The sequence below is a fragment of the Nonlabens sp. genome, from assembly GCF_051251825.1.
Lineage (GTDB): Bacteria > Bacteroidota > Bacteroidia > Flavobacteriales > Flavobacteriaceae > Nonlabens.
Genome location: NZ_JBPOGG010000002.1, coordinates 1 through 230,686 on the forward strand (window position 1 = coordinate 1; position 230,686 = coordinate 230,686).

Sequence of the window (230,686 nt, forward strand, 5' to 3'; positions counted from 1 at the left end):
CCAAACTTATTTCAATAAAAAATAGAAAAAAAATAGAAAAAAATCGCAACAACCATATTAACAATTACTTACACCCTGAAAAAAATCTGGATTATTTGGAGAATAATAAAAACGACTATTAACAAAGATGTTTTTGAAGAATAAAAATTTAATCAACGTACTAGTTTAATTTATGTCAATACTAGATTAACCTACAATTTGACTTGGAAATAACTTAGTCTAATTAATAATGCTCATGTAAAAAGTGCTAAATTAAAAACCTCATTATTAATAAAACTGTTAATAGCCTAAGCGGCTTTCTCGTAATCGAAACAACACTAAGCAACTGGAAGATTAAATGTAAATGTGCTTCCCGTATCCTGTCTACTGATCACTGTAATCGTAGATTTATGTAAGTCCAATATTTTCTTTACAATCGCAAGACCTAAACCGGCACCGCTTTTTGCAAAACTCTCACTGGACTGTTTGAAACGTTCAAAAATACTTGATTGCATTTCTGGTGGAATTCCTATTCCAGAATCATTAACCATAATATAGCACTCTTGACCAGATTTTTCCAGCTCTAATTTTATAGATCCATTTTGAGGTGTAAACTTCAACGCATTATCAATTAGATTTTGTAAAGCTCGTTCTATCAAGCTTAAATCAGCATATACTAATATGTTCTCATTATTTTGGACTACCAAGCTTAATTCTATGTTCTTTTTCTTTGCGAGTATATCATATTTAGAAACTAAGTCCAAACACAAATCTGTTATGGAAAATTGCTCCATAAGTGGTTCTATTTGCTTAGCTTCTAGTTTAGAATATTCAAATAGTTGTTCAACGAGATTAGTTAGTTTATCACTATTAGAACTTATCACACCAAGATATTTATGAGTTTCTTCTTTAGTGAGTATATCAGATTTTTCTTGAAGCGTATCTGCATATCCCTTTAATACAGCTAGCGGTGTTCTTAAATCATGGGAGACATTTGCAATTAACTGCCTGCGCAATTCGTCAACAGATTTTATTTCTTCTAGGTTAGCGTTAATAGTATCTGCCATATCATTAAAGGTATGCGCAAAAACAGCGACATCAGTTTTCTCAGGTTCTTCAATTCTTGCTTTGAGATCACCATCTTTAAATCTACGAGCAACTTGAGTTATAGTTCTCAAATTCTTAGTAATAAACCATATCAAGACGAAACCTATTAATAAGGTAAAGAATGTGGTTAAAGCAATTGCTCCTAATCCAAAACTTTTTATATATTTATTAAATATATTACTACTTGCAAGTTGATAAGCTTCTCCAGAGAGTATGATATATATGTAACCGTTTCTTCCATTATTTTCAAACGGAGCAACTGAGAAAATTTTTCTCTCTGAGCGATCTCGTGGATCATCACCTAAACAAAACCCCTTATAGTCTGAGGCTATAAAATCTGTAATGGGTTTTGTATCTACAAACTCTGATGGGTCTTTAGGGTCGTGGTCCAACACTACTGAATGTAAAACTTCACCATCAATTCCCAGTAAGTAAACTTCAATGCTTCGATTTACCGCCATCATATCGTGCATCAAATCTCCAAAAACTTCTTTATTCACACTTCCATCCTCTAAAAACGGTGACGCATCAGCAAATTTCTCATCGATGAGATGTTGTGCAAGTGGTCCATTAATCTCTTGCTGTGTGGCTAGGTGATGCTGGTTTGAAAAATAACCAGTTACTAATATGTAACAAGCGGCCATTCCTAATATTAATAAGGAAAGTCCTAACCATAGTTTAAAAACCAACTTAGGCGTTAATGTAGATTGCTTACTCATATCTATATCTCTTCATTAAATCGATATCCAATTCCCCAAGTAGTCAATATATAAATAGGATTCCCCATATCTGGTTCTATTTTAGCTCGCAGTCTATTAATATGTGAATTAACGGTATGCTCATATCCAGAGAAATTGTAACCCCAAATCATATCCAGTAACTCAGAACGGCTATAACTACGTCCTGGATAATTTGCGAGTAAAACTAATAAGTCAAACTCTTTAGGAGATAATTCAACTTTCTTATCCTCTAACGTAACACGTCGCATTTCAACATTCACTTTTAGATTACCAAAATCCAATTCAGCTGTTTTAGAATCATTGCTTTGTTGTTTTGCGGCATCACCTCTTCTCATTACCGCTTTAGCACGAGCTTTTAATTCACGTATGGAAAAAGGTTTCGTGATATAATCATCGGCTCCTATTTCCAGACCTAGGACCTTATCAATCTCTTCAGTCCTTGCAGTAACCATTATAATAGGAGTGTTTTTAGTTTTACGTAGTTCCCGACACACTTCTACTCCATTTAATTTAGGAATAGATAAATCGAGTAGTATTAAATCATAGTCCTTATTCTGTGCCTTTTCAAGAGCACTTAAACCATCATTCACACTTTCAACCTCAGCATTGAGGTCTTTCATATGTATTTCTAGTAGATCTACAATCTCTAGATCGTCCTCTACTATAAGTATTTGATTTGCCATAAGATAAAAATGCGCAAAGTTTATCACAAAAACATCACACACATTGGGATAAAAGTTGATAACTACGTGACCTTGATGGGACAAGATAATCATTAGTTTGTATTGTAAAATAATCAAACACACAAACATGAAAAAGTACTTAGCACTAATTGCAGCTGCAACATTAACATTTACCAGCTGTAGTAACGATGATGACAACAGTGGCAACACGACCACTAGAAATTTGACAATTGACCTACAAGGTCTTGAAGACCTAGGAAACGGTTTTGCTTATGAAGGCTGGATAATGGTGAACGGTTCTCCGGTAACAACTGGTGTATTTACAGTTGATGATTCTGGTAATTTAAGCCAAACCACTTTTGCCGTTGACGCAGCAACACTAGATGCAGCAACTGCATTTATTCTAACTATTGAACCTAGCCCAGATACAGACCCAGCACCAGCAGATTCTAAATACATTGCTGGAGAATTTACAAATGACACTGCAAGTTTAACGACTGATTTTGGCCCAGCACCAGGAGATTTCACCAATGCTAGTGGTAGTTATTTCTTAAGAACTCCTACTGACGAGACTGGTATGAATAACGGAAATGACACTAACGGTGTATGGTTCGGTCTTCCTGGGATGCCACCTACTGCAGACTTTAATCTACCTACACTACCAGCAGGATGGGTTTATGAAGGTTGGGTTGTCGGTGATGCTGGTCCACTTTCGACAGGAACGTTTAGTGATTTCTCAACTCAAGATTCTGGAAACGGTTTCTCAGGAACTCAAAATAATGTGGGACCACCAGTACCAGGTGAAGATTTCTTTAATAATCTTCCAGCTGGTGAATCGTTACCATTTAGTGTCGTAGGTCGTAATGTAGTAATAACCGTAGAACCTGTACCTGACAACTCACCAGCACCATTTACATTAAAGCCATTAGCTTCGATTGCAGGAACAGACACTGCTCCTAACTCACAATCATTCAATAACAATGTAGCAAACTCTTTCCCTACTGGAAGTGTAAGCAGATAAGAAATAAAAGACAACTTTGGTTGGTTAGTTTGAAGTGCCTCTCGAATCTATTGATTCTGTGAGGCATTTCTTTTATATGTTATTTTCTCTCTTGAGACTTATGTAAGGATGTTTGAGATACGCTTTCGCGAAAGCGTAACCACGAGCATACTTGATTCTAAACGTCTCTATAGCAACATAACCTAATATCGCACAACCAGCGAGCATAATAGCCAGCGGTAATAAAGAAACCGTCACATAACTGGAAACAAACCAGCTCGCAAAAGAACCAAAAATCATACTCACAGCACCTACAAATGCACTCGCACTTCCTGCACGCACCGTAAAAGGTTGTAGCGCCAATGCCGTAACGTTGGGATTTTGAAAACCTATAAAAGTCATCATTAAGAACAATGAAGGATATACTACCCAAAACTCAGGAGTAAAAAAGAACACATGGGTTAATAGGAATAAAGTAGTCATCACCAGTAGCACACTCACCACATAGGTGATTTGAAAAGTGGTAAAACGCCTGAGAAAAAAGCGATTAAATTGACTACCAGCAATAAGCCCAGCGGCATTACTACCAAAGATGATAGCAAAATCACTTTGCTCCATCTCAAAATAATCCAGAAATATAAAAGGTGCAGCGGCAACATAACCCAGCAACGCGCCTATTACAAAACCGCGAGCAGTAGAAAACAGGAAAAAAGCTTTGTCCTTATATATAGTAATGTATTCTCTTAACACAGGAATGGGATGCAAACTGGTCGCACGATTAGGCTTTGAACTCTCAGGTAGTATAAATAAGACATTGAATAGCATGAGCGCTGCAAATCCTGCAAGTCCATAAAAGATCATGTCCCAGTGATAATGCTCTATAATAAATCCACCTATGGTAGGTGCGATAATAGGTGCCACACCCATAATAAGCATGAGTGTGCTCAACACCTCAGCTACTTTTTCATCTTCAAATAGATCTCTCACTATCGCTTTACTCGCCACCATTCCAGCACAAGCGCCTAAGGCCGAAAAGAATCGTAAGGTCGCAAGCGATGAAACATCCCATGCATAAGCACTTAAAAAACTAGTAAGTATATAAAGAATTAATCCTGCAATCAGTGGTTTACGTCTACCATAGCGATCCATAAGTGGACCATAAGCCAGCTGGCCTAGTCCTATTCCTATAAAGTAAGTAGTAAGTGTGAACCCTATAGCACTGGTATCTACTTGAAAATCTCCAGCAATTTGTTTAAAAGCAGGTAAGTAAGCATCTATAGAAAATGGTCCTATAGCTATAAGTGTTCCTAGCACTATAATAATGCTGGTCTTTCTCCCTTTACTTACGTTATTTCTATCCACTGTTTTCACGGCGCAAAATTACTTTTTTAAACAAGGTTACCACACACAATTAGGAAAGGTTTACAATTTTATAAGCTCAAGATATATTGTACTTTTAAGCCAAAGTTGATAAACATGAAAAAGACTATTGCTATCGCATTGCTAGCTATTGGAATCTATAGCTGTAAAAACACAGCCAAAACAAATGACAACGTCATTCTTTCTACCACTGAGCAAATCGCCCAAACCGCTGGAATGGAGAATTGGGATGCCATAAAAGAAGTGAAATTCACTTTTTCAGTAGGTAAAATGGGCCAAACTTTATACGCTCGTAATTGGACATGGAATCGCACAACTGGCGACGTGACACTTATTGCACCACCAGATACAGTGAGATATAATATCAACAAACCTAAGGACACGATTCAAACCAGTGCAGATCGTGCTTTTGTAAATGATATTTATTGGTTGATTCCCGAGCTTAAATTTATGAGCGATAAGGGAACTAGAATCATAGAAAAAACAGGCGCACTTGCTCCTATTTCTAAAGACAGTCTCGACATGTTCACCATAATTTATAGTAATGATGGTGGTTACACTCCAGGAGATGCTTATGATGTCTATTATGATCAAGAGCACAATTTGCGTGAATGGGTTTACAGGCAGCAAAACGATACGGTAATAGGGATGATGACCACATTTGAAAAATTTGAGACCATTAACGGTATTAAGGTAGCAACAGATCACCGCACGCCAGACCGCATGACTCGCATACATTTAACTAACATAGAATTCAATAAATAATGGAATTCAATACTTCTAGAGATTACGCTTTACAATTAGACCAGGAAGATGTTTTATCTCGCTTTCGCGAAAGCTTCCACATACCAAAGCATACAGACGGAACAGACTCTATCTATTTATGTGGAAATTCGTTGGGATTGCAACCACGCCAGACCAAAACATTCTTAAATCAAGAACTAGATGATTGGGCACGACTAGGTGTAGAAGGACACTTTCACGCAGCACATCCATGGATGCCGTATCACGAGTTTCTTGCAGAGACTACAGCACAAATCGTAGGAGCAAAACCGCATGAAGTCGTGATTATGAATACGCTCACAACTAACCTTCATTTGATGATGGTCAGTTTTTACCAACCTAAAGGCAAGCGCACTAAAATCATCATAGAGGCAGATGCTTTTCCTAGTGATCGTTATGCAGTTGCCTCTCAGGTGCAATTTCATGGCTATAATGATAAAGAAAACATTATCGAGTGGTCACCTAGAGCTGGCGAACACACACCTAGATTAGAAGACTTAGAAACCATTTTAAAAGAACAAGGTGATACCATTGCACTAATCATGGTCGGTGCGGTTAATTATTATACAGGTCAGTTTTTTGACTTGAAAAAAATCACAGAGCTAGGACATGCCGTTGGAGCCATGGTAGGATTTGACTGTGCTCACGGTGCTGGTAATGTAGATTTACAATTGCACAACTCTGGAGCCGACTTTGCCGTGTGGTGTACTTATAAGTATATGAATTCAGGACCTGGTAGTTTAGGTGGTTGTTTTGTGCATGAACGTCATGCCAGTAATTCAGACTTACCACGATTCACAGGTTGGTGGGGACACAATAAAGACACACGTTTTAAAATGCGTGATGACTTTGAACCTATGCACGGTGCCGAAGGCTGGCAACTGTCCAATCCACCTATATTAAGTATGGTAGCGATAAGATCAAGTTTAGACTTATTTGCTCAGGCAGGATTTGATAATCTAAGAAAGAAATCCCTCCAACTCACCAACTATTTAGAATATCTAGTAGGTGAATTAGATGGCGACCGCATCTCTATTATAACTCCAGAGAACCCAAAAGATCGCGGTTGTCAATTATCGCTAGCCGTAAATAATGCTGACAAATCATTATTTGAAGCCATTACCGCAAAAGGTGTTATTGCAGACTGGCGTGAACCAGACGTGATACGTATCGCACCAGTTCCTTTATATAATAACTATGAAGATTGCTGGAGATTTGTGGATGTGTTGAAGAGTGAGATGTGATTTTAGGAATAATGTAAAAAACGAAATATCAGTTCGAGCGCAGCCTGCCTGCCGGCAAAGGCAGGTCGAGAACAGGTTTAATTCTCATAATTAATAAAATGCTCAATCAAAAAAACTATTCACATTGTAAATTCAAGATAACTTGGAAGACAAAAATTTAAAAATATTAGAGGAAATCAATCAATCTTTAAAGGAAATTAATATCCGACAGAAAATTGACGAAGAATTTCTCGAAACAAATAAAATAATTGAAAAAGTAGATAGGCGCGTTGAACATTCTACAAATCAAATTCAAAATAGCTTTGATAGGATTCACGACAAAGTATTTAATTTCAACAATATTTTAATTGGAGCTTTTATGGTTCTTGGAACTTTTCCAAGTGAATTACCTATAATAAACCTTTGGACAGTTTGCTTCCCCATCGCTAATCTGATTTTCCTAATTTGTTTAGAAATACGACAAATGGGAATCCATCGATTTACGGCTCACGAAAAAGAATGGACCGTTATAGAAAGAGAAAATTATGGAAAGAAAGTAAATAGTCAAAACCTACTATCTTTATTGTCATTTGGATTATCCTTTGGATGTCTGATTTATCTAATAATTAAAATAATTTGAAAGCACTATTAACAATATTAGACCTATGCAAGGACTGGTGTCTTCATTTCTATAATCTCAAATTATTAATTCTATTTACTGCATACTCAGCACTTAATGAAAACAACTAACAAAAAAACAAACATCCTTATCACTGGCGCTGGGCTATGTGGTTCACTACTTGGACTGCGACTGGCACAACGAGGCTATCATGTAGATATACTTGAAAAACGACCAGACATGCGCAAAGCTATTGTGGATGGTGGACGCTCTATAAATTTGGCATTATCTGATCGTGGACTGGCAGGATTAAAACTGGTAGGTCTAGAAGAAAAAGTACGCGAGCTGTGTATTCCTATGAATGGTCGTTTGATTCATGATGTAGAAGGAAACACCTTTGCCTCTAACTATAGTGGTCGTGATGGAGAATATATCAATTCGATTTCGCGAGAAGAACTCAACAAGTTGTTACTCGACGAAGCAGATAAATACGAAGATGTTCAAATAGATTTTAACGATGCCGTTACTGCGGTAGATTTAAAAAACGCATCGGTAACCTACCACGATTCTGAAACCGATACCGAGAAAGAATGGAAAGCAGATATCGTTTTAGGAACTGATGGAGCTGGATCTGTAGTGCGCAAAGCGATGATGAAACAGCGTGACTTCTTATTCTCGCACAGTATGAACTGGTTGCCGCACGGTTATAAAGAACTCAGCATTCCGCCTACTGAAGATGGAAAATGGCGCATCGAGAAAAACTTCTTGCACATATGGCCACGTGGTGGTTTTATGCTCATTGCTTTACCTAATCTAGACGGTAGTTTCACACTGACTTTATTCATGCAATATAATGGCGATGGACCAGCGTTTAACAAGATTAAGACAGACCAAGAAATAACCGATTTCTTCACGACATATTTCAACGATGTGATGGAACACATTCCAGATCTTGTGGAGCAATACAAGACTAATCCTGCTCCACCGCTAGGAACGGTGCGTTGTTCTCCATGGACCGCATATGGCACTAGTTTGATTATGGGCGACGCTGCTCACGCCATCGTACCGTTTTATGGTCAAGGAATGAATGCCAGTTTTGAAGATGTGGTAGTGTTTGATGAGATGCTTGACCAGTACGAAATTTGGGCTGACGCATTCAATGCGTTCTCTAAACTTAGAAAACCAGATGCCGATGCTATTGCAGATCTTGCTTTGGACAATTTTGTCGAGATGCGAGATAGCGTGGCAAATCCTAACTTTCAATTGAAAAGGCAAATCGAGATGCGTTTAGAAGCAGCTTTCGCGAAAGCGGAATACCAATCAAAATATTCCCTTGTAACTTTCCCACAAGATGGAATAAGCTATAGAGAAGCCATGCTACGAGGACGTGCACAAGACAAAGCAATTTTATGGTTGCTAGAAAACGATAAGATTAAAGTAGAAGACGATTTAAACGATTTATTAAAAACCATCCAGCAAAAAACCGAAGAGGTGTTGTGGTTGCGAGGATAATTTAAAATACGAGAAGCAGCCAACCTCAAAGGTCTCCAAGACCTGTGAGGTTGGCTACTTAATAATAAAACAACAATGGCAGTATTAAAAGATAAAGCAAGACCTAGAGGGAAGTATCCACATATCAAGCGCGTGGGCGATTTCTTATTTGTTTCAGGAACCAGCAGCCGTAGAGCAGATAATACATTTGCAGGCGTAGAAGTGGACGAGATGGGAACTACCAACCTTGATATTAAAGCACAAACCGCAGCAGTTCTAGAAAACATAGATTCCATTCTACAAACAGAAGGCGCTTCTATTAAAGATGTTGTTGATGTAACTACGTTCTTAGTAAATATGAACGATTTTGGTGGTTATAATGAAACCTACGGTCAGTTCTTTGACTTTGACGGACCTACCAGAACAACCGTTGCCGTACATCAATTACCTCATCCTCATTTACTGATTGAAATTAAAGCGATGGCTTATAAACCATTGTAATCAGATTCAATTGAAAAAAACATCTCTTTACATATTAATAGTTTGCTCTGTCTTTTCTTGCAAAGATGTCAATGATTTAAACGGAAGTTGGATTGTAGTCGATACAAAATTTGAATATCAAGAGAAAGCCGATACTTATGAAGTAGGTGCACCACCTGGAAACAAAATTCTTTCTTTCGAAAATGGGAATTTCCAGCTTCTTTACTCTGGCTTCGGAGTTATTCCGGAACAATTTCAAGGAACAATGCAAGTTAAAAACAACCGTTTTCTCTTCGACGGTTCTGAAGACAGTTCAGAACTGAAGCAGAAAAACTCAAACATTATAGAAATTCATTCAACCAGTAATGTTGGACATAATTATATCGAAACGTATAGACGCATAGCTGACTCGTTAAAACATAATGCTATTGATTTTTCATTGGTTCATAAAAATTATATCAGACAGTATGAATCATATAAAGACACAGTTCATTTTTTAAATGACTCTATTTACACTAGTAGTTCTTGGGCAAATGGCAGCGATAACAATTTTAATTATCATAGATTTCAACATAATGGTTTTGATATACTTTTTACAGACAAGTATCCACCATTCATACTCAAAAATAAAGCTAAAGACACTATTTATATTTCTACATTTTCTAAAGAAAAAGAAGATTATGTAATGACTGAAATTCGAAATGATAAATAAAACATCTCAAAATGGACATTAAAAACTTCATCAATAACGACGAGTATATCCCACTAAGTGGATTATGGCTCGATAATTATGAACCAGCAAGCGGTATCGTTTATGGGCAAATCCCTAACTCAAACGAAGATGATATTGAAAAAGCATATCAAGCTGCAAACGCTGCTTTTAAAGGTTGGTCCAATACCAGTATTGATGAACGTTCTAGAATCATGTTGCGCATCGCAGACTTGATTGAAGAGAATCTTGAAGAACTCGCCGCAGCAGAATCTCGTGATAATGGAAAACCATTATGGCTTGCTACTGCAGTAGATATACCGCGTGCTTCTTCAAACTTTCGTTTTTATGGAAACGCAATTACTCAATATTCAAGCGATGCTCATGAAAGCGTAGGTAAAAACACGATGAATTTTACTATGCGTAAACCTATAGGCGTAGTAGGATGCATCTCGCCTTGGAATTTACCTTTGTATTTATTCAGCTGGAAAATTGCTCCGGCGATTGCAGCTGGAAATTGTGTCGTGGCAAAACCTAGCGAAGTCACTCCAGCAACTGCTTTTTTACTAGGCGAAATCGTTAAAAAAGCAGGATTACCAGCTGGTGTTCTTAATATAGTACACGGTTTAGGTGGCAGTTGTGGTCAAGCGATTGTAGCGCATCCAGGCATTAAAGCTATTAGTTTTACTGGTGGAACCACGACTGGCGAGCACATCGCTAGAACGGCTGCGCCTATGTTTAAAAAATTATCGCTAGAACTAGGTGGTAAAAATCCTAACATCATTTTTGCCGACTGTGATTATGATAAAATGCTCGCCACTACCCTACGGTCTTCCTTTGCAAATCAAGGGCAAATCTGTCTTTGTGGAAGTCGTATTTTAGTGGAACAATCACTTTATGAGAAATTCAAAAAAGACTTTGTTGCTCGTGTAAAACAACTCAAAGTTGGCCATCCAGATGCTGCCGACTCTAAACTAGGTGCTGTGGTTAGTGCTGCTCATAGAGATAAGATTTTGGATTATATCGCTTTCGCGAAAGCGAATCCCGAAGAATACAATATACTATCTGGCGGAAACTCGTTACTCATAGAAGGTCACGAAGGTGGTTATTATCTTGAGCCTACTGTCATAGAAGTCCAGTCCAATGATTGCAAATTGAACCAAGAAGAGATTTTTGGACCAGTCGTAACCATCATGCCTTTTAAAGATGAATTACATGCACTAGAACTTGCAAATGGTACTCGTTACGGATTGAGCGCTACTTTATGGACTAGCGATCTGAGTCGTACCATGAGAATGAGCAACGAGCTAGAAGCAGGAATAGTTTGGGTAAACACGTGGTTAAATCGTGATTTACGCACACCTTTTGGCGGTGTAAAAGACAGCGGTGTAGGCCGTGAAGGCGGATTTGAAGCTTTAAACTTTTTTACAGAAGCTAAAAATGTTTGCATTGAGTATTAATTAAAATATCTATTGTATTTTTAAACATGCAACTTTCAGAATTAAAAATTAAAATCATTAGACTTATTGAATCTCAAGAAGATAAAACACTTCTTGTAGAAATGCTAGAACGACTTAACGAAAGTGAATCTAATTCTCACGTAGTGAGTGATGTTACAGCAACCTATTCAATAGGAAATAATTCTGTTAGACCCGATGCTGCTTATTTCCAGCAACTAGATATAGAACGTCAAGAAATTATAGATGACCCGAGTAAAGGAATTGATCAAGAGACAGCGATGGGTCTAATTTTTGGCGATTAAAATGGCATTCAAGATTACCTTTTCTAAAAGGGCAGTAAAAGAGTTAAGCAAAGCCTATTTATATTATAAGGAAAAGAGTATCCCAACAGCGGTAAAATTTGAGATAGAAGTGAAAGTGAATCTTAAATATTTAAATCGAGATCCTCATATTTTCAAAAAGTCAACCGAACCTTATCGCGAAATTTACCTCGGCAACTTCCCCTTTTTATTAATTTATTCTATTATTGAAAATGAAGTTATTATTCAATCAGTATTCCATACTTCTCGTAATCCAGATTATAAACCATAGCATTGATTAACTACCACACCATTATCATAGGCGGCGGCGCTGCAGGGTTTTTTACAGCAATTAACTTATCTGAACGATTACCTGATGCAAGAATCGCTATTCTAGAACGCGGGAAAGAGGTGCTTCAAAAAGTACGCGTTTCTGGTGGTGGACGCTGTAATGTCACTCATGCCGAGTTTATCCCTAAAGAATTGTCTTTGAATTATCCGCGTGGTGAAAAAGAATTGTTAGGTCCGTTCCATAGTTTTATGACAGGTGATACCATAGCCTGGTTTGAAGAACGTGGCGTGTCGTTGAAAATTGAAGATGATGGACGCATGTTCCCTACTACAGATTCTTCGCAGACCATTATCAACTGTTTTCTAGAACTTACCCAGAAACACCATATAGATATTCTCACTAGTCATAACGTAACTTCTATACATATAGAAGAAGACTGGAACGTTTATACTAAAGAAGAACAATTCACTTGTAAAAACCTAGTCGTTACTGCAGGAAGTAGCCCTAAGGTTTGGGAAATGATGCGTGGTTTAGGTCACTCGATTGTTAGAGCTGTTCCTTCTCTATTTACCTTTAATATCATAGACAAGAAAATCACGGAACTTGCGGGAATTGCTCTTGAAGCTCGTGTTGAAATACCACAATTAAAACTAGAATCTCAAGGACCATTATTAATTACGCATTGGGGATTTTCTGGCCCAGCGATTTTAAAAATGAGCGCTTGGGGCGCACGAGAATTAAATGACTCGGATTATAAATTTGATGTGGTGATCAATTGGTTGAATTATATTTCTACTCAAGAATGTTTTGAAACCTTAGTGGCGCAGCGTTCTAGCAAAAGACAAGTTGGCAATGAATGGTTATTTGATGTTCCTAAAAGGCTTTGGAAGTTTCTTGTAGAAAGCATCAACCTTAGTGATAAAAATTGGGCAGACTGCTCTAATAAGGACTTACAAAACCTTGCTACTATTCTAACTGCAAGCTCATTTTCTATAAACGGAAAAAGCACTTTTAAAGAAGAGTTTGTGACTGCCGGTGGTGTAGATTTGAAGGAAATCAACTTTAAATCATTTAGCTCGCGTAAGCAAGAAAACCTATTTCTCGCTGGAGAAATCCTTAACATAGACGCTATCACTGGTGGCTTCAATTTCCAAAACGCATGGACCGGTGGATGGATGATTGCCCAATCTATTAATAGCTGATAGTTAGATATTTAATATCTTTACACAAATGTTAATTCTAACAAATTCACTTATGTGTTTGTTTGAAAAAGCATTTTGTAGTTCCCGTAAACTATGAAAAATTATTTTCACATCATATGTAATTTACTTTTAGGCAGTATTGCTCTAGGGCAGAGTTTACCTATGGAAATTCCTCAAGGGAACGTGAAAATGATTAGGGATTCTGTGACTACTATTGATAATAACTTACTTAATTCTTGGCAGCGATTTCATGATAATGATTACCATCATTACAACTCTTCGCAACGAGTAGATAGCTTATTTCATAGACAGTGGTTGCTCACCGCAACAAGTCCTTATAGACAATCTGTTACTACTTATGATCGTGATAAATCTGTACTCCATCGGGAATGGTATGATCATGTACTCGAGTATAAGTTTAAAGAGAACTTTGTTTATTATGAAAAGGACGTGCTTCAGTTTTATGAGGTAAAGAATGTTCCATTTGTTCATACTATAAAGACCAGTAATGATGAGATAAAACCATTTTTAAGGTTTAGTAATGATTATAACCGTAAAGCATATTTTGAATATAACGATTCAAATGATATGACCTTTGAAATGAGTCAAGACGACTTTTTTCAAATGGGTAAATTCTATCATGAGTATGACCTCAATGGTAGACCATCATTAATCAAGTATTTCCAGAATGGTCAGTGGTTATGGTCTGAAGATCATGAGTATGAAGGTGAGAATACATCACTAACTTTTCTTTTCCTCAATGTTAAACGATTTCCTTTTCTCATAGAAAAAGAAACACGAGTACCTGAAGATCACATAGTAGAGCTAGAATACAGTACCATTCCTAAAGGTAGTCTGTATAAAAGACCACGTTCTAAAAAAGTGATTCAAAAAGATAAGAACGGTTTCGTTTTAGGAAACGAGTACTGGTTCAACCTACCAGTTTCTATGTTTGAATATGAATTCAAGAAAAAACTATCTAATCAATCAACAGATAAAAAAAACCAACTCACAAAATCAACTAGTCTAGAGGAGCAAAAAACTTTTACTGATAGCGTCATAAAAGATGCTCAAGGTAGAATGATTGAATTCAACTCTTACAGTGATTTATATAATACTATACTTGAAAAATATCTTTTTACATATAATGAGCGTGGTGACATCATAGAAATAAAATCATTTCAATATGATTTATCAAATCGAGTACCGGTAGAGTCTGTGATAACAATTGCATACACTTATGACAGTACTGGAAACTGGACACAACAGATCAAATCCATAAACGGAAAACCTACCTTCAAATGGGATCGCAAAATCACCTATTATAACGATTCTGTAACTTCTAGATAACACCACACCGCAACCGATTGCGTAATCTTATTTATAAAATCGGCTTTAAAAAGGCAGCATTTCTTAACTTTAGCTTTCAAACTTTTTACATTGAATAAGAAAACCATACTCATGATTCTCGACGGCTGGGGAATCACACAAGACCCTAAAGTAAGTGCTATAGCACAAGCTCAAACTCCATTCATAGACAGTTTATATGAGAACTATCCGCATGCGACTTTGCGTACTGATGGTGAACATGTAGGATTACCAGACGGACAAATGGGAAACAGCGAGGTAGGCCACATGAATCTAGGAGCTGGAAGAATTGTTTATCAAGACCTAGCAAAAATCAATAAAGCTATTAAAGATGATACGCTTAAAGATGAGCAAGTTCTTGTTGATGCACTCGCTTTCGCGAAAGCGAATTCCAGAAAAGTACATTTCCTAGGATTATTATCTGATGGTGGTGTTCATGCACATATCGATCATTTAAAATCGTTGCTAGATGTAGCCGAAAGTCAAGAATTAGAAAATGTTTTTATCCACGCTTTCACAGACGGACGTGACGTAGATCCTAAGTCTGGAGCTGGACATATTGCAGATCTAGAACAGCACATTGCGGGAACAAATGCACAACTGGCTACGGTTACAGGACGTTATTTTGCCATGGATAGAGACCAGCGCTGGGAACGTGTTAAAAAGGCATATGATGTAATGGTTCACGGAATAGGACAACCATCACACGACGCTGTAAAATCTGTAGAAGATTTTTACAATCAAGGAGTTACAGATGAATTTATTGAACCTATAGTGGTTCTTAACGGTACAGAACCGGTAGCAACCATAGAAGATGGAGACGTAATTATATTTTTTAATTACCGTACTGATAGAGGTCGTGAATTAACTCAAATGTTATCTCAACAAGACTACCACGAGCAAAACACACACGCACTCGATCTATATTACGTGACCATAACTAAGTATGATGACAGCTATAAAAATGTAAAGGTCATTTTTGAAAAAGATAATCTAGTGAACACACTAGGTCAAGTACTTTCTGAAGCTGGTAAAACGCAAATACGTATCGCCGAAACAGAGAAATATCCACACGTGACGTTTTTCTTTAATGGCGGACAAGAAACACCATTCAAAGGAGAAGAACGCATTATGTGTAATTCACCTAAAGTAGCGACTTATGACTTGCAACCAGAGATGTCTATAGAATGCGTCTCTGGAAGTATCATTCCAGAAATCAACAATCAATCTGCTGATTTTATATGTCTCAACTTTGCAAATCCAGACATGGTAGGTCATACAGGTTCTATGGAAGCAGCCGTTAAAGCTTGTGAAGCCGTAGATCAAGCGGCTCATGATGTAATTACTGCAGCCATTGAACAAGACTACACCATTATCGTAATCGCAGACCATGGAAACTGTGAAGTCATGCTCAATCCAGATGGATCTGTAAACACAGCACACACGACTAATCCTGTGCCTATAATAATGGTAGATAAAGACTTAAAAGAAGTAAAAGATGGAATCTTAGGTGACATCGCTCCTACCATTTTAAAGTTAATAGGTGTTCAACAACCTAAAGAAATGACTCAAAATTCCTTAATTTAACCTCATGAAAAAGATCCTACTCCTATTAACCGTTATAGTAATGGCTTCTTGCGGAACGCAAAAAAAGACGACCACTACGACCACAACAACTACAACCACAGATGTTCCAGCAACTCCTACTCCACCTAAAACGCCAGTTTTAGTTGATGGTAATCTATCAGGAATCCAAACCAAAGAAGCTTTTATGCAAGCTCCATTTGACAGTTGGTTTACTTCAAGATATGAAGCTTACACACTAGACGACGACACAAAGAAAGATCTTAAGAAAGCGATGAAAGATGTTGAAATAAGAGCTTATATGGGTACGTGGTGTGGAGATTCTAAACGTGAAACTCCTAAATTTTACAGATTACTAGATGAGATAGGATTTAAAGAAAAGAATCTTACCATGATTACTGTGGATCGCTCTAAGAGTAAACCAGTAGATTTAGTGTCTGGATATGACATTAGACGTGTACCTACTTTTATATTTTACCGTGATGGTAAAGAAATAGGTCGTTATGTAGAACGTCCACGTGAGAGTCTAGAGCAAGATATTTTAAAAATCGTCACTGGACAGCCTTATAAGCATTCTTACGATAATTAAAAAAGCATATTTTATTTTAAAAATCGGGAAGCCTTTGCTTCCCGATTTTTTTTTGAGATCAACCTATGTTAAAAAATAAAAGAAGACATTTGTATTAATGACGGCATCTATTAACCATAACAACTTTCTTAAATACGCATTAATAATTTGCTGGTTAATCACGGCTGTTGTTGGCTATCATGGATTTTTTGAAGATCATGAGCTTTTAACTGTATCACTCTTCAACATTAAAATTCCAGAGAGTTTCATATTCTTAAGCGCCATTGTAATGTTTCTCTCGCCTATAATTGCCGTTCTTACTAAACCAGTTACAGGTAAATATCTATTTGCACTTGGTGTCATTACCTATGGTATTATATGTATAGGTGATGTGCATAGAATTACGCCTTACATGATTGCTTACTTTTCTTTATTTGCTTGTTTTACATTTCTTAAACAAGATAGGCACATATTCTACACCGCACTGTTATTTACTATTAGCGGAATTTATATTTTCAGTGGTTTACATAAATTCAATACTACTTTTATAACAGACGTTGCTCCTCGATTTTACTTCCATTCTTTGCCTATTTCTTATGATATAAGAATGGGTTTTTTCATGGCGGCTATTGAGGTTTTACTTGGTATTCTATTATTTTTTAAAAAAACCAGAAAACCTATTACGGTGATACTTATCGTTATGCACTTAGTAATCATGTGGAAGCTTAGCCCATGGAAACATGGCTGGAATTACATAGTAATTCCATGGAACTTGATAATGATGTCAAGCCTTTTTTACATATTTCAACAATCTAATAAATTAAGATTTAAAATAGGCTCGGGACGTTCTGTTTTTATAGGACTTGCAATGGTAATTTGGATTATTCCTGGATATTCACAATTTTTCTATGTCCCAGAAAACATATCAATGAAATTATACTCTGGGAAAACCATTCCTGGTTACATAAGTTTCACAGAAAAAGTGCCCCAATTTGAATCGATGGACGCACAACCTAAGAAGACCTATATGGTCATTTTTTTAATGCAGTTATCCTTAGAGGAAAGAGGAATAGGTTTTAATCCTGAGGTTGTATATTATGAAAAAGTGTTTTCCCGCTTCCGCGAAAAGTACTCGTCAACAAATCAGTTGCATCTAGAAAGTTATAAGAAATTTAAAAACGAACTGCCATAACTATGAGTGCTATCAATCTCAAACAAAAACTCAGTCTATTTCAAGAAACGTGGACGCCCAAAATTATAGGTGAACTCAACGGACAACAAGTGAAACTAGCAAAACTACAAGGCGAGTTTGTATGGCACCAACATGAAAATGAAGATGAACTATTCTATGTGGTAAAAGGTCAATTAATCATTGAATTACGAGATAAAACAATTACACTTAATGAAGGTGAAATGTATATCGTACCTCGTGGAGTAGAACACAAACCTATCGCCCGTGAAGAAGTACATGTAATGCTTTTTGAACCTGCAACAATAGCTCATACCGGTGATGTAGAACATGAATTGACCAAGGATAAGCTGGACTGGATATAGTTATTGGGTTATTGGAAAATACAATTTCCAGGATATTTCCCATTTTTCTTAATCTTCATTTTACTTTTATTTTTATAAAAGTCATTTTTATATTAAACTGTTCTCGAAATGCCTATGCCTACGAGCAGGCTGCACTCGAACTGAAATCGCTACTTGGTTTTCTTTTTGATTTTGATTTTGATTTTTTAAAGCCATCGCCTAGGGAATTCCTATTTTTGCACTTTATTACAATCTATGATAATTATTAAAACCGCCGAAGAATTAGAAATCATGCGTCGTGCGGCGCACATGGTAAGTAAAACACTTGCTATGGTCGCTGCCGAGATCAAACCTGGTGTCACTACATTAAAGCTAGACACTATGGCTGAGGAGTTTATCCGTGACCATGGAGCTATTCCAGGCTTCAAAGGTTTGTACGATTGCCCGAGTACTTTACTTATTTCTCCTAACGAAGAAGTGGTTCACGGTATCCCTAAAGATGTCGCCATAAAAGATGGTGATGTACTTTCTGTAGATTGTGGAGCTATAGTAGATGGTTTCTATGGAGATCATGCTTATACATTTGCCGTAGGTGAGATTCCTCAAGAGACTCAAGATTTATTGGATCGTACTAAAAACTCTCTTTACTTAGGTATTGAGCAATTCCGTAAAGGAAATCGTGTGGGCGATGTAGGTTACGCGATACAGAATTATTGTGAAGGATTTGGTTATGGTGTAGTACGTGAACTTGTAGGTCATGGACTAGGTCGTACCATGCATGAAGATCCTCAAATGCCTAATTATGGGAAACGAGGACGTGGAAAAAAGTTTGTAGAAGGAATGACGGTTGCTATAGAACCTATGATTAATCTTGGAACTAAAGATATCAAGCACTATCCTGATGGCTGGACTATAAAGACAAGAGACATGAAACCTAGTGCACACTTTGAGCACGACGTGGCAATAGTAGACGGCGAGCCTCGTTTATTAAGTACGTTTGATTACATCTATGAAGTTTTAGGAATCACCTCAAATGAAGAAGATCCTTATCGCTGGCCAGAAAATTAATTCAGAATTCTAAATTCTGAATTCTGAATTAAAACCACCTTGAAAAAACTCTTTAAATTCTTTCTCAACCTCATCCCTAGACCTTGGCTCATCAGCATGAGTTACTGGGTACGTCCTTTAATGGCATGGTGGTATCGTGGAGAGCGATATACAGATCCTATTGATGGGAAATCTTTTAAGAGCTTTTTACCTTATGGTTATGGAAACGTGAGAGAAAATGTGCTTTCTCCTTCTACACTTTCTCTGGAACGCCACAGGCTTTTATGGTTGTACCTAAATAGAGAAACAGACTTACTGACTCGTTCTCAAAAACTATTGCACTTTGCACCAGAGCAGTGTTTTTATAAACGTTTTCGCAATAGCGATATCATTCAATACACGACCACAGACCTACTTTCTCCACTTGCAGATGTTAAAGCAGATATTTGCAACCTGCCGTTTGAAAATGACAGTTATGATTTCATTCTATGCAATCATGTCCTAGAACACATTCCAGACGATGAAACCGCCATGAAAGAATTGTATAGAGTTTTAAAACCTGGTGGAAAGGCGATTTTGCAAATTCCGCTAGAGAACGATAGAACCGTTACGTTTGAGGATGATTCTATTACAGATAAGGTGGAACGCGCTCGCATTTTTGGACAGTATGACCACGTGCGTGTTTATGGAATGGATTATTTTAAACGACTAGAATCTATAGGTTTTCAAGTACAAGCTGTGGATTATACCGCACAATTATCTCCAGAAGATGTCGATCGTTACAGACTCGCAAAAGGCGAACTTATTCCTGTAGTTACAAAACCGGCGAATTAATATACTGGTTGAAACCTGGAGTTAATTCAAACCTCAACATTCCGTTCTCATCTATGTACATGATAAGTACTTCTATCTCAGGAATATTCTTGAGTAAAGTTCTCGATTTATTTAAAGGCATGGCCATGATTGCCGTCGCATAACCATCTGCAAGTGTGCAGCTATTTGCGATAACATTTACTCCTATCACTTGAGAAGGTTGTGCTTGACCTGAAATAGGGTTTACAGTATGTACATACTCCACTCCTGTTGTTTTATCTACTTTAAACTTTCGATAGTTTCCGCTTCCTGCCATCGCTTTATCTTGTAAGTTAATTGCCATGAGCGGTTTAGTATCTTGAGGACCACTTTTAGGGTCGTTAATACCAACTAAAAACTTCGCGTTATTTTCAAGATTCATTCCTTTAGTGATTACCTCGCCACCTACTTCAACAATGTAGTTTTTCACACCTTTTGAATCCAGCATTCTAGCGATATAATCAACGAGCGTACCTTTTGCAATGGCGTTATATTCTAAGTACATTCCTGGTTGCTGGCTCGTAACTTTATACTCGTTTGCTGTAGATGTATCGCGTATGTCCATTTTATAAAACCCTACATATTGCAATAGACTATCTATTTCTTGCTGTGAAGGGATCTTATCTTGTTCTCCTTGAGACCCAAAACCGTATGCATTTACCAAGTTACCGACTGTAGGGTCAAAATAACCATCGGTTTTACGGTAGATTTCTTGTGCTGCGTCAAATACTTCTTTAAACGCTTTCCCTACCACTACTGTGGTGTCGCCAGCGTTAATCTTATTAATTTTAGAATCTGGAACCCATGTGGACATGCTCTGATTAAACATATCGATGATGTCACTCACGTCTGGTTTAATTTCTATTTTCTCATCGTGATAAATCTTGATTCCGTAGGTAGTTCCTACAGCGTCACCTACAAAAACTTGTGGTATAGTTGGATCTTGTTTAGGCGCGCAAGAAACGGCAACCAGTAAAAGTAGAAGTATTAATTTTTTCATTTGATTTCTATTAAACCTGCAAAATTCACGGTATAATCTTCGTCGTGATGCACTGGGATTTCATAATTCTTAGAATTTGCAATTCCTACTCCAGCATAATATGCACGAGCTTTATACTTTACAGCATGATCTCTCATTTTATTCATGAATGCTTGATCATACTGCACAGGATTTGCAGGATATCGCACAGCACGAACTACTACAAAATGAAGGTATTTATCCTTGAGCGCTACAAATTGCGGATCTTTCTTAGGCTTAGAATTGATAGATAGAAACTCAAATCCTAGTTCTTCCATTTCTTTACCTACTATATTCATGGCTAGTTGATGCAGCTCCTGTTCTGTTAGTGGATTCATGTTGTAAAAATAGTATGTATAGTTTTTAATGCCTTTAAATGAAACTTAAAACTTACTCGAGAATCACTTTTTTGGAAATACTATTTGCACCATCATTCAACTTTAAGAGATATACACCTTTTGATAGCTTACTCAAATCGATTTGATGCTCATTTTTTGAAATTTCCACAGTCATCAAACGTTGTCCTAGCGTGTTGTAAATCTCAACAGTCTCAAGAATCATTTCACTAGGCATTTGAATAGTAATAATTCCGTCGTTAGATGGATTAGGATATAAGGATATCGCTTTCGCGAAAGCGGACTCATTAACACTCAACGTGCTATTTACAAACTCAATTTGAAAACGAGCGACATCGCTGCTCTGTGCATTGCTGTTATCTATAGAAAATGAATAGCTAGTAACCGCAGTGGTGTCTAGCAAAGTTGAATTTCCCGTGAAATAATCTTTTAAATAAGCATCCACGCCATTCAATGCCAGTGGTGATATTTGAAATTCATAAGTACCCGTTTGTAATTGAGAGGTGTGCAACTGAATCATTTCACCGTGAATAGGTATTTTTCTTGCAGCAATACTTAACTTATTTTGAGCATCTAGTAACGATAAATTTTCTTCTAAGTTTGTGATTTTGGGTGCATCATTTTGATCGATTGCGTTTGTGAATGTTGTGTCAAACTTTACAATCACACCATCTTTTACAGTCTGGTTTTGAGTTAATTCTATGCGCATCACATCTGGAACGGCAGTAACTTGAACATGAGATTGATCTACGTTTAAATAAGATTCTTTAAAGGTAAAGTCACCTGCATCACCATTTGCAATGATAAATGCTGCCTGGTATGGTTGTAAATAACCATTTATCTGGCTGGAAGAATTTAATGAAAGATCCAGGGAAGTATCATAAGTTACATAAGCACCACGAGATTGTAAATTAGGATCCCAAACGAAGAAAAAAGTAGGTCTAGTTCCTGTAGCGTCCACAGGTCTTCCATTCATATCTAGATTGCTCAATAATCCATCAAGATTAAACGGCGCAGCATACGGATTTCCTATCAAATTAAAATTACCAACTGTATTATTAATTACTGTAGGACTGAAATCACCAGAAATTAAAGTTCCAGTAGCTCTAAGTACTGTCTCACGTTGTGCATTTGCATTTGTAGTAAGGTCAACTTGGCGATCACCTCTTACAAATAATCGATACGGTTTACCATTTTCTATAACATCAGTTGTGGTATTAGTGCTGCTTTGAGCAACCCAAGCTTGATTTGCGTTATCCCAACTATACATGGAAGGATTGTTAGTAGCTGTAATGTCAAATCCGTTTGCGGCTCCATTTGCACCTGTAATGTCGGTTCCAAAACCTACGATGGCTTCATCACCATTTTCTTGCCAGTTTTCATAAATAGTACCGGTAGTTGTTACAGGACTACTCACAAATCTAAATGCTCTGTGAGCACTCATATATACTTCAGTCGTTACTGGTGATGTGAGCTGCAAATCTGTAGGTAAATAATAAGCCGTTTGAGTTGCTGTGCTTTTAAGAGTTAAGGAAGCATTTTTATTATCGATGATAGTTGCACCAGTTCCTGTATGTTTTAGATCTGCGTAGATATCTATTTTACCAGCAAGTTCCAGAGAATTATTATCTGCAACGATTAAGTTTCCTAACTGGCTATCACTGGAGTAAAAAGAGCTATTGTTATTGATAATCACAGTCGCATCTTGAGCCATAAGTGTTCCCAGATTATTTATATCACCGTTTACTGTTACTGTTCTACCACTTGCAATTTGTAAAGTAGAACCAGCAGCGATAGTGATATTTTTTAAATCCATATCACAGTCTATAACCGCATCACCAGAGATGATGTTGAGATTATCTGTTGCTGTTATGGTGTTTAAACAAGGATCAAGATTAGTCCATGTATTATCATATATAAAATTGGACTTTTCAATAAAAGTCATTTCAAATCGGTTGGCATCTAGACTTTCTGGAATGCTATTATCGATTGTAAATGGAATCACTCCATCTATACCATTTCCTATTTCAAAAATTTCTCCGGTATAAGTATCCTTGTAATAAGTAACTAAATTATTTAATTGAAATGCCTGTACCGTAAACACGTAACTTAAAGTTCTATATCTATTATTGAAAAACAAGAGTCGTTCATTATCCTGTGGAATATCCCTACGTTCAATACTTAAATAATCTGTCCCATTTTGCCTTGCAAAAGACTCATCGATATTAAACAGTTTAGGAGCATCAAAGACATCTACACCATTATTATTTCCAGCTTCAAACACTAGAATTAATCCGTCAGCTGCAGACTGTCCATTATTGAATCTCGTTTGATCATATAAATTAATGCGTACTAAGGTGCTTTGAGCAAATAGAACACTGCTGCAAAAGCATAAAAAACAGACCGTTAACAAATGTTTCATAATCAAAATTTGCGCAAAGATACGTGAATGATATCGAGAAAAAGGAACTACAAATTGAGGATGAAATATTAATGAAATCATATCCTTATATTTAACATCTATAATCTTTACTCGATGAACAAACAGCTCTTTCATTTACTAGCTCTAGTAGTACTCATTTTAAACTCCTGTAAAGAATCTCAACAAAATTTATCACCTGCAACTGCAGATCAATCGCTTACCACTTATGTAAATACCTTTATAGGAACTGGTGGACATGGACATACTTATCCTGGAGCTACCATGCCTTATGGAATGATGCAGTTAAGTCCTGACACGAGGCTGGATGGATGGGATGGCTGTAGCGGTTATCATTATAGTGATAATGTAATCTATGGATTCTCGCATACTCATCTAAGCGGTACTGGAGTAAGTGATTACGGCGACATTCTTTTAATGCCTACTAACAAAGCAATCGTTAATAATGGCGCTGATGGTGAAGAAGGCTACTCTTCAAAGTTCTCTCATGACAATGAAAAAGCAAGTCCAGGATATTATGAAGTTCATCTGGATGACACAGATATTGATGTGAGATTAACGGTTACTGAGCGAGCGGGAATTCATGAATATCGCTACAGCGAAAGCGAGAATCAATTCGTCATTTTGGATCTCAATCATCGTGATAAGTTATTAGAACACGACTTACAGTTTTTATCTCCAACAGAAATTCAAGGAAAACGATTTTCTAGTGCCTGGGCGACTAATCAGATGTTATTCTTTTATTTTAAAACATCTCATCCTATTAAAAACTGGACTGTTAAGTATGAATCAGTTCCAGAGGTAGTGGCTTTAGAATTTGACAACCCAAATAACGAACCAGTCACAATTAAAATAGGAATCAGTCCTGTAGATGAAGATGGAGCAAAACGCAATCTTGAAACCGAAATAGGCGATAAAGATTTTGAAACGATTAAAAAACAAGCTAACGATACTTGGGAAAAGCAGTTGAATAAAATCGTTATTGAAGATGAAAATCACGATAACAAAGTCAACTTCTACAGTGCTTTATATCACACTATGATTGCCCCAAATATCTATCAAGATGTAGATGGACGCTACAGAGGAATGGATCTAGAAATTCACGAAACTCAAGATTTTGATTACTACACTGTATTTTCTTTATGGGATACGTATCGCGCTGCTCATCCTCTATACACGATTATCGAGCAAGAGCGCACTAACGATTTCATCAATACCTTTACCGCAAAATATCAAGAAGGCGGCATCATGCCCATTTGGGATTTAAGTGGAAATTACACCGGCTGTATGATTGGCTATCATGCCGTTCCCGTGATTGCCGATGCTTATATGAAAGGAATACGTGGTTATGATGTGGACCTAGCTTTTGAAGCTATGAAACACAGTGCAACTAGAGATAAACTAGGATTAGACTCCTATAAAACACTAGGGTTTATTCCTGTAGAATTAGAAAGTGAATCGGTTTCTAAAACGCTAGAATATGCTTATGATGACTGGACCATAGCTCAAATGGCGCAGGAATTAAACCGCACTGAGGATTATAAAACTTACATCCAACGAGCTCAGTATTATAAGAATCTTTATAATCCTGCCACTGGTTTTCTTCAAGGTCGATCTCGCAACACATGGTTTGCTCCTTTTAAACCTGAAGAGGTCAACTTTAATTATACTGAGGCAAATGCATGGCAGTATAGCCTTTACACGCCTCAAGATATTACTGGACATATTCAATTAATGGGTGGTAATAAGGCTTATGAAAAACATCTAGATAATATGTTCAGTGCGACTATGGAAACCTCTGGTCGCCATCAGGCAGATATCACTGGACTTATAGGACAATATGCTCATGGTAATGAACCATCGCACCACATGGCTTACCTCTATAATTATGTAGGTAAACCGCATAAAACTCAAGAAAAAGTTCATGAAATTCTTACCACATTATATCACAATCAACCCGATGGTGTGTCAGGAAACGAGGACTGTGGTCAAATGAGCGCCTGGTACGTGCTGAGTTCGCTAGGGTTTTATCCAGTAACTCCAGGTTCCAATGAGTACATTATAGGAACACCACTTTCTGACAAGGCAACGATCAACCTAGAAAATGGGAAGCAATTTACTATTGTGAAGAACGGTGATGGTAAGTATATCGCTTCCGCGAAAGCGAATTCTCAACCACACAACAACTCCTACATCACTCATGATTTAATAATGAATGGTGGAACGCTAGAATTTGAAATGAGCGACAAGCCTAGTGATTGGGGAACAGCTCAAGGAAACTGGCCGGTTTCATCCATTAAAGATGAACTTATTGTGTCACCACCGTTTATAGAAAAAGGTAGAATCGCGTTTTCAGACTCTACTGTTGTACATTTCAACCAAGTTAATGATGGAGCAGTAATATATTATGCCAGAGATGAGTCTGCATGGCAAGAATATAAAGAACCTATTACCTTGTATAATGCTGGAACATTATCTGTAATCGCTCGTAAAGGCGACGAAAAAAGTCCAGTGGTTACAACCGCTTTTTATAAATATGATAAGAATATGAAAGTGACGCTCGGGCATTCTTATGCAAACGAGTACAGCGCTGGAGGTAATGATGCATTAATTGACGGTATGCAAGGCACTGAAGATTTTAGATCTGGAGCATGGCAAGGAACTCAAAACGAAGACCTCGAGGCGCTCATAGATTTAGGGGCTGTCAAAACAGTATCTACCGTAGAAGTCAACTTTTTAAAAGATCAACGTAGTTGGATTTTCTGGCCTACAACAGTCCAGTTTGAAATTCTAGATGAGAATAAAAAAGTGATTGGGACAAATCTGCTCAATCTACCAAAAACTGGAAAGCTTGAAGAATCAAAAATTTACAACGTACTCTGGAAAACTGAAACTAAAGAGGCTAGGTATGTAAAAATGAAAGCGACTACTTATGGTAAGTTGCCTGAATGGCATTTAGGCCATCCATTTGATGGCACAGCATGGATTTTTGTAGATGAAATAAGCATAAACTAAAAGCATTGAAAAGAAGAGAATTTATAATTAAGTCTGCTCAAGGTGGTGTTGCCCTAACTTTAGGTACAACATTATTATCATGCCTGGATACTGATAAAAAAACAATTACTATGAAAAACGTCTCACCTATATCAATTTGCACTTGGGGTTTTATAGATGCAAACGCTACAGCTGGAAAAGCACTAGATGGAGGAATGACTGCTCTTGATGCTGCTATAAAAGGTGTTGCTGTAGAAGAAGAAAATTTAAAAAACACCACAGTAGGAAAAGGTGGCGCTCCAGATCGTGAAGGAAATGTGACACTAGATGCCTGTGTAATGGATTCAAGTGGAGATTGTGGTGCGGTAGTTTGTGTAGAAAATATAACAAACGTAGCCGCGCTAGCCAGAGTAGTTATGGAAGAAACTCCTCACGTGATGCTTGCAGGAAAAGGCGCTGAAGAGTTAGCCTATAAAAAAGGTTTTAAAGCAGAAAAACTCCTCACAGATTCTTCAGAAAACGCATACAGAGAATGGCTTAAGACTAGCGAGTACAAACCTATCATAAACATCGAAAACCATGACACTATAGGAATGTTGTGTATGGATGGCAACGGAGACATTGCAGGAGCATGCACTACATCGGGTCTATCTTATAAAATGAAAGGTCGTGTAGGCGATTCTCCTATAATAGGATCTGGTCTGTTTATCGATAATGAAATAGGAGGCGCAGCAGCAACTGGAATGGGCGAAGAAATCATGAAAACCGTAGGTAGTTTTCTAATTGTCGAGTTAATGAGACAAGGAAAATCACCTCAAGAAGCCTGTGAAGAAGCGGTACAACGTATCGTTGCAAAAAATAATAATATAGAAAACTTTCAAGTAGCTTATATTGCGCTCAATAAAAAAGGAGAAACAGGAAGTTTTTGTATCCATCCCGGATTTGCCATGATGGAATATAAAAACGGAATCAACAATAGAATTGAATCAAAAGCAGTATTAAAATCATAACTAACCTTTATCTACCAATTTAATGGAATCAAAAAATAATTACAAATCAGCATTTGCATTTTTAACGACACTCTTCTTTATGTGGGGTTTTATAACCGTATTAGTAGATGCACTTGTACCTAGGCTTAAAGACGTATTTGAATTAAGCTATGGCCAATCTATTATGGTACAATTTGCGTTTTTTGGAGCGTTTTTCTGTTTTGCCATTCCTTCAAGTATCTTACTTGAAAAAATCGGATATCAACGTGGAATAGTTTTGGGTCTTTCGATTATGGGAATTGCCTGTTTACTTTTCTATCCGGCTGCAAGTATCAGAGAATTTTGGATTTTTATAACAGCCTTTTTTACATTGGCCGCAGGTATTACATTACTGCAAGTAGCTGCAAATCCTTATGTAACACTATTGGGTGATGAAAAAACAGCATCTAGTCGATTGAATCTTTCTCAGGCCTTTAATAGTTTTGGAACGTTAATAGCACCTATCGTTGGAGCCCTTTTTCTTTTGAGTGATTCTGTACTTGATGGTGCAAGTATCGAGAAATTAAATGAAGCTGCACGTGTAGATTACTATGCAAGTGAGGCACTGTCAGTTCAACAACCTTTTCTAATAATTGCAATTGTATTATTCGGTCTAGCGGCGGTCTTTGGATTTAAAAAATTACCATCATTAATAAAACAAGCTCCTAAAGATGGATATGCACAATTATTCAAGCATAAAAAATTCCTACTAGGTGTTTTAGGAATCTTTATGTACGTAGGTGCTGAAGTATCTATAGGAAGTTTTTTAGTGAACTATTTCCAAGAACTTCAAGTAATAGACACTATTAAAAACAGCGACTTTTTAAGTGGATTATCCTCATTCCTATTAATAGGCAAAGATATCACTGAAGTAGATGCTAAGGCAATTCTAGGTTCATTTGTTACACTTTATTGGGGTGGCGCAATGTTAGGTAGATTCTTAGGAGCATTTTTAATGAAATTTATAAGCAGTGGTCGATTACTTATGATTTTTGGATTACTAGCAATTACTATGATTATACTTTCTGTGAGTACAGCAGGAACAACAGCTATGTTTGCGATACTAGCAGTAGGTTTATTCAACTCTATCATGTTCCCAACTATCTTTAGTCTTGCACTAGACGGACTTGATAATCTTAAAGCTCAAGCATCTGGATTATTAGTTATGGCAATAGTAGGTGGCGCATTTATACCAAAGATCATCGGAACTATTGCGGATGCTTTTGGAACAGATGAAAGCGGCATGTCAACTGGTAAAGGGTTGAGTATTGCATTTCTTTGTTTAGTATTGTGTTACGGTTACATCGCATTTTTTGGGTCTACTAAAAGGAATGTATAATATTTCAGGAGGCTAAAAATTTAATATAATAAAAGCCCAGTGACGCGTCACTGGGCTTTTTTAATTGTCAAAATATCCCCTACAACATTTTGACACGATAATCTAATACTTACTTATTCTAGTATTTCCACTCTTCAAATCCATACTTGAATCATTCTCATGAGATAAAAGCTCAATAGCCTAGTTCATTTAAAACGTCAAGCTTCACAACATTCTCTCTTCACAATTATACTCAAATGTATTACTTATAGAACTGTATTGAAATACGTACGTATGTCTATTATTACGTAGAGCTACGTAGTGTTTTTAATAGTATGAATTAACCATAGTATTAATCTCTTAACTCATTATTCCACAATTAACTTGACTGTTTTAAATCTGTTTCCATTTGAAATATGGACGATGTACATTGCTGTTGCAAAATCTTTAGTGATTACTTCAACAACTCCTAATTCATCAGTTTTAAATTTCATAATTTCTTGACCGACTAGGTTGGTAATCTTGATTTGCTTTTCTCCTGTTATCCCAGCCATGTTAATGAAAAATTTATCATCTACCACTGGATTAGGATAAACCTCAACAGCTTGATTAAATTCAGCTTGTGCAGTGCTTAGAGTTATATCTTCAAATACAATTCTGAATCGATCTAGTGCGCTACTTTGCGCATTATTTACATCAACTATAAAATTATAAACCGTACTTGTACTATTGCTTAATTCTGTGAGTGTCCCAGTAAATGTGTCTTCTAATATAGCTTTCTTAGTACTGAAACCGATAGCCGGAATTTCAAATGTGTAGTTAGCATGTCTATACTGTGAGGTATGAATCTCGAGAGCATCTCCATTTAATGGAATATCTCTATTCTCAATACTCAAGCGGTCACCACTTATATGCTGTCGTCCTAAAGTCTCATCTATATTATTAAACTTAATAGCATCAAACTGGTCTACTAAATTATTTGAACCTACATTAAATCTTATTAGTAACGCATCTAGCTCATTTAATCCCTGATTATAATCAGTTGATTTATATAATTTTAACGCAAGTGTAGCATTAAAATTAGCGATTGAAGGTGTGAAAATAGGTGGTCCTGTAGCATTATCAGGTCTATTTAAAATGAATGAACCATTTGATACACCAGATGACGCAAAGAATACAGATTGACCTGGTTTTAAAACACCTGGAATATATCGGGAATTACTGACTTGCGGACCTATAATAGAATTAGTCTGTCTATCATATATGCGATACGCACCTCTAGTGTTTGCCATAGGTTCCCACATGTAATAGAAATTTGGCAACACTGCACTTATGTCGCTACTATTTAAGTTAAATAAATCTTCCATCGCTTGACCTAAAGGAACCTCCATTTGATAAGGATTTCCGACTATGATAAATTCATCAACATTTGCTGCAATTGCAGGTAAACTATAGGAAGTATTTAACAAGGATCCTTTCATTCTTAATGTTGTAGAAGAATGACTTGAGTTTTGTGTTAAATCTATATTTCTATCTCCACGTATAAATAAGCGGCTGTAATTACCTGGTATTAATACATCTGTTGGATTATTAGTACTTGAGATCGTTGTCCATGATTGATTCACGTTATCCCAGCCATAAATAGACCCGTTATTACTTGCTGTTGGGTCAAATCCGTTTGCTGCTCCACCAGATCCTGTAATGTGTGTTCCATAACCAGCTTCATAACCAGCATCTCCAGGATTTAATCCTCCTTCTTGCCAGTTATCAAAAATCGTACTTGTAGATGTAAGTGGACTACTCACAAATCTAAAGGCGCGTCTATCTGCATAATATTGTTCTACTGTTACTTCTCCTAACACAGTAATATTTGCTCCATCTACAACAGCTGTTTGTGTAGCTGTACTTACAAATGTGAAGTCGGCCGTACTTGCATCTATGATTGATGTGGAACTGGTATCATCATTTGACAATCTATCGATAATGCGATAGGTTCCTGTGAGAACTAAGTTTGCATTTGCAAGATGTAGTCTACCTATAATTGAACCACTACCACCGTTCCAAGTATTTGCTATGGTCTGTCCATAAGCTATAATAATAGCATTAGGTCCGTTTATATCACCGTCACAATCATTATCTATGATTACCTCTACGTCTGTGGCAAGAGATAAAGTAACTCCTGAATCTATCAACAAGTCGTGAGCTCTAAAATCTCCTGAAACCATTACATCTTGTCTAACAATTACAGTATCATCTAAACCTGCTGGATTATTTATATCACTAGGATCATTAGGTGTCCAGGCACTATTTTCATAGATAAAATCTGGATTTTCTACTATTACTGTTCTTACAAGTTGTGGAGCAGCATTACCACTCGCATCACTTACATCATAAGTAACTTCATAAGTTCCTGAGATGTTTGTATCTACTACATCTCCGCCTATTACTGGTGTTAATCCACTTGAACAATTATCTGTGATGGTTACTCCTGCGTCTGTATAAGTAAGTCCTCTATCTATAGTTACCGTTGTATTACCATTACGCGTCATCACTGGAGCTAGTCCATCCAGGACCGTAAGGATGAATAAATCCTGACCTACGTTTCCAGCTTCATCTGTAGCATATAGAGTAAATGCATTTGCCCCTAAAAGAGAACAATCTATAGTTGTGACATCAGTTGAAGTAGTAAAGTTGTGTGCATCTGCTATAGAAGCAGTAATTGCATTGATATCAAAAATACCATTACCTGAAATATCTAATGATATAAAATCATTCATTGCATTCACAACTGGAGCGGTTCTATCTAAAATGACCTCGCTACCGTTTGTAGTAGCTGTTTGAGGCACAAGGTTATAATTACCATTTAAATCCTGTAGGCTTATTACAAATGGTGCTACTCCATCTGGTAATGCCGTCATATCTATGCTCATCGTGTTAGGCACAAATGTAGTTGCGATCCATTCATTAGGGTTAGCTGTAGCACTAACCGCGGCATTTACCATGGCTAGAGTCACAATAGGAGTTTGCACCTCTTCACTAGTTGTGAATGTAAGAGTTAGTAGGTCACCTGCTTTCGCGAAAGCGGAATTCACATTATCACTCTGGATAGAAACAGCCGTAGTAGATGGTGGTATACTATCTTCTACAGTCACTATGCGATCAACTGATACTGTATTTCCTGAAGCGTCTGTTGCTGTGTAAGTAATGGTGTAAACTCCTATGACATTAGGATCTACGGTATCACCGCTAACAACTACTGTAATAGGGTCAGTACAATTGTCTAAGGCCGTTGCGCCTGGATCTGTATAGGTAGGGCTTTGAGGCACAGTTTCAGTAGCATTACCGTTAAGTGTAATTACTGGTGCTGTATCATCGACAACGGTAACCATCGCTATCGCAGAGTCTGTAATACCAGAAAGAGTAGTAAAAGTTACTGTAACTGGTACTGGAACTCCTAGATCAGCACAAGAGAATGTATCTTGAGAAAGAGTTCTCGATGCAAAGCCACACACAGTCGTAGAGCCGTTATCTACATCATCTGCAGTAATTGTAGCCGTACCTGTACTGTCTAGAGAAACATTAATATCTTGTAATAAAATGTTAATACTCGATGGTGGATTATTCTCATAATATTGAAAGGCTCCACTATTAGTTCTAAACATATCAAGATCTCCATCACCATCAAAATCGTTTACATCATAAGCTCCATAAGGAGGAAATGAAGAAGTAACATCTTGAAAACCATTAAACTCATCCCACTCTAAAATAAATTGAGTTAGATTACCGTTGTACCCATTTAAAACTAATTCATCTTTACCATCATTGTTAAAATCATAAGCCTCAGATTGAACTGGAGTTCCAGCTATTAAAGAATCGTAATTAAAAATATTAAAACCACCATTATTACTCATCGCAATATTATAAGTAACATTAGCCCCTTGATTTAATGCTGCAGAATTAATTTGATCTAAAATACCATCACCATTAAAATCTCCGACAAGAAAATCGCTATTAAAAATAGGGCCCAAAATAGGTCCAGATGAAAAATTACCTGAACCATCATTTAAAAGTGAAAATGCACTACCTATAGTTGTATCTTTAGTTATAACATCATCATCTCCATCATTATCTATATCTACTACTTGAATGATATCATCAGCATATGATACTAATAGACCTGTGGAAGATATGTTAATCCCTCCATTAACAGGATCATAGGTAAAGGTTCTTGCACTAGTACTAGCAGTAGTGCGAGTAAAAACTAATAAATCATCTACTCCATTATTATCTATGTCAAGTATATTAATAATTTGTTGAAGTCCAGAAGTTTCCCATGAAGCATTATAAGACCCATTAGAATTATCTCGTAATAGTAATAAAGTACCAAATTGGGCTAGTGAATTATCAATTCCACTTAGTAAAATATCCAAAAATCCGTCACCATTAAAATCTAATAATCTAGGGTTCCTAAAATCAGTAAGAATACTACTATAATTCGATATTGTTGTAGTTTCTAAAACATAAGAACCATCAGGTTGTTGTATGTAAACCTTAATATTACCAATTGTGGAATCTGTAAGGAACACATCCATTAAACCATCGTTATTAATATCTCCTGTATCGATACCAGTAACAGCGCTTGCATTGATTCCCGTCAGGTTGAGCTGTGAAAATGTTGAAGGACTACTATCATTAAGTTCAACCGTCACTATAGCTGATGTCGTATTAGTATTTCCGTTGTTATCTGTAACCGTAAGTGTTACAGTATTAGGCCCTAAATTTGTGCAATCAAAACTATTAGGACTAACTGAATAAGAGGCAATAGGCACATCCTGATTACAACCGGAATAAGAACCACCATCTACATCTTCTCCTGCTAAGGTGATGTTACCTCCAGAATCTAAGTTAACTGTTATATCCTGACTAACAGCAACTGCACCTAAATCATCTGTTATGACCTCTACTTGTTGTATGGACTGATTCCCAGAACCATCTGTAGAAATAAAATCTACCATTATTCCATCTGGGATAAGATTTAATTCTGCAGGAACAAAATTATTAGAATCTACAGGTAATGTATTCCCAGCTGTACTCGTTGCAATATTTCCTGTGCCTTCATCAAAAGTAAAAGTTTCACTAGCAGTTGAAAGATTATCAACAAGACCCTTTATAGGTCTAAACTGCATACCGCCATTGTTATAACCAAAAAGACCTTGGGTAAATCTATGAGTCGATCTACCTATGTATACATCATCTACCGTAAGATCTAGGTAAATCTCCATTACTACAGTACCCGATTGAGGGTTTGCATCTTGAATAAAAGATTCACTAGTACTCAATTGAATTTTATACCAAGTCCCAGACTGAAAAGGAAACGCAACTAAGGCGCTACCAAATTCTGATCCATAAGAAATTCCAGATTGAGTTATAACAGCGCTTCTACTGTTGTGAAGAGAACTACTCGTTTCTGGTCGAAAGAATAAAGGTCCAGAAAAATTAGTGTCAAATTTTGCATGAAATGAAGTGACTTCTAGGTTAAAAGATTGACTACCCATATTATAAGCAAATTCATCCTGCGGTATATTACAAGTAAATTGCGTTTGAGATAAGGTATTTGTTAGCGCGCCGCCACAATTATCTACGGTACCTAAATCTAAATCTTGGGCTGTGAGTTGCCCTATTCCTGTTTGAGGATCTAGCTGGACATTATAAGTGGCGGGAATATTAATCTGTGGACCTAAATCATCAATAACCGTTACAATTGCGTTTGTGGAATCAGTGTTTCCATTACCATCAGTTACTGTTAAAGTAACCATATTTGCACCAATATTTGTACAATCTAAAGATGCTGGTGTCACTGTCCTATTTACAATTATGGAACAACCAGCTGCACTACCATTATCTAAATCGATAGCATCTAAAACAACATTACCATTTTCATCAAGTGAAACGGTGATATCTTGAGCTATGGCTGTAGGTAAGGCTGGATCAACAACAGTAACCTGTGCTGTTCCTGTAGTGGTGACACCTGCATCATCCTGCATGAAAAGTGTTACTGTAACAGGTGTGGCAGTATCTGCACAAGTAAAGGTGTCCCTATCTAGTGTTAAACTTGTGATGGCATTACATCCTGCTGCACTACCGTTATCTATGTCTTGAGGAGTGATAACTGCATTACCAGTAGCATCTAAGTTTACGGTAATATCTTGTGTCAACACTACTGGAATTGCTTCTTGAACGGTAATTAATGCTGTTGCAGTTCTACTTTCACCAGAATTATTAGTGACTGTTAAGGTCACTTCATTTACTCCTTGCAAACTTTGAGCAGGTGCTCCAGCGCCCCTATTTGTATCATCCATATTAATGAGAGTTCCAGACACATTTGATTGAGAAGCATCTTCTACAACTGTTCCTGAGCCTTCATTAAAACGGTACAAAGCAACTAATCCCGATTGAGGTTGAATTTGCTGATTCATATCTGCAGCTATTTGCGCTTCTGTTCTTGCTTCATCCCATAATCTTACCTCATCTATCTCACCTTTAAAATCGCGTTGTTCTAGTATGGAACCTCTTCCTTCCACTCCTATATACAAAGCTTCATTACTATTATTATTAGACATGGAAATAGCTTGAGACACTACTAAAACACCGTTTACATAAACGTTACCATTTGTCCCATCATAGCTTACAGCAATATGAGTCCATGAACCAGTTGTGATTGCATTTGCAGGCGATGTTACACTAGCAGGAGCGTTATTAGTTGAAGAGACATATGTCATACCTACTGTATTATCAGAAGTTCTAATTACAATAGAATTACCTGTACCATTAAAATTACTAGGTTTTGACACTGGATATTGAATATTTGAATTTCCTGTATCATCCCAATTTACCCAAGCAGACATTGTATAGGGACCTAAAATTTTGTTGGCGTTGTTATTTGTGATTTCAACACGTTCATCAATACCGTTAAAAGCAAGTCCCTGATTATTATCAAATGCTGCATCTGCACAGTCAAAAGTAGTTTGATCTAGTGATAAACTTGCGATACCACAACTTGCAATCGATGCATTATCTATTTGTTGAGGCGTAATGCTAGCGACTCCAGATGAGTCTAGCATTACTGTGATATCCTGTGTTGCTGGAAATACAGTAACCAGTCCTGAATCATTAAAAAGAACAGATTGAACTTCTATGAATCCCGGATTAGTATATGCTCTGAAAAGCAAATCTTCTGAATCATCTCCATTAATATCAACTACTTGAAGATTACTAAATGAAGTTAATCCATCAAAATCCTCTAAGTTTAAACGATTGAAAACAAGATTCTCATTAGAATAAATATCTGCTATAGTTTCTGACCCATCATAACCAGTAAGAAATACATCTAGATCTGAGTCACCGTCTGTATCCAGAAACTTAAGATCATTGATATTTTGCATATCCATCAAAATACTTGAAGAAACAAAGTTATTTTGCCCATCATTCAGATATATTTTTGCTTCATTTGAATTGATGCTGTTATTGTAACCATATGTAAAAATATCCTCGTACCCATCTCCATTGATATCTTTCATAGTATCAAATGCTGAATAGTAATTTTCAAGGGTTTGATTTAACGTAAATACACCATTTCCATCATTAAAATACAAAGCAGATGTTGAACCGTATGGAGCTACATTTAAACTACCAGAAATAAACATATCATCAACTCCGTCGCCCGTGACATCTTTCAACACCAGCGCACCATTTGATAAAATAGGAATATTAGGATTTAAAATCTCAGTAAAAGCTCCAGTCCCATCATTACTATAACTCTTTGATATCCAACTGTTAATAGCAGTACTATAACCTATAGTCACAAGATCTAAGTAGCTATCTCCATTTAAGTTAGCAAACTTTACATTACCAGCATAAGAAGCAACGATAGCTGTATTTGCGGTAATAGTAAAAACTCCATTCCCATCGTTTAAATAGACATTTGTAAAAGGTGCATTGGTAGTATTTCCATATCCAGACATGACTAGATCTGAATAACCATCTCCATTAACATCTCCTAAATCTATCGAAATAGAACTCCCGACAGGAAATGAATTTCCAGTCACTACTATGTAGGATTGTGGTCCGTTATTTAAAATTGTTTTGGTCACATATTGTCCAGCACTCTGTGAGTACCCATTAACTATAAAATCGACCTTTCCATCTCCATTTAAATCTTCATTGATTTGTTTTTGAATTTGGATATCACCAAACGCAGTATTTAAACCTATTATGGAATGTTGATTATCTGAAAAAGCAATCTCTACTTGTCCTCCTGTTTGCACATTCACAACTGCTGTAGCAGTGTCTGTGTTTCCAGCTGCATCAGTAACAGTTAGAGTCACCGTTTGATCTCCTGCAGTTGTACAATCAAAAGTATTTGGAATTACCGTCATACTAGCTATTCCACAATTATCGATAGAATTGTCGTTTACAAGGTTAGGATCTAGAGTGGCATTACCGGTGTTATCTAATTGTAGGGTTACCGCTTTCGCGAAAGCGGAAGGAGCAACAGCATCTATTATTGTAACAACTTGTGTACAGGTGTCAATTACGCCTTGATCATCTATAGTCCAAATCACGGTTGTGTCTCCTAAAGGCAAAGTAGCAGGCGCGTCATTTGTAACTATGGATTGAAAACAATTATTTGAAACAGGAGCAACAAGCTGACTGCTATCAAATGTACAACCAGCAGCATCCACAGATATTGAAACAGTAGTAGAACAAGATACAAAACCTGCTACACAAGGTGCTTGTGCAACTTGCTCTTCATAAGCACCATAATCAATAGTGTTATTAAACACTCTAGGATCTCCTTTAATATCAGTAGCTAGTTGATAAGTCAACCCATTTGTTCCTACATCAAACAATCCTGAATTAAAAGCGAGACGCAAACCATCATCTGCGGTTCCCCATAGATTATCGGGACCGTCTGGATCTGAGGAATCTATAAAAGGATCTTGAGAACTTATAGAACTGCCATTAAAAGCTAGTATTACATCATTGGTGTTGTATAATAAAGAGTTGTTTACAGTTATATTATTACTTAAATCAGCACCAAATTCTTCCTCGATGTTAATTCTATAACCATTTGTTGTTGATCCAGCAACAGATTGAAAGAAAGTGCAGTTCGTAACTTCCATAAAAGCATTTGAGCTGGTAAATATTCCTATATCTCCTGTTGAATTATCTTTAAAAACTGAGTTTGTAACATATGCATTACCATTTGTAACAAACATAGCCGTACCCATATTATTTTCAAAAACACAATTTTCTACTGTTGCACTACTAAAATGACTTGAGCCTATAGCACCACCATAGTCTGCTATATTATTTCTAAAAACGGTATTCTTATATATAATTTCTCCTTCTGTAAAAACTCCAGCACCAAAATTGTTACTTATTAAGCTAAATAAATTTGAGCCATATAAAAATTGACTAGTTGAAAATGTATTTGCATGCCCATTTTCAATTGAGAATCCGTCAATAATGATAGGTGAACCAGCGTGTGCAATTGCTGTAAGCACGTGATAAGTATTATCAGCGTTATCATTTTGTGTTCCTATATCACCAGATAAAACCGTACGATTTACAGCTATAACACGTTGATTAATATCGGTTTCTGTTCCAGTAAAACTACCATATACTTCTATTTCTCCAGTAATTAGAAAGGTATTATTCCTTGAAGTTAGTGCATTTCCATTGGGTTGTAATCCACTAGTTGAACTAGGTTTATAAGTTCCTGAGGCTACCCAAATTTGAGAATTACCAGTACAAGAATTTGCGTCAACAATAGCGTCTTGCAAGCTGATATAGGCATCTGACCAGCTAGAACCATCATTAAGACCAGTAGCATTTTGATTAACATAAACCACATTACACTGTGCTTTGAGCAAAGCACTTGTAAAAATTAACAACGCAATAAGTAATACTCTTTTCATAATTTGATTATTAGGAGGAAACTTAAGCTGTTGAGCTGTTGAGAGCCAGCAAAAGTCCATTCACATTATTAACCAAAAGTATCCATAAGCATAACTAAATGAAATACGTATGTATGTCAAATTTTACGTAGGGCTACGTAGTGTTTATTTATCTGAATATTAGTTATTTAAAAGACAATTCCTACATCATATCGATGAATTCTCGATGCTCTTGCGCCCACAGAGTTAATGAGTCTGCTCCAGGAGTGAGATTAAGTTTTTGAATAATATTTGTGCGATGTTTTTGAACCGTTCTATGAGAAATACTTAAAATCACAGCAATTTCTTTACTCGTTTTTTCTTGAGCTATATAACGCACAATGGTACGCTCAGATGGTGAAAGGAATTTAATTTTTTCTAATTGTGGTGTGATTTCAATATCAATAACCTCATTAAATGACGGACTAAAACACTGGTTTCCTTTTGCAACTTCTTTAATACAATTATCTATAACATCGATACCTTCATCTTTTAATAGATAACCTTGAATATTGAATTTTTGAGCCTGTAAGACAAATGCTTTTTCTTTATAAGAAGTCAAAATTATAAACTTAGTGGTAGAGCCTAGATCTTTTGCTTTGGCAATAACTTCAAAACCGTCCAGCATGGGCATTTCTATGTCCAGTATAGCAATAGTAGGTACTTGCTCGATGATCATATCCAGTGCTTGAGCTCCATTAATAGCTGTAATTACTTGCTCATAGCCTATACTTTTAAGACTATCTGCTAGTCCTTTAAGCAAAATTGGGTGATCGTCTGCGATGAGCAATTGTAGAGTGGAATCCATTATTTTAGGGGAATTGTGGCAGTGATAAAGCTACCTTTATTAGGTTCACTTTCTATAGAGAGTAATCCATTTAATATTCTTATACGCTCTTTAAGCGTTTTTAATCCTAGGCTGTTATTGCCTTCTTTTTCTGTGACTTTAAATCCAGTTCCATTATCCCTTATTTCCATTACTACATTATCTTTTTTCTTGTCTATGGAAATATCTATAGTTGTAGCCGCTGCATGTTTAAGCACATTTGAAACACATTCTTGAATAAACCGGTAAATGTTTACAGACTCCTCGATATTAAAAAGGTCATCAATATCATCAACAATAACAGAGACAAATAAATCTGTTTCTTCATCAATTTGTAATAAAAGATGCTCTATTGCACCTTTAAGTCCCAATTGTTTTATAATTACCGGATATAGATTTCTTGAGATACTACGCACTTCTTCTAGTGTGGTATTTGTTAATTCGGCAATGGAATCTAGTTCTTGAGATTGGGCTTTTTGCTTGATTAATGTTAGTTGTTGACCTACACTATCGTGCAATTCTTTTGCAATACGAGACCTTTCTTTTTCTTGATTTTGAAGTAAATCTTGAGAAAACTTAACCTGCATCAAACTCTTAATTCTTTCCTGGTATAAAAAATAGAAGAACACGGTGATACTTAGTAAACCTATTAATGCATAAAACCACCATTTGTTATAGAAAAAATCTTCTGAAACTATATCTATTTCAAGTGGTTTGCCTATTAATGTACCGGAGAAATCTTTTGCTCGTACTTTTAAATTGTAGTTTCCTGCCGCAAGATTTAAAAACTGCAACTTTTTAATTTCACCTAGTGAAATCCAGTCTTCATTATTCAATTTGTATTCATAAGATTCATTACGCAAAACATCGAGTCCCGTTAGAGAAAAGTCGAGTTCTAGGAGCTTATTTTCTACTGGTAGGCTTATGTTTTTCGCTTTCGCGAAAGCGGACTTATCAAACAAATCCTTGAATTTATTTAAATCAGGATCAAAAGTTCTGATTTTAAGAAATTGTAAAGAATCACTACTTTCTTGCGCTATAAGTTGCTCTGGTATAAAATGATTCAACCCTACAAGACTACCCAATAAGATTCCATCTGATGTACGGGATGCACTGTAACGATTTCCTTCTTTATGTGAAAGCCCATCTTTAACCGAGTATCTTACACTAACTTCATTTTGTGGATTGTAATGTACTAATCCATTAAATGTGTTGAGCCATAAATCTTCTTCATATGGAGTAATGGTGGCTATTCCTGCCTTTAGATTATCCCTATAAATCACTTCAAAAGTTTCCTCTCGTGGATCAAATCGTGTTACAATACCATTACGAGATCCTAGCAAGAATCCATATTTCTCATAGTAATCTGCAACTAACAGATAGCTGTCTTGTAGTTCATTTTGATAGAATCGGTTTTCTTTAGTATTTATGTCATACACAAATACTCCAGTAGTAGTAGCACTTACAATCCAATTGCGGTCTTTATCTACTGCAATATCTAAAATATTTAATGAATCTGTTTTAACAATGGATTCATGTGTTCTAGATTTTTTATTAAAAGCCATCAAGTGATACTGTCTAGTTCCATAAACTAGCGTAGAGTCATTGAGCTGCTCGATACATTGAGAAGGATAATGTCTATAGGATTTTGCATCACCGTTATTTTTATTTATAGCAACTATATAGCCCATAGTTTGCGTCCATAAGGTGTCTTTTTCTACAAAGATGTTTCTGGATGATTCTAGCTTGATGGGAACCTCTTTCTCATAAAGTGGAAATGGTTTGATTTTTTTAAATTCATGATTGTATTTAAACCATCCTCCATTTTCAGTAGCTATAATGTAATCTTGATCTCCTATATGTTTGATTGCCCTTAATTGCTCTTGCATTAAGTATTTATCAAACTGACTGTTAGGAAATCTATAATAATGGATATTTCCTCCGGCAGCTAACCATAATTCATTTTTAATATCTCGAGACCATAATTGAATAGAAGCTACGTCTTTAAAGTTATGATTAAAAATGGGCACTATTAAGCCTTGATCATTTAGAGTGGTTAACTGTAGCGTATTTTCTTTATTAGATGCGATGAGTACCTTCCCATTAGAATCAACAAAAGTTTTTATATTCTTCTTACCATTAAAATAGGTTACATTGAATGGGATAAAATCAAGTTCTTTTTCATCAAACACGTAAAGAACATCATCATTATTCATAAAAGCGTATAAACTGTCATTAAAAACAAACGCTTCTTCTATCCATATTTTTTTTGCAACGAGATCTCTCTCTCTATTAAAACCACTATAAGAGAATTTTTTAATAAGTTGACCTTGCTTATCTGTGATGGTTATAGGGAAATTATTGTCACTAAAAATATAATAATCTCCTACTGATAAGAATATAGAATTTCTGTCCACTTCAATGGAAGTCACATCATTTTTAAAAGAGAATAATTCAATCCATTCTCCACGATCATCTCTTAGCCAAACCTGAACAGTGGTTCCTATGGCATTGAGTAAATAATACTTGCCATCTATGAATCTAATGTCTGATACATTATCAAAACCTTTAGGTTCTAAATCTGCAAATATGCAGGTTGATGTGTTGAATGTTGTTAGGATATGATTTGATTCGACATTTTTGGAATGAACCACAAAATTAGAATCAGAGTATTTAAGTAGTTTACTTATATACGTGTACTTTGATTTAAAGTCTGGATTTATATTATGGAAATTCTTGCCGTCAAATCTTTGAAGTGTAACTAAGCTAGGCTTTGAAATAATTTCTCTATTATCTAGTGTGTTACCGGCAACCCATAAGAACCCATTCTTGTCTTGGATGATGTCCTGAATATTATCAATGACGAGTCCATCACGAGATGTGAAGACTTCATGATACACCTTTCCTTGTGCTATTAAATTAGTGCTGGAAAAAATGCATGTAATCCAAACACTAATCAATGTAAGTTCCCTAAAACTAAATTTCATAATTACCCGTAAATCTAACTCAAAGATTTAACATTGTTAAATATGAAAAAGATTACAACTAAAATTCAATTAAAAATTTAAAATGTTTTACAAAAAAACCCGACTTAAAAAGTCGGGTTTAGTATACATAATAAGTGAATTTCTATCCACCGAAATCATCAAAACGTATGTTCTCGTCTGGAATACCGAAATCTTCTCCCATTTTTTGAACTGCTTGGTTCATTAATGGTGGACCACAAAAGTATAGTTCTATATCTTCAGGAGTCTCGTGGTGATTTAAGTAGTTATCAATTACACAATTGTGTATGAAACCTACAAAACCGTCTCCTTCACCATCTATACCATCTTTAACTTGCCAGTTATCTTCTTCCATAGGCTCAGAAAGTGCCATGTAGAATTTAAAATTTGGAAAATCTTTTTCTAATGCTTTAAAGTGATCTATGTAAAATAACTCACGCTTAGAACGTCCACCGTACCAGTAAGTTACTTTTCTACCTGTTTTAATCGTACGGAACAACTCATATAAATGAGAGCGCATAGGCGCCATTCCTGCTCCACCACCTACATACAGCATCTCTGCCTCAGATTCATTAATGAAGAATTCTCCATATGGTCCTGAAACGACTACTTTATCTCCTGGCTTCTGATTGAAAATATAAGAACTTGCAACACCTGGATTTACATCCATCCATCCGCTTTTTGCTCTATCCCATGGCGGCGTAGCAATACGTACGTTAAGCATGATATCACGACCTTCAGCCGGGAAAGAAGCCATTGAGTATGCTCTCTCTACCGTTTCATCATTTTTCATTACTAGTGGCCATAAGTTGAACTTATCCCATTCTGCTTGAAATTTATCTGGTGTATCGTGCTCTTCTGGGTGAGCTGTGATATCCATATCTTTAAAATTCACAGTACATTCTGGAATTTCAATTTGAATATATCCACCAGCTTCATAATGCATGTCTTCAGGAAGACGCACTACAAATTCTTTAATGAATGATGCCACGTTATAGTTACGCACAACTTCTGCTTCCCATTTCTTGATACCAAAAACTTCTTCTGGAATCTCAATTACCATGTCTTGCTTTACTTTAACCTGGCAACCTAGTCTCCATCCTTCGGCAATTTCTTTACGAGAGAAATGTGGTTCCTCAGTAGGAAGGATTCCTCCACCACCTTCAGTAACGATACATTTACATTGAACACAAGTTCCACCACCACCACATGCAGATGGTAAGAAGAGCTTATTTGAACTAAGCGTAGTTAATAAAGTACTTCCTGATCCAGTAGTAATATCTCTCTCACCGTTAACACTAATGGTAACTGGTCCAGATGGAGATAACTTCTGCTTCACAAATAATAATAGAGATACTAATATTAAAGTGATCAGTAAAAACGCTGCTACTGTAGCTATAATTGTTCCTGTAGTTCCTGCTGCTATTAATATCATAGGACTATTGATTTACTTGTGTTAGTTTATCTTCTAATGAAGTCGCTTGTAGGGTCAACTCATTACTTTCTTGAACTGCCTTAATAGATAATTCGTTGGTGTCAGACTCCTTTTCCTCATCACCACCAGTTAACATACCACCAAAACTCATAAAGCCGATCGCCATTAATCCAGTAATAATAAATGTAATTCCTAAACCTCTTAATGGTGCAGGAACTGAAGAGTAACGTATCTTCTCACGTATAGCTGCAATTGCAAGTATCGCAAGAAACCAACCTATTCCTGAACCTATACCATAGGTAGTCGCAAGTCCTAGTGTAGCGATTTCTCTAGATTGCATAAATAATGATCCACCTAGAATCGCACAATTCACGGCGATAAGTGGTAAAAATATACCTAGCGAATTATACAATGAAGGAGAAAATTTCTCTACAATGATTTCAACTAATTGTACCATGGTTGCAATAGTTGCAATGAACATGATAAATGATAAGAAGCTTAAGTCATAAGCTGCATACTCTGCGCCTAGCCATTTTAACGCTCCAGGTTGTAAAATATATTGATCCAGCATCCAGTTTAATGGCACTGTGATCGCAAGTACAAAAATTACTGCTGCTCCTAAACCTACGGCTGTTGCAACTTTCTTAGATACTGCGAGGTATGAACACATTCCTAAGAAAGTGGCAAATACCATATTATCTATAAAGATTGATTTGAAAAATAATTCTATATGTTCCATATGATGTTTTTTGGATTACGCTTTCGCGAAAGCGTAATAATCTAAATCTAGTCTTCTATTAAAGATGCGTTTCTACTACGTTGCACCCATATAATCAATCCTACTACGATCAATGCCATAGGAGATAACAGCATAAAACCGTTGTTCTCATAACCTATTGCATATAATCCAGTCTTTTCAATAGGATCTCCTAATACTGCAATACCTAATAAGGTTCCTGAACCTAAAAGCTCTCTAAAGAAACCTACTAGAATCAAGATGAATCCATATCCTGCAGCGTTTCCTATACCGTCCAAGAATGATCTCCATGGTCCATTTCCTAAAGCAAAAGCTTCAAAACGCCCCATAATGATACAATTAGTAATTATCAATCCTACAAAAACAGAAAGTGTTTTACTCAATTCATAAGCAAATGCCTTAAGAACTAAATCCACTATAATTACTAATGCAGCAACTACAACTAGTTGAACAATGATTCTAATTTTAGATGGAATGATATTTCTCATAAGAGAAATCACAACGTTACCTACTCCTAATACAAATAGTACAGAAATGGACATAACGATAGATGCCTTAAGCTCTGCAGTAATCGCAAGTGCTGAACATATTCCTAATACCTGAATGGTAATAGGGTTATTATCCAATAATGGATCTGTAATTAGCTTCGTATCTTTTTTTGATAAAAGTCCCATAGATCTATTTCTTTAAAGTTTTAAAATAAGGTACATAAAGACCTAAATCTTTTTTAATCATCGCAGTCACACCATCACCTGTGATGGTAGCACCAGCGATTGCATCTACCTCGTAATCAGTTTTATCATCATTCTTAGGGTCTGCATTACCTTTTGCAACTGTGATACCTTTAAATACTCCAGCGTCGTTAAGTAAATGTTCTCCTTTAAAATCATCCATAAAATAAGTTTGCTTAATGTTTGCACCTAGACCTGGAGTTTCACCTTTATGATCAAAATAAGCACCTTGAACAACCATATCCTCATCTACCGCAACATAACCCCATATAGCATCCCATAAACCTTTACCTCTTATAGGAGCAACGTATAGCGTTTTGCCATCTTCATTTTTACCTATAAATAATGGTAACAAACGAGTTCCTTCAGTTTTCTGAAGATTCTGTTGTTTTTTTACGTCAATTAAATAAGGCTCCTGGCTAGTCTCATCCATATATTCCTGGCGAGTTTGCTTTTTAACGATAGCTCCATCCTTAAAAGTTAGCACCATTTGCTCAGTAACGTTCTTCTTAAACTCCTCTGGAGCAAGCTTTGCATCAACAAACGTTGCAGAATTACCTTCATTATTATTGATCCCTAGAGCATACAAGATGTTTTGTTGCTTTTCGATTTTTTCATTTTGTGTAATCGCTGGCTTTAAGCTTGATGCTAAAAAGGCCAGAATTCCACCTACAACTACTACCATTCCTATCGCAAAAAGGATAGTATATGAATTTTTATCAGTTCTACTTTCCATAATTAGGCTGCTTTAACTTTTAAACGCTTCATTCTTTTCTTCACATTTCCTTGAACCACGTAATGGTCGATAGTAGGTGCAAAAACGTTCATTAATAATATCGCAAGGAATACTCCTTCTGGATATGCTGGATTAAATACACGTATCATAATCGCTATAAAACCAATTAAGAATCCATATATCCATTTTCCTTTATTAGTTTGTGATGCCGTTACTGGATCTGTAGCCATATAAACCGCTCCAAAAAGGATAGAACCTATCAATAAATGCTCGTAAAAAGGAATACTCATTAAACCATAAAACTTAGAAGTACTTTCAATAATTCCCGTTTCTATAATTCCGTATTGGAACACAAGTCCCATAGCTAGAGCACCTAGAACAGTACTTAACATAATTCTCCAACTTCCTATCTTAGTAAAGATCAAGAATAATGCTCCTATGACGATCAAGAACTTAGAAGTCTCTCCTACTGAGCCTGGAATTAATCCCCAGAACATATCCCAGTAATCCACATTAGTTAGATTTCCAGCAAATTCAGCATTCTGTGCATAAGCTCCTAGAATCGTTTCACCAGACATAGCATCAAGGTTAGAAGAACCAGCCGCAATCGCCTGATCACGCTCTACAGCTCCATGAACCCATACTTTATCTCCAGACATCCATGTAGGATAAGCAAAGAATAAGAAAGCTCTTATCGTTAATGCTGGATTCAAAATATTCATTCCTGTTCCACCAAAAACTTCTTTACCTATTACAACTCCAAATATTACTGCTACAGCTAGCATCCATAATGGAATATCTACAGGAACGATCAATGGTACAAGCATACCTGTTACAAGGTATCCTTCTTCAACTTCATGTCCTTTAATTACTGCAAAAAAGAATTCTACCGCAAGTCCTACTCCATAAGAAACAGCCACAAGTGGTAAAATAGTCCATGCTCCGATCAATAAATTGTCGATAGTCCAGAAAGAGGCTCCTAAGAACCCATCTGCTTTCTCAATCATTTCTTGAGCAAGGTAGTGCTGGTAACCAGCATTATACATACCAAAAATCAAACATGGTACAAGTGCCATGATAACTGTATTCATGGTACGTTTTAAATCGTCGGCAGCCTTAATGTGTGTCCCATTGTGAGTCACTTCATTAGGCAAGTACAAGAACGTATGGAGCGCATTAAATGCAGGCGCCATTTTCTTTCCTTTGTACTTTTCCTTTAAGTCGTGTAATTTGCTTTTTAAACTCATTATCCTATCTCTTTAAGCATTAGGTCTAATCCTTCTCTGATTATCTTTTGGTGTGGTTGTTTAGAAACACAAATAAATTCTGTCACTGCAAAATCCTCTGGCGCTACTTCATACATACCTAAAGCTTCCATTTCATCAAGATCTTTATACATACAAGCCTTTAAGATTTGCATAGGGTAAATATCAAGTGGGAAAACCTCTTCATAATTTCCAGTAACCACAAATGCTCTGTGCTCACCGTTTGTATTAGTATCTAAATCGTATTTTTTCTTAGGCGTTAACCAAGAAAAAGTAAGTGCTCTCGATGGCGAAATCTTATCAAATACTGGCTTATTCCACCCAAATAACTCATAATCATCACCTTCAGGAATCACCGTAACAATATCAGAATAGTAATCCAGAACACCATCTTCACTCACTTGCTTTCCAGAAAGTACGTTTCCAGAAATCACGCGGTGATTTGCTCCTTTTTCAATTCCGTTTTTATAAATAAAACTACTTAAAGAAGCACCTATTTTAGTCTTGAAATATCTAGGAATATCTACTGAAGATCCTGCAAGAGCAACTACGCGCTCAGCGTTAAAACGACCTGTAAGTAGTAACTCTCCTATGATCACAAGATCTTGTGCAGCTACTGTGTAAACAGTTTCACCTTTGTTTATAGGATCGATTTTATTAATCATTGTCCCTACATTACCACTTGGGTGCGGTCCAGATACCTTGTGAAGTTCAACACCATTCAGTCCATTAAAAACTGAGTTTGAATCCTTACTTACACTCACATGAACCTTACCATCAGTAAGCATTCCAAGTGCAGTAACCGCGGCTTGAAGTTCTTTTTCTTTACCAGCTAGTGTAAAATCAAGATCTGCAGCAAGCGGTGCGCTCGCATAACCAGAAATAAAAATAGCCTTAGGAGCATTCTCTGGATTTGCAATCACGTCATAAGGACGTTGCTTGATAAAAGCCCAACAACCAGATGCTAGCAAATGGTTTTTTACGTCTGCGGCCTTTTTACCAGATAAGCTGAATGAACCGTGATCTACAAAATCTTGGTTGGCATCTGCTTTGATTTTAAAGGCATCGATACGTCTTTTGGGACCACGTTGCACTTCTACAATCTCACCTGATACTGGAGAAACAAATTTCATTGCCTCGATTGACTTGTTATAAAACAAAGTTTCGCCGGCTTTAACTCGAGTACCTTCTCTAGCGATAAGCTTAGGAATAATACTGTGAAAATCTTCAGGTCTTACATAATAAAACTCAGATGCAGCAGCGTTATCAAGCTCTTTTTGAGCAGCTCCTACTAGTTTTATGTCTAGTCCTTTTTTAATTCTAATGTCTTTTGACATAGGATGATGGATTTAGTCCTTTTAAAAATCGTGCAAATTTACGCCATAATGCGCAGATTATCTGATGCTGGTTTTATTTAGAATAATTCTTAATAGATTTAATTAGTGAGTTTGGCATCGCTTTCGCGAAAGTAGTATCAACAAGCACAATAAATCTTATATTTAGCACGTATTTAACCACATATGAAGTCGTTTTTAATTTCAATCTTTACAGTACTAGCCATAACTTTTTATAGTGAGGCACAAACCTTGGATGAACTCGTTAATGATCCAGACTATATTAAGTCGGTAACATTCAACAAGGATCCAGAAAACATGCTACCCGTTTTTAAAATGGGTGAACCAGTCGCCATAGAATTTGACGATGTCATAGGTGATGAGGCAGACTATTATTATCAGTTCGAGCACTATGACTACGATTGGAAACCTAGTCGTTTATTTAAAAATGAATTTCTAGACGGTATTGATGACATGCGCATCTTTGATTATCGCAACTCATTTACTACTTTACAATCGTTTTCACATTACACTTTATCGATACCTAATCAATTTACTCGCGGTTTTAAGGTCAGTGGTAATTACATGATTCATATATATAATGACAACCGTGAATTGGTTTTTTCGCGTAAATTTCTAGTCATTGAAGAAAAGGCTCAAGTAGGCGTTGCCATAAGGAGAGCTAGAGACATCAAATTCATTAACACACAACAACGTGTACAATTCAATATAGATTCTCAAGAAATTCTGTTTTTGAATCCAGCTGAAAACCTAAAAACAGTCATCATACAAAATGCAGATTTATACTCTGCTATTTATGATGTGAAGCCACAATTTAATTTAGGAAATAAACAAGAGTATCGTTACGATAAAGAGACCTCTTTTTGGGCTGGGAATGAATATTTAAATTTTGAGAATAGAGACTTTAGATCGCCTAATCAAAACATAGATTACGTACGTAAAAGAGATTTATATGAAGCTCATCTTTTTGTAGATAAACCACGCTTTGGTGAAGAATACACCTTTTTCCCTGATATTAATGGAAATTTCCTAGTCACTACCTTAACAAATGAAGATAACGCCGTACAGGCAGAGTATGTAAATATTCATTTCTCTTTACTACCTACATTTAACTTACCACCAGACGCTAGTATATATGTTATGGGGAATTATAATGCATTTCAATTGCAACCAGAAAACAAACTCGTTTTCAATAAAAAACGTGGTATGTATGAAGCGACCATTCTTTTAAAGCAAGGATTTTACAATTACCGCTACACTGTGGTCTATAATAACGGTGAGCAAGATCCTGGATTCATATCTGGAAATTTATGGCAAACAGAGAATATCTATACCGTACTAGCATACTACAAAGAGCCAGGTGGTCGCTATGATAGACTCATTGGGATAGGTGCTGCAGGTAGTGCAAACATCTCAAACTAGACATAATTAGTTCATAGTAATAGACTAAGCACGTAAATACTCTAGAAACACTCAATAGTTATATATTTGAACCCAACTGACGAGTAACCGAGTAACTATGGGTAAATCATTAAGATCACAAACTAAATACAGAGGTAATACTTGCCTCAATTGTGAGGTGCCGCTAGATATACTCGACAAATACTGCCACCAATGTGGACAACTCAATACCGTCAAACGATTAGCTCTTAAGGATTTTTTTAATGAATTTTTCTCAAATGCTTTTTCCTATGACAGTCGTTTATGGAAAACCATTAAGAGTTTATTATTCAAGCCAGGTTATGTAAGCAAATCATATATAGAAGGTCAACGACAAAATTTTGCAAATCCTTTCCGTTTTTTCCTGAGTGTTTGTATCATATATTTTGTTTTAATTCAAATCGAGAATTTTGTAGAACCTTTTTTAAACACATCTACAGAGGACTTTACAAACCCAGACCTAGAAGACGAAGAAAACGCATCTTATGAAATGAAATTAGATGGTGACGGGCTAAGATTAGAGCGCATAAGTGAATCTGACTATGACCTTGAAGAGACAGAAAACGGTCTATCCTTTCAAAGAAAATCACCTCAAAACGCAGCTACGGACTCTATATCTCAAGAGGTTCTCATGGCAAAAAAACTGAGATCCCAGAAAGTAGACACTACTTACATGACACAAGCAGCACTAGACAGCCTTTCTGTAATTCCTAGAATATTTATTCAACTGGATCAATATAAAAGATTCTATAGTCAGAATAACACACATAAAGCTCAAGAAGCACTAGCAACATTAGGTCATGATGATTCTAAACTCAATAGAACCATCTATGAACGAGGAATACTTTACCATAATATAGAAGACAACCCAGGGAAACTTGTGGATATCATATTACCTAAACTGCCTATATTCTTTTTTCTATTCACACCATTCATCACTTTGTTCCTATGGCTACTTTACGTGCGTAGAAAGTTTACTTACATGGAGCATTTGATTTTTTCATTTAATGTGCTCACTTTTATATTTCTTTCTATGATTTTGATGTTATTCATTAAATGGATATCATTTGGATACATAGTTTTAACGGGAATATTTTTTGGTTTTATAGGTCCATTTTATTTGTACAAAGCCATGCGTAATTTCTATGGTCAGAAACGTTTCAAGACGATAATAAAGTTTTTATTAATTAGTTTTGTATATTCCATAGGTCTAATATTGGGCATGGCACTTTTATTAATAGTCGGTATCGCATTTTTTTAATTATGATCCAGCAAGTTACAAGAGGTATTAAAATCTCTGTTCAGACCAGTTTTGAAGGCACATTTTATAAAAATTATAAAATGCACTTTGCCTTTGGGTACATCATAACTATTGAAAACCAAAGTAAAAATTCTGTCCAACTCACTTCTCGACAATGGAAAATTAAGGACAGTTTAAGTAAAACTGAATATGTGGAAGGTGAAGGAGTCATTGGAAAAAAACCGGTTATTAAACCTGGAGAATCTCACACTTATCAGAGCGGCTGTTTACTTTCCTCTCCTTTTGGAAACATGAGTGGATCTTATTCTATGGTTGACTTTACCACAACTAAGAAATTTGACGTGATTATTCCGGCATTTAAACTGAGTGCTCCATTTGCACTTAATTAGATCTTTAATTACGCTTTCGCGAAAGCGTACATAAACCACCACTTCACTAGATTAAGAATTCTTTAGGGTAATCTACACCCATAAAGCAAGGTATTATTTGTAAATTCACGCGCAAATTATAAAACTAAACACACCATGGGAAAAGGATTTTTTAAAGTCCCAGTTGCTGTAAACGAGCCTATTAAAACTTATGCTCCAGGAACTGTAGAAAGAGATCAAGTGCTAGCTGCTTACAAAGAATTGTGGAATGCAAACACAGAAGTACCTTTATACATCAACGGTAAAGAAGTAAAAACTGGTGACACCGCACCTATAAGACCACCACACGATCACAAGAACGTAGTTGGAAAGTACCACAGAGGTGGAAAAAAAGAAGTTCAAGACGCTATCGCAACAGCCATAGAAGCTCGCAAAAAATGGTCTCAATTACCTTGGGAACATAGAGCAGGAATCTTTCTAAAGGCAGCAGAACTTGTTGCTGGACCATACAGAGCTCGTATTAACGCAGCTACTATGATCAATCAGTCTAAGACTATCTTTCAAGCTGAGATAGATGCGGCATGTGAACTCGTTGACTTTTTAAGATTCAATGTACAATACATGACAGAGATTTATGCAGAACAACCAGCATCAACATCTGACGCATGGAATAGATTAGAATACAGACCGCTAGAAGGATTTGTTTACTGTATCTCACCTTTTAACTTTACAGCAATTGCTGGTAATTTACCAGCTAGTGCAGCTTTAATGGGTAATGTATGTGTATGGAAACCTAGTGATCACCAAATGCTGAGTGCACAAGTTATCGTAGAAATCTTCAAAGAAGCTGGTGTTCCAGATGGAGTAATTAACATGGTAAATGCAGATCCAGTGATGATGACTAACGAGGTGATGACTCACCCAGATTTTGCTGGTGTTCACTTTACTGGTTCAACTTCTGTGTTCAAGAGCTTGTGGACTAAAGTAGGTGAGAATATAAACACTTATAAAACGTATCCAAAAATAGTAGGAGAAACTGGTGGTAAAGACTTTATAGTCGCGCACTCTAGTGCTATTCCTGCTCAAGTAGCTACTGCAATAGTGAGAGGAGCTTTTGAATTCCAAGGTCAGAAATGTAGTGCTGCTTCACGTGCATACATACCTAAAAGTATGTGGTCAGAAGTTGAGAAACTAATAAGAAGAGATGTAGATAGTTTCAAAATGGGTTCTCCTGAAGACATGAGTAATTTCATTACTGCTGTGATTCATGAAGGTTCTTTTGACAAATTAGCAAAGTACATCGATGGTGCAAAGAGTGATTCAAATGCTGAAGTCGTAATAGGTGGTAACTATGATAAATCTAAAGGATGGTTTATAGACCCAACCGTTATCGTAACTACAGATCCTAAATATGTAACTATGGAAACTGAATTATTCGGTCCTGTGATTACTATTTATGTGTATGAAGATGATAAGTATGCAGAGATGCTTCATCTAGTAGACACCACAAGTGAATATGCACTTACAGGAGCTATCCTAGGTCAAGATCGTTATGCGGTAGACCAAGCTACTAAAGCCCTAGAAAACTGTGCTGGAAACTTCTATATCAATGACAAGTGTACTGGAGCAGTGGTAGGACAGCAACCATTTGGTGGTGCTCGTGCTTCAGGTACTAACGATAAAGCAGGTTCTAAACTGAACTTACTACGATGGGTTTCTCCACGTATGATTAAAGAAACCTTTGTAACTCCTACAGATTATAGATATCCTTTCTTAGATGAATAGGTAATCATTCATTTACGTATAATGTAAAAGCCACATCAATTGATGTGGCTTTTTTACGTTTAAACTTAACCGTTATTTACATGTAACGATTCACAATTATACGCGTATGGATAATAAAGGGATTGTAAATATTAGATTCTTTAAATAGGAACTTACAATCTGCTTTAAATTGATTATTCAGTGCACCTAAGAACCTTGTTAACTAAACAGCACGCATATAGGATAGGTTAAATTTTAAGCAAAAAAAAGCGCTCATAAGAGCGCTTTTATAATTTATATTAGATAACTACTAGTCAAAATCTTTGTTAGATCCTACTGAAGCTTTCTGTACGTTTACTACTTCACCAGAAGCATTAACAACAAAAGCAACAATATCCCAATCAGAAGAATTAACTCCTGAAGAAGTTGCAGATAAATCTACACTATAAACACCACCACCTACTTGCTCAGCAGCTGGAATAGCATCTCCAAAGATATCTGTAAAAGCAGCTTTTAAGATGTCGTTGTGAACGAAGTTAGGAAGTGAACTACCACCACCAAAGTTTGAAGTATAGTTAGTTTGTGAAGCAACAACTCCATTTTGTAACAATACTGCAACTAACTTTAAGTTAGATTGCTCAATATCAAATCCAACTTTTACAGTTGCATTAACTGTAGAACCAGAAACAGAAGAATTGATTGCAAGACCTACTGGCTTAACTGCATTCAATAATTGTAATGGTTGTTGAATATTCATAGCATCACCACTTACAGATGACCAACGGTCAGCTCTGTTAAGAATTCCTGTAGGGAAACCGTTAACACCAAATTGAGATCTCATTTGTCCTTCTAATGGGAAAGCCATAGAGTCACCATTGTGAACTGCTACTGCTATTACATCATCACCATTTGAAGAATTATGTACATCGATGATCCCTTGAGAGATACGTGGACACCATCCACACCATGCTCCTGTGTAATCCTCGATAAGTGCTTTAGTTGTAAAAGATGGAGCGATTACCTCAACAGCTAAAGTGTTTGAAGTTTCTGTACCAACTGTTGCAACTGCATTTTTCACACCTACACCACTTAATAGAGCAGAACTACCTGCGATAGGAGTACCGTCCACAGTAATAACTGCTGTTGATGTTACCACAGCACCTGATGCATCACGTACTGTAAAATTCACTAAAGTATTTGTGTAAACTTGACTTTTATCAGATTCGATAGTAAGTCCAGTTGTTCCACCGCCACCGCTACCACCACCGGTACCGTCGTCTGTAGAGTTAGATGAACAAGAAGCAACTCCTATAGCTAGGAATAACATCATAATTTTTAAAAAGTTTGCTGTTTTCATTTGTTTAATTGTTTTTAACATTAATTTATGGAAAGTCAAATATAATGCTTTCATTATATTATCCTAATGATAATAGTTAATTCTGATGTTAAATTTGTAGTATTTCTTAGAAATTATAGTTTGGCATGATAATTACTATTATTCTTTATATCATTGTAAACCATAACTACACTTAATTATTATGAAAAAATTATTATTTATTGCCCTAGTATTTAGTTTCGCTTTTGCAAAAGCGCAAACATCATTACCTGAAATCTCTTTAAAAGACCTTAACGGTAAAGAAGTATCCCTAGCATCAATTAGTGAAGACAAAACAGTAGTCGTTTCTCTATGGGCGACATGGTGTGTTCCTTGTATGAGAGAACTAGACACTATAGCTGAGGTTTATGAGGACATGCAGGAAGAAATTAATTTTGAATTGATCGCTATTTCTGTTGATGATTCTCGTTCTACTCGTAGAGTAAAGCCAGCAGTAATGGGTAAAGGATGGGAATACACAGTTTTACTTGATCCTAATAATGATGTAAGAAGACATTTAGGAAACCCTAACGTACCACTTACTCTTATTATAAAGAATGGTGAAATCGTTTATCGTCACTCTAGTTTTACTCCAGGTGCTGAAGATGAATTATTTGATAAATTCAAAGAACTTTCAGGAGAATAAGCCCATTCAACAGCCATAACAATCAACTAACTTACAATGAAAAAACTCATACTAGCTCTAGTAGCTCTAACTACTACGCAACTCACTTTTGCTCAAGATGACAATGGAACCTTTTCTGGAGGATTTGAATCAAACACGCAATGGTATCAAAATGATGAAGGTTTAGGAACATTTGCTCCTCAAGATCAATTAAGATCTAACAACTACTTCTCATTACGTTATTCCTATGATAAATTCACTGCTGGTATCCAGTATGAATTATTTGCACCTAATCCTTTACTAGGATATTTTGAAGGATTTCAAGGTAACGGTGTCGGAACATATTATTTAAATTTTAAGCATAAAGGATTAGATATTACTGGTGGACATTTCTATGACCAGTTTGGTAGTGGATTAATTTACCGTTCTTGGGAAGATAGACAATTAGGTATCGACAACTCTATTAGAGGTGTACGTGTGAATTATGAATTCACAGATTATCTAGTTGCAACAGCTTTTACAGGAAACCAGCGTGTAGGTTTTGAAGTATCTGAAGGAACCGTAACTGGTCTAAATACAGAATTAGATTTATCAAACGCTCTAGATTTAGAAACTGGAGTTCAAATAGGAGCGAGTTATGTAAACCGTTACCAAGCTTCAACAAGTCCAGATTTAAATTTCCCTGCAACAGTAGGTGCATATAGTGCTCGAGCAGATTTGACTTTTAGTCAATTTTTTATAGGAGCAGAATATGTTTATAAGGAACAAGATGCATTTGTACTTGATGGATTTGTGCAAAACAATAACTATCAAGATGGTAGAGCTCTTTTAATTAATTCGGGTTATGCTACAAAAGGACTAGGAATTAATGCCACCTTTAGAGCAGTTGAAAATATGGGATTCTATTCTGATAGAGAAGCGACTGCCAATGCCTTTTTAACGAATACAATCAACTACGTTCCTGGATATACCAAACAACAAGATTATGCGGTAACAAATATTTATGTTTATGCTCCACAACCATTTGTTTCTCCTGGTGAAGGAAAAGCTGGAGAAATAGGAGCTCAAATTGATCTTTATTACACTGCTAAAAAAGGAACCACGTTAGGTGGTAAATACGGAACTAAGTTTGAACTTAATTATGCAAACTGGAGTGGTTTAGACGCTACATTTGATGTTCCTAATAACACTTATCAAGCATCACTTCTTTCTCGAGGAGAAAAATACTTTGAAGAAGGTAGTATCGCTATTAAGAAACGTTTTAGTAAAAGATTCTCAACAATATTTACAGCAGTGCACACTCAATACAACACCACTATTATAGAAGGAAGTGGAGATTTCCTGAAAGGGAATTCATTTGTTTTTGACGGACTTTATAAACTAGATAATGGACGTAGTGTGAGACTAGATTTACAACATCTTAGTGCTGACGCTGATCGTGGTAACTGGGCAGCTGCTACTGCAGAATATGCTTTCAGCCCATACCTTTCTATGTATGTAACTGATTTGTACAACTACGACGAGACTGATATTCATTATTATTCTATAGGTGGTAGCTATACAAAAGGAAGAACTCGTGTTGCAATGAACTATGGTCGCCAGCGTGGTGGATTAGTTTGTGTAGGTGGTGTATGTAGATTTGTACCAGAAAACACAGGACTTACCCTAAACATATCGACTAACTTCTAAACTCTTAGAAAAGTCAATTATAAAAAAAGACCTCAGCGATGAGGTCTTTTTTTATGGTTTAAAGTGGTAAGTGGACTACTTTCTTAGTCTCAAAGAATTCCTCTTCAAAATAGTCTGGAAGCTCGTAGATATCTGCATGAGGAAATGGTTTTAACTCCTCAGTTAAATCGCCTCCTTTAAGATATAAGATTCCGTTTTCTATCTCGTGATAACTATCTTTTCTTATCTTATTACGTGTCCAACTTACAAATTCTGGCATATTAGTCACGGCACGGCTTACTATAAAGTCAAACTTTCCTTTTACTTTCTCAGCTCTACCGTGTTGTGTAGTTACATTTTTTAACTGTAATGCTTCCACTACTGCATCTACAACCTTAATCTTTTTACCTATTGCGTCTATAAGGTGGAAATTAGTTTTAGGAAACATGATTGCCAGTGGAATTCCAGGAAATCCTCCACCAGTCCCTACGTCCATAACTCTGGTTCCACCTGGTGTGTTGGGTAAGCTTTCGCGAAAGCGTACCACACAAGCAATACCCATAGAATGAAGAACATGTCTTATATAAAGTTGATCGATATCTTTTCTCGAGATCACGTTGATCTGCGCATTCCATTCTGCGTATAAATCACCTAGCTGAGCAAATTGCTCCATTTGATGATCTGTGAGGTGTGGAAAGTATGTTTTTATAATTTGATGCACTGTCAATATTTTGTGCAAAAATAACGCATTAATAATCTTGCGAAATGAAAGCCATGAATTAATGAAATGATATTTTTGTAAAACTAATACTTGTCCTATGAATGATCAATTATCAAACCGTATCAATAATTTACCTGTAAGCGCGACACTAGCTATGGCCGCCAAAGCCCGCGAACTGCGTGAACAAGGAAAAGACATCATAGGGTTGAGTCTAGGAGAACCAGATTTCAACACTCCAGACTTTGTAAAAGATGCTGCTATTCAAGCGATTAATGATAACTACAATAGTTACACACCTGTGGATGGCTATGTAGAATTGAAGGACGCAGTAATTCTTAAATTTAAAAGAGATAACAATCTTGAATATACAAGAGACCAAATAGTAGTTTCTACTGGAGCAAAACAATCCATCGCAAATGTTGCAATGGTTCTACTTAATAAAGGTGATGAGTGCATTTTACCAGCACCTTACTGGGTTAGTTATGCTGCCATAGTTCAACTTGCCCAAGGAATTCCCGTAGAAGTACGTGCTGGTGTTGAGCAAAATTTTAAAATTACTCCTGAGCAATTGCGTGCTGCCATCACACCACGTACTAAAATGATTCTTTTTTCTTCTCCTAATAATCCTAGTGGAAGTGTTTACAGCCAGAAAGAACTGGAAGGACTTGCTGCAGTATTAAAGGATCATCCTCAAATCATAGTGGTGAGTGATGAGATTTACGAGCATATTAATTATGGAAGTGGTCACGCAAGCATGGCAAGTGTAGATGGAATGTATGACCGCACGGTTACGATCAATGGTGTAAGTAAGGCGTTTGCAATGACAGGCTGGCGTGTAGGATATATAGGTGGACCAGCATGGATTGCTCGTGCTTGTAATAAAATGCAAGGTCAAATCACTAGCGGTACTAACTGTATTGCTCAACGTGCAGTAATCACTGCCCTAGAAGCTCCAGTTTCTAAGATTCAATATATGGTAGATGCTTTTCACAAGCGTCGTGATTTAATTCTAGATTTATTATCAAAGATTCCAGGTTTTATAACTGATGTTCCTGAAGGTGCATTTTATGTGTTCCCAGATGTTTCTTCGTTTTTTGGTAAGACTATAAAAGGTCACAAGATTGAAAACGCAACAGATTTCTCTTTACTCTTGCTAGAAGAAGCACTTGTTGCAACGGTTACTGGTGATGCTTTTGGAGCACCTAATTGTATTAGAATTTCTTATGCTGCAAGTGAAGAACAAATCACTGAGGCGATTAAGAGGATTGAGAAGGTTTTGAGCTAGATGAAACTTTTAAAGGAAAAAATAAGAAGTCAGAGCATTCTTTTTAAGGTGCTTTTATTTACGATTTTGACATTACTTACTCTTTTAATAACTTTTTCATTGAATAGTTTATACTCTAGAGATTCATTAGAATTATCCAAAGGTATTAGGGTATTATGGATACCTCTCACAATATTGATTTCGATTTATTATAGCTTGATTTTTGGTAAAGGAAAAAAGACAATTGATAATTAAGAAATAACTTAATTAAAAGGTTACCTATTCCTCCAAAAGAATGGAGTCAATAAAATCAATACCGTAAATAACTCCAGTCTTCCTATCAACATTAAGAAAGCACACCACCATTTACCTAGTGCTGGTAATCCTGCAAAATTATCTACTGGTGATAAAGACCCAAAAGCTGGACCTACATTTCCTAGCGAGCTCAACGCTCCACCGATAGCCGTTTCAAAATCTAGACCTAGCGCTGCAAGAACTGTCGCACCTATGATAAAGGATAACATATAAAGAATAAAGAATCCTAGAATATTGAAAACAATACCACTTTGAAGTGCTTTACCGCTATAACGTACTGGCAAGATAGCATTGGGATGCAGCGTGCGCTTGAATTCCATAATACCATTACGTATTAATATAATATGTCGCATCACCTTCACTCCACCAGATGTTGATCCAGCACTACCACCTAAAAAGAACAGTCCAAAAAACATAATCGTTAAAAATGGAGTCCACAGCGTATAATCTGCACTTACAAATCCGGTAGTTGTGATGATAGCTAGTACTTGAAAAGTAGCATGTCGCATACCGCTTTCAAATTCTCCCCATACCATAGGGTGATCGATGGTAGATAGACTTACGTCTGCCTGGAAGTAGATTAATATACCTGCGATAAGACTGAATCCTAGTACAAAACTAGAGTACCATTTAAACTCAGTATCTTTTATAATTTTACTGAATCTACCTTTAAAGGCAAAATAACTCAAGACAAAGTTAGTTCCTGCAATGAACATAAAAATGATAATGATCCATTGAATCATAGGAGCATCATTCCAGTATGCAACACTTGCATTTTTAGTTGAGAAACCACCTGTGGACAAGGTGCTCAATGCATGATTTACAGCATCAAACCAGCCCATTCCTGCAATACGCAATAAAACAGCCTCTATTGCTGTGAAACCTACGTAAATCAACCATAATCTTTTTGCAGTATCTGTAATACGTGGATGGAGTTTATCTGCACTTGGACCTGGCGCCTCAGCAGCAAAGAGTTGCATTCCACCTATTCCTAATAATGGCAAGATAGCAACGGCAAGAACGATAATTCCCATTCCGCCTATCCAGTGTGTAAGACTACGCCAAAAGAGAATTCCCTTAGGCATCGCCTCAATGTCATTCATAATACTAGCTCCGGTAGTTGTAAAACCACTCATGGTTTCAAAAAAAGCATCAGTATAATTACTTATGGATCCTGTAAAAATATAAGGCATGGTTCCAGCAAACGCCATGATCAACCATCCTAATGTAACGATGAGATAACCTTCCTTTTTATTAAGAACCTTAACGTGATTACGAGTTAAGTACATGGTCATCGCGCCAGACAGCAATGCTACACCACTTGCAGCAAGTATCGCATATCCTTCTTGCTCCCCATAAATCGCACTTACTAGAGCACAAATCAACATAAAACCACCGTTGAATAACAACAATAGTCCCATGATGTGAATTATAATCTTATAATTAAGTTTAGTCATCTATAAAAAGAGCTTTTCTACTTTATTAATAGATCGTGGTAAAGAACACACCACTACTCTATCTCCAGCCTGCACACGGAAACTTCCCAGAACTATATTTCCTATTCCATCTCTAATAACTCCACCTATAATAGCACTGCGAGGAATATCTACGTCCTTTATTAATTTATTACAAATAGGACTTCCAGATTTCACGATAAATTCGAGAAGTTCTGCATTCATGTTATTGAGTTTAGTCATAGCGACTACATCTCCTTTTCTTATAAACCTGAAAATATTATTTGCTGCTAGTAACTTCTTATTTATTAAAGTATCTATTCCTATACTATGAGAAAGCTGGAAGTAATCCATATTCTCCACCAGCGAAATAGTTTTATTCACACTCTTGGAGCGCGCCATCAAGCAAGAAATAATGTTAGTTTCACTATTTCCTGTTACAGCTATAAAAGCATCCATTTCATGAATACTTTCTTCCTGTAATAATTCTACATTGCGACCATCACCATTAATAACGAGTGTTTCAGATAATTCATCAGCAAGGTCAAATGCTTTCTCGGCATCTTGCTCAATTAATTTCACATTCACACCGTTTGCAGACAGATGTTTAGCCGTCTGTTTACCTATGTTGCTACCACCTAGAATCATCACATTCTTCATGATGTGCTTTACTTTACCAGTAAGCTTATAAAGTTCTTCTACTCCATCACTTGTAGTAATAAAATATACTTGATCGCCTTCTTTAAACTGAGTATCACCACGAGGAATTAAAGTATATTGAGTACCAAAACGCTGTATCGCGATAGGCATAAAGTGAATCTCGGGAAAAATTTTACCTGCTTCTTGAACTGTTTTCCCGACAAATTGTGCGGTACGTTGCAAACTCACACCTACCATAGTAAGTGCTCCGTTTTCAAACTCGTAACTATCGTTAAAAGCACTCTGATTGAGCAATAATTCAATTTCTTTACTCGCTAGTGACTCAGGTGAGATCAATTCATCGATACCGAACTGGGCAAAGCCTATTTCATCTTGATAATCGAGAAATTCTGTATTTGTAATACGAGCAATGGTACGTTTTGCTCCTAGTTGTTTAGCAAGTACACAAACCGTAATATTAGTAGTCTCACTACTCGTTACAGAGATAACTAGATCTGCATCGTTAATATTTGCATCTTGTAAAATCTTAATAGATGTCGCATCACCTCTTAATGCTCTTATGTCCAGATGCGTATCTGCATAATGCAGGTTTTCTTTTACTGGGTCTATTAAAGTAATATCCTGCGACTCATAAGAGAGTAGTTTTGCAAGATGAAATCCTACTTCACCAGCTCCTGCGATAATGATCTTCATAAAATCTAATCTATGATTCAAAGATACTAGAAAGCTATATAATTCAATAACATAAGGTGCTTTTTAGCATTGTGTTGTTAATATTTTGCTTTCGCGAAAGCGTAATAACTCAAACCTCACTGCTCTACCTTATCTTTGCAGTAAATGACGAGAAAAGTGGCTCAAGAGGTAAAACCTTATAAAGAGGAAAACAGCAGTAAAAAGGAACAGGTAACCAAAATGTTTGACACGATAAGTGGCGAGTATGATGGTTTAAATCGTATGATATCGCTAGGACTGGATCAAAAATGGCGTGCAAACGTGGTTGAAATGATCGCTGCTACAAATCCAGATATCATTATGGATATCGCTACTGGAACTGGTGATCTCGTCATACAAATGGCTCAAAAAACTAACGCTTCAAAACTTATAGGGCTGGACATTTCTAGTGGTATGCTTGAAGTAGGAAAGGTTAAAGTTAAAAAAGAGCAACTCGATGATCGTATAGATATGGTGCTAGGAGATTCTGAGAACTTACCTTTTGAAGAGAACTCGATTGATGCAGTAACGGTTTCTTATGGTGTTCGCAATTTTGAAGATCTTGAAAAAGGCCTGTCTGAAATAAGAAGAGTTTTAAAACCTCAAGGAATTCTAGTGATTCTTGAAACCAGTGTTCCTACTAAGTTCCCGTTTAAGCAAGGTTATTATGTGTTTTCTAAACTAGTGGTTCCTACTATAGGGAAACTGTTTTCGAAAGATAAAACGGCCTATGGCTATTTACAGGAAAGCGCTTCTTCTTTTCCTTATGGAGAACGTTTCAACAATATTTTAAAGAAAGTTGGGTTTAATAATGTGGAACACACATTACAATTCCACGGCGCATCAACAATTTATAAAGCAGTTAAATAATTATATGAGGTCACTTCTTATCCTTATAAGTCTAGTTTTGGGTTTTCAAATCGCTAGCGCACAATCTGTCAAGGAAAAAATATCAAACGACGCCACTGGTGGGCAAGGTCAAATTGATGAAAAAAGATATACTTGGGGTTATTATCTAGGTCTTAATTCTTATGATTATAAGTTTGACTATAATGAAGTTACTGATGATATTTTTGTAGAGACTTCCATGGGTTTTAATGTAGGTCTTGTAGGTGATGTTAAGATTAATAATTACATCAACTTAAGGCTGGAGCCAGGAATAAGCTTTGTCACACGTACCTTAAATTTTGAAGATCCATCTTTTACTACTCCTGCAGATTTTGAAAGAGAAGTTACATCTACTTATATTAATGTACCGCTTTTAGTAAAATTTTCTACTAAGCGATTGAACAACTGGAAACCATTTGTAGTAGGTGGCGCATCGTGGTCGCGCAACTTATCGAGTAATGAGGATAATCCTAATGATAATAGCGCTGGACAGTTCCGCCAGGTGACTAATGTTTTTAATTATGAACTCGGTTTTGGGATTGACTTTTACCTGTATTATTTTAAATTCACTCCATCTATAAGAGGTGTGTTTGCGATAAATGATGAACTAGTAAGAGACGCAGATCCTAGTAGTCCTTATACAGGAAATGTTTCTAGCATGTTAACTAGAGGTATCTTCTTAAACTTTACCTTCCAGTAGAGCGTTTCCATTCTCCCAAAATTACTGCTGTAGCCATTGCGACATTTAAACTTTCAGTGGCTGGTGGAGCACCGTATTGCGGGATACTTATTTTAGTTCCATGAGCCATTATTTGTTCTGAGATTCCAGCACTTTCATTTCCCATGACTATAATACCGCTCGCTGGTAATTGCATTTCATAAATAGAAGTACCATCCATCGCCGTAGGGAATATATCGAGTTGAGAAGCTGTTAAGTACTCATCTAACTCCATGTAATCAACTTGAACTCTTCCTAGTGATGCCATAGAGGCTTGTACACACTTAGGATTAAAAACATCTACTGTTTCCTGAGAACATATAATCTGTGAAATGTCAAACCAGTCGCACAGTCTTATAATAGTTCCTAGATTCCCAGGATCTTTTACATCATCAAGTGCTACGATTAAACCTTCAGTGCTTACTTCTCTTTTTTGCGGCATTTCAAATACTGCAAGGTATCCTGGAGGCGTTTTCAAGGTAGAAATGTTTTCCATATCTTTTTTGGAAATCATGTCTGTAGGTAAATCTTGAAGTGCGTGATGACCTTCAGTCACAAGAATTTGTTGACATTTTAAAGTAGTTTGGGATAGTTCTTGAATAGACTTGTATCCTTCTACTAGAAATAGCTGGTGATCATCACGATTCTTTTTACGTGAAAGACTTTTGATGAGCTTTAATCTGCTTCTTGTAACCATTTATAATTGTATTTTTGAGAACTACTTATGAAGAAAAAGAGTCTACTTGCAAAAATAGGTTTATTTATAACGCTTATCCTTTTATTAGCTTCTTGTAATGCGATAAAACGTGTTCCTGAAGGGAAAAAACTATTGGTTGATAATACTATTTTAATAGATAGTGTGAAACCTAAGGATCCTAGAGTTAAAAATCTTCTCGTTCAACAGCCTAACAGTCGTTTATTTACTATTCCTCTAGGACTTCATTTTTATAACTTGGCTAGACCACATAGAGATTCTATTTATCTCAAATGGATGCAAGAAAATCCTGAAAAACTAGAACGACGCAATAACCTACTATCTGAAAAACAAACCATACAATTAGGACAAAGTTTAGTTGATTTCAACAACTGGATCAAACGTACTGGTGAAGCACCAGCAATTATAGAAACAGATGATATCGCAAAGTCTGAGGAACGTCTTAAAGCATGGTACTGGAATCAAGGCTGGTTCAATGCTGAGGTAACACATGAAATAGTAGATAGTGATAAAAAACAAAGAGCCGAAGTAATCTATAAGGTAAACAAACACAAACCTTATGTAGTGGACAGCATAACCTCTCGAATCACATCACCACTAGTAGATTCTTTATATAAGGCAAATTTAAAAGGTAGGCTTGTTAAATCTGGCAAGCAATACTTCACGCCAGATTTTAATGCTGAACGTGATCGCTTGATGACACTTTTCCGTAATAATGGAGTGTTTCATATGGAAAAGGAATTTATAAAATTTGAAGGTGATACCGTTAACACAAATCATAAGGCAAACGTAGCGCTACTTATAGGTGATCGTGAAATTAAAGTTGCAGACTCTATCATTAAAACTCCTTTCTTAATTCATAAAATTAGTAAAGTAAACATCTATCCAGATTATCAAGAAAGCCTTTCCACTAGCGTGGCAGATACTACAAGATATAAAGATGTAAACATTATAAGATATGGCGAGCGCAAGTTTAGAAACTTTGTGCTAGTAGATGCTGTTTTCTTTCATGAAGGTGATGTTTATAGAGACATAGACCGTGATCGTACTTTTAATAGAATTACAGAATTAAAAAGTTTTTACACACCTAGCATTCGTTTTGAACCAGATCCTGCAGATTCTACTGGAGTCAATCTTATTGCAAACATATTACTCACTTCAAAGAAAAAGTTTTTCCTTAAAAACAGTGCCGAAACTACACATAGTAACATTCAAGCATTGGGAATAGGTTTGAATTCATCGCTTGTAATCAGAAATTTATTTCAAGGAAGTGAATTGCTAGACATCAACTTTAGAGGAAGTATAGGCGCCAGTGCTGATGGTGCCAGTGGTGATTCAAGATTTTTTGATCTACAAGAATATGGAGCAGACGCGAGACTAGTATTCCCGAGAATGTTCTTCCCTATCAAAACTACTAAGCTCATTCCTAAATACATGTCACCTAGCACTAATCTATCTTTAGGATTTTTAAGTCAGACTAATATAGGACTCGATAAAACCAGTTTCAATAGTGTTTTAAGTTATCGATGGAAACCTAAACCTACTACCAGCAGCAGATTTGATTTAATAAATGCTCAATACGTGCGCAATTTAGATCCCGATGACTTTTTTAATGTATATAATAGTACCTATAAAAGTTTAGATAGAGTTGCAAGTAATTTGAATATTACGGATCCTATATATGTTAACGATAATAACAACTTAAGTATTCCAGAAGGAACTGCCCTTTTCACTGCCGATGTGTTGAACGGTACTATACCAGTTACTACTGAGCAAAGAGAAACCGTCCGTAATATTGAAGAACGTAGGGATCGACTGACTCAAAACAACTTAATAGTTGCCAGTAGTTACAGCTGGACTAGAAATACGCAAAAAGGAATCTATGATGATGACTACTCATTATTTAGCGCTCGTCTAGAGTCTGCTGGAAATGTACTTGCAGGAATCACCTCATTAATAGGAGATACTGAGAACGAATCAGGAAACCGAAATGCATTTGGCGTTGAATACACTCAGTACATTAAAACAGAAATCAATTATGTGAAACACTGGAAACTCTTCAGTAATAATGTTTTTGCTATAAGAGCTTTTGGTGGGATTGCGATACCATATGGTAATTCAGATAACATACCATTTACGAGATCCTTTTTTGGTGGTGGACCTAATGATAACAGAGCTTGGCAAGCCTATGAATTAGGACCAGGAAGTACTGGAGGAATTAATGATTTTAATGAAGCAAACATGAAACTCGCTTTTAACGGCGAGTATAGATTTACTCTAGCTGGCAGTTTTAAAGGAGCCTTTTTTGTAGATGCAGGAAATATATGGAACGTTCTAGATAACGAAGAAAATCCAGACGCTCAATTTAAAGGCATCGCAGACTTATCAACAATATCAGTAGGCTCTGGATTTGGGATTCGTTATGATTTTGGATTCTTTGTACTGCGTTTAGATACTGGTTTTAAGACATTTAATCCTGCGCTGGAAGATGGTCGCAGATGGTTTAAAGAAATAAAAATTCCCAAAGCCGTATTTAACGTAGGTATTAATTATCCATTCTAGGATCGAGTTTATCGAGCCTATATTTTCCTTACTTTTGTAACCCAATCTAATAAAAACAACATGAGTCATAATATAAAACCAGGTGTTGCTACCGGTAACCAAGTTCAAGAAATATTTAATCATGCAAAAGCTAACGGCTATGCATTACCAGCGGTAAACGTGGTAGGTTCAAACACAGTTAATGCTGTGATGGAAACTGCTGCAGAGCTCAATTCACCAGTAATCATTCAGTATTCTAACGGTGGATCTGTTTTTAATGCTGGAAAAGGATTAAATAATGATGGACAGCGCGCTGCCATTCTAGGTGGAATAGCTGGAGCTGAGCATGTTCACAGACTTGCCGAAGCTTATGGCGCAAGTGTTATACTTCATACAGACCACTGTGCTAAGAAATTATTACCTTGGATAGATGGTTTGCTAGATGCTAGTGAAGCACGCTTTCGCGAAAGCGGGAAATCACTATACTCTTCACACATGATAGACCTTAGTGAAGAACCACTTGAGGAGAATATTGAAATTTGTAAAAGATACTTAGAGCGCATGTCTAAAATGGATATGACTCTAGAAATCGAGCTAGGAATTACTGGTGGTGAGGAAGATGGTGTGGATAACAGCGATGTAGATGAATCTAAACTTTACACGCAACCAGAAGAAGTAGCTTATGCTTATGAAGAATTAAAAAAGGTAAGCGATCGTTTTACTATTGCAGCAGCCTTTGGAAACGTGCATGGTGTTTACAAGCCAGGAAACGTAAAACTGACTCCTAAAATCTTGAAAAACTCTCAAGAATTTATCACTAATAAATACGGAGTTGAGCACAACCACATCGATTTTGTATTCCATGGTGGATCTGGTTCTACTGTAGAAGAAATAAGAGAAGCAATAGGTTATGGTGTTATTAAAATGAACATCGATACAGACCTGCAATGGGCATTTGCAAACGGTATTAAAACCTACATGGATGATAATAATGACTTTTTATTATCTCAAATAGGAAACCCTACTGGTGCAGACTCTCCAAATAAGAAATATTACGATCCTCGCAAATGGTTGCGCGTAGGTGAAGAAACTTTCAAAGCTCGCTTGAAAGCGGCATTTGAAGACTTAAACAATATCAACACATTATAGAATAATCGTTTCTTTCCCCAACCCTAAAGGGTGGAAACTTTATATTTTTGAAATCTAAAGTTATCGAGAACAGAATAAAACTCTTAACTCATAACTCTTAACTCATAACTCATAACTAGAATATGGCTTGGTTTAAAAGAGATAAAAAAGGAATTACTACGCCTACTGAGGCAAAAAAAGATACTCCTAAAGGACTGTGGTACAAGTCACCTACTGGTAAAATTGTAGATGCTGAGCAGTTGAAAAATAATTTCTACGTGAGTCCAGAAGATGGATATCATGTACGTGTAGGAAGTAATGAGTATTTTGAAATCCTTTTTGACGATAATAAATTCAAGGAACTCGATGCAAATATGAGTTCTAAGGATCCATTAAAATTTGAGGATTCAAAAAAATATGTAGATCGTCTTGTTGAGGCAAAGAAAAAATCTGGATTAACTGATGCTGTGAGAACTGCGGTAGGTAAATCAAATGGTAATGACCTAGTTGTTGCCTGTATGGATTTTGCTTTTATAGGTGGTTCTATGGGTAGTGTGGTAGGAGAAAAAATCGCTCGTGCTGCAGACCATTCTTTAAAACACAACATTCCTTTAATGATCATCTCTAAGTCTGGTGGTGCTCGTATGATGGAAGCAGCGTTATCCTTAATGCAACTCGCAAAAACAAGTGCAAAACTAGCCCAACTAGCAGATGCTGGAATACCTTACGTATCACTATGTACAGATCCTACCACTGGTGGAACTACTGCATCATTTGCGATGTTAGGTGACATTAACATAGGAGAACCTGGTGCATTAATCGCATTTGCAGGACCACGTGTAGTAAGGGACACCACTGGAAAAGAACTTCCAGAAGGCTTTCAAACGGCAGAGTTCTTACTTGAAAAAGGATTCCTAGACTTTATCGTTCCACGTCATGAATTAAAGGAGAAAGTAAATCTTTACTTAAACCTTATTTTAAACAGAGAAGTACCTATAGTATAAATGCTAGAAAATAATTACGGGCAGCACCAGTCGCCACCTCGATCTGAAAACTGGATGGAACCTATACCAGAAATGGGTTTTATGGAAGCTGTTAAGGTGAGTTTTGAAAAATATGCAGACTTTGAAGGTAGAGCACGACGTACTGAGTTCTGGTATTTCAGGCTTTTTCAAATTATTGTTGTTTTAGGACTCGCATTTTTATGTGTACCGCTAGCGGTAATTGAAGAGAGATTGATAGTATTACCCATTATTCTTATAATCATTTTTGCTATTGGGACTATTTTACCATCGTTAGCATCTTCAGTCAGGAGATTGCATGATACTGGAAACTCTGGCTGGCTTATCTTACTAGATATCTTTTGTACTAACGGATTAGTAATGATTGTGATGGGTTGTATAGAAGGAAAAATAGGACCTAATCAATACGGTCCAGATCCTAAAAGACCCAATACTGATTTTCATAATAGGAATCGTTTTTATTAGAAAAAAGATTTTTAAGTTTTTTTCATCAAGAGTTTAAAGAAAAGCAAAACCGTACTTAAACCTTATTTTGAATCGTGAAGTTCTTAAAGTATAATATGATTTTATAAAACAAAACTGCTCTTAAAATTGACATTTTAAGAGCAGTCGTTTTCATAAATTTTATTGTTTTTAAAAGCTTTTTTCTATTTAGCCTTTGTTTGGATTACTATTTCATAGCCGCATCCTACAATTAAGAGAATACCTGAAACTATTCCCATCCACACACCCAAACCAATATCTTCATAATATTTAATCAAATAATAAATATTTCCAATAAGCAAGAATACTGCAATTAATAAAATAGTTTTTAAAAAATTTATATTTCTCATAATTTTAAATTTTAATTATATCCACGACCACTAAGACAAGGATCACAAGCAGCCCACCAACCGATAGCAGCTGTAACATAACCGGCAAAAAGTAAAATCGCACCAATAACTGTTACCGTTGCAGCGATCATAGCAGCAGTGGCAATAACCAAACCAGCAGTTGCAGTTGCACATAAGAACCATTCATAACTAGTACAACCATCCTCCGATTCTAGAATCTAACAAAACAATATACTGATAAAACGATCTTTATGCAAGGCTTTAAGAACTCGTTAGTAGGTGTTTAATACTTGTTTAACTTAATTTAGAATAGGTGTTTAGCTTTATTATGTCGATAGCTTCTTATAATTAAATAAGTCAGAAATGATTTTAAAAGGTTTGAAATAGAATCGCAATCAATTTATTAAAATAACTCAAGTTAAAACAGTTGAATTAATTAAAATTGTATCTTTGCAGCCGCATTGAGAACGAGTCTTAGTGTGAAGTCAGAAAACCTGACGTACATAATATTCATTATTAAATAATTTTGGCATGTATTTAGCACCAGAAAAAAAAGCAGAGATTTTCGCAAAGTACGGAAAAGACGCAAACGACACCGGTAACACAGACGCGCAAATCGCACTGTTCACATACCGTATCAACTATTTAACAGGACACCTTAAAAACAACCGTCACGACTTTAACACTGAGCGTAGCCTAGTGAAGCTCGTAGGTAAAAGACGTTCACTTCTTGATTATAAAATGAAGAAAGATATCGTTGCTTATCGTGAGTTGATTAAGGACTTAGGAATTAGAAAGTAATAAAATGGGGACTTCGTGTCCCCTATTTTATTTTATATAAATACAGGTATTCCTGTTTACGCTTTCGCGAAAGCGTAATAAAAATATCCATCGCAACACAGCGCAATCATTGCGCTGCAAATCAAAGCTGGTTTCTCATAAAGTAGCTTGAAAGGAAATAAATCGCACTTCGAGAGCCTCAGTGCTCAAGATGCGCGAGGTCTGAGGCTCTCGAAGACCGATTTCCAATTAAGCATAACGCCTTCTCTACCACACACAACTTGAGATTAACGTTTAACTATATTTATGAAACCACAAGTTTTTAAACAAGTGATTAAAATGGCCAATGGGCCAGATATCACTATCGAAACTGGAGCGCTTGCAAAACAAGCACATGGATCTGTTGTGATCACATGTGGAAAAGCAATGCTTCTAGGAACCGTAGTGTCCGGCTACAAATCAACCGGTCTAGATTTTCTTCCACTTACTGTAGATTACCGTGAGAAATTTGCCGCTGCCGGTAAATATCCAGGTGGATTCTTCAAGCGTGAAGCACGTCCTAATGATGGAGAAGTACTTACTATGCGTCTAGTAGACCGTGTATTGCGTCCATTATTCCCTAAAGATTACCATGCAGAGGTTCAGGTAATGATCCAATTAATGTCTCATGACCCAGAAGTTATGCCAGACGCTATGGCTGGTCTTGCTGCAAGTGCTGCTATTCAATTATCAGACATACCATTTGAATGTCCTATCTCTGAAGTACGTGTAGCACGTGTGAACGGTGAGTTTGTAGTAAACCCAAGTTATACTCAGTTAGCAGAAGCTGACCTTGAGATGATGATAGGTGCAAGTGCTGACTCTGTAATGATGGTTGAAGGTGAAATGAGCGAAGTTTCTGAAGAAGAAATGATCGCTGCGATTAAAACCGCTCACGAAGCTATTAAAGAACAATGTGCTGCTCAAGTTGCCCTTGCAGAGCAAGTAGGTAAAAAAGAAGTACGTGAATATGATGGTGAAGATGAAGATGCTGACATCGAAGCTACTGTTGCTGCATTTACTTATGATAAAGTATATGAAGTAGCTAAAAAAGGAAGTGGAAAGCATGAGCGTTCTGCTGCTTTTGGCGAAATTAAAGATGCCTTAATAGCGACCTTTGATGAAGAAACAGCTGCTGAAAAAGGAAAACTAATCAGCAAGTATTTCAACAAATCACATAAAAAAGCAGTACGTGATGTACTACTTAATGAAGGAATACGTCTAGATGGTCGTAAGACTACAGACATACGTGATATATGGTGTGAAGTAGATTACCTTCCATCTACTCACGGTAGTGCTGTATTTACTCGTGGAGAAACTCAAGCACTGGCAACAGTAACTTTAGGAACTTCTAGAGATGCAAACATAATAGACATGGCTTCTCAAGAAGGAGAAGAGCGTTTCTATTTACATTACAACTTCCCACCTTTCTGTACTGGAGAAGCTCGTCCACTACGTGGAACTTCTCGTCGTGAAATAGGACATGGAAATCTTGCACAACGTGCGCTTAAAAGAATGCTTCCAGAAGATCTTCCTTATACGGTAAGAATCGTATCTGAAGTACTTGAATCTAACGGTTCTTCTTCTATGGCAACAGTTTGTGCTGGTACGATGGCTATGATGGATGCAGGTTTACCTATGAAGAAACCAGTATCTGGTATCGCAATGGGATTAATTACTGATGGTAGTAACTACGCAGTTCTTTCTGATATTTTAGGTGATGAAGATCACTTAGGAGATATGGACTTTAAAGTAACTGGTACTGAAGATGGTATCACTGCATGTCAAATGGATATTAAAGTAAAAGGTCTTTCTTATGAAATCCTTACAAATGCTTTAATGCAGGCTAGAGATGGTCGTTTACACATATTAGGAAAACTTACTGACACTATCGCTGCACCAGCTGCAGACGTGAAGCCTCATGCTCCTAAGATGGAATCTCTTGAGATTGAAGGTAAATTCATTGGTGCTGTAATAGGACCTGGTGGAAAAGTAATTCAAGAAATGCAAAAAGAAACAGAGACTGTAATCAACATCAAAGAAGATGGTGATATGGGAATCATCGAAATTGCAGGTACAGATCGTGCTAAGATTGAAGCTGCTCTTGAGAAAATCAGAAACATCATTTTTGAACCTACTGTAGGTGAAGTTTATGAGGTAAAGGTTGTGAAGATGCTTGACTTTGGTGCAGTTGTGGAATTACGTCCAGGTAAAGAAACGCTACTTCACGTAAGTGAGTTTGATTACAAGCGTATAGAAGATCCATCTACCGTTCTTAAAGTAGGAGATGTACTTGATGTGAAATACATGGGTGTAGATCCACGTACTAAGAAGCAAAAAGTATCTCGTAAAGAATGTTTACCTAAACCTGAAGGTTGGGTAGAACGTCCACCACGCCAGCGTGATGACCGCCGTTCAAATGATCGTAGAGCGCCACGTCGTGATGATCGTAAGAGAGATGACCGTTCACGTCGTGATAATGATTCTTCTTCTGAAACTAAATCTGAAGAATAATCTTAAACTGTCACTCTGAATTTATTTCAGAGTCTGATAGTTTTATTCTCATTGATTTTTTATAAATCTAAAATGCCTCTTGAAATTTCAAGAGGCATTTTTGTAGTAATATTATTCTGGCAACTTATTTTTTATACAGCTCTCAAAAAATATATTTGCGATAATACTCAATATTAACATACTTAAAAAAATTATAAATCCAGTAAGAGAAAAATAATATTTCCAGTCCGCTGGAGTACCGTTTAAATGCGTTTTGGCATTGAAAATTGTTCCAGTAATAATTGATGCAATTAAGTATAATATAGCTCCGGTTTTAACGAAATCGATATGTCTTTTCATATAAATTATTTTTTTGATTTACTCGTTTATTAATTTTAAAAAAAGATATCACATAACTCTATTTAGAATAATGTTCAAGTTGCATTGCTAATAAAATAAACTAGGTTTTTAATTATTGAAAATATCTGATTTAGATTTAAATGAATCATACAAATAATATATCAGTAACAAACCCCAAATAATAGCCAATACCTGAAATGCGATTAATTCCCAGTTTTTAGAGTCTGTTAAATTCGATATTAAAAGGTAACATATTGGAATTGAAACTCCAATTAAGATTAACATTTTGACTACGCTTTTTCTACTTTCTGACTTATCTGTTACATTCTTACTATTATAAATCATCAAAGCAACAGTAACTAGCGTGAATAGTCCAAATACAACCGATAGATAAAGAGGAAGTTCCATCTGATTAAGAGCATCTTGCAACCTCAGTAACTAACAACGCATAAGATGAAGCTGTTGCTATGCCACCAACAACAGCACCTACTCCAGTAGGAGCAGTAACTACTGTAGCTGTTGCAAGAATTGCAGTGTCTAAAAATGAAGCTAAAATTCTAGTCCCGCAACTATGTTCTCCTCCTGCTATAGCTAAAATAGATCTAAACAACCATTTTTGTTGATTTTCTGAAGTATTTAATACTTCATCGTATAAAGCTTGCTCAAGTAATTCTCTTCCATTTTCTTCTTCAAGTAAGTGCTTATGAGTATAAATTGTTTCCAAGAACAGTACGGTCTGAGATTGCTCAATGCCAAAATATTCTTCAAAAACAAATCCAAACTCTTCAAAAGAAATCTCTTCAGAACTACTAAATAAAGTATTATTTGCTAGCGCCTCATTAAAAGCTTCGGCATTTTCTAGAACCATTTCGGTATCAACATACATGTTATTTCCTGATTTTGCTAATTCCTGAGCAAACTCTTTAAATTAAATATTTTGCTCTTCAATGATTAATTCTTCTTGCTCGCTACAAGAATTGAAAACCATACAAACTCCAAAAAATAAAAAAGGTAAAAATTTAATTTGTTTTTTCATTATGTTTAATTTAAAGTTATTGCCTACTCGTAACGCTTTTCGGCTTAGGTCGTTGCTTACAAAATCGGCTTGTAAGACGATGTAAATAAAATTTTAAATTTTAAATTGAAAATCACGTTTAGATTTAATTAACTAATTGTTGAATTCTTGATAAGAAATATAGTTTAACAATGAGAAGTAAATAAATTATGAACTTAATAATTACATTAAACCTAATACATATTAAAATTCCAGTAAAAAGATATTTTGCAACTTAGATAACTAAGAAAGGTAATTCTTACTTTTTAAGAAACACCATGTGATTATAATAGCATATATACTATCCTCCAAGTAATGATAACGATAGTTCTTCTGATAATAAATCAGAGTAATTAGATTTTAAGTTTCGCTCTTGCGAAAATTGATCATACAAAAATCCCTGTAACATCATTGTTACAGGGATTTTTTAATGGAATATTTAAAAAAGGTTATTCCTTAATCAATTTCTCAGTGGATATTACCTCACGGTTATTCCCTATAAATTGAACAAAATACATTCCAGGAGAAATTGTGGAGCTTAAAGTTATTTGATTCTTTGAGGCCACGTTTTCTGTTTTATAAACTACTTTACCCATTACATCAACGATTCTCAATGTTGTTATCTCACTTATTAAAGAGTCCGAAATATCTATAGTGAGTTGTTCCTTAAATGGGCTAGGATACATTTTTATTTGAGTGGAAAGAAGATTTGAGTCTGCACTCAACACTGCTCCAGCACAAATCACTTGTAAATCAGCAATAGAAACCCAAGGACCTGTATAAGTTGCTGCTCCAGTTACTGTAAATCTCACATATCTTATTACGGTATCATTAAATGTATCATTGATAGAAGTTGCTTGAGTCGTATTGCTTTGTCGATCAACAAGAGTTGTGAAACCGCTAGTGGCGCTAGTTGCAGAACCTTCAATTAAATATTGATAATCGCGATTTTGATAAGGGAATAAATTCACCGCATTAATATTTAATCCAGCTCCTAAATCGATGACCATAGATTGCGGGAAATTCATCGCGCTCCATCTATTGCTTGCATCTCCATCGATCACATTACTTGCTGGATTACCTGCTTGTTCATCTGTAAAACTAGCTACGGTTCCACTTAACGCTAGGTTAGTTCCTTGCACACAATCTGGCGCTGTTAATACTTCTATACTTGCCGTATCTGTAAATGAACCGTCTACAGTAGTAGCGGTAATGGTTGCAATTCCGCCACCAGTTGCTGTTACTAATCCATTAACATCTACAGTAGCAATTGTAGTGTCTGATGTAGTCCATGTCACCTGATTATTACTTGCATTATTAGGCTGAACAGTCGCTGTTAACTGTTGTGTTCCTGCCAGTGCTAAAATACTCATAGGTGGACTTACCATAACACCAGTAACTGCCACTGGAGCACAAACGGTACTATAGTCAAATGGCACACATGCACTTGAAGAACTCATTCCGGCTGCGTCTAAATAGCAAGCTCCAGTACCATTCCCGACAGCTGCGTCTACAATAGGTGCTGCATTTGTGATAGTTCCTGTAGCACCTACAATTTCATGAGCACCTACATCTTTGCTGGTAGATGGTCTTGTTAATCCTTCTATATCTATAAACACTTGAGGATAATTTCCAGTTGCAGCGTCTGCAGCAGGACCAGTGGTACTAGGTTTGAAAATCTCACCGCTCTGGCTAAAATTCCCATTTGCATTTGTGATTCCAGCATTTGTAATGCCGATAGGAGAACCACCAAAAACATTACCTATATAAGTCATTTGACCACCTATAGCAGCTACAGAACCAGAGACTATTGTTCCATTTGTACTATAAATAAGGTTATTTGCTATAGTTCCCTGCGGTACATTACTAGCTCTTAAATCATTGAAATAAATAGGATCGTCAGAATTATAGATCGTATTAAAAGCTATTAGTACGTTACTTACATTTTGATAGCCATTGCTCGTTCCACCAGATGCTGCGTCTCCAGCCATGATAGTAATTCCATTATTAAACGGACTGCTAGAATTATCAACACCTTGAATATAATTATTGATGATCACATGGTCTTTATCAGATATACGTATCCCGCCAGAACTTGCTTTTCCTTCACCTATAAAATAATTTCCTTCTATTAAAGCTCCAGATCCATGACGCATTACTAATGAACCACGACAACTTCTAAAAGTGTTATTGCGATACATATTGCCGCGACTTTTATTTGATATAATCTCTGCTTCTCCATCAACGTCATGGAAATAATTACGCTCTACTAAAACTCCAGCATTTACCGACTGGAAAGCACTTTCCCCTATTCTTATTCCTTCAGAATCACCTGAATTAGTACGTCCATCTTTATTAGTCACATTAAAGAAATAATTATCGCGCAAAATGTGTCCTGCGACTCCAGCAGTTTGGAAAGCAAGTTCCACTAGAATACATACACCAGTACTGTTTTTATTTAAAAAAGAACAATTCTCAACGGTATTATTCACCCCATAAAGTACGATCCATCTACTTTTACTATCTCCAGCTGTCACTAAATCATTAAAGGCACAATTCCTAATAATCGTGTTGTTAGCAAAGTCTGTATTAGAACCACTGCGTCTGAATTCTACGTGATTATTAGTGCCAGTTCCACCATTCCAGTAAAAACCGTCTATAATTAGGTAATCACCATAAACATTCATTTCAGAACTACCAGTGAAAATAACGCCACCAGGAGTTTGAGCTTTTAAAACAATGGGATTTCCTTGAGTTCCTGTAGCATTAAAAACTACATCTTGATTTGAATAAGTACCATCTGTCCATGTGACCACATCACATGGTTGTAGGGCTAGTGCATTGAATTGACTTGCTGAGCTCACCGTATAGTCTGTAGCCGCAGATTCTAAGGAACTTAGAACAGCAAAAAACAACAATGATAGAAGTAGATTTCTTGAAATTATATGCTTCATTTTAAACAGTTTGTAAAAATTGGTTGACCAATTTAGCAATTTAAAATCATATTCTGTATCTTATTTTATGGATTTTAATTTATTCGCTTTCGCGAAAGCGAATTCAAAAACCTAAATTTGTAAAACTTTTAAAAAACACAGAATGTCTAAACTTATCGCTCCATCAGTACTTGCCGCAGATTTTGCTAACCTACAACGTGATGTAGAAATGATCAATCGCTCTGATGCTGACTGGTTTCACATCGATATTATGGATGGTGTTTTTGTTCCTAATATTTCATTTGGGATGCCGGTATTGCGTGATATTGTAAAACATGCTACAAAAACAATAGACTGTCACTTAATGATAGTAGATCCAGATCGTTATGTAGAGACGTTTGCAAAGCTAGGTTGTGATATTCTTACCGTTCATTATGAAGCGTGCACGCATTTACACAGAACGTTACAGCTCATAAAATCTCATGGTATGAAAGCTGGCGTAGCTTTAAATCCACATACGAGTGTTCATTTATTAACCGACACGATTCAAGATATTGATATGGTGTGTTTGATGAGTGTGAATCCTGGTTTCGGTGGGCAAAGTTTTATCGAGAATACCTATGATAAAATAACTCAACTTAAAAAAATCATCGATTTTAAGGGTTGCGATACACTCATAGAAATTGATGGTGGAGTGACTGATAAAAACGCAAAGCAACTGGTAAACGCTGGTGCAGATGTGCTCGTAGCAGGAAGTTATGTCTTTAAATCGAGCGATCAAGAAGCTACTATTGCTGGATTGAAAAAGTTGGTGAATTCATAGATTGTAAGTTTATTAAAAAGACGGAATAGGATCCTATGTCTAGGATCCTATTCCGTCTTTTTTATTTCAATGATTTAATGTTGCTCTTAGATAATTAAAAAACGCTTTCGCGAAAGCGTAATCATCAACGCATTATTTCTTATTCAATAAGTCCATTAAATCCACGTCATTACCTAATAAAATTTCAGTAGGATTAATACGTCCTTCTAGTGGTCCGTTTTCAAGTTTCAAAACACCACGAGGACACACGGCACTACAAATTCCACAACCTACACAACTAGAACGCACGATGTTTTCTCCTTTTTGCGCATAGGCACGTACATCAATACCTTGTTCACAATACGTCGAACAATTACCGCAGGAAATGCACTGACCGCCGTTAGTTGTAATTCTGAAACGAGATTTAAATCGCTGCACAAACCCTAAATAAGCAGCAAGTGGACAGCCAAAGCGGCACCATACTCGGTTTCCAAAAATAGGATAGAAACCAGTTCCTATAACTCCTGCAAAAATAGCTCCTATTAAAAAGCTGTAAACATTCATAATACTTTGCACCTCGATACCTAAAACGGTACTCGCCTCAGTAAAAAATCCGTAAAGGGTAAAAGCAGTCATGACTAATGCAAAAAGTAATACTCCATGAATCAACCAGCGTTCTATTTTCCATGCAAATAGTGATTTATTAGAATGCTGACGATAAGGATCTCCTAAAGTCTCTGCAAGTCCACCGCAACCGCAAACCCAGCTACAATACCATCTTTTACCAAAGAAATAAACCATAACGGGAACAATCACAACGGTAAGTACAATTCCCCAAACCAATATAAATAGTCCTAAACCACCACTAGAAATGAGTTCTGTAAGATTCCAACTAAAGAAAAAATCGTAATCTAATGGGAATGCATTTTTAAAATCATATCCCTTACTATAAGAAAGTTGTAAACGCACCATGATTTCAGGAATCAAAAAGGCAAATACTATTTGAAAGAATAAAACCGAGGTTGTTCTTAAAATTTGATACTTATTATGGCGGTACTTTATATACATTCTTATAGCCATAACGGTCATGACGGTACAGTACATAAAACCGTAAACAAACCAGTGACCGGCAGGATTACCACTTAGGCTTTTACTGATAGGATCAACTAAATACGTCCAGTTTACCGCATACTCTGACTGAAAGTAAAGAACTAGATAGAAGCTAACTAAGAATATAAAAACTAACCATGCGATCCAGCCACGATTTGTAGAACTTTGATGATAAATACCATTGTTTTTAATTCCTTTTCTTCCCAAGGTAATTACTTGCGGAATTATAAACATCAATGCTCCTAAAATACCGAGACCAAAAGTAAGCAACCACATCAATCCTTTATTATCTGGAATGAATCCATAACCAGATTGCTTTCTTATACTCGTAGCAAGGTCATCATCACTAGCATAAACTTTTTTATCCCATTCTTTATTTTTAGTATGAACAGTATTTGCCTTTTCAATACTACCTGCAACTATGGAAGATAGTGGTGTGTAACCAGCAAAATCTTTACCTACTATTTGTGACTGAAGATCTTCTATAAAAATCTCACTTTTTATACCTTGTTGCTCAATGAGGTCATCAAATTCTTTTTGATCTAATTTGAAATTTCCCAAAAATGGCAAACTCACAAAAATCCCAAAACCTATTAAGAAAATGACTATTCCTATATGCTGAATTGCTTTCATAAAGCGTGTATTATTTTAAGTTGTAATTGATTAAGCAAAAATGCGTTTCCAGCTCTTTTTCACTGGTTTGATTTGTTTACCGCGTTCTTGATTATAATGAGATATAATGGCATTTTCATGGAGCTTATAGAATTCAGGATCAAAGTTGGCATCTTTTAGATATTCCATTACCTCATCTATTTTGCGACCTTCTGTAAGCCAGCGATCAAAAATCTCATGCCTCATTCTGATTCCAAAGGTGTTGATCCCTAAAAACTCATCTGTATCTTTATGATAAGCGATAGTCACGCAAATCATTTCTTTTTCATGTCGCCAGTGGAATTGCTTCTCAAAATCTGGTAGTTCTCTACCACTAACCCAACCGTAGGTTTGATATTCTACATCCATGAATTTGGCACTATTGAACCAGTGACCAGGTTTATACTCTGTAGTGTTGCCGCAAAGAGTTTGTGCAATCGTTTCTCCCATCATACGACCTGTGTACCATACTGCTTCAATAGGCCTGCGTCTTCCTATTGCCTCGCGTTGCTCTGCACAATCGCCTATTGCATAAATATCTTTCACACTAGTTTCTAGTAGTCTATTCACTTTAATACCGCGACCTAACTCAATATTAGAATCTTTGAGAAAACTAACATTAGGCGTTACACCAGCAGTAAGACCTACTACGTCACACTCTATGACTTCACCAGTTTCTTTTATCTTGATAGCTTTACACTTGCCAGTGCCGTCATCTATGATTTCTTCTAGATTAGTACTTAATCTTAAATCAATTCCATTTGCAAGGATCTCCTCATTTACAAGAGCGCTTTCTCCTGCAGGTAAAACACCGTTCCAAAAACTGTTTTCTCTCACTAAAAAAGTGACAGGAATGTGACGTGAGTGTAACATCTCGGCCATTTCAATTCCTATCAATCCACCACCAACGATTACTGCGCGTTTACAGGTTTTATTATCTGGAGCATTTTTTTCTAACTTTTCAAGATCTTGTTTGTGATACAACCCTTGTACTCCATCGAGATCTTGTCCTGGCCAGCCAAATTTGTTAGGGACACTGCCAGTAGCAATTATAAGTTTATCATAAGTCATAGATCCTCCACCAGACAACTCCAGTGTTTTACTAGAATCAGATATTTTTTCTACCCAAGCACTTTTGAGTTCAATTCTATTCTTTTCCCAAAACCAATTCTCATAGGGTTGTGTGTGTTCAAACTTCATGTGACCCATATAAACATACATTAATGCGGTACGAGAGAAAAAATAATCGGTCTCACCAGAAATGATTGTGATGCGCTTATCAGAATTTTTTCTAATATGTCTTGCCGCAGTCACACCAGCAATACCATTTCCTATAATGACTATATGTTCCATGTAGTTTAAATTAATTGATGTTTACAAATTAAGGTATTGCAGTAGGTTTTTACCCTATCGATTTAACCTTAATGATGTTATATTATTCCTTTAGGTTAAATAATGTTTTTAATTATTATTACGACTTAAGAATATGGTTTGATTATTGAATTAAGTTTAACTTTAAAATATTAAACCTGCTTCTAAGTTAAAACAATTATGCATAAAAGAGCTCACATAATTATCACAGTAGTACTAATATTGATTACGTCTTCAGTGGTAGCACAAATAGATGTGTTTAACCAGCGTACTCAAGCTGTATTAAACTTATATGTAAAAAACGGCTTAGTAGATTATCAAAGTTTGAAGCAAGACTCAAAAAGTATTACCATTCTTAAAGAAAGTATTGCTCATACTAAAAGTACTGATTTAACGCCTCAAGAACTTAAAGCTTTTTTGATAAATGCTTACAACATGACGGTAATTGTTTCAATTACAGAAAATTACCCTACCACTTCAGTCATGGATATTGATGGATTCTTTGATAAGAAAAAACATCAAGTTGCTGAAAGATTAGTGACTTTAAACGAACTTGAAAAAGACTGGCTTTTTAAAAAATTCCCAGATGCACGATTACATTTTGCATTGGTCTGTGGAGCTATTTCTTGTCCGCCATTAAAAGGAACTCCTTTTAATTCCCAAAATACCGAGACTAGGCTTGAAAAATTAACTAGAGCTACATTGAACGATTCTGAGTTTGTGAGTATTGATATGCATGAAAAAACAGCTACGGTCTCAAAACTGTTTGAATGGTATAAAACAGATTTTAATAAAAAAGGAAATGCTATTGTATTCATCAATAAATATTCAGATAAAAAAATCCCTGATGGCTTTGCCTTAAATTTTAAGGTTTATAACTGGAATCTTAATCAACAGTAGACATTATATTTACAATTCAACCGTTTATCTTCCTATATGAGATTTCTTTTCTACCTATTCATATTCATTTGTTTTAATTCTTGCGCTGCTCAAGAGGTGCAAAAAGAGGAGAAAATTAATGGTATTACCCTAGTTGCTACTCACAATCCTATAGACGCAACTGGTATAAAGCAACTTACTGAGTATAATGCAAATTATGCTGTAATCGTCCCTTATGCATGGATGAAGAGTCTTGAAGAACCACAGGTACATTATGATGAAGAACGCGGCGATTGGGGCGAGAAACCTAAAGGCGTTAATATCACCATAGACCTTATGAAAGAGCAAAATCTAGAAGTATTGCTCAAACCTCAATTATGGATAGGACGTGGAGATTATACAGGGAATATCGCTCTTAAAGATGAGGCTCATTGGAAAATTCTAGAAGATAGTTATACAGAGTACATCATGAGATTTGTACATATTGCAGCTAGTAAAAATGTGGGCATGTTTTGTATAGGTACTGAACTGGATTCTTTTGTAGAATTAAGACCTAAATACTGGGATAACCTCATCGTAGAAATTCGTAAAATTTATAAAGGAAAACTAACTTATGCCGGTAATTGGGACAGCTATAAACACGTTCACTTTTGGAAACAACTTGACTTTATAGGAGTAGATGCATATTTCCCGTTGAGTGAAGAAAAAACTCCTACTTCCTTAATAATTCAAGAATCATGGAAAAAATGGGTGCTTGAAATGAGTACGCTTTCGCGAAAGCTGGATAAAAAAATCCTTTTTACCGAATACGGTTATATAAGTGCAGACTATGCTGGTCTAGAACCATGGAAAAATGCTAGAGAAGACCGATTAGTGAATGAAAAAGCACAAGCGGTTCTATTTCAAGGGTTATATGATGCCGTGTGGGATAAAGAATGGTTTGCTGGCGGATTTATTTGGAAACATCATGCAGAAGAAAGCAGGTGGCGAGGCTTTGAGAAGCGATTCACAACGCAAGGAAAAGAGGCGCAAAAAGTGGTGGCAAAAAATTATTTGAAATTTAGTAATTAGTTGGTGAGTTGGTGAGTTAAAAGAAATGAAATGTCAGTTCGAGCGCAGTCGAGAATAGGTTTTTTTCTACAAGGCCTATTTACAGTTCTATCTAAAAAGCCGACTTGAGTCGGCGCAATAAAAGAAACGCCGCAGGCGACAGAATCTGTTCACAGTGGCAGACTTCAGTCTGCCAGCAAAGAATAAATAGTGATTGAAATAAGTTAAATAAACAATCGTTTTTAAAATACAGAAGATTCTGTATCAAGTGTAGAAGGACATTTAAAAAAATAATATGAGATTTATAGTTACCATAATTTTATTGATGGGCTTAGGGAATATAGGCCATGCACAATTGGGACAGCATAAAAAAGAATTCACTAGACAAGACAGTTTGCGTGGATCCATTACTCCAGAACGTGCATGGTGGGATCTCAATTACTACGATCTAGACATTAAAGTAACGCCATCCACAAAGTTCCTTGCTGGTTCAAACACCATTCATTATAAAGTACTGAAACCTCATAACGTGATGCAAGTGGATTTACAAGAACCACTTATAATGACTAAAGCCGTTCAAGATGGACGCGAGCTCAAAATCAAACATGAAGGAAACGCTCATTTTATAACACTTACTAAAGAGCAACTTCCTGGCACGATTAATCAAGTACAAGTTTTCTACGAGGGAAATCCTCGTGAAGCAAAAAATGCACCGTGGGATGGTGGCGTGTCATGGAAAAAAGATAAAAACGGAAACGACTTTGTTGCGACCTCTTGTCAAGGTTTAGGTGCTAGCGTGTGGTGGCCTAATAAAGATCACATGTATCAAGAGGTGGACAGCATGGCCATACGTATAAATGTCCCTAATCCATTAATGAATGTTTCTAACGGTCGCTTGATAAAAACCGAACCTAAAGAGGACAACACTACTACCTATCACTGGTTTGTAAAAAACCCAATTAATAATTATGGTGTGAACATAAACATAGGTGATTATGTGAACTTCAGCGAGGTTTATGGAGGAGAAAACGGAGCTCTAGACCTCAATTATTATGTATTGCGTGACAACCTAGAAAAAGCTCGCAAACATTTTAAAGATGTTCCTAGAATGATGGAAGCTTTTGAACACTGGTTTGGTCCATATCCTTTTTATGAAGATAGTTATAAACTGGTAGAAGTTCCGTATTTAGGCATGGAACACCAGAGCTCCGTGACTTATGGAAATAAATATAGAAACGGCTACTTAGGTCGTGATTTATCAGGTACCGGTTGGGGAATGAAGTTTGACTTTATCATTATACACGAATCTGGTCATGAGTGGTTTGCAAATAATATTACAAATAAGGATATCGCAGACATGTGGATTCATGAGAGTTTTACCGCTTATAGCGAAAACCTATTCCTAGATTATCATTATGGAACTCAAGCTAGTAATGAATATGTTATAGGAACCCGTCGCAGCATATCAAATAACAGACCTATTATAGGAATATATGATGTGAATCATGAAGGCTCTGGAGATATGTATTATAAAGGCGCAAACATGATTCACACCTTACGCCAGATTGTAAATGATGATGAAAAATGGCGTTCCATTCTTAGAAATATGAATAAGACATTTTATCACAAAACAGTTACTACACAAGACATTGAAAACTTTTTGTCTAGTTCGATAGGTGAAGATTTAAATGGCTTTTTTAATCAATACTTAAGAGGTACTAAAATTCCTCAACTAGTCTTGAGCCAGAAAAAGAATAAACTCTCCTACCGCTGGAAAAACACGGTGTCCGATTTTAATTTACCTATAAGAATCACAGTAGATGGCGAGTCTATTTTATTAAGACCTACTAGTGACACACAAGAAATAAAGTTGCCTTCTGAAAAATCTACTGTAGAGACTGATGTGAATTACTTTGTGACTTACAACCTCAAATAAGGTCGTTCAAGCACCTTTCTAGGTTTTCATATTCAAAAGTAAATCCAGCATCGAGCAATCGTTGTGGATACACATTACGACTTTTTAAAAGTAGCTCTGTTTCTGTACCTATGATTGCAGTGCCTAGTTCTAGTAACCATGTAGGCTGTGAAATTCCAAAAGGTACTTTCATAGACTTGCGCAGCTGTTGCATGAAATCTGTATTTGTTTCTGGTTGTGGAGCTGTGATATTGACCACACCACTAAGTTCTGAAGTGATTACATAATCAATTGATTTACAAAAATCATCGATATGAATCCAGCTTACAAACTGATTACCTCGACCATTTTTACCGCCCATTCCTATTCTGGTAATGGCTTTCATTTTAGGTAATGCACCACCATCATTTCCTAACACGATAGAAGTACGCAACGCTACTTTGCGCACTTTATTAATGGTTGTAGAGAAGAATTCTTTTTCCCATGCTTTACCTATTCCCATAGAGAAATCATCTCCTATGATTCCATTTTCTTCGGTATTAATTTGCGTTTCGGAATGCACATAAATGGTTGCTGTACTTGCGTTTAAAAACACTTTAGGTGGTGTTTCACATTGCGACATCGCTTCATTTAAAACCCGTGTGCTTTCTATGCGTGAACTTAAAATCGCTTTCTTATTGACATCGGTATATCTGCAATCCACGGACTTTCCTGCGAGGTTAATTAGTACGTCTGCATCTTCTAGATGTTCTTTCCATTCTCCTAAGTCCTTACCGTTCCAGTAGGTGGTTTGAGAGTGACGTTTTCGCACTTCGACTGCGCTCAGTGTAGACTTCTTCGTCGTTGCACTCCTTGAAAGCGTAACAACAACAATTCCTTTTGCCTCAAAATAATCCTTGAGTGCGATTCCTAAAAAGCCAGTTCCACCTGCTATAACTATTTTTTTCATGAGAACACAAGTATAATGATTCCTAAAACTACATTTCTAAATGTAAGCCAAGATATAGTAGGAAGCCAACCTAGCTTCATGTTCCCACATCTTCTTATATGTTCAAAAAGCATGATTCCTACTACGAGCATAAAATATCCTATGTAGAAGAAACTGTGCAGATCTATAAATTGCTGTAGCAATAAAACAGGCAATAACAATATTCCTCCTAATGTAGAAACCGCACTCATATTTCCTAAATAATCCCAACTGTATTTGCGGGACCACAAGGTGATCATAATTCCTTGCCATAACACCTGTCCAAAACAAATCATATACTCTACATACCAAGGTGTTTCAAAACCAAAATAGCTTGTGATATTACTGGTATAAGCATTGAGGACAAGTCCTGTAAAAACTGCAGTAAAAAGTATAAATAGCGTGCGATAGAAGTAATTAAAATCTGGTTCACAAATTCTATCTTCTACTGGACTAAGGCTATTACCTGCAATGACTTTCCTATTATAGGTTATAAATTTATAGAGTTGTTTAAGTGGTACATAAATCAACGGAAAATGCAATGACTTACTGATCCAGTTTTTTCCTTGAGAGAAAATTGCAATCATAGAATCTAGTCCATAAATAGTTGTACCAGTAATGGTATCGTGTAAAGCGACTTCATTTTGTGCGCGATCCATATCAATGTTACAAGTTAGATCTTCTCCTATAAGCTGATAAGGACTTATGGTGTCTTGATCTACCATATTCAACTTTTTAAATGTCTTGCCGTATATGTTGCACATAGGGCAATTTTTATCGATGAGTAATTTGTGGTTTGTTATCATGACTATTTATTTACTGATTACTTATATATTTTTGATATTCGATATGACAGGTATATGAGATAAACATAAAAAACAGAGCTAGTAGACCTGAAATTATCATTCCTATCAGAAATGTTGTTTCTACCATATCGTAATTCAAACTATGATTATCGTTTGCCAAAAAAAACATTGTAAAAAGAACTAAAATCGACAGGAATAGATGTAAAACAGTCATCCATTGTACTGATCTAGAAGTTCTTTCTTGCTGAGTCAACAACCACACACTGCATACCAATTGTAGAATTCCTAGCGGAATCATAAACAACATTCCCAACATAGGCACTAAAAAAAGAAGTGCGTTAATTAATAAAAAGACCAGGTTTACTCGATACATAGTTTTCATAGTAGTATAGTTTTTAAACTTTCAGAAAAAACTGAAAGTTTTATTAAAATAAAAAAGGCTAGGATATCGCCTTGATTAATTTTTTCATGTAATTATTGTTATTGATTTTAGTCATTAAGTTGGTTAAGTTCTCCATTTGGTGAACAAAGTCGGCTAGGTCTGAGATGAGCGTTTTGAAATGCTTCACTTCTTTTTCACCGCCATCCAGTTCAGTTGCCATAAGCTGATTCAGCAGTCTTCTTACAGGTTCCAGCTCGCGTCTTTTGCGTTCTTCCATAATGTTTTGTGCAATGGTATGCACATCATGTAGAGCGATAAAAAACTCTTTGCGCTCTCCAAGTACTGTTTCCTTACGTACCAGTCTCCAGTTGATGAGCTCACGTACATTTGTGTTCACATTTCCTCTAGAAAGTTGCACTTGCTCCATGATCTCGTCAGAGCTTAATCCAGTAGGAGAAGAAAGTAATAGCGCATGAATTTGCGCCATAGACTTTGAGATTCCCCAAGAACTACCTAGTGAGCCCCAAGCTTGTATAAATTGATATTTTCCTTCTTCTAATTTCATAAGACAAATATATACTAATATTTTAAACTTTCAATAATTATTGAAAGTTTAATTTTGAATAAGTTATAAACCCATTTGAGTTATTTTTAAATGACACTATTTTTATTCTTTCTTTTAATTTTAATCTTTACTATTCTAGATTGAAAAAAAGATATCATTTCTGATACACAATTATAAATGGTAGTTAATTTTTACTACCCGATGGATGGTTAAAATGTGTTTAGATTGTGATGGATACGCTTTCGCGAAAGCGTAAAAAACAGCTTAAATAGCACTGATACCAAGTGTTTCAAAAAAACTCTACTAAACAGGTAGGAATTTGTGCTTTTAAGTTGTTCTATTACAAAGAACCAATATCATGAGAACATTTTCCCTCTTAATCGCGACCGCAATATTTTCAATAGCCAGCAACTTTGCTGAGGCTCAAATTGTCATTAATGAAATCAACTATAAGGATTCTCCTAGTTTTGAAACTAAAGATTGGGTGGAGTTTTTCAACTCAAGCACGGCTGCTGTTGATGTGTCTAACTGGGTCTTTAAAGATAGTGATGACTCACATGCTTTTACTTTTCCCACAGGTACAACTATACCAGCTAGCGGCTATCTAGTCATCGCTCAAGAACTCGCAGTATTCCGTACTAAATATCCTAATGTCAATCCAGTGTTAGGTGACTTCACTTTTGGACTAAGCGGTGGCGGCGAGCTGATCCGTTTGTTTGATGCAAATGGGAATTTAGTAGATGATGTAGATTATGATGATGTAGCTCCATGGCCTGTCGCCGCAGATGGTAATGGTCCTACCCTAGAATTAAACAGTCCTACACTTGATAATAGTGTCGCTGGAAACTGGAGTGCCTGTGCTACAACGGCGTTTCCTAATGGAACTCCTGGTGCGGCAAATAACAATTGTACACTATCTGAAGAAAGCGTAGCACTGATTCAATTTACTATGTATCCCAATCCTATGGTGGATCAAGTAAATATCCAGCTATCCCATACAGAACGTTTACCGGTGGAAATGCGTCTTTATGATATTACTGGTAGAATGGTGAGATATGAAAAGGGATACAGCGACCAGCTTGTTCTTGAAAGAGAAAACTTAGTTACAGGCACGTACATTTTATCCTTAACCATTAAGGAAATCTCATATCACAATTCTATAAAATTAGTAGTTCAATAAATTAAGTTCCATTACTTAAAATCACATAACATGAAAAAGTCATTATATATAATCATAAGTTTTCTGTTTTATGGCAGCACCGTTTACAGTCAAATACCTACCGTCAAACTGTTTGATGACACGGTAATACATGAAATAAAAATCACCTCTACAGATCCTAATTTTTGGGCAAATCTTGATTCAGATTATAACAATGCTTCAAACGGTGGTGGACAGTCATTACATACTTCTATACCGTACAGGCAAGCTACGGTAGAAATAGATGGTGTGGTTATGCTCGATGTAGGTGTGAGACAAAAAGGTTTTTCTTCAAATTTTTTCGTCGATGCTATTCCTTCAAATAAAAAACCCTTAAAACTAAATTTCGGAAAGTTTGTTGCAGATCGAGAGTATGATGATGTACGTAAACTTAACTTAACTAATGGTTTTGGAGATCCATCTATTATAAAAGACAAATTAGTCTATGACATGTTTAGATTTCATGGAATCCCAGCTCCTCGTGTCGCTCATGCAAAAGTATATGTGCAAGGTGTGTTTTGGGGAATATATGCCATGATCGAGCAAGTAGACAAGCGTTTTTTAAAACGTAATTATGCGTCTAACGATGGAAATCTTTGGAAAAATAGAGGTAATACCAGCTTTTCTGGAGTTGGGCCACCATTTCCACTAGAAACCATATTTGAATTACAAACCAATGAAACAGCAAATGATTTTACTAAACTTAATGATTTTGTCCAATTTATAAATAATATAAACGGCTCAAGTTTTGAGGCTGGAATTGAAAGTCATTTTGATGTTGATGAATACTTAAGAATACTTGCAATTGATGTGGCTACAAATAATTGGGATTCTTATTTAGAACATGGTAGGAACTGGTATTTATACCACAACCCAAAAACCAACAAAATACACTGGATTCCATGGGATTATAATTTTTCATTTGATAGAGAGGTAAATGGATCAAACGATTTACATATTCTTAATGCCACTAATGCAAAAATATTAATTGATAAGATCTTAGGAGTACCTAGGTTTAAGACTAAGTATCTAGATTATATGTGTGAATTATTACAATTCAATATGATTAATTCTAGACTGGATCCATTAATGGATAGTCACCTTGCTCTCATACAAGGTAACTGGACATCTTCTAATCAAATTTATTCTGAGGCTGAGGCATTAGGGCATATTAATGCACCTACATGGACTGAAGGTCAAGGAATGAAAGCTTATATAGGCGGTCGTACTGCAAGTTTGAGAAGTGCTTTAAGCACAGAAAATCATAACTGCGCTACTCTACCAGGATCAATTGCCATAGGTGATGTAGTTATCAACGAATTCATGCCAGCCAACAGCGATACTAGTATATGGTCAGATCAAGATGGAGATCACGATGATTGGGTAGAATTGTATAATAATACAAATAGTCCTATAGATTTAACAAATTACTTTTTAAGTGATAGCAGATCGTTTATTCACAAATGGGAATTCCCAGAGAACACAGTGATACCGGCAAACTCATTTTTAATAGTATGGACAGATAAAGATGTGCAACAAAATGGTTTGCACACCAAGTTCAACCTAGATAAAAATGGTGACGAGTTATACTTATCATACTTAGATGGTACCATCGTCGATAGTGTGGACTGGGATAACCTGATTGCCGAAGATAAGAGTTGGTCTCGTTTTCCTAACGGAACTGGAACCTTCCAAGAAGTAGATATAACGTTTAACGCTACAAACTCAAACACTTTAGGCATCAATGATCTAAGTAGTGAAGTGTTATTTAAAGTATTTCCTAATCCTGCTTATGATGTAGTAAATCTTAGATTCTCAAATGCTGGAGATAAAAACATTACGGTTACGGACATGCTAGGTAGAACCACATTCCGACAATCAGAAAGTAACCAGAATACAAGTATTAATGTCTCAGATTGGAGATCAGGAATTTACTTAATTCATGTGGAACAAGATGGCAACACTGATGTAGAAAAAGTGATCGTCAAATAAATAGAAAACAGCCCATTTTCAAACAGCTAGGGTTTTAAATTCTAGCTGTTTTTTTATGTAGAAAATTTAAAATAACACCACTTATGTTTGATCTTAATAACATGACTAACAACCTAGAAGGTTCGAGTCTGAGCAATGTCATTATCATCGCGGTAACCGCTTTTGTTCTGTCATCTCTTATTGCACTGGTATATCAGAAAACCTCTAGAGAGATGGAGACACCTCGTTATTTTATACAGTCGTTAATTTTAATTTCTGTACCTGTAGCAACGGTTATTCAAGCTATAGGAGATAGTGTTGCTAGAGGCTTAGGAATGCTAGGCGCTCTTGCTATTATAAGATTTAGAACCACATTGAGAAATCCTAGAAATATGGTGTTCATGTTCACTTCTATCGCTATAGGTATTGCAGCTGGAGTATATGGAATAACCATTGCCATAGTAGGAACTGTAGCATTTTGCACCATAGTTTTTGCCATATATGCATCACCATTAAGTAAGAAAGTTGATACGGTTGCTATGCTACAATTTGACTTACTGCTAACAGATTCTAGTCCTCAAACGAAAGAATTAATAAATCAAGTTATCAATCTTTATTGTTCTCAAAAATCGCTAATAAAACACAACATCATTACTAAAAAGAATGCTGAAGTTCCTTTCACATTAACCACCTATGAATATAAGCTGAAAGTAAAAGTAAAAGATGATACTCAAGACTTTCTAAAAGAGCTCATGAGTAAAACACCAGTAAATAACATAAAGATAAATTTCAAAGATGAAAACGATAAAATATAGCACCATATACATTCTTGCTTTTTTAAGCGCGATGTTTCTCGTGATTGTTTTTTCATTTTCGGGTCATAATACAGTGACCTTCTATGGCTTTGCTGAAAATCAAGAAACTGAAATTAACATGGAACACGATGTTACCATTCAAAAAATCAACGTGACTGTAGGTGAAAAGGTGCAGAAAGGAACGGTACTCATGGAAGTTGTTTCCTCTAGCTTACCTATGGACATAAGTAAGGCAAACTATGAAATTGAAGAGTTAAAAACCAAATACTTGCAATGGAAAACAGATCTAGACTGGAAAATAAACACACAAACTATTGCCCTTGAAGAAAAAACAGCAAAAATAAATACCGAAATACAAGAACAGCTCACTACTATAAAAAACAATAATAAGCTGTATTCCATAATATCAAATGATCAAAAAGTAACCTCTCAAGATGCTATTGAAAGTCCAGTACTCATAAAAATTGAGAGTTTAAAAGAACAAAAAGAAATTACTACTAATCTTTTATCTACTGAGATAAAAAGACTTAAAAGTGAGCGCTATGCTGTAAATAACCCTATGCTATCTAGAATTAAAAGTCTAGAAGAACAACTCAAGCACTATGATACAAGACTCGTAGAACAAACAATCGTTGCTCCAACTGATGGATTAATAGGTAATATTCATTGTAAAGAAGATGAAAAACTTGAGGCTTTTAATAATATGCTCAGTTTCTATGAAGAAAGTCCTACCCAAATCGTGGGTTTTATTCATGAAGAGTTATTACTTAAAGTGAATATTAATGATGAAGTGATTGTTACCTCAGGTTCAAGACCCAATATTCAAAATACAGGTATTGTAAAAACCTTAGGCTCTAGAATTGTTGAAATCCCGCCTAGACTGCGCAAAATAAAAGACTTGAAAACTTATGGTAGAGAAGTCATCATTGAAATACCTGCAGACAATCCTTTCTTGCAAAAAGAAAAAGTAGTCCTCAATTTAAAAAACTAGTTCTATCAAATGCACAAATTATTAATCACATATAAAGCAGTTAAAAATATAGCAATTCTATTAGTATGCATGTCCAGTAGTACTATGTTTGCTCAAATTACGAGTACAGAATTTTTACAATCGGTAAGTCAGTCATCCTACGTACAGCTGGATGAGGCAAAAAGCGAATTTTTAAATACCGCAAATTACAGGTTGCCATTATTTAAAAACATTCAGTTAAGATCAGAATCTAGAGATTTCCTGTTGAACAGACAAGAGTATGCCGTACGAGCAAAGCCTAATTCTTTTAACGCGCTATTTAAGCAAAAAGCTTTACAGCAAAGTAAAATAGATAAACAGCAGGCAGAGAATCAACTACGTTTTAATAAAATATTGAAAGGTAGATACACTATAATTCTTCAACATGCTGCACAACTTGATTTAGTAACACTGTACCAAAAAAGAAAAGAGCAACTTGAAAAAAAGATGCAACTCCTTGAACTTAAAGTTTATGATACAGATTTTAATGTTGAAGACCTCATTCATACTGAGGCTCAAATAAAAGACGCCACTTTAAAAATTACTCAAGCAAAAGAAAAAATCCAGGAGCTCGCACTCCACAGTGCGTATGAGCTGCAATTAGACCAACCTGTTTATTTAAATGATTTTAAAGATCTTATCGATGCACAAGATGTTATAGCACTCAAATTTGAACAAGCCACAATTACGTCTCAAAAAGTAAATTATGTACAGAAAAAACTCTCTGTTTTAGAACAAGAGTTAAAGGTAGATCTTGCAGAAGATCGACAGCTCATAGATTTTGTACAGGCAAAATATGGAGGTAAAAAAAATACATTCTTTGATGAAAATTTCTCTATAGGTATTGGGATTAACTTGCCATTTTTCGGGAATCAAAGACAGAAAAAAAACGAATATCAGCTTAAGAAATTAGATGAACAGCAATCTCTTATAGCAGCAAAAGAGGAATTTCAATTCAATCAAATCCATCAATTTCAAAAATTTGAGAATTTAAAAAAGCAATACTTAAATCGCTCATCACAGCTTGAAAACAGCAGTATTACAAAACTACTGGAACTTTATAAAAACAGTCCAGACGTTCCTGCTATGCGCATTTTAAAACTGGAAATCATACAGCATAAAAATAAAATCGAGCTGGTGAAATTGGAGTATGAATTATTAGAGTCGTATCTATATGTTCTTGACGCGACTGAGGAACTCTATCAAGCGCCGCTGGTGAACCATTTATCCAGATTTAAAGTGCCGCTGCAACTTTAAACTTCATTTTATATTCTTTGTTATAGTTTTGCTTTCGCGAAAGCGTAATAAAACAACCTAATGTCCCAGCAAGCAGTAATAGATAAAACCATCACCTTTGTAAAACAACAACTCCATAATGCCGAAGGCGGACACGACTGGTTTCATATAGAACGTGTGTGGAAAAACGCAAAACTGATCGCAGCGAGTGAATCAAACGTAGATTTATTTATCATAGAACTAGGTGCCCTACTCCATGATATAGCCGATTCAAAATTCCATGACGGCGATGATACTATAGGACCTAAAGTGGCTCGTGAATTTCTAGAAAAACAACGACTTGATGAATCAATAATTGAGCACGTAGAGAACATTATCAAATACATTTCTTTTAAAGGTGGTCATCAAGATCAGAGTTTTAAAAGTAAAGAACTTGACATCATTCAAGATGCTGATCGATTAGATGCTCTAGGTGCCATAGGAATCGCACGCACTTTCAATTATGGTGGTTTTAAAAACCGAGCGATTTATAATCCTGAGATCAAACCCGATTTAAATATGACCGTAGAGCAATACAAAAAAAGTACAGCTCCTACCATCAATCATTTTTATGAGAAATTATTGCTTTTAAAAGATCGTATGAATACGCAAACTGGTAAAGAACTGGCTCAAAAGCGCCATGAATACATGGAAAATTTTTTAAATCAGTTCTATGCTGAGTGGAATGGAACGCTCTAAAATCTAATTCTTAGAGAACTTAAAAGTTTTACTTTGTTCTCCATCCTTTACTACTAGAAAGTAGAACCCATTACTTAGCGATTTCACGTTTATTCTATTCTCCACACTAGAAACGTTTCCTTGAGAAATAAGCTTTCCATTAAGATCTATAATTTGGAAATTATGATCTGCCTGTAAGTTATTTAATGATATAAAATCTTTCGCAGGATTAGGATATAGCGTTATGTTTAATAGGTTGCTCTCAGTAAGAGAAAGACTGTCATCTGTATATCGTGCGATGGCAAGATCATCATCTGTATAACCTACAAGTACTATTTTACCATCTTGTTGTACTAGTAAATCATAAGCTCCTGCATAAGCTCCAAAAGCAGTTGTCACATAACCTGCATTCCCAAAAGTGGTATCGTTAGAATAATCTGCATTATTACGAGTTAATAAAAATGAAGATACATCCTGTGCATCAACGCTAAATCCAGCAACCAGGACTTTTCCTTGTTGATCTCTTTCAAGACCAAAACCTACTTCTTTTGAATTTGCTCCTTGTGTCAACCAACTCTGCAGTGAAGTAGAAGTTCCTGATGATGGCGTAGTAGAAATATAAGTGCGATAGTCAGAAGATGTCCATGGTGTGTAACCACTGAAAACAAAGCTATCATCTGCGTTTAAGAGTATAGAGTAAGTTCTATCATTTCCTGTTGTAATTACAGAGAAATCATATCCATTTGTATCAAAGGTGGTATCTAAACTACCGTCTGTATTAATTCTACAATGATAGTGCTCATCACCAAAGGAGCCACCAGCAACCCATCCTACAGCGGTAATTCTTCCATTTGATTTTAAAGCTATGTCCTCAACGACAAGTTCAACTGCACTCGTGTTAATAGGACTAGGCATAGAGTCTATAAATCCTGTACCGTTAAATGTGGTGTCTAATACTCCTGTTGAAGTATATCGAGCAAAAATAGGTCTTGCTCTGTTTGTACTAGAATAAGATGCTCCACCTACAACTATATTTCCAGTCACTAAATGCACTTTTACGGCATTATATATATCCTCAAACCTCACATTTGTAATAGCCTTTCCTCCTACTCCAAAACTAGTGTCCAGAGAACCGTCAGTATTTAATCTTACAACTGCTCCATCTCTATCAGTTCCATCATCTGAATATCCAGCAAGTACAATTTTACCATCTAACTGCAAGTCTGACGAGTAACTTCTATCATCTGCACCTGGCTGTACGTCTATAGTAACCACTCCATTATTACCAAACGTGGAATCTAATGTTCCATCAATATTATATCTTAAACATAGAAAATCATAGCCAAAAACCGAACTAAACGTATAACCACTCACGATTAACTTTCCATCAGTTTGTTGTAAAACACTGAACGCTTTATCCTCACCAGAGTTCACCGACTGAATCACTTTTCCTCCATTACCAAAACTAGAATCTAGAGTTTGAGAAAACATGAGGTTTGCAAAACCTATTAAGATAAATAACTGAATACTCTTCTTCATTTGACCATTTTTAAGAGGTGCAAATCTAAATAAACTTTATGGTTGATGAATGAGGAAATTGTATTTCTTAATGAGCAAGAATATTTTCCTTAAAGAATCGTTCAAAAATTAATTACGGCTGTTAGTTTGTATGACTTTTTCTGGCTGGCACCAGTCTAAATAATATTCATAAATCTCATCAATAGTGGCGCCGTTGCGCTTCTTCCAGTAGATTGTGATATAAAACCATTGCAGTTTATAAACACCTATTTCTTCATAGCGTCGCGCACTGGTTTTGAGCCATTTAGGAATTACGTGATATGTCCCATTATCATATAATCTATGAATCAATTCATAATCTTCATAGATAGGAATACTGGTATTATAACCACCTAACTTATCATATAATCCTCTAGTAATATACTGTGATTGATCGCCACCACGACTTGCTCGCCATGAGAACCTAGTGAACCAACCTATGATAATCAACCACCAGTTCCAGCTCATAAATCGCATCCTGAAACATCCCGCTGGATTTCCATTTTCAACAGCTTTTATAATATGCTGATCATAATTTTTTGGCGGATAAGAATCGGCATGAAGGAAGTAAAGGATTTCTCCTTTTGCTATTTGAGAACCTGCGTGCATTTGTGTTCCACGTCCTTTTCCGGCGGTGAGGAACTGTAAAGATGTTTGTGGATACGCTTTCGCGAAAGCGTGAACAACAGCGCCAGTGTCATCTACACTACCACCATCTACAATAATAATCTCTAAAGAATTGCTATCACCAGCCTTATCAACTAAATGAGTTAATAGATTATGTATAGTGAGTTCCTCATTGAGGACTGGAATAATAATACTTATCATAAAATAAGTACGATATAACTAGGTGAATAGTTTTGCATTTACTGCTTATTTAATGACCAGTCATAGTCCTTATAAGAGATAGTCGCTTCACTATCTAAAGGAGTTGTTGCATATTTATTAATGTATGCAATTATGGAAACTCCAGTATCTGTAAAATCGCTTTTATACCAATCAAATATTTTACTCAATTGAGGTGCTGCCGTATTTGATAAATCATTTTTATCTGAGTTGATAAACTCACGAGCAGATTTATCCATGAGGCTATTTAAATTAGTCGCTGTAAAAGCAGTGTTTTGCAGTTTAGGACAAGAAAAACTAGCACAATTAATAGCAAAGTGTATGCGTGGATCACCCATTTTTTGTAGTACATTTTTCTCTACAGCAGCAAGTGAATATGCCTTATCATTAATCATTACATGTTCTACTAACCATACCTGACCCAGTGGTCCACTTATATCCTTGATACTTGCTGGCATATCGTTTTCTAGTATCAAATTTACCGTAGCAGCATTATACAGATTGATATAATATGCAAATTGTTCATTAATGCTTGTCGTTTTTACCGGTGCATTATCATTAAGATATTGCAAATATTCTTTAAGCATTGCTTGATCTTTTTTAAAGGCTGTATAGTTAACAAAGCCTTTATCATTTACGTGCTTTTTCAACAATCCATCCCAAATGGAATGGTCCATAACATCATTTGTAGCGTCTACTAGTTCTTGATCACTTGCTAAGGTATTATAAGTTAAATCTTTTCCTCCTACACATGATGTGAATAGGATTATTAAAAAGGTGATATACATGTATTTCATGAATTGTGATTTATATGAGTTAAAAGATGTACGTAAATGTGGTACTTAGAGTTTTAAAAAAACCTTATGTCTATCTCTAATAATAATCAAAAGTAGTTTCAATACATCACAATAAAATCACAACATCTAGAGCTTGTTAAACATCTATAAGTTAAAGGGAATTTTCTACAATTGCTTAATAAGACTCTGGAACAAACGCACCATTTTAGGCTCTGCCTCTCCAGCGATGGCAATAATCTCTGCGATGTCAACTGGTTTTAAATCATCTGGATCGCACTCATCTGTAAGGACAGAAACGGCACAAACTGGTAGGTTCAAGTGATTTGCGACTATGATTTCTGGAACGGTACTCATTCCTACTGCATCTGCTCCCATGAGTTTGAGCATTCTATATTCTGCTCTGGTTTCTAATTGGGGTCCTACTACACTAGCATAAACTCCTTTGTGAATCGTAGTTCCTTGATCCTTGGCTAGTTTTAAAAGTAACTCATTCATGTTTGCATCATATGGAGCGCTCATGTCTGTAAATCGTTCTCCAAACTCACTCACGTTTTTAAACGCCAGCGGACTACCACCCTGAAGATTGATGTGGTCGTCTATAACCATCATGTCTCCTTTTTTCATGTCTAGATTAACTGCTCCAGCGGCATTTGAAACTAATAGATTTTTAATTCCTAATCCATGCATCACACGTATAGGGTAAGTAATGTCTATAAAATCATAACCTTCATACAAGTGAAAACGACCTTGCATCACCACTACTTTTTTACCGCCTAGATCTCCATAAATCAATTTTCCAGTATGGAATTCTACCGTTGCTAGTGGAAAGGAAGGAATGTTGTTGTAATGTGCGACTTTTTGGTTCTCAATGCTATTGACCAGTTGACCTAAACCTGTTCCTAGAACGATTCCTACTTCTGGAGCGTCAAAACCTTGATTCACTAAATATTCTATAGAGTCTGCGAGTTGTTTTTTACTAAGCATGTATGTGTTTTAAAAAAGGTTGAAATGCTGGAACGTCTTTGATATCCTCATAAAAATCGACATCGTTGCGCGGCTCTAGCATGGTGTAATTTATAGTTTTTAAGTCTTTTAAAGTTTCTTCAAGTACGGTTTCTGTTCCCCAAACTTTGTTTGAGAAGACATTATCAGGTACTTTATTTTTAAATCCGAGTAGGTAATAACCACCATCTATCGCTGGACCTATTACCGCATCTTTTGTATCTAATAATTCAAAAGCTCGATTCAAATCTTCAGTAGTCAAATCATGCATGTCACTACCTATGATAATGACTTTATCATGTGATTGAAAAGCAGTTTCAAAGGCGTGTTGCATGCGTATTCCCAGGTCTTGTCCTTGCTGCTGGAATTTCTTATAACGATTATTATCCCAATCATCGTTTTCATGAACTTTCTCTGAGTACCAGACTTGCGGTTGCGCGTTAACGGTTTTGGTAATCTCTCTAGTATGATGAAGAAGGAATTTATAAATCTCAAATGCAGCTTCATCTCCTACCGTTGCGGCAAGACGTCTTTTCCCTTTTCCTAATTCGGGATTACGTGTAAAAATAATAAGTGCGTTTGATGAAGACATAAATTTATTTGAATATCAAAAATGCAATTCCTTTATCACAATTATGTTATGGAAATGGGAAAATTTAAGTGAACGGTAATGGAAATCCACTTCTTAAAGTTATGCAACGCAACATCCCTCTAAATCTCCCTTCAAAGGGAGACTTTTAAGACACGATTATTTCTTCACACGTTTTTCATTTTGCTTCACAAAGGCTGCCCAGCCGGTATAGCTTTTCCCTACCTCAACTCTACCGCTATTATAAAAATGGCACACGGCTGCGGCAAGACCGTCAGTCATGTCTAGGTTTTTAGGCAATTCTTTGAAACCGAGCAGGCTTTGAAGCATTTTTGCGACTTGCTCTTTACTTGCTGTTCCTTTTCCAGTGATAGATTGCTTGATTTTACGTGGCGCATATTCAGTTACAGGAATATCTCTAGAAAGTCCAGCTGCCATGGCAACTCCTTGTGCGCGACCTAGCTTGAGCATGGACTGCACATTTTTACCAAAAAACGGTGCCTCCAGCGCAATCTCATCTGGATGATGAGAATCTATGAGCTCAATGGTACGTTCAAAAATCTTGCGCAACTTCACGTAATGATCGCTGTATTTGCGCAAATCGAGCTCGTTCATTTGTACAAAAGTCATCGTTTTTCCCACGACTTTAATAATCCCAAAACCCATAAGAGCTGTTCCAGGATCTATACCGAGAATGATTTTTTCTGTTGCCAATTGTTGTATTTTTCGGGCTATGACTAGCACCTGGCACAAAGCTAAGCAATTCCTCGCTCCATCTCTCAAGATTTTGGTGCTCATTGCATGCGTTATTGTGCTGTATTTTCAATGGAAAGACAGGCCATTAAGAATGGATATGGCACTTGACTACCTGCAGGACATTCCGCTCTACTCTATTGTTTTGATGCTTTTGTTGAGTCTTGCCAGCTGGCTAGTGGAAAGTAAAAAATGGCAGTTGTTAGTACGAGATGTTGAAGAAATACGCTTTCGCGAAAGCGTAACGCAAAGTCTCACTGCTCAAGCCGCAAGTTTTATTACTCCATTACGTGCTGGCGAATTTGCATTCAAGGCATTATATTTTGAAAAGCCGCAACACAGAAAGATTTTGAGCAGAGTTTTTGTGGGGAATTTAAGCCAACTTATAATCACTATTATTTTAGGAATTCTAGGGCTTCTCGTATTCCTCAACAAAGATTTAAACGGCGTTTTTTTCATCAGCTTTATCGTGATTACTTTATGCTGTTTGATTTACATATTATTTCTATGGATACAAAAAAAGTGGGAAATTAAAGAAGTGAGCCTTAAAACCTGGAGCACGGTTATGATGTTCTCACTTTTAAGATATGTACTGTTTGCAAGTAACTGGTTGCTTATTTTATGGACTGTTAAAAGTGAGACAGCACTTATTTCTTGGATTGATAATATTGCTGTAAACTATTTTGCGGTATCCGTCATTCCTATGTTTCAAATTTTTGATATTCCTGTAAGGTGGACTACTGCCAGTTATATTTTTAATGGTAGCACTTATGATGATGGACATATTTTAATTGCAACCACTATAGTCTGGGGAACAAACACACTTTTCCCAACCTTACTAGGCTGCGTGTTATTGCCTTTTAAAAAGCTTAAAACTGTATGATGTTTTGGGTGATTGTTATATCGTTTGGATATTTATTTGTCGTTCTAGGACTAGTTCTAGAAGGTTTAACTTATAAAGCACGACCACATCGAGCAAGTCCACCGAGTGTCACTGCAGACTTCAGCTTTAGTGTCATCATTAACTATAGAAACGAAGCTCAAAACTTAAAAGCTTTACTTCATAGTATTTCACAACTAGAATATGATTTTACACGCGTCGAATTCATCTTTATCAATGATAGCTCTAGTGATGAGAGTTTAACAATTCTAGAAAATTTCTCTGCCCAAAATAGTCACATTTCCACAATGCTACTGAATAGAGTTCCCATTTCTAAAAGCGCCAAAAAAGATGGGATTTCTCAAGCATTAAAAGTAGCTCAACACCAGCATATCATTTGCACAGATGCAGATGTAATTCTACCTAAAAAATGGTTGCATGCTTATAATAAACAATACCAACTCCTACCCGATTCACATTTTATAGCGGCACCAGTTGAAATTAAGCTGGCTGATAATTTGCTAACACAGCTACAACATAGCGAAATGACTGCGCTACAAATGACTACCATAGGCGGTTTTTCCATACGACAACCATTTATGTGCAATGGCGCTAACATGTCATTTACTCAACAAGCCTTTCATGACGTGAATGGATATGAGGGAAATAATCACATATCTAGTGGTGACGACATTTTTCTCCTGGAAAAACTTGTTGCAGAAGATGTGCTGAAATGTTCTTATCTCAAATCTCAAGAAGCCATAGTTACTACATATCCTAAAATGAACTGGAATTCCATGATTGATCAACGTGTGCGCTGGGCTCAAAAAGGAACCGCGACCAAAAGTGGATTGAATAAACTAGTCAGTTTCCAAGTATTGTTAATGAGTTTATTATTTATCGTATCACCTATTTTAAAGATTTTTAATTGGATAAGCACTCCTCAATTAATTGCGATTTTGGCTGTAAAAATTTTAGTAGATGTGATTGTTTTATTTGTTGGGAATCGGTTTTTTAATAATAGGAAGTGGCCTCTTCATTTGATACCACAGTTAATTATATATCCTATGGTAGTTATTCTTATCGCATTAAAAAGTTTAAGAAAACCGAGATGGAAAGAGCGAGAAGTTAATGTATAGCTGGTTTAATGACGACTGGTAAAAGAAAAGAAGCACTAACTGGTATTCCATTTTTAGTCGCCGGATCTATTTTACAAATGTCATGTAATCTCGATTGAAGTAAAGAATCCACCATTTTTTCTCTGCTATTTACAGGAGGAACTTGCAGTCCTTGATAACTGATCGTTCCTTTTTTATTTACTAATAGAACTGCCATGACACTATCACGTTGTGTAATCTCAAACTGGAGTTGATGGTCTTTTAATTTTAAAGCAACTTGTTCTTGAAGTTTCTCATAGAAACAAGTGGTCGCATTTTCAAGCTCACCACAACCTTCAAACAGCGGATAGGTATCAGGTTGCGATAAATCTATTTCTTGCAGTCGCTGCTGGGCGATTTGATTGGCTTCGGTTTCATTTTGTTCTTGCGTGCGACAAGATGATGCCATCGCACACATCATGATTACCAGTAAGATAGTAAATCGCATCATGGCTGTAAAAATACCATTTTTCTAATCGTCGCCATTCATGAAAACCGCTTCCTTTAAATCTGAGAGACGTTCTGCGGCTAGAGTGCCATAATCGCTTTTCTCTCCATGAAGTTCTAAGTACTTTTCATAGTATGGAATGATGGTTTTTTTATCTTCAAAGTAGCGGTCTGCCGCCACTGCCAGCTGGTAATTAATTAACGCATCATCAGTACGCTCTTTTTGAGCCATTTTAAGCGCAAAAAAAGCATTTTTAATATCTTGATTACGAGCATGAACAGCTGCTAGTTGCACATATTCTCTATCTAGTAAAGGTCGCTTTAACGCAATAGCAGTTTCAATAGCATCAATAGCTTCATCAAAGCGCTCTAATTTCATATAAGCAATGCTAAGATTGAAATATATACCAGGCTTTTTATCATCATAATCCTCCATGTATATGAGATACTGATCAATTGCCTTTTCAAATTGTTTCTCTTGAAAATAGGAGAAAGCGAGTCCATTACGATTATACTCAGTATTATTACCTAAGGTAAACAAACGTTCAAAAACTGGGACAGCTTTACTATACCACTTAGCATTCATATAAGCTTGAGCCAGGTAACTATTCATCTTTACATCTGTAGAATCCATTTTGATGCCTTGTTTTGCAAACTGAACAGCTACAATAAAATCTCTGTTTTGAATCAAGTTTTTAATTAATTCTAATCGTGCGGCACGGTAATCCTCATCTATAGTTAATGCGCTGTTATAGGCTTTAATAGCATTATCAATTTGATTCAATCCAGACCATGCTTCACCTAGGTAGTAATGAAAGCTTGCATTTTCAACTTGTCGTTCTTTTAATGATTCAAATACCGGAATTGCATCTACAAATTGTTGACTGTTAATCAATAACTTTCCATATTCGTACATAGGTTTAAGGGTAGTACTGTCTTGTAAAAAACCTTTTCTATAATAGGAAATAGCTTTGGAATTATTTCCCAATTGTGAATATGCCTGAGCCAGCTTAAATTCTCGTACGGCATTTTGTGGTGCTTTTTGATATTCTTTTATAGCTTCTTTCCAGTTGCCAGTTTGAGCTAGTTCATCACCAGCATCTAATTGTGAAAAGGTACCCCAAGAAACCAACACTGCTATTAAAAAAACAACTTTTTTCTTCATTTCCTAAAATTAGGCAAGGTTATTGAAGAATCAAAAGAAATTACATGTATTATGAAAAAACTAGCTCTACTTTTAACACTAGCCGTAGTATTTATTTCTTGTGAAGGTCCACAAGGTCCACCAGGATTTAATGGTACCAATGGAACTAATATTGTTGCTCAATCTTTTGAAGTCACAGAGAGTTTCAGTGCTCCAGATTACTCTCAACTTGTTATTTACCCAAATAATATTGAGGTATTTGATACTGACATGACGCTTATTTACATTTTATGGGATGAAGTTCCTGGGAATAATGGCGGTACTGTAGATGTGTGGAGATTATTACCACAAACGGTTTATACAGACTTTGGTGAATTCCAATACAACTATGACGCTACCAACGGTGATGCGACTATTTTTCTAGATGCACCGAGTACTTTTGATTTTAACGACTTAGCTCCTGGAGATTTAGATAATCAAACTTTCAGAATAGTTATTCTACCGGTTGATTTGGCTTCAAATCCATTACTAGACATTACAGATTACAACTCCGTTATGAATCTTGCAGGATTGAACTCGCAAGACATCATTACGATTGAATAAAAATAACATCTCGCTCAGGGAATCAAATGATGACATTTGAGGTGGAGAAGGCGTTACTCTTTAGAGAGTTTCGCCTTTTCTTTTATAAATACATTTCAATCCATTGAGCAACTCCATGCTCTTTGTGATGTGCGGTTTGATAAGCAGCCACTGCTTTTACCTCATCTCTTGCGTTATCAACAGCCACTCCATGACCTACTCCTGCAATCATTTCCACATCGTTATAATTATCTCCAAAAGCAGCGACATGTTGCATCTGCACTTCCGGAAAACACTCTTTAATTAATAATTCTAGGGCTGTTTTTTTTGAGATGTCCATAGGCGATATTTCAGTATAGGTGTCTTTAGATCGATATAGATGTAGTTGGGATTGTAATTTTCCCGCTTTCGCGAAAGCGTGATCCATAGCATCTCGATCACCCATCAACATAATTTTATGAGCACCACCTTGTTGCTGCGTTTCCTTAAAATAAGCTAATGTAGTCTCCAAAGCCTGTACTTGTGGTGTAACTCGAGTATTATTTTCCTCGCGCTGTGCCCAATAATCCAGTTCTGGTACAAACCACTCTGCGCCTCTATAAATACTACAATGCAAATTGTTTTCAAGAGCAATCTGAGCGATGGCCTCGATGTCTTTGAAAGGAATTGTAGTGCTGTGTAATTGTTTTTGTTGATTCAAAACGAGCGCGCCATTATAACAAATAATAGGCATTTCCTTTTTTTGCAAAGCGTCTTGCAAATAGTACATAGCCTGTGGCATGCGAGCCGAAATCAATATTAACGGCAAGTAATTTACTTTTTGAAACGCTTTCAATGTCTGAGCCGAAAGAAATCGGTGTTCATCGAGTAAAGTGCCGTCTATGTCTGTGGCGAGGAGTTGAATCATGTATTTCGAGATAAAAAACAAATGTAAATCGTTCCAATTAAATCAAAGGCAAAAATATTTTGAATTATTTTTAAAAAGTACTTGCAGATATTAAAATGAAAAGTATATTTGCAACCGCTAACGCAGAAATGTGATAGCAACGTTCATTAAAGAACACGGTCTGGTAGTTCAGTTGGTTAGAATATCTGCCTGTCACGCAGAGGGTCGCGAGTTCGAGTCTCGTCCAGACCGCTTTTTTGGTTTAATAAAGAAACCAAATACAATTCAAGTTGTGTATCCTCTAAAATAATTGAGGATTTGAGAAGGTGTCACAAGACACTTTTTGAGAAGCTTTTCCAAACGGAGAGGCTTTTTTGTTTTATAGAAGTTTCAATCTTCTGAATATTCTTTAAAAATTTGCTTTTACATTTCCCGATTGTACTTATCTTGAGTAAAGATGTTTTTAACGAAATATTGTAATATAATTTACTTGATAAACTTATATTCCATCTATAATTTCAAAACCTACCATTATGAAAAATGTAATTCAGAAAATCTTTTTAGTATCAATTTTTGCATTATCTCTAACAGCTTGCAGAAATGAAGCAGAAACTGCTGAAGAGAAAGCACAAGAAATGATAGAGAATGCTGATGAAGTTAAAGTTAAAGAAGATAAAGTGAAAATTGAAAATGCGGACGGTAGCGAGACCAAAATAAAATATGATGAAAACGGCAATGTCGAGAAAGTAAAAACTGATGACTAGTTTAATAGTCAACGCATAATTTAAAAGCAGCTTTAACGGCTGCTTTTTTTATAAAATTAACCCTAGTTTTACATTAGGAAATGACCTTTTGAAAACTAACCGACTTTTCTTTATTGATGCTGTTCGTGCCTTTGCAATTCTTATGATGTTGCAAGGTCACTTTATTGATACACTTCTCGCTCCAGAATATAGAGATCCAGATAGTATCATATTTCAAATCTGGAGCTACTTTAGAGGTATTACAGCTCCTACCTTTTTTACTATTTCTGGAATCATCTTTACTTACCTATTGATGAAATCTAAGAAAAAAGGACAGGCACCAGAACGTATAAGGAAAGGATTAACAAGAGGTTTATTATTAATCGCTATAGGTTACGGACTTAGAGCACCCATTTTTGAATGGCTCACAGGAACTTTTAGAAATTATTTTCTAGTCATAGATGTGTTACAAATTATAGGTCTCTCTATTATTATCACAGTTGGCTTGTATTATCTGACATTTAAAAAGTCCTTACTGTTTTCTATTCTTATGCTCGTTTTAGGAATAGCGATTTTCACGTTGGAACCGTGGTATCGTGAACTGGACACAACAGATATCCCATTAATATTTGCAAATTACCTTACAAAATCAAACGGCTCCATTTTCACCATATTACCTTGGCTAGGTTATATGTCTATTGGTGCATTTATCGCTTCACTGTTCTACCGTTATGTAGGAAAAGAAAAGTTCAAACCTATTTTAGTCTCAGGACTTTTAATCATAGGAACATTACTCATTTATAACTCTTCACACTTCTTTATGTGGATGTATCGATGGAGTGATGTGGTTGTTTTTAAAGAAGTAGCTTATTACAATTATCTATACACCCGTTTAGGAAATGTACTAATCTTACTAGGTATATTTTATGCGCTAGAACAATTGATGACTAACCAAATGATTTTCAAAATAGGGCAAAAAACACTTTCTATTTATGTAGTTCACTTTGTTATCATTTATGGAAGTCTAACTGGTTTTGGGTTATCTCAGCTTATAGGTAAAACACTCAATCCTTATCCCGCGGCTATAGGAGCCATTCTGTTTATTATAATTGTTTGCTTGATAGCACTCTATGGTATCAAGACCAATGCTTTTATTTATAATAAGTTGAGAGGTTATTTTAAGAAAAAATGATAATAACAAAAAAGCCCTTCATTTCTGAAGAGCTTTTTTTGTGCGGATGACAGGAATCGAACCTGCACGCCGTGAAGCACTAGATCCTAAGTCTAGCATGTCTACCAGTTCCATCACATCCGCGTAACTAGTAATCCCTATTTGGGACGGCAAATATACATACTTTTGAGATATTACAAATTCTTTATCAAATAAAAAATACTCCTTTCTTATCTTTACCTTAAATACTTTTAAAATGAACACCAAAGCATATGTCGATCAACATAAAGATCGCTTCATAAATGAACTCATAGACCTACTCAAAATCCCTTCCATAAGCGCAGATCCTGCCTATAAAAATGATGTGATTAAAACCAGTGAGGTTATTAAAAAATCTCTAGAAGATGCCGGATGCGATCACGTAGAAATTTGTGAAACGCCAGGTTACCCTATTGTCTACGGAGAAAAAATCATTGACCCTAATCTACCTACCGTACTGGTTTACGGACATTATGACGTCCAGCCGCCAGATCCTGTAGAGCTTTGGGACAGCCCACCATTTGAGCCAGTTATTAAGAAAACTGATTTGCATCCCGACGGAGCGATTTTTGCTCGTGGCGCCTGTGATGATAAAGGACAGATGTACATGCACGTGAAAGCGATGGAATACATGACCGCAAATAATGATTTGCCTTGTAACGTGAAATTCATGATTGAAGGTGAAGAAGAAGTAGGAAGCGAGTCTCTAGGCTGGTTCCTAGAACGTAACCGTGAAAAACTAGCTAACGATGTAATTCTTATATCAGACACAGGAATGATTGCTAAAGATGTACCTAGCATCACTACAGGACTGCGCGGCTTGAGCTACGTAGAAGTAGAAGTTACTGGACCTAATCGCGATTTACATTCTGGTCTTTACGGTGGTGCCGTGGCAAACCCTATCAATATTTTATGTGATATGATTGCACAACTGCACGATGAGAATAATCATATTACTATTCCAGGTTTCTATGATAAGGTAGAAGAACTAAGCACTGCAGAACGTGCCGAAATGGCCAAAGCGCCTTTCTCCCAAGAAGCATATAATAAAGCTCTTGACATTGCTCAAGAACACGGCGAAAAAGGATATACAACAAATGAGCGCAACAGCATACGTCCTACACTGGACGTAAACGGAATTTGGGGTGGATATACAGGTGAAGGAGCTAAAACTGTGATCGCTAGTAAAGCATTTGCAAAAATATCTATGCGTCTCGTTCCTGATCAAAACTGGCATGAAATCACAGAATTGTTCCAGAAACATTTTGAAAGCATCGCTCCACCAAGTGTAAAAGTCAAGGTGAAACCTCATCATGGTGGAACGGCTTATGTCACTCCTATCGACAGTTTGGGTTACAAAGCGGCAAGTGCGGCTTATGAGGACACCTTTGGTAAAACACCTATTCCGCAGCGCAGTGGTGGCTCCATTCCTATTGTTGCTCTTTTTGAAAAGGAATTGAATTCTAAATCTATTTTAATGGGATTCGGTTTGGACAGCGACGCGATCCACTCGCCTAACGAGCATTTCGGAATCTGGAATTACTTGAAAGGAATTGAAACCATTCCTCATTTTTACAAGCACTATACAGCGATGAGTAAGTAATAATTAAGTTTGTCATGCTGAATTTATTTCAGCATCTATACCACAATCATCCCATTCTTTACCGAGTGGGATTTTTTTGTTTCCGCTTTCGCGAAAGCGTGATTACACCATCTTGTAACTTTTCAATAGCTTTATAGTCTAATAAATTACTAACCGACTCATATGCTATTCACTCAAGAACATGTACCTCAATGGTCACTAGGAAGAAGGATTACGTTTAGATTTATCTTCTTATTCCTCGTAGGTTTTATATTCTTGATGCCTACGCGGTTTCTATTCAGCCCATTACTTGTGTGGATGGGAGAAAACATCTTTGAATCTACGGGAAGATTATCACTGGAGTCCACGGGTAGTGGAGATGATACGATGTCGTGGCTTTCAGTGGTGTTGCAATTGTTTATGGCTGTTGTGGGCACTTTAATTTGGTCAGTAGTTGATCGCAAACGTGTTTCTTATAATAAGTTGTTCTATTGGTTTCGCATTATTTTACGCATATTCCTCGCCTTCTTTATGATGGTCTATGGATTTGCCAAAGTTTTTCTAGTACAATTTAATGAACCTTCCTTACTTGAGTTGATGCAACCATTGGGCGATATGTCTCCTATGGGACTGGCGTGGACTTATATGGGATTCAATCCATGGTTTCAGGTATTTACTGGTATTCTAGAAGTTCTTGCTGGAATATTATTAGTATCGAGACGCACACAATCTCTGGGAGCTTTAATGGTTATAGGTATTATGACGCATGTGGCCGTTATGAATTTGAGTTTTGATATTCCTGTAAAAATTTTTTCTATTCATCTTGCTATTATGGGATTAGTGCTTTTTTTAAGTGATGGAAAACGCATTTTATTTGCCTTTTTTAGTAGATCTAAAAATTTACTTCCAGAGGATTATAGACCCATAAAACCAGAATATGATAGAGCAATACGTATTATTAAAATAGTAAGCCTAATCATCATCGTTTTGGGTGTAAGCGTATTACGCGGCGCTATTTATTTAGAACAATCTAAAGACAATTTTAAAGACGAATTCTACGGAATATGGGAAGTGGAAACCTTCATTAAAAATGGTGATACCATTCCACCGTTAACAACCGCTTCACAACGATGGCGTTATATAGTCATGGAGACTAAAGATCGATCCAACGTTAAATACATGAATGATAGTATCGCAGCATACCATTTTAAAGTTGATAGTTTGAGAACTAACATTTCTATTTACAAACGAAATGATGATGAAGTAATTGACAACTTTAAGTTCATTAAAAAAGACAGTCTTCAATTACATTTTAAAGGAATTCTAGAATCTGATAGTCTCGAGATTCATTTAAAAGCCAAAGACCTTAAAGATTTTACACTCACTAACCGAGGATTTCATTGGGTAAATGAGAGTCCGTTCAATAAGTAGGCAGTACGCAAAATTAAAAACCGGATACCTCTTTCATTTTATTTTAGCTTTATTTTTCAATTTATTCACCTCTACACTTGTAGAATTCAATTATTGTTCTACATTTGTAGAGTCAATTCTAATATTGTAGAGCATGAAACTGTCTAAAACCGAAGAAGAACTCATGAGTCACTTATGGAAGCTGGAAAAAGCTTTTATGAAAGATTTACTAGATGAGTATCCAGAACCTAAACCTGCCACCACAACCATAGCAACTCTATTAAAACGCATGACCGATAAAGGTTTTGTAGGTTATGAGCTTTTTGGTAAGAGTAGACAGTATTTCCCACTTGTTGAAAAAACAGCTTATTTCTCAAAACATGTGAACGGTTTGATTAAGAATTTCTTCAATGACAGTTCCTCACAGTTTGCTTCCTTTTTTACTAAAGAAACAGATTTAAGCAAAAAAGAACTGGAAGAATTACGCGCTATCATCGATCAACAAATTAAAAAGAAATAGCCATGGAACATTTCTTAATCAACAGCTCTGCCTGTCTATTTGTGCTTTGGTTGTTCTACAAAATAGCGCTTGAAAACACTTCATGGCACCACTGGAAAAGATATTATTTACTTGTAGCCATAGTTATATCTATTGTCATTCCTTTTATAGTGGTGGAGACCATAGTTATTCCTGTAGAAAATAGTCCTATGGTTGCTTTTGCGAGTTCACCAATAGTAACAGACATAATGAACCAGCAAAAATTTCAATTGGATTGGACCAATATTTTTTGGGTAGTTTATGTAATGGGCTTGCTCGTTATGCTTTGGCGATTTATTAAAAATCTAACGGCATTCCGCTTACAGGATGAAGACGAAGTGAGTTCATACAGCAACTACCAGCTCGTATTGCGCAAAGTATTTACTGTTCCACATTCTTTCTTACAACGCATTTTTGTGGCTCGTAAAGAATTTGAAAATGATCAAATTCCTAGTGCTGTTCTGGAGCATGAGAAAGCTCATTTGGATCAGAAGCACTCTTTGGACATTCTATTTATTGAGCTGTTGTTAATCATCTTTTGGTTTAATCCCTTACTTTATATTATCCGTTATTCCATTAAACTCAATCACGAGTTCCTGGCAGATAAAGCAGTGATTGAGCAAGGAATGGACACCATAGCGTATCAAGAAACTCTACTCAATTACACGCAACAAAGCCATAGCACTGCACTGGCAAACACTTTTAATTTTCCTATCATCAAAAAAAGATTCCGCATTATGAAAACTCAAACCTCGCACACCAGTTTGCTTTTAAGAAGCCTTGCCCTTATTCCAGTTCTTGCACTACTTATAATAAGTTGTGGTAAGGAGGAAACAGAATTTCAAGAAATAGAAGAGATTATAGAAGTTGTTGAAGAACCTACTAATCAAAAACAAATCATCGTAGACGGTAGTACTGAAAAAGGATACATTACCATTAAAGATTCTACTTATGCTTATACGGTAAAAGGAGATCAAGTTCAGATTTTTAATCGTTTCGGGAAATTACAAGATTTTGAAAGTCAAGGATATGTAGTGTTTGCAGTAACAGAAGAAGAAACTGAAATTGTAGAAGAATTTGAATCAGCAACAAGTGCGATTGAATATATAAACGCTCATAAGGATGAACTCAACTACTACTTAAGAGAAGATCAAATTGCGGCAAGCACTGCAATCCACATCATAGAAAAATATGGACAAAACGGTGTTGAGATCAGCCCAGATGACAAAGGTATTATGTCCATTAAAATTATAGAAACTGAAGAAAACAAAGAAACCTTGCCACCGCCACCGCCGCCAGCACCTCTAATGGCTAAAGGTTATATGCAAGTAGATGGAAGAGTATATTCCTATACAACCAAAGAAGATGATCATAATTTTTATGATCACGATGGAAATATAATTGATATTAAAGGCAAAAAAGTTATTCAAGTAGAACAAAGTGATTTACCGCCACCGCCGCCACCGGCAACGATTAAGAATTAAAATCTAGTCCATCCCGTAACAATCTGAGAATTATTGCGTTATTAGAAAGAACCTAACTCAATCCATATGCAATCCTTCTTCATAACCTGCAGCGGTGCAGACACAGATATACTCGATAATTGTAGCGCTGGTGAGCGCACTAAATATGCTGGTATAGGCGCCACGGTTTTCTTTACAGCACTTATGGCTTTTTTTGCCGCTAGTTATGCGTTATACACGGTTTTTGATAGTTATTTGATTGCTACAGCATTTGGTTTTGTTTGGGGTTTATTAATCTTTAATCTGGACCGTTACATCGTTTCTACGCTCAAGAAAAGTGACCGTAAAATCAACGAAATCTGGCAAGCAACACCACGTATTATTCTTGCTATCATCATTGCTGTAGTGATTTCTAAACCACTCGAATTAAAGATTTTTGAGAAGGAAATTGATCAAGTTTTACTAGAGGAAAAGAACCAGTTAACACTTGAGAATCAGGAACAGGTAGCACAGCTGTATGCGGTTGAGGAGAACGCTTTCGCGAAAGCGATACAAGAACTAAAAACAGAAGTCCAAACCAAAGAAGCCGAAGTCAACCAACTCTACAACACTTACATTACCGAAGCCGAAGGAACCTCAGGAACCAACAAACTAGGAAAAGGTCCCGTATATAAAGAGAAACGCGACAAACACGACGCCGCACTAGCTGACCTCAATACTTTAAAAGCCACAAATGCCGAAAAAATCGCAGGCATAGAATCGCAAATCGCAGCTTTGCAACAAAATGAGGCCACACAACTAGCAGCATCACAACCTATTATAGACAACTTTGATGGACTCATGGCACGCATTGAGGCCTTGAACAAACTACCGTTTCTCACCTCTTTCTTTATTTTCTTACTATTTCTGGCCGTAGAAACTTCACCTATCATCGCCAAAGTTCTTGCACCACGAGGCGAGTACGACTTCAAACTTGCTGAGCGTGAAGACCTTGTAAAATCATGGGTGACGCAACAAAAAGCACAACAAGAAATTCTAGTTCAAACAGACAAAACACTCAATAACCGAGTCTATGCCGATATTGCCGAGGAAGAAGCACTCTATGCCTACAAGAAAAAAATGGCCCGAGAACTCATGCAACAACAAGCTGATGCATTTTATAAAAAACAGAAAGGGATTTTGGGGTAGAAAAATTTAAACTTAAATTTAAGCTTAAATTTAAATTTGCTTGGATAGCTTACTCATCCACAATACCCATTTTTCTTAATAGGAAGCTCGCGTTCATATTAGTAGCGATTCCGTTTTTAAATGTGTAGTCAAAGGTAAGCTCGTCGTTTGTGATGTCTGCATCAAAGAAGTAGTTAGAGATGCTGTCGTATTCATTGGCCACTTCAGTGAGGCTTAAATCGTGTGTGGCGATAATTCCTGTGGCATGTTTTCTAGAAAGTTTCTCGATGAGTTTTCTAGAACCATTTGCTTTATCTTGACTGTTTGTTCCTTTTAAGATTTCGTCGAGTACTATGAAATAGCGTTCGGTTTCTATTTTATCTACGATGTATTTTAAGCGCTTTAATTCACTGAAAAAGTAACTCTCATCATCTGTTAGTGAGTCGCTGGTACGCATGCTGGTGATGAGCTTAATAGGACTATACACCATAGATTGCGCCCAGACTGGCAAACCAGCATTTGCCATGACTATGTTCATAGAAACTGTTCTCAAGAACGTACTTTTTCCAGCCATGTTTGCTCCTGTAATAATAAAGAATTCTCCACTTGAGATGTTGATATCGTTTCCTACTGCTTTTACTGGATCGAGTAATGGGTGTTTTGCATCTACAACGTTCATTTTAAAATCGCCAGATTCAATCGTCGGATAGATATAATCGGCATGATTGTAGGCAAAATTCCCAAGCGAATTCATAGCATCTATTTGCGCTACTGCTTCAAGCCAGTTTTCAATATGTGCCGCATTATGTTGCAACCATTTCTCAATAGTATGAACTTGTTTTAAATCCCAAAGCCCAAAACCGTTTGCCAGTACTCCAAACAACATATTATTGCGCTGGTCCAATCTTCCTATGGCACGAGCTAATTCTTGAAAACGTTGTGACGCTGGATCATCACCTACCATGATTCTAGATTTGAATTCTTTAAGTAGTTCACTTTCAAAACTCTCATTTTCAATAGCGAGAATCAACTGGCTGTATTGCTGGAAAAATAGTTCCAAGGTTGAAATGTTTGCACTAAAAGAAGTAATGCGTTTTACATACTTTCCAGTAATCGCCAGTCCACCAAAAAACGATGCAGCAAATACATAACCATTCACAACATCATTGAAATATGCAACTCCTAGAAGTATAGAAGCTATAAACCAAACCCAAGGTAACCATGAGAATAATTGAGGAACAAAAGTTTCATAACCTTTAACCCAAGCGAGCATAGCTTTAGGATTCTTTTCATTATTAAGCAAGGTTGCCGTTGCTCCGTAGTTATGTCTGAAATCTACTTTTTGAGACAGTTCTTTTATAGCTTCTTGCTTTTCAGTAATGTTCTTAAAATCATTTGATAAGAACTGATTTGCAAGTGTAGAAACACCATCTTTAGTCACACTACGATTCACATATTGAAAGAAAGAACCAGCACCAAATAAATCAATATCTCTGCTATACTCATGATCATCCTCTAAAAATTCTGAGCCGTGTGGTCTATCGTGAAAATCTCTATGAATCATTTTCAATTCCAACTCATTGCGATCGAGTAAGGCTTGTTGAAAATCCCTTTTTCTGCGTAAATTCTCGTGTCTAGAAACTAGAAATAAAAACCCTGCAAAAGTACCCACTGCAATCATAGCGGCAACCTGCCATTGCGACCATAAAAAATAAATTCCTGCTGCTCCAGCTAGAAATAACACTAATCGTATCGTGCTAGATAATCGCAACTGATTTTTAATCGTATCTCTTTGTTGCTTGAATCGCTCTGCGCGCTCGGTATAAAATGAATGTAAGTCGGTTTTCAATTATAAGTTTTTAAGGTCCTCTTTTTGAGCTCTTGTTAATTTTGCCACCACTAAATCATAGCTGTGGTCTATCCATTTTTTAAGTTCCTGAGTATCCATATCGCGATCTGTGAATATGGTATTCCAGTGCTTTTTATTGCTATGGAAACCACCTATAACCGTTCCGTCATATTGTTCTCTTAGTTCCAGTGCTGTTTGTGGATCACATTTTAAATTCACACTAGGTTCTCCACGTTCCCAGCGTTCCAGTCCTGCAAGGCAAAACATCTTACCCATAACTTTAAAGACTAGTGTTACCTCATCAAAAGGAAACTCCTCAGTCACGGCTTTTTTAGAAAGACAATAATCTCTAAGCTCGTCGATGTGCATTAGGCCTCTATTTTCTTAGGAGCTGGCGCTTCATTAAGAATAAGTGAAGAATAATCTAGTTTCCAGCCTATGGTTGCTGCGAGTCCTTCCATCATTTGAATAGTTTGCAATGCCTCTTTACTTGCCTGTTGCATTAAACCACTTTCTGGAATTTTATCTATGATGTGCTGTTTTGCATTTCTAGAAATCTCAGTTAAATCATCACTTGTAAAATAGTTTGCCCAGCCTTCGGTTTTATCATAATAATTAAAGTCCGTTTCTATGCTCAATACTTGTGGTTGCGGGAAGTTAGTCAGCCTTATGGTTTTTGCCTTTGGGTCGCTATCCATGACAATTTTTGTGAGATCAAAACCTATATGTGCTTTGGCATTAATAAGAATAATAGCTTTCTTTTTTCCCAGCAGCAAACTCATTAATTTCTCTTTTACGTTCTCGTAATGATAAATTTCTGCAAAATCTCCTTCTACAGTGATAAATTTACACACGGAGCGTATTTTTTCCATGAGAACCACACTTTGTTCCTTAGTGTTTTCCTTTTTGCCCATTTTGCCCATCACTGCTCTGAAAATAAAAAAAGCAATCACAGCTCCAGCAGCAAGTCCTATAAATAATAATTCCATAATTCAAATTTACAATATTTGATACAGAATCGGTCTCGACGGCGCAGCATCATTTTCCAGTGGTGCGACTTGTAAATCCATCATGTACAATCCATCTGCAGTGGTATCGGGAACATAAATCAACTCAGTAATTGTTGCGTCCAGTCGCTGGGTTCCATTAAAATCCCAAAACGCTTTATGCGCCAGTAACGCACCATTATCTTTTTCTTTATCCACGCTAGGTAGATCAATGAGGACGTGTTTGATTCCGCTTTCGCGAAAGCGTATCATCGTTTCTTCTAGTATAAATGGTGGATTTGTGTTAGAATAATTCTTAGAGCTTTTTTGCTCTCCGTTAGGCAACGTGCGGATGATGACAGCCTCAACTCCAGTATTCAAGTCCTGAAAATGCTGTGGTGTTATCACTTGATCTTCTCCTTGCTTATCTGGTTTTACCGTAAATAATTGTGCTTTAAAAAAGGTTTTTTCTAGTGCTTTATTAACGCTATGGAATTCTTCAGTAATATGTCCGATGCACTCAGTATGCGTCCCATGACTATGCGGATTAAAATGCACGTTATTAAAATTTGTAGAGCCACCTAGTTTCACATTTCCCACGTATCCATCTACCTCAACGTGCTTAATTTGTGGCTGATCGATGTACCATGCGCCTACTCCAGCCTCATTTTGCACCGCTAGACTGATGTCCTCTGGTTGCGATAAATCTATGGTTACTGTTTCGTTTTCTAGTTGTATGGTAGTTTGCATAAAAGTGGGCTTTGTGGTGCAAGAAATGATGATAAATATGGTTAATATAAATAGCTTTTTCATATTAATCCTTTTGAAGAACGTCAAATTTTATCTTAAAGAAACTTAAGTAATCGTTGAGTTCTCCCATTCCCATTTTCTTGCGTCGTGCATCTACTCGTTCTGGTTCTTGTAGCTCATATAGCTCATAAGTACCATCATCATTCATCATTACTTGTGATCCATAAAGTTGTGGTTTCCCGTCATCCATGAGCATGCGGTCCTGCATGAGCGCAACATCTTGTGGTTCTAGCAATCCATTTTCGGCAGCTTCTAGAAGCATTGGAAAATACTGTTTGCGCTTCTCTGCGCTGGCGTGTTGAATAACTAACCATATAGCGCTATGGCCTAGTTCTCCAGCACTTTCTTTAGTGGGCATTCCACATTTTTCTAGAACTTGCTCGATGATAGTAAGATTGCTTTCGTCTATTTCGGCAATTTTGAGATTGTCTGCTCTGGCATCTTGATCTCTCACGTAAACCTTTCTTAATAACTTATCTAACCTTTTACAATCGATGTCTCGAGATCCGTTCTCAAGTAATGGTGTTGTTTTTTGTGCAATACGGACTTTTTCTGAGTCTTGCAATTGGACTTTAACGAGCACACTGTCTTTATTAATAAACCAGTCTGCAAAAGGTAAATCGTTTGCGAGGTCGATTTTTTCTTTTCCACTTAGTTGTTTTCCTTCAAGACTATAATAAGGAACGTCCTTAGGAATGGTGATATCACGATTTTCTAACATCTCTACCATTTGATCGTAGGATATAGCTGTGAGTTCTGGTTGTTTTTTACAACTGCTCATGAATAATGTCACGCAAATGATAAGAAGTAATTGATATATTTTCATAGTTTGATTCTTAATCTGAATTTAAATTCAACATAAATAATTCACTGGCAATTCCATCACTTAAAAACTTTCCTTTGCGAGTAACAAATAGTTGATCACCATCTAAATATAATAAATGGTCTTTTAAATACTCAGCGGCTTGATCTAAAACATAGGTTTTAAAATGAGCCCCATAATCGTTTTCAATTTTCTCCAAAGAAACTCCGTAAATAGTGCGCAAACCGGTCATGATGTATTCATTATACCGGTCCACGGTGGTTAACTCTTCTACTTCCATAGGTAATTCACCTGCTTGAATTGCTTTGAGATACTTTACGTTATTATTAATATTCCAGCCACGACGTTTCCCATCAAAACTGTGTGCGCTGGGTCCTATTCCTATATAACTTTTACCGGTCCAGTATGCTGTATTGTTTTGTGAAAAGTAGCCTTCTTTTCCAAAGTTTGAAAACTCGTAATTGCTATAACTGTGCAATTGCATCGCATCTAGTAGAATATGAAAATGTTCTTGAGCAAGCTCATCATCTACTTTAGGAATGAGTCCTTTTTCTATAAATGATTTAAGTGCGGTATTATCTTCCACAGTTAAAGCATAACTAGATATATGTGGTATTTTTAAATCTATAGCTTTATAAATATTCTCTCTCCAGCGATCTGTGGACATTCCAGGAATCCCATAAATTAAGTCTATAGAGATATTATCAAAATAGGTTTGCGCTTGTACGATACAAGAAAGTGCTTCTTGAGCATTATGAGCACGGTTCATCAACTTTAAATCTTCTTCAAAGAACGATTGTATTCCTATACTTAATCTGTTTATAGGTGTTTCATTCAATTGCTCCAACTTCTCTCTCGTTAAATCATCTGGATTTGCTTCTAGCGTGATTTCTGGATCTTCGGTGACTTGATAATGCTCGTAAACAGCATCGATAATTTTATTGATCTGGTCGAGCTCGAGCACACTAGGTGTTCCACCACCGAAGTAAATGGTTTGCACAGTGGTTGTTTCGTATTCGTTTTTGCGTAAGCGGATTTCTTCACACAGCGCTGCTACGATATCATCTTTATACTTCATGTTTGTACTGAAGTGAAAATCGCAGTAATGACAGGCTTGTTTGCAAAAAGGAATGTGGATATAAATACCGCTCATGAAACAAACTTAAAACTAAAAACAAAATCAAAATCAAAAGGAATGGAAAACTTCCAAATCATTTAATTGAAAAAAAGGCTTCCACGCATGGTAGCGGAGAAGCCTTTTGAATATTACTTATGTAACTATCGAATTCTTACAAGTCAAATCTCATCTGGAAATAGATGTAACGTGGTAATACAAAAGTTTGTGTTGTAGACGTTGCTATCTGACCGAAGCTGTTATTTACATTAACGTCTGCATTTAACAGGTTCGTTGCAATTAAAGAATACTGCCATCTTGAATCAGGCTTTTGATAGCGGATGGATGCGTCAAAAAATTCAAAGGTGTTTTCTTGTCCATTGTCACTAGAAAAATCATTAAAATCATAGTCTGCTCTTAATAACCATCTTTTACCTAGTTGCCAGTCGATTCCAGCATTATAACGATTTGTCGTTCCGTTAACTTCAAAAGCTCCGTTATCACTATTGTTAATACTGCGATTGTAACCTAGATCAAAGTTGATTCCTTTTTGGAAATTTGATCGAGCAGATATACCGTAACTGTAGTTAAGGTTGGTTGATTCTTGCTCCACCCCATTAATGATGTTATTATTACTGGTCCAGAATCCATTTCCATCTACACTAAACTGAATGTTTTTTATTTCTTTTCCATATCTAAAGAATGCATTTACAGACTCATTAGGTAATAAGGAGTTGATAGGTGCACTGATCTGGTTGATTCCATCAAGTTGTACTTGAGATTGAATAGCATCACGTCTTTTAGTATAAGATACATTACCAAACATAGTAGTACGGCTAAACATATTAAAATTGCTGTAGGATAATCTCAGGTTATCATTTGTCGCTCCTTCTAGTTGATTGTTACCACCATTTAAACTATTGTAGTTTCTAAAGATTAAACCTTCGGCATAACTATTAATATCAGCAAAAGTTACGTTTTGAGAGTAGTTCAATCTTAAATTTTGGGAGCTTTTAATTTCATAACGCACCTCAAGATCTGGCACTATTCTTTGTGTTTCAATTATATTTTCTACATCATTTTGAAGATCTAAAGTTCTAAAATTGTGCGCAGTCACACCTGGAGTAATAGTGAATTTACCAGTAATGAACTTATAATGAACAGCAGCAAATACGTCTGTAAAGTTATATTGAACATCGTCATTTCTAAAAGTAGGATCTTGTAATTCATTTCTCAATCCATCATTTGTAATTTGAAAAATATCAGAGTCAAAATTTTGTTGAGAAACGGTAGTTCCTACTGTGAAGTTGATATTACTTTTTTTATTCAATACATAAAAGTAATCTAGCTTAGCATCTATCTTATTAGTATTTATAAAACGTTCTTGATTGATGTCATAAGGATCTGCCACGTCCAGACCTAGCGCACCGTTAAAAGGCTCTGGATCTTGTTGTCCTCTTATATTTCGTATCGCATTGTAAAATGGATCTTCTGTTTGATTTAAAAATTGCGATTCAAACGCGAAAATGTGTTTTTCTCCAGCGGTATAATATGCATTTAAAGATTGATTATAAGATACTGGACTCTGCTTATTCTCTTGTGCTATATCTTCTACTAGTCCTGAACGGCTCGATGTAAAGTCTGTAAGCTCACCTTCATTTGTGATGTTAAAGCGACCGTCGTAATTTATAGATAAATCAGAATTAGGATTATACTCTGCACCTAATTTGAACAAACCTATTTCACTGCGCTCTTCAGATTGATTGTCAGTGTTTTCTACAAGTCCACTATCTATAAAAGTATTGCTTCTCAATTGTCGTGTACGTGTATCTGTACTAGAAAGAATGGCAAATGCGCTCATATCTAATTTATCGCTCACTTTCCATGATGCATTACCAGCTAAAAATTTACTGTCTATTGAAAGAGCATTGTTAGTTGATGATCCATTAAATGAGCTCGCCTGACTTACATTTATAGAAGCATTATTCTGTCGGGTATCTCTACGGCCAAAACCGGTAAACCTTCTAAAATCTCTTCCCGTAAATGCAGGAACACCTAGGTTATTAAAATCAGTTAAGATATTTACTGAGAAATCTTCACTGTAATAAAAGGCTTTGGGCTGTATGAGATAACGCTCTGCATTACCACCATAACCTGCACCTACTGTAGCCTCACCAAACCAGAATTTCTTCTTTCCTTCTTTCAGTTTTATATTAATCACATAGCGATCCTGATCGTTACCTAGTCCTTTTAACTGACTTTGATTGTTGTAATTTTTAAGTACTTGTACTTTACTTACAGCGTCTGCAGGAATGTTTTTTGTAGCCAGTCTGGAATCTCCTTCAAAGAAATCTTTTCCTTCTACTTGGACTTTCTCTACTACTTGACCTTCAACGGTTATATCACCATCATCATTCACCTCAACACCTGGCAACTTTTTAAGAACGTCACCTAGTTTATCTTCAGTACCATTTGTAAAACTATCTGCATCATAGACTATGGTATCACCTTTTATGGAAACAGGCATTTGATAAGTAAGGTTTACCGCATCCAGCTCGTCTGCACCAGCAAACATGATGAAGTTTTTCACTAGATCTGTTTGTACATTTTCTACCTTTTCCTCGATTTGTTTCAAGCCTAAAAATGAAACCTTCACCGTATAAGTACTATCTTTTTTAAGTCCTTCAAGTTTATATTTTCCATTCTGGTTAGTAATACCAAAAGCTCCTAAATTCTTATCTTGTTGATAAGCAATCACGTTTGCCATTTGAAGCGGTGTCCCTAAACTGTCCACTACAGTTCCAGTAATGGTAATATTTTGCGCTACTGCTGTGGTTAAACATAGCAATGCAACAGCTAGTAAGAGTATATTCTTTTTCATAGTCTTTAAATAATTCTTCTGTTGAAGAAATTCATTTTTTTGGTTGAAGAAATGCGAGATGGTTGGTCTCGCATTAATTGTAATTAGAAAAGAATTGAGAATTAATCTCGGCCACGACCACGGCCACGACCGCCGCCCCAGCGCTGTCTCATTTCTTCCATTTTTTGTTTTAAAGTAGCGTCATACTCTTTTTGAGTTACCACGTCACCTTTCTTTGCAGCTTTTATTTCTTCTCTTTCTTCAGGATTAATAGTAATCTTAGAACAAAGTAAAGTGGTATTTCCAGCATTTACTTCTAGAATTAATCCTGGCAAACCTCCATAAATTCCTGGGCCATGTTGCACTGGAATCTCAGGTGTGAACCACGCCACCACTTCAATTTCGTCTGGCTTATCAAACATCGCTGTAAGATCACCACTGGCTTGAGCGATACTATCTTTTTTCTTTTGCGCTGCTTTTTCTTCTTCATTACCACCACGTCTTCTTCTCCAGTTAGTCCAGTCAAATTCTCCACTTGGAATGGTAGCTGTAGCTCTCATAGCCGTGTAGTTACCTATTTTTCTAGATTCACCTGTGATTTTCCATTCTAGCTGAGGTAAAGAATCTTGGATTAAAAAAGTCTTACCCATCATATCGCGCTGCTCTGTATAAGTTCCATCAGTGATGTTCTTGTACTTATCTCCTGCCATCATCGTTCCCATCATGCCGCCCCAACCGCGACCTTGTCCAGGAGCTTCAAGTGCTACTTCTTCTTTATAAGTAGATTCTGTGCGATTGAATTTGAGAATATAGATTTTTTCATTCATCTTTTTCATGTTCTCTTCAATACGCTTGCGACGTTCAGGAGTCATATCACGATTCCCTTCGGCCCAACTCATGTCAGTTTTCACCTTAGACATGTAGGTAGCTTCACCATACATTTCTTGTGCATTAACCACATGAACACCTAGTAATAAGGTAATTACGAATAGTATTTTTTTCATAGTCTTGTTTCTTTTAATCTGCCTAAAATTAGGCAGATGCTTTCTTTTATAAGTTAAGACTATCAAAAAGTATTAAGGTTTAATTATCCGCCTATGGTTTGTATAAAAATTCCTCCATTACCTCTACCACGATTCTTCATCATTTCTTTCATTTTTTTCTCTTGAAGTTCATCAAAGTCTTCCTGATTGATTTCCTTTCCAGATTTAGGCTTTTTAAGTTCTAATTTTTCTTTAGGATTCATCTCTATTTCTTTTAATAAAATAGTAGTTTCACTTTGCTGCACTTCTATGATTAATCCCGGTAAACCATGATATTCACCAGGACCATTACTCACTGGAATATCTGGCGTGTACCATGCAGTAATAGTAGGGTCATAATTATCTATCATTGCAATCATACTAGAATTCTCTTCTTCTTCCGCTTTTTCATCTTCTTCTTCAATCTCCTCTACTACAGGAACATAAATCGCTTTAAAGCAATTGTATTGTCCTATTTTTTTGGTCTCATTGAGCAACTGCCATTCATAAGTAGGTAACTCATCCTTGATGACAAACTCCTTACCCATTATATTTCCTTGCTTAATAAAGGTTTTCTCGTTAAGATTTTTATAGATCGTACTTCCTACTCCACTGTCTGTAGAAAAGGACATTGAGAATCCATTACTAGGTCCACCTGGAGTAGCCAATTCTTGTACTTTATCATAAGAAGATTCTGTTCTCGTAAATTCAAGTGTATATTCTTGCTTACTTCCTTTTTTTAATTGCTCCATGACTTGCTTCATAATAGGGTCACTTTCTGCCTTTTTAGTCATTGTTGAATCATCGGGCATATCAAATTTTGTAAGAGCTACATAAGTTGCTTTGGCTTTAAAGTCTTGTTGAGCTTTTGCTGTGTACGCTTTCGCGAAAGCGAGAATCAAAAAACTGATCAGTGTAATGTGTATCTTTTTCATAATATTTATTTTGATAGTTCAAAGATGCATCTATTAACTCAAATACAGCGTTAACCAACGTTAACGAGTGTTAACCTGCTTTTTTACAAGGCTTTAATGTCGCACCTTTGATATTATGAATGAGAAATCCTATCGATACTTACTATATTTAATAAGCGCTGTAATAGCCGTGACACTTGCCATACAAGTGTACTGGAACTATAAAAACTATAAGGAAAGTGAACGCCAGTTAAAGACAGACTTACAGACGGCACTGGATCAAAGCGTGGAAGATTATTTTACTTTGAGAGCCAAAAGCAACACCATCAGTTTTATAAATGATGGTAATCAAGGATTTGGTATCACTGAAGTTTTTGAGCAATTTGACTTCAAGAATCTTGACGAAAATGATGAATTACGTTTTCCTGACAGTGTAGATATCAAAGGCATCACTATCCTTAAAGGGATTCATGCCGACACACTACCGCAGTTTCAAATAGATTCAAAAGATCGATTACCTGATATGATATTTAAAGACTTTAAAGGTGCCGACTCCAGCTCTATAAAGCTATCCAATGTTACTTTCTCAGACGAGGAGTCTATTACTGAAATTCAAGAGCTCACTAATAGGATTGTTTTCTCCATAAAATCTGATAAGTTGCATGTGGAAAAAGTAGATAGTCTTTTTAAAAATCAACTGACCGCAAAGGACATCTCTATTAATCATCAACTGGTTTACAAAACACCAGACTCTACTTTTCAAACTGTCGCAAACTCTTTCTCGGGTGAAGCACTTACCAGTCTATCAGAACTTATCAATGAAGAGAATCAACTAGAATTAATTTATAGTGGTTTAAATACAAATGTATTAAAGCGCAACCTTACTGGAATCTTGCTTTCTACTTTATTAATAGCCAGTATAATATTGTGTTTATTCTACTTATTAAACATTATTAAGAGACAAAAGGATCTCAACGCGATGAAAAATGATCTTATTTCAAACATCACGCACGAGTTTAAAACACCTATTGCTACCACAAGCGCAGCACTAGAAGGTGTACAAAGTTTTACTAATAGTGGAGATACTGAAAAGACTAACCGATATCTCAATATGGGACGTGAGCAACTAGAGAAGCTCAACAATATGGTAGAAAAACTACTAGAAACAGCCAGTCTAGATGGTAAAGAACTAGCGCTACAAAAAGGTGAAATAGAACTTGCAACAATGATTTCTAATCTGGTAACAAAGTTTCAACCACAAACTTCTAAAGAGATTCAATTTATCAATCATTCCAGTGAATCTATTTTTATGGGAGATGGGTTTCATCTAGAAAACTCCATTAACAACCTTATTGATAACGCCATTAAATATGGCGGTCATGAAATCAAACTAGAGCTTTTTAAAACTAAAGAACACTTTGAAATTTTAGTAACTGATTCAGGAACCGGTTTAACTGCTAAGGAATCTAAAAACATTTTCAACCAATTCTACAGAGTACCTAAAGGAAACGTGCACGACGTTAAAGGATTTGGGATAGGATTATATTACACAAAATCAATTATTGAAAAACATGGTGGTTCTATAACCGTGAATATTCAACCAAGCACTCAATTCAAAATAGTCTTGCCTTATGAATAAAGAAAAGACACATATATTATTAGCCGAGGACGAGCCTGCGCTGGGACTTATCATCAAGGAAAGCTTAGAAACCAGAGGTTTTAAAGTAACTCATTGCGTGAATGGTGTGCAGGCTTATCAGTCCTTTGAAAACGAAATTCCGCAAATAGCGGTTCTCGACGTGATGATGCCAGAGTTAGACGGTTTTTCACTGGCAAAAAAAATAAGATTAGTCAACGAAGAAATGCCTATCATTTTTCTCACCGCAAAATCACAGACTGAAGACGTTCTGGAAGGTTTCCATGTAGGTGGGAATGATTACCTCAAGAAGCCTTTCTCCATGGAAGAACTGATTGTACGTATTAATAACTTACTATCGCGACAACAAACCCAACAAACCGCTGCAAGTTTTCAAGTAGGTGACTATACTTTTAATTTCCCACAGCAAAAGTTGAGTTACGATTCACAAGAACCCGTGAAATTGACTCATCGCGAGGCGCATTTATTGTATCATTTATTACAAAAGAAAAACGCCGTTCTAGATCGCTCTTTTATCCTTAATAAGCTTTGGGGAAATGATGACTTTTTCTCTGGACGTAGCATGGACGTTTTTATCTCAAAGTTGCGTAAAAAACTTGCCAAAGACTCACAAATAGAAATTGTGAATGTACGTGGTTATGGGTATAAATTGATTGCGCCTTAAGGTGATCGCATAATGAACTAGCATTATTCATTTTTGCCATTGCTGCAACAACGAACCTCGATACTTAATCAACATCTGTATTTTCAACCTTTCCGACCAAAATTATGCTGCGCTGCATTTTGCTCACCTTTCCTCATCTGAGGAAAGGAGCTGCGATGATAATATCTTATTCAAAGTGCAGTAAGCTATTCCTAAAGATTGCGTCGCTCCAACTATGACAATGCGTAGTCGCTCGCAATGACGGTTTCAAACTTTCATTTCTAGGAGTACAACGACGAAGTAATTGTAAGTGAAGGAAATCTAAGTTTCTACTTGAATTACTAATCTAAGACTAAGGACTAAGGACTGAAAACTGAAAACTTAAAAAAAATTGGTCGTATTTTACAACCATGAAATGGATATTTCTATTCTTTATTTTAAGCGCTTGTTTCTCACAAGCTCAAATCACATCTACCGAAGGTATTCCACTGGAGTGTGATAATTTTTATGGGATTGATGATTTTGTAAACATCTATTATAGCACAGACAACGTATTGTATAAAAACTCTGTAAAAGATGAGTTTCAGTTTTATGATATTCAATTAGGCGACATCGCGAGTGTGGATATTATCAATCCGTTGAAGATTCTTGTATTTTATCGCGATACGCAAACCTTAGTTTTCCTAGATAATCGACTCAATGAGCAATTACGCATTAATTTTAATACGCTCAAACCTCAGCGTTTTATTGAACATGCTCGACTGGCTGGAGAACGCCGATTATGGTTATATAATCTTGACATGTCGCGAGTGGAGCTTTATGATTATGTAAACAATAAAGTCATTAATAGTACCACACCTCTATCCTCAAATGCAATTGCTATGCAAAGTGATTACAACTTTTGCCATGTGATTACAGAAAAAGGAATCGTCACTTTTAATTCTTATGCTAGTGAAACCAGTCGCATTAAAGAAGATGTTTCACTTCCAGTTGCGTTTGATTTTGAGCAATTGGGATTTAAAACAGATCATGGTTGGAAATGGTATCGATTTGATCGGGAATTCCGCTTGCGCGAAACCGAGTTAACAACACCTATTTCTCAAGAAAACACACCAGAATCTCTTTATCTAAAGGGTGGAAAACTTTATATTTACAGCCAGAAGCGTTTATACGTTTCTACAATCAACCTGAAGAAATTATAATATGCATATCGCTGTCGCTGGAAACATAGGAGCTGGGAAAACCACTCTTACTAAATTACTCGCAAAACATTACCGCTGGACTCCACAATTTGAAGACGTCCTTGAGAATCCTTACCTAGAGGATTTTTATACTGACATGGAGCGCTGGTCTTTTAATTTGCAGGTATATTTCTTGAACAGCCGTTTCCGCCAGGTACTTGAAATACGTGAAAGTGGTAAAAAGATTATTCAGGATCGTACGATTTATGAAGATGCGAGCATTTTTGCGCCTAACCTTCATGCGATGGGATTATTATCGCAACGTGATTTTGATAACTATTCTTCCCTTTTTGATTTGATGGAAAAACTTGTCGCAGCACCAGATTTACTGATCTACCTGCGCAGTTCTATTCCTAATCTTGTGAACCAAATCCACAAACGTGGACGTGATTATGAAAACACCATTTCTATTGATTATTTAAGTCGCTTGAATGAGCGCTATGAAGGATGGATTCATGGTTATGATAAAGGTAATCTTCTCATTATAGATGTAGATAACATCGACTTTGTAAATAATCCTGAGGACTTAGGAGATATTATCAATAAGATTGATGCTGAAATGACTGGGCTTTTTGCTTAATTTTTTGGTCTATTCCTTTACTTCAAAATATTACATATCAAAAATTCGTTTGATTGGAATGACAAGACCATTATTATTTCTACTGTTTTTTTGTTGCCTTTCCTTTGGACAGGAAATGACATTTATTCATCGCACTATCGGCACCAATTTAAAACTGGATTTATATAATGATCAATCTTTTGTATTTGTTAATGATGGAAGAGGTTGTGAGGGAAATGAATTTGGAACGTCTACCTATAAAGGAAACTATAGTATAGAGAACAACATACTAATTTTAAAACCAAAAACTATCTTTGTGGTAAAGGGTCAGACGGTTTATGAAAATCGAGTCAAAATCGAAAGAATTGAATCTACAACACTTAAAGATTTTGACCCTAAAGAAAGTTACTTAAGTTTAAAGTATGAAATATTAGATTTTGAGAATTTTAAAATTCTTTTACGTCTAGAATATCCTAGTTATTTATATGATTACGAATTAGAGAGCGATCAATCTGTTTTTTTTAATTATTTGAATACCACTAAGGAAGTTGATAAAAAATATAATAGCTCTTTTGACAATCTTTTTCTAACTGCAGAGAAAAAAAGCGTAGACATTTCATTAGAAAAAATGCGCCAAAGTGAAACGCTAAAAAATCGTAAAGAGATCTTTAAAGTTCCGTTCACTGCATCGATTACCTCTATTAAACAACGGGTTGAAAAAAATGATGATTATTCCTCAGATTTTGATGATCCCGAATTCTTTACATATTTAGATATTAAAATTGATTCAGGAACGGAAAATGGAGTCTATAGTGGAATGTACATCTACTTTAAAAGCAAGTCTACATGTATTCTTGAGGAATATCCAATGTTTATCCAGAACACAGAACAAAACACTTCGACTTTCACCTACAGCGTTTATGGTGACGAAGAATGCGATTTAGTTAATGATCTTATAGGCAAAGAAGTCTATTTCAAAGGTCATTGGAGTCAGTAAATGGATAAAACTTTTATAAAATAAACATGCCAAGACTCAATCTCGGCATGTTAGTATCGAGAAATTTGTTTTCAATCAGGTTTTATAAATTTGACATGCCATCTCTTTACTTTTAATAGCTACATGAATTTAAGACTGCCTACTAAATTACCCATCCCATTTCGCGTGCGTGAGCGACGGCTTCTTTAGATTCTTGAACAAGTAACATAGGGCAAATATTAAAGGAGTCAGCAATGGACTGTACTCTTGCCATTTTTTTCTCATGGTTGACAGATCTTAGGTAAATCGCCATGATGCGATCTGGGTACTTTTCTGCAACGTCTTTGTAATAATCCACATCATGCTCGCCGCTATCTCCTATGAGAATGAAATTCATGTCTGGATAATGCTTTAAGATATTAAGCAACTCGTGTGCTTTGTGTGGTCGTTTGAGTTTAGGTGTTCTATCCCAAGGTGTCGGGAAATCTCTGAGAAGAATAGGACCTTTAGGGAATCCATGGAAATCGAGAAATTTCTCGAGGTATTTATATAAATTCCACGGACTGTTACTGAGGTAAAACATAGGGTTTTGATCCTTTCCCGTAATTCCTCGATGTAATAACTGATATAAATTTGCAGCTCCTTTTAAAGGCAACCTGCGGTCATAATTTTTAAAAAAGGTATTAAAAGCAACACGTATTTTTAAGAAACTGGTCACACCAGTATGCATGATTGTATCGTCTATATCGCTTATCACTCCATACGTAGCAACGCTAGGCGGAATGAGCGTTTCACCTTTAAAGTTGTTTCTGGTCAGTCGTTTTTGTTTTTTCGCTTTCGCGAAAGCGGCATTATCCTCATCAAATTTTACCGAAATACTCAAATAACCTTCCTCATCTGTGAGTTGCTCTAGTGGGATATGCACCTTTATATCAAACAGGAAATAACCTTCATGGTCTGCTCTAGTTTCAAATTGGGTACCATTTGACAATGTGAGTACCACAAGCGCGTTACGGATCTCGTCCGTCTTAAAAGTACGCCAGGTATTGCGCAAGGTTTGATAAAAGGTTTGCTGCTCATAGTGCTTGAGCGGTTGATCTTCAAGCGCACGACCACGTATGTATAGATGATTATCACCACTGTACGTGCGGTAAACATCTAGTATCCAAGGATCGCGTTTAAATAGAGCCATGGTGTGAAAATAGACAATAAATGGATGAAATAAAAAATCCCATTCCAGCTGTGCCAGAATGGGATTTTAAAATTAAGAAATAGAGCTTATTTAAACTCTGAAATCTCTTTATCGAGAGCAGCGATTTTTGCGTTAACCTCAGCCTCAGTTCCTATAAATTTTTGAGACTTAGTAATTGTTGCACCATTTGCAGATCTTTTATAAGAAACGGTAGCTGTTACTATTCCAGTTTCTGCATTTACAGATTTCTGAATATCTAAGTCTTGATCTACTGAAGTTGTTGCTGCAGTATTCAATACGATTTCCTTTTCAATTTCTTGAGAAGTATTTACTTGCCCATCTACTGCATGACCACCCAAGATAGGTGCGATCACAAGACCAATCAAACAAGTCAATTTAATCAAGATGTTCATAGATGGTCCAGATGTATCTTTAAATGGATCTCCTACAGTATCTCCAGTTACTGCTGCCTTGTGAGCTTCAGAGCCTTTATAAGTCATCTCACCGTTGATTTCAACACCAGCTTCAAAAGATTTCTTTGCGTTATCCCATGCTCCACCAGCGTTGTTTTGGAAAATAGCCCAAAGAACACCACTTACGGTGACACCAGCCATATATCCACCTAACATCTCTGCAATGGCAAGATGATCCATTCCAAAAATCATAGGAACAAATGCAATTACTAATGGGAAACCTATGGTTAATAAACCTGGTAACATCATTTCTTTTAATGACGCTCTTGTAGAAATATCTACACACTTATCATATTCTGGCTTTCCAGTTCCTTCCATAATTCCAGGAATATCTCTGAACTGGCGACGTACTTCTTCTACCATTTCCATAGCTGCTTTACCTACGGCATTCATGGCAAGTGCACTAAATACTACTGGCACCATTCCACCTACAAATAACATCGCAAGTACTGGTGCTTTGTAAATATTAATTCCGTCTATTCCTGTAAAGGTCACATAAGCTGCAAATAGTGCAAGTGACGTTAATGCTGCACTCGCAATAGCAAATCCTTTTCCGGTTGCTGCAGTTGTGTTACCTACGGCATCTAGAATATCTGTACGTTCACGTACGATAGGTTCTTGTTCACTCATCTCGGCAATTCCACCAGCATTATCTGCTATAGGACCGAATGCGTCAATTGCTAATTGCATAGCTGTAGTTGCCATCATCGCACTTGCTGCTAGAGCAACTCCATAGAATCCTGCAAATGCATAAGAAGTCCAGATCGCACCTGCAAATAATAATACTGATGGGAACGTAGAAATCATACCAGTGGCAAGACCAGCTATAATATTAGTTCCTGCACCTGTTGAAGATTGTTGAACGATTTTAAGAATAGGTGATTTACCTAATCCAGTATAATACTCTGTAACAGATGATATCACTGCTCCTACTACTAGACCAACTAATGTTGCATAAAATACATTCATAGAAGAGATCTCAATCAATCCTTCACCGAAGAATTCCATTTTCATGGTTTCAGGAAGCATCCACTTACAAAGACCGAAACACGCTGCAGCAACCAGTACTATAGAAGTCCAGTTACCTACGTTTAAAGCTCCCATAACTTGAGATTCTTTAGCATCATTACTTTTAATCTTTACTAATAGTGTTCCGATTACTGAGATGATAATACCTACACCAGCAATAGACATAGGTAATAAGATTGGTCCTATACCGCCAAATCCTTCATTAACGATGTTTCCACCCATATCTTTAATCACATAATTTCCTAGAACCATTGCCGCAAGAACTGTTGCTACATAAGAACCAAAGAGGTCTGCACCCATTCCGGCAACATCACCTACGTTATCTCCTACATTATCGGCAATCGTTGCTGGGTTACGTGGATCATCTTCAGGAATTCCTGCTTCTACTTTACCTACTAGGTCAGCACCTACGTCGGCAGCTTTAGTATAAATCCCACCACCTACACGTGCAAAAAGTGCAATAGACTCAGCACCTAGAGAGAATCCAGCAAGTGTTTCAAGTACTACGGTCATCGTTTCAGTATCAGTCCATGCTCCACCCATAAAATAATGATAGAATACTAGAAAGAAACCTGTTAAACCTAGAACAGCAAGACCTGCAACACCTAATCCCATTACGGTTCCTCCACCGAAGGATACATTCAAAGCATTAGGCAAACTCGTACGAGCTGCTTGGGTGGTTCTTACGTTTGTTTTGGTTGCGATTTTCATCCCTATGTTTCCAGCATAAGCTGAGAATACTGCTCCACATATAAATGCGATAACAATCATCCAGTGCGTAGAAGGAACTACTAGAGATACTATAAATAGCAATACACTTACTACTACCACAAATATGGCTAGTAGTTTATATTCTGCATTTAAAAAGGCAAGAGCACCTTCATAGATGTGATCTGAAATCTCTTTCATTTTCCCATCTCCAGCATCTTGCTTTAATACCCAAGATTTCTTGATGAACATATAAAGTAATCCTAGTGCTGCCATAACTAATGGCATATAAATCATGTATGATTCCATAAATAAATTGTTTGGTTTTTAAAATCTCGCTAAAGTAATAAAATAATGTTAACGAAACTACAACGTTTTCATGAGGTTATTCTTGGGGCATTGCTATTGATTTAGATGATTACGCTTACGCGAAAGCGTACTAAAAAAGCATTTAGATAATACTAGCCGATACCGCTATGCAACGGTATGACATCAAGAAAAATCAATATGGACTAGAGACCTACTGCTTCAACAACTTTCTCACAGAACGATTTTCTCCATTTGAAACTTCAATGAAGTACAATCCAGAAGCTACATTTTCTAATGAAATCTTCTGTGAAATAGTTCCTTCTTCAAACTGCTCTCTTAAAATCACGTTTCCTGTCGTATTATAAATGGTAAACGAATTGAAAGCAGTATTGCTAGAAAGAGTTACTTCATCTTGCGCAGGATTAGGATACAATTGAACTGCAAACAAATTTCTATCGTTTAAACCAGCAGTTGTAGCGACTGTTGTTGTTTCAAGATTTGTAATAATGGATGCATTAAAATCAAAGAAAATCTCGGCTTGATTGGAGAAATCATCTCCTAGAACGAGTGTATCTACCGTTTTAATTTTGAATAATACGTAACCTTGACTTGCAGGAGCTGTAAATGGTAAATTAATATTATCAAATAGGAATTCTACTTTGTTGCCTTCAGTAATAGTAGTGATATAATCATGACTGGCGCTTAATGGAATTAAGGTAGAAATATCATATTTAGTCGTATCGATATAATCTATAATTTTTACGGTAATCGCACTAGCCGTTCCTTCATTCTCAAAACGGATTCTGTAATGAACATACTCACCTACATCACTAGGTAAAATAGTTTCACCTTGCAAACAAGTCTTATCATTAGGATCATAAGAGTTGACCACCGTTTGCTGTAAATCAAACACATTATCTAGTGGAGTATCATCGCTTGCTGTAGGATTTACAGTCGCATTAAAGTTGAGAATGTCATTACTATTTAAAGGGAAATTAGGATCTGTAGGTGTATTGAGGCTCATGGAAAATTCTATCTCACGTGTTTCAAAAGGATTAAGATTTGAGAAGCTCCAATTTAAAGCACCAACACTGCTAGTGGTTACAGCAGGAGTTGCGGTTAAGAAATCCATATAATCATCTTCATAGGTGAAATCCACAGAGCCTGATAATACAGTAGTTCCTTTGTTCTTATAAATAAGTTTGTAGTCTGTATCAAAACCTGGTCGTGCCTCCTGAAGTGGTAGAATGGTTACTTCTAAGTCATCTATTGGAGAAGTCGCCGTTAGGCAGAAGTCTTGGGTTACAGTTGCTGCGTTTGAAACTGTAACATTTATACTTGCAGGAGTACCTGAAAACAAATTTGTACTGGTAGCTGGTGTTACCGTGTAAGTTCCATCAGGTAAGTTGACACTATACTGACCATTAAAGGTAAAAACAGTGATGTCAATTGTTCCATCAGCTATATTAATGGCAACATTTTGAGATGGTACATCACTGGCACTACAACCGTTCACATCAAGATCATAGAAAACAGAGCCGTTTAAGTTATTATCTGGACAATCAGTCGATTGAGAATCAAAAAAAATACTCCATCCATTTTGGATTAAAATAGAGCGTGAAAAACTATCGCAGTATTCTAAATATTGTGCGCCCAATGTATTATTCGTTAAATTCAATTCCACTAATCGTGCTAAAAATTGGTCGTAGTTAGTTGAGTCTAATGCAGTATTATCCAAAAAATGATCATAAATCACCACTGACGGGAAATTCCATGTTGAAATATTTTGATTGAATGATAACGCATTATTAAATAAACTATGTGCTGTACTTAAACTAGAAATATCCCAATTATCTAAAGGTTGATTGAATGCTGAGGCACGATCAAACATAAAATTCATCGTTTGAACATTAGAAACATCCCAACTATTTAAGGGCTGGTTAAACTGACCTGCCTGCTGGAACATTCTGTCCATATCAGAAACATTGGACACATCCCAATTAGAAATATCAGAATTAAAGTTTAAAGCGTTTCCAAACATTTCGTCCATAGTCATGACATTTGAAACATTCCAACCATTCAGCGGTTGATTAAAAGCTGTCGCATGGAAGAACATTCGAGCCATAAAATTTACGTTTGAAACATCCCAATTATTTAGTGGTTGATTAAAAGCTGTCGTATAGGAAAATATTGAAGTCATATTATTTATGTTTGAAACGTCCCAATTATTTAATGACCCATTAAAAGCGACTGAATAATTAAACATAAATGACATATCTGTCACATTAGAAACATCCCAATTATCTAACGGTTGATTAAAAGCTATAGATCGACTGAACATTGCTTTTAAATTTGTAACATTAGAAACATTCCAATTATTTAAAGGCTGATTAAAAGCACCTGTTTCATAAAACATTCTTTCCATATTAGTAACATTGGATACGTCCCAAGTCGCTAAAGATTGATTAAATGTATGAGTGTTGTTAAACATATGACTCATATCTCTAACATTTGAAACATCCCAATTTGAAATATTTGAGTTAAAATTTGTAGCACCGATAAACATTCTAGACATGCTGGTTACATTACTCAAATCTGGTACATCAGTGGCATTTATGGATAGGTTTTGACAACTACTAAATGCCCCTTCCATAGTTAGAAATTGAGAATTACCCCATTGAGTAATAACTACATCATCATTCAGAAAAAGGTATATAGCATTTAGTGGACCTGTTACAATTACTGTATATACTCCTGGAATTGAGTATGTATGAGTCACTTGTAAATTATTAGGTGAAACGTAAGAATTAGTCACTCCATCGCCCCAATCTATCGCAACATTAGTATATGATGTAAGTCTAAAACTATACGAACTAGTTACATCTACATCAAACACAAAATCATCAGGAGTCTGCGCACTCGCAAACAATCCAAAAAACAAAAAAACAATCGTAAAAACTCTCATATATAAAAATCTAAAGCATTCAAAAACAGTACACAAAATACAACTAATAATGAATTGTAAGGGAAATCTTTAGGAAGAAAGTGTGTAAAATAAATCTGGATAAAACCAACCGATACCGCTCTGCAGCGGTATGACATTAAAAAATCTACATCGTTATGCAGTAGAACGACGTTAAGAGCAAGTATTGAGATCAATCGTAAAATTGATATGCTAACCAGCTAGACACCTTTGTTCAAAGGGGTTTGGGTTTCTAGAAACTAAACCCAAAACTACCCGTTATCGCCATAGATCGAGCGTCTGGTAAGTAGTTGTAGCCACCTCTAAAACTTACATCGAGACGGAATACTTTAAAGATATTCCCTATTCCTGCGCTGTATTCCCAGTAGATATCTTCTGGTGCTAAGTAATTCAAACCGCTGGCGTTTAAAGCGATGTTTTCATCACTGATCTTTCCATAAACGGCACGTAATCCTACTAGTTCTCTTAAATTCAAGTCTCTTAAGTAAGGAATGCGAGAGAACAATCTACCATTGAAATTATGGTTTAAATGAAGTGTTACGTATTCATCAGTCACAAACTCATAAAAATTCATGGTATTGAATGCTCCGGTAATATTAAAATAAGTCTGGTTTCCAGGAACTACATTTAATAATGCAAGTGGTACTTCACCAAAGGTCTTTCCAGCTTCAACACGAGCCGTCAATCTTCCAAAAGGCCCAAACTGAAATGGATGACTGTAATAGAATTGTACTTTATCAAAGTTAAAATCGCTTTCTAGCAATCCTTCAAATCCGCGTGTGTAACTCGCAAAGAGGATAGGATATTCTCCACCATTAATGAGTGTTCTATCTACACCATAATTAGATGTTTTACGACCTGGCGTGTAGGTCATGGTAAGACTTGCGTCTGCTTGACGAGTTTCTGATTCTATGCCGCCTGGAGCGTCTACATCAAAATAATCAAGGCTAAATACGTCTGGAGCACCACTTTTAATGGTTCTGTAACTCGTTCCTAAACGGAATTCTAGATTGTATTTAGGCTCAAAACTGATTCCAAGTGTGGTCAAGTTAATACTGGAAAGGCTGTTATTATTTCCTGCTGTGATTAAAGCACTTGAAGCAAGACTGCGACCTAGCACGTCATTAGTATTTGTTAAACTAGCTCCTAGTTGTTCAATATCTCTTCTATTTCCACCAGAAATGGTAAGTCTGCTTTTCTTATCCACCATCCATTTTCCAGCCAGACCATATTTAAACTGGTTATCTCTAAATCCATAAGCTCCATAACCTTCTAGTCGCCACATATCGTTTGAACTAAAGAACGTACGTCCACCAGCTCGCAAGCGCAATCCTTCTACTTCATTAAAACCAAAAGTGCTAAACACAGGTCCTATGTCAAAATTATCTACCTCATAATATCCAGATGCTAATATGGAACCTATATTATAAAGACGCTTGAACTTCTTATTAGTCTTGAGCGTGTCCAGCATGGTATAGATTTGCTTCTCATCTTTGTTGAGTTTCTCTAATCTGTTCTCATCCCAATAAGCCTCATCACGATCATAGATTTCGGGATCATAATCATTTACCCTGCGCTTGTAAAAATCTTCATCTTTAGGGATATCAAATTGATAGTTATTAAAGAGCGTGGTTCTCTTACCATACATTCCTTTAGACTCTTCTTTTTTATTAAGCGCAAAATCACTCATAAAATAGTCACGAGTAATAAGGAAAAGACTGTCGTTTAAAACCTCATATTCCTGCTCGATGTATATTTCTTTTACCCAATTCACATTGGCACTTTTAGTAGCTTGTAGATTGATTTCTTTAATAGCATAAGAGTCTGCAGCGACCCAAAAATCTCCTTTAAAAGTCAACTCACCTTTTCTACGCGGATAATAAATAATATTATAAGCCTCTACACCATCGATAATCGCCGTATCTCTCAATATATAATTATAAGTATCAATACCGCTCTTTCCTACTGGACTCGTAAAACTCTTATCAAAGAATTTTAAGTAGCGTTCATACACGTCTATATCTGCATACAGATCTTTTACAAACGCGATTATGGTTTGATTATCAGAGAAACCAGAGTTTTTATTTGCCTTTATGTTTGTCTTTTCCTTTTTCATCTCATTATCACCATACACAGTTGCTAGAGATTCATTAATAAAAATAGGCAAGTATGTTTTCCCTGTCACCGCACTGGTATCTGCATAATCAAATATGAATTCCATACCACGGAACAGTTTAGAGTTCACCATTTGACTATCGATGGTATTCATGTCAAACTCTAGTTTCTCGTACTTATCGTACTGATATTGCTTGAATTGAGAAAGACCATTTTTACGACGGTTTTCCCATACTTTGCGCAGTATGTCTAGGGCTGGATTGTTCTTTTTGGAAGTTTTACCCGTATAAATTACCACAGCGTCCAGTGCTGCAGCTTCTGTCTTCAAGGTAAGACTGAGTTCTAAGTTTACTTTAGATTCCAGCGTATAAGTCAAGGTTTCATAACCTATAAAAGAAACCTGAATGCGGTCATAATTAGAGTCAGACTGCAAGTAGAATCTCCCATCATCGTTGGTAATCGTTCCTTCACTAGAGTTAGGGAAAACAACATTTGCAAACGGAACCGTATCGCCAAACTCGTCATAAACCACTCCACCTACTTTAGTTTGCGCCATTGCAACCGTACTTACTACTAGTAATAATAGCAATAATGGTTTTAAAGAATTCGCTTTCGTACCGCAACTAGTGTGGCATGAACTTCTTTTTGTTCCGCTTTCGCGAAAGCGTAATAACAAGAAAGCGTAATATTTAATCATATCAATAAGTCTAAGAGAAGTCGAATATAAAACTACTTTTTGGGTAATTTGTTTTTGAAATATTAAAAAAGCCCAGCTATTAGACTGGGCTTTGGATATTTATGTGTTCTAGAATTACTTTCTATACATCACTTTCTTCACGCCTTCTACCACATCGTTGTGATTAGGTAACCACTCTGCCAGTAAAACTGGAGAATATGGTGCTGGCGTATCGGCCGTATTGATCTTATATATAGGAGCATCTAGATAATCAAATGCCTCAGCTTGTACCATGTGAGAAATCTCAGTAGATACGTTACCAAATGGCCACGCTTCTTCTAGGATTACTAAACGGTTGGTTTTCTTAACAGATTTTAAAATCGCTTGTTTATCATAAGGACGTACCGTTCTCAAGTCGATAATTTCACACGAAATACCGTCTTTTTCAAGCTCGTCTGCCGCTTTATAAGCTTCTTTAATAATCTTACCAAAGGAAACGATAGTTACATCTGTTCCTTCTCTTTTTATCTCTGCAACACCTATAGGTAGGATATATTCACCTTCTGGCACTTCACCTTTATCACCATACATTTGCTCAGATTCCATAAAAATAACTGGATCATCATCACGTATTGCTGCTTTTAATAATCCTTTTGCATCATAAGGATTTGAAGGAACGATTACTTTAAGACCTGGCGTGTTTGCAAACCAGTTTTCAAATGCCTGTGAGTGCGTTGCTGCAAGTTGACCAGCACTTCCCGTAGGACCACGGAAAACGATTGGACACTTTAATTGTCCACCAGACATCTGGCGTATTTTTGCGGCGTTGTTAATGATTTGATCAATTCCTACTAGAGAGAAGTTGAACGTCATGTATTCCACAATTGGTCTATTACCCGTCATGGTAGAACCGATCGCGATTCCAGCAAAACCTAATTCAGAGATAGGTGTGTCAATAACACGCTTAGCACCAAATTCATCGAGCATACCTTTTGAAGCTTTGTAAGCTCCATTATATTCTGCCACTTCTTCACCCATTAAGTAAATGGACTCATCGCGGCGCATTTCTTCACTCATCGCTTCGCAAATCGCCTCACGGAATTGTATAGTCTTCATAAATACTACTGTTTATAACAAAAGAGCAACAAAAATAACTTACCCAATCGTAGTACACCACATTTTTAAGATAAAAAATGTCTTAATAAGGCTATAAATATGTGCACGGAGATTTCGCCATCGTTTTCGTAACCATGTTACAATTGCGTTAAAAAACAACTACACTCTAGATAAAAGAACTCATTAAACCGATTTAAGGTAAAAAAGCAATAAATTTTATTATGCATGCATAGTTTATTTGACCTTTTTTGCTTACTTTCGCAAACGTTTGAAAAACTTATAAAAACCCTGTGAAATATGAAGATATTAGTCTGTATCAGTCACGTACCAGATACCACTTCTAAGATTAATTTTACTGATAATAATACTCAGTTTGACACTAATGGTGTTCAATTTGTAATTAATCCTAATGATGAATTTGGTCTTACTAGAGCCATGTGGTTCAAAGAAAAGCAAAGCGCAACTGTAGAAGTTGTTACCGTAGGTGGCGCTGAGGTAGAACCTACACTTAGAAAAGCTCTGGCCATAGGTGCAGATAGCGCTATAAGAGTAGATGCTCCAGCACTTGATGGCTATGCCGTTGCTCAAGAACTTGCTGCCGTTGTTAAGAATGGTGGATATGACCTAGTAATTGCTGGTCGTGAATCCATAGATTATAATGGTGGAATGGTTCCTGGAATGGTTGCTGCTATGACTGGTTCTAGCTTTGTTAATACTTGTATTTCTCTAGAAATAGAAGGATCAAATGCAACTGCCGTGAGAGAAATCGATGGTGGAAAAGAAACCGTTACTGCAACTCTTCCTCTTATCATCGGCGGACAGAAAGGTCTTGTAGAAGAAAGCGACTTAAGAATCCCTAACATGCGTGGAATTATGATGGCTCGCAAAAAGCCGTTAACCGTAGCACCATCTGCAGCAACAGCAACTGAGACTAAAACAGTTTCTTTTGAAAAACCAGCTCCTAAAGGAGATGTAAAATTAGTCGCAGCAGACAACCTAGATCAGTTGATTGACTTGTTACACAACGAGGCAAAGGCGATCTAAGTAAGGTTTTTAATATACGTTTTCGCGAAAGCGTATTCACAATAACATTAACAATAGTAAGAGCATTGCTCTTCCCAAAATATTTTAACTATGTCAGTATTAGTATATACAGAATCTGAAGGCGGCACTTTCAAGAAAGCAGCTTATGAAGTAGCGAGCTACGGAAAAGGTATCGCAGACCAGTTAGGAACAAGCGTTACAGCAATCTCTTTTAACGCAAATGGCGCAGGCGATTTAGGCACTCACGGAGTTTCTAAACAACTGAACGTTACAGATTCAAAACTAGAAAAATTTAACGCAGCTGCCTATGCAGACGCGATTGCTCAAGCTGCAAAAGCTGAAGGAGCAACAACCGTAATTATAAGTTCAAGTGCAAATTCAAAATACCTAGGTTCACTTTTAAGTGTTCATCTAGAGGCTGGATATGCGACAAATGTGATGGAATTACCAGCGTCAACTAGCCCATTTACGGTTAAGAGATCTGTTTTTACAAACAAGGCATTTGCAATGACTGAGATTTCTACTTCAAATAGATTAGTAGGACTTGCAAACAACTCTTATGGTTTAAAAGAAAACCCAACAGATTGTGCTACCGAAGATTTTACTCCATCATTGAATGATGGCGATTTTAAAGTTCAAGTACAGTCTGTAGATAAAGCTACAGATAAGGTGAGTATAGCAGATGCTGACGTAGTAGTAAGTGCAGGACGTGGACTAAAAGGACCAGAAAACTGGGGAATGATTGAGGAACTTGCAGAGGTTCTAGGAGCAGCAACTGCTTGTTCTAAACCTGTAAGTGATATGGGATGGAGACCACATGGTGAACACGTAGGTCAAACTGGTAAGCCAGTTGCCACTAACCTTTATATTGCGATAGGAATATCTGGAGCAATTCAACACCTTGCTGGTGTAAGCTCTTCAAAAGTTAAAGTTGTTATCAATACTGATCCAGAAGCACCGTTTTTCAAAGCGGCAGACTATGGTGTGGTAGGTGACGCATTTGAAGTAGTACCTGCATTAATTGAGAAATTAAAAGCATTCAAAGCAGCAAACGCTTAGTAATTAAAAATTTGTTAGCTTTAAGGCTGTGCATTATGAGAAAAACACTCATTTTTGCACAGCTTTTTTCATTTAAAAAAAGTGTAACTCTATGAGTCTAAAACGACTTAACATACGCGGGATATCTTACAGCGAGACACAAAACGGTGCTTATGCACTCGTACTCAAAGAAGTAGGCGGCGACAGACAATTACCTATAGTCATAGGCGCATTTGAAGCGCAAAGTATTGCTATTGCTCTTGAAAAAGAAATCAGTCCACCGCGACCTCTTACTCATGATCTTTTTAAAACCTTTGGTGAACGATTTGGGATTACAGTGAAACAAGTTATTATTCACAAACTTGTGGATGGCGTGTTTTTCTCTAGTTTAATTTGTGAACGCGATAAAATTGAAGAAATCATAGATGCTAGAACTAGCGATGCGATTGCTCTAGCCGTGCGATTTAAAGCTCCAGTTTTTACTTATGAAAACATCCTTGATGAGGCTGGTGTTCAATCTCACATAAGACCTGATAAGGAACTACAGGAAGATCCGCTGGATTTAAGTGATGAGAATTTCATAGATGAACTCATCAATACAGATGCTTCTCAAGAAGATAATTATAGCCACTTAAGCAATAAAGAGTTACATAAAATGCTGGATGAAGCGGTTTCCAATGAAAATTATGAACTAGCTGCGCGATTGCGTGACGAAATGTCGAAAAGATAAACACTACATTTTATGATTCCATCATCTATTTCTAGAGTCTTACTTACCATATTATTCATTTTAGGTGGTAGTTTAATAGGATTTGCACAGGAAACAGTTTCTTCATTCAACATCGATCCTACTGAAGGTTACGGCTTTACTTTTGAAAGCTTCTATCGAGGTATTATTGGAATCATCTTCATTATAGGTTTGTGTTATTTATTGAGTTCTAATCGTAAAAAAATTGACTGGAAACTCGTGGGAATAGGTCTGAGTTTACAGATCGTATTTGCATTACTTGTTTTAAAAGTAGATGCTGTAGCAGCAGTTTTTAAGTGGATTGCTCAAAAGGTTGTAGAGTTTCTAGGCGTGGCCGAGGAAGGAGCACAATTTGTTTTCGGGAGTTTAGTAGATCCATCGCAGAGTATGGGATACATATTTGCTTTTAAAGTGTTACCTACGATTGTATTCTTTTCGGCTTTTACATCTTTATTATACTATTTAGGGATTTTACAAAAAATCGTTTACGGCTTTGCATGGGTGATGAGTAAAACCATGAGACTAAGCGGTGCAGAATCTCTCGCGGCGGCTGCAAATATCTTTATAGGACAAACGGAAGCACCACTTGTGGTAAAACCATATCTAGATAAAATGACAAAGTCAGAGATCCTATGTCTTATGGTAGGTGGAATGGCAACAATTGCTGGTGGAGTTCTCGCTGCATTCATTGAATTCCTAGGTGGAACAGATCCTGTTTCAAAAGCTGAGTTTGCTCGACATTTAATTACAGCCTCTATAATGAGTGCGCCTGCTGCCATATTGATAGCAAAAATGCTATATCCAGAAACTAATCCTGAGAAAATAGATCGCAAACTCAATATCTCTAAAGAAAAAATAGGTTCTAACGTTCTAGATGCTATTTCTAGAGGAACCACTGACGGATTAAAACTCGCAGTCAATGTAGGTGCTATGTTGCTTGTTTTTACAGCAATCATTGCAGTTGTTAATTGGTTTTTAGGAGATATCATAGGAGCTCCTACAGGCTTGAATGATTTAATAGTAGATGCCACAGATGGACGCTATGAAAAGTTCTCAATGCAATATATTCTCGGTAATTTATTTGCTCCGGTAGCATGGATTATAGGTGTTCCTACTTCAGACATAGTTGCAGTAGGTCAATTACTGGGTGAAAAAACAATCCTAAATGAGTTCTTTGCATATGCATCTTTAAGTAAGTTGAAAGCAGCCGGTGTCTTAACAAATTATCGTTCTATAGTAATCTCTACATATGCACTTTGCGGATTTGCAAACTTTGCCTCTATAGGAATTCAAATAGGTGGAATAGGTGTACTTGCTCCTGCACAACGCAAAACGCTGGCAGCATTTGGAATAAAAGCTTTGATAGGTGGAACATGTGCCGCATTACTTACAGCAACTATCGCTGGAATGCTTTTCGGTTAAACAGAACTAATTTTCCCAATTAATCCGAGAGACTTTTTTACTTAGATTTAATTATCTGAATCCTAAGAAAAGAATTTTAAGAAAATTTTAATAAATTTGCCTTCTTAAAACAAAGTCGCGCGCATGGATTCTTCTTCTTTTATTGATAATGCAAAATTTCATTTTCAATATGAATTTGGAAACCTTTATTGCTTTGACAATTATGTGATTGGAATCATTAATGATGGAATCAATGTAAATTCTGAGATTGCAAGACAAATTCTCAAAGATCTTAACGCTCACTTTCATTCAAAACCATACGTATATATCTCAAATCGAGCATTTGCTCATGATATTGATTTAGACGTTTATAAATTAGTCAACCCTAAAAAACTTATAGGGATTGCGATAGTATCTCCACATGAGAACGAAATTGAACGAGCTGTAGAGGAACAATCTTTATACTCAGGATCCTTTGGGCTTTTTAAAAATATAGAAAGTGCCGTGGCTTGGGCCATTACTTTTCAGCCTATAGCATCTTAGACTTATTAAAAATAAGTTGATAAAATATTTGACTTTATTTTAATTCCTGTAGCGTTTCGATAATTAATTCTGCTATTTTGTAGGCTATTAAACCGTAGGCAGATTTTTAAATTACAGATAATCAAATGAAACAATACCACGACTTACTCCAGCACATACTAGATGAAGGAACTGATAAAGGTGACCGCACAGGTACTGGGACTCGAAGTGTTTTTGGTTATCAAATGCGATTTAATTTGCAAGAAGGTTTTCCTATGGTGACTACCAAAAAGTTACACCTTAAATCCATAGTTCATGAACTACTCTGGTTTTTAACTGGCGATACAAATGTGAAATACCTTCAAGATAATGGTGTGCGTATCTGGAATGAATGGGCAAACGAGAATGGTGATTTAGGACCAGTTTATGGTCATCAATGGCGCAACTGGAACGGTGAGGACATTGATCAAATTAAAGAAATCGTTAAAACCTTAAAATCAAATCCTAACTCTCGTCGCATGATGGTAAGCGCTTGGAATCCTAGCGTGATGCCCGACACAAGCAAGAGTTTTTCAGAAAACGTTGCAAATGGCAAGGCTGCATTACCACCATGTCACGCGTTTTTCCAATTTTACGTATCAGACAATAAATTAAGCTGTCAACTCTACCAGCGCAGTGCAGACGTGTTTCTAGGCGTGCCTTTTAACATAGCTAGCTATGCCCTATTCACGATGATGATGGCACAAGTTTGTGGATTTGAATATGGAGATTTCATCCACACATTTGGTGACGTGCATATTTACTCTAATCACATGGAACAGGTTGCTCTACAATTAAGTAGAGAACCCGTTGAATTACCGACCATGAAACTCAATCCTGACGTAAAAGATATTTTCAACTTTACTTTTGATGATTTTACTTTAGAAAATTATAATCCGCATCCCGCTATTAAAGGTGCCGTTGCTATTTAATATGAAGAATTTTTTATTCCTAGTTACTTTAATACTGACCAGTTTTAATTTCACGATCGCTCAAGACAGTGATCCTGCTTATGCAGATTTTAAAGAAATAGATGATACTGAATTTAAGGATCAACCTAGTTTCTACGTAGTGGATTTAAAAATGACCGCATCAGATCCTGGAATGGCGACGGCAAGTTGGGAAGCACATAAATCTCTTACTAAATTTCTTGTGGAGCTTTATGACCCGACTACTAATGTCATGTTTCATCGTAAAATTTATAGAGAAAAAACGATACAAATTCCAGCAAGCGCACGTGTCACCATCGCTCCTATTCATCTTAACATGAAGGGAAAACCGAAGAGCACCACATTATCTCTATCCAATTATGCCACCCAAGCAGAGCAACGCAAGAATATTGAACAGCTCATGAAACAAATGGAGCAGCAACAGAACTATGGGAACAGTTATAATAATTCATCATCCAGCGAGATTCCATGGAGATGGATTCTTAGAGGAATTGGGCTTCTCGCTTTGGTAATCGGTCTTATTGCAAAATTTGCTGGAAAAAGTGATAATGAATTTAAAGATTATGACCGTCGCAACAGGAAACCTTAGTTGAGGTGCGCCCTTCCTGTCGGTAGGCAGCTTTCGCGAAAGCGTAAACAGAAAATTCCTAACTATTTCACAAAAGTCGCCTAATCTCATAGACTTTAAATATTTCCTATTAACTTTGAGAAGATGAATCAACCTCAAGAACTTCTCAAGCTTTTTATTTCTACAAGATCACACACTAAAAAACTATGTGAACCTCTGGAAACAGAAGATTATGTAGTACAACCTATTGTAGATGTATCGCCGCCCAAATGGCATTTAGGACACACGACCTGGTTTTTTGAAGAGTTCTTACTCGACGGAAACCTTCCAGGCTACAGAAGATTCCATGAGCAATATGCTTATGTATTTAACAGCTACTATGAAAGTATAGGCGCTCGAGTAGTGCGCACGGATCGCGGGAATTTATCCAGACCTAGTGTAGATGATATCTATAAATATCGTTCCTATGTTACTAAAAACATGGAGCTACTCATTAAAAATCATCTAACTGATTCCTTAATTCCTATCCTAGAAATAGGAATTCATCACGAGAAACAACATCAAGAATTACTGCTTACTGATATTAAATACATTCTAGGGAACAATCCTTTACTGCCAGTCTATAAAGAAGTTCAAGATGAAGTTTTTACCAATGATAAAGAATCTAATTATATCGAAATGCCTGCTCAGATTTATGAGATAGGTCATACAAATCAAGAGTTTTGCTATGATAATGAGCTGCCTAGACATCGAGTTTTTCTTGAAGCCTATAAAATTTCAAGCGAGCTTGTAACTTGTGGTGAGTGGCTTGACTTTATGAAAGATGGTGGCTATAATAATGTCATGTTGTGGCATACTGAAGGTTGGGATTGGGTTCAGAAAAATAACATTACAGCACCTATGTATTGGTTTAAAGATGAAAGTCTATGGAAGCAATACACGTTAAATGGAGTTCAAGAAATAAGTTATGAAAGCGCCATTACTCATATTTCCTATTATGAGGCATTTGCATTTGCTCAATGGAAAAGCATGCGCTTACCTACAGAGTTTGAATGGGAAGCTGCACAATCACAATTTGATTGGGGAAAAAGATGGGAATGGACTGAAAGCGCTTACTTACCTTACCCTAATTACACAAAACCAGATGGCGCTCTAGGCGAGTACAATGGTAAATTTATGGTCAACCAGAAGGTGCTGCGCGGTAGCTCTATTGCTACTGCACCACAACATGCAAGACCTACTTATAGAAACTTTTTCCATCCTTATTTGAGATGGCAATTCACGAGTTTGAGACTCGCACAATCTTTATGAATAAAAAAGAAACCTTCCAGTTAGAATTTGAAGAACACGTAAAAGAAGGCTTAATCGCTTTTCCAAAGTTTTTAAGTTCAAAATATATTTACGACGATCGTGGTGATGAATTGTTCCAGCAAATCATGGCGCTACCCGAGTATTACCTCACTGAGGCAGAATTTAATATTATAGACACTCACAAAGAAAACCTGAGAGAAATCTTTAGTACTCACGGAGCATTTGACTTAATAGAACTAGGTGCTGGAGATGGGAAAAAGACTAAAGTACTGCTCAGAGAACTCGTAGAAAATCAGACAGATTTCACCTATATTCCTATTGATATAAGTCAGCACGCGATTGAAGAACTAACTGATTCATTAACTACCATATTGCCTAATCTTGAAGTTCAAGGTGAACAAGGAACTTACTTTAAAGTTCTAGAACGATTAGCTACCTATAATAAAAGACCCAAAGTTATTATCGTTTTGGGTTCAAACATTGGGAATTTACAACACCCAAAAGCTATAGAGTTTTTAAAGAAATTAAAAGAAGTGATGTCCACAAAGGATTATCTTTTTATGGGTTTTGACCAGAAAAAAGATCCGCTTACGATTCAAAACGCTTATGCAGACTCGCAAGGTGTAACACAAGAGTTCAATCGTAACTTATTACATCGCATAAATAAAGAAATGGAAGCAGATTTTCCAGTGCATCAATTTGAGCATTGGGAATCTTATGACCCAGAAAGCGGTACTGCAAAAAGCTACCTAATCGCCACTGAAGCTTGTGAAGTAGAACTTAAAAAGCTAAATCTAAAAGTAAACTTTAAAAAATGGGAAACCATTCATTGTGAGATTTCACAAAAGTACGATGATGATATCGTCGAGTGGCTCGCCAAAGAAAGTGGACTGGAAATAGCAAATATCTTTGAAGATGATCAAAAACTTTTCAAAGACTATTTATTTAATACTAAAGATTAAAATTATGAAAGCCATTTGGAACAATCAGGTTATTGCCGAGAGTAATGAAACTAAAGTTATAGAAAACAATCATTATTTCCCACCTAGCAGTATTAAAAAAGAATACTATAAAGAAAGCAACACGCAAACTAATTGTCCATGGAAAGGCATAGCTAGTTATTACACTTTAGAAGTAGATGGCTCACAAAACAAAGATGCCGCCTGGTATTACCCAGATACTAAACATGCTGCCAAAGAAATTGAAGGATATGTTGCATTTTGGAAAGGTGTGACAATAAGCGAGTAATGGAAATCATCCAAGCAACCGCAAGTCATGTTGAAGATTTGAGCAAATTATTTGACTCTTATCGCATTTTTTATAAGCAACCTAGCGATTTAAAATCTTGTAAAGATTTCTTATTGAAAAGGATTAAAGGTCAAGAATCTGTAATATTTATAGCCATAGATTCTGATCAATCCATCGCTGGTTTTACACAACTCTATCCCATTTTTAGCTCCACAAGGTTAAAGAAAGCCTGGCTACTTAATGATTTATATGTCCTTAAAGAACACAGAGGAAAAGGCATTTCTAAGTTATTAATTGAAAAAGCAAAAGAACTTTGCTTAATGACAAAAGCGCGTGGCATAATGCTAGAAACAGAAAAATCCAACACTATAGGAAATCAACTGTACCCTAGTGTTGGATTTAAATTATGTAATGATTCCACTAACTATTATGAGTGGAATCCGTCTTAAATTTTTGTGTAAACAAAGTCTAGACTTGTAATACTACTCGCTGGAGTACCTACTGCTCCACTAAAATATTGAGCAACATCATTATCATCTACATTAAAAGATAGTGTTGTAGCTGTTAAAACAACTTGTTGAGATTCAGTAGCAGTTCCACCATTTATATTAACTGTAATAGTAAGCAATCCGTTTCCATAAGAATATGTTCCAGTTTCTACGCTTGTATTACATTGTAAAACATTTGCGTTGTCAAAGCTGACCTCAGCAACAGTTGAAGTAAAAGTTCCATCAGCATTAAAACTTATAGCCATGTTGTCAAAACATGTAGTCTCATTAGTAAGTTCCATATCTGTAGCCATGTCTTGATTCAAATCAACAGCCACATCACTGGTTAAAGTCGTTAAAACGTAATTCCCCACGAGCGCTGCATTACTATTGGTCGTTTGATTTGAATTATCAGAACAAGAAGTAATAAGTAGAATTCCCGCAAGAAGAGGTAAGATTAATTTTTTCATCATTGTATTTTTGTTAAAGATAATAAATTCTAGTAAACCACTATCTTTGAATTTGTTAAAGAAAGTAACAGCCTGTATTTAGTGGCATTTTGCGTTATTTCGCTTTCGCGAAAGCGTTAAAAAAACCACCTCAAGCACATTAAAAATAGTAGTTGTAAAAAACATCTTTATTTTTTTTGAATCTCACTGCTTGTCAATCAAATATAAAATCATACATTTGCAGCCCGATTTTAACCATTAAAATCGTTACGAATTTAAAACAGGTTCAAAGTGAATACGTTAAGTTACAAAACAGTTTCTGCAAACAGCGCTACGGTAAACAAAGAATGGGTACTAGTAGATGCGGCAGACCAGCCATTAGGACGTATGTCTTCAATAGTTGCAAAATTATTGAGAGGAAAATACAAGCCTAACTTCACTCCACATGTAGATTGTGGAGACAATGTAATTGTGATTAATGCTGACAAGGTGAAACTTTCTGGTAATAAGTGGTCTGAGAAGACTTACATACGCCACACAGGTTATCCAGGTGGGCAGCGCAGCCTTACTGCTCAGGAGCTTTATGACAAAGACCCTACTAGAGTAGTTGAAAAAGCTGTGAAAGGAATGCTTCCTAAAAATAAATTAGGTGCAGCAATCTATCGTAACTTAAAAGTGTACAGCGGTGCTGAGCATGGACAAGATGCACAACAACCTACTACTATCAATTTAAACGAGATCAAGTAAGATGGAAACATTACACAAAATAGGTAGAAGAAAAACTGCCGTAGCTCGTGTTTACCTTAGCGATGGAAAAGGTAATATCACTATCAACAATAAAGACCTTAAAGATTACTTCACAACTGGTACTCTTCAATATAAAGTAAACCAACCGTTTGCCTTAACTGAAACTACTGGTACTTATGACGTTAAAGTAAACGTTCATGGTGGTGGAATCACTGGACAGGCTGAGGCTATACGTCTTGCTCTTTCAAGAGCACTTGTTCAAATCGATGAAGAAAATCGTCTTGTATTAAAGCCAGAAGGCCTTATGACTCGTGACCCAAGAATGGTGGAACGTAAGAAATTCGGTCAGAAGAAAGCAAGGAAGAAATTCCAGTTCTCTAAGCGTTAATATTACACACATATTATCATCCCATCCCGATTACATCGAGATGGGATTTGTTCTTATATTTTTTTTAATTATTAATTTGCTGTCATCCCGATTGCCGTCGGGACCTAGTTTAGCATCTAAATGATTTTGGCGATTTTCTATAATAGAAATGACCACTCAATCATTGCTATCTGACAGAACGTAAACTATCTAAACATGGCAAATAACACAGAAGTCAAGAATCTACTTGACGCAGGTGTCCACTTCGGTCACCTTACACGCAAATGGGATCCTAACATGGCACCGTATATCTATATGGAGCGTAATGGAATCCACATTATCAATCTTTACAAAACTAAAGCTAAGCTAGACGAGGCTAACGAAGCACTACGCAAGATCGCTGCATCTGGTCGTAAGGTTCTTTTTGTTGCTACTAAGAAGCAAGCAAAAGATATCGTTGCACAACATGCTGGTGACGCAAACATGCCTTACATCACAGAAAGATGGCCTGGTGGAATGCTTACTAACTTTGTAACTATCCGTAAAGCTGTTAAGAAAATGGCACTTGTAGATCGTATGAAAAAAGACGGTCGCTACGAAACTCTTTCTAAAAAAGAACGTTTACAAGTTGACCGTATGAGAGCAAAGCTTGAGAAGAACTTAGGTTCTATCGTTGAGATGACTCGCATGCCTGCAGCACTTTTTGTAGTAGATACAGTACGTGAGCACATCGCTGTAAAAGAAGCTTTAAAATTAGGTATTCCTATTTTTGCAATGGCAGATACTAATGCAAATCCACGTGATATCGATTATGTGATTCCATCAAATGATGATGCATCTAAATCTATCGATATTATCGTAAACTCTGCAACTGACGCTATTAAAGCTGGACTTGAAGATCGTAAGACTGAAAAGAACAACGAAGCTGCAAAAGCAGAAAAAGCTAAAGCTGACAAGGAAGCTGCAAAAGCTGAAAAGCCTGCAAAAGCTAAGAAAGAAGCTGTAAAAGCAGACGAAGAAGAATAAATCATAAACTCTGGGAAACCAGAATCTAAACCTTTACAACATGGCAAAAATAACCGCCGCTGAAGTAGGAAAATTAAGAAACACCACTGGTGCTGGTATGATGGACTGTAAAAAGGCCCTTGTAGAAGCTGAAGGTGATTTTGACAAAGCAATTGAAATCCTAAGAAAGAAAGGTCAGAAAGTAGCTGCAAAGCGTGCTGATCGTGACTCATCTGAAGGTGTAGTAGTTGCAAAAATAAATGATGATAACACAAGAGGTGTTATGATCTCTTTAAACTGTGAAACTGACTTTGTTGCAAAGAATGACGATTATGTTGCTCTTGCTAACCAGGTTGCAGACGTAGCTTTAAATACAAATTCAAAAGAAGAATTGCTTGCCGCAGACTTTGGAGGAATGACCGTAGCTGAAAAGCTTATCGAGCAAACTGGAGTTATAGGTGAGAAATTAGAAATAGGTGGTTTTGAAGCTTATGAAGCTCCTTACGTAGGCGTTTACGTTCACGGTGGGAAAATCGGTGCTTTAACTGGACTTTCTACAGCGTCTGATAATGCTGCAGAGGTTGCAAAATCTGTTTCTATGCAAGTAGCTTCTATGGGAGCGACTACTCTTTCATATAAAGATTTTGATCCTGAATTTGTAAAGTCTGAGACTGAAGCTCGTATCGCTGCTATCGAAAAAGATAACATCGAGCGTGGACGTTTAGGGAAGCCGTTGAAAAACATTCCACTTTTCATCTCAAGATCTCAAGTTACTGATGCTGCTCTTGCTGAGGCAAAATCAACATTTGAAGCAGAATTAAAAGCAGAAGGAAAGCCTGAAGCTATCTGGGATCGTATCATTCCAGGAAAATTAGAGCGTTTTATCTCTGATAATGTTTCTCTTGATAAAGAACAAGCGCTTTTAGACCAGGATTTCATCATGGACGACAGTAAAACTGTTGCTCAGTATGTAGAATCTAAAGGTGCAGAAGTTGTAGGATTCAAAAGAGTTTCTATCGCTTAATTATCTTTAATTAGAATATTGAAATCCCATCTAGGTCATGCTTAGATGGGATTTTTTATGCTTTTTAAACACGCTTTCGCGAAAGCGTATTTACATTTTCCACATAATTTATACCTTAGTCAGATGATTAAATATTTCTTCCCATTACTGCTACTCGCGAGTTGTGCCAGCTTACCTAAAACAGAATCAGCTCGCAAGGCTTTCAAATTTGAAAAAATAGTATCCTTGCCTAGTGCCATTAATGAAAGCTCAGGTCTGATAGTCATGGACGGTAAATTAATTACACATAATGATTCTGGTAATATGCCGGTGCTCTATCAAATCGATACTACTGGAGTAATCACCGGTTATGTAAAATATAATTATTTATTTAATCGAGATTGGGAAGCTATCACACAATCTGATAATGCCATACACATTGCAGATATTGGGAATAATAGTGGTAATAGAAAAGATCTTAAAATCTTTAATATTATCAAAGACGGAATGTGGTTTGAAGATATAGAAATGGATATCTCAACTATTACTTATGAAACACAACAAGATTTCACGGTACGACCACAAAAACACTCATATGATGCCGAGGCTGTAGTTGTTATCAATAAAGTCATGTATTTATTTTCTAAAGACTGGATCAACTTCAATACCTCTATTTATAGTTTCCCTTTAAATAGCGATGCTGTTTTAAATAATCATCAAACTATCAACTCAAAAGGTCTTGTGACTGATGCTACGTTCAACAATCGTAATCGAGTACTACTGTGTGGTTACAATCAGAGCTTGCAACCTTTTGTTATGGAGCTTAAGTTTCAAGATGGTGTTTTTACTTTTATTAAAAAAGTAGATTTACCTATAGATGGTGCTCAAATAGAAGCTATCGCCTACTATGGAAATGATAAAGCAAGTAATGAGATTTATTATCTAACTAGTGAAGCAGTAAATGTAAAACTGGGTGATGATGAAGCAAAAACAGAAGGTGAATTGTATAAATTAATCTGGAAATAAAAAAGGATTTCAAGTTTCATTTCATATTCCTATTGAATAAGGAATTCCATTATATTTGCACAACCTCAGACACACCTTATGAAATACAATCGCGTCCTTCTTAAATTAAGCGGAGAAGCATTAATGGGAAATAGACAATACGGTATCGACCCAGAACGTCTCTCAGAATATGCTCAAGAAATCAGAAAAGCAATAGATAAAGGTATAGAAGTCGCTATCGTAATAGGTGGCGGGAACATCTTTAGAGGTGTCGCTGGAGCTAGTGCTGGAATGGATCGTGTTCAAGGAGATCATATGGGAATGCTTGCAACCGTCATTAATGGTCTTGCATTACAGAGCGCTCTTGAAGACGCAGGAGTCCCTACACGATTACAGTCTGCCATTAAAATTAATGAAGTAGCAGAGCCTTTTATACGTCGCAAAGCAATGAGACATCTTGAAAAAGGTCGTGTTGTGATTTTTGGAGGCGGAACAGGTAATCCTTATTTCACCACAGACAGTGCCGCAGTGTTAAGAGCGATTGAGATTGAAGCAGATGTCATTCTTAAAGGAACAAGAGTGGACGGAATCTACACCGCAGATCCTGAAAAAGATTCCAGCGCAACTAAGTTTGAGTTTATCAGTTTTGATGATGTGTTGCGTAAAGGTTTAAAAGTAATGGACACGACTGCTTTTACTTTAAGTCAAGAAAACGAGTTGCCTATCATCGTTTTTGATATGAATAAAAAAGGGAACTTGATGAAGGTTCTGAGTGGAGAAAATATAGGAACAAGAGTACAATTATAATAAGTGGCAATATATTTGCAAACTGTTAAGTAAAATTTGAGTTATGAATGAAGAATTAGATTTAGTTATAGACGCCTGTAAGGAAGGAATGGACAGTGCCATTGTGCACCTTGAAAAGCAATTATTAAATATACGCGCTGGCAAAGCAAGTCCTGCTATGCTAGGTAGTGTTTATGTAGATTATTACGGTAGTCAGACTCCATTAGGTCAAGTAGCAAATGTTGCTACACCAGACGCACGCACACTTACCGTTACTCCATGGGAAAAAGGAATGATTACAGAAATTGAAAAAGGAATCATGTACGCAAACTTAGGCTTAAACCCTATGAATAATGGAGAAAGTGTAATCATTAACGTTCCTGCATTAACTGAAGAAAGACGTAAAGATCTAGCCAAGCAATCTAAAGCTGAAGGTGAAGAAGCAAAAATAGGTGTACGTAACGATCGCAAGACCGCGATGAATGATTTAAAGAAACTCGACCTTTCTGAAGATGTTTTAAAATCTGCAGAGGAAGAAGTTCAAGAACTTACTAACTCTTATATCACAAAAATCGATAAGATCATAAGTGTTAAAGAAGCTGAGATTTTAAAAGTATAATTAAAACTTCAAAGATTTATATAGAATTGCCAGCAGTAAAGCTGGCATTTTTATTGAATAAAACTTAAAATAATAATAATATGCCTTTAAAGGCTATATGCTTCTTGTACTTTTAGCGTTATTAAAACACTTATTATTCTGCTATTAAATTTATGAGTCAATTGAGATTTTACATTTCATTTATATTTCTATTAGCTTGCATAATTGCGAGTGGACAGAACGACCTTACTCCTGCACTTGAAATCATTAAAAAAGCGATTGATAAAAAGCCCGATAATAATCCGTTAAAGGCTTTAAATACGTTGAAATATGATAGCTATGAGAATCTCAAAATAGCTGGAAATCCCGAAGCAATTACTGGGTCTGGATACAAAAAGACAGAACTACGTAGAACACTCTTGAAAACCGAAGTATTCTTATCTGAAAAAACTTCTCAAATCATAAATGATAATGCAGTAGGTCATAAAGAACTTATCACCGCAGCTTTTATGCCTGGATTTGAAAAACCAGTTTATCCTATTTATAATATAGAATTTCAATCTCGCAATTTGTATCAGGATACTTATGTGATTTTTGACCAGCATTATATCAACCCTATTTCTAACTCTGGGCTCAATAGCTATAATTATGAGACCGTGGGCGATTCAATTATTGAAAACAGATCTGTCTATAAGTTAAGGTTTGAGCCTCTAGAATCCTCTTCAACCACTTTAAATGGCTTTGTCTATATTGATAAAGAAACCAATGCGATTGCTCAAGCAAAATATAATGTAAAGGGTAATTTAAATGTTCAGACTAAGCATTTCTATACCTACGATAAACTCCATCATTTATGGTACTGCACTTACAGTGATTTATTTATTAAGAAGTCTAATAGCATTAAGGAAATTGAATTATTTGGTGGCCGTTTTGAGGTAGGAACACGCAATCAAGAAGAAATTGACGAAGCTACAGATGAGTTGTACCTTATTCTTAAACGCTATCAAAAGAACTTTAAAACAAATCGTAAAATCAACTATGGGCAAAAAGGAGTAACTATAGAAATTCCAGAAAGCGCCATTAATAAACCTCTCAACTATTGGGATGATTATCGCAATAAGGAAGCCTACACTTCTCAGGAGTTAGCAAACTTCATGGATCTAGACAGCATAGTCACTGCAGAAAATGTGACACGCAAACTAGAGGTTATTGAGAAATTTAAAGTAGGATACTATCCTGTAGGTTTTTTTGATATAGACCTCAAATATCTTATTAAGTTCAACGAGTACGAAGCTTTCCGTGTAGGACTAGGAGGAACTACAAATGATAAATTCTCAAAAAACTGGCGCATAAGTGGATACGGAGCTTATGGAACCAAGGATAAAGTGTTTAAATATAATGCAACCTTAGGATATCTACTTAATTCTGAAAATAATACCTGGATCAGTGCTTATAAAACAAATGATATCTATGAATTTGCCGGTTCTAGATTCCTTACTGACGCTCGCGTCTATTCTCTTTTTGAACCTCGATTGATCAACATCCCTACTTTTTATTTATATAAAGAATATGGATTATCGCTACAACAGCGCTTATCACCATCTGTCATTAGTGAGGTCTCGCTTTCGCGAAAGCGTATTTCACAAACCACTAATTACATATTTTCACCTGATGGAATAGATTACGTGAACTATGTTCTTACTGAGGCAACGATAGCAGCACGATGGAGTCCACGTAGTGATTTTATGAAAACGCCTAAAGGTTATCAAGAGACTAACAAGGGCTACCCTATTTTAAGTGGGCAAATCACAAAAGGAATCAATGGAATACTGGATAGTGACTTTAATTACCTTAAGTTTTCTGGTAAAGCAACTTACACTATTGATAGAATAAGTGGCTCTCAAACAGAGTTATCGCTAGAAGGACATTATGCACGAGGAGATGTTCCACTCAGCCATTTGTTCCATGCATATCCTAATTCTCCTACTAAAGATGAAGTACTGCAGCGTTTCTCTGTTGCAGGTAGAAATAGTTTTGAAACCATGTATTTTAATGAGTTCTTTTCAGATCGTATTGCTACTTTTCAAATGAGGCATAGCTTCACTCCTTTTCATATTGCTTCCTGGCTTAATCCAGAGTTAGTGATTACATCTCGATATGCTATAGGAGATTTTAATGATACAGGAGATCACTTGAATATTAATTTTAACAGGCTCAATAAAGGTTATACAGAATCTGGTTTTGAATTAAATAAGTTGATTTACGGTTTCGGAATTAGTGCAACTTATCGTTATGGAGCTTATCACTTACCTGATTTCTCTGATAATCTTGCTCTTAAATTTACTTTCTATCTAGAGATCTAAATAGTGTAAGCTCAAAAGTCATTTTAAATCACTAAAAAGCAGTCTTTAAAACTTACCTTTACAGTCCTGTAAAAGGTCTATGCAAAAGTTATTTAGTTTTCCGTTTTGGAATGGTATCGCAAGAATCATTTTGCGTAATCGAGAGGTTCTTCTGGGCCTTATTATTCTGATCACCATAGGGCTAGGTTCCCAATGGGGAAATATGCGCTTCACTCATTCTGAAGCTAATCTTTTACCAGATAATCATCCAGTTAATCAAGAATACAGAGAGTTTCTCAACAAATTTGGTGAAGAAGGAAATCTCATTATACTTGGTATAAAAAACAGTGATCTTAATAACTATCAAGCGTTTAATGCCTGGAATCAACTCGCAGACTCCATTGAAAAATATGACGAAGTTGAGTTAGTCCTTTCAACTTCTAACCTACCACTTCTCAAGAAATCTGAGGACGGCTCTAAGTTTATCATTGAACGATTAACAGATCAAAAATTAACTTCTGACGATGAATTAAAAGCTTATAAAACTAAACTTTTTGGAGAGTTACCGTTTTACCGTAATCTTATTTTTAGTGAGAAAGACTCGGTTTTAAGAACCGCTATTTATCTTAAAAAAGATATTGTTAATAGCTCGATAAGAAAAGAATTTGTACTTGATAAATTCAATCCACTTATTGAAGATTTTAAAGAAAATAAAGGACTCACAGATTTGAGAATATCTGGAATGCCTTACATAAGAACTCTTAACTCACAAAATATTGTGGATGAGATAGGCATGTTTCTACTGGCTGCCTTATTAGTGACTTCCACTATTTTCTTTTTCTTTTTCAGATCATGGAGAGCTACTTTTATATCTATTGTAACTGTTGTTATAGGAGTTATGTGGGCTTTTGGATTCTTAGGCTTACTCAATTATGAAATCACTGTTCTTACAGCATTAATTCCTCCACTGATTATTGTGATAGGAATTCCTAACTGTATTTTCCTGATTAATAAATATCAACAAGAGATAAAAGAACACGGGAATCAAGCCAAATCTTTGCAACGTGTTATCACTAAAGTAGGGAACGCAACCTTAATGACTAACCTAACTACAGCTAGTGGTTTTGCAACTTTCATTTTTACTGATAGTAAACTTTTAAGTGAGTTTGGGATCGTAGCTTCTATTTGTATCGTTTCAATATTTCTACTTAGCTTGATGATTATTCCTATCATTTATAGCTACTTACCAGTTCCTAAAGACAGACACCTTGAGCATTTAAGAAAACGATGGATAGGCACCTTTGTGGATTGGACTGAGCGCATGGTTAAAGAAAACCGTATAGCGATTTACATTTGTAGCCTTATCGTGCTTGTGATTTCTATTATAGGAATGTATCAGATCCGTGTATCTGGAAGTCTTATTGAAGACATGCCTAAGTCTATGCAGTTCTATAAAGATATAAAGTTCTTTGAAGACAGCTTTGATGGGATTATGCCACTTGAAATAGTTGTAAATACTAAAAGTAAAAAAGGTGTTTCCAAAGCAAAAACACTTAAAAAATTAGACGAGCTAGAGGATCATATTATAGAAACTCCTGAGCTTTCTAGACCTATGTCCATAGTGAGTATAGTGAAATACACTAAGCAAGCCTTTTATGGTGGCGATCCAGAGTTTTATGACCTGCCATCTACTTATGAACGAGTAGGAATCTCAAGTTTACTTGATGATAGCGGTGGCGACGCCATGCTCATGAAAAGTTATGTAGATAGTACTGGACAGTATGCTCGTATCACAACATTCATGAAAGACATGGGAACAGATCGCATGGAACGTGTAGAAGAAGACTTACTTGCCGAAATAGCCAAGGTATTTCCTGAAGACAAATATGAAGTCATTCTTACTGGTAAAGCACTCGTGTTCCAAAAAGGAACCAATTACCTCATCAACAATCTCGTTTTATCACTTACACTAGCTATTATATTAATCGCACTATTCATGGCGTGGATGTTTAAATCACTACGTATGATTTTAGTATCCCTAGTTCCAAATATTTTACCGCTTATCATCACAGCAGGATTAATGGGCTACCTAGGCGTTCCTATTAAACCATCTACGATTTTAGTTTTTTCAATTGCTTTTGGAATCTCAGTAGATGACACCATTCACTTTCTCGCAAAATACCGTCAAGAACTCATTGCAAATAAATGGCGAGTTAAGCGCTCTGTATATGCAGCTTTACGAGAAACAGGAGTCAGCATGTTTTACACCTCTATAGTATTGTTCTTTGGATTCTCTACGTTTACGATTTCTAGTTTTGGAGGAACGGTAGCACTAGGAGCACTAGTGAGCGCCACATTATTATTTGCTATGTTATCTAATTTATTGCTTTTACCTAGTATGTTATTATCGCTAGAAAAAAGCATTGCAAATGAGCAAACCTTTAAAAAACTACCTATTCCTATCATTCCTAAAGATGATATGGATGAAAGCGACAGTTAAATTTTTGGATTTTTTAAAGGTGATTGATTGGCTTGAAAACATGACAGCAGCATTACTTTCCTAGAGTTTTCTACTATTTTAAAAAACAGAACATAAGGAAATCTCTTAACTGGAATCGCTCTCACTTCCTTGTACCTTACTTGATAAAACGGGTTTTGAGATAGCGCTTGAAAACAGGCGAGTAACTGATTATTAAAAGCCTTTCTAACTTGAGGAGAGATTTCTTGATAATATTCTAGCGCCTCATCTACCTCATTTTCAAATCTTGGTTGAACTAATAAACTATACTTTGTATCGCTCATCTTGCCTCTTCAACATTTCATCTACAGAATAGTAGCTCGACTCGGGTTCACTGAGCCGCTGTTCAAGCATCTCTTTTATGTCATCAGACAATTCAATCTCAGTGATTTCGTTTTCATTAAGAGCAAACGGAATATTGAGTTTTCTCAATAACTGCTCCACTAGAGCAACCATTTCTTCAGGAACTTTTATTTGATAACTTTTCATCACTACTACTTTACTCAAATATATGAAATCTAGAGTGGTTTAAAAACCACTTTCAATCTAGCATTATGATAATTATACAACAGTTTAACTTGTGTTTATTATGCAAGATGGATAATTACGCTTTCGCGAAAGCATATTCACAACAATCCCTGTAATAATCATTGGCATTCCATGTCATAAAAATTATATTTGCTACTCTTAAAAAATTAAGGATGCAACATCAAAGAATTGCCGCGCTATTGAAAGCCGAACCAAGTATGCAGGAGATTACTGTTAAAGGTTGGGTACGTAGTTTTAGAAACGATCGATTTATCGCTCTTAACGATGGCTCTACCATACATAATTTACAGTGCGTTATAGAACCTGATAATCACGAGCGCACCTTACTAGACGAGATCAATGTCGCAGCAGCAGTTGCCGTTACAGGAACTCTAGTAGAAAGTGAAGGAAGCGGACAACGCGTAGAATTACAAGCCAAAAAAGTAATCATTCTAGGTAAAGCAGATCCTGAAGAGGTCGCAAAAACGATTCTATCGCCTAAGCGTCACAAACTAGAAACATTGCGCGAGCAGGCACACTTGAGAGTGCGCACAAACACTTTTGGTGCTGTAATGAGAGTGCGTGCCGCATTATCATTTGCCATTCACAAGTACTTCCAAGAAAATGGATTTTATCAAGCACATACACCTATTTTAACCGGTAGTGATGCAGAAGGTGCTGGAGAAATGTTCCGTGTTACCACGATGGATCCTAAAAACACGCCGCTGGATGAGGAAGGAAATGTAGATTATAAGCAAGATTTTTTTGAAAAAGAATCTAACCTTACCGTTTCTGGACAGCTTGAGGCAGAGACTTATGCGATGGGATTAGGACAGGTTTACACCTTTGGACCTACCTTTAGAGCTGAGAACTCAAACACTTCACGTCACCTTGCAGAATTCTGGATGATAGAACCTGAGGTGGCTTTTAATGATCTAGATGCAAACATGGATCTATCTGAGGATTTCATTAAATACGTGATCAATTATGCAATTGAAAACTGCAAAGATGATCTTGAATTCCTAGAAAACAGATTGATTCAAGAAGATAAAAGCAAGCCGCAAGCAGATCGCAGTCCTATGGAATTGCGCAAAAAACTAGACTTCGTTTTAAAGAATAATTTCAAGCGTGTTTCTTATACTGAGGCGATTGATATTCTTAAAAACTCTAAGCCTAACAAGAAAAAGAAATTTAAATACATCATTGAAGAATGGGGCGCAGACTTGCAGAGCGAGCACGAGCGCTACCTGGTTGAAAAACACTTTGAGTGTCCAGTCATCTTGTTTGACTATCCAGCAAATATAAAGGCGTTCTATATGCGTCTTAATGAAGATAAAAAGACCGTACGTGCCATGGATATCTTATTCCCTGGAATAGGTGAAATAGTAGGTGGATCTCAACGTGAAGAACGCTATGACGTTTTAAAAGAGAAAATGGACGTGATGGGAATACCAGAGGAAGAACTGTGGTGGTATCTTGAAACTCGCAAATTTGGTAGTGTAACTCACAGTGGATTTGGTCTTGGTTTTGAGAGATTAGTCATGTTTGTGACTGGAATGGGGAACGTGAGAGACGTAATTCCTTATCCGCGTACTCCTGGAAGTGCAGAATTTTAAATAATATTGATTTACACAAAATCCCAAACTCATTCATTTGATTTTGGGATTTTTTATTTTAAGTCTTTTCATATCTCAGTATTAAGTTATATTTAATAGCTACAAAGGCTTGAATAAATCGGGCATTTGTTATTTTTACTGATGTGATCGATACTTCACATAGAAATCATTAATTCCATGCTTAGACAGTCGTTAAATTTTAAACTCTCACAGAAACTTTCTCCTCAACAAATCCAGTTGATGAAGTTGATCCAGTTGCCTACTCAGGCATTTGAGCAGCGTGTTAAACAAGAGCTGGAAGAAAATCCTGCGCTGGATGATATAAAAGACAGCCATGATGATGAATATGATGAGTTTTCAAATCAAGATGAGTATGGAGATGAAAATGAAACTATTGAGGCAGACATTAATGTAGATGAATACCTGAGTGATGATGATGTGCCAGAATACCGCACGCAAGCAAACAATTATAGCGCAGATGATGATGAGAAAAGTATCCCATACGCATCTGGAACATCATTCACACAATCTTTAAAAGATCAGTTAAATACCAGAAGACTAAGCGACCAGCATTACAGCATCGCAGAATATCTCGTAGGTAGTATCGATAACAGTGGTTACATACGTCGCTCTATGGAAGACATCGCAGACGATCTTGCTTTTACCATGAATATTTATACAGACGTAACTGAGGTGGAACAAGTCCTCAAAGTCGTACAGCAGTTAGATCCTGCTGGTGTAGGTGCTCGTGATTTGCAGGAGTGTTTGATGATTCAGCTTTCGCGAAAGCGTAATAACGACCACACAGAGCTCGCCATGAAATTAATAGGTGAGTCATTTGATGCGTTCAGTAAGAAGCATTACAAGAAGATTCTCGAAAAGTATAACATCGATGAGGATGAATTGCGTGAGGCAATTGAAGAAATTGAGCATTTAAACCCTAAACCTGGTAGTGCTTATGCTGGCGGAAGCACTCGCATGGTGGAACAGGTTGTTCCAGACTTTACCATACGCATTAAAGATGGAGAACTAGAACTTACTTTAAATGGCCGTAACGCTCCAGAATTACATGTTTCTAGAGATTATTCAAACATGTTGAAAGGTTATAAAGAAGCCAAGGAAAAAAGTAAGTCTCAAAAAGATGCTGTGATGTTTATCAAGCAGAAATTAGATGGGGCAAAATGGTTTATAGAAGCGATTAAGCAACGTCAGGAAACGCTTTTTATGACTATGTCTTCTATTATGTATTACCAGCAAGAGTACTTCTTAACAGGCGATGAACGTAATTTGAGACCTATGATTCTCAAAGATATTGCCGACGAGATAGGTATGGATGTTTCTACCGTTTCTCGTGTAGCAAACTCAAAATATGTGGACACACCATACGGAACTAAGTTGATCAAGGAGTTCTTCTCAGAATCCATGACAAACTCTGACGGTGAAGAGGTTTCTACTCGTGAGATAAAGAAAATACTAGAGACCGTGATAGGTGAAGAAAGTAAACGCAAACCACTCACCGACCAGAAACTTGCAGAATTACTCAAGGAGAAAGGTTATCCTATCGCTAGACGTACTGTTGCAAAATACAGAGAACAACTAGACATTCCTGTGGCGCGCCTGCGCAAGGAGATTTAATTTGCAACATGAAAGCATTTTTAAGATTTTGGAGTTATCTCGCAAATCCTATATTTATTCCTGCGCTAGTAAGTTTAGTTTATTTTCTATTTGTTTCCTTTACTGAAAGTGAGGTTGTAGAATTAAAGATGTATCTCATTTTAATTCTTACAGCGGTAATTCCCATGCTTATATTTGCAATTCTTAAACTACTAGGAGTAGTAAGTAGTGTTCACTTACCAGATATTAAGGATCGTATCACACCGCTTGTATCATATGCTGTCTTGCTCCTTATATTAATACGCAGTGGATTTAATGATGGCAGGCACGCTCCATTATACTATTTCTTTGTTGGAGTTCTTATAGCGACCATAGTAGCTGTAATTCTCGCAATATTGAAGTATAAATTGAGTTTACATTTAATGGCAATGGGCGGCGCTATAGGCTTTGCACTGATGTTGCATGCAAGTGTAGAAATTCCAAGTGTTTTTGTGATCGCAATTCTATTTGTATTAGCAGGACTCACTGCTACTTCCAGATTATCCATGAAAGCTCATAAAGGTCATGAACTGATTTTTGGGTTTTCTGTAGGTCTGATTGCTCAGGTAATGACTGGAGTTTACTATTTATAAATAGTAGAATTCAATCCCAAATTTAATAGGCTGGAGATTTATGGATTCACTGTCCACTCGAGCGTTTTTATTAAATAAGGTGTTTAAACTGTATTGTACAAATGCATTAAAACTTCCATTACCCAAAGTCAAAGTCGCGGCATAGCGAAATTTATTAAGCTCAGGAATGTCAGTTTGAATTACCGTATTACCTGGTTGTTCAAACCTTGATTTGTGGTAATAGATGTATCCTAATTTAATTCCAGTATAGATACGCCAAAAATTATATTTAGTAGCTGTAGAGGTACGCCATCGATATTGAATAGGCATTTCTATAAGGTTAGTATTAAATCTATTTGATTTAAAATCTAACTCTGAATCTATGATGGAATAAATAGATGCTCCTGTCTCATCTTCACCTATGAAGAGATTAGAGTTATAAGTATTAGTAGATAGTCCTAAACCTATTCCTATGGCCTTGTTACGGCGTTTATTAATAGGCATATCCCGAATGAATCCTAAATGCAATCCTCCAGAAAACCCATTCTGACTAAAATCATTAGGCTCATTATTTATTAGGTTAAATGATAAACCTATGTAAAACTGATCTTCTCGATAAAGTGAATCTACAACACTAGGTATGGCATTATCATTACCATTATCACGATTGCCTTGAGCAAAGCTATTCAAGGTCATTAAAAAGCCAACAAGAAAAAGTACTATTTTCATAAAGTAAAGATATGAATTTGCAACGGCGTTAAATAAAAAAAGCCGTTTCAAAAAGAAACGGCTTCTACATTTTTAAAAAGTGAATACTATCGTCTTTTTATATTATTCATAGGATCTCCTTGATTAGAAGTATAAGTAATTTTTAAAGCTTGCGCTTCTCTTAACTCTTGCTTCACATCAGTAAGTACACCTACTTTTGCATTTTTATCTACTTTAAGAGATACCATCATTTGATCTTGAAGATTCTCTGGCATAGCACTTCTTTTAGTATTTACATAATTATAAACGTCTTCCACACGAGAAATTTTATCACCTAATTGAACTACGTCATTATTACCAAAAGTAGATCTATAACTCGTTCCTGGCTTACCTATGTAGATATTTACCAATTTGTTCTTGTCTTCTAACTTCTCCACTTGATTTGCAGATGGTAGTTTATTCTCAACAAGCATTTCATCATCTCTCATCACGGTAGCTACCATGAAGAAAAACAAAAGCATAAATACAATATCTGGTAGAGATGCTGTAGATACTGGTGGTAAATCACCACTTTTTTTCTTATTAAATTTTGACATAATTATCCTGCTTGTTGTGGTTCTGCCTCAGAAAGATTTCTAGGGTACAATTCTCTTATAATGTCTATTCTTTTCTCTAGCTCAAGATACTCAGGAGTTTCTTTATCTTTTTCCTGTGTGTCTTTTAACCTAGCGTACATAGATTCATAACTCTCACCGTAACGCTGCATAGATGCACGATTTCTTAAAGTCGTATAAGCTTTTACAAGCTCATTTGTTACAGTTATATAGTAATCGTATGTTGCCTGTCTATCGTTTACTAAAGAAACAATGGCTTTTTTAGGATTATCTGAAGATTCAGGACTTCTCTCACCTTCACAATAAGCACAGCCATTTTTCCCTTCTCCACCACCATTATCTATAAACTTAACGGCAGCTTCAGAAAGATCTTTAATATCCATTAATTCTTCTTCCACTAGCAATTGATTGTCCTTATTCACTAGTACTTGAAAAATATTCTTTTTCTTAACTGGTGGAGGCGGAGTTTCAATTTCCAACTTAGGCGGCAGCTTACTTACTATTCCACTATCCACTTCAATAGTAGTAGTTACTAAGAAGAAAATAAGAAGTAGAAAGGCAATATCTGCCATTGATCCTGCATTTACCTCAGGTGCTGCTCTTTTTGCCATGATTTATCTATTTAATAGTTTGCTTACTCCAGTCCATAGAATGGAACCTACTGCTAGAACTGCTACGATATAGAATGTATAGATCGATGCTCCTACGAGCTTAGAAGTACTCGCTGTAAGCGGTTCTCCTTCATCTAACATAACTGGTACATTTCCTGCAACTCCTGGCTCAAAAACAGAATCGTCTGCAAAACCGAAATAGGCTATTAAACAAATCACAACAAGTATGCCAACTGATATTAAAGAACGCTTTAATACTGCTGGGCTACTAAAAATTCCTTTTAAAACAAAGAATAATACGAGACCTACTGTAATTGCCATTATAGCATAAGCTAGATACATCATAGGTGCAAGTGTTGCGTTTTGCAACGCACCTGTGTTTGTTAAATCTGCTGCTTCTGATTGTATAGCTTCATCACCTACCGAAATGGTATATAGGAAAAAGCCCGCTGCGATCACACACAACAAAAGAGCTAAATATTTAAATACTTTATGAATTACCATTATTAAATCTGGTTTATAGGGTTAATTACAGCTTACCGTTCTTGTAATCTACAAGAATATCCATAAGCGTGATAGAAGCATCTTCCATGTCATTTACAATACTATCGATTTTTGCAACGATATAATTATAAAAGATTTGAAGAATAATTGCTACAATAAGACCAAATACAGTTGTCAATAGTGCTACTTTAATACCACCAGCAACAAGTGCAGGCTCCATAGCTCCAGCAGACTGGATATTATCAAATGCATCAATCATACCTAGTACCGTTCCCATAAATCCTAACATAGGTGCAAGTGCGATAAATAAAGATACCCAAGAAACATTCTTCTCCAGTTGTCCCATTTGAACACCACCATAAGCTACAACAGCTTTCTCTGCAGCTTCAACGCTCTCGTCTGCTCTATCAAGTCCTTGATAGTAGATAGAAGCAACAGGTCCTTTTGTATTTCTACATACTTCCTTTGCAGCTTCAATCCCACCACTCTTAAGTGCATCTTCTACTTGTGCAGCTAGCTTCTTAGAATTAGTAGTAGAAAGATTTAAATAAATAATTCTTTCAATTGCGATTGCTAAACCTAAAATAAGACATATCAATACAAATGACATGAATACTGGTCCACCTTCTATGAAACGCTTTTTAAGCTCCTGGTGGAAAGTAATTTCTTCAGTAACATTTGCCGCGGCAGTGTCATCTTGAGAAATAAAAGTTGTGATTGCGCTAGTCGTGTTTGCAGTTGTGCTAGCATTTGCAGTTGTAGATAGACCTAACATCATTACTACAGCCATGAACAAAATTGAAAGTGATCGTTTCATTTTAAGATTTATTGATTTATTTGAAATTTCGAGTTAAGGGGTAAATATATAATTTATCTCTTAAAAAACAGAACTATTAAAGCTATACCAATGTTAATTCTTAACAAAATACAAGCATAATAGCTGAATACCAACCAAATAATACTTTTTAATATTTGGTTTTACTTTTAAATAAGTCCCTTTTTTAAAAGAAATGACTTACAATTTGAATTATTAAACGTGAAATTAGAGGAGAAATTATGATTTTGCTTAAAATCGTTCATCAAAAATGCCCTATCCAAAATTATGAATAGGGCATGTTTTATAAGAACAAGAAAGTCGATTATTTCACAACCTTAAACGTTTTCTCATTTCCATCTATGCTTAGCTTTAATAAATAATTACCTGTGCTAAGTGCAGATAAGTTATCGATTTGGAATTGATTACCGTTAACAGACTGACTTCCACTTACTATTACTTGACCTAATAGATTTGTAAGTTGATAGCTTACATCTTTTCCATTGAGTTGAGTAGATTGAATAGTAAGATTGTTTCCAGCGATGGGATTAGGATAAATCACCATAGTGTCATCAAAAATAACTCCTGGAGTATTCAATGTGGTATGAGTAAACTGTAACTCAAAACGAGAAGGATCGATAGAACCTGCGATTGAGTTATCTATTTGAAAATCATAAGTGTTTGAACCATTATTTAATAATGTAAGCGTATTTAAATAATTATCTTTTAAGTAGACGTAATTATTTAAAACGCCATTCAACTCAATTTGATAAGTATAATTTACATCTCTGTAAGCTCGATGTGATAACTGAATCACCTCTTGACTTTGCGGCTGTGATCTTCTTTCAATGGCATAAACAACACCATTTTTATCAATTCCTACTGTTTCATCTTGATTAGATAACTTCTGTGCATCTAAGCTATCAAGTCCATCATTCATGGAAGCACCAAAGAAGATCCCAAAACTATCCTGAATGGACTGATTTGTTGTTCCATTATTACGATATAATCGAGCTATAAGACTCGCTTGATTTTGTGGTGCACTAAAAGTAGTAGTGTTCTGGTTGATGTTTTTATCGCTTTCGCGGAAGCGTAACATAGACATCCCATCTGCTAGTGTTTGAACAAACATGGACTGACCAGGCTGTATGAACTGATTTGCCGCAGACCCAGAAGTATTTGAACCTGATGGCAACATTACTGTGACATAAGCACCACGTGTTCCTCTCGTAGGATCCCAAACGTAGTAAAAGTTCTCGTTAACATTTGTAGCATCAATTAATACACTATTTACATCTACACTAGATTGATAAGGATTACCTACAAAATTAAAATGATCTGTAGTAGGGCTTAACATCTTCATGACGTCACCAGTTACAACTTCACCTTTAGGAGCTAGTTTAGTGTCACTAGCAGTTGCTCCATTATTTGAAAGATCAACAGCTCTGCTACCTCTTACAAATAATCTAAGTGGCTCACCTGCTACTAATACATCAACATCTGTGTTAGGCGCTGCAACCCAAGTCTGAGAAATATTATCAAAACGGTATAGTGAAGAATTCCCAGTTAAAGTCGCATCAAAACCGTTTGCACCAGTAGTAGATCCCGAGATATGAGTTCCGTAACCAGCAGTAGGATTCAAATTATCCAATGGAAATGCTGTACCTGTGTTGTTAACTCCTTGCTGTAAATTATCTTTTATAGATGAAGTAGTGTTTACAGGACTTGAATAAAATCTGTAGGCTCTTTTTGCAGGGAAAAATCTTTCTGTAGTAACTTCACCTAGAATCATTCCATTTTCTACTTTATCTAGCATAGCAGTACTCGTTGCTGTGCTCAAAAAAGTAAATTCGCTTGCGGTTACATCTAGAACTCCATCCTTAAGGCTCAAGGATTTTTCAATATTAATAGGCGCATTTACTGTAAGTGTTCCTTCACCTTCCATTACAAATGCTTCAATATTCATCTCTACTCCTGTAATTGCGACGTCTTTATCTCCCATGAATTTAACTTGGGAACCAGTAGTAAGTAAAGTTCCAGAATTATCCATATTTCCAGTAAATAATAAATCTTGCGAACTCAAATCAAGAGTTGAACCAGCATCGATAGTGAGCTCACCTATTTCCATAGTTCCTGTAAGCGGCGCTATACCTGAAATTACAAAAGCTCTATCTTGATATGTCGATACTCCTGATGGATCCTCTGGAGTCCATACTCCATTATCATATACAAAATCTACAGGTGGCTTCACACCTCTACCTACAACCTCAACCTCTGCAAGTTTAAGGATGCTACTGTTTTCAGTTTTCTGAATTCTAATATATCTACCTTCAATATCAAGATTGTTGAACGAAACTTTTCTAGGAATATCTGAGTTATTTGTATAAGAAACTAATTGATTATATACTGTCGCGTTTGCTTGAGCTTCAGTGAAATTCATAGGATTCCCATTTGCCTTTAAAAATGGCTGGGTAGATACCATAACTCTGAAATTATTAAAAGTAGTAGAATTAGTCTCAATATCCTGACCGTGCATATCCACTGTATTCCAAATGTCGATGAATTCAATGGTTTTATTTGCTCCAAAATCCATCTCAAACCAAGGTTTATTCTGCAGGTTAGTTTCCATATAACTACCTACCGGCACAAGTCCTTGTTGCAAGAATTGAGCATTTTCTCTACCATTTGTATTTCCATCTACGGCTTTATCTGCTCCTAGAGTTACAGGTAATGGCGCATTATCTTTAAATGATATATCGTAAGTAGGTGCAGTAGTACTTTGACTCACCACTGTTTCTGGCAATCTACTCAAGATTTGATTTTGAGGTAAAAAGTTAGAAATAGGTTCCTCTAGTGGATTTGCATAAACTCCAGTGGTTGGGGCGTTTTCAATTTCAACTCTTTGCGGGAACTTTGTGTAAACTGCCGTAAAACGATTAGGTAAATATTCATCTATGATAAAATATTTATAACCATCTGTAGGATGAATGTAAACACCGTTTTCTTGTACATATTCATCGAGTTTTGCTGCACTTGCAAATTCATAAAAACGAGCAGGATAACCTTCTCTTAAATTTCCTTGAGCAGCTGCTTGTTTTAAACCTAATTTATATGCTCCTAAATCATCTGTTATAATTCCGTCCACAGCAAATTTAAAATCTCCCGTAGTGTAATTCACTTTTAAGTCCACACTATCTAATGAGGTAAAAGTCGTAGGTCTAGAAACAAATTCTGAAGATTTAGCATGGATAGGATTATCTGCATGATTTGTGTAATCTGTATCTTGATTGTTATCTTCATCAACTACTTCATATAAATGATTTAATCGAGCAGACGTTAAGTCCATAAAATACCATGGTGTAAAACCATTGTTACGAGTTTTATAATTCCCAGTTCCCGCAAGAACTAATTTTGAAGCAACTACAGCATAATCAAGATCTTCAAAAGCTACACCATCAAAAACATGATTATGAGAGTGTTTCCACATATAAGCTCCAATGGTTGATCCATTAGAATCTTTACCTGTAACTAATACGTCATGAAAAGTATAATCTGCTTGATAGGTAATAGTCATTCCTTGATTCACACCCCAAATAATCATTCCGTCAAAAACCGAGCGTGATTCATGATTTACACCCATATCTCTTTCTATGGATTTGAATCCTAGATTTGCATCTATAATCTTTGTATTGTTTATGATTAATGGAACTTCAGTAGGCACTACTCCATCACCTTCTACACTATAACCATTTACACTTAATGGCCACTGATCTACTTTGAGCATAGGTCTTACAGTTGCAAGTTGTTTAGCATCCACACGATCGGTAGAGGCTTTATTTGCAGCCATGTTCATGATTCCTATCGCTTGATTTGTATTTGTAATGACATTTCCATCACACACTACCGCTCTTCCTTTCATACCTAGACCTTGACCTGAGAAAAGATTATCATTGTAGATAAGATGAGATTGATACACGTCATTAGTATGACCTTTAGCAATTTTAGTAACTAGATTATCTTTCCAAAATCCGGTTTCACTTCCTGACTCTGAAACTATTCCGGCTCCTATAACATCGTAAACTATATTCTCAGAAACATCTGCATAAGAGTCATGCTGAGTAATTCCCCATCCAGGATTTCCCCATACTACGTTTCCTTTTACTACGGCAAGAGAATCACCAAATTTTGAACCCGTTTTATGCAAGTGAATAGAATACCTTCCACGACTGTTTGTAATATCTTCATTTGCCGGTCTGTAAGATTCTGCTATTTCTTGTCCTAATGGTGATATTTTAGAACGCAAAGTCTTAGGCTCAACATAATTAGACCAAATAAGATCATCATTTAAACGAGATTTATCAGTACGACCTAGATCTTTAAATTGTGCGTTTTGAATAGATATATCAGAAACGCTATTCATAGGATGCATTCCACCAGTGTGCATGTGGTTTTTAGGCATGGACATCACGTGACCACGTTGATGAATTTGTGGTAATGTAAGCCCAGTAACCTCTGATCTAATAACAATGTTACGAGTAAGATTACCTACATAAGAATTCACATATTCATTAAAAACGGCATCTGCAGGTCGACCTTCGTGGTTTTTTCTTAATTTCTCACCACTTGCAAGAGAAACTGAAGTTCCAGAAATATTATCAAGAATCACCTCGTCCTCACCATTTTGTGCCAGTCCATGTTTTCCACTAGAAGTAACTAACAATAAGTCACCTTGTTCCCAACCTGTAGGAGCACTTGTTAAAGAAAATGAAGTGTCATTTCTAGCTGCATCACTAGAAAGCATCACCATGTTTGTTTTCTTGCGACCTTCTATCTGGATTTTCCCCATAGTAACTAAACCTATAGAAAGCTGACCTGGATCCCAACTATAACGTCCTGTGACACCTACACCATCATCGTAAGGATCGCGCGAGTCTTCACTTACTATTGTTTCATTAATAGTTCCTTGAGCATCAAGCATTTTCTGGAATGTGTTAAATCTCGTTTTCCCTGAAACAGTATAAGTTACTTGTTCAACAGCTTCTCCATCTTTAAAATGAGCTGTAGCAACACTATTCCAATTAAATGCTGCATCAAGCTTCCATGCTTCTATATCAAATGGTGCCAGAATTAATTCAATGTTACCATGCGCGATTGTATTTCCTATGAGAATCACCTTTGAAGAACTTGAGCCGAAAAAAGTATCTACTCTAAGAACTGAAGTTTCTGAAGCGGTATTCTCTTCAATTTTAAAAGAACCATCTACTCTTATGGCAAAAATGTGATCCATAGAGCTACCATCATAAGTAACAGAACGTTCTTCAGGAATATGAACGATGGCTCCTTTACCTGGCACACCTGCGGCATTACCATCTAAATCTTTCCATATCGCAGCTGTAAACCAGTCTCCATCAATGGATGCGACATGCGTAGCCATTGTTTCATCTATTAGATCGTCTGCAGTTTGTGCTTGTGTGATAACACAGCTTAAGCATATGATTAAAAAGAGTATAATATTTTTCATAATTCGGGTTACTTAAGGTTATAAAACACAAAACTAGGTTAAGTAGTCGTATTCAATTAATTTTAATGTCAAAATTTTAGATTAAGCGATAAAATACACACTAAAAACAACTTAGTATTTGATAAAAAAAGCCCATAACTGTTTAACCAATTATGGGCTTGCTTAATAAAAAAATAAAATTACTTGATGATCAACTTGCGCACCATAGTTTGGTTTGCAGCTGTAACTTTTATTACATAAATACCGTCATTGATATCACTCACGTTGATAGTACTTCCTTTAGGAACACCATTAAATACTTGAGCACCTGTAAGACTATAAATGCTCACGTTGTCGATGTTTAATTCTGTTTCAAATTTTAACACATCACTAGCTGGATTAGGAAACATACGGAAATCAATAGCACGTACCTCTTCACTTGAAAGTGTAGCATTGTTATCAAAGACGATTCTGTCTATTAATACAGTTCCACCTACCACAGTAGAGCTTGATGCAGTTTCTCTTAATTGTAATTCAATACCACTTACATTTCCTGTCCAGTCTGCGCTTGAAACATCTAAATCGATTGTTTCAAATGCAGTTGCATTAGGTGTAGTTGCGGCAGTTCTAAAAACTTTACCACCCATAGCGTCAGGATAAGAAAATCTCAACTCATCATTAGTAGTTCCATTTTGTAATATTACGTGCACATACTGAGCTGTAGAAGCATCTACATAGAATCCTTCTTGTGCCATTTTACCATTACCATTTGTACTTACATTTGAGTAATCTTGAACAAGATTACCACCAGTAGTAGTTAAAGCAACTCCACTTTTTCCTTCCCATCCTTCAGTATCGTTTGCTGTATCAAACTCATAAGTGTTTCTTGGAAACAAAGGTCTTGAAGCAGCAAATTCAATTCTTTCAATTTCTATAGTTCCACCAGAACCGTCAGCATTGTTAGAAGCATCTAATTTGAAAATTAATTGCATATCATCTAGAGTACCTACAAAGTGATTGTTATTACTAATGTCAATCACATAAGTTTGGAAACTTGTGTCATTTGTAGAAATAGTTTGATTCTTATAGATTCTACCGCTAGATGTTTTAGGGTAAGAAACACGCATATAAGTGTTATTACTATTATTTTTAAGAGTAATAATTGCAAACTCGTTTGCCGGAGCCATAACTCCTGCTGTCGTACTTAACACTTTAGGATTTTCATTTGCAGCTCCTGTGATTGTTAAAGTAGATGTGGTTGCACCTGCAGTTAGTGTACCAAAATCTCCTGACCAACCGCCGTTATCGTTATTAAATTCCCATGCTTGAGCGATGCTCAATACTGGAATACATAGTAATAATAGTAAAGTAATTTTTTTCATGATAATTTAGTTTAGAATTAGTTTTAAAGTTTGATTGTTTTCTTGGCTGTTTATTGTTACAATATACGTTCCTTTATTCAAATCGCTTAAATCTAGTCTTACTTGCTCACTAGAAACGTTTTGTGTCATTACTGTTTGACCTAATAAATTTACGATGCTTACTATTGAGTCTCCACTAAGGTTATTCAATGTTACTTCATTTCCGTTTGAAGGATTAGGATATAGAGATATCGCTTTCGCGAAAGCGGAATCATTCAAGCCTAATGTAGTATTAGAAAATCTTATTCTAAAACGATCTACGTTATTACTCGCAGCATTTGCCGTATCTACTGAGAAAGGAATAATTGTAGGATTTGAAGCGTCCAACTGTGTAAATTGTCCTGTAAATTGATCTTCTATATATGCAGGAATTGTGAATCCTGAAGCGTTAACCGTAAACTGATAGTTTCCTGTTACAAGGTTTTCTAATTGTAATGCAATCATTTCTTGATTTACTGGAGTAGAGCGATCATCTATAGTGAGCTGTGCACCACTTGTAAGAACCATTAACTGCTCATCTTCACCTTTAAACTTAGGAGCGTCTTTACCAGTGATTGTGTTGTCACCATTATCATTAAATAATAAAGTAACACGATCCTTAGAAACGTTTAAATTGTTTTCTAGAGTCATGGTTAAAAATGCTTGTGGCAGACTATAAGTTGCCGTAGTTGCCGTAGCGTCTGACTTTGCACTCTCAGTAAAATTCACAGATGGTGGATTTGCGTCGCCATCATCAGCAACTAGAACAAAGAAAGATTGTCCAGGTTGGATAAACTGAGAAACATCACTTTGAACTCCACCGGTTGCAAAACTGTACCCTACATAATTATTCATAGTAGGATTCCATGCGTAGTAAACGCTTGTATTAATATCTTCACTACTAGTAAGTACTGCATTTAAGTCTACTTGTGCCTGATAAGGATTTCCAGTAAAAATAAAGTTTCCATCTACAGTTGTAGGTGCAAATGGTTGTGGTCCCGTAACAATTGTTCCACGAGTCACTAATTTAGTATCTGTTGCTGTAGCTGCAGCTGTAAGACTTACACTTCTATCACCTCTTACAAATAATCTCATTGCATCACCTGCATTTAAAGATGTAGTATTTGTAGGAGCAGAAAAAGTAGTCCATGAATTATTAATATCTGTGTAAGCATTGTTAAAACCGAACAAAGAAGCATTATTGGTCGTTGACTGATCATATCCATCACCAGAAGTTCCACCTGTGATTTGCGTTCCTTCATTTGCTACATAGCCAGCATCTCCTGGGTTTAAACCAGCTTGTTGCCAGTCTGTAAATAATGTTCCAGTCATATTTACTGGACTAGATACAAATCTAAAAGCACGATTTGCTGGATAGAATTGCTCTATAGTTACTTCACCATCTATGGAACCACTTACCACTTCATCAACAATTGCTGTTTTCCCGTTAGAACTTTTAAAAGTTAAAACACCTGGAGATGCAGATTGAGTGGTCAACTGACCATTAGTAAGAGTTAATTTCCCTTCTAAGTTCACATCAGCATTAAGAGTCATTCCTAGGGAATTATTCAACAATACATCTTCAACAGAAAAAGCATTACCTGTTACATCTTGAACAGTTGTTCCAGCAAAATTAAACACTGAACCTACTGCATTTAATACTCCATTATTAATAAGATCACCTGCAAGATTTACAGTGTTTGATCCTGCTGTCAGTTCATTCCCAGTTGTAATGGTTAAATCATTACAATCTAGGTCACCTGTAAGTGATGTGTTATCATCTACAGTTACATTATCTGAAGTTGTAGAATTTCCTTGAGGATCTGACGGCAACCATGCACCAGCGCTATATGTATAACTAAAATCTGGAGCAGCAGCGTTGTTATCAAATAATATATATTCGATATCAATCGTACCACCTGTACTTTGATTACTATTAGTTGTACTTCTCACTCTTAAATCTAGATCAGTAACAACACCTTCGGCAGTCCAAGTTGTGGAACCACCATCAGTCATGTCAACAGTATAGGTTTTATAATTAGTATCCATTCCACTGATTGTAGCAGACGGGTACCATCTATTAGGTGGTGGAGTTCCTGTAGTATTTGCAAAAGATACTCTTAACTCATCATCATTAGAATTGTTCTTCAATCTTATGTGCATATATCTATTTGATGCAGCATCTATTCCATAGATTCCCTGTTCTAACTTAGGCACTGTGTTATTAGAAAATGTCCAAGTTAGCAATCCATTTGCTACAGCAGCAGACGAACCAGATACTCCAGAGAAACCTTCAGAGTCTGCGTTTACTTGAAAACTATAATCTGTGCGTTGTAATGCCGGAATAGCATCAATAAAAGAAATTTTATCAAATTCTATGCTTCCAGCAGATGCCATGTTTGTATTAGGAGCAGACTGTCTCACGATAAATTCAAACGCATCTTGAATGGTAACTGGAGTTGTTGCTGTTGCATCATACCATTTAGCATCTGTAAGATCTAGATAATATGTTTTAAAGTCAGAGTTTGCCTCTATAGGAAGATTAGTGAATCTATTACCGCTTCCTCCATCAGATTGATTAGCATGTTTGACTCTCAAAGTCGTTGCAGAACTATTATTCTTTAAAACAACCTCTAACACCATATTAGTACTAGCATCTATTCCAGCACCACTAATGATTCTCCATTTAGGACTGCCTTGACTAGCTGTCCATGTAATAATTGCCGACGTAGCATCGAAGCTTTCACTCGATTGAGCTTTGGACCATCCTAAACCTTCATTTCCTGCGGGACCAGGAAAATCAAAAGATTGCGCCGTCGCAATCATTAAAGAAAATAAAAATGGTATAAGTAGAAGTTTTTTCATAGTAATTTGTATTGCAAATAAATTTGACAGTAGGAATCAACTGGGCTAGCGTCAATTCCCTATATTATTTTGTTTGGATAGGTTGTTTATTCTTTGTTTTTTTTCTTTGCAGCTCTTAATGCTTTGTTCTGCTTTTTAGTAAGAACCTCTTTGAGTGCGTTTCTGTATTCTTTACGCTTTTCTTTTTTGTCCTCGTTAGTTCCATCGTTCTTTTTGATGGCTCTCATGTCTTTAGTCTTCTTGATTTCAAGCATCATGATTTTTTCCATTTGCTCTTCGCTAAGTGCTAAAGTCTTGTCAATGTCAGTAAGCTGAGTATTTAACTCCTTAACTTGTTCCATTGCCTTATCTTTTTGCTTTTGAGATTGAGCCGTTGCTGCTAAACCAAAACCTAAAAAGACTACCAAAATAATCAGTGATTTTTTCATATTTATAATTTCAATCGTTATAGTAAATGCATATTAGCACATTTTACGGTGTAAAGATGTGGATTTAATATAATTATAGGGTTTGCTTTATGTCAGATAGGGTTTGATAATCGTGATACTTTATGCGAAAGCACGCTATACAAGCCTTTAACAAAAGTTTTTATTCAATCGTATTGATAAAAGAAAGAAAAATGAATTTTAATAAAGAGATTGTAATCCTGCAAAATTTTGCTGTAATAATTCCTTTGCATCGCCACCTTTTACATGTCCTAAAATTCCAAAACGACCTCGATAACCGATTTTTAACAGATAAGAAATCATCTCTTTCTCGAGGTTCCCAGAACCTATTGTCATGATTTTTGGGCCATCTTTTTGCATTCCATTTAGATTAACACAGCTCAAGTAAGGCAACATCAGTTTCATGTTTTCCTGATAATTATCTAGTTCTTCATGGGCGTGATGGAAATTATACACCAATTTTATAGACTCCTCTGGTAAGGACTTTAATATAGCTAGCTGATTTTTAGGCTTACCATACCAGCCACCATGATTATATAATGCAATTGTGCAGTTTACCGCAGTAGCTCTTTTAGAAACATATTCAATTAAAGACTGTGCTTTTATAAACGCATCTTGATCACTCATGTCTTTAAATACTTTGGGACTTATTCCTACCCATAATTCACAAGAATGATTGGTCTCTTCCAGCGCTTTAAAAATCAATTCAGCTTCTTCACGTAGTTTACCTGGTTGATCAAATGGAGTTATATATAACCATACTACTGGAATATCTATTTGTTGTGAGCGCGCGTATTCTATCTCGGTTGCCATGGTTTCAAAATGCTGTTTTCTACCTCCAAAAGCATACTGATCATAACCCAACCGTTTTATCATATCTACACGTTCCACAGGTGTGCGTTCCTTATTATCAAAAGCGACTATAGACCACGGCAACAAATTTTGTTTGGAAAAAAGCTCTTTAGTATTGGCTTTTTTACTCGCGCAACTTGTTAAAAGAATGACTAGAGAAAAAATGTAGAATAGTGGTCGCATAATGAGTAGGCTTGTTCTTAGTAATAGTGATTGTAATAATTTCGCTTTCGCGAAAGCGTAAACCTAAATAAAATCCATCTTACTGAAACTCTTATTCAATATGCGTGTATCGTCTACTTCCATCCAATTATTGAGAATAGTAGCATACACACTTCGGAAATCAACCGCATGTTTTAAATCACCATTGCTGTCTAGTTGTGATAAATCGGGTGCATTATTATAGAATCCAGCTTTTTTCAATTGCTTACCTATGACATAAACCTGATTTGCAGTTCCATGGTCAGTACCATTAGAAGCGTTTTGTGCCACACGACGACCAAATTCAGAAAAAGTAAGCACCAGCGTGTCTTTAAAGGTATCGTTTTTCTCAAGATCTTTAATAAAACTGGACATCGCCTCGCTGTATGTAGTGAGAAGTCTTTTCTGCTTATTTTCTTGATTCACATGCGTATCAAAACCGCCCATAGAAACGTAAAACACTTGTGTCTCCACTCCAGAATTAATAAACTCAGCTGTGGTTTTTAATTGGTTTGCAAACGGATTATTAGGATACGATTGTTTACTGGTGTAGGTTTTTGTTTTCTCATGAAGGTAACGTGCAGAGCTCTTCGCTTCAATCATGGTTTTATACAGGTAACCTAGATTGTGCTCGCTCAAATGCTCATCAGTCTGCTGATTTAGCACTTCGCTAAAGAAAGGTTGCTCCATATTACGACGGAATAATCCAGCGTTCTTAGTCGCGATTCCATTCATTTGAGCTCCTTTCATAATCACAGATAGACTTTCATCTACCTCAATTCCTAGATGAGACTTAGTACCTTGTTTCTCAATATACCTACCCAACCAGCCCGATTCTAAATATTCATTTGCATCACTTGCGGTATGCCATATATCTGTAGAACGGAAATGGGAACGATTAGGATTAGGATATCCTACATTATTAATAATACTTAAATAGCCTTTATCATACAGTTCTTTAAGTGGCGCTAGGTTTTCATTAAAACCTAGTTCGTCAGTTGCTTGAATGATGTTAGTTTTAGGAATTGCAAGTGATGGCCTATTGCTGTAATACAAGTCATTGCGGTAAGGTATGATAGAATTTAATCCATCATTACCTCCAGATAGTTGTACCACAACCAGTTTCTTAAACCCAGAAATACTGGCTGGTGTGTTTTCAAAGGCACGCATAAAACTAGGAATCATAAAGACACTACTGGCCAGCGCACTGCGTTTTAAAAAATCTCTACGTTCCATAATTAGCACATTTGATATTCTGGTAAACTCATGAGTTGCACGCAGCGATTGCGCAAATCCGTTTTTGGTAGGTTGTTTACAAAACTAGCCGTATCTGCATCTAGCGTTGTGGCTAGAATATGGTTGTCTAAATCTTGAGCGGTAAGGTTACCGTAAGCTGTTTCAAATTGTTGCCAGTCCACATCTACCTTTAGAAAGGTTTTACGTTTAGATTTTGCCTTATAATATTCTTCAAAAGAGTCTTCAAACTCAGCTTTTTCTTGAAATTCGATTTCGGTTTTATTAAGTAATGCACTCGCTAAGTTCATACGGAATAGTAAGGTATTTGCATCTATCCAACTGCGGTCACCTTTCCATCCAGCTACATTAGGCGGATAGTACAACACTTGACCCATCATTTTTTGCAAGTACAATAATTGTTTCTCTTTCTTAAAAGTAACCGGAACCGTACGACGCATTCCTACCAGCAATTCTACTGGTGATTTAATTTTAGAACCTACGTTTTGAGCTTCATAAAACCAGTCTGCCATAAATACGTGACGCATGAGTTTCTCGATATTATAATCTCCATAAAACACCTCAACAAGCTCTTCAACTCGCAACTCATCCACTTGCGGATTCACAAAATAACGATATACTTTATCGCAAATAAATCGTGCACATACTTTTTGCTCTAGAATAATATCTATGATATCATCACCATTCCAGTTGCCTGTTTTACCAAGAAAAGTCTTGATACCAGCATCATGTTTATGTTCTTTAATGATAAATTCACTATTGCGGTTATAAGACCATCCCGTAAACGCTCGAGCGCCTTCTTGAATATCCTGCTCGGTATAATTGCCTATACCTAGTGTGAACAGCTCCATGAGTTCACGAGCAAAATTCTCATTAGGACTTTCCTTGACATTCTTATTATTATTTAAATAACGTAACATCGCTGGTTGACGCGCCACAGCCTTTAAAAAATCGCCTAGATTTCCCAGTGCGTTTTCCCGCAAGGTATTGTGATACCACAGCGTATTCCACACCTGATTATCCTGACATACAAAAACATTAGTCCAGAAAAGTGTCATTTTTTCACGCAACCCAGCATCTGGTTGCGCCATTTGATTAAACCATTTGTAGTTGAGCTCACGAGTCATTTTACGACCCATTTGGTTCAATTCTCTATATTTTTCAGGACCTAATTTCTTCTTAGCGCCTTTCTCTCTGAGCACTTCAAAAGCCGATAAATCTAGAGATAGAGACTGTAGGGATTCTGCTTTCGCGAAAGCGTAGTCAACAACATCTTTACGAGATGCATCCTGAAACTGCTTGAAAACAGATGGACTCGTGCCAAAACCAATCCTCCAATACAAATGTTTTAAGTCCTTAAATTCCATACTGGTAAATTAATGCTTTTTTAGGACTGAGAGATGCACAAAAAGTTTGATTTACTCTTTCATGATTTTATAAGAAGCACTATCCAGCACTAGAATATACACTCCACGAGGCAATGCAGATAAATCCATACTGTTTGAAGAACGACGTGCTTGCAATTCCTGTCCAGCAAGATTATACAATTGAATATTTTCTATAGTTGAAGTAGTTTCCCAGTTTACGATACCGCTCGTAGGATTTGGGTAAATCGCTACTGAAACCGTCACATCATCTATTCCTGCAGTCGTACCAAATTCCAAGGCTCCTAAATCTGGTGTACTATCACGCTGGAACTGATTAAAATCGTCACTAGGTGCAAACGCAGCGTCTGCACTATTAATTGCCGGCGAGTTTGCTTGTAGTCTAAAATCAAAGTTAGCCGCATCCATAAATAATGGATTTACCATTCTTGTATTTTGCTCTACAGCAACGGTCGCAGCATTAGTATTTATCGCTCCTGCCGTACCATATATAATATTATCTTTTACGGTAATAGGTGCCGTCACATTTATCGCGATTGCGCTTTTACTCTGGTTGCTATCTATAATAGAAATGTTATTTATAATTTTAAAGTCCGTTCCACCTTGGATACTGATTCCTATGTTACCACCATTATTTGATGGCTGGTTGAGATAAATAGACTTTGTATAAGAATTAAAATAACAGGTATTATTTATAATATCGATACGCGTTCCAGAATTAGAATGGATCCCGCTGTAACCGTTATAATAACAAATATTATTTGCTATTAAAATACGTCCACGCAACCATCCTGTATCATCATTAGGATTATTAGGTGTGTTATTATCATCTATATCATTGCGCTGTAAAGAAATACCTTTCCCTTCATCAATCTCTGGAGTGATAATCGTTTTAGTAGGTGCCCAAGAGTAAATCTCATTATAGTTATGATGCACTCGATTGCGTTCTATAAAAATCTTATATCCATCATTTGTGTCTGTACCATTTTGCGCATTTGTAACTACCAGTCCGTGCGTTCCAGAAAAGGATTTACGTGAGCAATTTTCTACTTCGTTTTCTTTTATGTTGATGTAATCACATTTAGAAACACGCATTCCACCGCCAGGCATTAATCGTATATGATTGCGTTCTATGTCTATATGATGTACATCAGTCAGATACATTCCTCTCGTGTCTGTGTAAGATGGTCTGGATACATTACCCAAGGCTGGAAACGTCATTTGACCTACTTGAGCATCAGTCGTTCCTGGCTGTACTCGATATTGTGTATTTGAACTGCCGTTAGTACGGTATAAGAATTGGCAAGCCTTTGCGGTACTCAGTGAGATATTATTTACCTCACCTTCAATGATTAAATCTGTGATTTTTAAATAAGAACAGTTAGCCAACCTTAAAATATTTGCGCCATCACCTTTTAATCGTGTGTTGCTATCAAAAGAAGTGATCGTGATGTAATTATTAGGCGTCCCGTTCAAATTATTGATACGCATGGAATTTTCCTGATGCCATAATTGAGGATCGTTAATATTACCGCTATAACTATAATTAGCGTCATAACTAGAATTTGCATAAACACCCATGATTTTAATGGTATCACCAGCACTTACCGCATTTACAGCATCATCGATATCATTAAATGGCGTCGATGGACTCGTTCCATTATTACCACTAGTTCCCGTTTGTTGAGATACGTAGTATGTAGTTTGCGCTTGCGCGAAAACGAAACTTAAACAAGCAACTACTAGAAGTATAGATTTTTTCATGGAAACAAACTTTGTTCAAATTTACTCGGAAACTCTTTAATCAAGGTTTGAAGATTGATGAAGTGCGTTTGTTTGTAGTCAGGTGGTGCGGTTTTAATCAACAAGGCTTTTAAGATTTGACATACAAACTATTAGTGTTGGAATTGTCTAAATCGTTTTGTTATGCTTTTAGATTGAATTAGGTGACAAACACCCAATTCTTATTTTCCCTCAAGGGAAAACGGTAAGTTTTGAATGTAATCATCAGCTCGTTTTAACTCGACACAGGTTAACTTTCTGCTTTGGGAAAATGTGTGACTTGTGCTGAGCTTGTCGAAGTAAGGACAATGGAGTTTGCGTATGGGTGAAAACATCTACGTTTCAAAAATTATTTCTCAACCTTTCCTACTAAATTTCTGTAAACTCCAATTTGCCCACCTTTCCTATCCCAGAAATTTGTGCGAACAAATTATCAGGGATCTGAAAGGAGCTTTTTATGGAAATCACTATTCCACAACAAACTCCTTTTCATAAAACTCAAAAAACAGCGTTCCTATCTTTTTCATAGGATCTGTCACATAATGGCCTACCGGTGGCGGATTCTTCTCAAAATAAAACCGAGAATTTTTGTTCTTTTCTTGTGGTATCAAAGCGACGCGGTCATCTTCATGAGCAACTTGTTGCATCGCTTTAACGACCTTACCATGTCCTACTTGAAATATAAGAAATGGCAATTGCAGATGATTAAAATCTTCACGCACATGACTTATGAGATTGGTGAGGTTATCATAATAGGTCTCAGCTGGTTTAGTACCGCCTTTTTTACCACTATCGCTTTCTCCTTGTACCCAAAGCATTCCGCACAAGGTATAGCTGTCCTTATCAAATTTTGATAATACTTTTTGAGAATAATCTATAAATTCTTGGTATAACTTCGGCTGATTTTCTTCTTTTATCTTAGTAGCTTTTTCTAGCGTCCACTCTGGATTCCATGCACCGTAGAGAGACATTCCACCACGTGAGCGTTTGATTAAAATAATTTCATGATCAGGATATTTCTCAGACATCTCAATACCAAAAAACAACTCTGGCCCAAATAGATAGTCTGCGCCAAATTTCTTTGCGGTGTGCTTTTCAACTTTGGTAGTGTCGAGCGGTTTTCCTTCATCAAAGTTATAGTACAAGGTCACATTGCCCTGTGCTTTTTTAAGTCGGGCTTTATCTTCTGTAGATAAACCGCTTGCCTTAGCACGTCCATCCATATTAGACTGTCCAGCGAGTAAAAAGACTTTTGCTTTTTTAGGAGTTTGAGATAGGTTGCTATGTTGTGCTTTGCATGAAACTGTTACTGAAAGCATTACAGCAATAATTGCTAACTTCTTCATCTACTTCTCAATTACAAATTCATCAAATGACTTTCCTGTGTAAGAGTTATAGCCTTTAAAACTCAATGTTTTACCATCGACTTCAAATACGCCAAAACTAGCCATATGCTCAGAATGCGCGACGATGGTTCCGTCTTCACAATTTTCTTTATTGCTCGGGTCTGCTTTCCACTTTTTATTGAGTTTACCACCTGCGCCCATGGTTATGGATATGAAACGGTTTTCTAAATCTTTGTATTCACTTTGATTAGTCCTGTCTTGCTCTACCATGCCATTTCCATTATAAGGTTTTAAACGTTCATAAGTATGCGCATGACCATTGAGCACGATGTCCACCTTGTTTGCTGCAAAAACTTCATACAATCCCATAACATGCTCATAATCTTTTTTATAGGTACAACTTTTCCCATTGTGATGTAGATAGACTACAATCCAGTCATGCTTACCAGCATTTTGCTTTAAAGTTTCTTTGAGCCATAGGGTTTGTTTTTCATAATCGTAAAAACTGCCATCTCTAGAATCCAGACCGATGAACAGCGTGTTAGAATAAGCAAATGAATAATAATATTCTTCGTTAGGTAAATTCCATTCTTTTTTAAAATTTTCATCATGATTAGCACTCAACCAGTCGTGATTTCCAGCCACAGGATAAAATGGTGTATTAATAAAAACATCTTTAAACGGTTTGAACAAGTGATTGTCATAGTTCTTACTTTCTCCTTTAGGATACACGATATCTCCTAAACCTAGTCCAAAGTCCGGCTTGCGCTCCATTTCTGCAATACGGTCTGCAGGTTCATTTGCAAAACTGCTTTTTTCTTTGGCACCTATATCTCCCATAGCATAAAAACTAAACGCCTGTTTCTTATTATCTGGAGAAGTTTTAAAATAGTAGTTTTCGCCTCGAGCGAGAACATGACCGTTAGAATGAATGGCATACGTATATTTTGTATCAGGCTCTAAATTCTTTAAAGCCACTTCATTAAAGAGATAACCTTCATGAGCTGTGAGATAGCCTTTTTCAATAAAAACAGTATCTCCACCTATTTCTGAATAGATTACCAGACATTCTGTTACACTAGCGTCTGTTTTCCAAGTGATTATAGCACTATTTGCTTTAACCATTTGAAGATAAGGCTGGCGCTCTAGGGTAGGTTTTGTTCCTATTGCTTCTATTTTTATAGCTTCCACTTTTTGAGTTGAAGACACTTGACTTGTCGATTTACAGGACACTAAAAGCGCACATAGCACTACTATGTAACAAACTTTATTCATCATTTAATTTCTTTTATAATCGGGATTTAATCGCGGTTGTTCATATTCTGTATTTAATTTCCAGCGCTCTAATTCCTCTTTTAATTTCTGTACCATTTCTGGATAATCATTTGAAACTTCTTTAGTTTCATAAGGATCATCGGTTAAGTTGTACAAGATAAATGAATTAGTTTCCACATCTTCGGTCATTTTAAAACCGTCCATTTGAATCACATTCACCCATTGAGATGCAAATTCTTGTCGTTTTACATTGAAGTTAGCGTAGTTAGTATATTCCCAAATCAAAGCTCTGCGGTCGGTTTCTTTTGTTTTTCCTAACAGTAAATCTGTCAAATCTTCACCATCAAGCAAATAGTTTTCAGGTTTTGAAGTTCCGGTCAACCCTAAAATTGTAGGATACAAATCCACATGAATAATAGGTTCTTTTGATACAGATCCAGCTTCAATTTTATTTTTCCACTTAAAAATATAAGGAACTCTAATTCCACCTTCCAGCGTTTGTCCTTTTACACCTTGATAAGGTTGGTTGAATATGTTGCTTTCAGTTTTATAATGTCCATTATCACTTGTAAAAACGACTATGGTATCATCTTCTAGCTCCAAGGTTTTTAAAGCTTCCATCAACTGCCCTAAGCTATCGTCTAGGCTTTTTATCATGGCTAGGACTTTGATTTCGTCTGGACCTATATCTTTATTTCCTTTTAGCTTTTGTTTGAAATGTGTAAGATATTCTGCTTTAGGCTCTAGTGGTTTATGTACCAAATAATAAGGAACGTAAGCAAAAAATGGCTTATTAGCATCTTTAGCATTCTCGATAAAATCTATAGTTTTCTCAGTAATCACATCTGCTGAGTACAAGCTGTTATCTAAATCGTCTTGCTGTGGTGATGTTTTAAAATTATAATGTCCCGTCATTTCAAAGCCTTCGTCAAATCCTTGATTTTGAATTTGTAATTCGTTTTTACCGAGATGCCATTTTCCGTAAGCCGAAGTTTTATAGTCGTTACTTTTTAAAGCTTCGGCAATGGTGATTTTATCAAGTGATAATCCAGCTCCGGAACCTTTTACTTTATTAATATCTGGCGGCAAGAATTTCATCGCTTCCAGCGTTTTTTTGTCTTTTTTATAACGATCTGCCACGCGATAGACTTTATGTCGTGGCGCATACTGACCAGAAAGAATAGACGCTCGTGACGGTGCACAAGTTGGGTCGTTTGCATAGCCGTTTGTAAAATGCATTCCTTCGGCAAACAGTTTGTCTATGTTAGGCGATTCTACTAATTCATTGCCATAAGAATTCAACGCATTTATTCCTAAATCATCTGCCAGAATGAAAACGACATTAGGCTTTTTATCGATTGCATTAGAATTTGCATCTTGGGCTTTGCAGCTTGTAAAAGCCAAAGTCAGTAAAAGAAAAAACAAAAATCTACTCATAATGGTGGTTTTCTACTGGTAGTAATATTGTTTTACCATGTTTTACATCTTTTTTAAAATTCAAAAGTCAAATTATAGACTTCTGTATCGTCTTCCCTTGAGGGAAGATAAGAGTTGGGTGTTGGCGTTATTAAATTGATTTAAAAATCACAACTATCACCGCAAACACCCTTTGCCTATCGGCATTTCCCTCAAGGGAAACTTTAAATCAATTTTAAGTTATAAAAACTATCTCTTATTTTAAGATTGATTCCTATTTTAATATAAAACTCTTTTAGATAATCTTTCATCTCGAATCATAATTATCAGAGCTACTCTTTCTTTTTACTTTCATTTTTCATTTTACTTTTCCCTTCAGCTTTCAACCAAAACAACTGTTTCCAGACCGCAGGACCATCGTTTTCCAGCTTTTCGCCTTCGGTACTTCTTCCATCGAGAATAATGGTATTGAGTTCTTTAGTTAGTTCTTCCTTCTTTGTCGCAATAGCTGTATCGCTTTCATCATAAAACAAATTGTTTGTCTCTGATGGATCAGTCGAAACATTGAACAAATAGCTTTTACCTTTTTTAGGATTCATATCCATTTTCCAGTCGCCTTTTCTAATGGAAAAACGTCCCGCAAAATTGCTGTAAACCGATGCTTTTCTCTCGTAATTATTCTCACCTTTCAACAGCGACAAAATGCTATAGCTATCGACTCCTTGATTGTTATCCGTTTTAGCATTTAGCAATTCTGCACAAGTAGCATATAAATCGGCTAGGGAAATGGTAGTGCTACTTGTGGTTTTAGGTTTTACCTGATTTTTCCATTGTACAATGAATGGAACAGTATGACCACCTTGATGTAAGGTCGCTTTTCTACCTCTTAATCGTCCGCTAGGTTTGTGCTTGTACGTCTCTTCAAACTCGATAGGAAACGAAGATTTAGACGCGCCATTATCTGCCGTGAAAATGATGATGGTGTTTTCTTCAATACCTTTTTCTTGCAGTGCAGCAACTATTTGACCAACGGTCCAGTCCAGTTCTTGAATAAAATCACCATAAATTCCGGCCTCACTCGTTCCCACAAAATCTTCACGTGGATAAACTGGTGTATGAGGTGCAGTCAACGGAATGTACAAAAAGAACGGTTTTTCACTTTCATACTCTGCAATAAAATTTACAGACTTCTCCGTTAAATCTAGCATCACTTGCTCAGCTTTAAAACCAGTCGCTTTATCGCCCTTGCGTATCAACTTCTGTCCACCGACCAGATCCATTTTTCTTCCTCCAGGGAAATCTTTGCTTTTTCCGTCTGGTTTCATAGTTTCTGTAGGAACCATTATGAGCTGATTATTTTCAGAATACACGTAAGGTGGAAAATCTAGCGAGGCGTTTAATCCATAGAAATAATCAAATCCATGATCTATCGGTCCACCAGTAAAAGGCTTGCTATAATCTACTTTATCACTCACATCTTCTTTAAACTGATACGGATTTTTAGGATCCATTTCCAGATTTGCCTCATCTTCAATTTCCCAATTCCAACCCAAATGCCATTTTCCAATCATCGCGGTTTCATAACCATTGCGCTGTAATAATTTAGGTGCCGTATCTGTAGAATCTTTGATAAGTGCTTTAGAATATCCATCTAAAACACGAGCTTTTAGCTGTGTTCTCCATGAATATTGCCCAGTCATAATACTGTAACGCGATGGAGTGCAGACTGATGATGTGGTATGCGCATCAGTAAAGGTCATTCCGTTATTAATCAATGCATCAATATTTGGTGTGTTTACTTTTGCGTCTGGATTAAGGCCAGACACATCACCTATTCCCATATCGTCTGCCAGTATGTAAACGATATTGGGTTGTTGTTGCGCTTTCGCGAAAGCGGAAATAACTATAAAAACTGCTACTATTAAAATTCTATTCATAACTGTTAAATGCTGTGATCTGGATTGATTTTGTTCTTTTAGTAGGCCTTAAACGGATGCCGTAAATAGCGTCACCATTGAGCTTTATCCTAAGACCTTCACCAATAGTTGTTCCATTATAAACGGTCTTCCAATTGCCATTTTCATCTTTAGCTTCTATATGAAATTCTCGAATGCAGTGCGCTCGCATATTTTCACTTAATAAAAGTGTTTTTACGTTTTTTGCCGATTTAAAATCTAAAGTCAGACTAGGATTTTTATCATTTCTTGCTGGTTCCCACCACTTTTTTAAATGAATTCCTTCGCTAAAAACATTTCCTTTGGCATTGTAAATGACGTCGCCTTTTTTATTGTCGCTAAAATATGATGATTGCGTTACTTCAAAATCTGTGCTTGCAATAGGAGTAGCATTCCAAGTCTCAATACGCTCAAAGTTAGCCGGATCTTTAGCTAGAGTAAGTTCTACTATGTTGTCGATATTTTTGTTGAATTCTGCTTTCGCGAAAGCGAGAACTAACTTTCCATTCTCAACTTTATAATTTTCAAAACCGTCAGTAATCCCTTTTGCAGAAAGGATTTCTATAGGTAATTCAGGCAATTCAATAGTTGCAGTCGCGTCGTTACCTAACTTTTGTAAAACATGAATGTAGAGTTTATTGCCTACCTGAGTTGTAGAACCATAGTCGCCACCTATGTAAATGCCGCGACGTGTATTTTTAATGGTGTAACCATATGTATCGATCCACTCGCCAACTTTTACGGCTTCTTCGGCTTCTTTTGCGACAAATTCACCTTTTTCATTTGGACCCAAGTTAAGCAGTAGGTTCCCACCATTTCCTGCGACCTGAATTAACATACCGAGTACCGTTTCATGAGGTTTTATAGGACCTTTGCTGTACAGCCACTTGTCTGTCATGGTTAAGCATGCTTCCCAATATCTATGATGGTTGATAGGTCCCAGACTTTGCTCTGGCGTGTCATAATCTCCACGATCATCAAGTGGCCATCCAAAACCAGTTCTTGCATTACTAATAATGCCTGGTTGCCATTCTTTCATTTCTTTCAGAACATGGTAGGAATCCCATTGCCAGTATTTAGTCGCTAGATGATCCCAAAAAACGCCATCAATTTTCCCATATTCTGTAAATAATTGCTCTACATGTTCTTTCATGTAAGGCAAGTAATTCTCATAATGTTTTTCACGTAAATTATCTGGATGTGTCCAGTCTGGTTGTGAGTAGTACCAAAAAATCTTAACGCCTGCTTTATGAGCAGCATCTGCCAGTTCTTTACAAATATCACGACCGAATGGCGTGTTCATGATTGTATAATCTGAATTTTTTGCATCAAAGAAAGCGAACCCATCATGATGCTTTGCAGTAAATACTACATATTCTGCGCCCCAACTTTTAACCTGTTGCATCCATTTATCTGCATTAAAGTTTACTGGATTGAATTTTTTGTAGAGGTTGTCATAAACTGCTGGTTCCACTCCTTTTTTTGCAGGTTTTCCTGCTCCAGGACGTTCTCCATCGCGTCCCCAACTTAATGCATCAGTTTCAAAAAGTGCTGGTCCCCAATGTACAAAGATTCCTAATTTGGCATTTTTGTACCACTCCATTTCTGCTTCGGTAGCATAGAGTTCTTGTTGCTGCGCTGCAGTGACGTACATAGCAGAATCCTTTGCGGGAAATTGCCATTGTGCTTTATAACTTTTATCTTTCTTTTGTGAATGACCTAAAGTTGAAATCATCAACAGGATAAGAAATAATGCTTTTTTCATTGTATTACTTTTTATCTAGATAATTAGGGATTCCATCGTGATCTGCATCTCCAGCGCCTTCTTCATCATCAGGAATGCCGTCGCCATCTGCATCACGTACTAAAATATTGTTTTTATTTTTTGCAGAAACTTCAAACGGTTTGGTTTTTAATAATGCGATACATCCATCGCCTTCACCCATCGAGCGTATGTTTCTAGAAAATTTGTGTAATAATGGTTCGTAAATTTCTCTTTCCACCACGGCTAAGTTTCTAGTCTCGTTAGGATCACGTTCATAATCATAGAGCTCATAGAAATTATCTCCACCTTTTTTACTTACCCATTCTATATAACGGTATTTTCCCTTAACTCTATAGCCGTAACCTATTCCTCGTTGTCCTCGATATACAGTTATCGCACCTATTTTTACTTGTGCATCAGTATCATTCAATATAGGTACTAAACTGCGTCCTTTAATAGGTCTTCCATCTTCTGCTGAGGCATTTTTAGGTTGTTCTGGAACTTCTAATCCAGCCAGTTCACAAAGTGTAGGATAAATATCAATCGTAGAAACCGCAGAGAATGATTCTCCTTTTGCATTATCATTTCTAGGGTCGATAATCATCAATGGTGAAGAAGATGCTACTTCAAGATTAGAATGTTTATTCCATCTACCATGCTCGCCTAAGAACAATCCATGATCACCCCAAAACACAATAATCGTATTATCTGCAACGCCCAATGCTTCTAATTTTTCCATGACTATACCTATTTGAGCATCTACAAAAGAGGTACATGCATAATAACCTCGTTTCAATTCTAGCTGGAAATCTTCATCAATCAATCCAGTTTCTGAATTCATGTGTTTTTTTACATCTTTTCCTTTTAAAGCATATGTTTTTAAATCATCACGACCTACAGGTGCTTTTTGATTTGCCGCTACTTTAAATTTTGTATCTTCATATAAATCCCAATATTTTTTAGGCGCAATAAAAGGTTCGTGCGGTTTTTTAAAACCTATAGCCATAAAAAATGGCGCGTCTTTCTTTGCTACTTGATCTAGTAATTCAATTCCTTCTTTTCTTATGATCCCATCTACATAATCTTCTTCTGGCAAATCTTGAAAGTCAAGAGCTACATTTTTAGGATTATGGCCACCACGAGGCGCTAGATATGGAATACTCCAGGAAGCCTCATCATCGCCATCTTTACTACTATCATCACCTACAGTTCTAGGATCATGGATTTTTCCAGCAGCGGCAGTTGTGTAACCGTTATTTTTAAAATATTCTGGTAAGAAAGTGACATTAGGCAGCTTTGCGCGTATAGGTTTAAAACCTATCACACCAGTTTCCTCAGGCATTAAACCTGTAGTGATTACCGCTCTAGAAGGACCACAAACGGCATATTGTACTTGATGATTTCTGAAGGTGACTCCTTTTTTTGCAAGCGCATCTATATTTGGTGTAATCGCCTGCTCATCGCCATAAGCTCCTAAATTATTACGCAAATCGTCCACAAATATCAGTAGGACATTTGGTTTCTTTTTATCTGTGTTTTGGGCTGTAGCTGTTTTTGCAAACACAAAAGCGACGATAAGTAAGAGCACATAATGTTTCATAAGTAAAGCTTTAAATTAGAGTTAGACTCGATAGATGTCTATTCAACATTTTTCTTAAAGACCGTGTGAAGAGCGTAATTTAGTTCTTGTTTCGCTTTCGCGAAAGCAGGATCATTAACAATATTCACATTTTCATCTAGATCTGTGTTATGATTATACAACATGCGCGCCATAATGCTATCGTTATCTTTTTTCAAGAACTCGGTATAGCTATATTGAGCGGTTTGTATGGAAAAACCATTTCCTTTTTTAATCAAAACATAGTCTTTTCCAGGTAGTCTTGGATTTTCAAGAACTAGTTTTAAACTCACACCATCCAATTGATTTTCAGGTATTTTTAAATCGCATAGATCTGCTAGAGTTGGGTAAATGTCTATTAAATCTGTTAATGCTTTTGTGGTCATCCCTTTGTTTTCCATTCCTGGATAACTAATAATTAAAGGAACTCTAGTGGACGTTTTATAGTTGGTGAATTTTGCCCATTGTGTGTGCTCTTGCAAATTATATCCATGGTCAGAAACTAGAATGACAATCGTGTTTTTATCTAAACCAGATTCTTTTAACTGGCTCAAAATTTTACCAATTAGTGCATCAGTATAACTTACAGTTGCATAATAACCATGAATCAAGTCTAATGCTACAGAATCTGAAACTTGACCTTGCATAGGAATATTTGAATAAGCTCGCATCTCAGGCCAGTTGCTTATGCTCATCTTGGGAGCGTTTTTTGGAATGTAATTGTAGTTTTCTGGTTGCTTAATGGAATCTCGATTGTATAAATCCCAGTACTTTTTAGGCGCATTAAAAGGCAAGTGAGGCGCGATAAAACCAGCGGTTAAAAAGAAAGGTTTTGCAGTTTTTTCAAGTTTTTTAAGGTCACGGATTACTTTTTCGGTCATCAAACCATCAATGTAAACCGAGTCTGCAACAGCGGCACTTTCATAGGCTGGACCTGTGTTAGTAGCTAGATATTCAGCAGTATTTTCAGGATTATGATAATCTTTCCATAGCGATTGCCAGTAATCTGTAGGTTTTAGGTTTTGGTCATTTTTATCAAAAGCATAAGGTCTATACACCTCATCCCAATCGTTTTCTCTATCGTCGAGATGATGATATACTTTACCATTTGAAATGGTCGTGTAACCGTTATTTTTAAATAGTTGTGGAAGTGTGATCACATCTGGAGTTTCCTTCTCTACAAACGTGTTATAATTTAAAAACCGCTTTCTAGTAGGTAACATTCCTGTGAGCATACTTGCTCGGGATGCTCCACAAACAGGCACGTTACAATAAGCATTATTGAATTGCATACCGCTGGCAGCAAGTGCGTCAATGTTAGGAGATTTTATATAGTCTGCGCCATAACTGGATAACTCTGGTCTTAAATCATCCATGTATAGCAATAGCACATTAGGCGATTGCTTTTCTTCAACTGCCTTTTCACAAGCTGTTAAACAAAGGATACATGATATGAATATAAGAAATCGCATTATTCAATTATAGTGCTTAAAATCTCACTTTCTTTGTAACCTATACGCTGTGCCATCGCATATAAATACTGACCTTTTTGAACAGGAATAGCATCTCCAAATACTTGCCAATTACTATTTAAATCTAGTTTTTGAACAGGTTTATCTGATAAAATATAGCCTATAGATGCGCCTTGAGTTGCGCTTTCTAGATTAATCAACTTGCCCGTTTCAGGCTCATAAATCACTTTCACAGAGTCCGTAATAGGTTGCTCAAAGTTGGGCCACATTTGATTGATTAGTTGCGCCTCAGGCATCATCCCATAATCCATGTATTTATCACGGTGGTTCAACAATGCTTGTCGCAATTCTTTCTCCACATTGTTATATTTCTCATTTCCTGCGAGGTTGACCAGATTATGTGGATCTTTTTTACAATCATACAATTCAACACTGGTTTTATCTGTAAACCATTCTTGCTGAGTGCTGTTTAGGGTTCCGCTTTCGCGAAAGCGTAACATCTCTTCCATCATAGGAACTTGTTTTCTATAACCTACATCTTTGTACCATATTTTTTCTGGTAAATCATTCTGGATGTATAAATAACGGTCATTTCTTACAGCGCGACTGCGGTCTGTAAACTCATCAAAACGATCGCTACTACCGAAGATGTACTCGCGTTCTTCAGTATTTTGAGTTCCCATAAAAGGTGTTCCCTGAATATTCTCAGGAATCTTCACGTTTGCAAGGTTCAAAACCGTAGGAGCTAAGTCTATAAAAGAAACTAATTGATCGCTACGACCTGATTTTCCACGCAAATCCTTCACCATAAACGGCACTTTTAAACCGCTGTCGTAGATCTCACGTTTCTGTCGTGGCAATGGTCCACCGTGGTCACTGTAAAAGAAAATGATAGTGTTGTCATACAATCCATCATCTTTCAATTGTTGCAGTAAGTCGCCTACTTGTTTATCGAGTAACTCGATGTTGCTGTAAACACGAGCAATATCTGTTCTAGAGGTTTCTGTATCTTGAAAATAAGGTGGCACTTTAACATCTTTAGGGTTCACAGTTAATGGTAAATCTGCATTTTTCCACACACGACTTTCATGTGTTACTCCATAATTAAATACCGAGAAAAAAGGTTGTCCATCTTTACGATTACGCCAGTGTGCTTTTTTGCTATTCTGATCCCAAACGGTTACTGGAGCAGCAAATTGATAGTCGGTTTTTTCATTATTTGAAGTAAAATAGCCAGCCTGACGCAAATATTCTGGAAAGCATTTTACATATTCCGGAATAACCGCAGCATATTGGATAATATCATTTCCTTGTAAATCTGCTCTATTGATGTCCTTTTGATACGTACGTCTCCCGTAAGCCATCACGTCCTGACCAGTACGCATGTGCATGGTTCCTATACTCGTAGGATACATTCCAGTAATAATCGCACTACGACTAGGACCGCAAACACCTACTACTGCGAATGCATTATCGTAAACAACACTTTCTTTTGCGAGTGCATCAAGCACAGGTGTTTTGGCAGTTTTATCGCCATAAAATGAAAACATAGGACTGATGTCCTCAGTTACAATCCAGAGGATGTTAGGTTGTGAACTTGAACTTGAATTTGTATTTGTATTTGAAGTTGTTTTGGAGGTTGAGTTGCAAGATGCTATGACAGTTGCGATTGCCAGTAGGAATAGAATTTTTTTCATAGCAATGGTTTTATCGGATTTGCTTAATGTAAGCTCTCAGTTGTGCTTCAGTTATGCTACTCGTATGTTGAATCACAAGGTTACTATTCTTATCATAGAAATAAGTGGTAGGTCTTGCTATAATTCCTTGATTTGATAAACTTTCCTCAGTTAATACAAAATCAAATGAATAGTCATTCTTATTCACAAATGATTTTACTTTTTGCGGTTTCTCATCACTGACCATAACAAATTGAATTTCATCTCCATACTCTGCTTTTAATGTTTCAAAATGTTCAAATTCTACAATACATGGTGCACACCAAGTTCCCCAATAATTAACTACTATAGGTTTTCCAGAATAAACATCCCATGATATTTTCTTTCCATCTAGCGAAGTTATTTCCATTGCATCCACCTCAATTTGTGGCTGATTTGCAATTCTATTGTAACCGATATATGCCGTTATACATAAAGCGATAACACCTGTAGCTAATCCTAGCCAAAACGATTTTTTATCCATGACTATGAAAATTTAAGTCCACCTGTTGCTAATAATATCACTATTGCGATGATCGCAATGCCAATGTAACCTGCCAAGAAGCCGACTACGAATCCTATTACTTTTTTCATATTAAAATACTTTAATTAACTCATTAGAATCAAGAAAGTATCAAATGTTACATAAGAACCAAATGTCCCTAAAAACATTGGTTACAACTCAATTTTAATTTCGTTCATTTTTTGATTCTTCACTTCAAAATAACCTGTTTTGGTCTCACCATCAACGGTTACTGCATATTGATACAAACCGTGAAATCCTCTGGATTCTATGGACTCTTTTTTAGTCAGCTTTCGCGAAAGCGTGGTTTTCCAATCTTTATCGACCAATGAAAAATAAGCTTTTCCCATCTCGCCTATCGTTCCATCTTTTTCATAAATATCGACTTTTCCACGTCCATCTTCTTGAAAACCCCAAAACATAAATTCGGCCACGTTAGGATGTGAAAACGCTGCAATCATAAAGTCACGTGTGTATTGCTCGCGCACGACTGGATCTTGCTCATCCATGGTAAATTCTGAAATACTGATGGGTTTACCCAAAGTAGCATAAAAACTCAATATTTCTATCACACGTTCTGGTGGTGTGAGATCTGTTCCCATGTGTGACTGAATGCCTATTCCTTGAACCGCACCAGGTACGTGTTCATCCACACGCTTGATGTAGTCATAATACCATTGCTGTTTTTGAGTATCGATTCCACCTTTACTGATGATTCCATACTCGTTCACAAATCGCGTGACTTGTGGCGCTTTATTTTTAGTGATTTTAAAAGCTTCATATAAAAACTCTTCTCCACCCATAAGATTTTGAAAATCTTTATTTGTGTAAGCCTCATTAACTACATCCCAGTGCGATATTTTACCATTAGTAGCCGCGAGAACGTTCCACATGTGCTTGCGCACAAGTTCTTTTACCTTCTCTGGATTATTTTTATTTGCTTTTACTTCATCACTGTTGTACTGGAAACCTGGCCACATTAATACATGACCTTTAACTGCAATGTTATCTGCTCTGAGCATATCTATTGCTTTCATGGTTTGTTTGCGTCTAGACTTACTTGACCAACGTTTAATCTTCAAATCATTTCCTAAAACGGTCAACCCAAATACTTTTTTAAATCGCTCGTACTGGTCTTTATCCTTTAAAAGTTCCTCTGCATGCATAGTCGCTCCAAAAGGAAATGAATGTCTTACCAGTTCTACTTGTACGTTTGCTTTTTCAACTGGTTGTCCATTTTTAGAAACGGTAATATTAAAATCACTTTTGCGCAATTTTTCTATGCGAGCCTGAGCAATTTTGCGCCACTCAGCGTCCATTTCCATACCGATGTAAGTCACTTCGGTTTTAGGTAAATCCTCAAGGGCTGTGTTTTGAGGAAATACTTCAAATTTGATATTTTTTAAAGCAAGTTCTTGAGGCTGGAAACCAAACTGAAATACTACTGCGAGATCATCTTTTGAAATATTTTGAGTTGCCTGAAAAGGAATGTAATACTTTTTCCAAACCGAACCTATGTTCAACGTACGATCTAAATTTTCTTTAAAAGAATCAGACTGTCGTAACTGAATTAAAAGTTTTGCCTCACCAGTTTCTTCACTGCTTTCGTTTGTTTTACCTTCAAATGAAAGTAGAACAACGGCGTTTTTTGAAACACGTTCTTTCTTAATCGGTAACGTAGTGGTCAACTTGTAAATGAACTTAGGCTGTTCAATTGTTTTTAAATACAGTGTTTCCTCTTCAAAATTGATTTCACCTGCTTTATCTCGTGAATAAAGTGACGCCAGTCGATCTGATTGCAATAAATCGCGCCTTTCTGGCTGCTGCGCACAGGCTGCAATGGAACAGATAGCAATAAGTAAGTATAAGTATTTCTTCATTTTAGGTTTTTAGTTACGATTTCGCATCTCGACTTCGCTCGATGTGAACTTCAGCGAGAAAAAAGTAAATATCTCTAGAAGTAAACGTTTTTAAAAAGTTTTCTTCCACTCTTTTAACTGTTTCAATAAGCTTGCCGCTTTCTCTGGTTGCGCTTTACTCAAATCATTTTGTTCACCAGCGTCCAAAGCGATATTGTACAACTCCATCCTATCTTCTTTATACCAATGAATCAGTTTATAATCACCTTCTCGTATCGCCGAAGATTTTGTGTCGCCAGTATTTGTAGGTCGAGCCTTAGAACTGTGCCAAAAAACCGTTCTATCGTTCCAGTTTTCTTTGTCTTGCCAAACAGGCAACATATTTTTTCCTGCAGTGATGGATTCTTTACCAGCAGTAAGTTGGGCAAGTGTAGGAAACACATCCATCAACATTACCAGACTTTCTTCATCGCGTGGTTGTAGCTCATTCCATTTTACAAAAAACGGTACTTTGATTCCGCCATCGTAAAGATGTCCTTTTCCTGCGCGTAGCGGATAGTTAGTGGTTGCCAGGCTTCTTTGTTTAGTTCCATCATTACTCAATCCACCGTGGTCGCTGGAGAAAATGATAATCGTATTATCTAAAATCCCTTCGCTTGCTAATAAGTCCAATACTCTACCTACATTTTCATCAGTATTCTCCACCATTGCTGCATAAGTAGGATTGTCCTGGCGCATTTTAGTACGTCCGGTTCCTTCCTTGATATATTCTGGTGTGTCGTTATAATCAAAAGCGGCTATCTCTTTACGGTTGCGTTTGATGTCTTCATCTTTTGCTTCAAATGGCTGGTGGACATTATAAAAAGCAAGCATAGCCATAAAAGGCTCGTTTTTATCTCTGTTTTTAATGTAGTCTAATGCTTGTGTTGTTAATACATCTGTCAAATAATCACCTTCTTTACTCACCTCATCCAGTCCTAGAATAGGTGCTTTTTTTGTTTTTCCTTTTCCCTTTTTCACGTTAAAAGGTGCAATAAAAGAAATAGGTGAACCAGCATGTCCTGCGGCAACGCTGGTATCAAATCCCAGTTCCGTAGGATTTTCACCTAAGTGATATTTTCCAAAATAAGCGGTTTGATATCCAGCGTCATCAATAGCTTTTATATAATTACGGTCAGCAGGCAAGTTGTCTATGGCAAAGCCATCGTCTGGAACATCACCGTTTTGGATAGGATAATTTCCTGTAAGCATCGCATAACGTGATGGCACACATCGCGGATAATTTGCATAAGCATTTGTAAATCGTACACTTTCTGCTCCTAATTGATCTATACGTGGTGTTTGATAAATCTGTGAACCGTGAATACTCAAATCGTGATATCCTAAATCATCTACGTGAAGAATGAGAATGTTGGGCTTTGAAATCGAACTCGAATTCGAAATTGAATTCGAAGTTGAGTTGCTGTCTTTTGTTTTGCAGCTTACTAATGCAAAAAGAAGCGCCACAATCATGAATAATTCAATGAATGCAAACAGTATAGGGCTTTGTTTATTATCGATTTCCTTTTTCATAAAATTAATGTTACGCTATTCTTTAACCAATTTCAAAGTTGTTATTCCTTCACTATGCTTTATTTGAATCAAGTAAAAACCACTTGCCAAAGAAGAAACATCAAACTGATTGTTCTCAAGTTTACTGACTAAGACTTGAGTGCCGTCCATGGCATAAATTGCGGCTGTTTCAATATTAGAATTCGATTTAAACTTTATCACATCCTTTGCTGGGTTAGGATACATTTGAATAGTATTTATCAATGCATCATCTACACTCAAAGTATTTTGAACTTCGATTACATTAATTGAGAATTTTCTAATAGTTTCAGAATTATTAACTGTAGAATTATTAAAAACAATATTTGAATCACCTTCTGAAACACCGGCCACATATGGAGCATTTGAATGGTAACGCGTTAGGGTTTGTGTTCCTGTATAATCAAACAGATTCCCAAATTGAACACTGCTCACATTAGAATCATCAGTGTTAATAATGAGTAATGTTTCTTTTTGGGTATTTTTAAATTTGATGCCGTACAATGCATTTACATTGTTTACAGAGATAGGATTGTTTGAAAAATTCACAAATTGCATTTGTGTCATTCCAGCTGCGGCTTGTTGAAATAATTTTGCAGCTACACCTACCGGTGCAAGTTTCATAGGTGAGCCTACTTTAATTACCGTATTATCAGTAAGATGATGAAAATGTAATTGAGTGATTTTATCTCCTAAACTCAACCAGCTATAATTGAGTGCTGCATATCTTACAGCGTCTGCCCAAGTTTCTTCGGCAATTCCTTTTACTTCTCCGTACTCTGTAAGCCATAACTCATAATTGCTAGGCACAAGGTTATAATCAGATTGCTTGACTAGCGGATATTCAATTCCTTCAGCAATAGCAACTTTAGACGATTGATTATCTGAAATAACAGTCTGTACGCCATAACTGGTATTAAGATAATGATGTTGGGTTAAAGCATCTACTTGACTAGCTAGTGTTGAATAACTTGGGTTATTTGCTAATTCAGTAATGATGGTATTGTTCCATCGATCTCTAGCTGATGTTCCATTACCAGATTTTGTGGTACACATCGCAATTTTCATATTGGGATACTGAGCTTTAATCGCTGTAACTATTGCTTTACATTGTTCTACGTAAAATGCTGCTGTTATATCAGTAGCATTTTGTTTGCTTGTGGATTGATATGGAGCATTGGTAGCTGGATTCCAACCGCTATAAAACACTCCATTAATTTCTTTAATTTCAAATATTCCCGATTCTATATTTCCAAAATAGAATTCGTTTCCTAACTCTACCGCATAAGGTAAATTCCCTTGAGTATCAAACTCTGCAAGTGCCGCGAGCATATCAGTAATTTTAGCATTAAGCGTTGCGGTACTTTTTAAAACGGACTCAGGTGCATTTACTGAGATTCCTGTCGCTGAAGTAGGTCGTGCAATATTAACTACATAAACTACTTTAGTTCCAGAAGGAATTGCATTTACAAAACCTGGAATGGTAAGCACTTCTTTATTGTTCCAGTTCTTATCAGTATTATCGAGAAATTTCCCAGTTTGCCATTCCCAGTAATTTGCTTGAGTTCCACCTGGGTAACGCAATACATCTGGATTGATTTGAGTCAGTAAATTCTGAAAGCTATTATCTGTCCACCAGCTACCTGGATCTGATCTTCTATTAAAACCTATATCTAAAGCCGTCATATCGCGCAACGCCGAATTTAACGTGGTCGTCACTTGAGCAGTTACCCAACTCGACATGGATAAGGCAAAGACTAAAAACAAGATGCAAATACGATTCATAATAGAGGTTTTCCTTCTATTACAAAGTAGCAATAAAAAACGCCCATTGTGGTTCAATGAGCGTTTGTTTAGGTTGTATTATTGACAACTATGTGGCTGTCACTACTTTTTCTTCTTCTTATTCTTTTTCTTTTCGGCTTTTTGAGCTGCTCTAAAGTCTTTCCACATGTTCATTTTTTCAGGAACTAAGTATTCCTTTTTCCATGCTTTCAAAGTTTTAGTAAGACTAGCTACCATTTCTGGATACGCACTAGAAAGATCGTTCAATTCTCCTATGTCTTCTTTTAAGTTGTACAACTCAGAACGTTTTTCTTCATTGTAAACCACTAGTTTATAATCTCCAGAACGTACCACACTCATTTTTGCATCACCAGTAGAATGAGGTCTTGCTTTACGAGAATGCCAGAACACTGTGCGATCTTTCCAGTTCTCCTCACCCATCAAGACCTTTTCAAAACTTTGCCCATCGATTCCTTCGATTTTCTTGTCAATTGCAAGATCTAGCAGCGTTGGGAAAATATCCATTCCTACTACTATACTTTCATCTTCTACTCTTGGCTTGATATGATCTGCCCATTTTACAAATAACGGCACTCTTATTCCACCTTCATACAACCATCCTTTACCTGCTTTGAGCGGTAAATTAGAAGTTGCCAGTTGACGTTCTCCTTTATTTCCATCGTTAGATAATCCACCGTGGTCACTAGAAAAGACGATGATGGTGTTTTTATCAATTCCTAAATCTTTAAGCGTTTGCAATAAACGGCCTACGTTTTCATCTACATTCTCCACCATACCAGCATAGTCAGCATCATCCTGATGTTGTTTGTTACGACCACTACCTTGTTTTATAAAAGCTGGACCATCAAAAGTCATGGACTCAAGCTCCTTTTCATTACGAGCTTTATCTTCCTTCTTTGCCTCAAGCGGTGTGTGAACCGAGTAGAAAGCAAGTACTGCCATAAATGGCTTTTTACCAGCATTATTCTTAATGAATTCTATAGTCGCTCCAGTCATCACATCACTGATGTAATCACCTTCTTTACTATCTTCTTTTACATTAGGAACATTATATTTTGCAGGTTTTCCATTAAGTTGCGTATTGAATGGATAATAACGCTGTCCTACACCACCAGCTTCTCCAGCAGCATAAGAATAATCAAAACCAAAATTTACTGGAGAACTATCGCCTTTTCCTAAATGCCATTTCCCTACATAAGCTGTTTCATAACCAGCATTTGTAAACTGCTTGATCATGTTACGCTCTTCTGGAATACCACCTAAGTGACCTTTATCTTCATTTACTGGATAAGTTCCTGTAAGCATTCCATAACGAGATGGCGTGCATCGTGGATACGAACTATATCCATTTGTAAATTGTGCCGATTCTTTTGCAAGTCCATCAATGTGAGGTGTTTGATATAATTCTGAGCCAGTAATGCTCAAATCGTGGTATCCTAAATCATCGGTGTGAATGATAAGAATGTTAGGTTGTTCCTGCGCCGTTGCTACAGCCGAAAGGATGATTCCTAAAATAAGTATTATTTTTTTCATGAGGTTGTTGTTGTTGTTACGCTTTCGTACCGCATCGAGTGCGGCATAAACTTCTTTTTATCTCGCTTTCGCGAAAGCGAAATTAAAAGAAAGCGAAAAAATTATAATCTATACTTTTCACAAATAATGCCAAAACCTAAAAAGCCACTCGATGAGGAGTGGCTTTTTTATTATTTCTAATTGTTGCCACGTCGCAGTCGTTGTTCTAACTGCTCTTTGAGTTCCTTTTTTATCGCATCATAAGAAGAATCTTTGGCAAAATTCCTCGTTTCTAATGGGTCATTTTTATAATCATACAACTCTGTTCCTACAATGTTATTCTCATCATAAGTCATAGTGCTGCGATATTCATTATCATGCCATTCTGTATAACGATAGCGATCTGTTCTTACAGAGTAACCCATACGTTTTTGCCTTGCGTACTGGTGAAATGCATAATCCTGACCTATGGTTGTCGACGGATCATTATCCAATAATGGAACTAATGATTTACCTTCTTGCTGTTGAGAAGCTGGCACGTTTGCCAATTCAAATACCGTTGGGAATAAGTCAACTAATTCAACTGGATGATGATCCTTTTTACCTTTTGCAACACCAGGTCCAGTGAACATAAACGGTATGCGAGTCGCTTGTTCAAAGTTAGAGTGCTTACACCATTCTGTATGGTCACCTAGGTGCCATCCATGGTCTCCCCAAAGTACAATTACGGTATCATCTGTAATTCCACGACGATCTAATTCATCAAGTATTTTTCCAATTTGAGCATCAACATAAGAGATACACGCCATGTAACCATGAATCAATTCACGTTGCTTAGCCTCGTTGAGCTTATCACCGATCTTCATTTTATTATCGATATCAGAGAAAGCGCGTAGTTCTCCAAAAGAATGGTACGCAAACTTAGGCGTTCCTTCAGCTAGTTCTTGAAACTCTGCTAGCTCGATGCTATTGCGATCGTATAAATCCCAATACTTTTTAGGAGCTATAAAAGGTAAGTGAGGTTTTTGATAACCTATTCCTAAGAACCAAGGTTTTCCTGTTTGTTCTAGTTGCTCTAATTTTTTAAGTGCTTCTACCGTATATAATCCATCTTGGTAGGCTTCGTCTGGCACGTCAGCACCTTCAGTACTAGGTTTGAATCTTTTAAAAGCATAAGATCTTTGCTTTCCACCTTTTTTAATTCCTTTTGCTTTTGCCTCAGCAATTAATTCTTCAAAACGAGCCTTGTTTGCTGGTTCTTGATAGTATGAAAATGCTGGTTCTCCATATGCAGCTGGATAATAATCAGGTAGTGTATGTGGTATAGACCAGCTTTTTCCATCATGTCCTTCAGCAGAAGATCCTTTGTGGTATATTTTACCAACTGCCGTAGTTTCATAACCTTGAGAGATCATATATTCTGGCATAGACTGCAAATCTGGTGCACTCTCACGGAAGTCTGTATGTAAATCCCAAACCTTAGTACGGTCTGGATAAGTTCCTGTCATGACACTTGCTCTAGAAGGTCCACAAACAGCATACTGAACGTGTGCGTTTGTAAATGTCATTCCCATTGCTGCCAAACGATCAAAATTAGGCGTCTTCATTTGTGTACTACCATAGTTGGACAACAATGGTTTTAAATCATCAATAGAGAGAAAAATAACATTTTTCATTTCTCCAGTAGGCGCTGTAACTGTGGAAGCAGAACTAGATGCAGTCGCTGTTGATTTTTTTGCGTCACAGCCTGACAATACCACTATGGCTGCTAATGCAATAATTTGAAATACGTTTTTCATATAAAGGTCTAAATACTTAGACATTTTTAAATATCAATTGTTTGAACAATGTATTATTTTGATGTTTTTCCAGTAAGCACATCTTGTACACTAGTTTCACTATCTTTTTTATCTACGATAGATCCAAAATCTTTGTCCGTAATCATACGGAAATCTTCTAAAGACTTATTATTTTCATACTTAGTCATCAAAGCTTTCAAGTCTGACTTCAATTCTTCAATAACAGACGCATAAGCTGGATCATTAATAATATTATTCATTTGTTCTGGATCTTTTTCAAGATCGTACAGTTCCCAAACGTCAATATTATAATAGAAATGAGCTAGTGTATATTTTTGAGTACGGATTCCATAATGTGGTTGCACATGGTGCCAATAAGGCCACTCATAATAGTGGTAGTACATTCCTTCTTGCCAATCCTTAGGTGTGTTTCCTCCAAGGATGGATTTGAAACTAGTACCGTGCATCTCTTGCTCTGTTTTAATTCCAGCAACATCAAGTAGTGTTGGAGCAAAATCTATGTTAGTAATAATGTCTTCATTAACAGTTCCTGGCTTAACAAATCCAGGATACTTTACCATAAACGGCATGCGTATAGACTCTTCATAGATAAAACGCTTGTCAAAGAAACCATGATCTCCTAAATAAAAACCTTGATCAGAAGTAAGAACGATAATCGTATTATCTGCCAGTCCATTATCATCTAGATATTTTAAAACACGACCTACATTATCATCAACTGACTTTACACAAGCTAGATAATCTTTAATATAAGTCTGGTAACGCCATTTGCGTCCTTCTTCATCGCTCAACCCTTCTGGTTGCACTACTTCGCCTTTTTTAGCTCCGTAGAATGCCCATTTGATTTTTTCACGACCTTTTAAATCTGCTGGCTCCTCAAATTTCATATCTCTACGAGAGAAATATTCCATAGTCATCTCAGTATCTCCAGCCGTTAATTCACGACCAGCATAATCATCATTAAAAGTAGATGGATAAGGCATTTCTATGTCTTCCCATAAATCTTCATACTTTGTATCTGGTTGCCATGGTCTATGAGGCGCTTTATATTGCAATACCATCATAAACGGATCCTCTTGCTTGCGTCCTTCTTTTAACCAGCTCAGGGCAAAGTCTGTACTCAAGTTTGTAGAATATCCTTTTTCTTTTACGTCAGTTCCATTTTCATTAAAAACTGGGTTCCAATAATGACCTTGTTGCCCTGCACTATTATGATATTTAAACGTATCAAAACCAGCTGGCTCTGTACCTAAATGCCATTTTCCAAAAAGTGAGGTTTGATATCCATTATTTTGAAATTCTTGCGGGAAAGTCCACTGACTACTGTCAAATTTCCCACCACTTTCATTTTTATAATATCCATTGCGATTACTATAATTCCCTGTCAGTATTGCTGCACGACTAGGTCCACAAATAGCGTTGGTACACAACACGTCTTGGAATAACATTCCTTCACTAGCTATGCGGTCTATGTTAGGAGTAGGCGCTAAGTCTTTATAGATTCCACCATAAGCACTAATGGCTTGTGTGGTAAGATCATCGGCCATGATGTAGATAATGTTAGGACGTTTGATTTCTACAGGTGTATGCTCAGCCATAGCCAGCTCTTCTCCTTCAGTTTCAGTTCCACCTTTACAGCTCATTACTGCTATGGCAAGAAGTGCAAATCCTACTTTAAAATATGTTCTAAATAACTTCATCTAAATCGCTTTTTCTAGAGTTATGGCTTGAGTAGCCTTTACCGTTGTGCTTTTAAGTGCTTTGTCTGCACTACTGTTTCCTACCATGATAGTGAAGTCGCCTTCTTCTATTACAAAATTGTAATCACGGTCGTAGAATGCAAATGCTTCTGCATCTAGTTCTATGTCTACCGTTACCGTTTCGCCAGCTTTAACAGCTACACGTTTGTATCCTTTTAATTCTTTTACAGGTCTTGTGAACGAGCTGATCTGGTCGCGCACATAAACCTGCACTACTTCTTCACCATCCATTTTACCAGTGTTTTTCACATCTACGGTTACCGTTATGATGTCTTCCGCTTTCGCGAAAGCGGAACTAGATAATCTAGGTTCACTAATATTAAACTTAGTATAGCTCAATCCATGACCGAATCTGTGTAGCGGTACTTTCTTCTCTGTATTGTATTTGTGAATATATGCGGTAGGCTTGTGGTTGTAAACCATTTGTAATTGACCAACACTACGCGGAATGGTTAATGGCAATTTTCCAGAAGGATTTACTTGACCAAAAAGAATCTCTGCCGTTGCTGTTCCTGCAAACGCACCACTTTCCCATGTATTCAATACGGCAGCAGCACGTTGCTCTAACCAAGGCTCTGCAATCGGGCTACCAGATACGTAAACCACGATAACTGGTTTGCCGTTAGCCAAAATAGCATCGGCCAGTTTCATTTGATTTCCTGATAGTTTTAAAGTCGCACGATCTATGTTTTCACCAGTGGTCTTACGTTTCCAGTCATGACGGAAAGAGTTTTCACCTAGAACTAGAACTGTAACATCTGCAGATTTTGATTTCTGAGCTGCTGTTTTAATAGCCTCAGGAGTGATTTCTTTAGATCGATCACCGCTATCATAATAATCAACAGAATATCCATTTGCTTCTCCTATTTCCTTAATTCCTTCATACATCGTCACCACATTCTCTTCTGGTTGTGGAGAAACCCAGTCACCTAGCGTTGTTTGATTGTTTGCATTAGGTCCTGTGATGAATATTTTTCCTTTTCCGTTAAGAGGTAAAATGTTCTTTTGATTTTTTAGTAAAACGATAGAGCGTCTTGCTTGTTCTAGAGCGTTTTCTTGGTGCGCTTTCGCGAAAGCGATATCCTTAACTTTCTCCTCTTCTACAAATGGGTTTTCAAATAATCCCATTTTAAACTTAGTAGTCAAGATCTTGCGACATGCCTCATCTACACGATCTTCAGAAAGTTTCCCTTCATTAACCAATGCAATAACGTGTTTGTCAAAAAGAGGTCCGTGCATGTTCATATCCATTCCTGCGTCTACAGAAAATTCAATGGATTGCTTGAAATCTTTTGCAACATGATGCCAGATGTCAATACGAGATACGTCATTCCAGTCACTCACATAAAAACCGTCAAAATCCCAACGGTCACGCATTAACTCAGTCATCATGAATTTATCCATGTGACCTGGTAAACCAGCAACCTCATTATGAGCTGCCATGATACTATATACGTTTGCTTCTTTAACAGCACGACGATATGGTGGTAAAAATATTTCAAACAGCGTACGTTTAGAAACGTCTGTAGGTGATGCGTTCAATCCATTAATAGAAGAACTACCAGCAATTAAGTGCTTTGCACAGGCAATCACGTGATCTGTTCCAGCATAATCATCTGACTGCAACCCTAAAATAGTCGCTACGCCCATATTACCAACTAGGTAAGGATCTTCTCCATATGTCTCACCGGTGCGTCCCCAACGTGGATCACGCAATACATCAATATTAGGAGTAAATGACCAGTGCATACCACTAGCTCTCATCTCAAGTGCTGTCTGGCGGCTTCCTTCTTTAATTAGATCGTCTGCAAACGTTGCTGCTTGCGAAATAGGCGATGGATATATGGTAGAACCACTTACCAGTCCGTTACCATGAATAGCATCAATTCCTATTAATAGCGGAATTTGTAATGGAGACTTTTGAACGAGTCTTTGTAAATAATTTGCTTCTTCGGCAGTTACTACATGAAGAAAAGAACCGATGTGTCCTGCTTCAGTTAATCTCGCCACACTATCACTGCGCACTCCAGGATAGAATCCTAGTGCATCATTTTTCTCTAATTCTTCAGGCGTTAGTTTAGCCTCAGCTTCCTTCATATGTTCCAGTCCTACGTACTGGCACATTTGATACACCTTATCCTCGAGGCTCATGCGAGACATTAAGTCATCTACACGATCCTCTACGTTTGCAGTAGCATCTTTGTAAGTAGGTGAACCGTCTGAACTATTTTGAGTTGATGTTGAATCTTCTTTACATGAAGTTGTTAATATCATGCAAGTGATAACGAGAGTACTCCATCTAGCAATCTTCTTTTTCATAGTAATCTGTTAAGCTGTTTTTTTAGTAACCTGGGTTTTGTTCTGATTGGTCTATTGCCTGGTTTCCATTAATCTCAGATGAAGGAATAGGCAATCTCATATTTTTAGGATCTGTAGGATAGGTGAAATCCTTGTTTCCTAGATTAGTAAAGTTGTTATGAGTATTTACTACTTCTTCAAGAAAGTAGGTATATCCACGACGGCGAGTATCAAACCACTCGTGTCCTTCACCTAACATTTCGTACTGGCGCTCTCTTAAAATTCTTGTTCTAAAAGTGTCTTGAGTAAGTCCAGCAAAATCTGCAGGCTCAGCGACAACACCAGCGGTTGTAGTACGAGCTCTTAAAAGCACTTCGTTTACATATTGATAAGCGTTTGCTGGTCCATTCAATTCATTTTCAATTTCAGCAAGCATTAAAAGAACGTCTGCATATCTGAATTTAATGAAATTACGACTAGACGTTGTACCATTGAAATTGCTGTCAAAGTATTTTCTCAATACCGTGAACCCATCATTTCCGTTAGTACGTGTTGGATAAATAGTTTGAGTAGACCCGTTAGTCTTTACATAACTATCTGCTACAAACGTTGCGTCTAATCTAGGATCTGTAGGATACTGATTAATATGTTGATCATAAACTTCTTTGTTAGGTCTCACACGACCAAAAGTAGTTGCAGTTGCCGGAGCAAATAGACTATTTTTAGGAGTATAGAATCTTACAACATCAGAGTTACGTACTGCTCCATTTTCTCCATATTGAATTTCAAAAATAGACTCACTTGTGTTTTCATTATTTTCATCAAATAGCTCAGCATAAGTAGTAGTCAGTGTATATTTTTGATATACTGGAAAAGTTTCATCATAAGCATTTTGCCATAATGCTGGGTTACCACCATCTTCACCTGCCATTTGCATATAAACTTTACCTAAGTAAGCATAAGCCGCCCATTTAATAGGTCTATCTACTAGATATTCTCCAGCGTCTGGAAGTAATAATTTTGCTTGTTCAAAATCCTCAATAATCTGAGCATAAACAAGTGCTTTATCTGTACGTGGAAGATTTAAAGTTGCAGTAGTCGACGGCACTAATGGTAAAGGAACATCCCCAAACCATCTTACTAGATCAAAATAAGTAGCCGCTCTAATAAAATAAGCTTGTCCTAGCGAAGTATCTCTATTAGCTAAGTCACTACTTTCTATATTTTGAATAATAACATTTGCAGAATTAATTGTAGTGTACTGTGCTGGCCACATTCTTTCTAACCAAGTATTATTAGGCAAGCAGTTTAAACTTGTAGCATCTACACTAGCTCCTTGATTTGAAAAGAACTTCCCAGATATAGGTGCAATTAGACCATGCATCGCAGATCCGTGATAAGCACCTTCTGCAAAGTTTTGATACATTCCATTAAGTGCTGCTTCTACTCCAGATTCAGTTGCAAAAACTTGTTCCTCACTCAATTGAGTAGGTGGAGTCTCCTCTAGAATATCTTCACAACTTGCTATAACTGTTACAACAGTTAAAAGCATGAATAATTTGATTAAATATTTCATAGTTATAGTTTTTTAAAAAGTTATGTTTAAAGAAACAGAGTAAGATCTTTGGTTAGGGAAAGACTGCCAGTCTAGCCCTACTCTTCCTGGATCAGATGCAAAGCTATTTACTTCAGGATCAAATCCGCTGTATTTTGTAAATAGTAATAAATTCTGTCCAGAGACTGAAAGATAAGCACCATCAATAAACTTAAATTTATCTGTAGGAACATCCCAACCTAGCGTTACATAGCTCAATCTTAAGAAACTTCCATCTTCAATAATACGATCCGTAAGACCTGTATCTGGCGCTAAATCATAACCTATACGTGGATATGATCCATCTGGATTATCTACAGACCATGCATTATTGTAAGCTTCAGTTCTTATATTACTACTTCTAGTATCTGCATAAGCTTCTCTTAGTAAGTTTCCATTTGCAATTTCGTTTCCTTGAACACCATTAAAGAACATGCTTAAAGAAACTTGCTTGTAGCTTACACTAGAACCAAACCCATAGGTAAAATCTGGATTAGGGTTTCCTATGATTGTATAATCTTCATCAGTAATATCACCATCGCCATTTTGATCTACTAATGCGACATCTCCTAATTGAGCTGCTTGACCTCTAAAAGATGGCGCATTTGCAAGCTCGTCAGCATCAGATATAATACCGTCTGTTGCAAAACCATAAAACAATGCTGCTTGTCTTCCTTCTAAGAAGATATTTGCAGGTGCCTTAAAGAAATTACCACCTGAAATTTGTCTTCCTAAATAACCAGGAGCATTTTCAGTTCCAAATGTCCCATTAGGTCTTCCTAGATCAGTAATTTTATTTCTTACATGCGCTATATTTCCGTATACATTCCATTTCCAATCTTCTGTATCTATAATATCTGCACTTAATGCAAATTCGATTCCTTTGTTTTCAAGTCCTCCATTATTTGTTACAAAATTTGAAAATCCAGTAGAAGGAGCAATTTCAAGATTAAGAAGTAAGTTAGATATATCCTTTTTGAATACATCTACAGAACCAGTAATACGCTCATTTAAGAATCCAAAATCAACACCTACATTAAATTGTCTAGTCTCTTCCCACACGATATCTGGGTTTGCAAGATTAGTAGGTATTAAACCAATCGCTGCTCCACCGTCTGCATCTGAATAAGGAGATGCCGTTGCTCCATACGGCGCTAAATATCTATAGTTAGGAATCGCTTGATTACCAGTTATTCCCCAACTAGTTCTGAACTTTAAATTAGAAAGACTTTCTACATTCTTCAACCATTTTTCACGATCCATTTTCCATGCTAGCGCAAGAGAAGGAAAGTGACCGAAACGATTACCTTCTGCAAACTTGCTACTACCATCTGCTCTATAGGTTGCTGTAAATAAGTACTTATTCTTGAATGTATAGTTAACACGACCTAAAAATGAAAGTATCGTTTCTCTTTGTTTATCGTAAAACGTAGGGTTAATAACTTGACCAAAAGAAATACCATCAGCTCTTAAATCTTCGTTTGCAAAATTTGAGGCTTGATTTGAAGTTCTTTGAATTTGACTTTGATCAATAACAAAACCTGCAGTACCATTCAACTTATGATCTCTATTGAATTTCTTTTTAAACATTAATGTATTATCAATGTTATAACGGAATCTCTTTAAATCACTGATTCCAGCCTCACCGTTTGCTTGATTTCCTCTGAAAAGTCCCGTTCCGTACCAAATCTTACGTTGCTTATACCTGTAATCAACACCTACTCTAGTGCGCCATGTAAACATGTCTGATATTTCATAGTCTAATTTTGCTGCTCCTAATACACGGAAATCATCTGATAGATCATCGTATTCTTTTAACCAAGCACGTGGTCCATCCAGCGCATCAGCATTATCGAGTCCTTCATTATTATCCTCAAAATTTTGAAAAGGAACTCCATTTACTATTTGACGGATAATATTATTATTTGTTCCCGCTAGGTTATCTGTTCCTTTTGATGCAGAGTTCTTTGAGAACGTTGCAGCAAACTTAGTGTCAAGTGATAATTTACTATTTAATTCATTACTAAGATTAGCCACAAAATCTGTGCTGCGCGCATAAGCATTAGGAATTAACCCTTCATTATTAATATAACCAGCAGCAATGAAGTATTTACTCGTTTCAGATCCACCGCGTGCAGATATTCTATGATTAGTAGTCACCGTAGTTCTATATATATCATCGCTCCAGTTGATAGGATCTAGACGCTCGATAGTATCTGCATTATCAATCATGAATTGCTCATCAGTATCAAATTGTGCTATTGATCCATCTGGATATGTATAATAACTTTGCTGGAAACCTTGTGCGTCCTGCACATCATTTATATAATTAGCATATTGATTTGCATTTAAAACATCGATATCTCTCGTGATCTGACCTACAGTAGTAGTCATGTCGTAAGAAAAACGAGCCTCACCAGCTTCTCCTTTTTTAGTAGTAATAAGAATAACACCATTTGATCCACGAGATCCATAAATTGCTGTTGCACTAGCATCCTTTAAAATCTCAATACTTTCTATATCACGAGGATTAATTCCTGCAATTCCACCTTGAGGCGCTAGATAACTACTACCACCAGATAAAGGATCCAGTGTGTCCTCAGTCGCACTATCTACTATAATACCATCAATTACATATAACGGCTCAGTATTTCCCGTAAGACTATTTAATCCACGTATCTTAATAGAGACTGGCGCACCTGGCTCGTTACCCGTTGATATTACTTGAACACCTGCAACACGACCTTGTATCAAATCCTCAACAGAATTATTTACGTTTACCGCATTTTGAGGTGGTTTTACACTACCTACAGCACCAGTAAGTTCTCCTTTTTGAACTTCACCATATCCTATTACGACGATTTGATTCAAGCTCTCTGCAGTAGGAACTAGTGTTACCACTACGTCAGTAGTTTGAGTTACTGGAATAGATTTAGGTGTATATCCTAGATAAGAAACAACGATAGTTGCTGGGAAGCTCTCCACATTGAGTGTAAATCTCCCATCCAAATCAGAGACTACACCAGTAGTTGATCCTTCTAGAGATATTGAAGCTCCTAAAAGCGGTTCATTTTCTTCGTCAAAAACGGTTCCTGTGATTGTTCCTTGTGCCCATGTAAGAGCTGGAATTAATAACAGTAAAATGTACAAGAGTTTTTTCATGAGTCATTAGTTAATTGATAGCAATTTAAATTTTAACAATCGTTTGCGACATAAATATATATCACAATAGGTTTGCTTATAGTCAACATGTTTATTTTCAAGTGGTTGTAATATCGAAAAGGTTATAGTTATTACGCTTTCGCGAAAGCGTAATTATGTTAAAATACTACTTTTTAAGACTATCTAGGAATCCAGATGGTGTCAAATTGTAGAACTTTTTGAATGAGGTACTGAAATATTTAGGGTTAGAAAATCCGCTCTGGTACGCTACTTCTTTAATACTCATCTCGCCTTCAATGAGTAATTTTTTTGCAACTTTAAGCTTAGTATGAATGATGAAATCCTGCGGAGAAAGATCTACAAGATTTTTTAATTTCATATATAACGATGTACGGCTCATGCCCATACTTCCCGATAAATCGTGAACTGAAAAGGACTCATCTCCTAGATGCTCTACGATATTACTTTCTAGTTTTTCAAGGAACTCTTGATCTTGTTTATTTTTAAATACCGCAGCCGTATCAGAGTCTTGTTCCTGACGGTATTTTTTACGCAACTGAGTTTGAAAATTAAGTGTGTTCACAATCTTAGCAAGTAAGATTTTCATATCAATAGGTTTCTCTATGTACTCAGACACACCACTCTCGATGCTCTCTAGTTTCTGACTTGAGTTCTGCAGAACCGTGAGCATAAACACAGGAATGTGATTCAAATTGATGTCTGCTTTGAGCTGGCGTGCCATTTGCATTCCATCCATCTCGGGCATGATTAAATCTGTAAGTATGATATCAGGATAATGCTGTAATGCCATTTCTAAACCTTGCTGACCATTTATAGCTTCAAAAACTTGAAAATAATTCCCGAGAGCACTAACCATAAGATTACGTAACTCATCATTATCCTCACAAACTAAGATTTTTGCATCACTTAAATTACCTACTTCAAGTTGAAGTAAATCAAAATCCTCAGTAGATGCATTTATGTTATGAATCTTCTGAATTTCTTTTTCTTCATACAATTTTTTAAGATCATGGAGCACTACTGTAAAAGCAGTTCCTACATTTTCCTCACTTACAAATGAAATCGATCCACCAGTTTTATCGAGTAATTTTTTAACCATCACAAGCCCTAATCCAGTTCCTGGACGCTGACTGTTAATGACGTTTCTAGCTCTGTAATACTTTTTGAGAATGTGTTTTTGTTGCTCTTGGGGAATACCTATACCGTGATCGGTAATTTTTACTTGAAGTTGCTTGTCTTGCGTATTTGAAAGATCTACGTTTATCTCGCTCTGCGCATTTGAATATTTAATCGCATTTGATATGAGGTTAAGAATGACTTTATCTAGGATATCTCTATCATGATGGAATACTGGATTTGTTAATCGAGAATTGACATTTATCCTTATGTTGCGCTCTTCGGTAAGAGGTGCAAAGCTTTCTGTCAAATTTGTAATATGTTTATCTACCTGCAGTTGTGTGACATGTTGGGTGATGCTATTCTCTGAGGTTACTTTATGGAAATTAAGCATTTGCTCAAATAACGAATTGATTCTTTTAACAGTAGTCTTTATTCTTTTTTTAGATTCATCAGTATCTGCTATGTCACTTGTTACTTTATCTAGCGAGGACATAAGTATAGTAAGTGGTGTTTTAATCTCGTGCGTCACGTTGTTAAAGAATGCGATTTGCTCGTCTGCATTACGTTTTCTAACCATAACTCTAGTAAAATGGATAACGCCGTAAACAATTGCTAACAATGCAAATAAGTAAAGTAACACCGCAACTCTAGTGGCATACCATGGCGTAGCAATTTTAATAGCTACAGCTCGCACTGGACTAGATTCCTTGTATTTATTAAGCGCTTTTACCTCAAACACATAATCACCGGATCCTAAGTTAGTAAACGACTGGAAGTTTTGGGTTGTAGGTAAAGACCATTTATCATCAAAACCTTTGAGTCTGTGCGAATAGGTTACTTGCTCTGGAGCAGAATGTAATACACCTATATAAGAAAGCTCAATGGATGTTTGATCACTGGATAATTCAATTTTGGATATTTGATCTAGAGATTCTGGCAACTCTTTTGTGCCAGGAACCAATCTTTCATTGAAAACCTCAACATCTATTAATTTTAAATAAGGTACTGGACCCGTGGTTTTAATATTTAAAGGATTGAAGATTGAAACACCATTAGTTCCACCAAAAGCAATGAGCTTGCCATCATCTAAAATAGCAGAGCTTCCATAATTAAATTCAGTACTTGCTAGACCATCACTTTCATTATAAACAAAAATCTGTTGACCATTATCGCTTTTAATGACATGAGCAAGTCCTCTGGTTGTTGCTACCCAAAATTCGTTTTCCTTAATTGAAATAATCGATTGGATATTATCTGACGGTAGTCCTTCTTCTATTCCTAGGGTTCTAACAGATTCATTATTTAAATCATAAATAAGTATGCCTTCACCATTACTAGCAAACAGTAATAGGTCGTTAAATTTAATTACATCATTAAGTGTAGAGTAATTGATATCCTCCGTTTTATTTGCCACGGCGTCTAACAAACTAAAACTGTTATCTCTAATATCGATTTTAAAAGCACCTTTACGACCTACAGCAAGAATATAATGCGTATCAAAACGCACTAGTTTTCTTATATTTTGAATCGGTAATGTTTTTACAACTACGTCATTTTCTAGTCTCGCAAGCTCTCCTTGTAATCCTGCTATCCATATGGTTTGAGAATCTGTGCTTAAAATACTGTAAACACTTTTTGCTGCTCCTTGCGATACAACTTCATCATTAAGACTTTGAACTTTTAAGTCGGTAATCTGGATTTTAAATAAACCATGATTAAAGGTACCCACATAAATATCATTACCTCTTTTTTCTAGCGCCAGGACTATGCTAAATTCTGGGCTATTCTTTTTAAGACTCGGTAAATGTCTCCAGGTGTTATTTTTTCTATGCCAGATACTAATTCCTTTCTTTGTACCGAACCAAATATTCCCAACTCCATCCTGGACTATAGCTCTTGTAAGGTCACTAGCAATACTATTTTCATCGCTATTTCTATGTTTATGATTAGTAAACGCTACACCGCTGGTGCTTAATTTAGAAATGCCGCCTCCATAGGTTGCAATCCATATCTCATCATTAATCCCTTTTTCAATATCATAAACACCATTACTAGCAATGTATTCTAGACTACTATCATCATCTCTAAAATGCTGTTGAATAGACCAATCTTCACCTAGTTTAAAAAGTCCATTTCCATCTGTTGCCAGATAGATGGTGTTCTCATTAAATAATAAAATATCCTTAATCTTGTTCTTGAAATTTCCTAACGGCTGGAATACAACTTCTGAATTTGGATCGAATTCAAACAATTGTCCAGAATCTGTTCCTGCGATGAGTTTTTGCCCTATTCTTCCTATGGCAGTCACAGACTGATTTAATGGCACTGGAAAATCTATAACATCCTCCATTTTCATGGAATACGGAACTAGGGTTACCTTGTTTTGATGAGCCACTAGAACTCCACTTTTAGTGTTTTCTATAAAATTAATTTGTTTAAAATCTCCAACACGCTCTAGAGGTTCATCGACTCCAGATTGGGTCCACAACCCATTAAATGCAGCAACAAAAATTCTACCATCTTCTGATTTTATAATCTTAGTAATTAACGATGGATTGTTGTCATTTCTCGCAGCAACTTTTTGAAATTGATCGAGATGAGAATTATAAATTCCTAGACCAGTTTCAGTTCCTATGTAAAGTTGATCATTTAGATCTATAAATAAGGTAGTGATCCTATCAGAGAGTTCAGGATCTAATCCATTATTACTATTGTAAGTTTTAAAATCTATAGAATTGTGTGAAAGCACGCCTTCTTCAGTAGCAATCCATATCATACCCGATTTCTCTTGTACAACCGCATAACATATGGATTGAGAAGCAGTACTTGCTCCTTCAATAGATTTAAATAAGGAAGATGTTTGCCCTAAGGATATGAATGGCAACATTCCTAAAAAACAAAATAAAATGGATCTAAAAGTGTTCACTAAATTTGGATATTCTTAAAATAGCTATATTGCTAATATACATTTAAATTCAACTCAGTAACCTAATCTAATGTTCAAATCCTACAAATTTCTTATTCTTCTAGCTGCTCTCTCAGTGCTATCTTCTTGTAATTCAAAAGACAAAAAAGAAGAAATCCCAACTGTACCAGTGGAGAAAAAGGAATCCTATCAACTATTAGTTGAAAAACCTCAAGATATCGTAGTGCCAGCAGGAATGATTTGGGTACCTGGAAAAGAGTTTATTCAAGGAGCAAAAGATAATGACCCTATGGCAATGCCACGCGAACAGCCAGGACATAAAGTTCTAGTAGATGGCTTTTTCATGGATGCAACCGAGGTTACAAACGACCAGTTTAGCAAATTTGTAGATGCCACGCAATACATTACTGTCGCAGAGCGACCTATAGACTGGGAAGAAATGAAAAAAGAACTACCTGAGGGAACGCCTAAACCACCAGATGAAGTCCTTCAACCTGGTTCCTTAATATTTAATAAAGAGGTAAATGCCGTAGTTAACATGGATAATTATACACAATGGTGGACTTGGAAAACAGGAGCCAACTGGAGACAACCGTATGGTCCTGGCAGCTCGATAAAAGGTAAAGAAAATTTCCCAGCTGTACACGTTGCTTATGAAGATGCACTTGCATACTGTAAATGGGCAAACCGTAAACTACCTACTGAGGCGCAATGGGAAAGCGCTGCTCAAGGAACTCAAACCAACCAAATTTTTACTTGGGGAAACGATCGCAATTTATTAAGCCAGCAGTCTAACACTTGGGAAGGAACGTTCCCGACTGAAAATACGGGAATAGACGGCTTTAAATTTATCGCACCTGTAAAATCCTATCCTGCAAATGACCTAGGTTTTTATGATATGGCTGGAAACGTTTGGGAATGGACCGCAGATATTTATAATCATGATTATTACAGACAGCTAGACACCAGCAAGCCTGTTATCAATCCTATGGGTGCAACGAGTTATTATAATCCACAAAATCCTTATCAAGTTGAGATGATTATGAAAGGCGGCTCTTATTTATGTCACGCATCCTATTGCGCCAGTTACCGCGTTAGCGCTAGAATGAGTACGAGCAAGGATTCTGGAAGTGATCACTTAGGATTTAGAACTATTGCTACAGTTGATATGTTGAAGGAGTAATTTTGTTACGCTTTCGCGAAAGCGTCATTCACATCATCCATACTACTAATAAGATCTATTTTCTAATAGTGATTATAAAGCAAAAACCTTACATCAGCTAAATAGCAGATGTAAGGTTTTCTTTGCAGAGAGGAAGGGATTAACAAATTGATCCCAAAAAGGTTTCTTAAACAATCATAGAAATCACACCACTGACTGAAATAGTCAGTGGTGTGATTCTAATAAAAAAAGGAGCAATCAAGCTAAGCTTGTGCTCCCTTTTTTATTAGAATCTAAAACTGCAAAAAAGCAGTTTTAGATTTCCTTTTGCAGAGAGGAAGGGATTCGAACCCTCGAAACGTTGCCGTTTACACGCTTTCCAGGCGTGCGCCTTCGACCACTCGGCCACCTCTCTAATTGTGCGCAAGATTACAAAAAAATAATCCGCGACCCAAGTAATATTTAAACACTTATTTCTCCACGTAGGGAAGTTTCAAAATATTTCTTGAAATCTCCACTCTCTGGCATGTATGCGAGTAAGTACATCATTTTAGATAACGCAGCCTCAGTAGTAATATCAAATCCAGATACCATTCCTATCTTTTTTAAAGCTACGCTTGTTTCATATTTTCCCATATCCACGGCTCCACCGCGACACTGTGTAACGTTTACAATCTTGATACCGCTTAACAATGCTTCTCTTAAAACGGCAATAAACCATGGCGACGTAGGTGCGTTTCCACTACCGTAAGTTTCTAGTATGATTCCTTTTAAATCTTTTACGGTACATATTGCTTTTACAACGGCTTCTGTGATACCAGGAAACAGCTTTAAAACGACTACTCGTGAATCCATTTCTGGACGATACATCATTTTTAAAGGATGTGGCTGGTCTATATAACTCTTCGCAAGAGCGATATCATCAAATCCACCTTTCCATAACAATCCTTGATCGATATTTAAGTGCACACCACTAATCGCCAGCGGCGGATAATTAGGTGAACTGAATGCTTCAAAATGTTCTGCATTCATTTTGGCCGTACGATTTGCTCTATATAATTGGTATTCAAAATAAATACAGACTTCTTTAATAATAGGCGCATTATTCTCCCATTCTGAGGCAAGTTGAATACTTGTAATAAGGTTCTCTTTTGCGTCTGTACGCAAATCTCCTATGGGCAATTGCGATCCAGTTAAAATGACTGGCTTAGTGAGATTCTCAAACATGAAACTAAGAGCACTTCCGGTATGTGACATTGTATCACTACCATGAAGAACTACAAATCCATGGTAATCATCATATTTAGCATTTATAATATCACCTAGCACACGCCAGTGATTCAAATCCATGTCTGACGAGTCGATGGGCTCTTCAAAAGAAGTAGTTTCAATCTCGCAATCGAGATGTTTCAATTCTGGAATATGATAAAGTAATTTTGTGAAATCAAATGATCGTAGAGCACCAGTTTCTGGATCTTTAATCATTCCTATTGTTCCACCTGTGTATATGAGGAGAATTTTAGGCTTCATCGATGACGGCTAGTTTCTCTTTATTAAAAACAGGTCTCGCATACATCATTAAAAAGCTTTCAACGGCTTTTTCATCTTCTACGTTTACTCGCATGCGCAATCTTCTTTCAAAGTGCGCTATATCATGCTCTGTATAATATGTGTTGTATTTTTTTGAATTGTTAACGAGATCATATGCAGCATAATTAGTAGGCCACAATTTATAGTTTGCTTGAATGGTATCATCCAGTTCATTTACTATGTGTTGTAATAATTGATTCGTCCCAGAACCTGTTTCATTTTTAAACGTAAAAGGTTTCCCAGCGGCTATGTGAATGTGTTTTTTCTGACCTAGCGCGCCTTTGAGAATACTGTTGAAATCCTCATTTTCAGACTTGATATATTCTTCTTCGGCAGCTTTAGCAAGTAACTCTGGAACTTTTAATATATCTGTAGGATCATATTCATAAGAAATGCTCACAGGAACAATCTTAAGACTATTTAAATATTCGTGAATAGGTTGTTTACCTGCAGCAAGACCTATCATCTTAAGCACACCTTGCTCAGTTACATCATTTCCATCTTTAGTTCTTCCTTGACGCTGCGCAATCCATACACTACTTTTCTCTTCATGTAGTAATGTCTTTATATACTCACTTAGTTTTTTACTACTCAGTAAAGTCTCACGAGGACCAGCGCCTCTTTTCACTATAAAATTACGTGTTAACCTACTTAGTGCATTTACAAACGGTCGCTGGACTAGGTTATCTCCTATAGCACTTGCCGTTCTTATTAAATCGTGGTCAAATAGCTTTACATTTAATAAACAGGTATCAAGAATAATGTCTCGATGGTTAGAAATATATAAATAAGGTTGATTTTTATCTAAATCTTCAAAACCAGACGTCGTTAATCCTGCTGAGCTTTCTCTTAAAATACGAGCAACACTCTTTCTGATCACATCACGCTGGAAGTCGTTGATAGACTTACAGTTCAATACAATTTCTTTCACCTCATCATAAGGTTTATCTGGAAACGTATATTGAAATAATGTTTTAATCATGGGATGGCGCACAGCACTTTGTAGTGCGATATTCACCTCTGCATCATTAAAAAACCTTATGTCATCAAATTGATTCAATACTTCTTTATTATGTTCTAGGTTGTAAATGTAAGTATCTCATCACTTACACACCGAAGATTTTAGTAGAATTTAAGGTTGTCACCTTTGCGATATGCTCTATGCTTGTGTTGTAAATTTCGGCAAGTTTTCGAGCAACTAGAGGTATATAAGCACTTTCGTTACGTTTTCCACGATAAGGAACCGGTGCGAGATAAGGCGCATCTGTTTCAAGAACAATATGTTCTAAATCTATTTCATTAAGAAATTTATCAATCTTTCCATTTTTAAAAGTCGCAACGCCACCTATACCTAAACTCATTTTTAAATCGACAGCTAGTTGGGCTTGTTCTAGGTTACCTGTAAAACAATGAAAAATACCGTTCAAGCTACTGCCACGATAAGTTTCAAGCACCTCAAACACTTCATCAAATGCGTCTCTACAGTGAATCGCAATAGGTAAATCATGCTCTATGGACCATTTGATCTGAGTATGAAAAGCCTCAATTTGTTGCTTTTTAAATTCATCGCTCCAGTATAAATCTACTCCTATCTCTCCTATAGCAACAAAAGTTTCTTTACTTAGCATTTCTTGAACATGAGCAAGTTCTTCCAGGTAATTTTCCTTAACATGAGTAGGATGCAAACCCGTCATCAAATGAACTTGTTGAGGATAGTTTCTCTTTAAATCCAGCATTGCTGGCGTGTAAGCAGAGTCAATTGCAGGAACAAAAAAACGTTCTACACCAGCATCAATTGCTCGTTGCATCATTTCTTTTTGGTCCTCTTCAAAAGCCTCGCTGTAAAGATGTGTATGAGTGTCTGTAAAAATCATGTTACAAAAATAATGGTTTGTAAGCGGTGCGCTTTCGCGAAAGCGTATTTATATTTACCCATAAACTATACACATGTTTTCTTTAAAGAAAAGTCTAGAAAGTCGCGGTTACATAGCGCACCCCATAAGATTATCTGAAAAAAGTGGCCACATCATCACAAAGGCATCTATAAACGGTCACACAGGTCGCTTTATAATAGATACCGGTGCAAGTGCGACATGTATTAATAATGCACTTTCTCATGAGTTTCAACTGGAGTCTGAAAGCATGAACAAACAAATAGGAACAGCAAGTGGATCCTTAACACCGCAAATATCTCATAATAATAAAATGCAGTTAGGCGCATGGACGGATGAAGATTGCAGCCTACTGACTATGGATATGAGTTTTATCAATCAAGCGCTTAAAGCAGAACGCATGAGAGCTATTCAAGGATTGTTAGGTGCAGATTTCTTAATCAAATCACGAGCTATTATAGATTACTCAGGTAAGAACATCTATCTTAAAAATATTCCATAAAAAAAGCCTCTTTTAATTAAAGAGGCTTTTTTTAAAATGTAAACGATTAGCTATTAATAGAAAATAGTAAAAGCTCCGTTTGTAATGTCAAAATTGTTAGGTGGACCTGTCATGAAAGAGAAAGTTCCCGTTACAGAATTAGCCGCAGGATCTGCTGCAGTAATGATAAGTGTACCTGAAACTGCTGGAACCGCTGAACCACCAGAAATATAATTTGCTGTGTACATCCCAGAACCTGCAAGTGCATAAGTTCCTGGAACAATCGTGTCAGGGAAGTTTAATACTATTGAATTTGCACCGTTTGAAGCGTTCACTACTATAATACCACTAGCATTAACAGGAGAAATTACTGATGGAGTAAAAGCTGTCCCATCTACTTGTGCAGCAAACGAACTTAATGAAGAACCGCCACCACCAGAACCTATCGGGTTACCAAAAGGTACTTGAAAAATAACTCCTTTACGCATGTAAAGTGAGTCTGCATTCATAGGTAAATAACTTACAAATGAGAAAGTTCCCGTTAATGTACCAGCTGGAGTTCCTGCAGATAATACAACTTGACCAGTTCCTGTGCTATTATTTGTTGAATACACATCAGTATCATTAAATGTGTAAACAGCCTCATTAGGCGCTCCAGAACCTAGTGGATATGTTCCCGCAGTTGCAGATTCCAGATTTAATTCTAAGCGCTCTAACCTATTGACACCAGTGATAGTCACTGTCCCATCTGTGTTTGCAACAGCAGTCATTTGGGTAGATTTGAAGAATTCACCGTTACGTACGGCTTGAATCGCAGGGATGTTATCATCCTCTAAGTTGTCTTCACAAGCGGTAAATGCGATTAGCGCAAGTGAACAAAGTAAAAATTGTTTAATCAATCTCATTTTAAAAAATGTCTTTGAGCAAATGTAAATAAAATATAAAGATATGATGCTGATTATTAAAATAAGTATATTTTTGCACACTCAAAATTAATAACTCGGGTCGGGCACCCACAAATTTTAATGATATGCCAGTAAAAATTAGATTACAAAGAAAAGGTAAAAAAGGAAAACCATTTTATTGGATCGTTGCAGCCGATGCACGCGCAAAAAGAGATGGTAAATATCTAGACAAGATAGGTACTTATAACCCTAACACAAATCCAGCTACAATCAACCTTGATGTTGATGGTGCTGTAAAATGGTTAGAGAATGGTGCACAACCTACTGACACTGCTCGCGCGATCTTAGGATACAAAGGAGTAATGCTTAAAAAACACCTTAAAGGTGGTGTTAAAAAAGGAGCATTTACTGAAGAGCAAATGGAAGAAAAATTCAACGCTTGGGTTTCTGAGAAAGAAGGAAAGATATCTGCAAAAGCAGGTGGACTTCAAAAAGATGCTGATGCAGCTGCTGCAAAAGCACTTGAAGCAGAAAAAGCAGTTAACCAAGCTCGTATCGCTGCAAATGCACCAGTTGTAGAAGAAGCTCCTGCTGAGGAAGCTCCTGCTGCTGACGCATCTAGCGAAGAAGAATAAAAACTATTCTCATGCGTAAGAAAGATTGTTTTTACGTAGGAACGATAGTTAATAAATTTAGCTTTAAAGGTGAGTTACTTGTCAAGTTAGACACAGACGAACCGGAGCTTTTTACAGAAATGGAATCAGTTTTTATCGAAATCGGTAAAAATTTGGTTCCATTTTTTATTGAATCTAGTCAATTACATAAATCACTACTCTTAAGAGTTAAGTTTGAAGACATCGATGACGAGCCAGCTGCCGACGCGATGATGAAACATGATTTATATCTACCAATGACAGCTCTACCTAAACTAGAAGGTAATAAATTCTACTTCCATGAAATCATAGACTTTAAAATGATGGATGTAAATTATGGTGAAGTAGGAATTATAACTGGTGTAAATGATACCACTTCTCAAGCCTTATTTGAGGTAGATCAAAATGGGACAGAAATCTTAATCCCTATGAACGATGATTTCATTAAAGAAGTCAATCGTGAGACAAAAACCATCACAGTAGAAACTCCTGATGGACTCATAGAAATGTACCTCTCTGAATAAAATAGATATGAGCGTTTTTAAATTCAAAGAATTTGAAGTAGCTCAAGACCGCTGTGCTCAAAAAATAGGAACTGATGGCGTTCTTCTAGGCGCATGGGCAAGTGCCGATAAAAATCCATACAACATTCTCGATATAGGTACTGGAACTGGTGTAATTTCTTTAATGCTAGCGCAACGTTTTCCTAGTTCTCAAATTGAAGCCGTAGAACTGGATGAAGATGCCTTTGAACAAGCTGCGAGTAACTTTGAAAACAGTCCATGGAGCGATAGAATGTTTTGTTTCCATGCATCGTTTCAAGAGTTTTTTGAAGAAGTAGATGATACGTATGATTTAATAATAAGCAATCCACCGTTTTTTGAATCTAGTAGTATTAAAGAAAATCAAGAGATTGATAAAAACAGAGAGCAAGCACGTTTTGATGAAGCATTACCTTTTGAAGAATTAATCTATGGAGCTTATAAATTGCTAGATGATGATGGCATTTTTGCTTGCGTTATTCCGCATGACCGTGAAGCTCATTTCTTAAAAATAGCCGCTCATTATAAGTTAATTCCATCTCGCATTACACATGTAAAAGGAACGGAAGGTATTGCTGTAAAGAGAAGTTTGATTGAGTTACGCTTCCGCGAAAGCGATATGAAACCAACCCAATTAACTATTGAAATAAGCAGACACAATTACACTGAAGACTATATAGAACTTGTTAAAGATTTTTATTTAAAAATGTAAGTAACCCTTTGAGCAACTGACCTAAGCAAAGTATATTTACGCAAACGTTTGAAACGATGAAACCAGATTTATTTGAAGCACCAGATTATTACAACCTGGACGATTTATTAACTGAAGAACATATAATGATACGTGACGCTGCCCGAGCTTGGGTAAAGCGTGATGTGTCACCTATAATTGAACAAGCAGCGCAAGATGCAAAGTTCCCTAAAAGCATTATTCCTGGACTGGCGTCTATAGGAGCTTTTGGACCATATATTCCTGAGGAATATGGTGGTGCTGGACTCGATCAAATCTCTTATGGTTTAATCATGCAAGAAATAGAACGTGGTGATAGTGGAGTGCGCTCTACAGCATCTGTTCAATCTTCTCTTGTAATGTATCCTATATGGAAATATGGTAGTGAAGAGCAAAAACAAAAGTTTTTACCTAAACTAGCTAGTGGAGAATTCATGGGATCTTTTGGGCTTACTGAACCTGATCATGGATCAAATCCTAGCGGTATGGTTACTCGTTTTAAAGATGCAGGTGATCATATTATTCTAAATGGTGCAAAGCTTTGGATTTCTAACAGTCCATTCTGTGATGTAGCCGTAGTATGGGCAAAAGATGAAAACGATCGTATCCATGGAGTACTTGTGGAACGAGGAATGGAAGGTTTCACTACACCAGAGACTCATAATAAATGGTCGCTTAGAGCTAGCGCGACTGGAGAATTAATTTTCCAAGATGTAAAAATTCCTAAATCAAATATATTACCAGGTCGCAGTGGTTTAGGTGCTCCGTTGAGCTGTCTAGACAGTGCACGTTTTGGTATCGCATGGGGTGCAATAGGTGCTGCCATGGATTGTTATGATACGGCACTTAGATATTCTAAGGAACGCATCCAGTTCGGTAAACCTATTGCTGGTTTCCAACTACAACAAAAGAAACTGGCCGAAATGATTACTGAAATCACAAAAGCTCAATTGCTAGCTTGGAGATTAGGTGTACTGCGTGAGCAAGGAAAAGCAACAAGTGCCCAAATCTCAATGGCAAAACGTAATAACGTAGAAATTGCTATCAACATCGCCAGAGAAGCGAGACAGATTTTAGGAGGAATGGGAATTACAGGTGAGTACAGCATCATGCGTCACTCTATGAATCTAGAAAGTGTGATTACTTATGAAGGTACTCACGACATTCATTTACTCATCACTGGATTAGATATTACAGGTGAGAATGCTTTTAAATAAAACATTATATAGTGCATAAAAAAACCGATTCTCACGAATCGGTTTTTTTATGCTTTACAGAATTCTATAACTCTATATTATCTCGATATTCTTCTTTTAAATCTTGACCAGAAATATCAATGACACTCTCGATTTGTGGAGCGTGTTTTTTTATGGTCAACTCTACTCCAGATTTTAAGGTCATTTGATTAACGTGACAACCTACGCAAGTTCCCAGTAAACGAACAGTGACAAACTTATCCTCAGTAATGTCTACCAGTTCTATATCACCTGCATCACGTTGTAAAAAAGGTCTTATTTCTTGAAGACCAGCTTCAACCGCGGTTTTGAGTTCAATTCCTGTCATAAGTTTATTTTTTAACGGCACTACAACCTGCCATAGTCGTGATTTCTATAGCTCGAGTAGGTGGTAATGAACTATTACGTCTTACAGTTTGCTCCACTACGTTTTTAGTAATCTCGGTAAATGCAGCTTCAATTTCTGTTCCTTCTTGCATGGCAGCTGGTCGTCCTACATCTCCAGCTTCTCTTATGCTTTGCAACAATGGTAATTCACCTAAAAACGGTACGCCTAAATCTTCTGCAAGATGCTTTGCTCCATCTTTCCCAAAAATATGATACTTATTCTCTGGTAATTCTGGTGGCGTGAAATAGGCCATGTTTTCAATAATTCCTAATACTGGAACATTAATACTTTCTTGCTGGAACATTGCAACTCCTTTACGAGCATCGGCTAGGGCGACGTTTTGCGGTGTACTTACTACCACAGCTCCTGTTAATGGTAAAGATTGCATAATGGATAAGTGAATATCTCCTGTTCCTGGCGGTAAATCAACTACTAGAAAATCTAGTTTTCCCCAAGCTGCATCAAAAATCATTTGATTGAGTGCTTTGGCAGCCATAGGTCCACGCCATACGACAGCCTGATCTGGCTGTGTAAAGAATCCTATAGAAAGAATTTTAACTCCATAGCTCTCGACAGGTTTCATCTTAGATTTACCATCCACATTTACAGAAAGTGGCTTCTCATTCACTACGTCAAACATGATTGTAGCACTCGGCCCATAAATATCGGCATCTAGAAGACCTACTTTAAAACCCATTTTTGCAAGTGAAACCGCAAGATTTGAAGTTACTGTAGATTTCCCTACACCACCTTTTCCAGACGCGACAGCAATTATATTATCGATTCCAGGAATGGCTTTTCCTTTAATTTCGGGAGCTTTATTCTCTGTAGTAGGTGCTTCTACTTTAAGATTTACTTTAACCTGTGCTTTTTCATAAACCTCTTTATGAATAGCTTGTAGGATAGAAACTTCGGTTTTCTTTTTTGCCTGTAAACTAGGATTATCAATCACCACATCTACGACTACTTCATCACCAAAAACGAGTACATTTTTAATAGCACCGCTTTCTACCATATTTTGTCCGTGACCAGGAACTGAAATTGTTTCTAGCGCCTTGAGAACTTGTTGTTTTTCTATTTTCATAACTTGTTTAGAATACTACAAAGATAAGCTGCAGCGAGCTTAATTAAAAGCAATCTAAATAAGAAACTAGTAATGTATTGTTAAGAAATACGCTTTCGCGAAAGCGAGACAAAAACCATCTAATTATTCTTGAAAAGGCTCCAACTCTAGATTAGGATCCCAGTAAACTTTCTTAAAGTCCTGAACATGGTCCTCAACGATAGTTAACCCCTCATTTTCAAGGAGTTGCTGCATTAAGTTTGTGCCTTGAAAATGGTGTTTTCCAGAAAGCATTCCATTGCGATTTACAACTCGTTGTGCGGGAACGTCTGGATCGTTATGACTAGCATTCATAGCATAACCTACTGCTCTACTGCTGCGAGGCGTCCCTAGATAGCGCGCAATTGCTCCATAACTGGTAACGCGACCATGCGGGATTTGCTTTGCAACACTAAAAACGCGTTCAAAAAAATCACTAGAGGACTTCATAAATGCGGATTAAAGTGAAAAGCGCAATAGCCAGTGTTAATCCCGAAAGGATATAATTAATCTTGCGTGCAAAAGTCTGACTGTCAAAACCAAATTTCTTCACATACTTAATATAAGCAAACAGCATCATAAATGTCCCTAAAGATGCGCCAGCAATAAACAAATGCGCCATAGGATATTCAAATGTGAATAGTCCTCGAGCTGCAAGAAATGAGCTGAAGGCTATGTAAAACGGTATCGGGAAAATATTAAGTGCAGAAAGGATGATTCCTTGACTAAATAACTTAACGTCAGACTTATCAATAGGCTCTACTTCTCTAGCATTATCTAATCTAGCTTTTATAAAAAAGAAAATGGATAGTGCTATAAATACAGCAATGGCAAATTTTTCTACGGTTACTAATACGTCTGGATTGTCATTAAGAATTTTTGAGAAAAATACTCCTACATATACTTGAGCTATTACTATTAAACTAGCT

186 protein-coding genes and 3 tRNA genes (1 of these 189 cut by a window edge) are annotated in these 230,686 nt (G+C 36.5%); 91 read left to right on the forward strand and 98 right to left on the reverse strand.

Annotation, left to right across the window (positions count from 1 at the left end):
* Positions 1-317 precede the first annotated feature (317 nt).
* Both ACSHWW_RS02555 and ACSHWW_RS02560 read right to left on the reverse strand, forming a co-directional pair.
* Positions 318-1,805 carry a sensor histidine kinase gene (locus ACSHWW_RS02555; RefSeq protein WP_435680847.1) on the reverse strand — a complete coding sequence of 496 codons (1,488 nt, stop codon included), beginning with the start codon at positions 1,803-1,805 and terminating at the stop codon, positions 318-320.
* Between the two features lie 2 nt (positions 1,806-1,807).
* Positions 1,808-2,509, reverse strand: coding sequence for a response regulator (locus ACSHWW_RS02560; protein ID WP_435680848.1), 702 nt, complete (start codon positions 2,507-2,509; stop codon positions 1,808-1,810).
* Between the two features lie 127 nt (positions 2,510-2,636).
* Here ACSHWW_RS02560 and ACSHWW_RS02565 point away from each other — a divergent pair, with 127 nt between their 5' ends.
* On the forward strand, positions 2,637-3,530 hold the full coding sequence (locus ACSHWW_RS02565; RefSeq protein ID WP_435680849.1) for an anti-sigma factor domain-containing protein: 894 nt from the start codon (positions 2,637-2,639) through the stop codon (positions 3,528-3,530).
* Positions 3,531-3,602: 72 nt separating this feature from the next.
* On the opposite strand, the gene ACSHWW_RS02570 is transcribed toward ACSHWW_RS02565, so the two are convergent.
* On the reverse strand, positions 3,603-4,880 hold the full coding sequence (locus ACSHWW_RS02570; RefSeq protein WP_435680850.1) for a multidrug effflux MFS transporter: 1,278 nt from the start codon (positions 4,878-4,880) through the stop codon (positions 3,603-3,605).
* A gap of 105 nt (positions 4,881-4,985) precedes the next feature.
* On the opposite strand from ACSHWW_RS02570, the gene ACSHWW_RS02575 reads away from it, so the two are divergent.
* From ACSHWW_RS02575 to ACSHWW_RS02655, 17 genes are all read left to right on the forward strand, one after another.
* The gene (locus ACSHWW_RS02575; protein ID WP_435680851.1) at positions 4,986-5,654 is read left to right on the forward strand and encodes a selenophosphate synthetase; all 669 of its coding nucleotides are present in this window, start codon (positions 4,986-4,988) and stop codon (positions 5,652-5,654) included.
* A complete protein-coding gene (gene kynU / locus ACSHWW_RS02580; RefSeq protein WP_435680852.1) occupies positions 5,654-6,916 on the forward strand; it encodes a kynureninase in 1,263 nt (420 codons plus the stop codon). The genes ACSHWW_RS02575 and kynU overlap by 1 nt, the downstream gene beginning before the upstream one ends.
* A 142-nt stretch (positions 6,917-7,058) precedes the next feature.
* The gene (locus tag ACSHWW_RS02585; RefSeq protein ID WP_435680853.1) at positions 7,059-7,535 is read left to right on the forward strand and encodes a hypothetical protein; all 477 of its coding nucleotides are present in this window, start codon (positions 7,059-7,061) and stop codon (positions 7,533-7,535) included.
* A gap of 96 nt (positions 7,536-7,631) precedes the next feature.
* Positions 7,632-9,026, forward strand: coding sequence for an FAD-dependent oxidoreductase (locus ACSHWW_RS02590; protein WP_435680854.1), 1,395 nt, complete (start codon positions 7,632-7,634; stop codon positions 9,024-9,026).
* A gap of 75 nt (positions 9,027-9,101) precedes the next feature.
* Entirely contained in the window at positions 9,102-9,506 is a 405-nt protein-coding gene (locus ACSHWW_RS02595) for a RidA family protein (RefSeq protein ID WP_435680855.1), read from the forward strand.
* A 10-nt stretch (positions 9,507-9,516) separates the two neighbouring features.
* Positions 9,517-10,197, forward strand: a complete 681-nt coding sequence (locus ACSHWW_RS02600; RefSeq protein ID WP_435680856.1) for a hypothetical protein — start codon at positions 9,517-9,519, stop codon at positions 10,195-10,197.
* Positions 10,198-10,208: 11 nt separating this feature from the next.
* Positions 10,209-11,654, forward strand: a complete 1,446-nt coding sequence (locus ACSHWW_RS02605; protein ID WP_435680857.1) for an aldehyde dehydrogenase — start codon at positions 10,209-10,211, stop codon at positions 11,652-11,654.
* A gap of 26 nt (positions 11,655-11,680) precedes the next feature.
* A complete protein-coding gene (locus tag ACSHWW_RS02610) occupies positions 11,681-11,956 on the forward strand; it encodes a hypothetical protein (protein WP_435680858.1) in 276 nt (91 codons plus the stop codon).
* A 1-nt stretch (position 11,957) separates the two neighbouring features.
* Entirely contained in the window at positions 11,958-12,245 is a 288-nt protein-coding gene (locus ACSHWW_RS02615) for a type II toxin-antitoxin system RelE/ParE family toxin (RefSeq protein ID WP_435680859.1), read from the forward strand.
* Positions 12,246-12,247: 2 nt separating this feature from the next.
* Entirely contained in the window at positions 12,248-13,447 is a 1,200-nt protein-coding gene (locus ACSHWW_RS02620; protein ID WP_435680860.1) for an NAD(P)/FAD-dependent oxidoreductase, read from the forward strand.
* Positions 13,448-13,540: 93 nt separating this feature from the next.
* Positions 13,541-14,797, forward strand: coding sequence for a hypothetical protein (locus ACSHWW_RS02625; protein WP_435680861.1), 1,257 nt, complete (start codon positions 13,541-13,543; stop codon positions 14,795-14,797).
* 90 nt (positions 14,798-14,887) lie between these two features.
* Positions 14,888-16,402 (forward strand): 2,3-bisphosphoglycerate-independent phosphoglycerate mutase, encoded by a 1,515-nt coding sequence (gene gpmI / locus ACSHWW_RS02630; protein ID WP_435680862.1) that lies wholly within the window; start codon positions 14,888-14,890, stop codon positions 16,400-16,402.
* A 4-nt stretch (positions 16,403-16,406) separates the two neighbouring features.
* On the forward strand, positions 16,407-16,988 hold the full coding sequence (locus tag ACSHWW_RS02635; RefSeq protein ID WP_435680863.1) for a thioredoxin family protein: 582 nt from the start codon (positions 16,407-16,409) through the stop codon (positions 16,986-16,988).
* Between the two features lie 97 nt (positions 16,989-17,085).
* Positions 17,086-18,159 carry a hypothetical protein gene (locus ACSHWW_RS02640; protein ID WP_435680864.1) on the forward strand — a complete coding sequence of 358 codons (1,074 nt, stop codon included), beginning with the start codon at positions 17,086-17,088 and terminating at the stop codon, positions 18,157-18,159.
* A gap of 2 nt (positions 18,160-18,161) precedes the next feature.
* A complete protein-coding gene (locus ACSHWW_RS02645; RefSeq protein ID WP_435680865.1) occupies positions 18,162-18,521 on the forward strand; it encodes a cupin domain-containing protein in 360 nt (119 codons plus the stop codon).
* 234 nt (positions 18,522-18,755) lie between these two features.
* Positions 18,756-19,568 (forward strand): type I methionyl aminopeptidase, encoded by an 813-nt coding sequence (map, locus tag ACSHWW_RS02650; protein ID WP_435680866.1) that lies wholly within the window; start codon positions 18,756-18,758, stop codon positions 19,566-19,568.
* Positions 19,569-19,607: 39 nt separating this feature from the next.
* Entirely contained in the window at positions 19,608-20,381 is a 774-nt protein-coding gene (locus ACSHWW_RS02655) for a class I SAM-dependent methyltransferase (RefSeq protein WP_435680867.1), read from the forward strand.
* Here the strand turns inward: ACSHWW_RS02655 and ACSHWW_RS02660 are convergent.
* From ACSHWW_RS02660 to ACSHWW_RS02670, 3 genes are read right to left on the reverse strand one after another with little or no spacing between them, the layout of a single operon-like run.
* A complete protein-coding gene (locus ACSHWW_RS02660) occupies positions 20,362-21,399 on the reverse strand; it encodes an FAD:protein FMN transferase (protein WP_435680868.1) in 1,038 nt (345 codons plus the stop codon). The two genes, ACSHWW_RS02655 and ACSHWW_RS02660, sit on opposite strands and share 20 nt — an antisense overlap.
* Positions 21,396-21,755: a Na(+)-translocating NADH-quinone reductase subunit F gene (locus tag ACSHWW_RS02665; protein WP_435680869.1), complete on the reverse strand. Its 360-nt coding sequence runs from the start codon at positions 21,753-21,755 to the stop codon at positions 21,396-21,398. Before ACSHWW_RS02665 ends, ACSHWW_RS02660 begins: the two co-directional genes overlap by 4 nt.
* A 52-nt stretch (positions 21,756-21,807) precedes the next feature.
* A complete protein-coding gene (locus ACSHWW_RS02670; protein ID WP_435680870.1) occupies positions 21,808-24,276 on the reverse strand; it encodes a T9SS type A sorting domain-containing protein in 2,469 nt (822 codons plus the stop codon).
* A gap of 33 nt (positions 24,277-24,309) precedes the next feature.
* Here ACSHWW_RS02670 and ACSHWW_RS02675 point away from each other — a divergent pair, with 33 nt between their 5' ends.
* The 3 genes from ACSHWW_RS02675 to ACSHWW_RS02685 are packed head-to-tail and all read left to right on the forward strand — an operon-like array spanning position 24,310 to position 29,574.
* Complete coding sequence (locus ACSHWW_RS02675) at positions 24,310-27,228, forward strand: GH92 family glycosyl hydrolase (RefSeq protein ID WP_435680871.1); 2,919 nt, start codon at positions 24,310-24,312, stop codon at positions 27,226-27,228.
* 5 nt (positions 27,229-27,233) lie between these two features.
* Positions 27,234-28,217 carry an isoaspartyl peptidase/L-asparaginase family protein gene (locus ACSHWW_RS02680; RefSeq protein ID WP_435680872.1) on the forward strand — a complete coding sequence of 328 codons (984 nt, stop codon included), beginning with the start codon at positions 27,234-27,236 and terminating at the stop codon, positions 28,215-28,217.
* Between the two features lie 22 nt (positions 28,218-28,239).
* Positions 28,240-29,574 (forward strand): sugar MFS transporter, encoded by a 1,335-nt coding sequence (locus ACSHWW_RS02685; protein WP_435680873.1) that lies wholly within the window; start codon positions 28,240-28,242, stop codon positions 29,572-29,574.
* Between the two features lie 347 nt (positions 29,575-29,921).
* On the opposite strand, the gene ACSHWW_RS02690 is transcribed toward ACSHWW_RS02685, so the two are convergent.
* The 9 genes from ACSHWW_RS02690 to ACSHWW_RS02730 form a co-directional block, all read right to left on the reverse strand.
* Entirely contained in the window at positions 29,922-39,533 is a 9,612-nt protein-coding gene (locus tag ACSHWW_RS02690; RefSeq protein WP_435680874.1) for an FG-GAP-like repeat-containing protein, read from the reverse strand.
* Positions 39,534-39,714: 181 nt separating this feature from the next.
* Complete coding sequence (locus ACSHWW_RS02695) at positions 39,715-40,359, reverse strand: response regulator transcription factor (RefSeq protein WP_435680875.1); 645 nt, start codon at positions 40,357-40,359, stop codon at positions 39,715-39,717.
* Positions 40,359-43,364, reverse strand: coding sequence for an ATP-binding protein (locus ACSHWW_RS02700; protein ID WP_435680876.1), 3,006 nt, complete (start codon positions 43,362-43,364; stop codon positions 40,359-40,361). Before ACSHWW_RS02700 ends, ACSHWW_RS02695 begins: the two co-directional genes overlap by 1 nt.
* A 142-nt stretch (positions 43,365-43,506) precedes the next feature.
* A complete protein-coding gene (gene nqrF, locus ACSHWW_RS02705; protein ID WP_435681316.1) occupies positions 43,507-44,814 on the reverse strand; it encodes an NADH:ubiquinone reductase (Na(+)-transporting) subunit F in 1,308 nt (435 codons plus the stop codon).
* A gap of 7 nt (positions 44,815-44,821) precedes the next feature.
* Positions 44,822-45,556, reverse strand: coding sequence for an NADH:ubiquinone reductase (Na(+)-transporting) subunit E (gene nqrE, locus ACSHWW_RS02710; RefSeq protein WP_435680877.1), 735 nt, complete (start codon positions 45,554-45,556; stop codon positions 44,822-44,824).
* Positions 45,557-45,603: 47 nt separating this feature from the next.
* Positions 45,604-46,248, reverse strand: a complete 645-nt coding sequence (locus ACSHWW_RS02715) for an NADH:ubiquinone reductase (Na(+)-transporting) subunit D (RefSeq protein WP_435680878.1) — start codon at positions 46,246-46,248, stop codon at positions 45,604-45,606.
* Between the two features lie 4 nt (positions 46,249-46,252).
* The gene (locus ACSHWW_RS02720) at positions 46,253-47,041 is read right to left on the reverse strand and encodes a Na(+)-translocating NADH-quinone reductase subunit C (protein ID WP_435680879.1); all 789 of its coding nucleotides are present in this window, start codon (positions 47,039-47,041) and stop codon (positions 46,253-46,255) included.
* A gap of 2 nt (positions 47,042-47,043) precedes the next feature.
* A complete protein-coding gene (locus tag ACSHWW_RS02725) occupies positions 47,044-48,288 on the reverse strand; it encodes an NADH:ubiquinone reductase (Na(+)-transporting) subunit B (RefSeq protein WP_435680880.1) in 1,245 nt (414 codons plus the stop codon).
* Complete coding sequence (locus tag ACSHWW_RS02730; RefSeq protein ID WP_435680881.1) at positions 48,288-49,643, reverse strand: Na(+)-translocating NADH-quinone reductase subunit A; 1,356 nt, start codon at positions 49,641-49,643, stop codon at positions 48,288-48,290. The genes ACSHWW_RS02725 and ACSHWW_RS02730 overlap by 1 nt, the downstream gene beginning before the upstream one ends.
* A gap of 183 nt (positions 49,644-49,826) precedes the next feature.
* Between ACSHWW_RS02730 and ACSHWW_RS02735 the strand changes: the two genes are divergently transcribed.
* From ACSHWW_RS02735 to pruA, 4 genes are all read left to right on the forward strand, one after another.
* Positions 49,827-51,083: a DUF5103 domain-containing protein gene (locus ACSHWW_RS02735; protein ID WP_435680882.1), complete on the forward strand. Its 1,257-nt coding sequence runs from the start codon at positions 49,827-49,829 to the stop codon at positions 51,081-51,083.
* Between the two features lie 97 nt (positions 51,084-51,180).
* Positions 51,181-52,362 (forward strand): DUF3667 domain-containing protein, encoded by a 1,182-nt coding sequence (locus ACSHWW_RS02740; RefSeq protein ID WP_435680883.1) that lies wholly within the window; start codon positions 51,181-51,183, stop codon positions 52,360-52,362.
* 2 nt (positions 52,363-52,364) lie between these two features.
* A complete protein-coding gene (gene apaG, locus ACSHWW_RS02745) occupies positions 52,365-52,751 on the forward strand; it encodes a Co2+/Mg2+ efflux protein ApaG (RefSeq protein ID WP_435680884.1) in 387 nt (128 codons plus the stop codon).
* Between the two features lie 135 nt (positions 52,752-52,886).
* On the forward strand, positions 52,887-54,515 hold the full coding sequence (pruA, locus tag ACSHWW_RS02750) for an L-glutamate gamma-semialdehyde dehydrogenase (RefSeq protein ID WP_435680885.1): 1,629 nt from the start codon (positions 52,887-52,889) through the stop codon (positions 54,513-54,515).
* 289 nt (positions 54,516-54,804) lie between these two features.
* On the opposite strand, the gene ACSHWW_RS02755 is transcribed toward pruA, so the two are convergent.
* Positions 54,805-55,851 carry an Omp28-related outer membrane protein gene (locus ACSHWW_RS02755; RefSeq protein ID WP_435680886.1) on the reverse strand — a complete coding sequence of 349 codons (1,047 nt, stop codon included), beginning with the start codon at positions 55,849-55,851 and terminating at the stop codon, positions 54,805-54,807.
* Positions 55,852-56,032: 181 nt separating this feature from the next.
* On the opposite strand from ACSHWW_RS02755, the gene ACSHWW_RS02760 reads away from it, so the two are divergent.
* Positions 56,033-56,515: a TlpA family protein disulfide reductase gene (locus ACSHWW_RS02760; protein ID WP_435680887.1), complete on the forward strand. Its 483-nt coding sequence runs from the start codon at positions 56,033-56,035 to the stop codon at positions 56,513-56,515.
* Positions 56,516-56,551: 36 nt separating this feature from the next.
* Entirely contained in the window at positions 56,552-58,183 is a 1,632-nt protein-coding gene (locus ACSHWW_RS02765; RefSeq protein WP_435680888.1) for a DUF6029 family protein, read from the forward strand.
* Between the two features lie 58 nt (positions 58,184-58,241).
* Here ACSHWW_RS02765 and rsmG read toward each other — a convergent pair whose 3' ends face one another.
* Positions 58,242-58,883 carry a 16S rRNA (guanine(527)-N(7))-methyltransferase RsmG gene (gene rsmG / locus ACSHWW_RS02770; RefSeq protein ID WP_435680889.1) on the reverse strand — a complete coding sequence of 214 codons (642 nt, stop codon included), beginning with the start codon at positions 58,881-58,883 and terminating at the stop codon, positions 58,242-58,244.
* A gap of 97 nt (positions 58,884-58,980) precedes the next feature.
* Between rsmG and ACSHWW_RS02775 the strand changes: the two genes are divergently transcribed.
* Entirely contained in the window at positions 58,981-60,168 is a 1,188-nt protein-coding gene (locus ACSHWW_RS02775) for a pyridoxal phosphate-dependent aminotransferase (RefSeq protein ID WP_435680890.1), read from the forward strand.
* Positions 60,169-60,422: 254 nt separating this feature from the next.
* Here the strand turns inward: ACSHWW_RS02775 and ACSHWW_RS02780 are convergent, their stop codons facing one another.
* Both ACSHWW_RS02780 and trkA read right to left on the reverse strand, forming a co-directional pair.
* Positions 60,423-61,919, reverse strand: coding sequence for a TrkH family potassium uptake protein (locus ACSHWW_RS02780; protein ID WP_435680891.1), 1,497 nt, complete (start codon positions 61,917-61,919; stop codon positions 60,423-60,425).
* Positions 61,920-63,290: a Trk system potassium transporter TrkA gene (trkA, locus tag ACSHWW_RS02785; protein ID WP_435680892.1), complete on the reverse strand. Its 1,371-nt coding sequence runs from the start codon at positions 63,288-63,290 to the stop codon at positions 61,920-61,922.
* 135 nt (positions 63,291-63,425) lie between these two features.
* Between trkA and ubiE the strand changes: the two genes are divergently transcribed.
* Complete coding sequence (ubiE, locus tag ACSHWW_RS02790; protein ID WP_435681317.1) at positions 63,426-64,157, forward strand: bifunctional demethylmenaquinone methyltransferase/2-methoxy-6-polyprenyl-1,4-benzoquinol methylase UbiE; 732 nt, start codon at positions 63,426-63,428, stop codon at positions 64,155-64,157.
* Between the two features lie 4 nt (positions 64,158-64,161).
* Positions 64,162-64,875, forward strand: a complete 714-nt coding sequence (locus ACSHWW_RS02795; protein WP_435680893.1) for a porin family protein — start codon at positions 64,162-64,164, stop codon at positions 64,873-64,875.
* Here ACSHWW_RS02795 and ACSHWW_RS02800 read toward each other — a convergent pair.
* Positions 64,862-65,590 carry a TrmH family RNA methyltransferase gene (locus ACSHWW_RS02800; protein WP_435680894.1) on the reverse strand — a complete coding sequence of 243 codons (729 nt, stop codon included), beginning with the start codon at positions 65,588-65,590 and terminating at the stop codon, positions 64,862-64,864. The genes ACSHWW_RS02795 and ACSHWW_RS02800 overlap by 14 nt on opposite strands.
* Positions 65,591-65,617: 27 nt before the next feature.
* On the opposite strand from ACSHWW_RS02800, the gene ACSHWW_RS02805 reads away from it, so the two are divergent.
* The 4 genes from ACSHWW_RS02805 (at position 65,618) to ACSHWW_RS02820 (ending at position 70,764) form a co-directional block, all read left to right on the forward strand.
* Complete coding sequence (locus ACSHWW_RS02805) at positions 65,618-68,170, forward strand: BamA/TamA family outer membrane protein (RefSeq protein WP_435680895.1); 2,553 nt, start codon at positions 65,618-65,620, stop codon at positions 68,168-68,170.
* A 60-nt stretch (positions 68,171-68,230) separates the two neighbouring features.
* Positions 68,231-69,298: a class II fructose-bisphosphate aldolase gene (fbaA, locus tag ACSHWW_RS02810; protein WP_435680896.1), complete on the forward strand. Its 1,068-nt coding sequence runs from the start codon at positions 68,231-68,233 to the stop codon at positions 69,296-69,298.
* Positions 69,299-69,420: 122 nt separating this feature from the next.
* A complete protein-coding gene (accD, locus tag ACSHWW_RS02815; protein ID WP_435680897.1) occupies positions 69,421-70,281 on the forward strand; it encodes an acetyl-CoA carboxylase, carboxyltransferase subunit beta in 861 nt (286 codons plus the stop codon).
* A complete protein-coding gene (locus tag ACSHWW_RS02820; protein WP_435680898.1) occupies positions 70,282-70,764 on the forward strand; it encodes a DUF805 domain-containing protein in 483 nt (160 codons plus the stop codon).
* Between the two features lie 182 nt (positions 70,765-70,946).
* On the opposite strand, the gene ACSHWW_RS02825 is transcribed toward ACSHWW_RS02820, so the two are convergent.
* Entirely contained in the window at positions 70,947-71,132 is a 186-nt protein-coding gene (locus tag ACSHWW_RS02825; RefSeq protein ID WP_435680899.1) for a hypothetical protein, read from the reverse strand.
* An 11-nt stretch (positions 71,133-71,143) separates the two neighbouring features.
* Positions 71,144-71,284 (reverse strand): hypothetical protein, encoded by a 141-nt coding sequence (locus tag ACSHWW_RS02830; RefSeq protein WP_435680900.1) that lies wholly within the window; start codon positions 71,282-71,284, stop codon positions 71,144-71,146.
* A 379-nt stretch (positions 71,285-71,663) separates the two neighbouring features.
* On the opposite strand from ACSHWW_RS02830, the gene rpsO reads away from it, so the two are divergent.
* A complete protein-coding gene (gene rpsO / locus ACSHWW_RS02835) occupies positions 71,664-71,933 on the forward strand; it encodes a 30S ribosomal protein S15 (protein WP_435680901.1) in 270 nt (89 codons plus the stop codon).
* A gap of 285 nt (positions 71,934-72,218) precedes the next feature.
* Positions 72,219-74,465 carry a polyribonucleotide nucleotidyltransferase gene (locus tag ACSHWW_RS02840; protein ID WP_435680902.1) on the forward strand — a complete coding sequence of 749 codons (2,247 nt, stop codon included), beginning with the start codon at positions 72,219-72,221 and terminating at the stop codon, positions 74,463-74,465.
* A 111-nt stretch (positions 74,466-74,576) separates the two neighbouring features.
* Here the strand turns inward: ACSHWW_RS02840 and ACSHWW_RS02845 are convergent, their stop codons facing one another.
* The 3 genes from ACSHWW_RS02845 to ACSHWW_RS02855 all read right to left on the reverse strand — a co-directional run bounded on the left by ACSHWW_RS02845 (position 74,577) and on the right by ACSHWW_RS02855 (position 78,812).
* Positions 74,577-74,804 carry a hypothetical protein gene (locus tag ACSHWW_RS02845; RefSeq protein ID WP_435680903.1) on the reverse strand — a complete coding sequence of 76 codons (228 nt, stop codon included), beginning with the start codon at positions 74,802-74,804 and terminating at the stop codon, positions 74,577-74,579.
* A 412-nt stretch (positions 74,805-75,216) separates the two neighbouring features.
* Entirely contained in the window at positions 75,217-75,690 is a 474-nt protein-coding gene (locus ACSHWW_RS02850; protein WP_435680904.1) for a hypothetical protein, read from the reverse strand.
* Positions 75,691-76,307: 617 nt separating this feature from the next.
* A complete protein-coding gene (locus tag ACSHWW_RS02855; protein WP_435680905.1) occupies positions 76,308-78,812 on the reverse strand; it encodes a chondroitinase-B domain-containing protein in 2,505 nt (834 codons plus the stop codon).
* A 142-nt stretch (positions 78,813-78,954) separates the two neighbouring features.
* Between ACSHWW_RS02855 and rpe the strand changes: the two genes are divergently transcribed.
* Positions 78,955-79,614: a ribulose-phosphate 3-epimerase gene (rpe, locus tag ACSHWW_RS02860; RefSeq protein ID WP_435680906.1), complete on the forward strand. Its 660-nt coding sequence runs from the start codon at positions 78,955-78,957 to the stop codon at positions 79,612-79,614.
* 132 nt (positions 79,615-79,746) lie between these two features.
* On the opposite strand, the gene ACSHWW_RS02865 is transcribed toward rpe, so the two are convergent.
* Positions 79,747-81,336, reverse strand: a complete 1,590-nt coding sequence (locus ACSHWW_RS02865; protein WP_435680907.1) for a 4Fe-4S binding protein — start codon at positions 81,334-81,336, stop codon at positions 79,747-79,749.
* 30 nt (positions 81,337-81,366) lie between these two features.
* A complete protein-coding gene (locus tag ACSHWW_RS02870) occupies positions 81,367-82,707 on the reverse strand; it encodes an NAD(P)/FAD-dependent oxidoreductase (protein ID WP_435680908.1) in 1,341 nt (446 codons plus the stop codon).
* A 198-nt stretch (positions 82,708-82,905) separates the two neighbouring features.
* Between ACSHWW_RS02870 and ACSHWW_RS02875 the strand changes: the two genes are divergently transcribed.
* The 3 genes from ACSHWW_RS02875 to ACSHWW_RS02885 all read left to right on the forward strand — a co-directional run bounded on the left by ACSHWW_RS02875 (position 82,906) and on the right by ACSHWW_RS02885 (position 86,590).
* The gene (locus ACSHWW_RS02875; RefSeq protein ID WP_435680909.1) at positions 82,906-83,625 is read left to right on the forward strand and encodes a DUF547 domain-containing protein; all 720 of its coding nucleotides are present in this window, start codon (positions 82,906-82,908) and stop codon (positions 83,623-83,625) included.
* A gap of 36 nt (positions 83,626-83,661) precedes the next feature.
* Positions 83,662-84,675: a glycoside hydrolase family 113 gene (locus ACSHWW_RS02880; RefSeq protein ID WP_435680910.1), complete on the forward strand. Its 1,014-nt coding sequence runs from the start codon at positions 83,662-83,664 to the stop codon at positions 84,673-84,675.
* A 274-nt stretch (positions 84,676-84,949) separates the two neighbouring features.
* A complete protein-coding gene (locus ACSHWW_RS02885; protein ID WP_435680911.1) occupies positions 84,950-86,590 on the forward strand; it encodes a M1 family metallopeptidase in 1,641 nt (546 codons plus the stop codon).
* Here the strand turns inward: ACSHWW_RS02885 and ACSHWW_RS02890 are convergent.
* From ACSHWW_RS02890 to ACSHWW_RS02900, 3 genes are all read right to left on the reverse strand, one after another.
* Positions 86,583-87,518: a TIGR01777 family oxidoreductase gene (locus ACSHWW_RS02890; RefSeq protein ID WP_435680912.1), complete on the reverse strand. Its 936-nt coding sequence runs from the start codon at positions 87,516-87,518 to the stop codon at positions 86,583-86,585. The two genes, ACSHWW_RS02885 and ACSHWW_RS02890, sit on opposite strands and share 8 nt — an antisense overlap.
* Positions 87,515-88,300 (reverse strand): hypothetical protein, encoded by a 786-nt coding sequence (locus tag ACSHWW_RS02895; protein WP_435680913.1) that lies wholly within the window; start codon positions 88,298-88,300, stop codon positions 87,515-87,517. Before ACSHWW_RS02895 ends, ACSHWW_RS02890 begins: the two co-directional genes overlap by 4 nt.
* A gap of 482 nt (positions 88,301-88,782) precedes the next feature.
* Entirely contained in the window at positions 88,783-89,289 is a 507-nt protein-coding gene (locus tag ACSHWW_RS02900) for a GbsR/MarR family transcriptional regulator (RefSeq protein ID WP_435680914.1), read from the reverse strand.
* Between the two features lie 358 nt (positions 89,290-89,647).
* Between ACSHWW_RS02900 and ACSHWW_RS02905 the strand changes: the two genes are divergently transcribed.
* The 6 genes from ACSHWW_RS02905 to ACSHWW_RS02930 all read left to right on the forward strand — a co-directional run bounded on the left by ACSHWW_RS02905 (position 89,648) and on the right by ACSHWW_RS02930 (position 96,256).
* A complete protein-coding gene (locus tag ACSHWW_RS02905; protein ID WP_435680915.1) occupies positions 89,648-90,469 on the forward strand; it encodes a lamin tail domain-containing protein in 822 nt (273 codons plus the stop codon).
* A gap of 30 nt (positions 90,470-90,499) precedes the next feature.
* Positions 90,500-92,479 carry a CotH kinase family protein gene (locus ACSHWW_RS02910; protein WP_435680916.1) on the forward strand — a complete coding sequence of 660 codons (1,980 nt, stop codon included), beginning with the start codon at positions 90,500-90,502 and terminating at the stop codon, positions 92,477-92,479.
* Positions 92,480-92,562: 83 nt separating this feature from the next.
* Complete coding sequence (locus ACSHWW_RS02915) at positions 92,563-93,273, forward strand: DUF4956 domain-containing protein (RefSeq protein WP_435680917.1); 711 nt, start codon at positions 92,563-92,565, stop codon at positions 93,271-93,273.
* Complete coding sequence (locus tag ACSHWW_RS02920; protein ID WP_435680918.1) at positions 93,254-94,264, forward strand: hypothetical protein; 1,011 nt, start codon at positions 93,254-93,256, stop codon at positions 94,262-94,264. Before ACSHWW_RS02915 ends, ACSHWW_RS02920 begins: the two co-directional genes overlap by 20 nt.
* 9 nt (positions 94,265-94,273) lie before the next feature.
* Positions 94,274-95,539, forward strand: coding sequence for a hypothetical protein (locus ACSHWW_RS02925; RefSeq protein WP_435680919.1), 1,266 nt, complete (start codon positions 94,274-94,276; stop codon positions 95,537-95,539).
* Positions 95,540-95,599: 60 nt separating this feature from the next.
* Positions 95,600-96,256, forward strand: a complete 657-nt coding sequence (locus ACSHWW_RS02930; protein ID WP_435680920.1) for an HD domain-containing protein — start codon at positions 95,600-95,602, stop codon at positions 96,254-96,256.
* A gap of 3 nt (positions 96,257-96,259) precedes the next feature.
* Here ACSHWW_RS02930 and ACSHWW_RS02935 read toward each other — a convergent pair whose 3' ends face one another.
* The 6 genes from ACSHWW_RS02935 to ruvC form a co-directional block, all read right to left on the reverse strand.
* Entirely contained in the window at positions 96,260-97,774 is a 1,515-nt protein-coding gene (locus ACSHWW_RS02935; RefSeq protein ID WP_435680921.1) for a T9SS type A sorting domain-containing protein, read from the reverse strand.
* A 108-nt stretch (positions 97,775-97,882) separates the two neighbouring features.
* Entirely contained in the window at positions 97,883-98,620 is a 738-nt protein-coding gene (locus tag ACSHWW_RS02940; protein ID WP_435680922.1) for a TIGR04283 family arsenosugar biosynthesis glycosyltransferase, read from the reverse strand.
* Between the two features lie 38 nt (positions 98,621-98,658).
* Positions 98,659-99,435 (reverse strand): DUF547 domain-containing protein, encoded by a 777-nt coding sequence (locus ACSHWW_RS02945; RefSeq protein WP_435680923.1) that lies wholly within the window; start codon positions 99,433-99,435, stop codon positions 98,659-98,661.
* A gap of 165 nt (positions 99,436-99,600) precedes the next feature.
* Positions 99,601-100,419 carry a purine-nucleoside phosphorylase gene (locus tag ACSHWW_RS02950; RefSeq protein WP_435680924.1) on the reverse strand — a complete coding sequence of 273 codons (819 nt, stop codon included), beginning with the start codon at positions 100,417-100,419 and terminating at the stop codon, positions 99,601-99,603.
* Complete coding sequence (locus ACSHWW_RS02955; protein WP_435680925.1) at positions 100,412-101,029, reverse strand: TIGR04282 family arsenosugar biosynthesis glycosyltransferase; 618 nt, start codon at positions 101,027-101,029, stop codon at positions 100,412-100,414. The genes ACSHWW_RS02950 and ACSHWW_RS02955 overlap by 8 nt, the downstream gene beginning before the upstream one ends.
* Before the next feature lie 156 nt (positions 101,030-101,185).
* On the reverse strand, positions 101,186-101,740 hold the full coding sequence (gene ruvC / locus ACSHWW_RS02960) for a crossover junction endodeoxyribonuclease RuvC (RefSeq protein WP_435680926.1): 555 nt from the start codon (positions 101,738-101,740) through the stop codon (positions 101,186-101,188).
* Positions 101,741-101,759: 19 nt separating this feature from the next.
* Here ruvC and ACSHWW_RS02965 point away from each other — a divergent pair, with 19 nt between their 5' ends.
* Positions 101,760-102,662 (forward strand): lysylphosphatidylglycerol synthase domain-containing protein, encoded by a 903-nt coding sequence (locus ACSHWW_RS02965; protein ID WP_435680927.1) that lies wholly within the window; start codon positions 101,760-101,762, stop codon positions 102,660-102,662.
* Positions 102,662-103,798, forward strand: coding sequence for a glycosyltransferase (locus tag ACSHWW_RS02970; RefSeq protein WP_435680928.1), 1,137 nt, complete (start codon positions 102,662-102,664; stop codon positions 103,796-103,798). The genes ACSHWW_RS02965 and ACSHWW_RS02970 overlap by 1 nt, the downstream gene beginning before the upstream one ends.
* On the opposite strand, the gene ACSHWW_RS02975 is transcribed toward ACSHWW_RS02970, so the two are convergent.
* Both ACSHWW_RS02975 and ACSHWW_RS02980 read right to left on the reverse strand, forming a co-directional pair.
* On the reverse strand, positions 103,788-104,267 hold the full coding sequence (locus ACSHWW_RS02975) for a hypothetical protein (RefSeq protein ID WP_435680929.1): 480 nt from the start codon (positions 104,265-104,267) through the stop codon (positions 103,788-103,790). The two genes, ACSHWW_RS02970 and ACSHWW_RS02975, sit on opposite strands and share 11 nt — an antisense overlap.
* A 21-nt stretch (positions 104,268-104,288) precedes the next feature.
* Complete coding sequence (locus ACSHWW_RS02980; RefSeq protein WP_435680930.1) at positions 104,289-105,428, reverse strand: tetratricopeptide repeat protein; 1,140 nt, start codon at positions 105,426-105,428, stop codon at positions 104,289-104,291.
* Positions 105,429-105,479: 51 nt separating this feature from the next.
* On the opposite strand from ACSHWW_RS02980, the gene ACSHWW_RS02985 reads away from it, so the two are divergent.
* Entirely contained in the window at positions 105,480-106,010 is a 531-nt protein-coding gene (locus ACSHWW_RS02985; RefSeq protein WP_435680931.1) for a dihydrolipoamide dehydrogenase, read from the forward strand.
* A gap of 82 nt (positions 106,011-106,092) precedes the next feature.
* Here ACSHWW_RS02985 and ACSHWW_RS02990 read toward each other — a convergent pair whose 3' ends face one another.
* Positions 106,093-106,896: an HAD family hydrolase gene (locus ACSHWW_RS02990; RefSeq protein WP_435680932.1), complete on the reverse strand. Its 804-nt coding sequence runs from the start codon at positions 106,894-106,896 to the stop codon at positions 106,093-106,095.
* A gap of 157 nt (positions 106,897-107,053) precedes the next feature.
* Between ACSHWW_RS02990 and ACSHWW_RS02995 the strand changes: the two genes are divergently transcribed.
* The 3 genes from ACSHWW_RS02995 to ACSHWW_RS03005 all read left to right on the forward strand — a co-directional run bounded on the left by ACSHWW_RS02995 (position 107,054) and on the right by ACSHWW_RS03005 (position 108,810).
* Positions 107,054-107,127, forward strand: a tRNA-Asp gene (locus ACSHWW_RS02995).
* Positions 107,128-107,408: 281 nt separating this feature from the next.
* Positions 107,409-107,639 carry a hypothetical protein gene (locus ACSHWW_RS03000; protein WP_435680933.1) on the forward strand — a complete coding sequence of 77 codons (231 nt, stop codon included), beginning with the start codon at positions 107,409-107,411 and terminating at the stop codon, positions 107,637-107,639.
* Between the two features lie 88 nt (positions 107,640-107,727).
* Entirely contained in the window at positions 107,728-108,810 is a 1,083-nt protein-coding gene (locus ACSHWW_RS03005) for a heparan-alpha-glucosaminide N-acetyltransferase (RefSeq protein ID WP_435680934.1), read from the forward strand.
* 41 nt (positions 108,811-108,851) lie between these two features.
* On the opposite strand, the gene ACSHWW_RS03010 is transcribed toward ACSHWW_RS03005, so the two are convergent.
* A tRNA-Leu gene (locus ACSHWW_RS03010) sits at positions 108,852-108,933 on the reverse strand.
* Between the two features lie 112 nt (positions 108,934-109,045).
* On the opposite strand from ACSHWW_RS03010, the gene ACSHWW_RS03015 reads away from it, so the two are divergent.
* The 5 genes from ACSHWW_RS03015 (at position 109,046) to ACSHWW_RS03035 (ending at position 115,009) form a co-directional block, all read left to right on the forward strand.
* Complete coding sequence (locus ACSHWW_RS03015; RefSeq protein WP_435680935.1) at positions 109,046-110,431, forward strand: dipeptidase; 1,386 nt, start codon at positions 109,046-109,048, stop codon at positions 110,429-110,431.
* 162 nt (positions 110,432-110,593) lie between these two features.
* The gene (locus ACSHWW_RS03020; protein WP_435680936.1) at positions 110,594-111,841 is read left to right on the forward strand and encodes a DoxX family protein; all 1,248 of its coding nucleotides are present in this window, start codon (positions 110,594-110,596) and stop codon (positions 111,839-111,841) included.
* Between the two features lie 133 nt (positions 111,842-111,974).
* Entirely contained in the window at positions 111,975-112,340 is a 366-nt protein-coding gene (locus ACSHWW_RS03025) for a BlaI/MecI/CopY family transcriptional regulator (RefSeq protein ID WP_435680937.1), read from the forward strand.
* A 2-nt stretch (positions 112,341-112,342) separates the two neighbouring features.
* Positions 112,343-113,842, forward strand: a complete 1,500-nt coding sequence (locus ACSHWW_RS03030) for a M56 family metallopeptidase (RefSeq protein WP_435680938.1) — start codon at positions 112,343-112,345, stop codon at positions 113,840-113,842.
* 66 nt (positions 113,843-113,908) lie between these two features.
* Positions 113,909-115,009, forward strand: a complete 1,101-nt coding sequence (locus tag ACSHWW_RS03035) for a DUF4407 domain-containing protein (RefSeq protein WP_435680939.1) — start codon at positions 113,909-113,911, stop codon at positions 115,007-115,009.
* Between the two features lie 49 nt (positions 115,010-115,058).
* On the opposite strand, the gene ACSHWW_RS03040 is transcribed toward ACSHWW_RS03035, so the two are convergent.
* The 9 genes from ACSHWW_RS03040 to ACSHWW_RS03080 all read right to left on the reverse strand — a co-directional run bounded on the left by ACSHWW_RS03040 (position 115,059) and on the right by ACSHWW_RS03080 (position 125,387).
* The gene (locus tag ACSHWW_RS03040) at positions 115,059-116,837 is read right to left on the reverse strand and encodes a MutS-related protein (RefSeq protein ID WP_435680940.1); all 1,779 of its coding nucleotides are present in this window, start codon (positions 116,835-116,837) and stop codon (positions 115,059-115,061) included.
* Positions 116,838-117,206: an MmcQ/YjbR family DNA-binding protein gene (locus tag ACSHWW_RS03045; protein WP_435680941.1), complete on the reverse strand. Its 369-nt coding sequence runs from the start codon at positions 117,204-117,206 to the stop codon at positions 116,838-116,840.
* Positions 117,206-117,826 carry a DUF4230 domain-containing protein gene (locus ACSHWW_RS03050; protein ID WP_435680942.1) on the reverse strand — a complete coding sequence of 207 codons (621 nt, stop codon included), beginning with the start codon at positions 117,824-117,826 and terminating at the stop codon, positions 117,206-117,208. Before ACSHWW_RS03050 ends, ACSHWW_RS03045 begins: the two co-directional genes overlap by 1 nt.
* Positions 117,827-117,835: 9 nt before the next feature.
* Positions 117,836-118,636, reverse strand: a complete 801-nt coding sequence (locus ACSHWW_RS03055) for a cyclase family protein (RefSeq protein ID WP_435680943.1) — start codon at positions 118,634-118,636, stop codon at positions 117,836-117,838.
* Position 118,637: 1 nt separating this feature from the next.
* The gene (locus ACSHWW_RS03060) at positions 118,638-119,459 is read right to left on the reverse strand and encodes a DUF6624 domain-containing protein (protein WP_435680944.1); all 822 of its coding nucleotides are present in this window, start codon (positions 119,457-119,459) and stop codon (positions 118,638-118,640) included.
* A 10-nt stretch (positions 119,460-119,469) separates the two neighbouring features.
* Positions 119,470-120,609 (reverse strand): radical SAM family heme chaperone HemW, encoded by a 1,140-nt coding sequence (gene hemW, locus ACSHWW_RS03065; protein ID WP_435680945.1) that lies wholly within the window; start codon positions 120,607-120,609, stop codon positions 119,470-119,472.
* Positions 120,610-120,745: 136 nt separating this feature from the next.
* Complete coding sequence (locus ACSHWW_RS03070) at positions 120,746-123,451, reverse strand: carboxypeptidase regulatory-like domain-containing protein (protein ID WP_435680946.1); 2,706 nt, start codon at positions 123,449-123,451, stop codon at positions 120,746-120,748.
* 101 nt (positions 123,452-123,552) lie between these two features.
* The gene (locus ACSHWW_RS03075) at positions 123,553-124,434 is read right to left on the reverse strand and encodes a GLPGLI family protein (RefSeq protein WP_435680947.1); all 882 of its coding nucleotides are present in this window, start codon (positions 124,432-124,434) and stop codon (positions 123,553-123,555) included.
* Between the two features lie 83 nt (positions 124,435-124,517).
* Entirely contained in the window at positions 124,518-125,387 is an 870-nt protein-coding gene (locus tag ACSHWW_RS03080) for a GLPGLI family protein (protein ID WP_435680948.1), read from the reverse strand.
* Positions 125,388-125,502: 115 nt separating this feature from the next.
* Between ACSHWW_RS03080 and ACSHWW_RS03085 the strand changes: the two genes are divergently transcribed.
* The 5 genes from ACSHWW_RS03085 to ACSHWW_RS03105 all read left to right on the forward strand — a co-directional run bounded on the left by ACSHWW_RS03085 (position 125,503) and on the right by ACSHWW_RS03105 (position 130,463).
* A complete protein-coding gene (locus ACSHWW_RS03085) occupies positions 125,503-127,005 on the forward strand; it encodes a sensor histidine kinase (protein ID WP_435680949.1) in 1,503 nt (500 codons plus the stop codon).
* On the forward strand, positions 126,998-127,687 hold the full coding sequence (locus ACSHWW_RS03090) for a response regulator transcription factor (RefSeq protein WP_435680950.1): 690 nt from the start codon (positions 126,998-127,000) through the stop codon (positions 127,685-127,687). The genes ACSHWW_RS03085 and ACSHWW_RS03090 overlap by 8 nt, the downstream gene beginning before the upstream one ends.
* A 389-nt stretch (positions 127,688-128,076) precedes the next feature.
* The gene (locus ACSHWW_RS03095; protein WP_435680951.1) at positions 128,077-128,868 is read left to right on the forward strand and encodes a hypothetical protein; all 792 of its coding nucleotides are present in this window, start codon (positions 128,077-128,079) and stop codon (positions 128,866-128,868) included.
* A 1-nt stretch (position 128,869) separates the two neighbouring features.
* A complete protein-coding gene (locus ACSHWW_RS03100; RefSeq protein WP_435680952.1) occupies positions 128,870-129,487 on the forward strand; it encodes a deoxynucleoside kinase in 618 nt (205 codons plus the stop codon).
* 58 nt (positions 129,488-129,545) lie between these two features.
* Positions 129,546-130,463 carry a hypothetical protein gene (locus ACSHWW_RS03105; protein ID WP_435680953.1) on the forward strand — a complete coding sequence of 306 codons (918 nt, stop codon included), beginning with the start codon at positions 129,546-129,548 and terminating at the stop codon, positions 130,461-130,463.
* Between the two features lie 142 nt (positions 130,464-130,605).
* Here the strand turns inward: ACSHWW_RS03105 and ACSHWW_RS03110 are convergent, their stop codons facing one another.
* The 5 genes from ACSHWW_RS03110 to ACSHWW_RS03130 form a co-directional block, all read right to left on the reverse strand.
* The gene (locus tag ACSHWW_RS03110) at positions 130,606-131,634 is read right to left on the reverse strand and encodes an App1 family protein (protein WP_435680954.1); all 1,029 of its coding nucleotides are present in this window, start codon (positions 131,632-131,634) and stop codon (positions 130,606-130,608) included.
* An 86-nt stretch (positions 131,635-131,720) separates the two neighbouring features.
* On the reverse strand, positions 131,721-134,153 hold the full coding sequence (locus ACSHWW_RS03115) for a sodium-translocating pyrophosphatase (RefSeq protein ID WP_435680955.1): 2,433 nt from the start codon (positions 134,151-134,153) through the stop codon (positions 131,721-131,723).
* 211 nt (positions 134,154-134,364) lie between these two features.
* Entirely contained in the window at positions 134,365-137,118 is a 2,754-nt protein-coding gene (locus tag ACSHWW_RS03120) for a BspA family leucine-rich repeat surface protein (RefSeq protein WP_435680956.1), read from the reverse strand.
* 250 nt (positions 137,119-137,368) lie between these two features.
* Complete coding sequence (locus ACSHWW_RS03125; protein ID WP_435680957.1) at positions 137,369-139,948, reverse strand: DUF5686 family protein; 2,580 nt, start codon at positions 139,946-139,948, stop codon at positions 137,369-137,371.
* A gap of 114 nt (positions 139,949-140,062) precedes the next feature.
* Entirely contained in the window at positions 140,063-141,043 is a 981-nt protein-coding gene (locus ACSHWW_RS03130) for a pyruvate dehydrogenase complex E1 component subunit beta (RefSeq protein ID WP_435680958.1), read from the reverse strand.
* 297 nt (positions 141,044-141,340) lie between these two features.
* Here ACSHWW_RS03130 and ACSHWW_RS03135 point away from each other — a divergent pair, with 297 nt between their 5' ends.
* The 11 genes from ACSHWW_RS03135 to ACSHWW_RS03185 all read left to right on the forward strand — a co-directional run bounded on the left by ACSHWW_RS03135 (position 141,341) and on the right by ACSHWW_RS03185 (position 150,361).
* Positions 141,341-142,087 carry an electron transfer flavoprotein subunit beta/FixA family protein gene (locus ACSHWW_RS03135; RefSeq protein WP_435680959.1) on the forward strand — a complete coding sequence of 249 codons (747 nt, stop codon included), beginning with the start codon at positions 141,341-141,343 and terminating at the stop codon, positions 142,085-142,087.
* A 90-nt stretch (positions 142,088-142,177) separates the two neighbouring features.
* Positions 142,178-143,146, forward strand: a complete 969-nt coding sequence (locus tag ACSHWW_RS03140; protein WP_435680960.1) for an electron transfer flavoprotein subunit alpha/FixB family protein — start codon at positions 142,178-142,180, stop codon at positions 143,144-143,146.
* 91 nt (positions 143,147-143,237) lie between these two features.
* Positions 143,238-143,855 (forward strand): bifunctional nuclease domain-containing protein, encoded by a 618-nt coding sequence (locus ACSHWW_RS03145; protein WP_435680961.1) that lies wholly within the window; start codon positions 143,238-143,240, stop codon positions 143,853-143,855.
* Positions 143,856-143,867: 12 nt separating this feature from the next.
* A complete protein-coding gene (locus tag ACSHWW_RS03150; RefSeq protein ID WP_435680962.1) occupies positions 143,868-145,295 on the forward strand; it encodes a NupC/NupG family nucleoside CNT transporter in 1,428 nt (475 codons plus the stop codon).
* Between the two features lie 123 nt (positions 145,296-145,418).
* On the forward strand, positions 145,419-145,817 hold the full coding sequence (locus tag ACSHWW_RS03155; protein ID WP_435680963.1) for a thymidylate synthase: 399 nt from the start codon (positions 145,419-145,421) through the stop codon (positions 145,815-145,817).
* Between the two features lie 125 nt (positions 145,818-145,942).
* Entirely contained in the window at positions 145,943-146,767 is an 825-nt protein-coding gene (locus tag ACSHWW_RS03160) for a thymidylate synthase (RefSeq protein ID WP_435680964.1), read from the forward strand.
* Position 146,768: 1 nt separating this feature from the next.
* Entirely contained in the window at positions 146,769-147,374 is a 606-nt protein-coding gene (locus ACSHWW_RS03165; protein WP_435680965.1) for a hypothetical protein, read from the forward strand.
* A gap of 123 nt (positions 147,375-147,497) precedes the next feature.
* Entirely contained in the window at positions 147,498-148,664 is a 1,167-nt protein-coding gene (gene egtB, locus ACSHWW_RS03170; RefSeq protein ID WP_435680966.1) for an ergothioneine biosynthesis protein EgtB, read from the forward strand.
* Positions 148,661-149,626, forward strand: a complete 966-nt coding sequence (locus tag ACSHWW_RS03175) for an L-histidine N(alpha)-methyltransferase (RefSeq protein WP_435680967.1) — start codon at positions 148,661-148,663, stop codon at positions 149,624-149,626. The genes egtB and ACSHWW_RS03175 overlap by 4 nt, the downstream gene beginning before the upstream one ends.
* Before the next feature lie 4 nt (positions 149,627-149,630).
* Positions 149,631-149,912 carry a DUF427 domain-containing protein gene (locus ACSHWW_RS03180; protein ID WP_435680968.1) on the forward strand — a complete coding sequence of 94 codons (282 nt, stop codon included), beginning with the start codon at positions 149,631-149,633 and terminating at the stop codon, positions 149,910-149,912.
* Entirely contained in the window at positions 149,912-150,361 is a 450-nt protein-coding gene (locus tag ACSHWW_RS03185) for a GNAT family N-acetyltransferase (protein ID WP_435680969.1), read from the forward strand. The genes ACSHWW_RS03180 and ACSHWW_RS03185 overlap by 1 nt, the downstream gene beginning before the upstream one ends.
* Here the strand turns inward: ACSHWW_RS03185 and ACSHWW_RS03190 are convergent.
* Positions 150,358-150,870, reverse strand: a complete 513-nt coding sequence (locus ACSHWW_RS03190) for a lipocalin family protein (protein ID WP_435680970.1) — start codon at positions 150,868-150,870, stop codon at positions 150,358-150,360. The genes ACSHWW_RS03185 and ACSHWW_RS03190 overlap by 4 nt on opposite strands.
* Before the next feature lie 270 nt (positions 150,871-151,140).
* Here ACSHWW_RS03190 and rplM point away from each other — a divergent pair, with 270 nt between their 5' ends.
* From rplM to ACSHWW_RS03235, 9 genes are all read left to right on the forward strand, one after another.
* Positions 151,141-151,596 carry a 50S ribosomal protein L13 gene (gene rplM, locus ACSHWW_RS03195; protein WP_435680971.1) on the forward strand — a complete coding sequence of 152 codons (456 nt, stop codon included), beginning with the start codon at positions 151,141-151,143 and terminating at the stop codon, positions 151,594-151,596.
* A 1-nt stretch (position 151,597) separates the two neighbouring features.
* Positions 151,598-151,984: a 30S ribosomal protein S9 gene (rpsI, locus tag ACSHWW_RS03200; RefSeq protein ID WP_435680972.1), complete on the forward strand. Its 387-nt coding sequence runs from the start codon at positions 151,598-151,600 to the stop codon at positions 151,982-151,984.
* 195 nt (positions 151,985-152,179) lie between these two features.
* Positions 152,180-152,989, forward strand: a complete 810-nt coding sequence (gene rpsB / locus ACSHWW_RS03205; RefSeq protein WP_435680973.1) for a 30S ribosomal protein S2 — start codon at positions 152,180-152,182, stop codon at positions 152,987-152,989.
* A 40-nt stretch (positions 152,990-153,029) separates the two neighbouring features.
* Positions 153,030-153,992 carry a translation elongation factor Ts gene (gene tsf, locus ACSHWW_RS03210; RefSeq protein WP_435680974.1) on the forward strand — a complete coding sequence of 321 codons (963 nt, stop codon included), beginning with the start codon at positions 153,030-153,032 and terminating at the stop codon, positions 153,990-153,992.
* 57 nt (positions 153,993-154,049) lie between these two features.
* The gene (locus ACSHWW_RS03215; RefSeq protein ID WP_435680975.1) at positions 154,050-154,997 is read left to right on the forward strand and encodes a hypothetical protein; all 948 of its coding nucleotides are present in this window, start codon (positions 154,050-154,052) and stop codon (positions 154,995-154,997) included.
* Positions 154,998-155,075: 78 nt separating this feature from the next.
* On the forward strand, positions 155,076-155,783 hold the full coding sequence (gene pyrH / locus ACSHWW_RS03220) for a UMP kinase (RefSeq protein ID WP_435680976.1): 708 nt from the start codon (positions 155,076-155,078) through the stop codon (positions 155,781-155,783).
* A 43-nt stretch (positions 155,784-155,826) separates the two neighbouring features.
* Positions 155,827-156,381: a ribosome recycling factor gene (gene frr / locus ACSHWW_RS03225; protein WP_435680977.1), complete on the forward strand. Its 555-nt coding sequence runs from the start codon at positions 155,827-155,829 to the stop codon at positions 156,379-156,381.
* Positions 156,382-156,533: 152 nt separating this feature from the next.
* A complete protein-coding gene (locus tag ACSHWW_RS03230) occupies positions 156,534-158,723 on the forward strand; it encodes a DUF5686 family protein (protein ID WP_435680978.1) in 2,190 nt (729 codons plus the stop codon).
* A gap of 79 nt (positions 158,724-158,802) precedes the next feature.
* The gene (locus ACSHWW_RS03235; protein WP_435680979.1) at positions 158,803-161,202 is read left to right on the forward strand and encodes an efflux RND transporter permease subunit; all 2,400 of its coding nucleotides are present in this window, start codon (positions 158,803-158,805) and stop codon (positions 161,200-161,202) included.
* On the opposite strand, the gene ACSHWW_RS03240 is transcribed toward ACSHWW_RS03235, so the two are convergent.
* Positions 161,199-161,504: a type II toxin-antitoxin system RelE/ParE family toxin gene (locus ACSHWW_RS03240; protein WP_435680980.1), complete on the reverse strand. Its 306-nt coding sequence runs from the start codon at positions 161,502-161,504 to the stop codon at positions 161,199-161,201. The two genes, ACSHWW_RS03235 and ACSHWW_RS03240, sit on opposite strands and share 4 nt — an antisense overlap.
* Complete coding sequence (locus tag ACSHWW_RS03245; protein ID WP_435680981.1) at positions 161,485-161,709, reverse strand: hypothetical protein; 225 nt, start codon at positions 161,707-161,709, stop codon at positions 161,485-161,487. The genes ACSHWW_RS03240 and ACSHWW_RS03245 overlap by 20 nt, the downstream gene beginning before the upstream one ends.
* 212 nt (positions 161,710-161,921) lie before the next feature.
* Here ACSHWW_RS03245 and asnS point away from each other — a divergent pair, with 212 nt between their 5' ends.
* The 3 genes from asnS to ACSHWW_RS03260 all read left to right on the forward strand — a co-directional run bounded on the left by asnS (position 161,922) and on the right by ACSHWW_RS03260 (position 165,610).
* Positions 161,922-163,364: an asparagine--tRNA ligase gene (gene asnS, locus ACSHWW_RS03250; protein ID WP_435680982.1), complete on the forward strand. Its 1,443-nt coding sequence runs from the start codon at positions 161,922-161,924 to the stop codon at positions 163,362-163,364.
* A gap of 177 nt (positions 163,365-163,541) precedes the next feature.
* The gene (gene rpoN, locus ACSHWW_RS03255; RefSeq protein ID WP_435680983.1) at positions 163,542-164,999 is read left to right on the forward strand and encodes an RNA polymerase factor sigma-54; all 1,458 of its coding nucleotides are present in this window, start codon (positions 163,542-163,544) and stop codon (positions 164,997-164,999) included.
* Between the two features lie 8 nt (positions 165,000-165,007).
* A complete protein-coding gene (locus ACSHWW_RS03260) occupies positions 165,008-165,610 on the forward strand; it encodes a hypothetical protein (protein ID WP_435680984.1) in 603 nt (200 codons plus the stop codon).
* Here ACSHWW_RS03260 and ACSHWW_RS03265 read toward each other — a convergent pair.
* The 32 genes from ACSHWW_RS03265 to ACSHWW_RS03420 all read right to left on the reverse strand — a co-directional run bounded on the left by ACSHWW_RS03265 (position 165,605) and on the right by ACSHWW_RS03420 (position 219,038).
* Complete coding sequence (locus tag ACSHWW_RS03265) at positions 165,605-166,318, reverse strand: porin family protein (RefSeq protein WP_435680985.1); 714 nt, start codon at positions 166,316-166,318, stop codon at positions 165,605-165,607. The two genes, ACSHWW_RS03260 and ACSHWW_RS03265, sit on opposite strands and share 6 nt — an antisense overlap.
* Positions 166,319-166,404: 86 nt before the next feature.
* The gene (locus ACSHWW_RS03270; RefSeq protein ID WP_435680986.1) at positions 166,405-166,893 is read right to left on the reverse strand and encodes an ExbD/TolR family protein; all 489 of its coding nucleotides are present in this window, start codon (positions 166,891-166,893) and stop codon (positions 166,405-166,407) included.
* Positions 166,894-166,895: 2 nt separating this feature from the next.
* Entirely contained in the window at positions 166,896-167,522 is a 627-nt protein-coding gene (locus ACSHWW_RS03275; protein WP_435680987.1) for an ExbD/TolR family protein, read from the reverse strand.
* A gap of 3 nt (positions 167,523-167,525) precedes the next feature.
* Complete coding sequence (locus ACSHWW_RS03280) at positions 167,526-168,026, reverse strand: hypothetical protein (RefSeq protein WP_435680988.1); 501 nt, start codon at positions 168,024-168,026, stop codon at positions 167,526-167,528.
* Between the two features lie 25 nt (positions 168,027-168,051).
* On the reverse strand, positions 168,052-168,843 hold the full coding sequence (locus ACSHWW_RS03285; RefSeq protein WP_435680989.1) for a MotA/TolQ/ExbB proton channel family protein: 792 nt from the start codon (positions 168,841-168,843) through the stop codon (positions 168,052-168,054).
* A 322-nt stretch (positions 168,844-169,165) separates the two neighbouring features.
* Positions 169,166-174,361 carry a T9SS type A sorting domain-containing protein gene (locus ACSHWW_RS03290; RefSeq protein ID WP_435680990.1) on the reverse strand — a complete coding sequence of 1,732 codons (5,196 nt, stop codon included), beginning with the start codon at positions 174,359-174,361 and terminating at the stop codon, positions 169,166-169,168.
* Positions 174,362-174,540: 179 nt separating this feature from the next.
* Positions 174,541-175,722, reverse strand: a complete 1,182-nt coding sequence (locus tag ACSHWW_RS03295; protein WP_435680991.1) for a T9SS type A sorting domain-containing protein — start codon at positions 175,720-175,722, stop codon at positions 174,541-174,543.
* A gap of 6 nt (positions 175,723-175,728) precedes the next feature.
* Positions 175,729-178,605 (reverse strand): T9SS type A sorting domain-containing protein, encoded by a 2,877-nt coding sequence (locus ACSHWW_RS03300; protein WP_435680992.1) that lies wholly within the window; start codon positions 178,603-178,605, stop codon positions 175,729-175,731.
* Positions 178,606-178,691: 86 nt separating this feature from the next.
* Complete coding sequence (locus ACSHWW_RS03305; protein ID WP_435680993.1) at positions 178,692-179,033, reverse strand: hypothetical protein; 342 nt, start codon at positions 179,031-179,033, stop codon at positions 178,692-178,694.
* A 198-nt stretch (positions 179,034-179,231) separates the two neighbouring features.
* Entirely contained in the window at positions 179,232-179,987 is a 756-nt protein-coding gene (locus ACSHWW_RS03310; RefSeq protein ID WP_435680994.1) for a sugar phosphate isomerase/epimerase family protein, read from the reverse strand.
* Positions 179,988-180,149: 162 nt separating this feature from the next.
* The gene (locus tag ACSHWW_RS03315) at positions 180,150-181,340 is read right to left on the reverse strand and encodes a DUF1501 domain-containing protein (protein WP_435680995.1); all 1,191 of its coding nucleotides are present in this window, start codon (positions 181,338-181,340) and stop codon (positions 180,150-180,152) included.
* A 2-nt stretch (positions 181,341-181,342) separates the two neighbouring features.
* Positions 181,343-182,701 carry a DUF1800 domain-containing protein gene (locus ACSHWW_RS03320; protein WP_435680996.1) on the reverse strand — a complete coding sequence of 453 codons (1,359 nt, stop codon included), beginning with the start codon at positions 182,699-182,701 and terminating at the stop codon, positions 181,343-181,345.
* A gap of 75 nt (positions 182,702-182,776) precedes the next feature.
* Positions 182,777-184,507 (reverse strand): T9SS type A sorting domain-containing protein, encoded by a 1,731-nt coding sequence (locus tag ACSHWW_RS03325; protein WP_435680997.1) that lies wholly within the window; start codon positions 184,505-184,507, stop codon positions 182,777-182,779.
* 485 nt (positions 184,508-184,992) lie between these two features.
* Positions 184,993-185,871 carry a sialate O-acetylesterase gene (locus ACSHWW_RS03330; RefSeq protein ID WP_435680998.1) on the reverse strand — a complete coding sequence of 293 codons (879 nt, stop codon included), beginning with the start codon at positions 185,869-185,871 and terminating at the stop codon, positions 184,993-184,995.
* Complete coding sequence (locus ACSHWW_RS03335; RefSeq protein ID WP_435680999.1) at positions 185,872-187,149, reverse strand: metallophosphoesterase; 1,278 nt, start codon at positions 187,147-187,149, stop codon at positions 185,872-185,874. It lies immediately after the preceding gene.
* A complete protein-coding gene (locus ACSHWW_RS03340) occupies positions 187,150-188,583 on the reverse strand; it encodes a sulfatase (protein ID WP_435681000.1) in 1,434 nt (477 codons plus the stop codon).
* Between the two features lie 311 nt (positions 188,584-188,894).
* A complete protein-coding gene (locus ACSHWW_RS03345) occupies positions 188,895-190,499 on the reverse strand; it encodes a sulfatase family protein (protein WP_435681001.1) in 1,605 nt (534 codons plus the stop codon).
* The gene (locus ACSHWW_RS03350; protein WP_435681002.1) at positions 190,492-192,282 is read right to left on the reverse strand and encodes an alpha-L-fucosidase; all 1,791 of its coding nucleotides are present in this window, start codon (positions 192,280-192,282) and stop codon (positions 190,492-190,494) included. The genes ACSHWW_RS03345 and ACSHWW_RS03350 overlap by 8 nt, the downstream gene beginning before the upstream one ends.
* Before the next feature lie 4 nt (positions 192,283-192,286).
* On the reverse strand, positions 192,287-193,882 hold the full coding sequence (locus ACSHWW_RS03355) for a sulfatase-like hydrolase/transferase (RefSeq protein WP_435681003.1): 1,596 nt from the start codon (positions 193,880-193,882) through the stop codon (positions 192,287-192,289).
* A 38-nt stretch (positions 193,883-193,920) separates the two neighbouring features.
* Positions 193,921-195,372 carry a sulfatase gene (locus ACSHWW_RS03360; RefSeq protein ID WP_435681004.1) on the reverse strand — a complete coding sequence of 484 codons (1,452 nt, stop codon included), beginning with the start codon at positions 195,370-195,372 and terminating at the stop codon, positions 193,921-193,923.
* Positions 195,372-197,069: a sulfatase family protein gene (locus ACSHWW_RS03365; RefSeq protein ID WP_435681005.1), complete on the reverse strand. Its 1,698-nt coding sequence runs from the start codon at positions 197,067-197,069 to the stop codon at positions 195,372-195,374. The genes ACSHWW_RS03360 and ACSHWW_RS03365 overlap by 1 nt, the downstream gene beginning before the upstream one ends.
* Before the next feature lie 10 nt (positions 197,070-197,079).
* The gene (locus ACSHWW_RS03370; RefSeq protein ID WP_435681006.1) at positions 197,080-197,571 is read right to left on the reverse strand and encodes a TlpA family protein disulfide reductase; all 492 of its coding nucleotides are present in this window, start codon (positions 197,569-197,571) and stop codon (positions 197,080-197,082) included.
* Between the two features lie 191 nt (positions 197,572-197,762).
* Entirely contained in the window at positions 197,763-199,490 is a 1,728-nt protein-coding gene (locus ACSHWW_RS03375) for an endo-1,4-beta-xylanase (protein ID WP_435681007.1), read from the reverse strand.
* Between the two features lie 90 nt (positions 199,491-199,580).
* On the reverse strand, positions 199,581-201,041 hold the full coding sequence (locus ACSHWW_RS03380) for a sulfatase (RefSeq protein ID WP_435681008.1): 1,461 nt from the start codon (positions 201,039-201,041) through the stop codon (positions 199,581-199,583).
* 15 nt (positions 201,042-201,056) lie between these two features.
* Complete coding sequence (locus ACSHWW_RS03385; protein ID WP_435681009.1) at positions 201,057-202,844, reverse strand: T9SS type A sorting domain-containing protein; 1,788 nt, start codon at positions 202,842-202,844, stop codon at positions 201,057-201,059.
* Between the two features lie 102 nt (positions 202,845-202,946).
* Entirely contained in the window at positions 202,947-204,398 is a 1,452-nt protein-coding gene (locus tag ACSHWW_RS03390; protein WP_435681010.1) for a sulfatase, read from the reverse strand.
* A 176-nt stretch (positions 204,399-204,574) separates the two neighbouring features.
* Positions 204,575-206,200, reverse strand: coding sequence for a sulfatase (locus ACSHWW_RS03395; protein WP_435681011.1), 1,626 nt, complete (start codon positions 206,198-206,200; stop codon positions 204,575-204,577).
* A gap of 29 nt (positions 206,201-206,229) precedes the next feature.
* On the reverse strand, positions 206,230-207,897 hold the full coding sequence (locus ACSHWW_RS03400) for a sulfatase family protein (RefSeq protein ID WP_435681012.1): 1,668 nt from the start codon (positions 207,895-207,897) through the stop codon (positions 206,230-206,232).
* The gene (locus ACSHWW_RS03405) at positions 207,898-210,276 is read right to left on the reverse strand and encodes a glycoside hydrolase family 3 N-terminal domain-containing protein (RefSeq protein ID WP_435681013.1); all 2,379 of its coding nucleotides are present in this window, start codon (positions 210,274-210,276) and stop codon (positions 207,898-207,900) included. It abuts the gene before it with no gap.
* Between the two features lie 22 nt (positions 210,277-210,298).
* Positions 210,299-211,831 (reverse strand): RagB/SusD family nutrient uptake outer membrane protein, encoded by a 1,533-nt coding sequence (locus ACSHWW_RS03410; protein ID WP_435681014.1) that lies wholly within the window; start codon positions 211,829-211,831, stop codon positions 210,299-210,301.
* Positions 211,832-211,843: 12 nt separating this feature from the next.
* Positions 211,844-215,011, reverse strand: a complete 3,168-nt coding sequence (locus ACSHWW_RS03415; RefSeq protein WP_435681015.1) for a SusC/RagA family TonB-linked outer membrane protein — start codon at positions 215,009-215,011, stop codon at positions 211,844-211,846.
* Between the two features lie 166 nt (positions 215,012-215,177).
* Positions 215,178-219,038, reverse strand: a complete 3,861-nt coding sequence (locus tag ACSHWW_RS03420) for an ATP-binding protein (protein ID WP_435681016.1) — start codon at positions 219,036-219,038, stop codon at positions 215,178-215,180.
* 109 nt (positions 219,039-219,147) lie between these two features.
* On the opposite strand from ACSHWW_RS03420, the gene ACSHWW_RS03425 reads away from it, so the two are divergent.
* Positions 219,148-220,260 (forward strand): formylglycine-generating enzyme family protein, encoded by a 1,113-nt coding sequence (locus ACSHWW_RS03425; protein ID WP_435681017.1) that lies wholly within the window; start codon positions 219,148-219,150, stop codon positions 220,258-220,260.
* 309 nt (positions 220,261-220,569) lie between these two features.
* Here ACSHWW_RS03425 and ACSHWW_RS03430 read toward each other — a convergent pair.
* The 4 genes from ACSHWW_RS03430 to ACSHWW_RS03445 form a co-directional block, all read right to left on the reverse strand.
* Positions 220,570-220,654, reverse strand: a tRNA-Ser gene (locus tag ACSHWW_RS03430).
* Positions 220,655-220,701: 47 nt separating this feature from the next.
* Positions 220,702-221,769, reverse strand: coding sequence for an asparaginase (locus ACSHWW_RS03435; RefSeq protein ID WP_435681018.1), 1,068 nt, complete (start codon positions 221,767-221,769; stop codon positions 220,702-220,704).
* A complete protein-coding gene (locus tag ACSHWW_RS03440; protein ID WP_435681019.1) occupies positions 221,759-222,889 on the reverse strand; it encodes a 1-acyl-sn-glycerol-3-phosphate acyltransferase in 1,131 nt (376 codons plus the stop codon). The genes ACSHWW_RS03435 and ACSHWW_RS03440 overlap by 11 nt, the downstream gene beginning before the upstream one ends.
* A 46-nt stretch (positions 222,890-222,935) precedes the next feature.
* Positions 222,936-223,703 (reverse strand): TatD family hydrolase, encoded by a 768-nt coding sequence (locus ACSHWW_RS03445; protein ID WP_435681020.1) that lies wholly within the window; start codon positions 223,701-223,703, stop codon positions 222,936-222,938.
* 73 nt (positions 223,704-223,776) lie between these two features.
* On the opposite strand from ACSHWW_RS03445, the gene ACSHWW_RS03450 reads away from it, so the two are divergent.
* Positions 223,777-224,223, forward strand: coding sequence for a retropepsin-like aspartic protease (locus ACSHWW_RS03450; protein WP_435681021.1), 447 nt, complete (start codon positions 223,777-223,779; stop codon positions 224,221-224,223).
* 53 nt (positions 224,224-224,276) lie between these two features.
* On the opposite strand, the gene ACSHWW_RS03455 is transcribed toward ACSHWW_RS03450, so the two are convergent.
* A complete protein-coding gene (locus ACSHWW_RS03455) occupies positions 224,277-225,107 on the reverse strand; it encodes a DUF6252 family protein (protein ID WP_435681022.1) in 831 nt (276 codons plus the stop codon).
* Positions 225,108-225,232: 125 nt separating this feature from the next.
* Between ACSHWW_RS03455 and ACSHWW_RS03460 the strand changes: the two genes are divergently transcribed.
* Genes ACSHWW_RS03460 through ACSHWW_RS03475 form a run of 4 tightly spaced genes read left to right on the forward strand, consistent with a single transcriptional unit; the run spans position 225,233 to position 228,249 of the window.
* Entirely contained in the window at positions 225,233-225,742 is a 510-nt protein-coding gene (locus ACSHWW_RS03460; RefSeq protein WP_435681023.1) for a 30S ribosomal protein S16, read from the forward strand.
* 11 nt (positions 225,743-225,753) lie between these two features.
* A complete protein-coding gene (rimM, locus tag ACSHWW_RS03465; protein ID WP_435681024.1) occupies positions 225,754-226,284 on the forward strand; it encodes a ribosome maturation factor RimM in 531 nt (176 codons plus the stop codon).
* A 7-nt stretch (positions 226,285-226,291) separates the two neighbouring features.
* Positions 226,292-227,014 (forward strand): tRNA1(Val) (adenine(37)-N6)-methyltransferase, encoded by a 723-nt coding sequence (locus ACSHWW_RS03470; protein WP_435681025.1) that lies wholly within the window; start codon positions 226,292-226,294, stop codon positions 227,012-227,014.
* A gap of 56 nt (positions 227,015-227,070) precedes the next feature.
* Positions 227,071-228,249, forward strand: coding sequence for an acyl-CoA dehydrogenase family protein (locus ACSHWW_RS03475; protein ID WP_435681026.1), 1,179 nt, complete (start codon positions 227,071-227,073; stop codon positions 228,247-228,249).
* A gap of 64 nt (positions 228,250-228,313) precedes the next feature.
* Here ACSHWW_RS03475 and ACSHWW_RS03480 read toward each other — a convergent pair whose 3' ends face one another.
* The 4 genes from ACSHWW_RS03480 to ACSHWW_RS03495 form a co-directional block, all read right to left on the reverse strand.
* On the reverse strand, positions 228,314-228,595 hold the full coding sequence (locus ACSHWW_RS03480; protein ID WP_435681027.1) for a NifU family protein: 282 nt from the start codon (positions 228,593-228,595) through the stop codon (positions 228,314-228,316).
* 4 nt (positions 228,596-228,599) lie between these two features.
* Entirely contained in the window at positions 228,600-229,739 is a 1,140-nt protein-coding gene (locus ACSHWW_RS03485) for an Mrp/NBP35 family ATP-binding protein (RefSeq protein ID WP_435681028.1), read from the reverse strand.
* Between the two features lie 123 nt (positions 229,740-229,862).
* Positions 229,863-230,207: an MGMT family protein gene (locus tag ACSHWW_RS03490; RefSeq protein ID WP_435681029.1), complete on the reverse strand. Its 345-nt coding sequence runs from the start codon at positions 230,205-230,207 to the stop codon at positions 229,863-229,865.
* On the reverse strand, positions 230,194-230,686 hold the 3' portion of the coding sequence (locus tag ACSHWW_RS03495) for a LysE family transporter (RefSeq protein ID WP_435681030.1). It continues 137 nt past the right edge of the window; only the last 493 of its 630 coding nucleotides appear in the window; its start codon lies off the right edge, out of view — the gene reads right to left on this strand; the stop codon is at positions 230,194-230,196. Before ACSHWW_RS03495 ends, ACSHWW_RS03490 begins: the two co-directional genes overlap by 14 nt.

Coding starts and splice junctions, on each gene's coding strand:
- ACSHWW_RS02555 (WP_435680847.1), bottom strand. CDS start 1,805: ATGAGTAAGCAATCTACATTAACGCCTAAGTTGGTTTTTAAACTATGG.
- ACSHWW_RS02560 (WP_435680848.1), bottom strand. CDS start 2,509: ATGGCAAATCAAATACTTATAGTAGAGGACGATCTAGAGATTGTAGAT.
- ACSHWW_RS02565 (WP_435680849.1), top strand. CDS start 2,637: ATGAAAAAGTACTTAGCACTAATTGCAGCTGCAACATTAACATTTACC.
- ACSHWW_RS02575 (WP_435680851.1), top strand. CDS start 4,986: ATGAAAAAGACTATTGCTATCGCATTGCTAGCTATTGGAATCTATAGC.
- kynU (WP_435680852.1), top strand. CDS start 5,654: ATGGAATTCAATACTTCTAGAGATTACGCTTTACAATTAGACCAGGAA.
- ACSHWW_RS02590 (WP_435680854.1), top strand. CDS start 7,632: ATGAAAACAACTAACAAAAAAACAAACATCCTTATCACTGGCGCTGGG.
- ACSHWW_RS02595 (WP_435680855.1), top strand. CDS start 9,102: ATGGCAGTATTAAAAGATAAAGCAAGACCTAGAGGGAAGTATCCACAT.
- ACSHWW_RS02605 (WP_435680857.1), top strand. CDS start 10,209: ATGGACATTAAAAACTTCATCAATAACGACGAGTATATCCCACTAAGT.
- ACSHWW_RS02610 (WP_435680858.1), top strand. CDS start 11,681: ATGCAACTTTCAGAATTAAAAATTAAAATCATTAGACTTATTGAATCT.
- ACSHWW_RS02615 (WP_435680859.1), top strand. CDS start 11,958: ATGGCATTCAAGATTACCTTTTCTAAAAGGGCAGTAAAAGAGTTAAGC.
- ACSHWW_RS02625 (WP_435680861.1), top strand. CDS start 13,541: ATGAAAAATTATTTTCACATCATATGTAATTTACTTTTAGGCAGTATT.
- ACSHWW_RS02635 (WP_435680863.1), top strand. CDS start 16,407: ATGAAAAAGATCCTACTCCTATTAACCGTTATAGTAATGGCTTCTTGC.
- ACSHWW_RS02640 (WP_435680864.1), top strand. CDS start 17,086: ATGACGGCATCTATTAACCATAACAACTTTCTTAAATACGCATTAATA.
- ACSHWW_RS02645 (WP_435680865.1), top strand. CDS start 18,162: ATGAGTGCTATCAATCTCAAACAAAAACTCAGTCTATTTCAAGAAACG.
- map (WP_435680866.1), top strand. CDS start 18,756: ATGATAATTATTAAAACCGCCGAAGAATTAGAAATCATGCGTCGTGCG.
- ACSHWW_RS02660 (WP_435680868.1), bottom strand. CDS start 21,399: ATGAAAAAATTAATACTTCTACTTTTACTGGTTGCCGTTTCTTGCGCG.
- ACSHWW_RS02665 (WP_435680869.1), bottom strand. CDS start 21,755: ATGAATCCACTAACAGAACAGGAGCTGCATCAACTAGCCATGAATATA.
- ACSHWW_RS02670 (WP_435680870.1), bottom strand. CDS start 24,276: ATGATTTCATTAATATTTCATCCTCAATTTGTAGTTCCTTTTTCTCGA.
- ACSHWW_RS02675 (WP_435680871.1), top strand. CDS start 24,310: ATGAACAAACAGCTCTTTCATTTACTAGCTCTAGTAGTACTCATTTTA.
- ACSHWW_RS02685 (WP_435680873.1), top strand. CDS start 28,240: ATGGAATCAAAAAATAATTACAAATCAGCATTTGCATTTTTAACGACA.
- ACSHWW_RS02690 (WP_435680874.1), bottom strand. CDS start 39,533: ATGAAAAGAGTATTACTTATTGCGTTGTTAATTTTTACAAGTGCTTTG.
- ACSHWW_RS02695 (WP_435680875.1), bottom strand. CDS start 40,359: ATGGATTCCACTCTACAATTGCTCATCGCAGACGATCACCCAATTTTG.
- ACSHWW_RS02700 (WP_435680876.1), bottom strand. CDS start 43,364: ATGAAATTTAGTTTTAGGGAACTTACATTGATTAGTGTTTGGATTACA.
- nqrE (WP_435680877.1), bottom strand. CDS start 45,556: ATGGAACATATAGAATTATTTTTCAAATCAATCTTTATAGATAATATG.
- ACSHWW_RS02715 (WP_435680878.1), bottom strand. CDS start 46,248: ATGGGACTTTTATCAAAAAAAGATACGAAGCTAATTACAGATCCATTA.
- ACSHWW_RS02720 (WP_435680879.1), bottom strand. CDS start 47,041: ATGGAAAGTAGAACTGATAAAAATTCATATACTATCCTTTTTGCGATA.
- ACSHWW_RS02725 (WP_435680880.1), bottom strand. CDS start 48,288: ATGAGTTTAAAAAGCAAATTACACGACTTAAAGGAAAAGTACAAAGGA.
- ACSHWW_RS02730 (WP_435680881.1), bottom strand. CDS start 49,643: ATGTCAAAAGACATTAGAATTAAAAAAGGACTAGACATAAAACTAGTA.
- ACSHWW_RS02735 (WP_435680882.1), top strand. CDS start 49,827: ATGAAGTCGTTTTTAATTTCAATCTTTACAGTACTAGCCATAACTTTT.
- ACSHWW_RS02740 (WP_435680883.1), top strand. CDS start 51,181: ATGGGTAAATCATTAAGATCACAAACTAAATACAGAGGTAATACTTGC.
- apaG (WP_435680884.1), top strand. CDS start 52,365: ATGATCCAGCAAGTTACAAGAGGTATTAAAATCTCTGTTCAGACCAGT.
- pruA (WP_435680885.1), top strand. CDS start 52,887: ATGGGAAAAGGATTTTTTAAAGTCCCAGTTGCTGTAAACGAGCCTATT.
- ACSHWW_RS02755 (WP_435680886.1), bottom strand. CDS start 55,851: ATGAAAACAGCAAACTTTTTAAAAATTATGATGTTATTCCTAGCTATA.
- ACSHWW_RS02760 (WP_435680887.1), top strand. CDS start 56,033: ATGAAAAAATTATTATTTATTGCCCTAGTATTTAGTTTCGCTTTTGCA.
- ACSHWW_RS02765 (WP_435680888.1), top strand. CDS start 56,552: ATGAAAAAACTCATACTAGCTCTAGTAGCTCTAACTACTACGCAACTC.
- ACSHWW_RS02775 (WP_435680890.1), top strand. CDS start 58,981: ATGAATGATCAATTATCAAACCGTATCAATAATTTACCTGTAAGCGCG.
- ACSHWW_RS02780 (WP_435680891.1), bottom strand. CDS start 61,919: ATGACTAAACTTAATTATAAGATTATAATTCACATCATGGGACTATTG.
- ACSHWW_RS02795 (WP_435680893.1), top strand. CDS start 64,162: ATGAGGTCACTTCTTATCCTTATAAGTCTAGTTTTGGGTTTTCAAATC.
- ACSHWW_RS02800 (WP_435680894.1), bottom strand. CDS start 65,590: ATGGTTACAAGAAGCAGATTAAAGCTCATCAAAAGTCTTTCACGTAAA.
- ACSHWW_RS02805 (WP_435680895.1), top strand. CDS start 65,618: ATGAAGAAAAAGAGTCTACTTGCAAAAATAGGTTTATTTATAACGCTT.
- fbaA (WP_435680896.1), top strand. CDS start 68,231: ATGAGTCATAATATAAAACCAGGTGTTGCTACCGGTAACCAAGTTCAA.
- accD (WP_435680897.1), top strand. CDS start 69,421: ATGGCTTGGTTTAAAAGAGATAAAAAAGGAATTACTACGCCTACTGAG.
- ACSHWW_RS02820 (WP_435680898.1), top strand. CDS start 70,282: ATGCTAGAAAATAATTACGGGCAGCACCAGTCGCCACCTCGATCTGAA.
- ACSHWW_RS02825 (WP_435680899.1), bottom strand. CDS start 71,132: ATGAGAAATATAAATTTTTTAAAAACTATTTTATTAATTGCAGTATTC.
- rpsO (WP_435680901.1), top strand. CDS start 71,664: ATGTATTTAGCACCAGAAAAAAAAGCAGAGATTTTCGCAAAGTACGGA.
- ACSHWW_RS02840 (WP_435680902.1), top strand. CDS start 72,219: ATGAAACCACAAGTTTTTAAACAAGTGATTAAAATGGCCAATGGGCCA.
- ACSHWW_RS02845 (WP_435680903.1), bottom strand. CDS start 74,804: ATGAAAAGACATATCGATTTCGTTAAAACCGGAGCTATATTATACTTA.
- ACSHWW_RS02850 (WP_435680904.1), bottom strand. CDS start 75,690: ATGTATGTTGATACCGAAATGGTTCTAGAAAATGCCGAAGCTTTTAAT.
- ACSHWW_RS02855 (WP_435680905.1), bottom strand. CDS start 78,812: ATGAAGCATATAATTTCAAGAAATCTACTTCTATCATTGTTGTTTTTT.
- rpe (WP_435680906.1), top strand. CDS start 78,955: ATGTCTAAACTTATCGCTCCATCAGTACTTGCCGCAGATTTTGCTAAC.
- ACSHWW_RS02865 (WP_435680907.1), bottom strand. CDS start 81,336: ATGAAAGCAATTCAGCATATAGGAATAGTCATTTTCTTAATAGGTTTT.
- ACSHWW_RS02870 (WP_435680908.1), bottom strand. CDS start 82,707: ATGGAACATATAGTCATTATAGGAAATGGTATTGCTGGTGTGACTGCG.
- ACSHWW_RS02875 (WP_435680909.1), top strand. CDS start 82,906: ATGCATAAAAGAGCTCACATAATTATCACAGTAGTACTAATATTGATT.
- ACSHWW_RS02880 (WP_435680910.1), top strand. CDS start 83,662: ATGAGATTTCTTTTCTACCTATTCATATTCATTTGTTTTAATTCTTGC.
- ACSHWW_RS02885 (WP_435680911.1), top strand. CDS start 84,950: ATGAGATTTATAGTTACCATAATTTTATTGATGGGCTTAGGGAATATA.
- ACSHWW_RS02890 (WP_435680912.1), bottom strand. CDS start 87,518: ATGAAAAAAATAGTTATAGCAGGTGGAACTGGCTTTTTAGGAATCGCA.
- ACSHWW_RS02895 (WP_435680913.1), bottom strand. CDS start 88,300: ATGTGCAACATATACGGCAAGACATTTAAAAAGTTGAATATGGTAGAT.
- ACSHWW_RS02900 (WP_435680914.1), bottom strand. CDS start 89,289: ATGAAATTAGAAGAAGGAAAATATCAATTTATACAAGCTTGGGGCTCA.
- ACSHWW_RS02905 (WP_435680915.1), top strand. CDS start 89,648: ATGAGAACATTTTCCCTCTTAATCGCGACCGCAATATTTTCAATAGCC.
- ACSHWW_RS02910 (WP_435680916.1), top strand. CDS start 90,500: ATGAAAAAGTCATTATATATAATCATAAGTTTTCTGTTTTATGGCAGC.
- ACSHWW_RS02915 (WP_435680917.1), top strand. CDS start 92,563: ATGTTTGATCTTAATAACATGACTAACAACCTAGAAGGTTCGAGTCTG.
- ACSHWW_RS02920 (WP_435680918.1), top strand. CDS start 93,254: ATGAAAACGATAAAATATAGCACCATATACATTCTTGCTTTTTTAAGC.
- ACSHWW_RS02925 (WP_435680919.1), top strand. CDS start 94,274: ATGCACAAATTATTAATCACATATAAAGCAGTTAAAAATATAGCAATT.
- ACSHWW_RS02930 (WP_435680920.1), top strand. CDS start 95,600: ATGTCCCAGCAAGCAGTAATAGATAAAACCATCACCTTTGTAAAACAA.
- ACSHWW_RS02935 (WP_435680921.1), bottom strand. CDS start 97,774: ATGAAGAAGAGTATTCAGTTATTTATCTTAATAGGTTTTGCAAACCTC.
- ACSHWW_RS02940 (WP_435680922.1), bottom strand. CDS start 98,620: ATGATAAGTATTATTATTCCAGTCCTCAATGAGGAACTCACTATACAT.
- ACSHWW_RS02945 (WP_435680923.1), bottom strand. CDS start 99,435: ATGAAATACATGTATATCACCTTTTTAATAATCCTATTCACATCATGT.
- ACSHWW_RS02950 (WP_435680924.1), bottom strand. CDS start 100,419: ATGCTTAGTAAAAAACAACTCGCAGACTCTATAGAATATTTAGTGAAT.
- ACSHWW_RS02955 (WP_435680925.1), bottom strand. CDS start 101,029: ATGTCTTCATCAAACGCACTTATTATTTTTACACGTAATCCCGAATTA.
- ACSHWW_RS02965 (WP_435680927.1), top strand. CDS start 101,760: ATGACTAGCACCTGGCACAAAGCTAAGCAATTCCTCGCTCCATCTCTC.
- ACSHWW_RS02970 (WP_435680928.1), top strand. CDS start 102,662: ATGTTTTGGGTGATTGTTATATCGTTTGGATATTTATTTGTCGTTCTA.
- ACSHWW_RS02975 (WP_435680929.1), bottom strand. CDS start 104,267: ATGATGCGATTTACTATCTTACTGGTAATCATGATGTGTGCGATGGCA.
- ACSHWW_RS02980 (WP_435680930.1), bottom strand. CDS start 105,428: ATGAAGAAAAAAGTTGTTTTTTTAATAGCAGTGTTGGTTTCTTGGGGT.
- ACSHWW_RS02985 (WP_435680931.1), top strand. CDS start 105,480: ATGAAAAAACTAGCTCTACTTTTAACACTAGCCGTAGTATTTATTTCT.
- ACSHWW_RS02990 (WP_435680932.1), bottom strand. CDS start 106,896: ATGATTCAACTCCTCGCCACAGACATAGACGGCACTTTACTCGATGAA.
- ACSHWW_RS03000 (WP_435680933.1), top strand. CDS start 107,409: ATGAAAAATGTAATTCAGAAAATCTTTTTAGTATCAATTTTTGCATTA.
- ACSHWW_RS03015 (WP_435680935.1), top strand. CDS start 109,046: ATGAACACCAAAGCATATGTCGATCAACATAAAGATCGCTTCATAAAT.
- ACSHWW_RS03020 (WP_435680936.1), top strand. CDS start 110,594: ATGCTATTCACTCAAGAACATGTACCTCAATGGTCACTAGGAAGAAGG.
- ACSHWW_RS03025 (WP_435680937.1), top strand. CDS start 111,975: ATGAAACTGTCTAAAACCGAAGAAGAACTCATGAGTCACTTATGGAAG.
- ACSHWW_RS03030 (WP_435680938.1), top strand. CDS start 112,343: ATGGAACATTTCTTAATCAACAGCTCTGCCTGTCTATTTGTGCTTTGG.
- ACSHWW_RS03035 (WP_435680939.1), top strand. CDS start 113,909: ATGCAATCCTTCTTCATAACCTGCAGCGGTGCAGACACAGATATACTC.
- ACSHWW_RS03045 (WP_435680941.1), bottom strand. CDS start 117,206: ATGCACATCGACGAGCTTAGAGATTATTGTCTTTCTAAAAAAGCCGTG.
- ACSHWW_RS03050 (WP_435680942.1), bottom strand. CDS start 117,826: ATGGAATTATTATTTATAGGACTTGCTGCTGGAGCTGTGATTGCTTTT.
- ACSHWW_RS03055 (WP_435680943.1), bottom strand. CDS start 118,636: ATGAAAAAGCTATTTATATTAACCATATTTATCATCATTTCTTGCACC.
- ACSHWW_RS03060 (WP_435680944.1), bottom strand. CDS start 119,459: ATGAAAATATATCAATTACTTCTTATCATTTGCGTGACATTATTCATG.
- hemW (WP_435680945.1), bottom strand. CDS start 120,609: ATGAGCGGTATTTATATCCACATTCCTTTTTGCAAACAAGCCTGTCAT.
- ACSHWW_RS03070 (WP_435680946.1), bottom strand. CDS start 123,451: ATGAAAAAGAATATACTCTTACTAGCTGTTGCATTGCTATGTTTAACC.
- ACSHWW_RS03075 (WP_435680947.1), bottom strand. CDS start 124,434: ATGAAAAAAATACTATTCGTAATTACCTTATTACTAGGTGTTCATGTG.
- ACSHWW_RS03080 (WP_435680948.1), bottom strand. CDS start 125,387: ATGAAAAAGATACACATTACACTGATCAGTTTTTTGATTCTCGCTTTC.
- ACSHWW_RS03085 (WP_435680949.1), top strand. CDS start 125,503: ATGAATGAGAAATCCTATCGATACTTACTATATTTAATAAGCGCTGTA.
- ACSHWW_RS03090 (WP_435680950.1), top strand. CDS start 126,998: ATGAATAAAGAAAAGACACATATATTATTAGCCGAGGACGAGCCTGCG.
- ACSHWW_RS03095 (WP_435680951.1), top strand. CDS start 128,077: ATGAAATGGATATTTCTATTCTTTATTTTAAGCGCTTGTTTCTCACAA.
- ACSHWW_RS03100 (WP_435680952.1), top strand. CDS start 128,870: ATGCATATCGCTGTCGCTGGAAACATAGGAGCTGGGAAAACCACTCTT.
- ACSHWW_RS03105 (WP_435680953.1), top strand. CDS start 129,546: ATGACAAGACCATTATTATTTCTACTGTTTTTTTGTTGCCTTTCCTTT.
- ACSHWW_RS03110 (WP_435680954.1), bottom strand. CDS start 131,634: ATGGCTCTATTTAAACGCGATCCTTGGATACTAGATGTTTACCGCACG.
- ACSHWW_RS03115 (WP_435680955.1), bottom strand. CDS start 134,153: ATGGAATCATACATGATTTATATGCCATTAGTTATGGCAGCACTAGGA.
- ACSHWW_RS03120 (WP_435680956.1), bottom strand. CDS start 137,118: ATGAGAGTTTTTACGATTGTTTTTTTGTTTTTTGGATTGTTTGCGAGT.
- ACSHWW_RS03125 (WP_435680957.1), bottom strand. CDS start 139,948: ATGATTAAATATTACGCTTTCTTGTTATTACGCTTTCGCGAAAGCGGA.
- ACSHWW_RS03130 (WP_435680958.1), bottom strand. CDS start 141,043: ATGAAGACTATACAATTCCGTGAGGCGATTTGCGAAGCGATGAGTGAA.
- ACSHWW_RS03135 (WP_435680959.1), top strand. CDS start 141,341: ATGAAGATATTAGTCTGTATCAGTCACGTACCAGATACCACTTCTAAG.
- ACSHWW_RS03140 (WP_435680960.1), top strand. CDS start 142,178: ATGTCAGTATTAGTATATACAGAATCTGAAGGCGGCACTTTCAAGAAA.
- ACSHWW_RS03145 (WP_435680961.1), top strand. CDS start 143,238: ATGAGTCTAAAACGACTTAACATACGCGGGATATCTTACAGCGAGACA.
- ACSHWW_RS03150 (WP_435680962.1), top strand. CDS start 143,868: ATGATTCCATCATCTATTTCTAGAGTCTTACTTACCATATTATTCATT.
- ACSHWW_RS03155 (WP_435680963.1), top strand. CDS start 145,419: ATGGATTCTTCTTCTTTTATTGATAATGCAAAATTTCATTTTCAATAT.
- ACSHWW_RS03160 (WP_435680964.1), top strand. CDS start 145,943: ATGAAACAATACCACGACTTACTCCAGCACATACTAGATGAAGGAACT.
- ACSHWW_RS03165 (WP_435680965.1), top strand. CDS start 146,769: ATGAAGAATTTTTTATTCCTAGTTACTTTAATACTGACCAGTTTTAAT.
- egtB (WP_435680966.1), top strand. CDS start 147,498: ATGAATCAACCTCAAGAACTTCTCAAGCTTTTTATTTCTACAAGATCA.
- ACSHWW_RS03175 (WP_435680967.1), top strand. CDS start 148,661: ATGAATAAAAAAGAAACCTTCCAGTTAGAATTTGAAGAACACGTAAAA.
- ACSHWW_RS03180 (WP_435680968.1), top strand. CDS start 149,631: ATGAAAGCCATTTGGAACAATCAGGTTATTGCCGAGAGTAATGAAACT.
- ACSHWW_RS03185 (WP_435680969.1), top strand. CDS start 149,912: ATGGAAATCATCCAAGCAACCGCAAGTCATGTTGAAGATTTGAGCAAA.
- ACSHWW_RS03190 (WP_435680970.1), bottom strand. CDS start 150,870: ATGAAAAAATTAATCTTACCTCTTCTTGCGGGAATTCTACTTATTACT.
- rpsI (WP_435680972.1), top strand. CDS start 151,598: ATGGAAACATTACACAAAATAGGTAGAAGAAAAACTGCCGTAGCTCGT.
- rpsB (WP_435680973.1), top strand. CDS start 152,180: ATGGCAAATAACACAGAAGTCAAGAATCTACTTGACGCAGGTGTCCAC.
- tsf (WP_435680974.1), top strand. CDS start 153,030: ATGGCAAAAATAACCGCCGCTGAAGTAGGAAAATTAAGAAACACCACT.
- ACSHWW_RS03215 (WP_435680975.1), top strand. CDS start 154,050: ATGCTTTTTAAACACGCTTTCGCGAAAGCGTATTTACATTTTCCACAT.
- pyrH (WP_435680976.1), top strand. CDS start 155,076: ATGAAATACAATCGCGTCCTTCTTAAATTAAGCGGAGAAGCATTAATG.
- frr (WP_435680977.1), top strand. CDS start 155,827: ATGAATGAAGAATTAGATTTAGTTATAGACGCCTGTAAGGAAGGAATG.
- ACSHWW_RS03230 (WP_435680978.1), top strand. CDS start 156,534: ATGAGTCAATTGAGATTTTACATTTCATTTATATTTCTATTAGCTTGC.
- ACSHWW_RS03235 (WP_435680979.1), top strand. CDS start 158,803: ATGCAAAAGTTATTTAGTTTTCCGTTTTGGAATGGTATCGCAAGAATC.
- ACSHWW_RS03240 (WP_435680980.1), bottom strand. CDS start 161,504: ATGAGCGATACAAAGTATAGTTTATTAGTTCAACCAAGATTTGAAAAT.
- ACSHWW_RS03245 (WP_435680981.1), bottom strand. CDS start 161,709: ATGAAAAGTTATCAAATAAAAGTTCCTGAAGAAATGGTTGCTCTAGTG.
- asnS (WP_435680982.1), top strand. CDS start 161,922: ATGCAACATCAAAGAATTGCCGCGCTATTGAAAGCCGAACCAAGTATG.
- rpoN (WP_435680983.1), top strand. CDS start 163,542: ATGCTTAGACAGTCGTTAAATTTTAAACTCTCACAGAAACTTTCTCCT.
- ACSHWW_RS03260 (WP_435680984.1), top strand. CDS start 165,008: ATGAAAGCATTTTTAAGATTTTGGAGTTATCTCGCAAATCCTATATTT.
- ACSHWW_RS03265 (WP_435680985.1), bottom strand. CDS start 166,318: ATGAAAATAGTACTTTTTCTTGTTGGCTTTTTAATGACCTTGAATAGC.
- ACSHWW_RS03270 (WP_435680986.1), bottom strand. CDS start 166,893: ATGTCAAAATTTAATAAGAAAAAAAGTGGTGATTTACCACCAGTATCT.
- ACSHWW_RS03275 (WP_435680987.1), bottom strand. CDS start 167,522: ATGGCAAAAAGAGCAGCACCTGAGGTAAATGCAGGATCAATGGCAGAT.
- ACSHWW_RS03280 (WP_435680988.1), bottom strand. CDS start 168,026: ATGGTAATTCATAAAGTATTTAAATATTTAGCTCTTTTGTTGTGTGTG.
- ACSHWW_RS03285 (WP_435680989.1), bottom strand. CDS start 168,843: ATGAAACGATCACTTTCAATTTTGTTCATGGCTGTAGTAATGATGTTA.
- ACSHWW_RS03290 (WP_435680990.1), bottom strand. CDS start 174,361: ATGAAAAATATTATACTCTTTTTAATCATATGCTTAAGCTGTGTTATC.
- ACSHWW_RS03295 (WP_435680991.1), bottom strand. CDS start 175,722: ATGAAAAAAATTACTTTACTATTATTACTATGTATTCCAGTATTGAGC.
- ACSHWW_RS03300 (WP_435680992.1), bottom strand. CDS start 178,605: ATGAAAAAACTTCTACTTATACCATTTTTATTTTCTTTAATGATTGCG.
- ACSHWW_RS03305 (WP_435680993.1), bottom strand. CDS start 179,033: ATGAAAAAATCACTGATTATTTTGGTAGTCTTTTTAGGTTTTGGTTTA.
- ACSHWW_RS03315 (WP_435680995.1), bottom strand. CDS start 181,340: ATGGAACGTAGAGATTTTTTAAAACGCAGTGCGCTGGCCAGTAGTGTC.
- ACSHWW_RS03325 (WP_435680997.1), bottom strand. CDS start 184,507: ATGAAAAAATCTATACTTCTAGTAGTTGCTTGTTTAAGTTTCGTTTTC.
- ACSHWW_RS03330 (WP_435680998.1), bottom strand. CDS start 185,871: ATGAAGAAGTTAGCAATTATTGCTGTAATGCTTTCAGTAACAGTTTCA.
- ACSHWW_RS03335 (WP_435680999.1), bottom strand. CDS start 187,149: ATGATGAATAAAGTTTGTTACATAGTAGTGCTATGTGCGCTTTTAGTG.
- ACSHWW_RS03340 (WP_435681000.1), bottom strand. CDS start 188,583: ATGAGTAGATTTTTGTTTTTTCTTTTACTGACTTTGGCTTTTACAAGC.
- ACSHWW_RS03345 (WP_435681001.1), bottom strand. CDS start 190,499: ATGAATAGAATTTTAATAGTAGCAGTTTTTATAGTTATTTCCGCTTTC.
- ACSHWW_RS03350 (WP_435681002.1), bottom strand. CDS start 192,282: ATGAAAAAAGCATTATTTCTTATCCTGTTGATGATTTCAACTTTAGGT.
- ACSHWW_RS03355 (WP_435681003.1), bottom strand. CDS start 193,882: ATGAAACATTATGTGCTCTTACTTATCGTCGCTTTTGTGTTTGCAAAA.
- ACSHWW_RS03360 (WP_435681004.1), bottom strand. CDS start 195,372: ATGCGATTTCTTATATTCATATCATGTATCCTTTGTTTAACAGCTTGT.
- ACSHWW_RS03365 (WP_435681005.1), bottom strand. CDS start 197,069: ATGAAAAAAATTCTATTCCTACTGGCAATCGCAACTGTCATAGCATCT.
- ACSHWW_RS03370 (WP_435681006.1), bottom strand. CDS start 197,571: ATGGATAAAAAATCGTTTTGGCTAGGATTAGCTACAGGTGTTATCGCT.
- ACSHWW_RS03375 (WP_435681007.1), bottom strand. CDS start 199,490: ATGAAGAAATACTTATACTTACTTATTGCTATCTGTTCCATTGCAGCC.
- ACSHWW_RS03380 (WP_435681008.1), bottom strand. CDS start 201,041: ATGAAAAAGGAAATCGATAATAAACAAAGCCCTATACTGTTTGCATTC.
- ACSHWW_RS03385 (WP_435681009.1), bottom strand. CDS start 202,844: ATGAATCGTATTTGCATCTTGTTTTTAGTCTTTGCCTTATCCATGTCG.
- ACSHWW_RS03390 (WP_435681010.1), bottom strand. CDS start 204,398: ATGAAAAAAATAATACTTATTTTAGGAATCATCCTTTCGGCTGTAGCA.
- ACSHWW_RS03395 (WP_435681011.1), bottom strand. CDS start 206,200: ATGTCTAAGTATTTAGACCTTTATATGAAAAACGTATTTCAAATTATT.
- ACSHWW_RS03400 (WP_435681012.1), bottom strand. CDS start 207,897: ATGAAGTTATTTAGAACATATTTTAAAGTAGGATTTGCACTTCTTGCC.
- ACSHWW_RS03405 (WP_435681013.1), bottom strand. CDS start 210,276: ATGAAAAAGAAGATTGCTAGATGGAGTACTCTCGTTATCACTTGCATG.
- ACSHWW_RS03410 (WP_435681014.1), bottom strand. CDS start 211,831: ATGAAATATTTAATCAAATTATTCATGCTTTTAACTGTTGTAACAGTT.
- ACSHWW_RS03415 (WP_435681015.1), bottom strand. CDS start 215,011: ATGAAAAAACTCTTGTACATTTTACTGTTATTAATTCCAGCTCTTACA.
- ACSHWW_RS03420 (WP_435681016.1), bottom strand. CDS start 219,038: ATGTTGCCATTCATATCCTTAGGGCAAACATCTTCCTTATTTAAATCT.
- ACSHWW_RS03425 (WP_435681017.1), top strand. CDS start 219,148: ATGTTCAAATCCTACAAATTTCTTATTCTTCTAGCTGCTCTCTCAGTG.
- ACSHWW_RS03435 (WP_435681018.1), bottom strand. CDS start 221,769: ATGAAGCCTAAAATTCTCCTCATATACACAGGTGGAACAATAGGAATG.
- ACSHWW_RS03445 (WP_435681020.1), bottom strand. CDS start 223,703: ATGATTTTTACAGACACTCATACACATCTTTACAGCGAGGCTTTTGAA.
- ACSHWW_RS03450 (WP_435681021.1), top strand. CDS start 223,777: ATGTTTTCTTTAAAGAAAAGTCTAGAAAGTCGCGGTTACATAGCGCAC.
- ACSHWW_RS03455 (WP_435681022.1), bottom strand. CDS start 225,107: ATGAGATTGATTAAACAATTTTTACTTTGTTCACTTGCGCTAATCGCA.
- ACSHWW_RS03460 (WP_435681023.1), top strand. CDS start 225,233: ATGCCAGTAAAAATTAGATTACAAAGAAAAGGTAAAAAAGGAAAACCA.
- rimM (WP_435681024.1), top strand. CDS start 225,754: ATGCGTAAGAAAGATTGTTTTTACGTAGGAACGATAGTTAATAAATTT.
- ACSHWW_RS03470 (WP_435681025.1), top strand. CDS start 226,292: ATGAGCGTTTTTAAATTCAAAGAATTTGAAGTAGCTCAAGACCGCTGT.
- ACSHWW_RS03475 (WP_435681026.1), top strand. CDS start 227,071: ATGAAACCAGATTTATTTGAAGCACCAGATTATTACAACCTGGACGAT.
- ACSHWW_RS03480 (WP_435681027.1), bottom strand. CDS start 228,595: ATGACAGGAATTGAACTCAAAACCGCGGTTGAAGCTGGTCTTCAAGAA.
- ACSHWW_RS03485 (WP_435681028.1), bottom strand. CDS start 229,739: ATGAAAATAGAAAAACAACAAGTTCTCAAGGCGCTAGAAACAATTTCA.
- ACSHWW_RS03490 (WP_435681029.1), bottom strand. CDS start 230,207: ATGAAGTCCTCTAGTGATTTTTTTGAACGCGTTTTTAGTGTTGCAAAG.